This is a genomic window from Xanthomonas arboricola (assembly GCF_002940665.1).
In the GTDB taxonomy this organism is placed as follows: Bacteria; Pseudomonadota; Gammaproteobacteria; order Xanthomonadales; family Xanthomonadaceae; genus Xanthomonas; species Xanthomonas arboricola_B.
The window spans coordinates 859,229-1,087,263 of sequence record NZ_MIGY01000001.1; the positions used below are offsets into that span (position 1 = coordinate 859,229).

190 protein-coding genes, 2 pseudogenes and 1 riboswitch (2 of these 193 running past the window's edge) are annotated in these 228,035 nt (G+C 65.2%); of the genes and pseudogenes, 71 read left to right on the forward strand and 121 right to left on the reverse strand.

The features are described from left to right. The 8 genes from XarjCFBP7645_RS03680 to XarjCFBP7645_RS03715 all read right to left on the reverse strand — a co-directional run. Window positions 1-79, reverse strand: the 5' end (the start) of a protein-coding gene (locus XarjCFBP7645_RS03680) for a type 1 glutamine amidotransferase domain-containing protein (RefSeq protein WP_104536262.1). It extends 602 nt beyond the left edge of the window; 79 of the gene's 681 nt are visible here — the first part of the coding sequence; it begins with the start codon at window positions 77-79; the stop codon falls past the left edge of the window. A 237-nt stretch (window positions 80-316) separates the two neighbouring features. Further along, window positions 317-1,579, reverse strand: coding sequence for a flavohemoglobin expression-modulating QEGLA motif protein (locus XarjCFBP7645_RS03685; protein ID WP_104536263.1), 1,263 nt, complete (start codon window positions 1,577-1,579; stop codon window positions 317-319). Then, a complete protein-coding gene (rsgA, locus tag XarjCFBP7645_RS03690; RefSeq protein ID WP_104536264.1) occupies window positions 1,579-2,670 on the reverse strand; it encodes a ribosome small subunit-dependent GTPase A in 1,092 nt (363 codons plus the stop codon). Before rsgA ends, XarjCFBP7645_RS03685 begins: the two co-directional genes overlap by 1 nt. Before the next feature lie 125 nt (window positions 2,671-2,795). Further along, window positions 2,796-9,563, reverse strand: a complete 6,768-nt coding sequence (locus XarjCFBP7645_RS03695) for a calcium-binding protein (RefSeq protein ID WP_181126164.1) — start codon at window positions 9,561-9,563, stop codon at window positions 2,796-2,798. 29 nt (window positions 9,564-9,592) lie between these two features. Continuing rightward, window positions 9,593-10,198: a hypothetical protein gene (locus XarjCFBP7645_RS03700; protein WP_104536265.1), complete on the reverse strand. Its 606-nt coding sequence runs from the start codon at window positions 10,196-10,198 to the stop codon at window positions 9,593-9,595. A gap of 144 nt (window positions 10,199-10,342) precedes the next feature. Beyond that, on the reverse strand, window positions 10,343-10,912 hold the full coding sequence (locus tag XarjCFBP7645_RS03705) for a hypothetical protein (RefSeq protein ID WP_104536738.1): 570 nt from the start codon (window positions 10,910-10,912) through the stop codon (window positions 10,343-10,345). A gap of 16 nt (window positions 10,913-10,928) precedes the next feature. After that, window positions 10,929-12,350, reverse strand: coding sequence for an HlyD family type I secretion periplasmic adaptor subunit (locus XarjCFBP7645_RS03710; protein WP_104536266.1), 1,422 nt, complete (start codon window positions 12,348-12,350; stop codon window positions 10,929-10,931). After that, window positions 12,347-14,512, reverse strand: coding sequence for a type I secretion system permease/ATPase (locus tag XarjCFBP7645_RS03715; RefSeq protein WP_104536267.1), 2,166 nt, complete (start codon window positions 14,510-14,512; stop codon window positions 12,347-12,349). Before XarjCFBP7645_RS03715 ends, XarjCFBP7645_RS03710 begins: the two co-directional genes overlap by 4 nt. A gap of 291 nt (window positions 14,513-14,803) precedes the next feature. Between XarjCFBP7645_RS03715 and XarjCFBP7645_RS03720 the strand changes: the two genes are divergently transcribed. The 3 genes from XarjCFBP7645_RS03720 (at window position 14,804) to XarjCFBP7645_RS03730 (ending at window position 17,496) form a co-directional block, all read left to right on the forward strand. Continuing rightward, complete coding sequence (locus XarjCFBP7645_RS03720; RefSeq protein ID WP_104536268.1) at window positions 14,804-16,075, forward strand: pyridoxal phosphate-dependent aminotransferase; 1,272 nt, start codon at window positions 14,804-14,806, stop codon at window positions 16,073-16,075. Then, window positions 16,075-16,752, forward strand: a complete 678-nt coding sequence (locus XarjCFBP7645_RS03725) for an SGNH/GDSL hydrolase family protein (RefSeq protein ID WP_104536269.1) — start codon at window positions 16,075-16,077, stop codon at window positions 16,750-16,752. The genes XarjCFBP7645_RS03720 and XarjCFBP7645_RS03725 overlap by 1 nt, the downstream gene beginning before the upstream one ends. A 72-nt stretch (window positions 16,753-16,824) precedes the next feature. After that, window positions 16,825-17,496 carry a methyltransferase gene (locus tag XarjCFBP7645_RS03730; RefSeq protein ID WP_104536270.1) on the forward strand — a complete coding sequence of 224 codons (672 nt, stop codon included), beginning with the start codon at window positions 16,825-16,827 and terminating at the stop codon, window positions 17,494-17,496. 647 nt (window positions 17,497-18,143) lie between these two features. On the opposite strand, the gene XarjCFBP7645_RS03740 is transcribed toward XarjCFBP7645_RS03730, so the two are convergent. Further along, on the reverse strand, window positions 18,144-20,333 hold the full coding sequence (locus tag XarjCFBP7645_RS03740) for a TonB-dependent siderophore receptor (protein WP_104536271.1): 2,190 nt from the start codon (window positions 20,331-20,333) through the stop codon (window positions 18,144-18,146). Between the two features lie 289 nt (window positions 20,334-20,622). Then, window positions 20,623-21,414, reverse strand: coding sequence for a polysaccharide deacetylase family protein (locus XarjCFBP7645_RS03745; RefSeq protein WP_181126165.1), 792 nt, complete (start codon window positions 21,412-21,414; stop codon window positions 20,623-20,625). A 45-nt stretch (window positions 21,415-21,459) separates the two neighbouring features. Between XarjCFBP7645_RS03745 and grxD the strand changes: the two genes are divergently transcribed. Continuing rightward, window positions 21,460-22,386: a Grx4 family monothiol glutaredoxin gene (grxD, locus tag XarjCFBP7645_RS03750; protein WP_104536273.1), complete on the forward strand. Its 927-nt coding sequence runs from the start codon at window positions 21,460-21,462 to the stop codon at window positions 22,384-22,386. 202 nt (window positions 22,387-22,588) lie between these two features. Then, window positions 22,589-23,458: a hypothetical protein gene (locus XarjCFBP7645_RS03755; protein WP_104536274.1), complete on the forward strand. Its 870-nt coding sequence runs from the start codon at window positions 22,589-22,591 to the stop codon at window positions 23,456-23,458. 296 nt (window positions 23,459-23,754) lie between these two features. Here the strand turns inward: XarjCFBP7645_RS03755 and XarjCFBP7645_RS03765 are convergent, their stop codons facing one another. Then, window positions 23,755-24,315 carry a DUF924 family protein gene (locus XarjCFBP7645_RS03765; RefSeq protein WP_104536276.1) on the reverse strand — a complete coding sequence of 187 codons (561 nt, stop codon included), beginning with the start codon at window positions 24,313-24,315 and terminating at the stop codon, window positions 23,755-23,757. A 140-nt stretch (window positions 24,316-24,455) separates the two neighbouring features. Between XarjCFBP7645_RS03765 and XarjCFBP7645_RS03770 the strand changes: the two genes are divergently transcribed. The 4 genes from XarjCFBP7645_RS03770 (at window position 24,456) to XarjCFBP7645_RS03785 (ending at window position 28,052) form a co-directional block, all read left to right on the forward strand. Next, window positions 24,456-25,856: an amidohydrolase gene (locus XarjCFBP7645_RS03770; RefSeq protein WP_104536277.1), complete on the forward strand. Its 1,401-nt coding sequence runs from the start codon at window positions 24,456-24,458 to the stop codon at window positions 25,854-25,856. Beyond that, on the forward strand, window positions 25,853-27,133 hold the full coding sequence (locus tag XarjCFBP7645_RS03775) for an amidohydrolase family protein (RefSeq protein ID WP_166774122.1): 1,281 nt from the start codon (window positions 25,853-25,855) through the stop codon (window positions 27,131-27,133). Before XarjCFBP7645_RS03770 ends, XarjCFBP7645_RS03775 begins: the two co-directional genes overlap by 4 nt. A gap of 31 nt (window positions 27,134-27,164) precedes the next feature. Then, window positions 27,165-27,581 (forward strand): DUF2809 domain-containing protein, encoded by a 417-nt coding sequence (locus tag XarjCFBP7645_RS03780; RefSeq protein WP_047130665.1) that lies wholly within the window; start codon window positions 27,165-27,167, stop codon window positions 27,579-27,581. A 144-nt stretch (window positions 27,582-27,725) separates the two neighbouring features. Then, on the forward strand, window positions 27,726-28,052 hold the full coding sequence (locus XarjCFBP7645_RS03785; RefSeq protein WP_181126166.1) for a hypothetical protein: 327 nt from the start codon (window positions 27,726-27,728) through the stop codon (window positions 28,050-28,052). Window positions 28,053-28,404: 352 nt separating this feature from the next. Here XarjCFBP7645_RS03785 and XarjCFBP7645_RS03790 read toward each other — a convergent pair whose 3' ends face one another. Next, window positions 28,405-29,220, reverse strand: a complete 816-nt coding sequence (locus XarjCFBP7645_RS03790) for a GH12 family glycosyl hydrolase domain-containing protein (protein ID WP_104536279.1) — start codon at window positions 29,218-29,220, stop codon at window positions 28,405-28,407. Window positions 29,221-29,593: 373 nt separating this feature from the next. Here XarjCFBP7645_RS03790 and XarjCFBP7645_RS03795 point away from each other — a divergent pair. Next, window positions 29,594-29,732, forward strand: a pseudogene (locus tag XarjCFBP7645_RS03795) (DegV family protein); the annotation flags it as partial. 312 nt (window positions 29,733-30,044) lie between these two features. Here the strand turns inward: XarjCFBP7645_RS03795 and XarjCFBP7645_RS03800 are convergent. The 6 genes from XarjCFBP7645_RS03800 to XarjCFBP7645_RS03835 form a co-directional block, all read right to left on the reverse strand. Continuing rightward, complete coding sequence (locus XarjCFBP7645_RS03800) at window positions 30,045-31,625, reverse strand: CocE/NonD family hydrolase (RefSeq protein ID WP_104536280.1); 1,581 nt, start codon at window positions 31,623-31,625, stop codon at window positions 30,045-30,047. 419 nt (window positions 31,626-32,044) lie between these two features. Continuing rightward, the gene (gene thiL / locus XarjCFBP7645_RS03815; RefSeq protein ID WP_104536282.1) at window positions 32,045-33,019 is read right to left on the reverse strand and encodes a thiamine-phosphate kinase; all 975 of its coding nucleotides are present in this window, start codon (window positions 33,017-33,019) and stop codon (window positions 32,045-32,047) included. A gap of 117 nt (window positions 33,020-33,136) precedes the next feature. Beyond that, complete coding sequence (nusB, locus tag XarjCFBP7645_RS03820) at window positions 33,137-33,625, reverse strand: transcription antitermination factor NusB (RefSeq protein WP_053045799.1); 489 nt, start codon at window positions 33,623-33,625, stop codon at window positions 33,137-33,139. Further along, a complete protein-coding gene (ribH, locus tag XarjCFBP7645_RS03825; RefSeq protein WP_053045801.1) occupies window positions 33,622-34,086 on the reverse strand; it encodes a 6,7-dimethyl-8-ribityllumazine synthase in 465 nt (154 codons plus the stop codon). Before ribH ends, nusB begins: the two co-directional genes overlap by 4 nt. Before the next feature lie 256 nt (window positions 34,087-34,342). Next, complete coding sequence (ribB, locus tag XarjCFBP7645_RS03830; protein WP_047130648.1) at window positions 34,343-35,482, reverse strand: 3,4-dihydroxy-2-butanone-4-phosphate synthase; 1,140 nt, start codon at window positions 35,480-35,482, stop codon at window positions 34,343-34,345. Further along, a complete protein-coding gene (locus XarjCFBP7645_RS03835; protein ID WP_104536283.1) occupies window positions 35,479-36,081 on the reverse strand; it encodes a riboflavin synthase in 603 nt (200 codons plus the stop codon). The genes ribB and XarjCFBP7645_RS03835 overlap by 4 nt, the downstream gene beginning before the upstream one ends. Before the next feature lie 162 nt (window positions 36,082-36,243). Further along, window positions 36,244-36,422: riboswitch (FMN riboswitch) on the reverse strand. A gap of 218 nt (window positions 36,423-36,640) precedes the next feature. On the opposite strand from XarjCFBP7645_RS03835, the gene XarjCFBP7645_RS03840 reads away from it, so the two are divergent. Further along, a complete protein-coding gene (locus tag XarjCFBP7645_RS03840) occupies window positions 36,641-37,264 on the forward strand; it encodes a hypothetical protein (protein ID WP_104536284.1) in 624 nt (207 codons plus the stop codon). Between the two features lie 97 nt (window positions 37,265-37,361). On the opposite strand, the gene ribD is transcribed toward XarjCFBP7645_RS03840, so the two are convergent. The 5 genes from ribD to XarjCFBP7645_RS03865 form a co-directional block, all read right to left on the reverse strand. Further along, the gene (gene ribD, locus XarjCFBP7645_RS03845) at window positions 37,362-38,456 is read right to left on the reverse strand and encodes a bifunctional diaminohydroxyphosphoribosylaminopyrimidine deaminase/5-amino-6-(5-phosphoribosylamino)uracil reductase RibD (RefSeq protein ID WP_104536285.1); all 1,095 of its coding nucleotides are present in this window, start codon (window positions 38,454-38,456) and stop codon (window positions 37,362-37,364) included. Further along, window positions 38,453-38,929 (reverse strand): GNAT family N-acetyltransferase, encoded by a 477-nt coding sequence (locus XarjCFBP7645_RS03850; protein WP_104536740.1) that lies wholly within the window; start codon window positions 38,927-38,929, stop codon window positions 38,453-38,455. The genes ribD and XarjCFBP7645_RS03850 overlap by 4 nt, the downstream gene beginning before the upstream one ends. A 5-nt stretch (window positions 38,930-38,934) precedes the next feature. After that, the gene (gene nrdR / locus XarjCFBP7645_RS03855) at window positions 38,935-39,459 is read right to left on the reverse strand and encodes a transcriptional regulator NrdR (RefSeq protein ID WP_006453216.1); all 525 of its coding nucleotides are present in this window, start codon (window positions 39,457-39,459) and stop codon (window positions 38,935-38,937) included. A 102-nt stretch (window positions 39,460-39,561) separates the two neighbouring features. Next, complete coding sequence (glyA, locus tag XarjCFBP7645_RS03860; protein ID WP_104536286.1) at window positions 39,562-40,815, reverse strand: serine hydroxymethyltransferase; 1,254 nt, start codon at window positions 40,813-40,815, stop codon at window positions 39,562-39,564. A 191-nt stretch (window positions 40,816-41,006) separates the two neighbouring features. Next, entirely contained in the window at window positions 41,007-41,534 is a 528-nt protein-coding gene (locus XarjCFBP7645_RS03865; RefSeq protein WP_104536287.1) for an RcnB family protein, read from the reverse strand. 226 nt (window positions 41,535-41,760) lie between these two features. Here XarjCFBP7645_RS03865 and ettA point away from each other — a divergent pair, with 226 nt between their 5' ends. Next, the gene (ettA, locus tag XarjCFBP7645_RS03870) at window positions 41,761-43,422 is read left to right on the forward strand and encodes an energy-dependent translational throttle protein EttA (protein ID WP_024940592.1); all 1,662 of its coding nucleotides are present in this window, start codon (window positions 41,761-41,763) and stop codon (window positions 43,420-43,422) included. 62 nt (window positions 43,423-43,484) lie between these two features. On the opposite strand, the gene def is transcribed toward ettA, so the two are convergent. Beyond that, window positions 43,485-44,000 carry a peptide deformylase gene (gene def / locus XarjCFBP7645_RS03875; protein WP_104536288.1) on the reverse strand — a complete coding sequence of 172 codons (516 nt, stop codon included), beginning with the start codon at window positions 43,998-44,000 and terminating at the stop codon, window positions 43,485-43,487. Between the two features lie 458 nt (window positions 44,001-44,458). On the opposite strand from def, the gene XarjCFBP7645_RS03880 reads away from it, so the two are divergent. Both XarjCFBP7645_RS03880 and XarjCFBP7645_RS03885 read left to right on the forward strand, forming a co-directional pair. Further along, the gene (locus XarjCFBP7645_RS03880; protein WP_104536289.1) at window positions 44,459-44,872 is read left to right on the forward strand and encodes a post-PEP-CTERM-1 domain-containing protein; all 414 of its coding nucleotides are present in this window, start codon (window positions 44,459-44,461) and stop codon (window positions 44,870-44,872) included. After that, entirely contained in the window at window positions 44,865-46,523 is a 1,659-nt protein-coding gene (locus XarjCFBP7645_RS03885; protein WP_104536290.1) for a PA domain-containing protein, read from the forward strand. Before XarjCFBP7645_RS03880 ends, XarjCFBP7645_RS03885 begins: the two co-directional genes overlap by 8 nt. 151 nt (window positions 46,524-46,674) lie before the next feature. On the opposite strand, the gene pncB is transcribed toward XarjCFBP7645_RS03885, so the two are convergent. From pncB to XarjCFBP7645_RS03915, 6 genes and pseudogenes are all read right to left on the reverse strand, one after another. After that, window positions 46,675-47,871, reverse strand: coding sequence for a nicotinate phosphoribosyltransferase (gene pncB / locus XarjCFBP7645_RS03890; protein WP_104536291.1), 1,197 nt, complete (start codon window positions 47,869-47,871; stop codon window positions 46,675-46,677). 153 nt (window positions 47,872-48,024) lie between these two features. After that, the gene (locus XarjCFBP7645_RS03895; RefSeq protein ID WP_104536292.1) at window positions 48,025-48,993 is read right to left on the reverse strand and encodes a glycoside hydrolase family 113; all 969 of its coding nucleotides are present in this window, start codon (window positions 48,991-48,993) and stop codon (window positions 48,025-48,027) included. Further along, a complete protein-coding gene (locus tag XarjCFBP7645_RS03900; protein WP_181126219.1) occupies window positions 48,975-50,270 on the reverse strand; it encodes a hypothetical protein in 1,296 nt (431 codons plus the stop codon). Before XarjCFBP7645_RS03900 ends, XarjCFBP7645_RS03895 begins: the two co-directional genes overlap by 19 nt. A gap of 49 nt (window positions 50,271-50,319) precedes the next feature. Continuing rightward, window positions 50,320-52,226, reverse strand: a pseudogene (locus XarjCFBP7645_RS03905) (glycosyltransferase family 2 protein). Between the two features lie 13 nt (window positions 52,227-52,239). Next, window positions 52,240-53,262: a hypothetical protein gene (locus tag XarjCFBP7645_RS03910; RefSeq protein WP_181126167.1), complete on the reverse strand. Its 1,023-nt coding sequence runs from the start codon at window positions 53,260-53,262 to the stop codon at window positions 52,240-52,242. A 129-nt stretch (window positions 53,263-53,391) separates the two neighbouring features. Continuing rightward, a complete protein-coding gene (locus XarjCFBP7645_RS03915) occupies window positions 53,392-54,231 on the reverse strand; it encodes a glycosyltransferase family 2 protein (protein ID WP_104536294.1) in 840 nt (279 codons plus the stop codon). A gap of 353 nt (window positions 54,232-54,584) precedes the next feature. Between XarjCFBP7645_RS03915 and XarjCFBP7645_RS03920 the strand changes: the two genes are divergently transcribed. From XarjCFBP7645_RS03920 to XarjCFBP7645_RS03935, 4 genes are all read left to right on the forward strand, one after another. Further along, entirely contained in the window at window positions 54,585-55,745 is a 1,161-nt protein-coding gene (locus XarjCFBP7645_RS03920; protein ID WP_104536295.1) for a phosphotransferase enzyme family protein, read from the forward strand. Between the two features lie 32 nt (window positions 55,746-55,777). Beyond that, entirely contained in the window at window positions 55,778-57,943 is a 2,166-nt protein-coding gene (locus tag XarjCFBP7645_RS03925) for a TonB-dependent receptor (RefSeq protein WP_104536296.1), read from the forward strand. Between the two features lie 199 nt (window positions 57,944-58,142). Then, window positions 58,143-58,718, forward strand: coding sequence for a nicotinamide riboside transporter PnuC (pnuC, locus tag XarjCFBP7645_RS03930; RefSeq protein ID WP_104536297.1), 576 nt, complete (start codon window positions 58,143-58,145; stop codon window positions 58,716-58,718). Between the two features lie 105 nt (window positions 58,719-58,823). Next, a complete protein-coding gene (locus XarjCFBP7645_RS03935) occupies window positions 58,824-59,552 on the forward strand; it encodes a UTRA domain-containing protein (protein ID WP_104536298.1) in 729 nt (242 codons plus the stop codon). A gap of 487 nt (window positions 59,553-60,039) precedes the next feature. On the opposite strand, the gene XarjCFBP7645_RS03940 is transcribed toward XarjCFBP7645_RS03935, so the two are convergent. From XarjCFBP7645_RS03940 to xerD, 18 genes are all read right to left on the reverse strand, one after another. Beyond that, complete coding sequence (locus XarjCFBP7645_RS03940) at window positions 60,040-60,879, reverse strand: glycosyltransferase family 2 protein (RefSeq protein ID WP_104536299.1); 840 nt, start codon at window positions 60,877-60,879, stop codon at window positions 60,040-60,042. Further along, on the reverse strand, window positions 60,876-63,188 hold the full coding sequence (gspD, locus tag XarjCFBP7645_RS03945) for a type II secretion system secretin GspD (protein ID WP_104536300.1): 2,313 nt from the start codon (window positions 63,186-63,188) through the stop codon (window positions 60,876-60,878). The genes XarjCFBP7645_RS03940 and gspD overlap by 4 nt, the downstream gene beginning before the upstream one ends. Continuing rightward, window positions 63,185-63,976: a type II secretion system protein XpsN gene (xpsN, locus tag XarjCFBP7645_RS03950; RefSeq protein ID WP_104536301.1), complete on the reverse strand. Its 792-nt coding sequence runs from the start codon at window positions 63,974-63,976 to the stop codon at window positions 63,185-63,187. Before xpsN ends, gspD begins: the two co-directional genes overlap by 4 nt. Beyond that, window positions 63,966-64,619 (reverse strand): type II secretion system protein GspM, encoded by a 654-nt coding sequence (gspM, locus tag XarjCFBP7645_RS03955; protein WP_104536302.1) that lies wholly within the window; start codon window positions 64,617-64,619, stop codon window positions 63,966-63,968. The genes xpsN and gspM overlap by 11 nt, the downstream gene beginning before the upstream one ends. After that, window positions 64,603-65,724 carry a PilN domain-containing protein gene (locus XarjCFBP7645_RS03960; RefSeq protein WP_104536303.1) on the reverse strand — a complete coding sequence of 374 codons (1,122 nt, stop codon included), beginning with the start codon at window positions 65,722-65,724 and terminating at the stop codon, window positions 64,603-64,605. The genes gspM and XarjCFBP7645_RS03960 overlap by 17 nt, the downstream gene beginning before the upstream one ends. Continuing rightward, window positions 65,721-66,572, reverse strand: coding sequence for a general secretion pathway protein GspK (locus tag XarjCFBP7645_RS03965; protein WP_016901924.1), 852 nt, complete (start codon window positions 66,570-66,572; stop codon window positions 65,721-65,723). Before XarjCFBP7645_RS03965 ends, XarjCFBP7645_RS03960 begins: the two co-directional genes overlap by 4 nt. Further along, window positions 66,569-67,204 (reverse strand): type II secretion system protein J, encoded by a 636-nt coding sequence (locus tag XarjCFBP7645_RS03970; RefSeq protein WP_104536304.1) that lies wholly within the window; start codon window positions 67,202-67,204, stop codon window positions 66,569-66,571. The genes XarjCFBP7645_RS03965 and XarjCFBP7645_RS03970 overlap by 4 nt, the downstream gene beginning before the upstream one ends. Continuing rightward, window positions 67,201-67,617, reverse strand: a complete 417-nt coding sequence (gene xpsI, locus XarjCFBP7645_RS03975) for a type II secretion system protein XpsI (protein ID WP_046344331.1) — start codon at window positions 67,615-67,617, stop codon at window positions 67,201-67,203. Before xpsI ends, XarjCFBP7645_RS03970 begins: the two co-directional genes overlap by 4 nt. Further along, the gene (gene xpsH / locus XarjCFBP7645_RS03980) at window positions 67,614-68,123 is read right to left on the reverse strand and encodes a type II secretion system protein XpsH (RefSeq protein ID WP_046344332.1); all 510 of its coding nucleotides are present in this window, start codon (window positions 68,121-68,123) and stop codon (window positions 67,614-67,616) included. Before xpsH ends, xpsI begins: the two co-directional genes overlap by 4 nt. A 10-nt stretch (window positions 68,124-68,133) precedes the next feature. Next, window positions 68,134-68,565 carry a type II secretion system major pseudopilin GspG gene (gene gspG, locus XarjCFBP7645_RS03985; RefSeq protein ID WP_104536305.1) on the reverse strand — a complete coding sequence of 144 codons (432 nt, stop codon included), beginning with the start codon at window positions 68,563-68,565 and terminating at the stop codon, window positions 68,134-68,136. Window positions 68,566-68,688: 123 nt separating this feature from the next. Further along, complete coding sequence (xpsF, locus tag XarjCFBP7645_RS03990) at window positions 68,689-69,906, reverse strand: type II secretion system protein XpsF (protein ID WP_104536306.1); 1,218 nt, start codon at window positions 69,904-69,906, stop codon at window positions 68,689-68,691. 175 nt (window positions 69,907-70,081) lie between these two features. Next, window positions 70,082-71,809 carry a type II secretion system ATPase GspE gene (gspE, locus tag XarjCFBP7645_RS03995; protein WP_181126168.1) on the reverse strand — a complete coding sequence of 576 codons (1,728 nt, stop codon included), beginning with the start codon at window positions 71,807-71,809 and terminating at the stop codon, window positions 70,082-70,084. Between the two features lie 129 nt (window positions 71,810-71,938). Further along, on the reverse strand, window positions 71,939-73,822 hold the full coding sequence (locus XarjCFBP7645_RS04000) for a diffusible signal factor-reguated S8 family serine peptidase (RefSeq protein ID WP_104536308.1): 1,884 nt from the start codon (window positions 73,820-73,822) through the stop codon (window positions 71,939-71,941). 221 nt (window positions 73,823-74,043) lie between these two features. After that, window positions 74,044-80,151: an ESPR-type extended signal peptide-containing protein gene (locus tag XarjCFBP7645_RS04005; protein ID WP_104536309.1), complete on the reverse strand. Its 6,108-nt coding sequence runs from the start codon at window positions 80,149-80,151 to the stop codon at window positions 74,044-74,046. A gap of 489 nt (window positions 80,152-80,640) precedes the next feature. Continuing rightward, a complete protein-coding gene (locus XarjCFBP7645_RS22070) occupies window positions 80,641-80,961 on the reverse strand; it encodes a hypothetical protein (protein WP_308685968.1) in 321 nt (106 codons plus the stop codon). A 627-nt stretch (window positions 80,962-81,588) separates the two neighbouring features. Next, window positions 81,589-85,641: a phosphoribosylformylglycinamidine synthase gene (gene purL / locus XarjCFBP7645_RS04015; protein WP_104536310.1), complete on the reverse strand. Its 4,053-nt coding sequence runs from the start codon at window positions 85,639-85,641 to the stop codon at window positions 81,589-81,591. Between the two features lie 391 nt (window positions 85,642-86,032). Beyond that, entirely contained in the window at window positions 86,033-86,836 is an 804-nt protein-coding gene (locus tag XarjCFBP7645_RS04020; protein ID WP_104536311.1) for a DsbC family protein, read from the reverse strand. A 148-nt stretch (window positions 86,837-86,984) separates the two neighbouring features. Beyond that, window positions 86,985-87,953: a site-specific tyrosine recombinase XerD gene (gene xerD / locus XarjCFBP7645_RS04025; protein WP_104536312.1), complete on the reverse strand. Its 969-nt coding sequence runs from the start codon at window positions 87,951-87,953 to the stop codon at window positions 86,985-86,987. Between the two features lie 109 nt (window positions 87,954-88,062). Here xerD and XarjCFBP7645_RS04030 point away from each other — a divergent pair, with 109 nt between their 5' ends. After that, window positions 88,063-88,524 (forward strand): RDD family protein, encoded by a 462-nt coding sequence (locus XarjCFBP7645_RS04030; protein ID WP_104536313.1) that lies wholly within the window; start codon window positions 88,063-88,065, stop codon window positions 88,522-88,524. A gap of 154 nt (window positions 88,525-88,678) precedes the next feature. On the opposite strand, the gene lptG is transcribed toward XarjCFBP7645_RS04030, so the two are convergent. Both lptG and lptF read right to left on the reverse strand, forming a co-directional pair. After that, a complete protein-coding gene (gene lptG, locus XarjCFBP7645_RS04035; RefSeq protein ID WP_047127275.1) occupies window positions 88,679-89,785 on the reverse strand; it encodes an LPS export ABC transporter permease LptG in 1,107 nt (368 codons plus the stop codon). Beyond that, the gene (gene lptF, locus XarjCFBP7645_RS04040; RefSeq protein WP_024939128.1) at window positions 89,782-90,864 is read right to left on the reverse strand and encodes an LPS export ABC transporter permease LptF; all 1,083 of its coding nucleotides are present in this window, start codon (window positions 90,862-90,864) and stop codon (window positions 89,782-89,784) included. The genes lptG and lptF overlap by 4 nt, the downstream gene beginning before the upstream one ends. Before the next feature lie 107 nt (window positions 90,865-90,971). Between lptF and XarjCFBP7645_RS04045 the strand changes: the two genes are divergently transcribed. The 3 genes from XarjCFBP7645_RS04045 to XarjCFBP7645_RS04055 all read left to right on the forward strand — a co-directional run bounded on the left by XarjCFBP7645_RS04045 (window position 90,972) and on the right by XarjCFBP7645_RS04055 (window position 96,121). Continuing rightward, window positions 90,972-92,456 (forward strand): leucyl aminopeptidase, encoded by a 1,485-nt coding sequence (locus XarjCFBP7645_RS04045; protein ID WP_104536314.1) that lies wholly within the window; start codon window positions 90,972-90,974, stop codon window positions 92,454-92,456. Window positions 92,457-92,577: 121 nt separating this feature from the next. Beyond that, on the forward strand, window positions 92,578-93,003 hold the full coding sequence (locus XarjCFBP7645_RS04050; RefSeq protein ID WP_047127277.1) for a DNA polymerase III subunit chi: 426 nt from the start codon (window positions 92,578-92,580) through the stop codon (window positions 93,001-93,003). Window positions 93,004-93,211: 208 nt separating this feature from the next. Further along, entirely contained in the window at window positions 93,212-96,121 is a 2,910-nt protein-coding gene (locus XarjCFBP7645_RS04055) for a valine--tRNA ligase (protein ID WP_104536315.1), read from the forward strand. 93 nt (window positions 96,122-96,214) lie between these two features. Here XarjCFBP7645_RS04055 and XarjCFBP7645_RS04060 read toward each other — a convergent pair whose 3' ends face one another. The 4 genes from XarjCFBP7645_RS04060 to pssA form a co-directional block, all read right to left on the reverse strand. Continuing rightward, entirely contained in the window at window positions 96,215-97,348 is a 1,134-nt protein-coding gene (locus tag XarjCFBP7645_RS04060) for a pectate lyase family protein (protein ID WP_047127279.1), read from the reverse strand. 809 nt (window positions 97,349-98,157) lie between these two features. After that, window positions 98,158-98,640, reverse strand: a complete 483-nt coding sequence (gene rimI, locus XarjCFBP7645_RS04065; RefSeq protein ID WP_181126169.1) for a ribosomal protein S18-alanine N-acetyltransferase — start codon at window positions 98,638-98,640, stop codon at window positions 98,158-98,160. After that, on the reverse strand, window positions 98,637-99,104 hold the full coding sequence (locus tag XarjCFBP7645_RS04070) for an alanine acetyltransferase (RefSeq protein WP_104536316.1): 468 nt from the start codon (window positions 99,102-99,104) through the stop codon (window positions 98,637-98,639). Before XarjCFBP7645_RS04070 ends, rimI begins: the two co-directional genes overlap by 4 nt. Next, a complete protein-coding gene (pssA, locus tag XarjCFBP7645_RS04075) occupies window positions 99,101-99,874 on the reverse strand; it encodes a CDP-diacylglycerol--serine O-phosphatidyltransferase (RefSeq protein ID WP_104536743.1) in 774 nt (257 codons plus the stop codon). Before pssA ends, XarjCFBP7645_RS04070 begins: the two co-directional genes overlap by 4 nt. Before the next feature lie 131 nt (window positions 99,875-100,005). Here pssA and XarjCFBP7645_RS04080 point away from each other — a divergent pair, with 131 nt between their 5' ends. The 3 genes from XarjCFBP7645_RS04080 to XarjCFBP7645_RS04090 all read left to right on the forward strand — a co-directional run bounded on the left by XarjCFBP7645_RS04080 (window position 100,006) and on the right by XarjCFBP7645_RS04090 (window position 102,801). Beyond that, entirely contained in the window at window positions 100,006-100,407 is a 402-nt protein-coding gene (locus XarjCFBP7645_RS04080) for a DUF4124 domain-containing protein (protein WP_104536317.1), read from the forward strand. Between the two features lie 102 nt (window positions 100,408-100,509). Then, window positions 100,510-102,204 carry a proline--tRNA ligase gene (locus XarjCFBP7645_RS04085; protein WP_104536318.1) on the forward strand — a complete coding sequence of 565 codons (1,695 nt, stop codon included), beginning with the start codon at window positions 100,510-100,512 and terminating at the stop codon, window positions 102,202-102,204. Window positions 102,205-102,348: 144 nt separating this feature from the next. Then, a complete protein-coding gene (locus XarjCFBP7645_RS04090) occupies window positions 102,349-102,801 on the forward strand; it encodes an H-NS family nucleoid-associated regulatory protein (RefSeq protein ID WP_104536319.1) in 453 nt (150 codons plus the stop codon). Between the two features lie 59 nt (window positions 102,802-102,860). Here XarjCFBP7645_RS04090 and XarjCFBP7645_RS04095 read toward each other — a convergent pair whose 3' ends face one another. Further along, on the reverse strand, window positions 102,861-104,120 hold the full coding sequence (locus tag XarjCFBP7645_RS04095; RefSeq protein ID WP_104536320.1) for a threonine/serine ThrE exporter family protein: 1,260 nt from the start codon (window positions 104,118-104,120) through the stop codon (window positions 102,861-102,863). Window positions 104,121-104,169: 49 nt separating this feature from the next. On the opposite strand from XarjCFBP7645_RS04095, the gene XarjCFBP7645_RS04100 reads away from it, so the two are divergent. The 4 genes from XarjCFBP7645_RS04100 to XarjCFBP7645_RS04115 all read left to right on the forward strand — a co-directional run bounded on the left by XarjCFBP7645_RS04100 (window position 104,170) and on the right by XarjCFBP7645_RS04115 (window position 107,897). Next, a complete protein-coding gene (locus tag XarjCFBP7645_RS04100; protein WP_429001450.1) occupies window positions 104,170-105,399 on the forward strand; it encodes an MlaE family ABC transporter permease in 1,230 nt (409 codons plus the stop codon). 85 nt (window positions 105,400-105,484) lie between these two features. Next, window positions 105,485-106,327 carry an ABC transporter ATP-binding protein gene (locus tag XarjCFBP7645_RS04105; RefSeq protein WP_104536321.1) on the forward strand — a complete coding sequence of 281 codons (843 nt, stop codon included), beginning with the start codon at window positions 105,485-105,487 and terminating at the stop codon, window positions 106,325-106,327. A 2-nt stretch (window positions 106,328-106,329) separates the two neighbouring features. Further along, window positions 106,330-107,256, forward strand: coding sequence for an MlaD family protein (locus XarjCFBP7645_RS04110; protein ID WP_016903957.1), 927 nt, complete (start codon window positions 106,330-106,332; stop codon window positions 107,254-107,256). Further along, window positions 107,253-107,897 carry an ABC-type transport auxiliary lipoprotein family protein gene (locus XarjCFBP7645_RS04115; RefSeq protein ID WP_104536322.1) on the forward strand — a complete coding sequence of 215 codons (645 nt, stop codon included), beginning with the start codon at window positions 107,253-107,255 and terminating at the stop codon, window positions 107,895-107,897. Before XarjCFBP7645_RS04110 ends, XarjCFBP7645_RS04115 begins: the two co-directional genes overlap by 4 nt. Before the next feature lie 467 nt (window positions 107,898-108,364). Here XarjCFBP7645_RS04115 and XarjCFBP7645_RS04125 read toward each other — a convergent pair whose 3' ends face one another. After that, window positions 108,365-108,964: an alpha-ketoglutarate-dependent dioxygenase AlkB family protein gene (locus tag XarjCFBP7645_RS04125; RefSeq protein WP_102253402.1), complete on the reverse strand. Its 600-nt coding sequence runs from the start codon at window positions 108,962-108,964 to the stop codon at window positions 108,365-108,367. A gap of 127 nt (window positions 108,965-109,091) precedes the next feature. Here XarjCFBP7645_RS04125 and XarjCFBP7645_RS04130 point away from each other — a divergent pair, with 127 nt between their 5' ends. Continuing rightward, window positions 109,092-110,741: an electron transfer flavoprotein-ubiquinone oxidoreductase gene (locus tag XarjCFBP7645_RS04130; RefSeq protein WP_016903954.1), complete on the forward strand. Its 1,650-nt coding sequence runs from the start codon at window positions 109,092-109,094 to the stop codon at window positions 110,739-110,741. 109 nt (window positions 110,742-110,850) lie between these two features. Further along, entirely contained in the window at window positions 110,851-113,586 is a 2,736-nt protein-coding gene (locus tag XarjCFBP7645_RS04135) for a rhamnan synthesis F family protein (RefSeq protein WP_258079517.1), read from the forward strand. A gap of 23 nt (window positions 113,587-113,609) precedes the next feature. Here XarjCFBP7645_RS04135 and XarjCFBP7645_RS04140 read toward each other — a convergent pair whose 3' ends face one another. Together XarjCFBP7645_RS04140 and XarjCFBP7645_RS04145 are read right to left on the reverse strand one after the other, a co-directional pair. Continuing rightward, complete coding sequence (locus XarjCFBP7645_RS04140) at window positions 113,610-114,248, reverse strand: CoA transferase subunit B (RefSeq protein ID WP_104536324.1); 639 nt, start codon at window positions 114,246-114,248, stop codon at window positions 113,610-113,612. Next, window positions 114,248-114,979 (reverse strand): CoA transferase subunit A, encoded by a 732-nt coding sequence (locus XarjCFBP7645_RS04145; protein ID WP_104536325.1) that lies wholly within the window; start codon window positions 114,977-114,979, stop codon window positions 114,248-114,250. The genes XarjCFBP7645_RS04140 and XarjCFBP7645_RS04145 overlap by 1 nt, the downstream gene beginning before the upstream one ends. A 134-nt stretch (window positions 114,980-115,113) precedes the next feature. Here XarjCFBP7645_RS04145 and XarjCFBP7645_RS04150 point away from each other — a divergent pair, with 134 nt between their 5' ends. Then, entirely contained in the window at window positions 115,114-116,460 is a 1,347-nt protein-coding gene (locus tag XarjCFBP7645_RS04150; RefSeq protein WP_024938344.1) for a phosphomannomutase/phosphoglucomutase, read from the forward strand. A gap of 45 nt (window positions 116,461-116,505) precedes the next feature. Continuing rightward, window positions 116,506-117,909 carry a mannose-1-phosphate guanylyltransferase/mannose-6-phosphate isomerase gene (locus XarjCFBP7645_RS04155; protein ID WP_104536326.1) on the forward strand — a complete coding sequence of 468 codons (1,404 nt, stop codon included), beginning with the start codon at window positions 116,506-116,508 and terminating at the stop codon, window positions 117,907-117,909. A gap of 115 nt (window positions 117,910-118,024) precedes the next feature. On the opposite strand, the gene rfbD is transcribed toward XarjCFBP7645_RS04155, so the two are convergent. The 4 genes from rfbD to rfbB all read right to left on the reverse strand — a co-directional run bounded on the left by rfbD (window position 118,025) and on the right by rfbB (window position 121,489). Beyond that, window positions 118,025-118,933 (reverse strand): dTDP-4-dehydrorhamnose reductase, encoded by a 909-nt coding sequence (rfbD, locus tag XarjCFBP7645_RS04160; protein WP_104536327.1) that lies wholly within the window; start codon window positions 118,931-118,933, stop codon window positions 118,025-118,027. Beyond that, the gene (gene rfbC, locus XarjCFBP7645_RS04165) at window positions 118,930-119,487 is read right to left on the reverse strand and encodes a dTDP-4-dehydrorhamnose 3,5-epimerase (protein WP_104536328.1); all 558 of its coding nucleotides are present in this window, start codon (window positions 119,485-119,487) and stop codon (window positions 118,930-118,932) included. Before rfbC ends, rfbD begins: the two co-directional genes overlap by 4 nt. Next, window positions 119,484-120,371: a glucose-1-phosphate thymidylyltransferase RfbA gene (gene rfbA / locus XarjCFBP7645_RS04170; RefSeq protein ID WP_104536329.1), complete on the reverse strand. Its 888-nt coding sequence runs from the start codon at window positions 120,369-120,371 to the stop codon at window positions 119,484-119,486. Before rfbA ends, rfbC begins: the two co-directional genes overlap by 4 nt. A gap of 62 nt (window positions 120,372-120,433) precedes the next feature. Continuing rightward, entirely contained in the window at window positions 120,434-121,489 is a 1,056-nt protein-coding gene (rfbB, locus tag XarjCFBP7645_RS04175) for a dTDP-glucose 4,6-dehydratase (protein WP_104536330.1), read from the reverse strand. Between the two features lie 229 nt (window positions 121,490-121,718). On the opposite strand from rfbB, the gene XarjCFBP7645_RS04180 reads away from it, so the two are divergent. The 7 genes from XarjCFBP7645_RS04180 (at window position 121,719) to XarjCFBP7645_RS21295 (ending at window position 128,496) form a co-directional block, all read left to right on the forward strand. Next, a complete protein-coding gene (locus tag XarjCFBP7645_RS04180) occupies window positions 121,719-122,465 on the forward strand; it encodes an electron transfer flavoprotein subunit beta/FixA family protein (protein WP_104536331.1) in 747 nt (248 codons plus the stop codon). Next, window positions 122,465-123,409 (forward strand): electron transfer flavoprotein subunit alpha/FixB family protein, encoded by a 945-nt coding sequence (locus XarjCFBP7645_RS04185; protein ID WP_047129352.1) that lies wholly within the window; start codon window positions 122,465-122,467, stop codon window positions 123,407-123,409. The genes XarjCFBP7645_RS04180 and XarjCFBP7645_RS04185 overlap by 1 nt, the downstream gene beginning before the upstream one ends. A gap of 209 nt (window positions 123,410-123,618) precedes the next feature. Continuing rightward, window positions 123,619-124,317, forward strand: a complete 699-nt coding sequence (locus XarjCFBP7645_RS04190) for an NAD-dependent epimerase/dehydratase family protein (RefSeq protein WP_104536332.1) — start codon at window positions 123,619-123,621, stop codon at window positions 124,315-124,317. After that, on the forward strand, window positions 124,307-125,257 hold the full coding sequence (locus XarjCFBP7645_RS04195; RefSeq protein WP_104536333.1) for a glycosyltransferase family 2 protein: 951 nt from the start codon (window positions 124,307-124,309) through the stop codon (window positions 125,255-125,257). Before XarjCFBP7645_RS04190 ends, XarjCFBP7645_RS04195 begins: the two co-directional genes overlap by 11 nt. Beyond that, window positions 125,254-125,670 (forward strand): GtrA family protein, encoded by a 417-nt coding sequence (locus XarjCFBP7645_RS04200; protein ID WP_164739457.1) that lies wholly within the window; start codon window positions 125,254-125,256, stop codon window positions 125,668-125,670. Before XarjCFBP7645_RS04195 ends, XarjCFBP7645_RS04200 begins: the two co-directional genes overlap by 4 nt. Window positions 125,671-125,710: 40 nt before the next feature. Beyond that, the gene (locus XarjCFBP7645_RS04205) at window positions 125,711-127,894 is read left to right on the forward strand and encodes a hypothetical protein (protein ID WP_146096267.1); all 2,184 of its coding nucleotides are present in this window, start codon (window positions 125,711-125,713) and stop codon (window positions 127,892-127,894) included. A gap of 44 nt (window positions 127,895-127,938) precedes the next feature. Next, on the forward strand, window positions 127,939-128,496 hold the full coding sequence (locus XarjCFBP7645_RS21295; RefSeq protein WP_181126170.1) for a hypothetical protein: 558 nt from the start codon (window positions 127,939-127,941) through the stop codon (window positions 128,494-128,496). 313 nt (window positions 128,497-128,809) lie between these two features. Here the strand turns inward: XarjCFBP7645_RS21295 and XarjCFBP7645_RS04210 are convergent, their stop codons facing one another. The 14 genes from XarjCFBP7645_RS04210 to XarjCFBP7645_RS04275 all read right to left on the reverse strand — a co-directional run bounded on the left by XarjCFBP7645_RS04210 (window position 128,810) and on the right by XarjCFBP7645_RS04275 (window position 145,142). Then, window positions 128,810-129,751 carry an NAD-dependent epimerase/dehydratase family protein gene (locus XarjCFBP7645_RS04210; protein ID WP_181126171.1) on the reverse strand — a complete coding sequence of 314 codons (942 nt, stop codon included), beginning with the start codon at window positions 129,749-129,751 and terminating at the stop codon, window positions 128,810-128,812. Beyond that, window positions 129,735-130,769, reverse strand: coding sequence for a GDP-mannose 4,6-dehydratase (gmd, locus tag XarjCFBP7645_RS04215; protein WP_104536337.1), 1,035 nt, complete (start codon window positions 130,767-130,769; stop codon window positions 129,735-129,737). The genes XarjCFBP7645_RS04210 and gmd overlap by 17 nt, the downstream gene beginning before the upstream one ends. Window positions 130,770-130,844: 75 nt before the next feature. Next, window positions 130,845-131,483, reverse strand: a complete 639-nt coding sequence (locus XarjCFBP7645_RS04220; RefSeq protein ID WP_104536338.1) for a glycosyltransferase — start codon at window positions 131,481-131,483, stop codon at window positions 130,845-130,847. Then, window positions 131,480-133,231 carry a glycosyltransferase gene (locus XarjCFBP7645_RS04225; protein WP_104536339.1) on the reverse strand — a complete coding sequence of 584 codons (1,752 nt, stop codon included), beginning with the start codon at window positions 133,229-133,231 and terminating at the stop codon, window positions 131,480-131,482. Before XarjCFBP7645_RS04225 ends, XarjCFBP7645_RS04220 begins: the two co-directional genes overlap by 4 nt. Window positions 133,232-133,251: 20 nt before the next feature. Continuing rightward, window positions 133,252-134,313 (reverse strand): glycosyltransferase family 4 protein, encoded by a 1,062-nt coding sequence (locus XarjCFBP7645_RS04230; protein ID WP_104536340.1) that lies wholly within the window; start codon window positions 134,311-134,313, stop codon window positions 133,252-133,254. Between the two features lie 51 nt (window positions 134,314-134,364). Further along, window positions 134,365-136,758 carry a class I SAM-dependent methyltransferase gene (locus tag XarjCFBP7645_RS04235; protein WP_104536341.1) on the reverse strand — a complete coding sequence of 798 codons (2,394 nt, stop codon included), beginning with the start codon at window positions 136,756-136,758 and terminating at the stop codon, window positions 134,365-134,367. Between the two features lie 40 nt (window positions 136,759-136,798). Further along, window positions 136,799-138,085, reverse strand: a complete 1,287-nt coding sequence (locus XarjCFBP7645_RS04240) for an ABC transporter ATP-binding protein (protein ID WP_104536342.1) — start codon at window positions 138,083-138,085, stop codon at window positions 136,799-136,801. Beyond that, the gene (locus XarjCFBP7645_RS04245) at window positions 138,082-138,867 is read right to left on the reverse strand and encodes an ABC transporter permease (protein WP_166762985.1); all 786 of its coding nucleotides are present in this window, start codon (window positions 138,865-138,867) and stop codon (window positions 138,082-138,084) included. The genes XarjCFBP7645_RS04240 and XarjCFBP7645_RS04245 overlap by 4 nt, the downstream gene beginning before the upstream one ends. Before the next feature lie 101 nt (window positions 138,868-138,968). Further along, complete coding sequence (locus XarjCFBP7645_RS04250) at window positions 138,969-140,351, reverse strand: glycosyltransferase family 4 protein (protein ID WP_104536344.1); 1,383 nt, start codon at window positions 140,349-140,351, stop codon at window positions 138,969-138,971. Then, a complete protein-coding gene (locus XarjCFBP7645_RS04255) occupies window positions 140,348-141,547 on the reverse strand; it encodes a cystathionine gamma-synthase (protein WP_104536345.1) in 1,200 nt (399 codons plus the stop codon). The genes XarjCFBP7645_RS04250 and XarjCFBP7645_RS04255 overlap by 4 nt, the downstream gene beginning before the upstream one ends. A gap of 101 nt (window positions 141,548-141,648) precedes the next feature. After that, window positions 141,649-143,019: a pyridoxal-phosphate dependent enzyme gene (locus XarjCFBP7645_RS04260; RefSeq protein WP_104536346.1), complete on the reverse strand. Its 1,371-nt coding sequence runs from the start codon at window positions 143,017-143,019 to the stop codon at window positions 141,649-141,651. A 288-nt stretch (window positions 143,020-143,307) separates the two neighbouring features. After that, window positions 143,308-143,526 carry a YdcH family protein gene (locus tag XarjCFBP7645_RS04265; protein WP_002814034.1) on the reverse strand — a complete coding sequence of 73 codons (219 nt, stop codon included), beginning with the start codon at window positions 143,524-143,526 and terminating at the stop codon, window positions 143,308-143,310. Between the two features lie 345 nt (window positions 143,527-143,871). Next, window positions 143,872-144,762 carry a membrane protein gene (locus XarjCFBP7645_RS04270; protein ID WP_016900966.1) on the reverse strand — a complete coding sequence of 297 codons (891 nt, stop codon included), beginning with the start codon at window positions 144,760-144,762 and terminating at the stop codon, window positions 143,872-143,874. Then, window positions 144,759-145,142: a DUF4398 domain-containing protein gene (locus tag XarjCFBP7645_RS04275; RefSeq protein WP_039525328.1), complete on the reverse strand. Its 384-nt coding sequence runs from the start codon at window positions 145,140-145,142 to the stop codon at window positions 144,759-144,761. Before XarjCFBP7645_RS04275 ends, XarjCFBP7645_RS04270 begins: the two co-directional genes overlap by 4 nt. A gap of 98 nt (window positions 145,143-145,240) precedes the next feature. On the opposite strand from XarjCFBP7645_RS04275, the gene XarjCFBP7645_RS04280 reads away from it, so the two are divergent. Then, the gene (locus XarjCFBP7645_RS04280) at window positions 145,241-146,374 is read left to right on the forward strand and encodes a PilT/PilU family type 4a pilus ATPase (RefSeq protein ID WP_166774023.1); all 1,134 of its coding nucleotides are present in this window, start codon (window positions 145,241-145,243) and stop codon (window positions 146,372-146,374) included. A gap of 602 nt (window positions 146,375-146,976) precedes the next feature. Here XarjCFBP7645_RS04280 and maiA read toward each other — a convergent pair. Then, the gene (gene maiA / locus XarjCFBP7645_RS04290) at window positions 146,977-147,639 is read right to left on the reverse strand and encodes a maleylacetoacetate isomerase (protein WP_104536348.1); all 663 of its coding nucleotides are present in this window, start codon (window positions 147,637-147,639) and stop codon (window positions 146,977-146,979) included. A gap of 43 nt (window positions 147,640-147,682) precedes the next feature. Continuing rightward, entirely contained in the window at window positions 147,683-148,741 is a 1,059-nt protein-coding gene (locus XarjCFBP7645_RS04295) for a fumarylacetoacetate hydrolase family protein (protein ID WP_181126221.1), read from the reverse strand. 309 nt (window positions 148,742-149,050) lie between these two features. Between XarjCFBP7645_RS04295 and XarjCFBP7645_RS04305 the strand changes: the two genes are divergently transcribed. After that, window positions 149,051-150,439: a DEAD/DEAH box helicase gene (locus XarjCFBP7645_RS04305; protein WP_104536350.1), complete on the forward strand. Its 1,389-nt coding sequence runs from the start codon at window positions 149,051-149,053 to the stop codon at window positions 150,437-150,439. A 155-nt stretch (window positions 150,440-150,594) separates the two neighbouring features. On the opposite strand, the gene XarjCFBP7645_RS04310 is transcribed toward XarjCFBP7645_RS04305, so the two are convergent. Beyond that, complete coding sequence (locus XarjCFBP7645_RS04310) at window positions 150,595-152,880, reverse strand: transferrin receptor-like dimerization domain-containing protein (protein WP_104536351.1); 2,286 nt, start codon at window positions 152,878-152,880, stop codon at window positions 150,595-150,597. A 108-nt stretch (window positions 152,881-152,988) separates the two neighbouring features. Next, complete coding sequence (locus tag XarjCFBP7645_RS04315; RefSeq protein ID WP_181126222.1) at window positions 152,989-155,610, reverse strand: TonB-dependent receptor plug domain-containing protein; 2,622 nt, start codon at window positions 155,608-155,610, stop codon at window positions 152,989-152,991. Between the two features lie 282 nt (window positions 155,611-155,892). Between XarjCFBP7645_RS04315 and queD the strand changes: the two genes are divergently transcribed. Both queD and XarjCFBP7645_RS04325 read left to right on the forward strand, forming a co-directional pair. Then, window positions 155,893-156,246 (forward strand): 6-carboxytetrahydropterin synthase QueD, encoded by a 354-nt coding sequence (gene queD, locus XarjCFBP7645_RS04320; RefSeq protein ID WP_039529685.1) that lies wholly within the window; start codon window positions 155,893-155,895, stop codon window positions 156,244-156,246. 192 nt (window positions 156,247-156,438) lie between these two features. Then, window positions 156,439-156,801, forward strand: a complete 363-nt coding sequence (locus XarjCFBP7645_RS04325; protein WP_104536353.1) for a phasin family protein — start codon at window positions 156,439-156,441, stop codon at window positions 156,799-156,801. Between the two features lie 252 nt (window positions 156,802-157,053). On the opposite strand, the gene bioD is transcribed toward XarjCFBP7645_RS04325, so the two are convergent. Then, window positions 157,054-157,728, reverse strand: a complete 675-nt coding sequence (gene bioD / locus XarjCFBP7645_RS04330; protein WP_047127348.1) for a dethiobiotin synthase — start codon at window positions 157,726-157,728, stop codon at window positions 157,054-157,056. A 117-nt stretch (window positions 157,729-157,845) separates the two neighbouring features. Between bioD and XarjCFBP7645_RS04335 the strand changes: the two genes are divergently transcribed. After that, a complete protein-coding gene (locus XarjCFBP7645_RS04335; protein ID WP_024938377.1) occupies window positions 157,846-158,328 on the forward strand; it encodes a GAF domain-containing protein in 483 nt (160 codons plus the stop codon). Further along, window positions 158,325-158,717 (forward strand): TfoX/Sxy family protein, encoded by a 393-nt coding sequence (locus XarjCFBP7645_RS04340; protein ID WP_039512971.1) that lies wholly within the window; start codon window positions 158,325-158,327, stop codon window positions 158,715-158,717. Before XarjCFBP7645_RS04335 ends, XarjCFBP7645_RS04340 begins: the two co-directional genes overlap by 4 nt. Window positions 158,718-158,835: 118 nt before the next feature. Here the strand turns inward: XarjCFBP7645_RS04340 and XarjCFBP7645_RS04345 are convergent, their stop codons facing one another. From XarjCFBP7645_RS04345 to dinB, 4 genes are all read right to left on the reverse strand, one after another. Continuing rightward, complete coding sequence (locus XarjCFBP7645_RS04345) at window positions 158,836-159,744, reverse strand: alpha/beta hydrolase (protein ID WP_052767877.1); 909 nt, start codon at window positions 159,742-159,744, stop codon at window positions 158,836-158,838. 95 nt (window positions 159,745-159,839) lie between these two features. Then, window positions 159,840-162,083, reverse strand: coding sequence for a TonB-dependent siderophore receptor (locus tag XarjCFBP7645_RS04350; RefSeq protein WP_080960030.1), 2,244 nt, complete (start codon window positions 162,081-162,083; stop codon window positions 159,840-159,842). A 402-nt stretch (window positions 162,084-162,485) separates the two neighbouring features. Then, window positions 162,486-163,136 (reverse strand): phosphoglycolate phosphatase, encoded by a 651-nt coding sequence (gene gph, locus XarjCFBP7645_RS04355; protein WP_047124898.1) that lies wholly within the window; start codon window positions 163,134-163,136, stop codon window positions 162,486-162,488. 182 nt (window positions 163,137-163,318) lie between these two features. Next, window positions 163,319-164,398, reverse strand: coding sequence for a DNA polymerase IV (dinB, locus tag XarjCFBP7645_RS04360; protein ID WP_053051230.1), 1,080 nt, complete (start codon window positions 164,396-164,398; stop codon window positions 163,319-163,321). 339 nt (window positions 164,399-164,737) lie between these two features. Between dinB and fabA the strand changes: the two genes are divergently transcribed. Together fabA and fabB are read left to right on the forward strand one after the other, a co-directional pair. After that, window positions 164,738-165,253 (forward strand): 3-hydroxyacyl-[acyl-carrier-protein] dehydratase FabA, encoded by a 516-nt coding sequence (gene fabA, locus XarjCFBP7645_RS04365; protein WP_039522501.1) that lies wholly within the window; start codon window positions 164,738-164,740, stop codon window positions 165,251-165,253. Beyond that, window positions 165,253-166,461: a beta-ketoacyl-ACP synthase I gene (gene fabB / locus XarjCFBP7645_RS04370; RefSeq protein ID WP_104536354.1), complete on the forward strand. Its 1,209-nt coding sequence runs from the start codon at window positions 165,253-165,255 to the stop codon at window positions 166,459-166,461. The genes fabA and fabB overlap by 1 nt, the downstream gene beginning before the upstream one ends. Window positions 166,462-166,559: 98 nt before the next feature. Here the strand turns inward: fabB and XarjCFBP7645_RS04375 are convergent, their stop codons facing one another. Next, the gene (locus XarjCFBP7645_RS04375; protein WP_104536355.1) at window positions 166,560-168,584 is read right to left on the reverse strand and encodes a M3 family metallopeptidase; all 2,025 of its coding nucleotides are present in this window, start codon (window positions 168,582-168,584) and stop codon (window positions 166,560-166,562) included. A gap of 99 nt (window positions 168,585-168,683) precedes the next feature. Continuing rightward, window positions 168,684-169,787, reverse strand: a complete 1,104-nt coding sequence (locus XarjCFBP7645_RS04380) for a PLP-dependent cysteine synthase family protein (RefSeq protein WP_104536356.1) — start codon at window positions 169,785-169,787, stop codon at window positions 168,684-168,686. 142 nt (window positions 169,788-169,929) lie between these two features. On the opposite strand from XarjCFBP7645_RS04380, the gene XarjCFBP7645_RS04385 reads away from it, so the two are divergent. The 4 genes from XarjCFBP7645_RS04385 to gloA all read left to right on the forward strand — a co-directional run bounded on the left by XarjCFBP7645_RS04385 (window position 169,930) and on the right by gloA (window position 174,275). Beyond that, a complete protein-coding gene (locus XarjCFBP7645_RS04385) occupies window positions 169,930-170,331 on the forward strand; it encodes a CopL family metal-binding regulatory protein (protein ID WP_104536357.1) in 402 nt (133 codons plus the stop codon). Window positions 170,332-170,434: 103 nt separating this feature from the next. Next, on the forward strand, window positions 170,435-172,246 hold the full coding sequence (locus XarjCFBP7645_RS04390) for a copper resistance system multicopper oxidase (protein WP_104536358.1): 1,812 nt from the start codon (window positions 170,435-170,437) through the stop codon (window positions 172,244-172,246). 218 nt (window positions 172,247-172,464) lie between these two features. Further along, window positions 172,465-173,538 carry a copper resistance protein B gene (locus tag XarjCFBP7645_RS04395; RefSeq protein WP_429001451.1) on the forward strand — a complete coding sequence of 358 codons (1,074 nt, stop codon included), beginning with the start codon at window positions 172,465-172,467 and terminating at the stop codon, window positions 173,536-173,538. Between the two features lie 212 nt (window positions 173,539-173,750). Further along, the gene (gloA, locus tag XarjCFBP7645_RS04400) at window positions 173,751-174,275 is read left to right on the forward strand and encodes a lactoylglutathione lyase (protein ID WP_104536359.1); all 525 of its coding nucleotides are present in this window, start codon (window positions 173,751-173,753) and stop codon (window positions 174,273-174,275) included. 408 nt (window positions 174,276-174,683) lie between these two features. On the opposite strand, the gene XarjCFBP7645_RS04405 is transcribed toward gloA, so the two are convergent. Both XarjCFBP7645_RS04405 and glmS read right to left on the reverse strand, forming a co-directional pair. Beyond that, complete coding sequence (locus XarjCFBP7645_RS04405) at window positions 174,684-175,157, reverse strand: hypothetical protein (RefSeq protein ID WP_104536360.1); 474 nt, start codon at window positions 175,155-175,157, stop codon at window positions 174,684-174,686. Between the two features lie 337 nt (window positions 175,158-175,494). Further along, window positions 175,495-177,324, reverse strand: a complete 1,830-nt coding sequence (gene glmS, locus XarjCFBP7645_RS04410; RefSeq protein WP_104536361.1) for a glutamine--fructose-6-phosphate transaminase (isomerizing) — start codon at window positions 177,322-177,324, stop codon at window positions 175,495-175,497. A 204-nt stretch (window positions 177,325-177,528) separates the two neighbouring features. Between glmS and XarjCFBP7645_RS04415 the strand changes: the two genes are divergently transcribed. From XarjCFBP7645_RS04415 to XarjCFBP7645_RS04440, 6 genes are all read left to right on the forward strand, one after another. Continuing rightward, complete coding sequence (locus XarjCFBP7645_RS04415; protein ID WP_104536362.1) at window positions 177,529-178,800, forward strand: efflux RND transporter periplasmic adaptor subunit; 1,272 nt, start codon at window positions 177,529-177,531, stop codon at window positions 178,798-178,800. Window positions 178,801-178,902: 102 nt separating this feature from the next. Beyond that, entirely contained in the window at window positions 178,903-179,622 is a 720-nt protein-coding gene (locus XarjCFBP7645_RS04420) for an ABC transporter ATP-binding protein (RefSeq protein WP_047127363.1), read from the forward strand. 12 nt (window positions 179,623-179,634) lie between these two features. Further along, window positions 179,635-180,936: an ABC transporter permease gene (locus tag XarjCFBP7645_RS04425; RefSeq protein WP_104536363.1), complete on the forward strand. Its 1,302-nt coding sequence runs from the start codon at window positions 179,635-179,637 to the stop codon at window positions 180,934-180,936. Between the two features lie 54 nt (window positions 180,937-180,990). After that, window positions 180,991-182,223, forward strand: coding sequence for an ABC transporter permease (locus XarjCFBP7645_RS04430; RefSeq protein ID WP_104536364.1), 1,233 nt, complete (start codon window positions 180,991-180,993; stop codon window positions 182,221-182,223). 403 nt (window positions 182,224-182,626) lie between these two features. After that, entirely contained in the window at window positions 182,627-183,970 is a 1,344-nt protein-coding gene (locus tag XarjCFBP7645_RS04435; RefSeq protein ID WP_104536365.1) for a sigma-54-dependent transcriptional regulator, read from the forward strand. A gap of 8 nt (window positions 183,971-183,978) precedes the next feature. Beyond that, window positions 183,979-185,331 (forward strand): sensor histidine kinase, encoded by a 1,353-nt coding sequence (locus XarjCFBP7645_RS04440; RefSeq protein ID WP_104536745.1) that lies wholly within the window; start codon window positions 183,979-183,981, stop codon window positions 185,329-185,331. Window positions 185,332-185,526: 195 nt separating this feature from the next. Here XarjCFBP7645_RS04440 and XarjCFBP7645_RS04445 read toward each other — a convergent pair whose 3' ends face one another. Together XarjCFBP7645_RS04445 and glmU are read right to left on the reverse strand one after the other, a co-directional pair. Then, complete coding sequence (locus XarjCFBP7645_RS04445; protein WP_104536366.1) at window positions 185,527-186,498, reverse strand: NosD domain-containing protein; 972 nt, start codon at window positions 186,496-186,498, stop codon at window positions 185,527-185,529. Between the two features lie 109 nt (window positions 186,499-186,607). Continuing rightward, window positions 186,608-187,972: a bifunctional UDP-N-acetylglucosamine diphosphorylase/glucosamine-1-phosphate N-acetyltransferase GlmU gene (glmU, locus tag XarjCFBP7645_RS04450; RefSeq protein WP_104536367.1), complete on the reverse strand. Its 1,365-nt coding sequence runs from the start codon at window positions 187,970-187,972 to the stop codon at window positions 186,608-186,610. A 145-nt stretch (window positions 187,973-188,117) separates the two neighbouring features. Here glmU and XarjCFBP7645_RS04455 point away from each other — a divergent pair, with 145 nt between their 5' ends. Continuing rightward, window positions 188,118-188,501 (forward strand): GtrA family protein, encoded by a 384-nt coding sequence (locus XarjCFBP7645_RS04455; protein WP_104536368.1) that lies wholly within the window; start codon window positions 188,118-188,120, stop codon window positions 188,499-188,501. 42 nt (window positions 188,502-188,543) lie between these two features. Here XarjCFBP7645_RS04455 and XarjCFBP7645_RS04460 read toward each other — a convergent pair whose 3' ends face one another. From XarjCFBP7645_RS04460 to XarjCFBP7645_RS04505, 10 genes are all read right to left on the reverse strand, one after another. Then, complete coding sequence (locus XarjCFBP7645_RS04460) at window positions 188,544-189,113, reverse strand: chorismate mutase (RefSeq protein WP_104536369.1); 570 nt, start codon at window positions 189,111-189,113, stop codon at window positions 188,544-188,546. A 228-nt stretch (window positions 189,114-189,341) separates the two neighbouring features. After that, entirely contained in the window at window positions 189,342-189,764 is a 423-nt protein-coding gene (locus tag XarjCFBP7645_RS04465) for a F0F1 ATP synthase subunit epsilon (protein WP_024938404.1), read from the reverse strand. A 142-nt stretch (window positions 189,765-189,906) separates the two neighbouring features. Further along, a complete protein-coding gene (gene atpD / locus XarjCFBP7645_RS04470) occupies window positions 189,907-191,313 on the reverse strand; it encodes a F0F1 ATP synthase subunit beta (RefSeq protein WP_046963369.1) in 1,407 nt (468 codons plus the stop codon). A gap of 122 nt (window positions 191,314-191,435) precedes the next feature. Beyond that, the gene (gene atpG / locus XarjCFBP7645_RS04475) at window positions 191,436-192,299 is read right to left on the reverse strand and encodes a F0F1 ATP synthase subunit gamma (protein WP_104536370.1); all 864 of its coding nucleotides are present in this window, start codon (window positions 192,297-192,299) and stop codon (window positions 191,436-191,438) included. A gap of 193 nt (window positions 192,300-192,492) precedes the next feature. After that, the gene (gene atpA, locus XarjCFBP7645_RS04480; RefSeq protein ID WP_104536371.1) at window positions 192,493-194,040 is read right to left on the reverse strand and encodes a F0F1 ATP synthase subunit alpha; all 1,548 of its coding nucleotides are present in this window, start codon (window positions 194,038-194,040) and stop codon (window positions 192,493-192,495) included. 47 nt (window positions 194,041-194,087) lie between these two features. Then, the gene (locus XarjCFBP7645_RS04485) at window positions 194,088-194,615 is read right to left on the reverse strand and encodes a F0F1 ATP synthase subunit delta (RefSeq protein ID WP_104536372.1); all 528 of its coding nucleotides are present in this window, start codon (window positions 194,613-194,615) and stop codon (window positions 194,088-194,090) included. Between the two features lie 3 nt (window positions 194,616-194,618). Beyond that, the gene (locus tag XarjCFBP7645_RS04490; protein ID WP_016901014.1) at window positions 194,619-195,089 is read right to left on the reverse strand and encodes a F0F1 ATP synthase subunit B; all 471 of its coding nucleotides are present in this window, start codon (window positions 195,087-195,089) and stop codon (window positions 194,619-194,621) included. Between the two features lie 113 nt (window positions 195,090-195,202). After that, a complete protein-coding gene (gene atpE / locus XarjCFBP7645_RS04495; RefSeq protein WP_002814105.1) occupies window positions 195,203-195,505 on the reverse strand; it encodes a F0F1 ATP synthase subunit C in 303 nt (100 codons plus the stop codon). Between the two features lie 73 nt (window positions 195,506-195,578). Beyond that, a complete protein-coding gene (gene atpB, locus XarjCFBP7645_RS04500; protein ID WP_016901015.1) occupies window positions 195,579-196,379 on the reverse strand; it encodes a F0F1 ATP synthase subunit A in 801 nt (266 codons plus the stop codon). Between the two features lie 25 nt (window positions 196,380-196,404). Continuing rightward, complete coding sequence (locus tag XarjCFBP7645_RS04505; protein WP_005920882.1) at window positions 196,405-196,770, reverse strand: hypothetical protein; 366 nt, start codon at window positions 196,768-196,770, stop codon at window positions 196,405-196,407. Between the two features lie 525 nt (window positions 196,771-197,295). Here XarjCFBP7645_RS04505 and XarjCFBP7645_RS04510 point away from each other — a divergent pair. Beyond that, window positions 197,296-198,108, forward strand: coding sequence for a hypothetical protein (locus XarjCFBP7645_RS04510; RefSeq protein WP_181126172.1), 813 nt, complete (start codon window positions 197,296-197,298; stop codon window positions 198,106-198,108). Between the two features lie 415 nt (window positions 198,109-198,523). On the opposite strand, the gene lpdA is transcribed toward XarjCFBP7645_RS04510, so the two are convergent. The 5 genes from lpdA to XarjCFBP7645_RS04535 all read right to left on the reverse strand — a co-directional run bounded on the left by lpdA (window position 198,524) and on the right by XarjCFBP7645_RS04535 (window position 204,465). After that, entirely contained in the window at window positions 198,524-200,356 is a 1,833-nt protein-coding gene (lpdA, locus tag XarjCFBP7645_RS04515; RefSeq protein ID WP_104536373.1) for a dihydrolipoyl dehydrogenase, read from the reverse strand. Between the two features lie 16 nt (window positions 200,357-200,372). After that, window positions 200,373-201,020, reverse strand: a complete 648-nt coding sequence (locus XarjCFBP7645_RS04520) for a hypothetical protein (protein ID WP_104536374.1) — start codon at window positions 201,018-201,020, stop codon at window positions 200,373-200,375. Next, window positions 201,017-202,822 (reverse strand): dihydrolipoyllysine-residue acetyltransferase, encoded by a 1,806-nt coding sequence (locus XarjCFBP7645_RS04525; RefSeq protein ID WP_104536375.1) that lies wholly within the window; start codon window positions 202,820-202,822, stop codon window positions 201,017-201,019. Before XarjCFBP7645_RS04525 ends, XarjCFBP7645_RS04520 begins: the two co-directional genes overlap by 4 nt. A gap of 127 nt (window positions 202,823-202,949) precedes the next feature. Next, complete coding sequence (locus XarjCFBP7645_RS04530) at window positions 202,950-203,708, reverse strand: DUF2884 family protein (RefSeq protein WP_104536376.1); 759 nt, start codon at window positions 203,706-203,708, stop codon at window positions 202,950-202,952. A 229-nt stretch (window positions 203,709-203,937) separates the two neighbouring features. Then, the gene (locus XarjCFBP7645_RS04535; RefSeq protein ID WP_429001457.1) at window positions 203,938-204,465 is read right to left on the reverse strand and encodes a DNA-deoxyinosine glycosylase; all 528 of its coding nucleotides are present in this window, start codon (window positions 204,463-204,465) and stop codon (window positions 203,938-203,940) included. Between the two features lie 175 nt (window positions 204,466-204,640). Between XarjCFBP7645_RS04535 and XarjCFBP7645_RS04540 the strand changes: the two genes are divergently transcribed. Continuing rightward, window positions 204,641-205,312, forward strand: a complete 672-nt coding sequence (locus tag XarjCFBP7645_RS04540; protein WP_016901022.1) for an OmpW/AlkL family protein — start codon at window positions 204,641-204,643, stop codon at window positions 205,310-205,312. 239 nt (window positions 205,313-205,551) lie between these two features. Here XarjCFBP7645_RS04540 and XarjCFBP7645_RS04545 read toward each other — a convergent pair whose 3' ends face one another. The 5 genes from XarjCFBP7645_RS04545 to XarjCFBP7645_RS04565 form a co-directional block, all read right to left on the reverse strand. Then, window positions 205,552-206,109: a DUF1453 domain-containing protein gene (locus XarjCFBP7645_RS04545; protein WP_104536378.1), complete on the reverse strand. Its 558-nt coding sequence runs from the start codon at window positions 206,107-206,109 to the stop codon at window positions 205,552-205,554. Window positions 206,110-206,271: 162 nt separating this feature from the next. Next, window positions 206,272-207,075, reverse strand: a complete 804-nt coding sequence (locus tag XarjCFBP7645_RS04550; RefSeq protein ID WP_053045905.1) for a MetQ/NlpA family ABC transporter substrate-binding protein — start codon at window positions 207,073-207,075, stop codon at window positions 206,272-206,274. Window positions 207,076-207,214: 139 nt separating this feature from the next. Beyond that, the gene (locus tag XarjCFBP7645_RS04555) at window positions 207,215-207,910 is read right to left on the reverse strand and encodes a methionine ABC transporter permease (protein WP_053045907.1); all 696 of its coding nucleotides are present in this window, start codon (window positions 207,908-207,910) and stop codon (window positions 207,215-207,217) included. Continuing rightward, complete coding sequence (locus XarjCFBP7645_RS04560) at window positions 207,907-208,914, reverse strand: methionine ABC transporter ATP-binding protein (protein ID WP_053045908.1); 1,008 nt, start codon at window positions 208,912-208,914, stop codon at window positions 207,907-207,909. The genes XarjCFBP7645_RS04555 and XarjCFBP7645_RS04560 overlap by 4 nt, the downstream gene beginning before the upstream one ends. A gap of 161 nt (window positions 208,915-209,075) precedes the next feature. Then, a complete protein-coding gene (locus XarjCFBP7645_RS04565; RefSeq protein ID WP_104536379.1) occupies window positions 209,076-209,972 on the reverse strand; it encodes a DMT family transporter in 897 nt (298 codons plus the stop codon). Window positions 209,973-210,078: 106 nt separating this feature from the next. On the opposite strand from XarjCFBP7645_RS04565, the gene XarjCFBP7645_RS04570 reads away from it, so the two are divergent. The 6 genes from XarjCFBP7645_RS04570 (at window position 210,079) to XarjCFBP7645_RS04595 (ending at window position 215,403) form a co-directional block, all read left to right on the forward strand. After that, window positions 210,079-210,564 carry a YajQ family cyclic di-GMP-binding protein gene (locus XarjCFBP7645_RS04570; protein ID WP_016903460.1) on the forward strand — a complete coding sequence of 162 codons (486 nt, stop codon included), beginning with the start codon at window positions 210,079-210,081 and terminating at the stop codon, window positions 210,562-210,564. A 133-nt stretch (window positions 210,565-210,697) separates the two neighbouring features. After that, window positions 210,698-211,162: a hypothetical protein gene (locus XarjCFBP7645_RS04575; RefSeq protein ID WP_104536380.1), complete on the forward strand. Its 465-nt coding sequence runs from the start codon at window positions 210,698-210,700 to the stop codon at window positions 211,160-211,162. Then, the gene (locus XarjCFBP7645_RS04580) at window positions 211,155-212,888 is read left to right on the forward strand and encodes an ATP-binding response regulator (protein WP_104536381.1); all 1,734 of its coding nucleotides are present in this window, start codon (window positions 211,155-211,157) and stop codon (window positions 212,886-212,888) included. The genes XarjCFBP7645_RS04575 and XarjCFBP7645_RS04580 overlap by 8 nt, the downstream gene beginning before the upstream one ends. Next, entirely contained in the window at window positions 212,875-213,702 is an 828-nt protein-coding gene (locus XarjCFBP7645_RS04585) for an alpha/beta hydrolase (RefSeq protein WP_104536382.1), read from the forward strand. Before XarjCFBP7645_RS04580 ends, XarjCFBP7645_RS04585 begins: the two co-directional genes overlap by 14 nt. Window positions 213,703-213,848: 146 nt before the next feature. Continuing rightward, entirely contained in the window at window positions 213,849-214,409 is a 561-nt protein-coding gene (locus XarjCFBP7645_RS04590) for a DUF1415 domain-containing protein (RefSeq protein ID WP_047127380.1), read from the forward strand. Between the two features lie 187 nt (window positions 214,410-214,596). Then, entirely contained in the window at window positions 214,597-215,403 is an 807-nt protein-coding gene (locus tag XarjCFBP7645_RS04595; RefSeq protein WP_104536747.1) for an SDR family oxidoreductase, read from the forward strand. A gap of 76 nt (window positions 215,404-215,479) precedes the next feature. Here XarjCFBP7645_RS04595 and XarjCFBP7645_RS04600 read toward each other — a convergent pair whose 3' ends face one another. After that, window positions 215,480-216,193 (reverse strand): pseudouridine synthase, encoded by a 714-nt coding sequence (locus tag XarjCFBP7645_RS04600; protein ID WP_047127381.1) that lies wholly within the window; start codon window positions 216,191-216,193, stop codon window positions 215,480-215,482. After that, complete coding sequence (locus XarjCFBP7645_RS04605) at window positions 216,190-217,257, reverse strand: class I SAM-dependent methyltransferase (protein WP_104536383.1); 1,068 nt, start codon at window positions 217,255-217,257, stop codon at window positions 216,190-216,192. The genes XarjCFBP7645_RS04600 and XarjCFBP7645_RS04605 overlap by 4 nt, the downstream gene beginning before the upstream one ends. A 192-nt stretch (window positions 217,258-217,449) precedes the next feature. On the opposite strand from XarjCFBP7645_RS04605, the gene XarjCFBP7645_RS04610 reads away from it, so the two are divergent. Continuing rightward, window positions 217,450-217,710, forward strand: a complete 261-nt coding sequence (locus tag XarjCFBP7645_RS04610) for a hypothetical protein (protein WP_074052541.1) — start codon at window positions 217,450-217,452, stop codon at window positions 217,708-217,710. A 108-nt stretch (window positions 217,711-217,818) separates the two neighbouring features. Here XarjCFBP7645_RS04610 and XarjCFBP7645_RS04615 read toward each other — a convergent pair whose 3' ends face one another. The 5 genes from XarjCFBP7645_RS04615 to XarjCFBP7645_RS04635 all read right to left on the reverse strand — a co-directional run bounded on the left by XarjCFBP7645_RS04615 (window position 217,819) and on the right by XarjCFBP7645_RS04635 (window position 222,534). After that, a complete protein-coding gene (locus XarjCFBP7645_RS04615) occupies window positions 217,819-219,153 on the reverse strand; it encodes a PQQ-dependent sugar dehydrogenase (RefSeq protein ID WP_104536384.1) in 1,335 nt (444 codons plus the stop codon). Window positions 219,154-219,240: 87 nt separating this feature from the next. Beyond that, window positions 219,241-219,549, reverse strand: a complete 309-nt coding sequence (locus XarjCFBP7645_RS04620; protein ID WP_104536385.1) for a DUF3247 family protein — start codon at window positions 219,547-219,549, stop codon at window positions 219,241-219,243. Between the two features lie 124 nt (window positions 219,550-219,673). Next, entirely contained in the window at window positions 219,674-221,707 is a 2,034-nt protein-coding gene (locus XarjCFBP7645_RS04625) for a PAS domain-containing hybrid sensor histidine kinase/response regulator (RefSeq protein ID WP_104536386.1), read from the reverse strand. 103 nt (window positions 221,708-221,810) lie between these two features. Further along, window positions 221,811-222,101 (reverse strand): hypothetical protein, encoded by a 291-nt coding sequence (locus tag XarjCFBP7645_RS04630; protein WP_104536387.1) that lies wholly within the window; start codon window positions 222,099-222,101, stop codon window positions 221,811-221,813. Then, on the reverse strand, window positions 222,088-222,534 hold the full coding sequence (locus tag XarjCFBP7645_RS04635) for a hypothetical protein (RefSeq protein WP_166774741.1): 447 nt from the start codon (window positions 222,532-222,534) through the stop codon (window positions 222,088-222,090). The genes XarjCFBP7645_RS04630 and XarjCFBP7645_RS04635 overlap by 14 nt, the downstream gene beginning before the upstream one ends. A gap of 249 nt (window positions 222,535-222,783) precedes the next feature. Here XarjCFBP7645_RS04635 and XarjCFBP7645_RS04640 point away from each other — a divergent pair, with 249 nt between their 5' ends. Then, window positions 222,784-223,359, forward strand: coding sequence for a DUF3016 domain-containing protein (locus XarjCFBP7645_RS04640; RefSeq protein ID WP_104536389.1), 576 nt, complete (start codon window positions 222,784-222,786; stop codon window positions 223,357-223,359). A 390-nt stretch (window positions 223,360-223,749) separates the two neighbouring features. Here the strand turns inward: XarjCFBP7645_RS04640 and alr are convergent, their stop codons facing one another. Both alr and XarjCFBP7645_RS04650 read right to left on the reverse strand, forming a co-directional pair. After that, the gene (gene alr, locus XarjCFBP7645_RS04645; RefSeq protein WP_104536390.1) at window positions 223,750-224,850 is read right to left on the reverse strand and encodes an alanine racemase; all 1,101 of its coding nucleotides are present in this window, start codon (window positions 224,848-224,850) and stop codon (window positions 223,750-223,752) included. Beyond that, window positions 224,850-226,139 (reverse strand): D-amino acid dehydrogenase, encoded by a 1,290-nt coding sequence (locus tag XarjCFBP7645_RS04650; RefSeq protein ID WP_104536391.1) that lies wholly within the window; start codon window positions 226,137-226,139, stop codon window positions 224,850-224,852. Before XarjCFBP7645_RS04650 ends, alr begins: the two co-directional genes overlap by 1 nt. A 148-nt stretch (window positions 226,140-226,287) precedes the next feature. Between XarjCFBP7645_RS04650 and XarjCFBP7645_RS04655 the strand changes: the two genes are divergently transcribed. Continuing rightward, window positions 226,288-226,767 (forward strand): Lrp/AsnC ligand binding domain-containing protein, encoded by a 480-nt coding sequence (locus XarjCFBP7645_RS04655; protein WP_024940284.1) that lies wholly within the window; start codon window positions 226,288-226,290, stop codon window positions 226,765-226,767. A 47-nt stretch (window positions 226,768-226,814) separates the two neighbouring features. Here XarjCFBP7645_RS04655 and XarjCFBP7645_RS04660 read toward each other — a convergent pair whose 3' ends face one another. Continuing rightward, a complete protein-coding gene (locus tag XarjCFBP7645_RS04660; protein ID WP_104536392.1) occupies window positions 226,815-227,246 on the reverse strand; it encodes a hypothetical protein in 432 nt (143 codons plus the stop codon). Between the two features lie 421 nt (window positions 227,247-227,667). Between XarjCFBP7645_RS04660 and msrB the strand changes: the two genes are divergently transcribed. After that, window positions 227,668-228,035, forward strand: the 5' portion of a protein-coding gene (gene msrB / locus XarjCFBP7645_RS04665; RefSeq protein WP_104536393.1) for a peptide-methionine (R)-S-oxide reductase MsrB. Its footprint extends 97 nt past the window's final position; only the first 368 of its 465 coding nucleotides appear in the window; the start codon lies at window positions 227,668-227,670; its stop codon lies beyond the right edge, outside the window.

Below are 228,035 nucleotides of genomic sequence, written 5' to 3' on the forward strand. Positions count from 1 at the left end.
ATTCCTCCAGCCAGAAGCCGGTCTTCTTGCCGGTACCGCCGAGTTGGTCGTGGGAAGTGAGCACCATCAGGATCTTCATCGCATTGCCTCGTGTCATGGCCCATCTCGGGCAAGGCGAGCAGTGTCCGGTGCGGCCCGTTGCAGCATCGTGTAGAACGCGTCGGCACGATGCTTACGGTTCAGCGCCTTGCAGTGGTAGCAATGCAATGCCAGGCATGCGTCATGTACTGCGCTTTGTCACCCGACCCGCGCCTGCGGCAGCTTTGCCGCGCCAGCGCGCCGGCGCGGCAACTGCGCGCAAGTTGCCCGGCAAGCGTCAGACGTTCATCGCCGGTGGCTGCAGCTGATCCATGCGGATGCGATTGGCGAACAACGAAAACGCCAGCATGCCGGCCAGGCCGCTGACCCGGCTCACCCACGGTGGCAGCCAGCGCGGGGCGACCAGCACGCCGCTGTCGAACAAGGGCGCAAGCCGCGTCACATCGCCCAGGGCCATCTTGCCGGCGAACAGATACCGGCATAGCTGCAACTGATCGCGCTGCAGCGCATGCCGGAAGAAGGTGTGCACTGCCACCAGTCCGCGCAGGTACACCGTGTCCTTGGTGAAGGCACCGCCGCCGGAGGTCGGCACGCCGCGGAACACACGCTGCGCCGAGGAAAAACTCTCCGCCGCGCTCTGCCCGCCTGCGGTGAAATAGCGGAACACCTCGATGAAGTCCGCGCCCGAGCGCGCCATCGCGATCGCCTCGATACGCAGGCTGATGCGCTTCATGCGTTCGATATCGATGCTGCCGGTGATCTGCTCGGCAAACGTCGCCAGGCCTTCCTGGGTTGCGGTGGTCCGCGGCGAGGAAATGCCCAGGCTGGGCAGATGCACCTGCGCGCGCCCGTTGAGTGCGGTCAGCGAATGCACCAGCGCCTCGTGATGGAACAACTGCGCGCGGTCGTAATCGCTGAAGGTGGCACCGCTGCGCAGGCGGATGCGATGCGCGCCGGCCGCCGCCTTGGCGAGCAGATCCGGATCCAGGGTGACGGTGATGACGCGCCCTTCGAAGAACGCGTCCAGATCGTTCTGCAACTGCATGCGCAAGGCGGTTGCCGACACCGGCACCTGCTCTTCCGGCGCCAGCAGTTCGCGGTCCAGTTCCTGCGCGATCTGGATGAAGTGCCGCGCTGCCTCGCGCGTGCTCGGGCCGTTGCCCGGCATCGGGTCGTCGGGCACGCCGAACAACTGCGCCGAGTAATCGCTGACTGCGGGGGTGCCCAATGATTCCAGCAGGCCGGCGGCCAGGCCCCAGCTATGGGTCGAGTCGATCAGGTAGGCGCCCAGCGGATGATGCGGATCGGCAGCTTTTGCAATGGCCGCCAGCTCGCGGCGGGTATCGCCGAAATCCAGTGCCGGATACTCCACCTGCGGCAGCTCCGGCTGGCCACGCGCCACGCTCTGCAGGAACGGCTCCTGCAGCGAGCGCGGCCAGCTGGCCAGCGCGAGCAGGCGCACGCCGCGCACGGCCTTGACCAGGCGCGCATCCAGCGCCGCATGATGGACGATGTCCGGCGGCCCCTTGCGCGATGGCATCAGCGGCGTCCGTTGCGGTCGACGCTGGCAGGCCGCCGGCCCGATCCCTTGCCCCGGTTGTTCTGAGCCAGGCGTGTGGCGAGCTTTTCGGCCGCTGCGGCCACTTCCACGCGCAGCTTCATGTAATTGGCTACCCGCTCCGGATCCAGCGTATCGGCCTCGATCGCAGCACGCACCGCACAGCCGGGCTCGGCGACATGCGCGCAATCGTTGAAGCGGCACTGCGCCGCCAGCGCTTCCACATCCGAGAAGCCGCCCTCGGCCAGATCCTCTTCGCCGGTGGGCTTGAGCTCGCGCATGCCGGGCGTATCGATCAGGCAGGCACCGGACGGCAACGGAATCAAGGCGCGATGGGTGGTGGTATGCCGGCCGCGCGAATCGTTCTCGCGCACCGCATTGGTCTTCATTTTCTGCGACCCGAGCAAGGTATTGGTCAGCGTCGACTTGCCCGCACCGGACGAGCCCACCAGCACTGCGGTGCGGCCATCGCCCAGCCACGGCCGCAACGCTGCCACGCTGTGCGGATCCTTGGCATTGACTGCGCGTAGCGGGATGTTCTGCGCTTCCAGTTCCTCCAGCACCGCCAATGCGTCCTCGGCGTATTCGGTCTGGTCGGCCTTGGTCAGCACCACCACCGGCTCGGCACCGCCGCCGCCGACCAGCAGCAGATAGCGTTCGATGCGGCGCGGATTGAAGTCCGCATCCAGCCCGCACACGATGAACACCGTATCGATGTTGGCCGCGATCACCTGCTGGTGGTAATGCTCGCCGGCCGCGCCGCGCTTGATCGAGGTGCGCCGCGGCAGCAAGGCCACGATGCGCTTGCCCTCCATCAGCACCCAATCGCCCACCGACGCCCGCTCGTGGCTGGGAAACCGCGGCCGCTGCCACTCCGGCAACGACTCGGCCTTGAGACCGGCCTCCGCCGTATCGGCCACCACATAGCCGGTGCGGTGCTGCTCCACCACCCGCGCCGGCAGTGCCTGCGGATGCGCAGCGAAGAGCGCCTGCCAGGCCGGATCCTCGGCAGGGCCAGGCCAGGGCCAGCCGATGGATTGGAGGGTGGGGTAATCGGGGGGCGCGTTGCTCATGGGGCGATTCTACGCCCACAGCTATTTGCGTCATCCACCAGCACGCAATGACAAATGGCTTGTAGTCAAACCCCGCAAAACCCATGACGGCTTTTGCGGGGAAAGGATTCAGCAATAACTGACCGTCAGACTGCAGCGATCATGAGATGCGGCTGATTGCCGCGTTCGCTCCAGGACTGCATGTAGACCTCCTGCTCTGCGTCGCCTTGGGCCATCGCACCAATCAGTTGACTCAACTCCACCCCACCGACCAGGCTGTCTACTTGATCTGAGGTGAGTTCCATCCAATTCTGGTCGTACAGACGGTCGACACGATTGGCAGCTTCCGTATACCAGTCCTTGAACGTCAAACTACCGGATTGGTCACTGAACGTTGCGACCATATCATCGCCAGTTCGGGTAAAGCTGAATTGATCGAAGCTCGCTTCGTTCAAATACAGCACGTCCTCACCATACGCATCAACATTGACGATCGTGTCGTGCCCCTGCCCGACTCTGTAGTAGTAGCTGTCGTCGCCGTCGCCACCAGCCAAGGTATCGTCACCATCCTCGCCATAAAGCTGGTCGCCACCATCTCCGCCGTACAAAGCGTCGTTACCGGCTCCGCCAAATAGCGAATCGTAGCCATCCAAGCCGCTCAACACATTGTCGTGCCCATTTCCAGACAGCATGTTGTCGAGCTCATTGCCGGTGCCGACAATGGCGTTGCCAAACATCAGTAGCGCTTCGAGGTTCTCTCCCAGCGTGAAGTCGATGCTGGCCGCCACCGTGTCGCCGCTGCGGCTGCGATGCTCCCCTGGTACCAGCACGCCGAATGGCCCCGGTTCCATCCCCGAGAGCACAGTCGCATCGCTTCCGACATCCGCTGACACCCTCGCTGTATCGGCGCTCGCCCGGGCCCAGGAGGCAACCCCCTCGTCCCCTGTTTCGATCACCACATCGCCAACACTTTCGACGAAGTAAAGATCATCGCCGCCACCGCCTTGCATGCGGTCGTTTCCGGACCCACCGATGAGGGTATCGTTGCCCCAGGCGCCGATCAAGGTGTCATCGCCTGCGCCGCCGTCGATCCAGTCGGCCTGATAGGAGTAGGCATCAAATGCGGCAGCCAGCAAGACGTTGGCTCCCGTATTGCCCAGCAGGATGTTGGACTCTTCGTTGCCTGTTCCGTCAAGATCGGCAGTCCCGTCGAGGATGAGCTGTTGCAAATTGTTGCCCAAGGTGTAACTGACCTGGCTGCGAACAGTGTTGACGTCCATCGACCACGGATCGCTTGGATACCCATCGTCAACGACTACATCACCACTCTCGTCCACCAAATAGGTGTCGCTGCCCTCGCCGCCATGCATCACGTCGGCACCGCTGCCACCATCCAGCAGATCACTGCCTTTTCCGCCTTCTAGAGTGTCGTTACCGGCGTTGCCGTACAGGCGGTCGTCACCGATCCCCCCCTGCAGCAGATCGTCGCCGTCGCCGCCCTGTCGTTCCACATCCGGAGACACGGCATGCTGCTGTAGATAACTGCTGTCCCAACGTGTCCCATCCGCGAACAGCAGCGACTCGATGACGCCACTCCCTCTGCCGAAGAAGCCGTTCACGGTCAGAAGATCTTGCTCGGACAGCTGGACGATCAATCGGTCGCCCAGGCGCGTCAGTGAAACCGACTCTGGACTCACTCCCGCATTGAGGCGGATCTGGTCGGTGCCACCAGCGTCGATAATGGTGTGCTGGCTGTAGCCGCGACCAAACACATAGATATCATCGGCCTGGCCGCCGAATTGACGTACTTCTCCGCGACCAAGGTCGAACAGGGTCGAGGCGCTCTGCGCACCGTAGTAATCTCCGCCCGCATCCTGCACACCAATGATGTAGCCCGGTGCAGCCGGCTGGTCGGCGTAACGATTGTTGTCGAACTCGATCGAGATCGGATCGAGCCCCGGTCCCAGTTGGGCCAGGATCTCCGCTGTTGTCCATAGCGTGCCATCGGCAAAGCGCAAGGCATCGATCGCACCGGCACTGTCGCCGTCGAGGAAATGGCCAAGCACCACCAACCGGTCGCCCGCATTGCCTATGTCGATCACCAGTGCATCGCCCGCACGGGCTAGACGGACGCCCTCTGTACTCACAGCCGCGCTCAGTTCGATGACGTCGTAATCGCCGGTATCGCCCGATCCGTTGTGGATGAAGTCCACGCCCGATCCAACGCCAAAACGGTAGACATCGTCGCCTGCACCGCCGACGAGCAGATCACTACCGCTGCCTCCATCGAGAACGTCGTTGCCGCCGCCTCCTTTGAGCGCATCGTTGCCTGCGCCGCCGGACAGCACGTCGTCATATTCCAGCGCGAACACGTTGTCATTGCCTGCGCCACCATCAATCACTTCCGCACGCGCCCTGACAACAATCAGATTGTCATCGCGATCGCTGCCTTGTAGTGACCTTGAAATGAGATCATCCACGGTCCAGACCGTGCCGTCTGCAAAACGTACAACGTTGATGCGCGGCCGCTGACCTTCGCCTAAGGCATCGAAAAACCTGATAATTGTGACGCTGTCGTCGGTGCCGTCGATCTGAAGCGTTAGGTCATCGCTCAGGTGGCTGTTACGCCTGACCACGATATCCGATGGCGCTACGGTAGCGTCGTATTCGATCGCCTCGAAATCCTCCAGCCCCGCTCCAGTCTCGAGAATCCGGTCAGTTCCGTGACCGCGACCGAACACATAGACATCGGACCCACCCTCGCCTACGAGCGAATCGTTCCCAGTGCCGCCTACAAGTCGGTCATCGTCCCTGCCACCGTGCAACGCGTCATCACCCTCTCCACCCAACATGACATCGTTACCGCTGTTGCCGTACATACGGTCGTCACCCGCGCCTCCCTCCATACGGTCCGCGCCGCCCGGCTCCCACCAGTACGGGGAATACTGGTTGTCGCCATACATCACGTCGTTGCCGTCGCCTCCCAAGATCCGGTCGTCGCCAAGCAGTCCCTCAATCAGGTCATCGCCCCCCATGCCGTCGAGCAGATCGTGGCCGATCGAGCCATGGATGACATTGGCTCCCGCCCAGATCTGCGCGGACGACAGCACCGAACCATCGGAGAACAGCATCCTGGTGTTTGCAGCTGACGGACCGAAGAAGTCGTTGACTTCCAAGGTTTCTCCGGTTGCCAGAATGGTCAGTATCAACGTCTGTTGCATGCGCGCGAAACCGAGTTGCTGTACGTCGGAGATGTCGATCAGGCGCACCTCGCGGCCAGCATCCGGATCATCGGCAGTCACGATGTCGTTACCGTAGCCACGACCGAATCGGTAGACGTTGTTGCCCGCTCCTCCGTTGAGCAGATCATTGCCGGCACCTCCATCGAGTTCGTCGTCGCCATCGTCACCGTCCAGGATGTCGTTGCCGCCACCGCCAAAAAGGAAATCGTTACCGGTACCGCCATTGAGCGAATCGTTGCCGTCCTGGCCGTCCAATGTATCGTTCCCGCCTTCGCCGTAGAGCTCATCTTCCTGATCGCTACCTTGCATCTGGTCAGCGGCTGCGGTACCGGTGTTGAGCAAACGCAAGGCCTCAGCCCGATCGACTACGGAGCCATCGCCAAAGACGATCCGGTGCCCCCCATTGTCGCGCGCAAGGAAGCCTTCTAGGCGAACCGATTGGTCCGTGCCGAATGCCATCACCAATGCACTACCACTGCGCCGGAATGTCGCCTGGGCCTTCGACAATCCCTTCAGCGCGATGGTGTCGCTCCCCGCCGACTGATCGTCCAAGCCACTCACCACATCGTGACCGTCGCCGGCCTTGATGAGGTAAGTATCGTTTCCTTCTGCGCCGATGAGGATGTCGTTGCCGGTTCCGCCATCGAGTTGGTCGTCTCCCCGGCCACCGTCGAGGTAGTCGTCGCCCGTATTGCCGTAGAGCTTGTCGTTGCCGGCGAAATTGCCAACCTGATCGTCGCCGTAAAGGCTGTCATTGCCTTCGCCGCCGACCAACTGATCGTTGCCGCCCAAGCCGAGAATCGTGTCATCTCCCAAACCGCCATCGATCGTATCGTTGCCTTGCTCGCTTTCCGGCGTATCGAAATCGTCGCCGACAATCAGGTCATAACCTGCGCCACCAACGATTACATCGGCACCAGCGCCACCCAGCAAGGTGTCGGCGTCATCGCCGCCATCGATGACATCATCGCCGCCTTGTCCATTGATCCAGTCCATGCCAACACCGCCGCTGATGCGATCGGCGCCATGGAACTGCAGATCTAGCTGGCCCACCACGAAGTCACCGAAGATCGTGTCGTTGCCTGCATCGCCGGAAATGGTGTCGTTGCCGCCACCGCCCCAGATCTGATCCTGGCCGTCACCGCCATGCAAGCTGTCGTTCCCCTGGCGAGACGCGTCGATCCCCACGGTATCGCCAAGGATGACATCGTCGTCCTGGCCGCCCCATATCTGGTCGCTACCGCCGTCGCCCCGCAACTCGTCATTGCCGGCACCGCCATCGATGATGTCGTCGCCGTCCGCGCGCGCTGCAGATGACAGATTGGCAAGCTCTTCGCCCGCAAGGACACCGTTGATCCGGTCCCCGAAGATCAGGTCGTCGCCGTCGTTGCCCAACAGGATGTCGTTGTCATGACCGCCGGAGATCACGTCGTTGCCGATGCCGCCGTCGACGATATCGTTGCCCTCGCCGCTCATGATCAGATCCGAACCGCCACCGCCATCGATGACGTCGCCACCATCGGCGAATAGTTCCGGATCGGGATAGAACGACGGCCCACCGTTCCGGATGGTGCCAACCAACCCCAAAAAGACGTCTTCGTAGTAGGTGCGCGCATCTTCCGCATCACCGCTGCGCAGACCGACCATGAAACCCACGCCACTGGCCAACATCCTGTCGGTGGGCGGAGCACCGATCCAGCGGTCCAGATTACGCGCCGTCCTAGCCACTTCGACGATGAAATCGTTGCCATCGCCACCATTGATGACGTCGCTACCAGATCCGCCGTTGATGACGTCGATACCGCCGGCAGCGTCGATGACATCGTCGCCGAAACCCGTGTAGAACGCCTCTGCCTCTTCATTCCCTTGAAAGACGCCATTGACGTTGGCACCTTCTGGCGTCAGATCGCCATCCCACTTCGTGCCCGATGGTGGCAGAACACCTATCTCTCCGCCGAGAGAAATTCCTAATTGGCCGTTCTGCCACCGCTCGACATGGATCGTGTCGCCGCTAAGCAGATTGGTGATAATTAATCTATGGGCCGGATCCGCAATCATGGTCAATCGCAAGTTACCGGTGGAATCGGCCCACGTCGTCTCCGTCAGGCGGACACCTGCCGTCACTGCTACGTTGTCGACATACACAGCGCCATCGCCGCCGCTGTCGTAGATGCGGTCTGCACTGACTAGAAGGGATTCGTTGGTAAGAAAACGGTATGTGTCGAATCCAGCGCCACCGTATAGGCGGTCATCGCCCGATCCGCCACTGATATCGTCGTCGCCGTTGCCGCCCAGGACCAGATCGTCGCCGCCGCCAACTGTGATGGTGTTGTTGCCGTGCAGAGCCACCACAACGTCCGAGCGAACGTCGAAATCGGAACCGACGTAGCGCATGGCGGCGCCATCCTGAACGCCCCAGCGTGCACGCTCCAAAAGATTCGTATCGAGGGCAAGGTTTTGTGTTCTTGCAGAGACATATTGGCTGAGTGATTCGATGCCGACCTTCTTCTGGTCACCGAGTGCTTCCGCATCGAAACTGATGTAGCCGTCACTACGCGCCAGAACTTCGGTGAGCCGACCGGTGAATCCTCTTCCTGGCGATCTACCATCTGCTTGTTGATACATCCCGGCTAGCAGAACGTCTACCAAAGCGCCAGCCAAATTAATCTCTTTTTCAACACCATTTTCATGGATCACAAATGAATTTTCAGCTCCACGCAAGTTCGTCGCAGCAATTTTCTTCAAGTCAGCCGCAATCAAATCGAGAGACCTCTCCCCCGCGAACTGCCGTTGCACGAGCAATTCAAGCAAAGTGCTATCATCACGACTTGTTGGAGCGATATTCTTGTAAGCGCCCTCGAATATTCTTGGCAGCAGCTCCTTGTAATCTCTTGAAGCCTGAAAGAATTCATCGGAATTCATGAAACCCGCAAGCAGTGTCATCGAATGCAGATTGACGGCCTTCAAGAAATCAGAAACGATTCCACCGCCCCATCCAAAGAGATCTTCTGCCTGGGGATCTAATAGAAGCGGACTTCCATCATTTATCTTGAATGCATTGTCAGTTGCGTAGCTAAGCACTTCTCCCGCAACCACGATCTGCTGCACATTGGCTTTCCGCGCGTTGTACTCAAGTTGATCGTAATCTCGGAATGACTGCGGAGTATTATACCCAGCAACTTCCAATATATTTTCGTATGCCTCGTACGTAAATGAAGCCGCTGACAACTCGAACGGCGCTTGATCGAAGACGATTGCCTTCTTATCGAAATAGACTGCCATCAACGAAGCAAGGCCACCACCGAGAGAATGGCCGGTAAAACTGGTCTTGGCTGGGTCCACATTTTGCAGCTTAAGGACCTCCAGATAGAAGACGGTCGCCTCTAATGACTGAGAGATTGTCCCCAGGCCCGCTGGAATATTGCCCGACAGCCAGTCGTTCACCGTGGCTCCTTCTTCGTTGGTCGTTCCTGCATACGAAATGACCACCTCACCGGTAGCTACGTTCCTGTAGGCCCGGGCCATGAAGCCTGTCACGGATACCGATTCGGCGATCTGGGTCCAACCATCCGGAAGCTGAAGCGTATTCAGCTCGGTTCTGACACTTGATTTAGCTCCATACACATTCGCCGCCAACAATGCATAATCAAGCTGTGCCTTGCTAAAATCCATGGCATATCATCCTTTTAATTTTTAGGTATTTATTTACAAACCGCGTAATCGCGCTTCTTGTAAAAGTCGGAAATCAGTTTTGGAGGGCCGGAACTGGGCTGCCTTGTCACATAAGCAATATCATCCCAAGACAGATAGGTCACAGGTTTGTTAGCATGACGAAAGCCCCAATTCCCGGTTCCCGACAGATTGATACCCATGCGCTCGATAGGCGCTTCATGCTGATCAATCTTCTGCATCACACCCTTCCGCCAGCGATAGACATTGATCAGATAGGAACCCGGAGGCTTGCCGACACAAAACTTTTCAGCATCTTCATCAGCATACACAACCAGATAAGCGTCACCTTGGATAACATCGAAAGATCGCAGGCTAGTTGCTCCTTCCATACCGGCGTCCTTGGTTGACCAGTGCACGCCCAATGGCGCATAGCTGATTTCCTGATAAATAGGGGGCCCATCGCTCGTGTTCGGAAAACCGCTCTTCAGTGCTACCGAATACCGATCCACATCGATACGCTGCCCATCGCTAAGCCACACCTGCTCCTTCCAGCGCATTGTGTCTTTGTTGCTGCAACCGCTCAACAAGGCGGCCGACATCAGCCCGGCAACCATCATCCACCTATACACCTTCATCGCGTCGCACCTCGTTGATTAATTTTTTGAAATTGACCCGCACTCAGACCAGTCCAGCGAAAGTGCATTCACGCAATGCCCGATGCATTGCGTGAATGCACTTCATTGGTTACAGCAGCCTGACCAAATCACTTCGCCCCCTCCTTAATTACAAGATAGGTTTGGTTTTCTAGCATAGAATTCGGAGACCATGCTTGGCGGCTGGTCGTCAAATTGCCCGGTAAGGTCCGCAACTTCTTTCCATGACAAGTATTGCGCCCCCCCCGCCCAACCATCCTTACGAAGGATCCAGTGCGCATTTCCGGAAAGATTCATCCGCATCTTATCTAGGGGGGCTTCATGCTGGTCGATCTCTTGCACTTTGCCATTGCGCCAGCGCAAGACATTCAGCAGAAAATCGCCTTTACTTCTTCCCATGCAGAACTTATCGCGACTTTTCCCGGCAGTTGTAACGAGATATGCATCGCTGCCAGCGATGTAAAAAGACTTTACTTGCGCTGCTCCTTCTTTCTCCCAGAACACTTGCAAAGGGTCGTATCTAAATTCTTGATGCCGGGTGACGATTGATGAAGAATTGGGGAAATCAATCGCTCCTTCTGCCTGACGTTCTACCTCTACAAAGCGGCCCTCATCCAACCAGACCTGCTCCTCCCATTTCATCTTTTGCTTGCAGCCAGACATACACGTCATGACCGAGGCCAAACCGACGAGCATTAGCAGTTTCATAAACTCATCTCTCTCTCAAGGATTCCGAGCCATGCATCTGTAAGGGACTCAACAAATAATCAATCACCCGCCGCTTCCCCGTCTTCACTTCCGCACTCAAGCTCATCCCAGCACTCATCCGCACCTTGACCCCATCAATCTCCAGCGTGCTGCCGTTCAATTTGATGCGCGCGGGGAATACCAGGCCCAGCTTTTCGTCTTGTGCGGCATCGTGGGAGACGCTGGCGACCGTTCCGGTCAGATAGCCGTAACGGGTGTAGGGGAAGCTGTCGACCTTGACGGTGACAGGTTGGCCTGGGCGCATAAAGCCGATGTCCTTGTTCAGGACGGTGACTTCGACCTCCAGCGCTTCTTCGGCTGGCACCACGACCAGTAACGGCTGTGCGGGTGTGACTACGCCGCCTACAGTGTGGACGGCCATTTGCTGGATCGTGCCGTCAACGGGCGCGTGCAGCGCCATCAGCTTGTCGCGCTGGCCGGTCTTGGCGACGTCCTGGGTCAGTTGGCCGGCCTGCTCGCTTGCCTGGCGCAGGCCGTCCAGTGCCTGCTGGCGTGTGTCGGTAACGAGTACGCGCAACTCCTCCTGCGCCGCGCTGATCGCCGAGCGGATTTCCTGCAGGCGATTGCGCTGGGTGGCGAGCTGATTTTCTGCGGCGATGCGTTCCTGTTCGCGCAACAGATAGTCGTGGCGGCCGACGTACTTGCCTTCGACCAGGCGGCCGTAGTCTTCTGCGCGCGCTTTGGAGATGCGTGCGGACTCGGCCAGCGGTTCGATTGCGCCCTGAGTGGTCTGCAACTCAGCCTGGCGTTGGGCGATGCTGGCTTGCAGGTTATGCCGGCGCGCCTGGAATGCGTCGAATTGACTGCTGACCAATTGCTGCTCGTTGGCCACGCGCTCCGCGGGTAGATCCGGAGCCGGATCCAGCTGCGGCGGCTGCCCGGTCGCAATGGCGGTTGCCAGCGCTGCCTGCCGTAGCGCGGCCAGACGTGCGTTGACCAGCGCGTCGCCGGCCTGGGCGAACTCGGCCCCGGTGGCGGTGGCATCGAGTTCGACCAGCAACTGGCCTTTCTTCACCGCCTGTCCGTCGCGCACCAGAATCCTGCGTACCACCGCGGTTTCTGCGGTCTGCACCACCTTGGTCCGCGAGTCGACCACGGTCTTGCCTGGTGCCACGGCGACGATATCGAGCTTGCCCAGACACGCCCACAGCAGCGCGACACAGAAGAAGCCGATGATGATGCGCATCGTCCAGCGCGCGGTGGGCGAGACGGGCGTTTCGGTCAGCTCAAGATGGGCTGGCAGGAACGCGCGCTCGTCGGCGCTGCGCGCGGGCGGGTCGAGCTGGCGGCGCACCGCCCAGGCCGATTTGAAGATCTTGAAATAGCGGAGAAAGAAATCGCGCCATCCCTGGAGCAGGTACTTCATGGTGTCCCCTGTTGCAGTCTGTACAGATGTGCGTACTGGCCTTCCGGCCGGTCGACCAGCTCGGCATGCGAGCCGCTCTCGATGATGCGTCCCTTCTCCACCACGACGATGCGATTGGCCTGCCGCACGGTGGACAGGCGATGGGCAATGATCAGCACGGTGCGTCCCTTGCAGATCGCGCGCATATTGCTCATTACCGCGTGTTCCGATTCGTAATCCAGGGCGCTGGTGGCCTCGTCGAGAATCAGAATGCGCGGATTGCCGATTAGTGCGCGCGCGATCGCAATGCGCTGCCGCTGCCCGCCAGACAAACCGGTGCCGTGCTCGCCAACCTTAGTGTCGTAGCCTTCCGGCAGCTCCAGAATGAAGTCGTGGGCGCCCGCCAGCTTGGCCGCATGGATCACCCGCTCCAGCGGCATGCCGGGATCGCTCAGGGCGATGTTTTCGCGCACGCTACGGTTGAACAGGAAGTTTTCCTGCAACACCACGCCCAGCTGACGACGCAGCCAGGCCGGATCGGCCAGCGCCAGGTCCTGGCCATCGATCAGCACACGCCCGCGCTCGGGCGTGTAGAGCCGCTGCACCAGCTTGGTCAGCGTGCTCTTGCCGGAGCCGGAACGGCCAACGATGCCGATGATTTCGCCTGGGCGAATGTCCAGCTCGATCCCGTTGAGCACCTCGGGCGCATCCGGCCGGTAGCGGAACGTGACCCGCTCGAACGTCACCTGCCCGCGAATCGGCGGCAATGCCAGGCGACTGCCCGGCACCTCGGTGCGGGTATTGAGGATGTCGCCCAGCCGCTCGACCGAGATACCGACCTGCTGGAAGTCCTGCCACAACTGAGCCAACCGAATGATCGGCGCGGTGACTTGGCCGGACAACATGTTGAAGGCGATCAACTGGCCAATCGACAGCTTGCCTTCCATCACCAGCTTTGCGCCCCAGAACAGCACCGCGACGGCGGTGAGCTTCTGCACCAGTTGCACGCCCTGCTGGCCCAGCATGGCGACACGGGTGACGTTGAAACCGGCGCTGACATAGCCGGCCAGTTGGTTGTCCCAGGTGCGTGTCACGCGCGGATCCACCGCCATCGCCTTGACCGTGCCGATACCGCTGACCGTCTCCACCAGGAAGGATTGGTTGTCTGCGCCACGCGCGAACTTGTCGTTCAAACGCTGGCGCAGCACCGGGGTGATCAGGCCAGAGATGGTGGCGTACAGCGGCAACGACAGCACCACGATCAAGGTCAGCCAGCCGCTGTACCAGAACATCACCGACAGAAAGACCACCGTAAAGAACAGGTCCAGCACCGACGTCAGCGCCTGTCCGGTCAGGAAGTTGCGGATGTTCTCCAGCTCGCGGACGCGCGCGATGGTGTCGCCGACCCGCCGCGATTCGAAATACGCCAGCGGCAGCGACAGCACATGCCGGAACAGCCGCGCACCCAGCTCCACGTCGATCTTGCTGGTGGTGTGGGCGAAGACGTAGGTGCGTAATCCGGACAGCAGCACGTCGAACACCGCCATCGAGACCAGCCCGATCGCGATCACGTCCAGCGTGGTCAGGCCGTTGTGCACCAGCACCTTGTCCATCACCACTTGATAGAACAGTGGCGTGATCAGCGCGAACAGCTGGATGAAGAACGAGACGATAAAGACCTCGAGCATCAACTTGCGGTACTTCACCACCGCAGGAATGAACCAGCTGAAGTCGAACTTGGCCAGGTCGCCGAGTACCGAAGCCCGCGAGGCCACCTGCAGCAACCGCCCCTGGTAACGTGCTTCGAACTCGGCGGGAGAGATGGAGTGTGGCCGCTTTTCGACCAGATCGTGGATCAGGATCTGGTCCGCCCCGACCTTGGCGACGATAAACGCGTCGCCATCCGGCACCAGGGCCAGGGCCGGTAACGCCGCCATACCGATCCGTGCGGCCGGCTGGGCCACGACTTTGGCTTTTAGCCCCAGTTGCTTGGCTGCCAGCAGCAGCGTGGTTTCGTCGAACGGCTCGCCGCCTCGTCCGAACCCATGCGCCAGTTGCACCGCGTCTGCGGCAACGCCATGAAATTGCGCCAGCAGGACCAACCCCTGCAGCCCCAGATCCGGCCCGTCTTGCACCGACGAGCCGCCCTCGACTAACGAGAGCGACGCACTTCCCCCTGACATACGCGTTCCTTGCTGTAGAGCCCAAGCCGGACTCAAGTGATGGAATAGAATCTGAAGATGTTAAGAAGCTGTCAATCAGCCAACCCCTCGATTTCAATCAATCTTCTCAATCAAGCGTCTCCGAGGCTGAGACGCCATCACTCGATCGAGTGCATCGGTGATCACGACCTCGCCTTTCCAATCGGACGCTGAAGACCCGCCAGCGGCTTGACATCGTTGCCGATGCAAGCATGTCCGCCTGTCCTATTTCCGCTACCATGCCAAGCCTCACGCCTACAACCGGCCCGTCGCATGTCCACTGCCCCGCAAAAGCCGCTCGCCATCCGCGAGCGTCTGTCCGAAGTCCGCTACGAAATCCGGGGCGAGCTGGCGCGACGAGCGCGGGAACTGGAGGCGCAGGGCCGCAAGCTGATCAAGCTCAATATCGGTAACCCGGGCGCGTTCGGGTTTCGTGCGCCGGAGCACCTGCAGCGCGCGATCGCCGACGACATGGGCCGCACCGATCCGTACACCCATCAGCAAGGCCTGCCGGAAGCACGCGAGGCGATCGCCACCGCATATGCGCGGCGCCAGCATCCGGATGCGCATCCGGACCGCATCTTCGTCGGCAACGGCGTCAGCGAGCTGATCGACCTGTCGCTGCGTGCGCTGCTCAATCCCGGCGACGAAGTGCTGGTGCCCTCGCCCGACTATCCGCTGTGGTCGGCCGCCACCATCCTCAACGATGGCCGCCCGGTGTATTACCGCTGCGCGCCGGAAAACGGCTTCCAGCCGGACCCGGTGGAAATCGAGACGCTGGTGTCCTCGCGTACCCGCGCCATCGTGCTGATCAATCCGAACAATCCCAGCGGCGCCAGTTATTCGCGCGAACTGCTGGAGCGCATCGTGGCCATCGCCAGCAAGCACAACCTGCTGCTGATGGTCGATGAGATCTACGACCAGGTGCTCTACGACGACGCCGCCTTCGTGCCGGTGGCGCCGCTGGCCGGTGCGCATCCGTGCATCACCTTCGGCGGCCTGAGCAAGGTGCACCGCGCCTGCGGCTGGCGCGTCGGCTGGGCGCTGCTGTCGGGCGAGCAGTCGCGCATCAACGACCTGCGCAACGCGATGGACCTGCTCGGCGCCTTGCGCCTGTGCGCCAACGTGCCGGGCCAGTACGCCATCGACGCGGCAGTCAACGGGCCGGACACCATCTCGGCGCTGTGCGCGCCGGGTGGCCGCCTGTACGAAACCCGCCGTGCGGTGATCGAGGCCTGCGCGGCCAGCGAGCACCTGTCGCTGGTGGCGCCGGCCGGTGCGCTGTATGCGTTCCCGGCGGTGGTCGGCCCGGCCGCGCGCAACTTCGACGATCACGAATTCGCGCTCGACCTGATGAACGCCGAAGGCGTGCTAGTGGTGCCGGGTTCCAGCTTCAACGTGCCCTACCGCCACCACTTCCGCGTGACCCTGATGCCGGAAGCGCCGGTGATGCGCGATGTGTTCGCACGCATCGACCGTGCCCTGGCGCGCCGCGCCGAGGCGGTCACCAAGGTCGTGCCGCTCAAGTCGCGCAGCGTGGCCTGATGGCGGCGGCCGGCACGCCGCTGCGCTATCTAGCGCTCGGCGATTCCTACACCATCGGCGAAGGCGTTGCCCCCGAGCAGCGCTGGCCGGTGCAACTGGTCGACGGTTTGCGTGCCTACGGCTGGAACGTGGCGCCGCCGCAGATCATCGCCACCACCGGCTGGACCACCGACGAGCTGCAGGCCGGTCTCGATGCCGCTGCGCCGCAGGGGCCGTTCGAGCTGGTGAGCCTGCTGATCGGTGTCAACAACCAATACCGCGGGCGCTCGCTGGACGCGTACCGCAGCCAGTTCGATGCGTTGCTGCAGCGTGCGATCGGGTTCGCCGGCGGGCTTGCGGCACGCGTGTTCGTGCTGTCGATTCCCGATTGGGGGCTGACCCCGTTTGCGCATGCGCAGGGCGGCGATGCGGCGCTGATCGGCGCACAGATCGATGCCTTCAACAGCGTAGCCGCCGAACGCTGCGCCGCACGCTCGGTGCGCTTTGTCGACATCACCGCCACCAGCCGCGATGGCGGCGACGCTGCCGACATGCTGGTCGACGATGGCCTGCATCCCTCCGGCGCCATGTATGCGCGCTGGACCGCATTGGCACTGCCTGCGGCGCGCGATGCGATAGCGGCTGCCAACGCGATCGGGATGGACCACGCCACGCGCGGGCAGCCCCAATCGCGTTAGCAGGCCCCAAGCTCGCCGCGCACCAAGCCTCATTGCCAAGGAACGACATTGCACAGCACCGCCACCCAACCCATGAGCCGCGCGCAGGCGCTGGCGATCGCGCGCGCGTTTTTGCCGCCGCATCCGCTGGGTAATCGCTACGATTATTACTACACCCAGGCCAAGCTGCGTACCGACCCGCTGTATCCGGGCGTGCTGGCCGAGTTGCGCAGCACCACCGCGCCCGTGCTGGATCTGGGCTGCGGGCTGGGCCTGCTCGCGCATGCATTGCGTGCCGATGGCCAGGCATTGGTGTATCACGGGGTGGATGTGGACGCGTCCAAGATCCGCCGCGCGCAACACATCGCGCAGCGCTCTGCGTTGGGCAATACGCAGTTTGCCGTGGTCGATCTGAGCGTGGCCTGGCCGCAACACCGCGGCAGCGTGACCATTCTGGACGTGCTGCAGTATCTGCAGGCCGACATGCAGGCCAGCCTGCTGCGCAGCGTGGCGCAGATGCTGACGCCGGGCGCGAAGCTGGTGATCCGCAGCGCATTGGGCGATGCCAGCAGCCGTGGCCGCACCAGCCGCGTGACCGACGTGCTGGCGCATCTGAGCGGCTGGATGCAGCGCATGCCGCGCAGCTATCCCACCCGCGACAGCCTGCAGGCGCAGCTGGATGCCGCCGGCCTGCGTGCGACATTTGCGCCGTTGTATGGCAACACGCCATTCAACAACTGGTTGATCGTAGCCGAGCCGCGCTGAGGCCGTGCACAACGTGCCTGGCTCGCGGACGTACTTGCGGCGTGTCCCGCAAGGGTGGGCGGGCAAGGGCCCTGCAGCGAAGTCGCAGAGCAGCCGCTCTACAACTGATCCATCCGCGCTGACCAATCACTTCGGGACAACCAACTCATCGAGCCGCCGCTTTGTCTAGATGCAGGCAAAGGCCTGGTTCGCCGAGTGCGCGGTGCCCTTACCGCTCGCGGGACACGCCGTGAATCCGTCCGTGGAGGCTCGGTGGCGGCATCCTTGCCGCCACACGGTCCCGCAATCGGTAAGGGCACCGCGCCAGAGAGTTTGTAGGTTGCTTTGTTGAAAGCCATGCACACCGACCATCTCGACGGGTCCTTGCCCGCCCACCGTCGCGGGACCTTACGCGGCATGGATGCCGCGTAAGCGCCTACACGGACGTACTTGCGGCGTGTCCTGCGAGGATGGGCGGGCAAGGGCCCTGCAGCCAAGCCGCAGAGTAGCCGCTCTACAACCGATCTATCCGCGCTTACCAATCACTTCGGGACAACCAAGTCATCGAGCCGCCGCGCCGTTTGGATGCAGGCAAAGGCTTGGTTAGCCCACCGTCGCATGACCTTTGGCGGCATCGATACCGCCAAAGCCTGTCGTCTTGAGCAAGGTCAGAACTTCCAGGACAGCGTCAGCTCCACATCGCGCGGATCGCCGTAGATCAACTGGCTTTGATAGACGATGTTGGCGTAGTACTTGCGGTCGAACAGATTGCGCACGTTGAGCTGTGCCGACCATGCCTGGTTGATGTCGTAGCGCGCCATCGCGTTGGCCAGCACAACGCTGCCCTGGGTCAGCCGCTGCGTGCTGCCCTGTGGCCCGGACATCAATTCGTGGATGGCCGACTGCCAGCTCAGGCCACCGCCCACGCGCCATGGGCCGGTCTGCCAACTGGTGAACAGGGTGGCCTCGCGACGCGGGCTGGTCGGATTGACGTCGACGCCGCTGGCATCGTTGGCATCGAATTGGGCGAAGCCGAATGCGATCCGCCACTGCTCGGACAGCTGCCCATCGAGCTGGAACTCCACGCCCTGGCTGACCGTGCCCTTCGCCGCCAGGAAGGCCTGATTGGTGGTGCCGGGCACCAATTGTCCGGGGTCGTTGACCGCCAGGTTGTCCTGCTCGATACGGAACAACGCCAGCGCCGCGTTGAGCTGGCCACCGAGGTATTCGCCCTTGGCGCCGACCTCGTAGCTGTTGCCCTCCAGCGGGGCGAGATAGCGCCCGCTGCGGTCGCGATTGTTTTGCGGCTTGAAGATGCCGGTGTAGCTGGCGTAGAGCGAATGGTGGTCGTCCACGTCCAGGATCAGGCCGGCGTACGGCGTGGTGCGGCCACGGCGCTCGTAGGTGTTGGCCGGCACCAGCTGATCGGTGTTTTTCCAGTCGGTGACGCGTGCGCCGACGATGGCCGTGAGCGCGTCGGTCAGGCTGAAACGGCCGGCAGCGTAGGCGGCCACCTGGCGCACATCGCGTTCTTCGCCCTTCACCAGCGGCGTCCATTGCGGCTGCGCCATGCTGCCGGTCCAGGCGTAGACGCTTTCGGCCGCCAGTACCTGCGGCGGCTGCGGCCCGTTGGACCAGCTGCGCACGTTGCGGTTCATCCAGGTGGCCCCGGCAACCAGTTCGTGGTTGCGGCCCCACCAGGTCAGCGGCACGCTGAGGTAGGCATCCAGGCTGTTTTGCGCAGTGAGTGCGGGATAGCGCCCGCCAAAGTTGCTGGCAAGGCCCAGGCCGGTCTCGCGGTCCGGGTAATCGAGGTAGCCGAACAGCACCGACTTCCAATCGGCTTCGAACCGCTGATGCGAGTACTCCACGTGCAGCTGCGCACCGTTGTCGAAGCGATGGGTCAGGCCGGCGAATGCGTTGGTGGTGTCTGCCACGCCGCGCGCCCAGCGCGGCGTGAACGAATCCGAGCGTGCAAAATCGGTGCGGCTGCCGTCGCTGAAGTACGCCGGCACCCCGCCCCAGGTAGTGCCGCGGCCGTCGTTGCGCTGCTTGTTGACGCCGATGTAGCCGCGCGTGGCATCGCTGAAATCCGCATCGACGATGCCGTAGAACAGCGACGATTGCTTGCTGTAGTAATCGCGGAACGACTGCTTGTCCTCGTAACTGGCAACCACCCGTCCACGCACGTTGCCGGCCGCGTTCAAGGGCGATTGCAGGTCGACGGTGCCGCGGTAGCGATCCCAACGCCCTGCCGACAGATCGACCCGACCGGTGAACACATCGCTGTCGGCATGTTTGCGCACCAGGTCGATCGACGCGGCCGGGCTGCCCGCCCCGGTGGTCAGGCCGTTGGCGCCGCGGATGATTTCCACCCGGTCGTAGATCGCCATGTTCTGCTGCACATCGCCGGTGTAGTCGGTGGGAATGCCGTCGATGCGGTAGTAGTCCACTTCGAAGCCGCGCGCGTTGATGTAAGTGCGCTCGGTGTCCCAGGTGGGCGAGTTGAAGCCGGCCACGGTGTCGGTGACGTCCTGCAGCGATTGCAGGTTGCGGTCGACGATCTGCTGTCGGGTCACCACCACCACCGACTGCGGCGTCTCGCGCAGCGACAGCTCCAGCTTGGTCGAACTGCGCGCGACATCGGCGGTGTAGGAGTCGCTGCCTTCGGTTGCGGCGCCGCGGTGCGCCTCGATCTGCAGGCGGTCCAGATCGACCGGATCGCGTGTGTTCGATTGCGCCGCAGCCGCCAACGGCCACGCGCAGGCCAGCGCCAGCAGGGAGTACGCCAGCGGCCGCTGCGGCGAACGGAGATCCGCATGCGTGAGCGCGCGCGCAGGGACGGTGCGATGGGACATGGGGTCAGCCTCAAGAGCGAGTATGGCCGTCGATGACGGCGATTGAGGCTGGCGCCGGCAGCGCCGTCGGAAGGCGCGCACCGTTTGCTGGCTGGGGGCGCATGTTCGATCCGCGTTAAATCGCTGTCAATACATGCGCGGATCGACGTTGCGCCAAGCGCTGATCGCTGCGTGCAGTCCGATCAACGGAAAACGACGCGTCGCAGCGAAGCATTCCCACCGACAAGGACGATGGATCCGGCAACGCACGACCTGGTTCCACGCCGTCGGCCGCGCTGTGCGCAGGACCTCAGAGCGGACGCCGCCCCGCCAGGCCGCGCGCGCGCATTGCCTCCAGCACGCCACGCAGGATGGTGAGGTTGTGGCCGTGCGCGGCGCCTTCGTGCAGCAGCACAATGGCGCCGGGATTCAGGTCGCGCACGATGCGGGCCACGGTGGCCTCCGGCTCGCAACGCACCCCGTCGAAACCGCGCGCGCTCCAGGCCACGCGGGTCAGCCCGTGCGCACGCAGCGGCGAAGCGACGAAGGGGTTGGTCATGCCCACCACCGAGCGGTACAGCCGCGGCGCCTGCCCGGTGATGGTGGCCAGCACGCGCTGTGCCTGGCCGATTTCCTGCGCCATGCGATGCGGTCCCAGCGCCCAGAACCAGGCCTGCGGATGGGTATGGCTGTGATTGCCGATGCTATGCCCGCGCCGCACCATCTCGCGCACCAGTTCAGGCCGCTGCTCGGCGCGTGCGCCGACCACGAAGAAGGTGGCCTTGGCATCGAAGGCGTCCAGCAGATCCAGCATCGCCGGGGTGTCGTCGGAGGGGCCATCGTCGATGGTCAGCCACACCTGCGGGGCGCGGCCCGGCAGACGCGCCAGCACCGGGCCATACAGGCGCGCGCGCGGCAGGAACACCGGCACCACGAACAAGGCATGCGACATCAGCAACGCAGGCACACCCCATACCCAGCCCAGATGCCACCACAGCAGCGCCACCGCTGCCTGCGACAGGGCCAGCAGGCCTATCCAGCGGTACGGGTGCGAGGGGATGCGATACAGCGTTTGAAGCGTGGTCATGCCGCATGATGCCATGCAGCGTAGAATGCCCGGACTCCACGATCTGACCGAAGCGCTGCCATGTCCCTCGATCCCGCCCTGCGTTCCCGCATCGATACGCTGCTGCAATCCAGCCGCGTGGTGCTCTTCATGAAAGGCCAGCCCGGCATGCCGCAGTGCGGCTTTTCGGCCAAGGCGGTCGGCGTGCTGGACGGTCTTGGCATCGACTATGCCCACGTCAACGTGCTCGCCGACCAGGAGATCCGCGAGGGCATCAAGGCCTACGGCGACTGGCCGACCATTCCCCAGCTGTATGTGGACGGCGAGTTGATCGGCGGCAGCGACATCATCGTGCAGATGGCAGACAGCGGCGAATTGAGCAGCATGCTCGGCCTGCAGGCGCCAGACCGGACTCCGCCCAGGATCACCATCACCCCGGCCGCGGTCGAGATGCTCAAGGGCGCGCTGGCCGATGCGCCGGATGCCTCGCTGACGCTGGCCATCGATGCCGACTTCCAGCCGAACTTCCAGCTGGCACCGACCAACCCGAACGCCATCGCGGCCGAGTCCAACGGCCTGCGCGTGCAGTTCGATCTGGCCAGCGCCCGCCGCGCCGACGGCATCACCATCGACTGGGTGGACGACATCCGCGGCCGGGGCCTGGCCATCGACAACCCCAACGCGCCCAAGCCGGTACAGGAGTTGTCGGTGCGCGATGCCGACGACCGCCTCAAGGCCGGTACGCTGACCCTGGTGGACGTGCGCCCGGCCGACGAACGTGCCCTGGCCAGCGTTGCCGCGCCGTTCCGTACGCTGGATGCGCATGAGCGCGCCGCCATCGAGCAGTTGCCCAAGGACACCCCGCTGGCGTTCCTGTGCCACCGTGGCGGGCGCAGCCTGCAGGCGGCCGAGCACTTCCGCAGCCTGGGTTTCAGCAACGTCCACAACGTCACCGGCGGCATCGACGCATGGTCGGACGAGGTGGACAACTGCGTAGCCAAGTACTGAGCAAGACAGGCGGTGCGGCCGGTATCGGATCTATCTCCGGCGCGCAGGCACTGCGGTTCCTGCGCGCCATCGGCACAGACAACGGTCCGCTGGAGCCACCCGTCAGGTTTCAAGCCGCGTTTGCTACATTGCACACCCGAAACGGGCGCTCCACGGAGCGTCCGTTTCTTCATGGATCGACACGCACAAGGACTTCGCTGCAATGCACACTCACCTGCTCTGTCTTGCACTGGCCGCGCTGTTGCCGCTGGCCGCACAGGCTGCCGAACCTGCACGTGCGGTCATGCTGGTACAGACCTACGACAGCCAGCCGACCGAAGACCCGCTGGAATACATTCCGGTGTGGCTGGGCAGCGGCGTAGCGAAGGAGTCCAGCATGCCCAGGTCGCTGCTGAGCCAACCGCTGCAGGTCTTCAATGCGGGCGTGCCCACCGGCACCGTGCGGCTTGCGTCGCTGAGCGTCGACGACAACAGCATGTGCGGCGGCACGGCAAAACTGCGTTTGAAGGGCACGAGCACGCTGTCCAGTTCGCCGCTGCTATCGACGGTGGATCTCAATCCCGGCAAGCGCTTTGCAAGCCGTGACGCCACAGCTGCCGAACAGGCCGAGCTGTTGCGACAGGTCGGCGAAACCGCGCAGCTGCGCAAGCGCGTCAAGCCTGCGGCGCTGGCCCAGGCATTGACGGCATTCACGGCCGATCGTGCGCGGGATCTGGCGGCGCTGCAGATCTTTACCGATACCCGGCAGCCGCAGCGCCGTGTGGCCGTGCTGACCTCCAATCACCCGACCAGCACCGGCAACCCGGACAACCCGACCGGCGTCCTCGTCGTGCTTGCCATCCTCGAACACGACGGCAGCCGCTGGCAGTTCCGCAAGGGCAGCGCGGCCAGCGGCTGTGACGATTGCGAAGACCTGCCTTTGCGCACGCATCTGCTGCAGTTCGGTGATATCGACGGCAACGGCACACTCGACTTCGTGCTGTCGGAAAGCGGCTACGAGAGCTACGGCTTCTATCTGCTGCTCGGCGAGGGCGCGAACTGGCGCTCGGAAGGCTTGATGGGCGGCTGTTGATCGGTCGCAGCGCGATGGCCGATGCGCGCATCGGTATCGGCGTTGCGTTGCACCACGGGCGGGATCCAGAACAGCGCGGCTCGTCGCCGCGCAAGCGATCCACACATCGCCGGTGCGGGGCCATTGATGCAGTTGCGCACCTGCATGATGTCGATCAACGCTCGACGTCATGCGCATGTGCATCATCTACCGATCGCATCGATCGTCCCACGCGATGCGCATGCCCAACGCAAGTAGGCGGTGCGGGAAAGCCGTCGCGGCACGCAACCGCGGCAGGCCACAACCGCTGCCATCCCTCAGCCGGTAAATCCACCGTCATCGAGAAACTGCCGTTCTTCCACGGTGGTCTCGCGCCCCAGTACCGCATTGCGATGCGGGAAGCGACCGAAGCGCTGGATGATCTGCTGATGCTCCACTGCCCAGCGCGTGGTTTCTGCATCGTCCAACGCGGTGATCAGCTGCACCGAACGTCCCTGCTCCTGCAGATCTTCGGCATGCTCCAACGGCAGATAGAAAAACAGCCGCAACTGCGCGGAGACCTGTTGGTCGAAACCGCTGGCAAGCGCCTGCTTGGCGTAGGCCAGCGCCAGGCCATCGGTGGCGTAGGCATGCGCGCTGCCGCGGAACGCGTTGCGCGGGAACTGGTCGAGCAAGATCAGCAAGGCCAGTGCATCTTCGGCACGTTCCATCCAGTGCGCATACTCGCCGCGCGCCGCTGCGAAGTGCTGCTCGCTGAAATGCTGGCGGAAGTTGGCATCGAAGGCATCGTTGTGCGTGAACCAGCGTGCCGAGCCGGCCAGTTCCCAGAAAGCCAGCACCACATCGGCCTGTTTGTTGCGTTCTGATTTGACGATCATCGACGTGTCCCCTGACGAATGCGGCACAGCATGCACCGGCCCATGTGATGAGCCCGCCGCCGCCGGCGCTGCAGCACTTGGCAAGCACGCCGCCGGCCGCTAGGTTTGCGGCTGACGTTTTCGTTGCACCGGGGAAATCCATGCGTTCCATCCTGTTCGCCGCGCTCGGCGCAGCCGTGCTGTGCGGTCCTGCGTCTGCGGCATCGCGTTTCGTGCAAGACCCCTACCCCAGCACCTATCGCGCGCTCGCGTCCGCTCCGGTATTGATCCAGCACGCCACCGTGCTCACCGGCACCGGCCAGCGGCTGGACGACGCCGACGTGCTGCTGCGCGACGGCAAGGTGGCCGCGGTCGGGCGCGCGCTGCAGGCGCCGGCCGATGTGCGCCGCATCGACGGCACCGGCAAATGGGTCACCCCCGGCATCATCGACGTGCACTCGCATCTGGGCGTGTATCCCAGCCCCGGCGTCAGCGCGCACAGCGATGGCAACGAGATGACCGCCCCGGTGACGCCGAACGTGTGGGCCGAGCATTCGATCTGGCCGCAGGATCCCGGCTTCGGCACCGCCCTGGCCGGCGGCGTGACCTCGCTGCAGGTACTGCCGGGCTCGGCCAATCTGATCGGCGGGCGCGGCGTCACCCTCAAGAATGTCGCCTCCACCACCTACCAGGGCATGAAGTTTCCCGGTGCCCCCTGGGGCCTGAAGATGGCCTGCGGCGAGAACCCCAAGCGCGTGTACGGCCAGAAGGGCGGCCCCGGCACGCGCATGGGCAACGTGGCCGGTTACCGCGCCGCCTTCATCGATGCGGCCGAGTATCTGCAGAAGACTGCGCCGAAGAAAAAGACCGCGAAAAAGCGCCATTGGTGGAGCCGCGGCGGCGACAACGACAGCAGCGGCGATGCCGGTGGCAAGCGCGATCTCAAGCTCGACACGCTGGCCGGGGCGATCAACGGCGACATCCGCGTGCATATCCACTGCTACCGCGCCGACGAGATGGCGACCATGCTGGACCTGTCCAAGGAATTCGGCTTCCACATCGCCGCCTTCCATCATGGCGTGGAGGCCTACAAGCTGGCCGACCGGCTGGCGCAGGACAACGTCTGCGGCGCGCTGTGGGCCGACTGGTGGGGCTTCAAGATGGAGGCCTTCGATGGCATCCAGGAAAACATCGCGCTGGTCGACAGACCGGCCAACAGCTGCGCCATCGTGCATTCGGATTCGGAAGAAGGCATCCAGCGCCTGAATCAGGAAGCGGCCAAGGTGCTCGCCAACGCGCGCCGCAGCGGAATGGAGATTCCGCCCGAGCGTGCGATCCGCTGGCTCACCAGCAATGCCGCCAAGGCGCTTGGCATCGAGCAGCAGACCGGCGCACTGGAGCCGGGCAAGATGGGCGATATGGTGGTGTGGAACGGCAATCCCTTCAGCTCCTACGCGCTGGCCGAACAGGTCTATATCGACGGCGCGCAGGTCTACGACCGCCACGATCGCCGCCTGCAGCCGGTGTCGGACTTCATGCTCGGCCAGGAGGTGGCGCGATGAGCCGCGCAATCTTCGTTGGCCCGCGTCTACGCGCGATCTCTGCTGTGGTCCTGGCAGTGCTTGCATTGCCCGCAGTCGGCCAGCAGGTGCTGATCCGTGGCGCGACCGTGCATACCGCCACCGCACAAGGCACGCTGCGCAATACCGATGTGCTGGTGCAGGGTGGCGTGATCCGCGCGATCGGCAGCAACCTGGCCGTGCCGGCCGATGGCCGCGTGGTCGAGGCCGGGGGCCGCCCGCTGACGCCGGCCCTGTTCGGCGGCATCACCGAGATCGGCATCGAAGAAGTCTCCGGCGAAGACAGCACCGTGGACAGCGGCGTCAAACTCAGCGACCAGCCGATGCGTCCGGAATTCGACGTCACCCTGGCCTACAACCCCGATTCGGTGCTGGTGCCGGTGGCGCGCGTGGAAGGCATCGGCTTCACCGCGTTGGGCGCGACCACCAGCGGTGCCTTCATCGCCGGACAAGGTGGCGTGGTGCGGCTGGACGGCAGCCCGGACCCGGTTGGCCCGCATGCCCTGTTCATCCGCATCGGCGCGGCGGCGTCCGATCTCACCGGCAGCTCGCGCGCCGCGCAATGGATGCTGCTCGACCAACTGGTGGCCGAGGCACGCGGACGCGTGCCGGCCGACTCGCCGCATGCGCTGCTGACCCCGGTCGGCCGCAACGTGCTGGCCAAATATCTGGCCGGGCAGGGCCGCATCGTGGTGCAGGTGGAGCGCGCCGCAGACATCCGCCAGTTGTTGCGTTGGGCGCAGCGCGAAAAGGTGCGCATCGCCATTGCCGGTGGCGCGGAGGCCTGGAAGCTCGCGCCGCAACTGGCGCAGGCCAGGGTGCCGGTGCTGGTGGACGCGCTGGCGGATCTGCCGTCCACCTTCGACCAGATCGGTGCGACGCTGGAAAATGCGGCACGTCTGCGTGCGGCCGGCGTGGAAGTCAGCTTTGCCCAGAGCGGGGATGCCTCGCATAACGCGCGCAAGCAGCGCCAGCTGGCCGGCAACGCGGTCGCCAATGGATTGCCGTGGGAAGCCGGCCTGGCCGGCCTGACCCGGGTGCCGGCAGAGATCTTCGGCGTGGGCGATCGCATCGGCAGCATTGCAGTCGGCAAGCAGGCCGACCTGGTGCTGTGGGAAGGCGACCCGCTGGATGTCGCCCACTACGCCGAGCAGGTGTGGCTGGGCGGCCGCGACATGCCGATGCGCTCGCGCCAGACCGAGCTGCGCGAGCGTTACATGCAACCGGCCGGCGCGTTGCCGCGGGCCTATCTGAAGTGATCGGGGCGGCGGGCGCGCGCGTGCCAGCGCAATGACACGCATGGCGTTGGGCGTACGCAGCGTCTACCTGCTGACCGCACTCGCCGTGTTTGTCATCGAAGTGGCGATCGGTGCTGGCACACTCGGCGGGCCCTGGGTGCGCGGCAGCCTGGGCGATATGCTAGCGGTGATCCTGGTGTATTGCGGGTTGCGCGGCGTGTTTGCGTTATCGCGACGCTGGGCGTGCGTGCTGGCGGTCGCGACCGGGTGCCTGATCGAAGGCCTGCAGGCGCTGCATCTGGCCGACCGGCTCGGGCTGCGCCCCGGCAGCGCGGCCTACATCGCGCTCGGCAACACCGCCACCCTGCACGATCTGCTGATGTATCTGGTCGGCGGCGGCGTGGCGTACATCGGTGATGTGGCGTCATGCCGTGTCGCTGCGTCTTCCCGGCGGCAAACGCCGCATTGATGCACTCCTTCGGGCCTACCGCATGTTTTCCGTCTGCTCATCGGCACTGATCGACAGCGTTGGCGCCCTGTCTGGGCAATGGCAGCAATGGCGTGCCCGCGCCCACCCTGCATCGCAGTGACTTCGCTGTTTCAAGGAAGCGGCTTGCGCTCGATCGATCGGGTCGTGTTGCGCCAGGCGCCGGCCAATCTGCTGCGCGGGCTTGAGGCGGTCGGCGGGCGGCTGATCCTGACCGCCGATGCGCTGCACTTCCAGCCGCATCCCTACAACCTGCAGACCCGGTCGCTGACCGTGCACCTGACCCAGGTCGCGACCGTGCAACCACGCTGGACGCGCCTGTTCGGCCTGCTGCCGGTGGCGCCGACATCGCTGGCGGTGCAGTTGCACCAGGGCGGCGAACACCGGTTCGTGATCGGCAAACGCGACCAGTGGATGGCCGCCATCGCCTCGGCGCGCGATGCGCTGCGCTGATGCTGCCCCGACACCCGCAGTCGCGCTGATCGATAAGACCGCAGTGCCCGACTGGCGCATCGCAATGCCCTGACTGCTTTCCGGATACCTCCGCAGCGCAGACGAAGCGTGCCCTGCGCTGTGTTTCAGAATCGCCTCACGCGCATGGCAGAAGTCATGGCGGTGGTGAATGCTCAAGCAGGCGATCTTGCACACCTGATGCGGAACGTAGCCGTCGGTGGCTGGCGTCGTCGTGCGATCTTCGACGATTGTCGGCCATCGCAGGCGAAGCGGTACCGGCGTGCGTCGTGCTGCACGCCGGTCTCCGATGCCAACCGCGCACGCTCAGCCATGCGGCCGATTGGCGCTGCGCTTACTGCGCGTCCAACGTCGCGCTCACCTTGGCCCAGCCGTTGCCGCGTACCACTTCGAAACCGGCTTCGGCTGCATGCAGATACATGCTGTTGTTGTAGCGCCCATCCTTGGATCGGTTGGTCTGCAACCAGTTGAGGAAGGGCTTGGCGTCCACGTTCAGGCTGCCGCTGGTCTTGAGCGTGGCCTGCCCGGCAGTGCCGGTCGGGATGAAGGTGTAGACGTAGTAGCCGGCACCGGAGTTGAAGCCCTCCCACAGGTCGAAGGTGCGCCCGCCTGCGGTGATCACCTTGCTGGCAGTCAGTGTGCCGATCGGCCAGGAGTTGTGGTCGCCCCAGATCATGACTTCCAGCTGCGGGTTGCCCTTGGCGGTATCCCAGCGGAAGAAGATGTCATAGGCAAAATCGCCCGCGAGATTGGTTCCGCCCGCGCTGTAGGTGAACTTGAGCGGGATTTTGCTCAAGGAGGAAATCTGCCGCGGAAACAGCGTATCGCTGGTCGGGTTCCAGTCGTAGTGCCAGCCGCGCACGATCGCCGGATAGCCGTAGAGGTTGTAGTCGGCGAAGTTGAAGGTGACGGTCAGCTCGGGGGTGCTGCCGGTGCCGAACGTGCCCTGGATGATGTTGTTGGGATCGTTGAAATTATTGACCCACGCATAGTGGTTGCCGAAGACCTTGTAGGGACCGGCCAGCGCCGCTGGCGCCAGCGCGACCAGACCCACGGCCAGTGCAGCCTTCCACCAGCGCGATGCGGGCCGCCGTGTCGGCGGCGCCGGTGTGCCGGTCTGGGTGAGGGTGCGGGATTGGCTGTTTTGCATGGTGACTCTCTCCGTATGGATTCAGCGCGGCGATGCCGGTGCGGCAGCGTCGAGAGCCGCTTTGCAGCGGTCGCGTTGGACCCTAGCAGCGGCCTTGTATCGGGAGCTATAGCAATTGCGACAGGCCTGGCTCGTCATCTGCGATAGCGGGCGCCATCCGCCAACCGAAGCGTGCGCAGATCCTCAGTTCGCGACCCAACCGGCAGCGTGACAGGATGTATCGGTCATCTGCATGACGGTACGGTGGACGCAAATGGTGCAGAGCCACATGGCTGCGGTCTGTGTCTCTGCCGCACCTGCGGCTGCTTGCCCCACGCCCTCTTCGCAGGCATCGGGCGTCCCTGATGGCCGGGCGCCAGGCTCCCATCGCGCGATGTTCATTCAACGCAACAACGTCAGCGTATTGCCGATCGGCATGCGCATCGGCGAAATGGGGCTGGCCGATCACCGCGATGAGGAAGCGACGCTGCCTACAGGCGCATGTGGCCGAAAGCGGACACCAAGCGCAGACACCAAGACATAAACTCCTAGTCGCGGCGTCGTTCACGCAAGGCGGTCAAACGCCCGGTTGATCGAGGGCGCGGTGTCCTTACCGCTCGCGGGACACATCATGCACTGCTGGCAACCACGCACGCCGATCATCTCGACCGGTCCTTGCCCGCCCGCCGTCGCGGGACCTCAAGCGGCATGGATGCCGCGCAAGCGCCGACAAGGACGGACTTGCGGCGTCTCCCGCGATGGTGGGCAGGCAAAAGCTCCGCAACCAAGCCGCAGCCCTGATGCACGCGGCCCACACCTCACCGCATCGTTAGCTCAGTGCAGCGTTATCGCAGCGGCACGTTCAATACCGATGGCGTTGCCGTCGGCGACGTAAACGTCACCGTGCCGCCGCCATCGCTGGCATCGGTGTAGCGCACATCGCGCGTGTCGATCACCAGCACCAGGCGCTGCCCTGCCGGAATCTCCGCAGCAGCCGCTTGCAGTGGCCAATCCAGCGTCACTGCGCGGCCTGCCGTGGTGCCGCGTAGCGTGTACGGTGCATGCGTGATCAGTTGCGCCACGCCGAATGCGTCCATGCGATACAGATACGCGAACAGGCTCACTTCCGATTGGCTGGGTACCACGGTCACGCGCAACGATGGACTGCCGGCCAGCCGCCGTGGCGTGCTCGACGGCGCACCCACCCACACTGCCGCGCCGATGCGATTGACCAACGGAATCGACGTGGTGACCGGCACACCGATGCCCTGCAACAGACCACTGACCAGTACCACGCCCGAGTCGGCCAACGTCGGCACATCGGTGGCAATGCGCGACTGCCATCCGCTGGCGGTGCCGCCGATCAAGCCGCCGGTGGGGCTGAGCAACCCGGCCGGTGCGGATAACCCCAGCCGCGTGCTTCCCTGTTGCACCGACGCCCAGTCCGCGTACTCCAGCCATTGCCCGGCACGCGGCGACAACCGCACCGGTGCTTCGCTGTCCACGCCGTTACGCAGCTGCTTGAGATGACGATCGAACCAGCGCGTGGCCGCCGTATAGACCTCGTTGGGCAGGCCTAGCGCGCCCGGCAATTCTGCGGTGGCGTGGTCGCCCTGGCTGAGCAGCAACTGCTTGGGTCCGCGCAGCTGGTTGAAGAACGCGATCGTCTGGTTCGGCGGAAACAGGCCGTCGTTGAAGGCATTGCCCAGCAGCACCGCGGTACCACGCGCATTGAGCGCGGCCACATCGCTTGCCGGGCTGCGCGACGCGGCCTGCGGCAGGAAGCCCTGCACTGCACCGTCGTAGTCGCCAACTGCAACCCGGGTGCTGATCTGCGCCAGATCCGGGCCGGGACGTCCGGTCAACGCGCCTGCACCGACCAACAGCCCGACGCCTTGCTGGCTGACGGTGCGATTGGAATACAGCGACGCTTCCAGATCGGCCCAGCCGCTGAGCGCAGCCACGGCCTTGATGCGCGGATCGCGCTCGGCCGCCAACAGGCTGATGCCCGCCCCGTAGGAGATGCCCGATGCACCGATCGCATTCGCATTGGCCGGCGTATGTGCCAGCGCCCAGTCGATCACCGCGCTGACGTCTTCCACCGTGTCGGCGCCGGCAATATCGATCTGCCCGGCCGAATCCCAGAACCCGCGCGAGGTGTAGCTGACGACCACGTAGCCATCGCTGGCCAGCTGGGTCGCGCGTCCAAGGTATTCCAGATTCGGCAACGACCAGCTGGCCGGCATCACGATCAACGGAAACGGCCCGCTGCCCTGCCCCTGCGGCACCAGCACCAGCGCGCCCATCGGCGCACCATCCCAGCCGGGAATCCGTTCGTAGGTCTTGCTGAAAGCGCCCGCCACCGCCGACGCCGATGCCACCAGCAACGCCAAGGCGGCGATGCCTCCGATCCAATGCTTGTTCATGCGGATCTCTCCCACGCAAGGCCAGGCCGGGATGGCCCAGCGGCAACTGCCATGCATCCGTGGTTCGGGGGAGAACGTCGCGAACGTACCAGACGGTACGGTATGGCTCAAGGGGCGGGAATCGGGAATCGGGAATCGGGATTTGGGATTTGGGATTTGGGATTTGGGATTTGGGATTTGGGATTTGGGATTTGGGATTTGGGATTTGGGATTTGGGATTCGGGATTCGGGATTCGGGATTCGGGAATCGGGAATCGGGATTCGGGAGGCGGGAGGCGGGAGGCGGGAGGCGGGTGCGTGCGCATCGCAATCGCCGGCTCGCAACTGGAAACAGCGTGCGCTTATCGCCTGGCCGCTCCAGACCCGCAGACGTTGGCTGCGATGCAGCACGCTTGCGCAACGCCTCCCGCGCGCTCAGCTCAGCCGACGAAATGCTGATACCCGCGCCGCGGCGGCTGCCACGGGTTGCCGTCGGCGTCGTGGACCACCACCCCCGGCGTGGCGACGATCTGGCCGATGCGCGTCGCCGCGACGCCGGCGAAGTCCATCGCCTGCACCACCGCGTCGCGGTGTTGCACGGCGGCGGTGAAGCACAGCTCGTAGTCGTCGCCGCCGCCGAGTTGCCAGCCGATGCATTGCAGCGCGCTGATCCCGGTGCTGCACGGCATCGCCGGCAGTGCCGCCAGCGCCAGCTGCGCGCCCACGCCGCTGCGTTCGCACAGATGGCCCAGATCGGCCAGCAAGCCGTCGGAGACGTCCACACAGGCATGCGCAAGCCCGCGCAAGCGCAGCCCGGCCTGCACACGCGGCTGCGGGCGCAACAGGCGACCGCGCCAAAGTTCGTGCAAGGGGTCGGCCGCCGCACAGGTCACGTCCAGCTGGCCGGCTTGCCACAGCGACAACGCCGCCGCCGCCTCGCCCGGCGCGCCGGTCACCCACACATCGTCGCCCACACGCGCACCATCGCGACGCAGCGCCGCACCCGGCGGCAGGCTACCGATCGCAGTCACTGCACACGCCAACGGCCCGCGCGTGGTGTCGCCACCGACCAGCGCAATGGCATGCGCATCGGCCAGTGCAAAAAATCCATCGGCGAACGCATCGACCCACTCGACATCGTCGTGCGGCAACGACAGCGACAAGGTGCACCAGCGCGGTTGCGCACCCATCGCGGCCAGATCGGACAGATTGACCGCCAGCGTCTTCCAGCCCAGATCCTCGGCACGCGTCTCGTGCGGGAAATGCACGCCCGCATTGAGCGTATCGGCAGTGATCGCCAGCTGCTCGCCTGGCGGCGGCTGCAGCAATGCCGCATCGTCGCCAATCCCCAGCGGCACATCCGCACGCGCCGCGATGCGCGCGCGCAAGCGGGCAATCAGATCGAATTCGGGCATGGGGACGGGAATCGGGAGAAGGGAATCGGGAATCGGGAATCGCAAAAGCACATCAGGAGATATCGGAGATGGTGCTCTTACAATTCCCCATTCCCGACTCCCCATTCCCGCGGCGCCTCAGGCGCCGCTGGCGCCGCTGGCGCCCGATTCCAGCTTGCGCCACTCGACAGAGGCGCGATCCAGCACGCCATTGACGTAGGTGTGGCCATGCTCGGAGCCGAAGCGCTTGGCGGTTTCGATCGCTTCGTTGATCACCACGCGGTACGGCACGTCCTGGCGATACAGCAGTTCGTAGGCGGCCAGGCGCAGCACCGCGCGTTCGATCGCGTCGACCTCTTCCACGCCGCGATCCAGATACGGCGTCAGCGCGGTGTCGAGCTCGGCACGGTTGCTCAGCACGCCTTCGACCAGGTTTTCGAAATAGGCCTGATCGGCCACTTCGTGCGCCTGCTCGTGCGCAAACTGGGAGATCACCTGCTTGGCGAACCCGCCGGAAATCTGCCAGGCATATACCGCCTGCAAGGCACGCCGGCGCGCGCGCGAACGCAGCACCGGGTCGATGCCGTCGCGACGGACGTGGCGGGCGTGTCCACCGGACTTGCTCATGGCAACAACTCCATCAAATTGACCAGTTCCAATGCCGCAAGCGCGCATTCTTCGCCCTTGTTGCCATGGCTGCCGCCGGCACGCGCCTCGGCATCTTCCACACGCTCGACCGCCAGCACGCCGTTGAGCACCGGGACGCCGGTCTGCAACTGCACGCTCATCAGGCCTTCGGCGCACAGGTCGGCAACGTGTTCGTAGTGGCGGGTGTCGCCGCGGATCACGCAGCCCAGCGCGATGATCGCCGCATGCTGGCCGGATTGCCCCAGGCGGTTGGCGGCGATCGGAATTTCCCAGGCGCCCGGCACGCGGACCACGTCGATGGCGTCCTCGCCGATGCCGTTGCCGGCCAGGCTCTGGCGCGCACCGGTGACCAGCGCGTCGGTGATGCGGGCATTCCAGCGGCTGGCGACGATCGCAAAGCGCGCGGTGGTGGGGCGGAGATCGCCTTCGTAGTGGGTCATGCGGGTCGGCAACTCGAGGGGGCGGCAAGTTTAACAGCTGCCGGGGCCTGGCCCGGCCGGTGCGTGCCGGCCGGGCTGCCGAAGCAGCCCCGGCCATGTCGTCAGGAAACGATTTGGGAGCGCGCAGCACAGGCTGGTGCGGCGCGCAGCTGGCGTGGTCGATGCGCGACAACCGCGCGAACCGCTCGACCAGCGCGGTTCCTGCGGCGCGTCCGCCAACCACCGGACAGCGGCGACTCCAGGCCGCCAGCGTGTCTCAGGGCAGCGCGGCCGCCGGCACCGAGCGCACGCCTGCGCCGGGGTGGCATTCGAGGTACTCCACCACCTCCAGCCCGAACCCGGCCAGGCCCACCTGACGCCGCGGCGTGCCCAGCACGCGCAGCTTGCCCAGGCCCAATTCGGCCAGGATCTGCGCGCCGGCCCCGTTGCGCCGCCACTGGCTGACGTCCTTGGCGTTTGTGGCCGCTTCCGGTTGCTGGCGCAGCCGCGCCAGCAAGGATTCGCTGTCGCGCGGTGCCGACAGCACCACCATCACGCCCTGCCCTTCGGCGGCGATCGCACGCAAGGCATCGGTGGCCGGCACACCGAAGTCATCGCGCTGCCAATGCAGCAGGTCGGCCAGCGGGTTTTCCACCTGCACGCGCACCAGCGTCGGTGTGTGCGGATCGGCAGTGCCGCGCACCAGCGCAAAATGCAGATCGTGCGCGATGCGGTCGCGGTAGGTTACCAGCGTGAACGGGCCGAACTCGGTACTGATCTCACGTTCGTCAACGCGCTCGACGGTGTGCTCGTTGGCCAGGCGATAGGCGATCAGGTCGGCGATCGACCCCATCTTCAGCCCGTGCTCGCGCGCGAACACTTCCAGCTGCGGACGCCGCGCCATGCTGCCATCCGGGTTGAGCACTTCCACCAGCACGCCGGCCGGTTCCAGCCCGGCCAGCATCGGCAGGTCGCTGGCCGCCTCGGTGTGGCCGGCGCGGGTGAGCACGCCGCCGGGCTGCGAGATCAACGGGAAAATATGCCCCGGCTGGCTCAGATCCTGCGGCTTGGCATCCGGCCGCACCGCGGTGCGCACGGTGTGCGCGCGGTCGTAGGCGGAGATGCCGGTGGTCACGCCTTCGGCCGCCTCGATGCTGACGGTGAAGTTGGTCTGGAACTGCGCGGTGTTGTTGCGCACCATCGGCGCCAGGCCGAGCTGCGCACAGCGCTCGCGGGTCAGCGACAGACACACCAGCCCGCGCGCGTGGGTCACCATGAAGTTGATGTCCGACGGCTTGACCAGCTCGGCGGCCATGATCAGATCGCCTTCGTTCTCGCGGTCCTCGTCATCGACGATCACCACCATGCGGCCGGCGCGCAGTTCCTCGATCAATTCCGGAACGGGTGCGAAATTCATGCCGCACCCCGCGTGCCGAGCAGGCGTTCGACATAACGCGCCACCAGATCGATCTCCAGATTCACCGCCGCGCCAACCGCGGTCTGCGCAAACGCGGTGTTGGCCACCGTGTGCGGAATCAACGCGACTTCGAAGCCGTCCTCGTCCACGTCGTTGACGGTCAGGCTGACCCCGTCCACGCAGATCGAGCCCTTCTTGGCGACATAGCGCAATACCCCCGGCGGGGCGGCAAACCGCCAACGCTGCGCACGCGCATCGCCATGCACCGACTGCACCTGGCCCAGACCGTCGACATGCCCGCTGACCAGATGCCCGCCGAGGCGGTCGGTCGGGCGCATCGCGCGCTCCAGATTGAGCACCGCGCCTTCCGGCAAGGCGCCCAACGTGGTCAGCGACAGGGTTTCGGTGGAGGCATCGGCCTGGAAGCTGCCGGCATCGAAGGCGATCACGGTCAGGCACACGCCGTTGACCGCGATGCTCTCGCCCAATTGCACCGCTTCGAACGGCAGGCTGCCGGTGGCGAAGGTGAAACGCACATCGCCACCTTGCGGCTGGCGCGCCGCCAGACGGCCGACGCCTTCGATGATTCCGGTAAACATCAGCGCACCTCCGTCGTTGATGACGACAGCACGGACGGAGTGCGGTAGAAGATCGCGACGCAGCGCGACGGGTGACGCATGGACATAGTCGTTTCTCGCAGGAGTTGAGCGAAAAACGCCACAAGGCAAACAGGCGCGCGCGCAGCCGCAAGGCTACGCGTTGGCCGTCTTCTTTCATCCGGACTATACCGTCGGCCCCGGCATCGCACCGGATCTGCTGACCTTGCCCAGCGGGGGTGTCGCGTTGGTCCGCTCAACCCTGGAGTGCAAGCGCTCGCGGGCTCGCATGCTTGCGCATGCCTACCGCCGGTGGGGAATCGCACCCCGCCCTGAAGACGTTTGTGAGTACCGGCGAACCGGCGTGCAAAGTCTAACAGGGCACATCGGCGCGATGGCCAAGTGTGAGCGCAGGCTGGCAGGACACTGCGTCATGTCGGGAAATCCCCCATAGCCAGGATTGTGAAGGATCTGTTAATTTACGCGCCGCGACGGGAGACGTCGCTTTTTCCATCCCGCAACGGGACGGAGACACGGACATCAATTCGGAGAGAGACATCCAATGCGTAACACCCTGATTCTGGCTGCCCTGCTGGCCGCCGCACCGTTTGCCGCCTCGGCCGAAGGCCTGAGCTATTCCTATGTCGAAGGCGGCTGGAACCGGACCGAAATCAACGTCAACGACGAATCGGACGACATCGACGGCGGCTACATCCGCGGCTCATGGCAGATTGCCCAGCCGGTGTACCTGCTGGCCAGCTACGAGCGTGCCACCAAGGACTACAACCTCGGCAGCGGCTTCGTGATCGACGGCACCCTGCAGCAGGCCACCGTGGGTATCGGTTACCGCCAGGAAATGACCGAGCGCGTGGAGTTCACCGCCGACATCAGCGTGCTGCGCACCAAGGTCGAATCCGATCTGCGCCTGCGCGGCCGTTCGATCGACAACGCGTCCGACTCGACCAACCTGGGCTTCGCCAACCTGGGCCTGCGCGGCAAGCCCTCGCCACGGACCGAAGCCTGGATCAAGGCCGGCTACATCGACGGCAGCGACGTGGACGAAGGCGAGTTTGTCGGCACCCTGGGTGGTCAGGTCAACTTCACCCGCACCTGGGGCCTGGTTGCCGAAGCGCAGTTCGTCGACAACGCCAACCAGTACAAGGTCGGCGTGCGCGCAAGCTTCTGATCGACGCGTCGCGCAGAGATACCAAGGCCCCGCATGCGGGGCCTTTTTCATGCGCGCAACAGCACAGCCGCGCTGCATCGCGCACGCCATGCAGCGCTCACCCGGCAGCGACCGGCGCATAGCGCAGACGCAGATCCTGACCCAGCTGGCGCACATCCAGCAGCTGCAACGCAGCGCGCTGCGCCATCGTCTCGATGCCAAGCCCCGCCAGCAGCGGCCTGGCGGTGTCGCCCAGCAGTACCGGTGCCATGTAGACCAACAGTTCGTCGACCAGCCCGGCCTGCAGCAGCGCACCGCCCAGCGTTGCGCCGGCTTCCACATGCACCTCGTTGATGCCGCGCTCGCCAAGCAGGGCCAACACCGCCGCCAGGTCGAAGCGGCCGGCATGTAACGGCATCGCAAGGAACTGCGCATCGTCCAGTGCCGGCGCGGCCACATCCTCGCCATGCAGATACAGCGTTGGCGCATCGCCCTGACGCATGTTCCTGCACGCCAACGTTCGCAGCCCGGCATCAAGCACCACGCGCAGCGGCGGCACGAACGGCGTGTCCTCGCCCAACCGCACCGTCATGGAGGGGTCGTCGGCCAGCACCGTGCCCGCACCCGTGAGGATCGCGCCCGCACGCGCACGCCAGCGCTGCACATCCGCGCGCGCGTCACTTCCGGTGATCCATTTGGACTCACCGCTGGCCAGCGCAGTACGTCCATCCATGCTGGCGCCGAGCTTGACCCGCAGCCATGGCCTGCCCCGCTCCACCCGCGACAGAAATCCCTGGTTGAGCGCGCGCGCCTGTGTTTGCAGGACGCCGCTGAGCACCTCGATCCCGGCCGCGCGCAGCAGCGCAAACCCGCCGCCGTTGACCTGCGGAAACGGGTCGGCCATCGCCGCGACCACACGCGCCACGCCTGCATCGATCAGGGCCAGCGCACAGGGCGGCGTGCGTCCGTAGTGCGCACACGGCTCCAGCGTCACGTAAGCGGTGGCGCCGCGCGCCTGCGCGCCGGCCGCGCGCAGCGCGAACACTTCCGCATGCGGGCCACCGGCACGTTGATGAAAGCCTTCGCCCACGCACACGCCATCGCGCACGATCACGCAGCCAACCATCGGATTGGGGCGGGTGGTGCAGGCGCCGCGCTCGGCCAGGCGCAATGCCTGCGCCATCCAGCGGTGATCGTCGGCCGTTGCGCTCATTGCGGCGCCGCTTGCGGTTCGATACACATCACCACGATCTGCATCGGCCCCAGCAGTAATTCTGCATGCGTATGCCAGCCCAGCCGCTGATAAAACGGCAACAGCACTGGCTGGCAATACAGATACAACGCCGGCACGCCCATGCGCGCGGCCGCCTGCACGCAGTGCGTCACCAGCGCCTCGCCGATGCCCTGCCCGCGCGCCTGCGGCTGCACGTACAGCGACGCCAGCCATGGCGACCATTGGCGAATGCGCGCATCGTCGTTGTCCAGCAGGCTGACCGACCCGAGCCACTGCGCCTGATCGAGCGCCACCCACGTGATCGGGATCACCCCGTCGCGGGTGTGGCTGCGCAACTCGCTCAAGGCCGCGTCGAAGTTCCAGTCCGGCAACAGACTGCCGAAGGCCTGCAGATGCGCCTGCGCGATCGCGGGCAGCAGCTGCGGCGTGTCGGCCACGCAGGCGATGCGCATCGCGCTCACCGCTTGCCGGGCTTGCCGGCGCGCTCCAGGGCCGCTTCCAGCAACGGCAATTGCTCGATGCCGACCGGTAGCTCGCGCTCGAGCTTTTCGATTTCCTCGCGGAAATCGGCCACGTCCTGAAAGCTGCGGTACACCGAGGCGAAGCGCACATAGCCCACGTGATCGAGCTTGCGCAGCTCGACCATGACGTATTCGCCGACACGCAGCGAGCCAACCTCGCGCTCGCCGGACATGCGCAACTGATGCACCACCGCGCGCACCGCCGCTTCGATCTGCTCTTCGGACACCGGGCGCTTTTGCAGCGCGCGGTCGAAACTGGTGCGCAGCTTGCGCGCGTCGAACGCCTCGCGCCCGCCATCGCTCTTGACCACGGTCGGCAGCTTGAGTTCGATCGTTTCCAGGGTACTGAAACGCTCGCCGCACGCCTCGCACTCGCGGCGACGACGAATCGTCGTCCCGTCTTCGGACACCCGCGAATCGATCACGCGGGTGTCGTTGTGCTGGCAGAAAGGGCAGTGCATCAGGTCGCCGAGATTGGGAAGTGGGGATTAGGGATTGGCAACAGCAGGAGCAAGGACGCGCTTGTCGCGCATCCCCAATCCCGAATCACCAATCCCGGCACCTCAGCCATACACCGGATACTTCTTGCACTGCGCAGTCACCGCGTCGCGGACCTTGGCCAGCACGGCTTCGTCGCCGGGGGCGTCGAGCACGTCGGCGATCCAGTTGGCCAGGTCGACACTGTCCTGCTCCAGGTAACCGCGGGTGGTGATCGCCGGGGTGCCCAGACGCAGGCCGGAGGTGACGAACGGCGAGCGTGGGTCGTTGGGCACCGCGTTCTTGTTGACGGTGATGTGGGCCTTGCCGAGCGCGGCTTCGGCGTCCTTGCCCGAGACGTCGCGGCCGATCATGTCCACCAGCATCAGGTGATTCTCGGTGCCGCCGGACACGATCTTGTAGCCGCGCGCGATCAGCGTGTTGGCCATCGCCTGCGCGTTCTTGACCACCTGCTGCTGGTAGGTCTTGAATTCCGGCTCCAGCGCTTCCTTGAACGCCACCGCCTTGGCCGCGATCACGTGCATCAGCGGGCCGCCCTGGATGCCGGGGAACACGATCGACTGCAGCTTCTTCTGCAGCTCTTCGCTCGCGCCCTTGGCCACGATGATGCCGCCGCGCGGGCCGCGCAGGGTCTTGTGGGTGGTCGAGGTGACCACGTGCGCATGCTCCAGCGGGCTCGGATACACGCCGGCGGCGACCAGGCCGGCCACGTGCGCCATGTCCACGAACAGATACGCACCGACGCTGTCGGCGATGGCGCGGAAGCGCGCCCAGTCGATCTTCTGCGAATACGCAGAGAAGCCGGCCACGACCATCTTCGGCTTGTGCTCGGTGGCCAGACGCTGGACTTCGTCATAGTCGATCAGTCCCTGCGCGTTGACGCCGTACTGCACGGCGTTGAACAGCTTGCCGGAAACATTGACCTTGGCGCCGTGGGTCAGGTGGCCGCCATGGGCCAGGCTCATGCCCAGGATGGTGTCGCCGGGCTGCAGCAGCGCCAGATACACCGCCTGGTTGGCCTGCGAGCCGCTATGCGGCTGCACGTTCGCATAGTCGGCGCCGAACACCTGCTTGATGCGCTCGATCGCCAGCTGCTCGGCAATGTCGACGAATTCGCAACCACCGTAGTAGCGCTTGCCCGGATAGCCTTCGGCGTACTTGTTGGTCAGCTGGCTGCCCTGGGCTTCCATCACCAGCGGGCTGCAGTAGTTCTCGCTGGCGATCAGCTCGACGTGATCCTCCTGGCGGCCGGCTTCAGCAGCGATGGCCTTGGCCAGTTCGGGGTCGTAGGTTTCCAGTCGGACGTCGCGCGAGAACATGCAGAGCTCCGGGGCAGCTGTTGCCAGTAGGGGCGCAGATTGTAAGCCCCCGCGCGGACAGGTGACCAATTGCGACGCTGGCGCGGGCCGCGCATGCAATGGCCCGTTCCGCCCTTGAACGACAAAGGCGCACCGGAGTGCGCCTTTGCAGGATGCCCTGGCCGCTTGCCGGGCCGGGCCAGTGCCGTGGCCTAGTTGTTGAGCACCAGATCGGCGATCACACCGGTGGCGATGGCCACCAGCAGCAGATTGCCGGTGTTGTCGCGCTGCCAACGGTAGCCATACGGCGGGCGGCGCAGGTTGTAGCGGTCGTAGTCGTTGATCACGTAGACCGGGCCGTGGTAGCGCTGGCCGCGGGCCCAGTACGGGCGCGGCGGCGGGCCGGCGCGGTAATAGCTGGGGCGATCGTAGACATAGACCCGGTTGCGGTCGTAGCGACGGTCCTGATAACGGGCATCGCGATAGCCCTCGCGGTAGCCGTTGCTGTAGTAGCGGCGGTCATCGCGACGGTCGGCCCGGCGCTCGTCCTGCCAGTCGCGGCGATCGTTGCGCCAATTGCCATGCTGATCGCGGTCGCGATCGCGGTCGCGGCGATCGTCGCGGTCATGCCCACGACGATCGTGGCCGTGGCCCCAGTCGTCGGCAAACGCTGCCGGGGCCACGGAACCCAGCGCCAGGATGGAGGAAAGCACAACAGTCACGATGCGTTTGCGGTTCATGGGATTGCTCCTGTCTGCGATGTCGCAATTTCATTAAGGCGCTAACCGCCTTAACGCATTCCTGCTGGAATCGATTACGAAACCGCCCATTCAGGTGCGAGGTAAGCTGCCGTTTAGCTGCCGCATTGCCGCCGCGAGTCAGTCCGGTTGCCCGTATAATCGGCGCAATCCCTTTTCCGCTGCCTCCGGCCCCGGCCGGCGGGCTGCCTGCGTCCACGGAGCACCCATGTCGCAATACATCTACACCATGAACCGCGTCAGCAAGGTGGTGCCGCCCAAGCGGCAGATCATCAAGGACATCTCGCTGAGCTTTTTCCCGGGCGCCAAGATCGGCCTGCTGGGCCTGAACGGCGCCGGCAAGTCCACGGTGCTGAAGATCATGGCCGGCGTGGATACCGACTTCGAGGGCGAAGCCCGTCCGCAGGCCGGCATCAAGGTCGGCTACCTGGCCCAGGAACCGCAGCTCAACCCCGAGCACACCGTGCGCGAAGCGGTCGAGGAAGGCGTGGGCGACGTGCTGCAGGCCCAGGCCGCGCTGGATGCGGTGTACCTGGCCTATGCCGAGGAAGGCGCCGATTTCGACGCCCTGGCCAAGGAACAGGAACGCCTGGAAGCGATCCTGGCCGCCGGCGATGCGCACACCCTGGAAAACCAGCTGGACGTGGCCGCCGATGCGCTGCGCCTGCCGCCGTGGGATGCGGTGGTCGGCAAGCTGTCCGGTGGCGAAAAGCGCCGCGTGGCGCTGTGCCGGCTGCTGCTGCAGAAGCCGGACATGCTGCTGCTCGACGAACCGACCAACCACCTGGACGCCGAATCGGTGGAGTGGCTGGAGCAGTTCCTGGCGCGCTACACCGGCACCGTGGTGGCGGTCACGCATGATCGCTACTTCCTCGACAACGCCGCCGAGTGGATCCTGGAACTGGACCGCGGCCGCGGCATTCCGTGGAAGGGCAACTACACCGACTGGCTGACCCAGAAGGACGAGCGCCTCAAGCAGGAAGACAACCAGGAAAAGTCGCGCCAGAAGGCGATCCAGAAGGAACTGGAATGGTCGCGCCAGAATGCCAAGGGCGGCCGTACCAAGGGCAAGGCGCGTCTGGCCCGCCTGGAAGAACTGCAGTCGGTGGATTACCAGAAGCGCAACGAGACCAACGAGATCTTCATCCCGCCGGGCGAGCGTCTGGGCAATGCGGTGATGGAGTTCAAGAACGTCTCCAAGAAGTTCGGCGACCGCCTGCTGATCGACAATCTGTCGATGATCGTGCCGCCCGGCGCCATCGTCGGCATCATCGGCCCCAACGGTGCCGGTAAGTCCACCCTGTTCAAGATGATCACCGGCGCGGAGAAGCCTGATTCCGGCGAGATTGTGGTCGGCCCGACCGTGCAGCTGTCGTACGTAGACCAGAGCCGCGACAAGCTGGAAGGCAACCACAACGTGTTCCAGGAGATCGCAGGCGGCCTGGACATCCTCAACATCAACGGTGTGGAGATCCAGTCGCGCGCCTACATCGGCCGCTTCAACTTCAAGGGGCAGGACCAGCAGAAGATGGTCGGCTCGCTGTCCGGTGGTGAGCGCGGCCGTCTGCACATGGCCAAGACCCTGCTGCAGGGCGGCAACGTGCTGCTGCTCGACGAACCCTCCAACGACCTGGACATCGAGACCCTGCGTGCGCTGGAAGATGCGCTGCTGGAGTTCCCGGGCAACACCTTCGTGATCTCGCATGACCGCTGGTTCCTGGATCGCATCGCCACGCATATCCTGGCGTTCGAAGGCGACTCGCACGTGGAGTTCTTCCAGGGCAACTACCGCGAGTACGAAGAAGACAAGCGCCGCCGCATGGGCGATGACGCAGGCCCCAAGCGTTTGCGCTTCAAGGCGCTGAAGTAAGCACGACGAGGGCGCCGCAAGGCGCCCTTGTCATATGCGGGTGCAGCTGCGGCACCGATGGCCTACAGGTCGTAGGACAGCACGTCTTCGAAGCCGAAGGTGGCGAAGTTCTCGATCCGCGAGGGATACAGGCGGCCGACCAGATGGTCGTATTCGTGCTGCACCACGCGTGCGTGGAAGCCTTCGGCCTCGCGCTCGATCGGGCTGCCGTCGGGTGCGAAGCCGCGGTAGCGAATGTGGCGATAGCGCGGGATGACGGCACGCAGGCCGGGAATGGACAGGCACCCTTCCCAGCCGTTTTCCATTTCCTCCGACAGCGGTTCGATCTGCGCATTCGCCAACGCGGTGCGCGGCACCGCCGGCGCGTCGGGATAGCGTTCGCTGGCGTCGAAGCCGAACACCATCAGCTGCAGATCCACCGCGATCTGCGGTGCGGCCAGGCCAACGCCGCGCGCATCGTCCATGGTCTCGAACATGTCGGCCGCCAGCGCGCGCAGCTCGGCGCTGCCCAGGTTGGTCACCGGTGGCGCCACGCGCAGCAGGCGCTTGTCGCCCATGCGGATAATCTCGCGAATCATCTGGCTGCTCCCGGGAAAAGTTGCGGCGATTTTAAGACCTGTGCGGTAGGCGTAGGTGAGGTTCGGGATTGGGGAATGGGGATTCGGGATTGGTAGCTGGGCATTGGTTGCGCTGCTTGGCGGTTCGCATCTCCGCCAGGCTTCGCACGTCCCCGCGTCCGCCCATTCGGGGCAGCTTCTCCGGGAAGGAGAAAATCGCCGGCCCCGGTTGGTCGCGTCAAAAATCCGGCCGGCCCCGGATGCGAGCCGCCGCTGCGGCTCCCTGAAATTCCGCCGACGCAAGTGCACCGGTAACTGTTTCAGGCGAGCGCTTCGCGTTCAGCGCCTTATATGCCAAAAGATTGACACGCATCACGGATTCATGCCTCAGTCATGAACAGACTGAAACGGAAGGATTCCCCGACGCCGGTGCCTGCATGGCGTTCCTTTCCCCTGTTGGACTCAAGGAAACCCCAACGATGATGAGCCTCCGTAAGCCCGGATGGATGCTGTCCGGAGTGTTGTGTGTCGTCTGCCTGCCGGCCATGGCCTTGGCGCAGGAGACTGCAACCACCAGTTCCAAGGTCGGTATCGATCCCGTCACCGGCAAGCTACGCCCGCTGACCGACGCCGAGAGCGCCGCGCTGGATCAGCAGGCTGCGTCGGCTGCCCGCAGCAGCGCTGCCCGCGCTGCGGTTCCGCAGACCGAATCTGCCGCACGCGCGACCGAGCGACGCCTGCCCAACGGCACCGTGGTGCGCAAGTTGCCGGCCACGCAGATGAGCTCGTTGATGGCGACGCGTCAGGCCGATGGCCGCATCGTCATCGAGCACAGCGAAGACGCCGACACCCAACCCGCCCACGCCGAGCACGGAGCGCTGCCGCATGAATAAGCCCTCGTTGCTGTTGTCTCTGGCCGTGGCTGCGGCCATCGCGCCGCTGCATGCAAGCGCCGCCAACGTCACGTTGATCAATGGCGACGCCGGCACCAGCGTCGGCTTGAACGACCCCACCACCGCTGCGCCCTTGGGTGGCAATCCGGGGCGCTCGGTCGGCGAGCAGCGCCGCATCGCCTACCAGTACGCGATGGACCTGTGGGGCGCGGTGCTGCAGAGCAATGTCGAGATCAAGGTGTATGCCTCGTTCGCGCGGCTGACCTGTACCGCCACCGGCGGCACGCTGGGCCAGGCCGGCCCGAACTGGATCGTCAACGACTTCCCCGGTTCCAAGCCCAATACGCTGTATCCGTCTGCGCTGGGCGACGCGATCGCCGGGCAGGATCTGGTCCCCGATCCCAGCGATCCGGCCGACGTGTTCTCGCAGTTCAACGGCGATCTGGGCAAGCCCGACTGCCTGGCCGGCTCGGGCTGGTACCTGGGCCTGGACGGCAAGACGCCCGAAGGCCAGATCAACTTCCTCAACGTGGTGATGCACGAGATTGGCCACGGCCTGGGTGCGGCGGGCTTCCTCAACAAGACCACCGGTGTGCTCGGCTCGGGCAGCGGCCTGACCGATGTCTACACCGCGCAGGCTTTCGACAACGTGCAGAACAAGCGCTTCGACGACCCGACCATGACCAATGCGCTGCGTGCAGAAGCGATGCGCACGCCCGGCCGTACGGTGTGGGCCGGCACCCGCGTCAACCGCGAGGCGGCGCTGATCCTGGATCCGCGCACCCTGTTGCAGGTGAGCGCGCCGGCCAGCGCGGCAGGCAAGTTCGAGGTGGGCTTTGCCAGCTTTGGGCCACTGGCCACGGCGGCCAATTTCCCGGCGCGCGCGGTGGTGACGGTCAATGACGGGGTGGCTGCCGCTTCGGCCAGCGATGGCTGCGAAACGCCGTTCGTCAATGCGGCCGAGGTGGCCGGCAAGGTGGCGCTGATCGACCGCGGCACTTGCGCGTTCGCGGTCAAGGTCAAGAACGCACAGATCAACGGTGCGGTGGGCGTGATCGTGGCCAACAACGCGGCCGGCGTGCAGACGATGGGCAATGCCGCCCCGCCGATCACCGACATCGCCATCCCGGCGATCATGGTGTCGCAGGCCGATGGCGCGCGGCTGAAGGGCAGCACCGGGGTAGTGGCGGCGCTGTACGAAGACCCCGAGCTGTTGCAGGGCACCGACACCGCGGGCCGCACGCGCTTGTACGCGCCCAGCGTGGTGGCCGGCGGTTCGACGTTCTCGCACTTCGATACCGACCTGCAGCCGAACGCGTTGATGGAACCATTCGATACGCCGGAAGTGCAGGCGCATCTGAACATCGACCTGACCCCGGCGCTGTTTGCCGATATCGGCTGGACGCTCAATCGCGGGCTGGCCAAGCTGGGCAACTGCAATACGCTGGTGCCGACGCTGGAAACCGGCGGGCTGATTCCCGGCGCGAACATCTCGGCCGAAAACAGCCTGTGCAAGACGCAGAACGCCGGTAACCGTCTGGGGTACCTGACCTGCATGGACGAGCACGCACGCGAATTGCAGAACCAGGGTGCAATCAGCCGCATTCAACAGGCAGCGGTGTTTGTCTGCGCCACCAAGGTGCGCCCGTAAGCGACGGGCGCGCTCTGCAGGTAGTTGGTGGAATGCGAACGGCGCCCCTAAGGCGCCGTTTGCTCACCCCCTCATGCCGCTCAAGCCGGGCCGCGCCACCAGCAGCGATGACGCACAACGCCTTACCGGGCCCGGCGCGCAGTCGTCTCGGTCATTGCCGCGCGGATTCGCCCGCTTCCGGCATCGGCAGCAAGCCGAACACATCGCGCAGATAGCGCAGGTAACCGGCGTCCTCGCACATGCTCTTGCCGGGCGAGTCGCTGAGTTTCGCCACCGGCTGCCCATTGCAGCGGACCATCTTGATCACGATCTGCAGCGGCGTCGGCCCCAGGTCGTTGGTGAGGCTCGTGCCTACGCCAAATGCCAGCCGGCAGCGCGTGTGGAAGTGCGCGTACAGCCGCATCACCTTGTCGATATTGAGGCCGTCGCTGAACACCAGCACCTTGGTCGCAGGGTCGATGCGGTGTGCCTGCAGGTGGGCGATGACCCGCTCGCCCCATTCGAACGGGTCGCCCGAATCATGGCGCATGCCGTCGAACAGCTTGCAGAAATACAGATCGAAGTCGCGCAGGAACGCGTCCAGCCCCACCACATCGGACAGGGCGATGCCCAGATCGCCGCGGTACTCGCGCGCCCACGACTCCAGCGCAGCCACCTGCGAGTCACGCAGCCGTGGTCCCAGCGCCTGAAACGCCTGCAGGTACTCGTGCGCCATCGTACCCAGTGGGGTCAGGCCGTACTGCTTGGCGAAATACACATTGCTGGTGCCGACGAACTGCTCGCCCAGGCCATCGCGCAGCAACGGCAGCAACTCGCCGTGCCAATGCCGCGAATAGCGCCGCCGGGTGCCGTAGTCGGCGATCTTGCAGCCGGCCGGCATGCTGCGCAGGCTGCTCACTTTGTCGCGCAGGCGGCTGCGGCCTTCTTCGTAATCCGGCTCGGAGGTATTGCGGAACCACACCTCGTTGATGATTGCCAGTAACGGCACCTCGAACAGGATGGTATGCAGCCAGGGGCCGCGGATGGTCAGCTCGATCTCTCCCGGGCGGGTGGTCGATGCCGACAGCTGCAGATACTTGCGGTCCAGATGGAACAGCGCCAGAAAGTCGGCAAAGTCCGGCTTGATGAAGCGCAGGCCGCGCAGATAGCCCACTTCGTCCTCGCGCAGACGCAGCCGGCACAGCGCGTCAATCTCGCGCGAGATCTCGTCGATGAACTGCGCCAGATCCACACCAGGGGTGCGGCACTTGAAGCGGTAATCGACCTGCGCGGCCGGATGCTGATGCAGCACCGCCTGCATCATGGTGAATTTGTACAGGTCGGTATCGAGCAGCGAATGGATGATCATGCTGCCGGATTATGCCCGCAGCGGCGATCGCGCTGCGTGCAAACCGTTCCCATGCCCCGGGCGGCGGTGCGCTGCGCGGCGGCAGTGCGCTTGGCGATCTCCCTTGGCAACTGCGCTCGGCAATTTCTCTGAGAGATGACCGGGCGTGATCGCTCAGCGCGCCAGCACCTGCTGCGCCGGTTTGCCCTGCACGGTGAAGTCGCTGTCGCCTGGCCCACCGGCCTTGGGGTCGGTGTACCAGCACCACAGCGCGATGCCGTCCACGCCGTGCGCCTGCAGGACCTTGCGCCACTGCTGCAACACCTGCAGCTGCAGGCGGGTGTCGACTGCGGCGGCGCGTTGTTCCGGGCTTTCCCATGGCGCGGCCAGGCTGCCGCGTGCAGAACGCAGGCCCAGCTCCGCCACCCACACTGGCTTGCCCACGCGCTGCCCGAGTTGCTGCAGACGCTGCGCGGCAGCGTTCATCTCGGCCGTGCGTGTGGCGGCCGCTTCGGACAGCCGCGGATACAGGCTGGTGCCCACTGCATCGAACAAGGACCAGTAACGGAAGCTTTCGGCGTGCTCCATGCCGTCGGCCACGTACAGCAGCTTGCCGTGATAGACCTTGCGCACTTCCGCCACCAGGCCAGGCCACTGCGGCGCGTCCTGCAGCTTGCGCAGTTCGGTGCCGATCACCAGCGCTTCGGCGTGCTCGTCTTCGGCCAGTCTGGCCAACGGCAGCAACGCGTTCTGATACGCGGCAAACCAGGCTGCCTGATCGGTGGGCGCCGTGTCGCCGGCCCAATGTCCGGGAATCCACACATGCACCTTGAGCGTGGCTTGCAGGCCGGCGTGGTGGCTCTGCCGCAATGCGGCGCGCATGGCCTCCACGCTGCTGTCGCTGCCCAGCACCGGGTCATTCGACTGCGGGTTGGCCTGCCACACAAATGCCACCAGCAGCGCCTTGCTGGCGCCGGTCTTGGCCAGCGCGTCCAGCGACTGCGCCGCCGCTTCGCTTTCCCACGGCGCATTGGCCGAGACCTTGACGTTGGCGCCCATCCACGTCGATGCGTCCGCGTTGCAGCCGTTGGCCAGCATGCACGTGCCGACCAGAAACGCAGTGCTCAGAACGCGTTTGAACATGCGGCAGATGCCTCGGTGGTGGAGGCCGTCGTGGTGCGCGCGCAGTCCACTGCACCGATGCCAGCGGCGTTCCTGCCCGGCTGCACCATTGCAGCAGTGGCAGCTCTGGCATCAACGGGCGCGCTGGCGCCGGCAGCGACCTGCCCGGACACGGCCGCGGAAGTGGCTGCGGCGGGCTGCAACTGCCTAGCGTCCGCTGCCGACGTTGCCGGGCCGTTGGTGGGCAACGACACCGGCGCAGCCATGACCATCGCCTCGCCCTGCAGCAAGGATTGCGCATCGGCAGGCGCCGCACGCATCCAGCTGCCCCAGCCCTGCGGCTGCACCCAGGCCGCACCGATCAGACCCAGCAACAGCAGGCCGGCGGCCTGACTGCGCTGATCGGCATGGAGTGCACGCAACAGCAATGCCACCGGCACCCACAGCAGCAACAAGGCGTCGAACCCGGCCCAGCCGAAGGCAAACGACAACGCCGCTGCGCAGATCACGGTGCCGGCGCTGGCCACCACGCCGCGCGTGAGCGCGCTGCTGCAACTGCGGGCCAGCAATGCCAGGACCGGGAAGCAGACCACCGCCGCCACGCCCCACCGCACGGCCGGCAACCAGCCCAGCGCGTGGTCGGCCAGCGGCAACGGCAGCGGATGCGCGCCCTGCCCGATGCTCGACAGCGACGGCCACGGTGCGTTGAATACGGTCAGATTGACGTAGGCCCACATGCCGACCAGGAACGCGAACGGCAGATAGCACACCAGATAGAACGACCCCGGCGCCTTGCGCAGCATCTGCGGCGGCATCACCAGCAGCAGCCACGGTGCCACCATCGTCGACAGCGCAAGTGTCTGCACATCCAGGCACAGCAGGATGCACAACCAGCCGGCGATGCGCAGGTAGGTGAAGGCCTCCACCGGCATCTGCAGGCGGCGCAAGGTGCGGCACAAACCGTAGAACGCCAGCAGACCCACCGCCTGGCTTCCGCCGGCGGCGATCGGCAACAGGAACAGCGGATTGCAGCCCACCAGTACCGTCAATGCGCTGGCCCAGCCGCGTCCGAACACGCCGGCCAGATCGCGCCACAGCAGCGACAGGAACAGTGCATTGGCGGCAACTGCCAGGAACGGCCAGACCTGGAACGGCAGATTCCAGCTGTCCAGTCCGAGGTTGATCGCCCACGCCAGCAAACTGGTCGCCGGCAAGCTGTCCGCGGGCGCGATTGCCGGTGCGGCGGAGCCGACCGACTGCAACAGCAAGGGTTGGCTCAGCAGCGACAGGGCCACCACGGCGACCAGAAACGCCGGCAGCCCGCTGTGACGACGCGAGACGGCCGACTCACTCTTCGAGTGCGGCGCGGCGCTCGTTTTCCGAATGCTTGCTGATGCCATGAGTGGTCTTCTCCCAATAGAACGGATTGTGGATCAGCTGCCAGAGACCCTTGTAAGCGGCGATCGACTGCAGCGCCCAATAGAACGGCACGGTCAGCGCGTAGGGCGCCAGCTTGAAGTAGTCGCGTTTGAACGCAGCCACCAGCGTGATGTAGATGAAGAACGCATTGGCCAACAACAGATTGACCAACGACACGGTCGCCAGCCAGGGCGGGAAGAAGCGCTCGAACGCAGTTGTCCCGGTCACGGCCCAGACCACATACAGCGCCCATAGCACCGGCACGCCCAATGCGGTGAAGAAGCCGCCGCCAATGAAGAACTGAAAGCCCCAGAAGCCCTTGAAACCGGTGCTGCGATACAGATGCACCGGGTCGCGCATGTGCACCAGCCAGGTCTGCATGTAGCCCTTGAGCCAGCGCGACCGCTGCCGGATCCAGTTGGGAATGCTGACGTTGGCTTCTTCGAACGTGGTGGAATTGACCACGTTGACGCGGTAGCCGTTCTGGATCAGCCGCACGCCCAGATCGGCGTCTTCGGTAACGTTGTACGGGTCCCACGCACGCACCTGGCGCAACACATCCAGACGGAAGTGGTTGGACGTGCCGCCCAGTGGAATCGAATGCGCAGGTACTCCAGCGCCGGCAGGTAGAAGTCGAACCAGAGCGTGTACTCCAGCGTGAACATCCGCGTCAGCCAGTTCTCGTCGGCGTTGTAGTAGTTCAAGCGCGCCTGGATGCACACCACGTCCTTTTCGGCCTTGCGGAATGCGGCCACCACGCGCTTGAGCTGATCCGGCTCGGGCTTGTCTTCGGCGTCGTAGATAGTGAGCAGTTCGCCGCGCGCAAAATGCAGCGCGTAGTTGCAGGCCTTGGGCTTGGTCTTGGGCTGCGACGGCGGCACCCGGATGATTTCGAAGAACGCCTCCAGGCCGAGTTTCTTGGCGGCTTCGATGGTGTCGACATCGTCCGCTTCCAGCACCAGCTTCACGTCGAGCTTGCTGATCGGGTAATCCAGCTTGCGCAGCGCGTTGGCCAGGATCGGCAGGACTTCCGGCTCCTTGTACATCGGCACCAGCACGGTATAGACCGGCAGGTCGTCATCGCGCAGCGCGGCCACTTCGTCTTCGGTGACCTTGATGTCGATGCGGTGGCGCGAGCCGAACCACACCAGCAACAGCTTCAGCCCGAAGGTTGCCAGAAAGCCCAGCGCCACCAGCGTGTTGACGGTGATCAGGGCCGGCACCGGGAACAGCACCATTGAGATCACCAGCACCGCGGCAATTGCCCACAGCGTGAACTTCTGTCCGCGCGTCACCACCTGGCGCGCCGAATAGGTCGGCGCATGCGCTGCAAGCAGGTTCAGCGCGTTGTCGGTGAGCTGCTCGTCGGCATAGCGCTGCAGGCTCCAGATGATGTCGAACTTGGCGGTGCCGACAAAACGCACGTCTTCGCCATAGTGCGCACGCGCCCAGGCAAACACCGCCGGGTCGGGATCGGCCACGGCCAGCACCAGCACGCCGTCCTCGCGACGCCACGGCAGCAGCAGGCGCTGCGCGTAACTTTCCAGATCGCCGGGGGTGAGCAGTTCCGGATCCGGCGGCTGCTGCACCAAGTCGATGAACTCAAGACCGAAATGCGCGGCGACGATGGCGTAGAACCGCTGCGCCGGTACGCCGCGCTGGGCCAGGATCACATCGCCCAGGCGCGAGTTCCAGCGTTGCTGCAACGCCAGCGCCGAGCGCAGCTGTTCGTCGGTGATGACGCCTGCCGTGACCAGCGCGCGACCCAACAGACCGCGCTCGCGGCCGATGTCCGGTGCCCGTCCAAGCGCCTCCATTTCGCAGGTGACCGTCATTGTCGTGGCGTCCTTAGAACCGCCACCAGGCGGCCACGAATGGCCCACCCGCGGCGCCGGTGTTGCGGCCCATGACAGGCTGCTGATAGCCCACCTGCCACTGGCTGCCGCCCGGCGCGGTGTACAGCGTGGACAGCTGCAGCTTGGTGAGGTCGTAGTTGGTGCCGGTGGCGACGAAGCCGGAATCGCCAGGTGTCGAGCCAACGACAAACGCGTCGTTACGACCGTTACCCAGGCCCTGGATCACGTTGACTTCGCCGAGCAGCAACCAGCTCGGGGTCAGGCTCAGGCCGGTGGATGCATCCACCCGCACTTCGTCGGAAGCGGCACTGCCGCGCAAGCGCACCGCGCCCCCCAGATCGACGTAGCCGTTGCGCCCGCCCAGCGTGTAACCACGCCCACGGCTGTAACGCAGCTCCAGGCCGTAGTCGCCGAGGCCGAGCGCGGGGTCGCGCCCAGGATTGTTTGGGTGATAGGTTTTGCTACGCCCGTAGGCCGGGAGACTGACCAAGGCCTGCACCGCGCTACGCCAGACGTCGTCGGCCGCGCTTGGCAGTGCGTAGCGCAGGCCGATCTCCTGATCGGCAAAGCCGGTCGTGCTGCGGCGTGCCCGCCCGGGCGCACCGTTCACCGGTTCGTCGTTGTTGAAGCCGACCTCGGTGAAATAGAAATTGCCGATCACGCTCAGCGTATCGCTCAGACCATGCTCGACATACACATTGAGCTGGTCCTGGCGGCTGCGTCCGTTGTTGCCGAAATCACCGCGGTGATGGGCGTCGTCGAACCAGCCGGTGCCATCGCTATGCAGCGCCTTGACGATCACCAGGGTGTCGCCCTGCGGCTGGGTCCAGGCACCGGCCAAGGCCGTACCCGGCACGGCAGCCATCAGGCAGCTCAACGCGAGCGCCGACAGCGCAGCCACCGGCGCGCGACACATGGTGGACTCAAGAGAAGGGGGCAAGGCAACCGAACTGGACTGCGGCGCGGCGGCGCATGGCTGACGTACCCGCAGCTGCGGGTCGTTGTGTAAGGACATTGCACGATTCCTGATGGGGGACCCGGAAGGGACAGGAAGCTAGTGATTGATCACACTTCGAGGCGAAACGTATCACAGTTAAGTTTCGCCACCCATCACCGATTTATCACAAATTTAACGCGAGCGGACTCATCTGTTTTGCAACAATCTCGGCACCTGGGCGGCCGCATGGGTCCAGATCGCCAGCCAGACGCCAAGCCGGGTGACCCGCCCGCGCCGGCCCGCCTCGAACTTGCGGAAATAGCGCCACAGGCCGCGGTGCTTATGCCACTCGACAAAGAACGGCCGCGAACGACTGGACACGCCGCGCACATGCAGGACCTGCAGATCGTTGGCCACCGCCACCAGCGCGCCGGCCTGACGCGCACGTCGGCACAGGTCCAGGTCTTCGGCGTGCAGCCGGTAGCCGCCATCCCAGCCGTCGAGTCGGTCGAACAGGCTGCGTTGCATCAGCATCAAGGCGCCGGAAATGGCGTCCACCACCTGCAAGGTCGCAGACGGATCGGCCGGCACCGCCAGCTGGGCGGCAGCGCGCGGTGCGCGCAGCATCGCCGCAAAATCCGGATCGCGACGGCGCACGGCGGCATCCGGCTGCCCCTGCTCGTCTACCTGCTCCACGCCCAACAGCACCGCCGCGTGCCCGGCCGCGCGCGCGCGCAGCTGCGCCAATGTGTCGCGTTCGACCATCAGGTCCGGGTTGATGAAGACCAGCCAGGGCGCCTGCGAGTCGCGCGCGCCCTGGTTGCAGGCGGTCGCAAAGCCCGGGTTGTCCGGATTGGCGATGAAGTGCAGCCGCGCATCGGCCAACGCATGCCGCTGCACGACCTCCAGCGTATCGTCGCTGGACGCGTTGTCGACCACCCGGATCTCGCTGATGCCCTCTGCCGCGCGCAGCCGCGACAGGCATGCATCGATGGTGCTGCTGCTCTGATAGGTGACGACGACGGCGGCAATCTGGACGGGAGTCATCCGGCCATTATCCGGCCCCGGGGCAGCGCAACGCCATCGGGCGTATGCCGGCGCCGATCTGGCGGCTGGCAGCCGCAGCAGGCATACTGCGCGCCCGGAGCCGCCCAGCGGCTTTGCGCAGGCGCCGCCCACGGCGCACCCCACATTCAGTATCGAGATGACGGCCAGCGACCTTTCGGTGTTGCGCTGCCTTTTCATTCCCTGCAGCGCAACCGCCTGATGGCGGGCGCGCCGCAACGACGGCCTGGCAGCGCCGTCCATGTTGTCGCCGGCGCGCGCGCCGGGTCCGCCCCTTCGACACCGATTGTCTGGTCTATACCACTGGACGGCTCAACATTGCCGGATCCGCGCGCATGAGCACCTCGCATCAGGTGCACGGCATGGGCCTGGAGTTGGCGCTGCCGGACTGGCCGGTGTTGACCGCCGACGAAATCCATCGCGTGCTGCAGCACTTTCCCGCTCCTGGCGGTGGCGAACTGATTCGCTGGCATAGTGCGCGCCCGTTTTCCGCCGCCGCCTGCGTGGACACCGCCAACGGCACGGTCATCGTCAAGCGGCATCACCGCAGCGTGCGCAATGTCGCTGCGGTGCGCGAAGAGCACCGGTTCATGGCGCATCTGCGCTGGGCCGGGGCACCGGTGGTCGAGGTGCTGCACGATGCCGCGGGCCGCACCGCCCTGGCCGATGCGGACTGGGTCTACGAAGTGCAGCGCGCAGGTATCGGCCAGGACCTGTACCGGGATGCCTTGTCGTGGACGCCCTTCACCTCCGCTACGCACGCGTGGGCGGCAGGTGCCGCGCTGGCCCGCCTGCACCTGGCAGCGCAGGGATTTGATGCGCCGCCACGCCAAAGCAGCGTGCTGGTGGCCAACCTGGCCCTGTTCGCGCAGGCCGACCCGATCCGGGCGGTGGAACAGTCATTGCTGTCGCGCCCCGGCCTGGCCGCCGATTTTCAGGACCGGCCCTGGCGCCGCGACCTGACCGACCACCTGCTGCCCTGGCACGCCCGGGCATGGCCGGTGCTGTCGGCGCCCGGTGCCCTGCCGCCGCTGTGGACGCATGGCGACTGGCATGCCTCCAACCTGCTGTGGCGCACGCACGACGATGGGGCCATCGCGGTCAGCGCGGTGTTCGACTTCGGCCTGTGCGACCGCAGCTTTGCGATGTTCGACCTGGCCACGGCAATCGAACGCACTCTGATCCCATGGTTGAACCTGGATGCAGGGCAGCGCGCGCAGCCGCAGCTGGAGCAACTCGACGCCTTGCTAGACGGCTACACCCGGCACTGCGCGCTGGACGCCGCGCAGCTAAGGCAGCTGGCCGCCTTGCTGCCGATCGTGCATGCCGACTTCGCCCTGAGCGAGATCGACTACTTCGCCGGCATCACCCGCTCGGCCGACAACGCCGATATCGCCTATCACCGTTACCTGCTCGGCCATGCGGACTGGTTTGCCAGCGCCGATGGCCAGTGTCTGCTCGATCACCTGCGCGCGCGCGCGCGCCGGTTGCCATGAGCGTTTTTCCTTCTCCTTTTCGAGCCCTGCGCATGCACCTGTCCGCCCCCCTGCCCCACCGCCGCCCGCTTGCGCTTGCACTTGCGCTGTGTGTCGCCACGCCTGCACTCGCGCAGCAACACCCCGGTGCCGAGGCGGTCGAACTGGATGCGGTCAACGTGCGTGGCGAACGCGCCGACGCCAGCACGGCCTTGACCGGCTTCGGCGCCACGCGGCTGCTGGATGCCCCGGCCTCGATCGCGGTGATCGATCGCCAGCAACTGCTCGACCGTCAGGCTCGCGTGCTCAGCGAGGTATTGCGCGCCGATGCCTCCGCCGGCGATGCCTATGCCCCGATCGGCTACTACGAAAATTTCGTCGTGCGCGGCTATTCGCTCAACGCCGCCAACAGTTACCGCATCAATGGCCTGAGCGCAGTGGGCGAACAATCCATTGCACTGGAAAACAAGCAGCAGGTGCAGATCCTCAAGGGCCTGGCCGGGCTGCAATCGGGTGTCAACGAACCGGCCGGGCTGATCGACTACCGCACCAAGCGGCCCGAGCACGTGCGCAGCGTGACCCTGGGCACCGACGAACAAGGCTCGCGCTACGTCGCCGCCGACCTGGGCGACTGGTTCGGTGCCGAGCGCAGCCTGGGCCTGCGCGTCAACGCCGCGCGCGAAGACATCAACAGCTATGTTGAGCACGCCGACGGTTATCGCAATTTCCTGTCGCTGGCCGGCGACTGGAAGATCAGCCCGCAGTCCCTGCTGCAGCTGGATGTGGAGTATCAGCATCGGCAGCAACGCTCGGTGCCGGGTTATCAACTCCTGGACGGCACCCAGGTGCCGCGCGCTATCGATGTGCATCGCCTGCTCGGCTACCAGCCGTGGTCGCGGCCGGTGGAGATGGATTCGCTCAATGCGCAGCTGCGCTACGCCTACCAGTTCAACGACAACTGGCGCGCTACCGCTGAAGCGTCACGCAGCCGCTCGGTGATCAACGATTTCTCCGCGTTCGCCTGGGGCTGTTATGGCGCGGCCAGTTGCGCCGACAGCGTCACACCGAACTTCTTCAGCGCGCAAGGCGAGTACGACGTCTACGACTACCGCAGTCCCGACGACACTCGCGTGCATGATCAATTTCGCGCCACGCTGGAAGGCCGTGTGCTCACCGGCGCGCTGGATCACCGCCTGAGCATCGGCGGCGACTGGCTACGCCGCACCATCGATCGTTTCGGTTCGGTCAACGAATTCGTCGGCAGCGGCAGCATCGACCGCGACCCCGCAGTGTTTGCACAGACCGACGTCGCCCTGGACCCGAAGCAACGCCGCCTGGACAGCCGCCAACGCGCCCTGGTGGTCGCCGACCGGATCGGGCTGGGACCGCGATGGGAGCTGTCGCTGGGCGCGCGTTACGTGCGCCTGGACGAGCGCAGCTTCGACCGCGATGGCGTGCTGGAGCGACGCACGCGCAAGGACACGCTGCTGCCGCAGGCCGCGCTGCTGTTCAAGCCGCAGCAGCAGGTGTCGCTGTACGCCAGCTACGCCAAGAGCCTGGCCGCCGGCGGTACCGCCCCGTGGTTTGCCGACAACGCCGATGAGATCCTGCCCCCGACCAATGCCTACCAGCTGGAGACCGGCGCCAAATTCGAGCTCGACGGCCTGCGTCTGGGCGCGGCGCTGTTCGACATCCGCCAGGCCTACCAGTTCACCCAGCCGCAGGCCGATGGCGGCCTGCGCTATGTGCAACAGGGTCGCCTGCACAACCGCGGCCTGGAGTTGTCGGCCGATGGCGCGGCCACCGCGCAGCTGCGCATCTTCGCCAGCGTCGCGGCGATCCGCGCACGCGCCGAAGACACCGACAGTGCCGAGTACGAAGGCCACCAGGCCATCAACGTGCCCAAGCTGCGCGCCAGCCTGCAGGCCGACTACAGCGTGCCCGGCATCGATGGCCTGGCGCTGCTGGCGGGCGCGCAATACAGCGGGCGCAAGTTCGCCGACCGGCTCGGCAACGCCAGCGTGCCGGCCTACACCGTGGCCAACCTGGGCGCACGTTACGCCACTGCACTGGGCGGGCTGGCCACCACCTGGCGCTTGAACGTGGACAACGTGTTCGACAAGCGCTACTGGCGCGATAGCGGCGAATACCAGGGCGATGCCTATCTGTTCCCGGGTGCGCCGCGTACGGCGCGTCTGACCGTGCAGGTGGACTTCTAAACGCGGCCGATGCGGCCATGCGATCCGCTGACGCATGAGCTGCACGGGTTACGCGACAGCGTTGCTGCGCGGGCCGAGTGCGCTGCAGGTATCGGCTACAGGCAGTGAACGCGCTCGGCCTGCTCGCACGGTCGCGTTGAACTGTTCTGCGTCCCAGCCCCCGATCCATCGTCCATCAGACATCCTCCCCAGACCTTCCATGTCGTTGCTCGAATCCATCGCCGTCGTGATCAACCTGCTCGGCGTCTGGCTGACCGCGCGGCGCATTCGCTGGTGCTGGCCGGTCGGCATCGTGGCGGTGGCGCTGTATGCCTGGCTGTTCTACCAGTGGAAGCTGTACTCGGACATGTTGCTGCAAGGCGTCTACGTGCTGACCCAGCTGTACGGCTGGTGGCAGTGGCAGCGCGGGATGGCCGCGCGCACACGCATCCGCCCGTTGCCGATGCCGCAGGCGGAGCTGTGGATCTCGCTGTGCATCGGTGCCGTGTTCGCCGCCGCGCTCGGTGCCTACATGCATCACCACACCGATGCCGCACTGCCGTGGCTGGACGCAGCGCTGGCCAGCTTCAGCCTGGTCGCCAGCGTCTGGGCCGCACGCAAGCGCATCGCCAACTGGATACTGTGGATCGTGCTCGATTGCGTCTACGTGGGCGTGTTCGTCAGCAAGGGGCTGTATCCCACCGCACTGCTGTATGCAGGCTTCGTGCTGCTGGCGCTGTATGGATGGCGCAGCTGGAAAACCCAACAGCAGCAGAACCCGGCCGGCCTTGCCTGAGCCACCTGCGGTTTGCGGGCGTGTTCTTCTTTACCATCGCTGCATGCACCTCTCTTATCCGCCTGCCTTGCACATGCGCCGCAGCCACCATCGGCAGGTCGCCGCATGAGCGCGTCGCGCCAACACGCCATCACCGAAATCGTCTCGTCGCAGATCGCCGCCGGCGAATGGGCCCCCGATCAGCGCCTGCCGGTGGAGCGCGAGCTTGCCGAACGCTTCGGCTGCACCCGCATCACCTTGCGTGAGGCCCTGCAGCAACTCGAAGCGCAGGGCCGCATCTACCGCGAGAACCGGCGCGGCTGGTTCGTCAGCGCGCCGCGCGTGCGCTACGACCCCACCAGCATCGCCGGCTTCATGCAGTACGTGGCGGCGCAAGGGCGCAAACCGCGCACCGAGCTGTTGAGTGCCACCCGGCAGGCAGCGGGGGCTGCCTACGCGGCGGCGCTACGGCTGGAGACGCCGTACGAGCAGGTGTTCGTGCTGCAACGCCGGCGCTGGATCGACCGCCGCGCGGTACTGCTGGAAACCAACGTGGTGCTGGCCGCCTGGGCGCCGGGCCTGCTGGAGCACGACCTGGCCGGCTCGCTGTCGAGCGTGTTCAACCAGAAGCTCGGGCTGTTCCTGAGCCGCGCGCAATTGTCGATGCATCCAGCCGGGCTGGATGCCGCACAAGCCCTGTTGCTGCAGTCCACCACCGGCACGCCCTGCTTCCGGCTGCAGCGGATCAGCTTCGCCGAAGACGGCCGCGCGGTGGAACTGGATATCGAATCCTGGCGCCACGATGCACTGGATGTGGTGGTACGGACCGAGGCACCGATGCGGTCGGCTTCTTGAGCGGCTAACAAGACTACGTCACGTCAGTCACTGCACTGCGGCCTGGCTGCAGGGCCCTTGCCCACCCACCATCGCGGGACACGCTGCGAGTACGTCCTTGTAAGCTCTTACGCGACGGTGGGCGGGCAAGGACCCGTCAAGATGGTCGGTGTGCATGTTTTCAACAAAGCAACCGACTCACTCCCTGGTGCGGTGTCCTCGCCGATTGCGGGAGCGTGTGGCGGCATGGATGCCGCCACCGAGCCCCCACGGACGGGTTCACGGCGTGTCCCGCGAGCGCTGAGGGCACCGCGCCCTCGACCCGCTCGGCGTTTGACCTGGACGTCCGATAGCATCCACCAACATACGGCCGACAAAGCCACTTCACTCAGCGCACGGCGAGCAGTCGTCAGGTTGCATAGGACAGCGCTCAAGAACTGCACTGTACGAGTCCACCGAACACCTGCTGCGCCCGCCTGACGGTGAGCATGCCGCGTTAGCAGCTGTTCTACGCGTCAAATAGCCTGCGTTGTGGATCCGGCGGCGGTAAATCGGCGAGCAGCTGCGAGAGTTGATCGCGCTGCGCACGTAGCGGGTCGTGCATCAGGAAGTTGGCCAGGCGTGCGTGCCAAGCCGGCCAGCGTGTGGCCAATGCATCCATGTCGCCGTCGGCAGGGCGGCCTTCGTGCGGCGAGGCGACGAAGGCGGTGTCGCACAGCACGTTGCGCCAGCCCAGGCCAGCCATGCGCAGGCTCAGGTCCACCAGTGCCGCATACCAGGAGCCATAGCTGCTGGCATCCAGGCCGCCGGCCTTGCGCCGTGCGCTGCCGCGCAGCAGCACCGCGTGGCCGATTGCCGATGGCAGTTCCGGATGCAGTGGCGGCATCGCCGCACACGCAGCGGCAAGCCGCTCCGGCGCGGCGGGCATCGGATTGAGTTCGCCCAGGCGTGGCCAGCTGCAGGCTTCGCCCACATTGCTCCACGGGGTGGCGGTGGCAATCGCCGCATCGCGCGCAAAGCAGGCGTCGAGCTGATTCAACCAACCCGGCAGCGGGCAGGCATCCAGCCCCAGCACCACCACATCGGCATCGCCGCAGCCGCTGAGCATTTCGTCCAGATGCGCCACCTCGCCGAGCATGCGCTGACGCCGGGTGTGATGCGCCTGCAGGTGCGTACGCGCCAACCAGTGCGCGATCACCGCGCGGCCACGCGGGCCGGCCTGCGCGTCGTCGGCCAGCCACACGCGCGTGCCGGCGGGCGTGGCGGCATCCAGTGCGCCCAGGCAGGCATCCAGGGCCTCGTCGTCGGTGCCGACCGACACCAGCACGACGGGCAATGCCGCACTCATTGCGGCTTCTGGCTGGGTTTCAGCGGCTCCATGGCCTTGAACTTCTGACCGTATTCGTCAGTGAGATTGCGCGCTTCCTGCGGGTTGCGCACGATCGACGGGGTGATCAGCACGATGACTTCGCGGCGGTTGCTGCTCTTTCCCTTCGAACCAAACAATGCACCAACCACAGGCAATTTGCTGAGGAAAGGCACGCCATCGCTGGTGTCGGTAGTCGTGTCATCGATCAGACCCGCAAGCATGATGGTGTCGCCACTTTGTACCGCAGCCTCTGTTTTGACACGGCGCGTATTGATGTCGACGTTACAGGCTGCGGCGTTGACTGTCGCAGTTGCCGATGTGCAGGCTGCGGGCCGATCGCCCGGGCTGCTGACTTCCTGGACGATATCCAGAAAGACCATGCCATCCTTGGTCACGCGTGGACGCACTTTCAGGATCACACCGGTGTCGATGTACTGCACCGAGGAAAAGCTACTGTCGCTGCCAAGCCCCGTATTGATCGATGTGGAATTGATGGCGATACGCGAGCCGACGTTCAATGTTGCCTCCGCGTTGTTGCGCACGAATACGGAAGGCGTCTGCAGCAAGCGAACGTTTGTCACTCGATCTAGCGCAGTAATGACCGCGGCAGCATTCTTGCCGAGGAAGCTCCAGGCAACGCCTCCGCTACCAACCTTGCCAGCGATATCACCCCAGATGTTTCTCCCCGCTGCGCTCGCCAAGCCGGCACCAGCGCCAATTCCGGTGGCATTGACGGCCGAGTCCGCCGCTGCATTCACTGCATTTTCGAAATACCAGTTAACGCCGTACTCAAGCGCACCAGTCAAATTCACCTCGGCCACCTGCGCTTCGATATGCACCTGCATCGGCATCACATCGAGCTTTTCGATGACGTCGCGGATCGAAGCCCACGACTGCGGGGTGGCACGCACCAGCAAGGTATTGGTTTCGGCCACCGCCGATACGCCGACCTTGTCGCCTTCCACTTCCAGCGTCACCGCGCCATTGCCGTTGCTGCGCGGCGACAGCTGCAGGCTGCCGTTGCCCAGTCCACCGCTGCTGCTGCCACTGCCACTGCTGCCGCCGAAGCTGCTGCCGGAGGAACTGCCATCGCTGCTCTCGCCGATGCTGCCGCCGGTGGTGCCCGAGCTGCCGCCCATGCTGCTGTCGCGGTTGCCCAGCGCGCCGCCGAGCACGCTGGTTTCCGAGCCCGGGGCCAGCGAGGCGTTGGAGTCGTTGTTGTTGCCGCGCCCACCGAACACTTCCGACAGGCGGTCGGCCAGGTCCTTGGCCTTGATGTACTTCAACTCGTACGAGAACAACCGCACGCCGCCACCGGCACTGTCGATGCGGTCCAGCCACTGCTGGATCTGGTCCAGGTAGCGCGGCTGCGGGGTGATCACCAGCACCGCGTTGGCGTTTTCCAGCGGCATGAAACGGAACATGCCGGCGCTGGGCGTCTTGCTCTGCTCGCCGAACACTTTTTCCAGATCGGCCGAGACCTTTTCGGCCTTGCCAGACTGGATCGGGAACACGCCCACCGACATGCCCGACAGCCAGTCCACGTCGAAGATCTGCACGGTGCGCAGGTAGTTTTCCAGCTCGGCGCGGGTGCCGCCCAGGGTGATCACGTTGCGCGAGGGATCGGTGCCGACGATGGCGTTCGGGCGCGCATAGGGCTCGAGCACCTTCTTCATTTCGCTGGCGGAGATGAACTTCAACGGCACCACGCGCACTTCGAAACCGCGCGCGGCCGAGGGCGATGCGGTGCTGGGCGCGACGGTGCCGGCCAGCGCCTGGTCGGCCGGCACGATGTTGTAGCGGCCACCGCTGAACACCATGCGTGCGTTGTTCCAGCCCAGCACCATTTCCAGCAGGTTCAAGGCCTGCGCCGGCGAGACCGGATTGGGCGTGGCCAGGGTCACGGTGCCCTGCACGCCGGGGGCAATGACGTAGTTCTGCCCGAGCATGTCGCCCAGGATCGCCTTGACCACCGCCTGCACCGACTCGCCTTCGAAGTTGAAGGTGGCGCTGCCGCTGCTGGCCATGCCCAGCGTCGGCGCCGGCGCGCCCGCCGCGCTCTGGTTGATCATGGTGCCGCTGCCACGCCGGATCACCGGGGTGGGCTTGGCGCTGGCATTGCCCTCGGCGCGTTGCTCGGCGCTGGTCTGAGTGGCGCCGGCAGCGCCGACTTGCGGGTCCAGGCGCGCGTTTCGGCGCACGTCCGGCGGCGGAGTGGTGGCGCAACCGGCCAGCAGGCCGATCAGCAGGGACACGGGAAACAGGCGCTGCGTCATGCGTTCACTCATTGGGTCTGACCGGGGGTAGAGCCGCTCTGGCGCTGCTGTTGCAGCTGGCGGCGTCGGGCTTCGATACGTTCGCGGATGGCGCGCATCTGATCATCGGAGGGGCGTGGGGCTTCCTGGGCGCCATCGCTACGCTGCGGCGGCGCCGTCGGCGGTGCCTGCCCACCGGGCTGCTGTGGCGGCGTGGCGGGCTGGGTCTGCGGCGGCTGCGCCGGCGCGACCGCGGCGGCATCGGGCGACGGTAACGGCGGAATGGCGCCGCCAGCGCCGCGCACGCCCGCATTGGCGGTGGGCGGTTGCCCGCCCAGGCCGTTGAACACGTGCAGCTCCAGTGTCTGCGTGCCGCCGGGGCCTTCGATGGTTGCGCTGCGCGGCTGCAAGGCGAGCAGGCGCCAGCCCTTGACCGCCTCGCCGCCCAGCTGCACCCGCACCGAATCCTGCGGGTCCAGCGTCAGCGTGGCCATCTTGAAGTTGTCCGTCAGCAGCACGCCGGTCAGGCGCACCGTCGAGGCGGCGCTGCTGCCCTCGTTACCGGACAGGAAGAACGGATGCGGCAGGCGGTCTTCGGCGAAAGCCGGATGCGCGGCGATCTCCGAATATTTTTCGAACGCGCCCAGCCGTTCCGGTGCCGGTGCCGGCAGGGTGGGCAGGCGCTGCACCAGTGCCGGGTCGTCCGGCAGCAGCTCCACGCGCTTGCCCAGCCCGGCCACGGCCAGCACGCACACCAGCAGTGCCCAGCCGACCATGGTGGCTAGCAGCCAGGTGCGCAGACCGATCATGTCAAGGCGCATTGCTGGCCTCCGCGGCGTCGGCTGCGGTGGGCGCCGCGTCGGTGTTCAACGGCGCGGCGCTGGCGCCGGGGCGCAGGTAGCCGGCCAGTTCGAAGGCGATATCCAGGCCGTTGCCGCTTTCGTTGGGCGAGAGCTGGTAGCGCTGCGCCATCACGTTGAGGTTGTCCACGAACAGACGCGGGGTGCCGTTTTCCAGGCTGTACAACACCGAGGCCAGCTCCGGGGTGCCGCAGCGCAGGCGCACCTGCACCGCGACGCGGGTGAAGCGGTCCTTGCTTTCCGGCTGCAGCGGCGAGCGGTTGCTGATCGCGCAGCTGCGGTTGCCGGGGCTGGCTTCCACCACGGCGCGTTCCAGCCGCTGCACCAGGCCGGCCGACGCCAGTTCGGCCGAGGTTTCCGGCAGGAAGCCCGGGCGGCTTTGCAGCGTCTGGCGCGCCTGGCGTAGCCGTTTGCTGACTTCCGGTGCCTGCTGCAGCTGCACGCGCACGCGCAGCTCGCGCTCGCGCAGCGCCTGCAGGTCGTCCTGCACTGCGATCATCGGCTGGGTGAACCAGGGGTGCACCAGCACCAGATAGGCCACGCCGATCACCAGCAACAGCAGGCCCAAAGCGATCCAACGATCGCGCTTAACGCTGCGTGGCATCGGCCGCCTCCTTGGCATCGGGGCCGGCCAGTTCGGCGGTGATGGTGAAGCGGTCGACGTTGCGACCGGCATCGCTCTGCAGCACGCCGGTCAGCGAGGGCGTGCGCCACAGCGGCGAGCCTTCCAGACGCCGCACCAGCGAGGAGGCTTCGTTGCTCAGACCGATCAACTGCAGTTGCCCGCCTTCGACCGAGAATTTTTCCAGATAGGTGCCGCCCGGCAGACGCCGGCTCAGCTCGTCCCAGATTTCCACCGAGGTGGGGCGGGTGGCGCGCTGCTGCTGGAAGAAGTTGGCCCCTTCGACCAGATCCAGCAATTGCTGGCGTTCGGCGGCGACCTGGCGCGCGCGCGCGGCGTTGGCCTGCACCTTGGCACGCAAGTCGTCGGCGGCCTGGCGGCGGTTGTCCAGCAGCAGCCAGCCGGCCACGGCCAGCAGCACCAATGCGGCGGCAGCGAGCAACAGATTCCAGCGCTGCATCGGGTCGCTGCGCCGCAGCCGTCGCGCCGGCGGCAGCAGGTTCACGCCCAAGGGCAGGCCCTGCGCGTCGGCGACATCGATGCCGGACAGGGCGCTGGCCCATGCGTCGGGCACGCCGGCCGGGCCATCGATCATGCGCCGCGGCACCACCACCAGTTCGGCATCGAGCTGGCCGTCTTCGCGCACATCCAGCACGCGCGCATCGAAGTACACCTGGTCGGCAGTGAACGGGGTTTGCCGGTCGATCTCGAAGCGCGCCACATCCTGCAGCCGCGCCGCCGCCGCCGCAGGCAGGCGCAACGGACGACGCAAGGCATGCGCGGCCGGCAGCAGCCAATGCCGTGGCAGGCCTTCCAGCGCGGTCGGCAGCAAGGCATGGACTTCCTGCGGCTGCACCGGCCACGGCAGGCTGGCGATGGCCTCGCTGCTGTGATCGCGCTGACGCAGCAACTGCAGCGCAGATCCGTCGGGCTGCAACAACAGCCGCGACGGCGACAGGCCCAACTGCCATTGCCAGCGCTGCGGCAGCCAGGCCAGCAGCGATTGCTGCCACCAACGCCAGAAGCCTCCGGCTCCCGGCATGGCGCGTACGCCGATACGACCCAAGGTGTCCCGCCATGCGGTCATTGCACTGCTGCTCCCTCTTCCCAACGCAACACGGTATATGCCGACCCGGGTAATGCGGACGCACTGGTGGAGACGACCGCCCGCAACACAGCCTCGCGTCCCTGACTCAGTCGCGCCCGGCTCTCGATACTATAAGTGTCCGACCCACCGACCGTCGCCTCGCTGCCCGGCAAACCCGGCGGCGCGTCACGCTGGGCCAGCAGTTGCCGCGCATCCAGGCCCATCGCGGTCAGCACCGGGCCCGGCGCAAAGCGCGCTTCGGGACGCGAGCGGCCGCTGTACAGGGTGAGGTTGGGCAACAGCTTGCGATACAGCTCGCCATCCATTCCCAGCACCAGGCGCAACTCGCCCAGCGTTTCGAACGGGCCGTCCTTGGCGCCGTACGGCAATCCGGCATCGGCATAATCGCGGTCTTCCGCGCCACCGCCCGGCTGGCTGAGCGAGTCGCCATCGCGCCAGTCGACGATCGCACCGGCAATGCGCGTATCGCGGCCCTGTTCGCCACCGACCGCGCGTACCAGGCCGGCCAGCAGCGCGGGCTCGGCCATGTTCAAGTCCACCTTGCCGCTTTCGTCGGTAATGCGGATCTCCACCGTGGCATCGTCCATCTGCCAACGATAGCGCCGGCCGTCTGCAAGCCAGCGCGCCTGGGTGTCGGTGCTTTGCAGGCGGGACAATGCGTATTCCAGCCCGGAGCGCGCGTACTCCTGCGCCTGCGCGCCGTTGCGCAGCATGCTGCCCTGCAGCGCTTCCACCCGCGCGGTCAGCGCGAATGCGCCGATCATCGCGGTGAGCAGCGCAATCAGCCACAGCACCAATACCAGCGCGGCACCGCGCATCGCGCTCATTGCCCCGCTCCCGGGTTGCTGGATTGCGGCAAGGCCACCACCAGCGGCGGCCAGGCGGCACCGCCGCTACGGATCTCGATGCGCACCAGCAGCGGCAGACGGTCGTGCCATTCCCACTGCGGCAACCACGCGCTCAGGCGGCCACTCTGCGGATCCATGCCGCGATACCGAAAGCTCACCTGCTGCACGTCTTCGGCAAGTGTTTCCGGCGGCAGCGTGGCGCCCTCTTCGATCGACTTGCCCGATTGCAGCATGGTCAATGCGATCCGCAGCGTGCGCTGTTCGCCTTCGCCGGCCACCGACAGGTCATGCAGGTACGGCCCGCCGCGGCCAAGGTAATCCGGCACATCGGCGGCAAAACGCATGCGCTGCGGCTCGCCGATGAACAGCATCGGCTGCTGGCTTTGCGGGTCGATGCCCATCGCGATCGGCAGTGCCGCCGCCAGCCGCCGGCGCAGGAATTCTTCCACCGCACGCACGCGCTCGCTGCGCTGGGCGATCGCCTCGCCGCGCTGGCTCACCGCACTGGCAGAGCGCAAGGTGGCAAATGCCAATGCCAGCCCGCCGACCAGCAACATCGTCGCCAGCAATACTTCGATCAAGGTGAAACCGGCACTGCGCGAGCGACTCATGGCGCGCTGCCCGGCTGCGCCGCAGCCACCAGCCGCAAGGTGCGCCACTGCAGCACCTGATTGGGCTGCTCGCCCCAGCGCACCACCAGGGTCAGCTGCAGCAACGTGTGCGCGCCGGGGGATACCGGCGCCTGCGGATTGCGTCGTGGCTCGTCGTACGGGCGCACATCCATCGACCAGCGGAAATGCCCGTCTTCGAACGTGCCTTGCTGCTGCTCGGGCACCAGCGGCTTGTCCATGCCCTGCGCCGCCAGCAACGACTGCGCATGCAAGGTGGCGCGCGTGCTCTCGTCGGCCGCGCGCACCTGACGCGCGGCACCGGACAGCGATCCCAGCAACAGGCTCAACGCCAGCGCCAGCAACGCAAAGGCGACGATCACCTCGATCAGGCTGTAACCGCGCTGTCGCTTCATGGCGCCGGCGTCCGCAACTGCCCGGAACGCACTTCGCCGGTGATCCAGCCCACGTCCACACGCCAGGTCGCGTCCTTGACGCGCAGATCGATGCGCCCGCCGGTGGAGGCGCCATCGGGGAAGAACTGAATGGCGCCCTGATCCTGCCGCGACTGCACCTGCCGCGCGCCGGTGAAGCGCACTTCCAGCGACGACGGCAGATCGCCGTGATGGCCGCCGGGCGCTTCCCAGCGGCGCTGCTGCGGGTCGATCAGAAAGCGCTGCGGCGTGCCGGTGGCAATCGCCTGGGTACGCGTATAGCGCAGCTGCGAGGCGATCGCCTTGCCTGCAGTGCGCAGGCGCATGCCGTCGATCCCGCCGTTGAGCGCTGCGGCGGCCAATACGCCGGCCATCGCGATCAGGGCGATCACCAGCAACATCTCCAGCAACGAACTGCCACGCGTGCGTGTACGACCAGGGCCGACCACTCCATGCGGATGACGCAACGGCTGACACGCAACGCGCATGACGAACGGCTTATTGGTACTTGATGTCCGCGTCGTAACTGCTGCCGCCGGGGCGGCCGTCCTTGCCCAGGCTGATCAGATCGAACGGCTGGCCATCGCCGGGCACGCGGTATTCGATGGTGTGACCCCACGGGTCGTTCAATTCGACCGGCTTGGCGTACGGGCCGAGCCAGCCGCTGCTGCCGCCCGGCTGGGTCACCAGATCATCGAGCTTGCTCGGCAATTTGCCGGTGTCGAGCTGGAAATTCTCGATCTTGCCGGCCAGGGTCTGGATCTGCGACTTGGCCAGATTGGCCTTGCCGCGATCGGCACCACCGAGCACCCGGCTACCGACCAGGGTGAGCACCGCGCCGATCAGCACGATGACGATGATGATTTCCAGCAGGCTCATGCCGGCCTGGCCTGCACGCGATGGACTACGGGTGATGGAGCGCTTGATCATGAACGATTTCCTTGCACGTCGATGAAGGTTGCTGCCGCCAGAAGATGACACGGCGGGCGTTGCAATGGTTCCCGCACGCATGTCGCGCGGTCGCCGGGAAGTTGTTGAGAATCCACCGCCACGTTAGCCGATGGCATTGGTCAGGTCATACAGCGGTACCAGCACGGAAATGATGACAAGCCCCACCACCGAGGCCAGCACCAGCGTGATCAACGGCACCAGCGCGGCCAGCGCGCGGTCGATGGCCTGCGCGGTTTCCAGCTCGAAGGTATCGGCAGTCTTGAGCAGCATCGTGTCCAGGGCGCCCGATTCTTCGCCGACCTGGATCATCTGCAGGGCCAGCCGCGGGAAGCGCTTGCCGCGTGCCAGCGACATCGCCAGGCCATGGCCGTTCTTGACGTCGTCGGCGGCGGCGTCGACATCCTCGACCAGCGCCAGGTTGGACATCACATTGCGTGCAATGCCGATTGCCGCCAGCAGCGGCACGCCGTTGCGCAGCAAGGTGCCCAGGGTGCGCGTCAGCCGTGCGGTTTCCAGACGCGCGATCAGGCTGCCGACCACTTTCTGCCGCAGCAACCACTCGTCCAGCGCGGCACGGAACGCGGCATTGCGGCGTTTGCGATCCAGCCACAGCCCGAGTACGCCCGGTACCACGATCAGCACCAGCCACCAGTCGCGCACCAGCAGACCCACGCTCAATACCCCCTGGGTGAACCACGGCAAGGCCACATCCAGGCTTTCGTACATCTGCGCGAACTGCGGCACCACATAGCCAAGCAGGAACAGCAACGCGCAGCCGACCACCGCCAGCAGGATCGCCGGATAGATCAACGCGTTGATCACCTTGCCGCGCAGTGCGCGGCTGCGCTCCAGGTAATCGGCCAGGCGCTGCAGCGTGTCCTGCATGCTGCCGCCGGCTTCGCCCGCGCGCACCATGTTGATGTAGAGCTTGGAAAACAGCCCGTGCTGGCGCTCCAGCGCCGAGGACAGCGGCGCGCCGCCACGCACGGTGTCGCGTACATCGCCGATCACGCGCCGACTTTTGTCGTCTTCGGGCAGATCCATCAGGATCGACAACGCGCGATCCAACGGCTGGCCGGCACCGATCAGCGTGGACAACTGCTGGGTGAACTGCACCAACGCGGCGTTGTCGAACGGCTTCTTGCGCAACAGCATGCGCAGCGACGGCGAATCGTTTTCGCCAGTCGCCAGGCGCGTTTCCACCGGCAGGTGGCCCTGCTCCTGCAGGCGCAGCGCGACGTCCGCGTCGCTGGCCGCTTCCATCTGGCCATCGAGCATTTCGCCGTGGGCGTCGAGCGCTTTGTAGCGGTACAGGGGCATCAGGCGGGAAGGCCGGGATTGGGGAATCGGGAATCGCGAATCGGTAAAAGTGCGATGCCGCGCTGCGTTGGCGCGACTGGGCGCAGCTGTGCGCGTGCGGGACGCATTGCCGGGACCTTGCTCTGCTTATCTTCCGATCCTGAGCGTCCGATGCTCGCTGTGGCTCCGTTGACTCTCACGCATCCTCCGTAACGCGCAGCACTTCTTCGATGGTGGTTTCGCCGCGCAAGGCCTTGGACAGGCCGTCCTCGTACATGGTGCGCATGCCGGCCTTGCGGGCCAGTTGTTCGATCTCGCCCATGCCGGCGCGGCGCATCACCGCGCGCCGCAACTCGTCGTTCATCACCAGGAATTCGACGATGGTGGTGCGGCCAAGATAACCGGTCGGCGCAGCGGCCGACGCGCGCGGGCGGTACAGATAGATCTCGCCGTCCGGTTGCAGCCGGCGCAGGTTGAAGCGTTCGATCTCTTCCGGCGATGCCAGGTAGCGCTCGGCGTTGGCCAGGTCGAGCTTGCGCACCAGGCGCTGCGCCAGGATGCCGTTGATGGTGGAGGTGAGCAGATAGTCTTCCACGCCCATGTCGAGCAGACGGGTGATGCCGCCGGCCGCGTTGTTGGTGTGCAGCGTGGACAGCACCAGATGGCCGGTGAGCGCGGACTGGATCGCGATGCGCGCGGTTTCCAGATCGCGCATTTCGCCGATCATGATGATGTCCGGATCCTGACGCACGATGCTGCGCAACGCGTTGGCAAAATCCAGCCCGATCTGCGGCTTGGCCTGGATCTGGTTGATGCCTTCGATCTGGTATTCCACCGGGTCTTCGACGGTGATGATTTTCACGTCCGAGGTATTGAGCTGGCTCAACGCGGTGTACAGCGTGGTGGTCTTGCCCGAACCGGTCGGGCCGGTCACCAGCATGATGCCGTGCGGTTGCTCCAGCACCTTGCGGAACTGCGGCAGAAACTCTTCGGTGAAGCCGAGCTTGTAGAAGTCGAACACCACCGTCTCGCGATCGAGCAGGCGCATCACCACGCTCTCGCCGTGCGCGGTGGGCACGGTGCTGACACGCAGATCCAGCTCCTTGCCCTGCACGCGCAGCATGATGCGGCCGTCCTGCGGCAGCCGGCGTTCGGCGATGTTGAGCTTGGCCATGATCTTGATGCGGCTGATCACCGCAGCGGTGAGCTTGGCCGGCGGGCTTTCGCCTTCCACCAGCACACCGTCCACGCGGTAACGCACCTTGAGCCGGCTTTCGAACGGTTCGATATGGATGTCTGATGCGCGCAGTTCCACCGCGTGCTGGATCACCAGATTCACCAGCCGGATCACCGGCGCTTCGGACGCCAGGTCGCGTAGCGCTTCGATATCGTCGCTGCTGTTGGCATCGCCATCGGCGGTTTCCACGATGGTGCCCATCGCGCTACGGCCCTGGCCGTACCAGCGCTCGATCAGATCGTCGATTTCCGAGCGCAGACCGACCTGCAGAAACAGCGGGCAGCCGGTCGCAAGCCGCACCGCATCGATCGCGTAATCGTCGTAGGGATCGGCGATCCACAACTCCAGCCGGCCATCGCGTTCGCCGACCGGGCATAGATGAAATTGTTTGAGGAAGCGCAGCGACAGTCCCTGCACTTCCGGCAGCATTTCCGGTGGGGTGTCGCCAAGCTGACGTGCATCCACCAGCGGCAGACCCAGCACATCGGCGCAGGTCTCTGCATGATCGCGTTCGGATACCAGGCCCAGACGACCCAGCAAGGCCAGCAGGCCCATACCGGATTCGGTCTGCAACTGGCGCGCGCGCAGCAGATCGGTGTCTTTCAGACGACGGCGTTCAAGCAGCGCTTCGACGATGCGTGTCTCCGCACTGCGATGCTCAATTGGATCGACGGCAACCGCGTTCACACTCGTCTCCACTGGTCCGGCGCCGACTGTAGCAGTTTGCCGCGACGATCAACCGTACGCATCTGAATCGTCCTGAAAAACGATGCCCCCGGTGATTGGCCGGGGGCATCGGTCACACTATGCAACGGCTTACTGTCGTGCGACGAGCGTCAGCTTCGCGTAGTCGGCAGCGCCCACCAACTTGATGTAGTAGGTGCCTGCCTTGGGGGCAGTGAAACGCACGGTTTCGCTGTTACCCGGGCGGGTCGACTTGGCGTCGTAACTGGTCGCGCCGGGTTCGGCTTCATAGCTGACGTACACCGACACATCGCCGGTGCCGCCGTAGGTCATGAAGCTGAGCACGGCACCGGCCTTGGCTTGGAAACTGTACAGCGTGGAGCTGCCACCGGCACCGCTCAGGCCGGTCAGGGGAGCCTTGTTGGTCAAGGCGATCGCGGTCGGCGCGCAGCTCTGGGTGGCCGGATCGCACGGCTCCACCAGCACCGCTTCCAGCGCGGCCTTGGCATCGACGATGCCGCTGCCGATCGGGGTGCTGGCCGGCGGCGTCACCGGGAAGCGGCGGCTGGTCTGCTTGAGCAGGGCTTCCACTGCGGCCGGGGTCAGCGGGCCATCGCCCAGACCGATCGCCGCGCTCTGCACCAGGGCGACGACACCGGCCACGTGCGGCGATGCCATCGAGGTGCCACCCAAGCCCATATAGGTATAGCTTCCCGAGGTCGGCGTGGTCGCACCGGTGTAGCCGGCCTGCCAGATGTAACCGCCCGGATTGCCGTCCACGCTGCCGCCGCCGCCCGGGCCGGACAGATCGACCTTGCTGCCGTAGTTGGAGTAATAGGTGATGCCGCCGGTGATGCGCGTGGCACCCACGGTGATGGTGTTGTTGCAGCTGGCGGGCGAATGGTTGGCCGCATCTTCGCCGCTGTTGCCGGCCGCCACCACCACCGTGGTGCCGCGCGCGACCGCGCCGTTGATCGCCAGCTGGGTGGCCGAATCGCAAGGCTCGCCGCCGCCCAGGCTCATGTTGATCACCTCGGCCGGGTTGGTATTGGCCGGTACGCCAGCGACCGTGCCGCCGGACGCCCACACGATCGCATCGGCGATGTCGGAGGTGTAGCCGCCGCAACGGCCGAGCACGCGCACCGGCAGGATGGTCGCCTTGGGTGCCACGCCAGCCATGCCTACGCCGTTATTGGTCGCCTCGGCCACGGTGCCCGAAACGTGGGTGCCGTGCCAGGAACTTTCCTGTGCCACCGAGCCGTCATAGCAGACGTTGTCGGCCTCTTCCCAGTCGCCGTAATCCAGCGCGCCCGGCACGCGGGCATCGGTGGGACGACGCGAGACTTCGGCATCGGTGATGAAGTCGTAACCCTGCAGCAGGTTGCCGGCAAAGTCGGGATGGCCCGGCAGGATGCCGGTATCCAGCACTGCCACCACCACGCCCGCGCCCTGCGACAGATCCCATGCGGCCGGCGCATTGATGCCACCGTTGGGGTTGCTCAGATGCCACTGGTATTGGGCGTACAGCGGGTCGTTGGGCACCAGTTGCGGGGTCACGTCGGTGGCGGCAACGCTCTTCTTGATCTCGACCGGGCGCAGCATGCGATCGATCTGCACGTCGGCCACGGACGGGTCGTTCTTAAGCTCGACCACCACCTTGTCCACCTGTGCGGTGGTCAGCGTGCTGGACAGCTTGATCAGGTCCGAGCCGATGCCGAGCTTGCGCACATACGTCGCCTTGGCGGCGGCTGCGCTGCTGCGTGCGCCGGTGCTGGCACCGACACGGCCGACTGCGGCCTGCACCGCGCTCAGCTTGCTGGCGCGATCGGTCGCAGCAGCAGTGTTGTCCTTGTAGCGCACGATCAGGCGGCTACTGAACGCAGCGCCGGCCGATGCTGCCTGGGTCGGTTCCTTGACCAGCAGTTTCGGGGCAGCAGCGAGCGTGCCCGATGCACCCAGGGCCATCATCAAGATGGCGCCGGTCAGCGGGGAGAGACGGAAATTCTTGTCGATCACGGTGAAATCCTCTTCGTGTTTTTCGTCGATCAGCTGGGAGCGGCTTCCGAACTGCGGCGCAACTGCGGTGCAGCGCGCTGCGTTCGATCAGCCACTCCTGGTAAGGCCATCACTCCATCGAATCCGTTGGCCGGCCCAGCCACGGTCCTTGCCCGCCCCCTCAGGCCTTGCTCTGGCGCGGCGGCGCACGGTGGCGCCGCCGCGTGTCATGCAGCAGCGCATTACCAACCGAAGCCGGCACCCACGCCGATCGAACTGTCGTCGCCGCTGAGCGCGCCGCCCACCGTCAGGGTGGCGCGCGGGCTGATCGCACGCTGGTAGCCCACCGACAACGCCGACTCGCCGTTCTGGAAACCGACGCCGGCACCGACGCGGTTCTGCGTGGCGATGCCACCGACGCTGGCGGCCATGTTCAACATCGCCGAGCTCATCGCACCCTGACGATCCAGGCGACGGTTCTGCCGGCGCAGACGCTCTTCGATGTCGCCCTGGTAGGTCTCGAAACTGTCGGCCATCGCGTTGTAGCGGCTGTCGGTATAGCTGTTGGCCGCGGCAACGCCGTTGTCCAGCTGGCCCTTGTTGACCGCATCGGTGGCACGCGTGCCGGCGGCCACATTGGCCACCTGACGCTCGCCACCGACGCTGCCCACCGACACCGTGTTGGCACGATCGGCGACCGAGCCCTGACCCAGCGCGACCGCACCTTGCGCACTGGTACGTGCGCCCTGGCCGATCGCCGTGCCGGAGGCCGCACTGACCTGCGCGCCTTCGCCCATCGCCACCGCATTGGTCGCCACTGCGGCGATCTGCGTATTGGCGCCAACTGCGGTGCTGCCATCGGCATCGACGCGTGCGTTGCTGCCGATCGCAGTGTCGTTGGGGCCATGCGCATACGCGCTGCCGCCGATCGCAGTGCCGGTCACGTGGTTGGCCACTGCGGCGGTGCCCACGGCAGTGGAGCTTGCGGCCGGGGTGATGCTGCCAACCACTGCGGCGGTCGGCGTGCCCTGCACGCTTGCGCCGGTGTCGGCAACGGCGTTGCTCGATGCGCTCACTGCACTCACTGCGCTCGCAGCCACTGCAGGCACCCCTGCAGTGCGCAGCGACAGCGTGCGTGCCGCGGTGCTGGCCGTTGCGGTACCACCGCGTGCATCCAGCTCGGTGACCTTGCTGTCCAACGCGGTCAATGCTGCACCGACGTTGTTGTAGCTGGCACCCTGGATCACGTAGGTCGGCGCGACGAACACGCCCTGCGCACCGATCGCCGCGCCACCGCCGAGGAAGCTGGCGGCGTTGCTGAGCGACTGGAACAGCTGGCCGCCGTTGATCGCATCGGTACTGGCACCGGCAATCGCACCATTGCCGACGTTGACGATGCGACGCGTGGCCGGGCCGCCGCGGCCGTCGCCGCTACCCACCGAGACCACGTTGGCGTCATAGGTACGCGAGCCCGAGCCCAATGCCACCGAGTCGGCACCACTGGCACCGGCATTGGCACCCAGCGCCACCGCGTTGGCACCGCTCTGGCGCACGAAAGAGTTGTAGCCCAACGCCACACCGTTTTCGCCGATGGCATTGGTCTGCCGGCCCATCGCGGTGCTGTTCACGCCGCTGGCGCTGCTGTCCACACCCATGGCGCTGGCGCCGGTGGCCGAGGCGCGGCTGCCGGAGGCGATCGCCACGCTGCGTGCGCCGCTGGCGGTTGCGCCGGCACCCGCTGCGGTGGCGCGATCACCGGTGGCCGTGGCCACCCCTTCACCGGTAGTTTGCACCATGCCGTTGGTGGTCTGCACATCGGCGGCCAGGGCATCGAGCTGGCCCTTGTTGACCGCATCGGTCGCCGCCTGGCCGTCGCTGACATTGACGATGCGCCGCGTGGCCGGGCCGCCGCGGCCGTTGCCGCTGCCGATCGACACCGTGTCGGCTTCGTAGGTGCGCGAACCCGAGCCCAGCGCCACCGAGTCGGCGCCGGTCGCGCCGGCATTGGCGCCCAGGGCCACACCATTGACCGCGCTCTGACGCACGAACGAGTTGTAGCCCACCGATACCGCGTTCTCGCCGATCGCGTTGACCTGACGACCGACACCGGTGCTGTTGATGCCGCTCGCCGATGCATCCACACCGACGACGCTGGCACCGACTGCATCGGCGCGGCTGCCGCCACCCAGGGCCAGCGTGTTGTCGGCAAGTGCCGCCGCGCTCTGACCGAGCGCGGTGGCATTGACGCCGTCGGCATACGAGTTCCAGCCGATGGCGGTGGTGTAGTCGGCCGTGGCCCACGCACCCGCACCGAATGCGGCAGCACCGGTGCCGGAGGCACGCGCCGGGATGAAGCCGAAGAACGTGCTGCCGCCGACGGCCACGCTTTCTGCGCCGGTGGCCTCGCTGAATTCGCCGACGGCCACTGCACTTGCGCCGGAGGCCAGTGCGGCGGCACCCACGGCGGTGCTGTAGTCGCTGGACGCAACCGCGCCATAGCCCAGCGCCGACGACAGCCTGCCGCTGGATTCGCTGTAGCCACCGAAGGCTGCACTGCCGACATTGGAAGCGCTACTGCGGAAACCGGCCGCCGTGGCCTGGTTGTCCGACGCCACCGCTTCGCTGCCGAGCGCGGTCGCATAGGTCGAAATCGCCTGCGCGCCGGCACCGTTCGCGGTGGCGCCGACATCGCTGGCCAGGGCATCGCTGCCGACGGCGCTGCTGTTCTCGCCGGTGGCCTGGGCATTGTTGCCAACTGCCGCTGCGCCGATTCCGCTGGCCAGCGCACTCACGCCAACCGCCGTTGCGTTATCGACCACCGCCTGCGCACCGGCACCCAACGCCGTGGCGCCGGTGCCGGTGGCATTGGCGCCCTCGCCTGCGGCCAGGGCGTTGTCGCCCTCGACGTAGGCGCCGGCATCGCTGTCATCGCTGCCGCTGGCCTGGAAGTACTTGCTGGTGGATTGCGCGTTTTCGGCAACGGCGTTGAGCTGGTCCAGATTCACCGCATCGGTGCCCTGCGTACCGGCAGCCACGTTGGTGATCTGACGCTCGTTGCCGGCACTGCCCACCGAAACCGCAAAGTCGCGATCTGCCACCGAATCGGCGCCCAGGGCCACGCTGCTTTCGCCGGTGGATTCGGCAAAGTTGCCGAGCGCGGTGCTGTTGAGGCCCGGTGCCCATGCCGCGCCGCCGAGCGCGGTGGAGAAGTCGCCGGAGGCCTCGGTCGGCAACAGGCCGAGCAGGGCGCCACCGACCGACACGCTGTTGTAGCCGCTGGCCACGCTGCCCTGGCCGGCGGCAACGCTGTAGTCGCCGGTTGCGGTGGCATCGCCACCCACGGCCACGGTATTGGAGCCGCTGGCGGTGCTGAAATTGCCCAGCGCGGTGCTGTTGAAACCGGTCGCACTGGAATAGCCGCCCAAGGCGGTGGAGTAGTTGGAGGTGGCCTCGGCACCGAAGCCGAACGCGGCCGCGCTGGTGCCATCGGCCACGCTTTCTGCGCCGACTGCAGTGGCCGACTCGCCACTGGCGCTGGCGAAATAGCCCACCGCGGTGGTTTCGCTGCCATCGGCCACGCTCAACGTGCCGGCGGCCAGGGAACCATCGCCATAGGCACCTGCCGCCGCACCCAGTGCGGTGCTTTGCGCGCCGGCGGCTTCGCTCTCGCCACCCACGGCCACGGCGTAATCTCCGCTGGCCTGACTGAAGGCGCCGTTGGCAATGCTGCCGTAGCCGCTGGCGGCGGCGTTGTAACCGGCCGCAGTGGCGTACTGCGCGGTGGCGCTGGCACCGCTGCCGAGGGCGACGGTGCCGATCGCGGTGGCCTGGCTGCTGGAACCGAACGCGCTGCTGTAATCGCCGTCCGCAGTGGCGTTGGAGCCGGCCGCGGTGGCGTCCTCGCCCTGCGCATCGGCCGTGCCGGTGCCGGTGCCGGCAAACAGACGCGCAGTGGTTTGTGCGGTTTCGCCGACTGCATTGAGCTGGTCCAGGTTCACCGCATCGGTGCCCTCGGTACCGGCGGCGACATTGGTGATCTGGCGCTCGCCACCGACCGTGCCCACCGACACCGTGTTGGCGCGGTCGGCAACTGCACCGACGCCGAGCGCAACGCTGTTGTCGACCGAAATGCGCGCGCCGTCGCCGATCGCGATGCTGTCGGCGCCTTCGACGAAGGCCTCGGCGCCCAGTGCGATGCTGCGATCGCCATAGCCGACTGCTTGCGAGCCGATGGCGATCGCACGCCCACCGCCGGCATAGGCGTTATCGCCGATGGCCACCGAGACGCTGCCGCTGGCGGCCGAGGTGATGCCTACCGCGACGCTGCGCGCGCCGTAGGCCGTGCTTTCCGCACCCACGGCGGTGCTGGTATCGCCCCAGGCCACGCTGGCAAAGCCCAGCGCAGTGGATTCGAGACCATTGGCGATGCTTTCGAAACCGATCGCGGTACCGCCACGGCCATTGGCCACGCTGGTGCCGCCCACTGCAGTGCCATAGAAACCCGATGCCGTGCTGTCGGCACCCACAGCGGTGGCATAGCGGTCGCTGGCAATACTGTTGAAGCCGAGCGCGGTGGCATTGTTGACATTGGCAACCGCACCGCTGCCAACCGCAGTGGTGTTGACCGCTGACGCCACGCTGCTCGAACCCAGCGCCGTGCTGTAATCCTCATAAGCCGATGCATTGGAACCGGCCGCAACGCTGTCGGTGCCTTCGGCAATCGCGGTGCCATCGCCGGTGGCCACGAACGTGCGCGCGGTGGTGGAAGCAACGTCGGACACTGCGGTGAGCTGATCGAGATTGACCGCATCGCTGCCTTCGGTACCGGCGGCGACGTTGGTGATCTGACGCTCGTCGCCCGCCGCACCCACCGACACGGTGTTGGCACGCGCGGCCACCGAGTTGGCGCCCAAGGCAACCGAGTTGGCGCCGCGTGCGGTGCTGTAGTAGCCCAGCGCCGTGCTCAGCTCGCCACTGGCCCAGGATTCCGGGCCGACTGCCGTGGCACCTTGGCCAGGCGCATAGGCGAAATAACCCACCGCGGTGGCTTCGGTGCCGGAGGCTTCGCTGAGCGTTCCCACTGCCGTGGTGTAGGTGCCCGATGCGATCGCACCGGCGCCGAGCGCGGTGGAGGCTTCGCCGCTGGCCTGGGTCTGCACGAAGAAACCCAGACCGGGAATGAAATCGACCGGACCACCGACAGCGGTGCTGCTGGTACCGCTGGCACTGGTCTGCGTGCCCACGGCGGTGGCGTAATCGCCTGCCGCATTGGCGACCGCACCGAACGCGGAAGACTGCGCACCGGCCGCATACGCACCGACGCCGAACGACGAGGCGGCAAATCCATCGGCATTGGCGCTGGCGCCGACTGCGGTCCCGCCGACGCCGGCGCTGGTGGCGCCGGTGGTGACGGGCACGCCGCCACTGGTGATCAACGGCTCGCCGTCTTCGTCCACTGCAGCACCGCCAACGGCCACGCTGCCGGGGCCGTTGGCCTGCGCGTTGTGGCCGAATGCCGCGCTGTTCTGCCCGGAGGCGAGCGCATTGGCGCCGACCGCAGTGGCATTGTCGGCCACCGCATTGGCACCGGTTCCCAGCGCCGTGGTCGCCGTGCCCACCGCATTGGCGGCATCGCCGGCAGCCAGCGCGCTATCGCCTTCGACATAGGCACCGACGCTGTCTTCGCCAGGGGTCGCCTTGAAGAACGTGGCCGTGTCTTCGGCCACATCGGCCACGTCGCGCAACTGCGCCACGTTGACCGCATCGGTGGCGTTGATGCCGGCGCTGACGTTGGTGATGCGACGCGTGGCCGGGCCGCCGCGGCCATTGCCGCTGCCGACCGACACCACATCGTCTTCGTGGGTGCGCGAGCCTGCGCCCAGCGCCACCGAGTTGGCACCTGTCACGCCGGCGTTGGCACCCAGCGCCACGCCGTTTTCGCCGCTCTGGCGTACGAAACTGTTGTAGCCGATGGCCACCGCGTTCTCGCCGATCGCATTGGTCTGGCGTCCGATCGCGCTGCTGTTGACGCCGCTGGCGCTGCTGTCGGCACCGGTGGCGAGCGCGCCGGTCGCGCTGGCGCGACTGCCGGCGCCGATGGCGGTAGCGTTGGCGGCAGATGCCGACGCGCCGCGGCCGACTTCCACCGATTGCGCCATTGCGGAAAGGGGGATTGCGATGCCGGCGCTACCCAGCGCCAGGGCGATCGCGGCAACCAGGCAGCGGCTCTGGCGGCGGTCGATGAATGCGGCGGTGCTCACTGCGCCCGGGCTGTCGCCGCTGGCCAACTCCGATGCCACGGCCCACACGCCTAACGATTTGTTCCAGACCTTGCGATAAATCCGATTCATCGACGCACTGCTCCTGAATGTTGGGACTGGTTTTTTGACGAACACCCACCATCGCGAGGCCTTTTCGCCGCTGCGATCCCCCGTGGTGATTGGCGCCATGGGCCAAATGGCGGTGCGCGGGAAGCTGCACCCCGGGTAGTCAAAAAGTGAACGCTACCCAACCATAGAACTGAGCAAAGTGTTAACAGCCGTCAAATTGGGCGTCAAGTTTTTGACAGAAAGCACAACCGAGCGTGCGCGCCATCACACTTCGGCCTGCTTTTGTTCGTTTTTTGATAATTCTTTGGAAAACAGCGATCTAGATCATGTCTCGCAAGACATTTCCAAGCTGAATACGCATGTCCGCTGCGGACATGAAAGCCCGCCGGCAGGACGCCGGCAAGCCTGCTTGCGCAAAACCGCGCGCGGGACAGGCCAGAAATCGGACCAGCGCTCGCCGCGCCGACACCTCGGACCAGCACGATCGGCGACGGGACCGATCTACCTGCATCACTGCGCCAGAAAACCGACGTCCGCATCGCCTCGCGCCGCCGTGTGTCGGATCACCGGCGCGCCATTGGCACTGGCGATCGCGCCGCCGCCGACATTGACGATGCGGCGTGTGGCCGGACCGCCGCGGCCCTTGCCGGTGCACGTCGACAACCCCTGCCCCCGTCGCTGCGCCAACCCGCGTCCAGCGCCGATGGCGGTTGCCGATTCCCCTGCGGGTGACGCATTGCGTCCGATCGCGGCCGCGCCGCGCTCCAATGCCAGGCTTCCGCCGCCAAATGCATTGGTTCCATCGCCCAGGGCATTGCTCGCATTGCCCATTGCCAGCACACCCTGACCATCTGCAAACGCCGGTGCATCGGCATCGGTCGCAGGCGTTGCCGCTGGCGGCCTCGATTTAGTTGAAAATCAAAATTCAATTAAGATCGACGCTACACAGGCCGCATCAGCAGGCGCTTGGACTAAATGCCCAGTAGTTTTCCGATGGTTACTTGAAGTAAACCGTGCGTCGACTTCACTAAATGCATTTCATCGCAGCAACGCCGATGCGATCGCAGGTATAGGCCTCATCCGCAACGCCTGCAAAGTGGGAGCGAAAAGTCTCTCAACGGCCGCTGACCATGCTTGAACGCAGTATTCCCCGAATGTCCTGCCGATGCGCACGCTTCGTGCAAGGGACGTCGCTGCTATCGGCAACTGTCGCAGGCAAGCCTGGCTCCGTGAGAGCCTATCTGGTGCTGTCGACCCAGCCGCGGCCGTGCACTTTCTTGCTCATAACGCATCGCACATCGCCACAGCGAGCGCGGCAAGGGGCGAACGACCCGGCACCATCGCAGGCAGTTGCGCAGAGCCGACACCGGAAACGACGACGGCCGTGCGCATCGCTGCACACGGCCGTCGAATGACACTATTGCTGCGGCGCTTCAGCTCACGCCGCACAACTCACCATCAACCGCACCAGACCCGCGCATTGCGGAACATGCGCAGCCACGGCGCGTCATCGCCCCAGCCGGCCGGGTGCCAGCTCAGGTTTGCCGTGCGCGGGGTGCGCTCCGGATGCGGCATCAAGATGGTGACGCGACCGTCGGTGCTGGTCAGCCCGGTGATGCCGTCCGGCGAGCCGTTCGGATTGAGCGGGTACTGCGATGCCACCACGCCATCGCCGTCGATGAAACGCAGGGCCACGCGGGCAGCCGCCTGATCCACCACGGTATCGAACTCGGCGCGGCCTTCGCCATGCGCCACCGCCACCGGGATCCGCGAGCCGGCCATGCCGCGCAGGAAGATCGACGGTGACTCCACCACTTCCAGCAAGGCGGTACGCGCTTCGAACTGCTCGCTGCGATTGCGCAAAAAGCGCGGCCAATGCTCGGCACCGGGAATGATGTCCCTGAGCTGGCTGAGCATCTGGCAGCCGTTGCACACGCCGAGCGCGAAGGTATCGCTGCGCGCGAAGAACGCGGCGAATGCATCGCGCAAGGCGGTCCGCTCCAGGATCGAGGTGGCCCAACCGCGGCCGGCCCCCAGCACGTCGCCGTAGCTGAAGCCGCCGCAGGCGGCAAACCCGGAGAATTGCGCCAGATCCACGCGGCCTTCGATCAGGTCGCTCATGTGCACGTCGAACGCACGGAAACCGGCGCGCTCGAAGTTGTAGGCCATCTCGATCTGTCCGTTGACGCCCTGCTCGCGCAGGATCGCCACCTTGGGCCGCACGCCGGTCGCCACGAAGGGCGCGGCCACGTCTTCGGAGGGGTCGAACACCAGCTTCGGGCGCAAGCCCGGCGCCTGGAAGTCGCGTGCCTGTGCGCGTTCTTCGTCGGCGGTTTCCGGGTTGTCGCGCAGCCTCTGCATGGCGTGCGTCACCGACCACCAGGCATCGAACAAGGCTTCCCAACGCCACTCGGCCAGCACCCGGCCCTGCCCGCTCACGCGGATGCGCGGCGTACCGGTAGGCCGCGCAATGCGCTGCGCGCATTCGGTCAGGGCATGCCGTTCGACCAGATCGGCGAACGCGGCGCGATCCTCGTTGGCGATCTGCACCACCGCACCCAGTTCCTCGTTGAACAGGCTGCGGAATGCATCGTCGCCCCAGGCATCGAGGGTGATATCCAGGCCCTGCCGCGATGCGAACGCCATTTCGCACAGCGCCGCGAACGCCCCGCCATCGCTGCGGTCGTGATACGCCAGCAGCAGGCCGCTCTCGCGCGCCGCGCGGATCAGCTCAAAGAAGCTGCGCAGCCGCTGCGCATCGTCCAGATCCGGCACCTCGCCGCCGAATGCCGGCAACGCCGCAGCGTCTGCATACACCTGCGCCAGCACCGAGCCACCCAGACGCTGCTTGCCGCCACCCAGCCCGATCAACCACAGCTCGCTCTCTTCGTCGCTACGCAACAACGGCGTCAACTGCGTGCGCACATCGCCAACGGGCGCGAACGCGCTGATGATCAGCGAGACCGGTGAAACGCTTTTGTGGGTTTCACCGGGAATGGCGAATGGGGAATGGGGAATGGTGGAAGCGGAGGGCTGCGGCGTTTCGCCATTCCCGATTCCCGATTCCCCATTCGCGACAACCCACTGCGCCTGCATCGACAGCGAGTCCTTGCCCACCGGCACGCTCAGTTCCAGCGCCGGGCACAGCTCCATGCCGATCGCGCGCACCGCGTCGTACAGCAAGGCGTCTTCGCCGGCGTGACCGGCGGCGGCCATCCAGTTGGCCGACAGCTTGATGCTGTCCAGCGTCTGCACCGGCGCGGCGCACAGGTTGGTGATCGCCTCGCCCACCGCCATGCGCGCCGACGCGGCGGCATTCAACAACGCCAGCGGGGTGCGCTCGCCGATCGACATCGCCTCTCCGGCAAAAGTGTCGAAGCCGGCCAGGGTGATCGCGCAATCGGCCAGCGGCAGCTGCCACGGCCCGATCATCTGCTCGCGCGCGGTCAAGCCACCCACGCTGCGGTCGCCGATGGTCACCAGAAAGCTCTTGGACGCCACCGTGGGATGCGCCAGGACGCGCAGACCGGCCTGCTGCAGATCCAACGCGGCGGTCTGCAGCACCGGCCACTGCGGCGCCGGCGGATGCACCGCATCGCGATGCATCTTCGGCGCCTTGCCGAAGAGCACGTCCATCGGCAGGTCGATCGGCAGCGGGGATTGGGGATTGGGGATTGGAGATTGGGGGAAAGCAACGGCGGACCCGGCAACTGACGAATCGCTTTTGCGAATCTCCAATTCCGAATCACCAATCCCGTCCCCAAACACGCCATAGCCAACCACCAGCCGCTCCTCGGCCGTGGCCACGCCGACCGCGGCAAACGGGCAGCGTTCGCGCGCGCAGATCGCGGCGAATTCGTCCAGGCGCGCCTGCGGTACGCCCAGCACGTAGCGCTCCTGCGATTCGTTGCACCACAGTTCCAGCGGCGACAGCGAGGGGTCGTCGGTGAGCACGCGGCCCAGGTCGATGATGCCGCCCACGCCGGAGTCGTGCAGCAGCTCGGGGATGGCGTTGGACAGGCCGCCCGCGCCCACGTCGTGAAACCAGCGGATCGGGTTGTCGGTGCCCAGCGCCACGCAGCGGTCGATGACCTCCTGGCAGCGGCGCTCCATCTCCGGGTTTTCGCGCTGCACGCTGGCGAAATCCAGCGCCTCGGCGCTGTCGCCGGCCGCCACCGAGCTGGCCGCACCGCCGCCCAGGCCGATCAGCATCGCCGGGCCGCCCAGCACGATCACCGCATCACCGGGCTGCAGGCGCAGCTTCTCGACCTGATTGCGATCGATCGCGCCCAGGCCGCCGGCCAGCATGATCGGCTTGTCGTAGGCGCGGGTCAGGCCCTGACCTTCGGCGAGCTCGAAACTGCGGAAATAGCCGAGCAGGTTCGGCCGGCCGAACTCGTTGTTGAACGCGGCGCCGCCGAGCGGGCCGTCGAGCATGATGTCCAGCGCCGGGGCCATGCGCGGGTTCAGCGCGCGCGGCGCTTCCCATGGCTGCGGCAGGGTCGGGATGCGCAGGTGCGACACCGTGAACCCGGTCAGCCCGGCCTTGGGCTTGCCGCCGCGGCCGGTGGCGCCTTCGTCGCGGATCTCGCCACCGGCACCGGTGGCGGCGCCGGGAAACGGCGCGATCGCGGTCGGGTGGTTATGCGTTTCCACCTTGATCGCAAACGCCGACGGCAGCACCGCCTCGGCGCGGTACTCGCCGCTGGCCGGATCCGGCCGATAGCGCGCGGCCGGCACGCCTTCCACCACCGCCGCATTATCGCTATAGGCAGACAGGGTGTGCTGCGGGGTCTGCTGGTGGGTGTGCTTGATCATGCGGAACAGCGAGCGTTCCTGCGGCTTGCCGTCGATGGTCCAGCTGGCATTGAAGATCTTGTGCCGGCAGTGCTCGGAGTTGGCCTGGGCGAACATCATCAGCTCGACATCGGCCGGGTCGCGGCCCAGCTCGGCGAAACGTTCGCGCAGGTAGTCGATCTCGTCCTGCGCCAGCGCCAGACCGAGGTCGCGGTTGGCCTGTCCCAGCGCCGCCAGCGGCACGCGCTGCAACTGTCCGCGATCGGGCACGTTGAACAGCGCCTCGGCGGCCGCGGCCGAGCCGAGCAGCGACTGCGTCATCGGGTCGTGCAGCAGCTTGGCCACGGCGGCCTGGATCGCTTCGTCGGCCGGCCAGCCGGCCAGATCGATGCGGGTACCGCGCTCCACGCGCTGGATCGGCTGTCCGGCCCCGCGCACCAGTTCGGTGGCCTTGCTCGACCACGGCGACAAGGTGCCCAGACGCGGTACCACATAGCGCGAGGAGGCGTCCTCGGCCCGCGGCGCGGGGGCGGCTTCGGCCTGCAGGATCCGCTGCAAGGTGGCCTGATCGGGCGCTTGCCCGGCCTCGGCGCGGATGAAGTACACGTGCCAGGCGCCGGTGATGCGCAGCGCGGGAACGAGGGTTTGCAGGCGGGTTTCGAGCCGAGCGCGGCGGAACGGCGAAAGGGCAGAAGCGCCCTCGAGGACCATCATGTCCGGGGAACCGTGTCAGAAACGGGGCTGCAGATTGTAACGGAGCTGATGCGCCGGCGCCGGACCCGGCGTGGGTGGGCCGCCAATCCATGCGGTGATCATCGGCACAGCCCGGGCCGGATGCGGCGCGTTCCGGCCGATGCGGCAACGGCGAAGGCGGATGGCGATGCCAGCAGGGATTGTCGCGTCCACCTGTCTTTGGGCCGGTCTCCGCGCGGTGGCGACGTCCGCAGTGCTGGCACTGCCGGTCCACCGCCGCTCTCACCCTATAAACCATGCAGCCGGCCCGACCCTGAAACGCAAGAGGCCGGAATGCATGCGCATTCCGGCCTCCTGATCGATCACACCGACCGCCGCAGCGGCCCGCATCCCGGCGCCGCTGTCGGATACCTCAGCGGCTGCCGCCGGCAGTGGTGACCGCGCGCTTTTCCAGCGCCTCACGCAGCTGCGCCGGCGGCAGGTAGCCACCGAGCTGAGTGCCGTCCGGCGCAAAGATCGCCGGGGTGCCATTGACGCCAAGACGCTGGCCCAGCGTGTACTCCATCGACACCGGGTTCTTGCAGTCCTTGGCATTCACCGGCTGCCCGGACTTGGCCGCGGTCAGCGCCTGCTTGCGGTCGGCCGCGCACCACACTGCGATCATTTCCTTGTGGTCCTGGCTACCCAGGCCCATGCGCGGAAATGCCAGATATTCCACCGCGATTCCCTGCTTGTTGAGCTCGCCGATCTCGCTGTGCAGCTTGCGGCAGTAACCACATTCCACGTCGGTGAACACCGTCACGGTGTACTTGGGATTTGCCGGCGCAAATACGATGCGGTCGGCCTTGGGCACGGTCTCCAGCTGCTTGCGGCGGTAGGCCAACAGACCCGGGCTGGCAGCGAACTGCTTGTTCTGGATGTCGAACGGCTGCGCCTGGATCAGGTAACGGCCGTCGTCGCTGACGTACAGCACCTGCCCGCCGACCACCACCTCACGGAAACCGGGAAACGGCGCGGCGCCGATGTAGTCCGGCTTGAAGTCCGGATCCAACGCCTTGAGCGCGACGCTCACACGCTGGTCCACATTGCCCGAGGCGGCGGGGGCGGCAGCGGCGGCTGGCTTGGCGCCGGCGTTGCTTGCCGCAGGCTGCGAGGACTGCGCGCAGGCGGTAAGGCTGATTGCGCCCAGCAGCGCGGCGATGGCAAGACGATACATTCACGCATCCAGTGGAATGGGGTGCCTGGATTCTCGCACAGCGCAGATGAAGCCAGGCAGCCAGCAGGCCGGCCTGTCTGCTGGCTGAGCCGCTGAATGGACCGCCGCCTCGGCCGAAGCGGCACCGCCGCTGCCTCTGCGGCCGCGGTCAACCGCGCGGATGATGGGTGGCGTGCAGCTTCTGCAGGTGCTGACGGGCCACAAGCGTGTAGATCTGCGTGGTGGACAGCGAGCTGTGACCGAGCAGCATCTGCAGCGCGCGCAGGTCCGCGCCGTGGTTGAGCAGATGGGTGGCAAAGCTGTGCCGCAGCCCGTGCGGGCTGACCGTGGCGGGATCGATTCCGGCCACCGCCGCATAGCGTTTGACCAGCGCCCAGAACTGCTGGCGGCTGGGCGGCTGACGCGCTGCATCGATGAACAACGGCACCTGCCCGTCCACTGCCGCCACCGCCTTGTGGCTGGCCAGCAGCGGGCGCGCCTGGCTCAGATATCGCTCCAGCCAGTGCTGCGACTCCTCGCCCAGCGGTACCAGCCGTTCCTTGCTGCCCTTGCCGGTGACCCGCAGCACGCCCTGGCGCAGGTTGACCCCCACCGCCGGCAGGTTGACCAGTTCGCTGACCCGCAGGCCGGCCGCATACATCAGCTCGAGCATCGCGCGGTCGCGCAGGCCCAGCGGCGTGTCGATCTCGGGCGCGGCCAACAGCGCCTCGATCTGCGTTTCGGTCAGCGCCTTGGGCAGCGAGCGCGGCAAACGTGGCGGGTCCAGCAATGCGGTGGGGTCGTCGCTGCGCACGCCATCGCGCAGACACAGGCCATAGAACGCACGCAGGGTCGACAACAACCGGGCATTGCTGCGCGGCGAATAACGCGCCTCGGTGCGCCAGCGCAGATAGTCGAACAACACCGCGCGATCGACCCCCAGCAGGCCGCCGCCACCGTCGCGCCAACGCGCCAGCCCTTCCAGATCGCGCCGGTAGCTGTCCAGGGTCTGCCGCGCCACGCCCTGCTCGGCCCACAACCGCTCCAGGAAGCGTTCGATGGCGGCGGCATCGGCGGCCTGCACCGGTGGCAGGTGTTGCGCCAGTTGGCGACGTTCGGCGGGACTGCTGGCTGACATCGCAACAGCATAGAGCGTGGCATGCGTGTTGCGGCGCGCCGTGTTGGCCAGGCGCGGGATTGCCGCAGCGCGACGTTGCCCGATCGCCTGCGCCGGCTATGCTCGCGGCATGACCTCGCCCCCTTCACCGCGCAGCGCGCGACCGCCCGCCCTGGTGGTCTGGCGCCTGCTGGCCATGTGCTACGACGCCTGGCCGGTCCTCGCGCTGTGGATGCTGATCTCTGCCGCGTTCACGCTGGGGTTCACGCTTGCCGGACACCCGGCTCGCGAAAACATCGCCCCCTTCAGTGGCTGGCAATGGCTGTTGTGGCTGTGTTGCTGGATCGCTGCCGGGGTGTACGCCACCGTCAGCTGGCGACGGGGTGGCCAGACCCTGGGCATGCGCCCATGGCGGCTGTCGCTGGTCGGTCCGCAAGCCTCCTGGCGTACGCTCTGGATCCGCTATACCGTCGGTACGCTGTCGCTGGGCTTGGCTGGCGCAGGGTTCTGGTGGGCCTGGCTGGATCGCGATCGCTTGGCCTGGCATGACCGCGCCAGTGGCACCCGGCTGCAGCGCACCCCGAAGCGCTGAAACGGTCAGGCCGGCCCCTTGCCGCTCTCTACGGCAGGCGACGTTGGAGTGCGGCCGTCATGCGGAGTACTGACCGCCCAGAGGCGCGAAGCGGTAACCGCTGCTCAGAGCAGGCAGAGCACGGTTCCGAAGACGCTGAACCGACCCATCGGCGTCAGCTGCTGCGCCGTCGGAACAACCACGCCGACACGCCCAGCATCACCATCGGCGGCAGCGCGTAGGCGATGCGGTAATCCAGCTTGAGCGCGCCGGCCATGCGGCCGAAGAACAGCTGCAGCAGCCAGAACCCCAACGCGAACAGGATGCCCAGGAACAGGCGCTTGCCCAGGCCGCCGCTGCGCAGCGAACCGAACGAAAACGGAATCGCCGCCAGGCACAGTGCCAGCACGTTGAGCGGATAGAACCAGCGGCTCCAGTACTGATCTTCGTAATCGCGTGCGTCCAGGCCGTTGCGGCGACGGTACTCGATGCTCTGTTCCAGATCGCGCGCGGACAGGTTGCGCGGTTTGGCCAGCCCGGCCGCCAGCGCTGCAGGGCTCAGCTGCGATTGCCAGGGCAGTTCGGGGAAGGTTTCGCGCTGCACCGAGCGGTCCTGGAAGGTATCGCGTCGCACCTGGCGCAGCGTCCAGGTCCCGTTGCGGTTCTCGGCCAGCCCCGCATAGGTCAGCTGCTGCAGACGGCCACTGGCATCGAGGTGATACAGCCGCACGTCGTGCAGATCCAGCGCGGTGCCGCCGTCATCGAGCAGCTTCTCTTCGCCGCTGAGCGCATTGAGGAAGGTGTCGCCTTCGCGCGCCCACAGGCCGGAATAGCGTGCCATTGCCATGTTGCTGTTGTAGCGGGCGCTGGTTTTCAGGGTATCGGCCTGGTTCTGCGCCCACGGCCCCACGGTCTCGCCGCTGATCACCATGGTGGCGGTCAGCAGCGCCATGGCGGCCACTACCGAGGCCGACATGCGCTTGCGCGACACGCCGAGCGCGCGCAGTGCGGTGAGCTCGGACGTCGCCGCCAGCTGGCCCAGGCCCATCAAGGCGCCGATCACCGCCGCAGTGGGGAACAAGGTGTAGGCCCGACGAGGCACCGTGTAGGCCACATACGCGATCGCATGACCGAAGGTGTAAGTCCCCTGGCCGATGCTTTTGGCCTCGCTGGCAAACGCGTTGACCAGGTCCAGGCCCAGCAACACCGCCCATGTCAGCAGCACGGTGAACAGCACCGCACGCCCGATGTACCAATCATGCACCCGCGGCATCAGCCTCATGCGCGCACCCTCGGCCGACGCACGCGGCCATCGCGTGCATACGCCCAGATCGCCACTGCCAGCAGCGGCAGGGTCAGCCACCACAGCCCGAGCGCGGCCGGCGTCTTGCCGTTGGCGATCCACTGGGTGCCGACGATCATCAGATTGGTGCCCACCATGTAAGCCAGGAAGGCCAGCATGATCCGGCCATACCGCTGCTGCCGCGGTGCGCTGCGCGACAGCGGCAGGGTCAGCAGCGCGAAAGCAAGCGCCAGCAGCGGTGGCGCCAGGCGTTCATGCAACTGCGCGCGCGCGGCGGGGCGCTGGTCCGACAGCAACTGCGTGGTCCACATCACTTCCGGATCGTTGGCATCGTGCACCTGGGTCCGGTCGGGCAAGGCCACATCGTTGCTGGCGAACTTCATCAGGCGGTAGTCCAGGGTGTTGCCGGCGGCCGGGCCTTCGATGCGGTAGCCGTCCTCCAGGCGCAGATAACGGTCGGCCTTGCCTTCGAAGAACATCGCGCCGCGGTCGGCGGTGACCACATCGATGCGGTCGTCCTTCTGGCGCTGCATGAAGACCTTGCCCAGGCCCTTGCCGTCGGCCGAGATCGTGGTCAGGTAGACCACCCCGCCGCCGGACAGCGGAGTGAACTTGCCCGACTCCAGGCCGGCCATCACGATGCTGCGGTTGGCGTCTTCCAGCATGGTCTCGGCGGTGCGGCTGGCCCAGGGGCCCAGCCACAGCGAGCACAGCCCGATCACCACCACCACCGGCACCACCAGCATCAGCATCGGCCGCAACATGCGCCGCGGGCCCACACCGATGGCGGTAATGACGGCCATTTCTGAATCGCGGTACAGCCGCGCCAACGCCAGTAACAGCCCCAGCATCAACGCCAGTGGCAGGATGATCGGCAGATACGCCACAAATTGCAGGCCCACCTGGGACAGCAGCAAGCGAGCAGGGATGCGGCCGTCGGCGATATTGCCGAGGATATCCACCAGCACACCGCCCACGCTGACGACCAGCAGCACGATCAGGGTGGCCAGGAAGCTCTGGGTGAAATCGCTAAGCAGGTATCGATCGAGCTTCGGCATGGGGTGGGCTTGTTTTAAACTCTCGGATTCGTTCGCGGCGGCGCCAGCCTAGTCCGGTTGGCGTAAACAGCCCGCGATTGTACGGATTTGCCTACGGAATCTGATCAATGGCCCTGCAATTCACCCTGAACCAAGACGCGCCGGCAAGCGCCGCCGTCGACTGCATCGTGGTTGGCGTGTTCGCCGACAAGACCCTGTCGCCCGCCGCCCAGGCGCTGGACAGCGCCAGCCAGGGCCGTCTGACGGCCCTGGTGGCACGTGGCGATGTGGCTGCCAAGACCGGCAGCACCAGCCTGCTGCACGACCTGCCCGGTGTCGCCGCCCCGCGCGTGCTGGTGGTCGGCCTGGGCGAAGCCGGCAAGTTCGGCGTGGCGCCGTATCTCAAGGCGGTCGGCGACGCGACCCGCGCGCTGAAGACCGGCCCGGTCGGCACCGCCCTGCTCACCCTGACCGAATTGCAGGTCAAGGCGCGCGATGGCGCCTGGAACATCCGCCAGGCCATCATCGTCAGCGACCACGCCGCCTACCGTTACACCGCCACGCTGGGCAAGAAAAAGGTCGACGAGACCGGCCTGACCACGCTGGCGATCGCCGGCGACGACGCCCGTGCACTGGCCGTGGGCGTGGCCACCGCCGAGGGCGTGGAGTTCGCCCGCGAGCTGGGCAACCTGCCGCCGAACTACTGCACCCCGGCCTATCTGGCCGAGACCGCCGCCGCATTCGCCGGCAAGTTCCCCGGCGCCGAGGCCGAGATCCTGGACGAGACGCAGATGGAGTCGCTCGGCATGGGCTCGCTGCTGTCGGTGGCGCGTGGCTCGGCCAACCGCCCGCAGCTGATCGTGCTGAAGTGGAACGGCGGCGGCGATGCGCGGCCCTACGTGCTGGTCGGCAAGGGCATCACCTTCGACACCGGCGGCGTCAACCTCAAGACGCAGGGCGGCATCGAGGAAATGAAGTACGACATGTGTGGCGGCGCCAACGTCATCGGCACCTTCGTGGCCACGGTCAAGGCCGAGCTGCCGATCAACCTGGTGGTGGTGGTGCCGGCGGTGGAGAACGCCATCGACGGCAATGCCTATCGCCCCTCCGATGTGATCACCAGCATGTCCGGCAAGACCATCGAGGTCGGCAATACCGACGCCGAAGGCCGCCTGATCCTGTGCGATGCGCTGACCTATGCCGAGCGCTTCAACCCCGAAGCATTGGTGGACGTGGCCACGCTGACCGGCGCCTGCATGGTGGCGCTCGGCCACCAGACCGCCGGCCTGATGAGCAAGCACGACGACCTGGCCAACGAACTGCTGGCCGCCGGCGAGCACGTGTTCGACCGCGCCTGGCGCCTGCCGCTGTGGGACGAATACCAGGGCCTGCTGGATTCCACCTTCGCCGACGTCTACAACATCGGCGGCCGCTGGGGCGGCGCGATCACCGCCGGCTGCTTCCTGTCGCGCTTCACCGAGAACCAGCGCTGGGCGCATCTGGACATCGCCGGCGTCGCCAGCGACGAAGGCAAGCGCGGCATGGCCACCGGTCGCCCGGTCGGGCTGCTGACCCAGTGGTTGCTGGATCGCGCCGCCAGCGGCGCGGCGTGATTGGGGAATGGAGATTCGGGATGCGTGCAAAGCGCATGCATCCCGCCGTCCGTAGCAGAGTGCGGACGGCCATGACCTGCTGTTGCCAATCCCGAATCCCCCTCAACGAATCCCTGCCCTGATGCCCCGTGCCGACTTTTACCTGATCGCCAAACCGCGCTTCCTCAACGAACCGCTGCGGCTGGTCTGCGAGCTGGCGCGCAAGGCCAACGACGCCAATCTGTCCACGCTGATCCTGGCGCGCGACGCCGCGCAGGCCGAGGCATTGGACGACCTGCTGTGGGCATTCGACGACGAGGCCTACATCCCGCACCAGATCGCCGGCACCGACGAGGAAGACGAACTGGCGCCGGTACTGATCGCCTCACCGGAGTTCGATGCGCCCTCGCGCCCGCTGGTGATCAACCTGCGCGACGATCCCTACCTGGGCGCCTGCGACCGCGTGCTGGAAGTCGTGCCGGCCGACCCCGCCGCTCGCGAACCGCTGCGCGAACGCTGGAAACAGTACAAGGCCCTGGGCCTGGAACTGACCAAGTACGACATGTGAGAGGGGCGGGGATTGGGGAGTCGGGATTGGGGATTGGCAAAAGCAGGTTTTTTGCGCATCCCAGGGCTGCATCCAACGACGAATCCCCAATAGCCGATCTTTGCTCCACCGCACCGCCGCTGATGTTGATGAGTGGATTGCCAGTGCTTCTCGCCGGCCCCATGACGCAACCAATCCCGAATCCCGAACAACGAATCGCCGCCCCTCTATGACCACCCTCGCCTCCAGCTACGAACCCTCTTCCTTCGAATCGCGCCTGTACGCGCAGTGGGAGGCGGCCGGTTATTTCGTGCCGTCCGGCAAGGGTGAGCCGTACACCGTGCTGCTGCCGCCGCCGAATGTGACCGGGACGCTGCACATGGGCCATGCGTTCCAGCAGACGCTGATGGATGCGTTGGTGCGCTATCACCGCATGCGCGGTTTCGACACGCTATGGCAGGTGGGCACCGACCATGCCGGCATCGCCACCGAGATGGTGGTGTCGCGCAACCTGGCCCTGGAAGGCAAGGGGGACACGCGCGACTCGCTGGGGCGCGAGGGCTTCATCGCCAAGGTGTGGGAATGGAAGGCCGAATCCGGCGACACCATCGAGCGCCAGATGCGCCGGCTGGGCACCTCCAGCGACTGGTCGCGCAGCACCTTCACCATGGACCCGCAGCCGTCGGCCGCAGTCAACGAAGCCTTCGTGCGCTGGTACGAGCAGGGGCTGATCTATCGCGGCCAGCGCCTGGTCAACTGGGACCCGGTGCTGAAGACCGCGATCTCCGACCTGGAAGTGGAAAACGTCGAAGAAGACGGCTTCCTGTGGTCGATCCGCTACCCGCTGGCCGATGGCGTGACCTACGAGCATGTCGAACACGATGCCGACGGCGTCGAGACGCTGCGCGAAACCCGCGATTATCTGGTGGTCGCCACCACCCGCCCGGAGACCATGCTGGGCGATACGGCGGTAATGGTGCATCCGGAAGACCCGCGCTATGCCACGCTGCACAGCGCCGGCATCGTGCTGCCGCTGACCGGCCGGCGCGTGCCGGTGATCACCGACGATTATGTCGACCGCGGCTTCGGCACCGGCGTGGTCAAGGTCACGCCTGCGCATGACTTCAACGATTACCAGGTGGGCGTGCGGCACGACTTGCCGCTGATCAACCTGTTCACCGTCACCGCCACCATCAACGAGAATGCGCCGGAGCGTTATCGCGGTCTGGACCGCTACGACGCACGCAAGCTGGTGCTGTCCGAACTGGAAGACCTGGGCGTATTGGTCGAAACCAAGCCGCACAAACTGCAGGTGCCGCGCGGCGATCGCACCGGCCAGGTGATCGAGCCCTATCTCACCGACCAGTGGTTCGTGAAGATGGACGCGCTGGCCAGGCGCGGGCTGGAGCTGGTCGAGAGCGGCCAGGTCAAGTTCGTGCCGCCGAACTGGATCAACACCTATCGCCACTGGATGGAGAACATCCAGGACTGGTGCATCAGCCGTCAGCTGTGGTGGGGACATCGCATCCCGGCGTGGTTCGACGAGGCCGGCAAGTGCTATGTCGGCCATGACGAAGCCGAGGTCCGCGCGAAACACGGCCTGGGTGCCGACCTCGCGCTGCACCAGGACAGCGACGTGCTGGAAACCTGGTTCTCCTCGCAACTGTGGCCCTTCTCCACGTTGGGCTGGCCGGATGCGAACGCGATGGCCGAGCGCGGCTTCGAACGCTACCTGCCGTCGTCGGTGCTGGTCACCGGCTTCGACATCATCTTCTTCTGGGTGGCGCGCATGATCATGGCCACCGACAGCTTCACCGGCCAGGTGCCGTTCCGCGATGTCTACATCACCGGCCTGATCCGCGATGCGCAGGGCCAGAAGATGTCCAAGTCCAAGGGCAACGTGCTCGATCCGCTGGACATCATCGACGGCATCAGCATCGAAGACCTGGTGGCCAAGCGCACCAACGGGCTGATGCAGCCGCGCATGGCCGAAAAGATCGAAAAAGCCACGCGCAAGGAATTCCCGGACGGCATCATCGCCCACGGTGCCGACGCGCTGCGCTTCACCATCGCCGCACTCGCCACGCATGGCCGCGACATCAAGTTCGATCTCGGCCGCGCCGAAGGCTACAAGAACTTCTGCAACAAGCTGTGGAACGCCACGCGCTTCGTGCTGATGAACACGCGCCCCGGGGATCCCGCGGCCGCGGAAGCGACAGACGCGTCGCCACGCGCCCCGGGGGCGAACCATGCGGACACCGCCTCGCATCCGGACTCGGGCAAGCATGTGCCGGTCACCGACGCAGAAAAGTGGATCCTGGTACGGCTGGACAAGGTCAGTGCCGAAGCCGAGGCGCACTACGCCGCCTATCGATTCGACCTGCTGGCGCAGTGCCTGTACGAGTTCGCCTGGAACGAGTTCTGCGACTGGTTCCTGGAGCTGACCAAGCCGGCGTTGAACGGCGACGACGCCCACGCCGCCGACAGCACCCGCCGCACCCTGCTGCAGGTCCTGGAAGCGCTACTGCGCCTGCTGCACCCGCTCATCCCATTCGTCACCGAAGAACTGTGGCAGCAGGTCGCACCGCGCCTGGGCATCACCGCCACCACGATCTCGTTGCAGGCATTCCCGCAGGCCGGCGATATCGACACCGCGCGCTACGCCGGCGCAGAGGCCGATGTCGAATGGTTGAAGTCGATGGTGTCGGCACTGCGTCGTGTGCGCAGCGAGTTGAACGTGCCGCCGTCCAAGCAGGTGCGCCTGCTGCTGCAGGCAGGAACTGCCGACGATCGCGCCCGTGTTAGCCGCTTTGCCTCGCAGCTGTCGTTCCTGCTCAAGCTCGAAGCGATCGACTGGCTGGAGGCCGGCCAGAACACGCCGCCGTCGGCCACGGCCATCGTCGGCGAGCTCACCCTGCTGGTGCCGCTGCAAGGCCTGGTCGACATGGACGCCGAACGCACGCGCCTGGACAAGGAAATCAAGCGCGTGGAAGGCGAGATCGGCAAGTGCAACGGCAAGCTGGGCAACGCCACCTTCGTGCAGAACGCACCGGCCGTCGTCGTCGAGCAGGAGCGCGCGCGCCTGAACGACTGGACCACGCAGCTGACCGGCCTGCGCGAACAACGCGCCAAGATCTAGCGCCGCCAGAAGCCGCAACGCCCGCAGTATTGCGGGCGTTGCGGGAAGCGGTGCAACGCGGCAGGCATCGCAGCGTTGCGAGTGGCAGACGCCTTACAGCTTGCCTGCGCCGGCCTTTGCCTTGACGTCCGCAGCGACCTTGTCGGCCGACAGCAGGCTATAGGTGTACGGCGGGGTCCAGCCGATAGTGGTATTCCACGAGCAGGTCAGCGCCTTGCCGTTGAGCAGCGAGCCCTGGTCGCGGTACACGCTGCCGCCGTAATCGGCCGCAATCTTGTCGCAGCCGCTCACCCCGCTGATGTCGAACACGTTGCGCTCGGAAAAGATCTTCGACTCCTTGCCCACGCCATGTGCGTAGGAGAACGGATAGACCTTATTGCTGGTGCTGCCGACGTGGTAATTGTTGTACAGATGCACCTGACCGAAACGCACACGCGGTGCGCGCGCGGAGATGTTCTCGAACAAGGTGTTGTGGATGGTCACCTTGAGCTTGCCGCTGTCGGTGCTGGAGGCGCTGTCGCTGGAGCCGATCAGGTCGTTCTTCTCGTGCGATTTGAACGCCGAATAGGAAATGGTGACGAAGTTGGCGCCCTTCTTGACGTCCATCGCCCCGTCGTGATGCTGCTTGGGGCGGCCGTTGGCAGTACCGTTCTGATCGTCGGTGCGGCGGCCGTCGGTGAAGGTGACATGGTCTACCCACACGTTGGTCGCGCCCTCGACCGTGAGGCCATCGTACTCGGCATTCCAGTTGCCGGCGCTGCCGTCATCCGGATCCCAGACCGGCTCCGGATCCCATGGATTTTCGATGGTGAGGTTGCGGATGATGACGTCGTTGGCCTTGACGTAGAAATAGCCTTCGCGGATCTCCGCGTTGCCGGTGATGCCGATCAGCGTGGTCTTGGTCGGAATGTCCAGGCGCGCGCGGGCCTTCATATCCGAGGTCGTGGTGTACGGCTTGCCTTCGCTGACATCGATGATGCCGCTGATCTTGATGATGCGCCCGTTGCTGCCCACGCTGGCTTTGAGCGCGCTCTTCAATTCTGCGGCAGTCTTGACCGTGTAGATGTTGGCAGCTGCCGCTTTGGAGCCGCCCTTGGTCCCACCGTTCTGTGTCGCCCAACCGGTGGTTGCAACTTCCAGCGCAGGATCGGCACAGGCAACGCCAACGACCAGCAACGACCCGACAAACAGCGACGCGGCGGCCGCCGTTGAGAATTTCGGCTTCATCTTGATGTCTCCCTCGGATGGGTTCGATGCGCCGCGCGGCGGCACACCCCTCGTCTAGCAGGCGCGGAACATACTTTTCATCTCTGTAATGTTCAGTTCCGCGGCATCGATACTAGGAGCATCGCATTGGCTTGTATCTAGCCGATACATCGATGTGCACGCGTAGTCACGCAAACGGTTGCGAGACACGCAAGAGAAGACAAAACGCTGCAACCAAGACAGATGGAGACAGGCCCAGGGACACTGCAGCGCAGCATGACCTGCCTTGCAACGCAGGCAGTCACAGGTCCAGCACGGTGTGCCAGCACGACCACATGCCTGCATGTGCTTTTTGACGCGCATAGCGGCTGCAATGCGGCTATCGCCATCACGCGGCGTCTCGCGCGTTCGGGCGCAACCGATCGCGCCATTGAAAACGTAAAATGCAACATGGCGAAAGAATCACCATGACGCGTACAAGCGCGTCACGGCAGATGGCGGCGCGCAAGTGGCCGACTCACACGAGGCGGCAGGAAAAATGTGCGCCTTGTTGCGATCGATTGCAGCGACGCGCAAGGGCGTTGCTCACGGCACGCGCGACTGCCTGTTTACCTGATCGTATTTTGTAACGACCAAGCCGCACTCGCTGCGAAACAGGGAAGCACCGGAGCCGTCGTCCGCCCGCGACGCCGGGGCCGGGGCCGGGGCCGGGGTAGCGTGTTCAGGTCGCGATCCCCGTCACCAATGCAACCGCGTGGCACGTATCAGGCAAATCATGCTGTTCAAGCCCGGTGCGCGTGAACGCTCCCATCAGCAACGGCCGATGGCGCTCAGGAAAACCCTTCGAAGGACAACTCGATCGCCATCACCAACGCATCTTCGCGACCGGTGTTGGAGGGGTAGTAGCGGGGGCGCCGCCCGATTTCGTTGAAGCCTTCGGAGTGATACAGCGCGATCGCCGACGGATTGGACGGGCGCACTTCCAGAAACGCGCGCCGCGCACCGCGATCGCAGGCTCCCTTGATCAGCGCGCGCAACAGCACCCGGCCATGCCCCTGGGATTGCGCCTCCGGTGCGATGCAGACATTGAGCACGTGCGCCTCGTCGGCGGCGATGCTGATCACCCCGTAGCCAATGACCTGCCCCCCCTGCTCCATCACCCAGCCCGGATAGCCGGCCTGCAGGCAGTCGCGAAAGATGCTGCGCGTCCACGGAAACGGATAGGCGCGATGTTCGATGTCCATCACCACATCCAGATCGCTCTCGCGCATGGCGCGCAGCGAGGTGTGCAGCGGCGCGTTCAAGGCGCTCATGCCGGGTCCTGTCGCCGCCGCAGCGCGCGCAGTTGCGGCCACAGCGCGCGCTTGGCCGCTGGATTGCCGCGCAGCTCGGCCAGCGGCCAGGACGCCATCAAGGCTTGCGTATTCGGATCGCCCGGGTTGCAGCCGGAGGCGCGCAGCAACGCCATCTGCAGGCGATCGGGCAGGCCAACCCGGCTGCGCCGCTGCGGCGCTGTCGATGATGCAGTCGTGACCGTCGGCGGCGCGTCGGCCGGCGTCGCCGGAGCGCTGCGACGGACCATAGGCGGTGCCGCAGGCGCCGGCATTGATGGCGTGCGCTCCACGCGCGGCGGTGCCGCTGCCGGCGCGCGTTCGATCGTCTCGTCAGGCGCCGCCGCGTCCACGGTATCGCGGTCCAGATACACGGTGTGCCCCAACGCCTGCAGGTACGACACCTGCAAATCGGACCACATCGGCTCTGAGGCCAATTGACTCATGGCAGCTCGGGCGTGCGCCGCCAGCGCCGCCACAGCCACATCGCCGGGCCGGACAGCGCATACAGCACGCCGATCACCAGCAGCGAACGGGCCAGATCGATCACCAGCAACGCGATCACCACCGTGGCGATCGCCAGCGCCAGGAACGGCACACGGTCGGCACGCGGCCCACGCGCGCCGCCCTTGAAACTCCAGAACCGGATCCGGCTGACCATCAGCAAGGCCGCTACCACGGTGACCGCCAGCGCCGGATAACGCAGCTGCTCGCCATCAAAGCCCAGGCTGTCGTCGGCAAAGGCCCAGACGAAGGACATCATCAAGCCGGCAGCGGCCGGGCTGGCCAGGCCGATGAACCAGCGCTTGTCGACCACGCCCACCTGCGTGTTGAAGCGCGCCAGGCGCAGCGCCGCGCAGGCCGCATACAGAAATGCGGCCGACCAGCCGACCCGGCCCATCACGTTGCTGTCGTACTTCAATGCCGACAGCGACCAGTGATACATCACCAGCGCCGGGGCCATGCCGAAGCTCACCAGGTCGGCTAGCGAGTCGTACTGCACGCCGAATTCGCTGCTGGTATTGGTCAGGCGCGCCACCCGGCCGTCCAGCCCGTCCATCACCGCAGCCACGAACACCGCCATGGCGGCCTGGACGAACTGCCCGTTGGCGGCGGCGATGATGGCGTAGAAACCGGAAAACAGCCCGGCGGTGGTGAACAGGTTCGGCAGCAGGTAGATCGTGCGCGAGCGCGGGGGCGGTCTCATCTCATCCATCTGGCAAGTGTAGGGCCTGAGGTCCGTCAGGCGGTAGCGCGCCTGCATCGTGCGTGCGTGCCAGCGGCATCACTTGCCAGCGCGGGCCGCGGATGCTGCAATCGCCGCGGGAATCATCCAGGGGAAGCCACATGCACCTGTCGTCCGGGCTATGCGCCCTGCTGATGCTGGCCAGCGCCGCCGCCGGCGCGACCGATCTGTATAAATGGAAGGACGCCAAGGGCGTCACCCACTACACCGAAACCCCGCCACCGGCCGGCCAGCGCTACGAAGCGCGCCGGATCGATGCGCGCAGCGGCACCGCCGCCATCGCCGCGCCGGAAACCACCACGCCCGAATCGGCCGACTGCCTGACCGCGCGCCGCAACCTGGAACTGCTCAGCGGCAAGGGCGAGGTCACCATGGGCGCCGGCGCCGACGGCAAGCCCGGCACCCCGCTGGACCCGGACGCGCGCGCGGCGCAGCGCAATCTCGCCGAGGCGGCCGCCAAGGCCTATTGCAAGCCGGCAGCGAGCGGCAATCCGGCCAGCTGAGCCGGCCCGCGACCGGCCACATGTCGGTCCACCCGGCCGGCGCCACTGACCGGCAGGGCGCGAGACTGGCAAACTATGGGCTTTCCGCCCAAGCGAAGCCCGATGCGTCTTTCCCAGTTCCACCTGCACACCACCAAGGAAACCCCGGCCGACGCCGAGCTGATCAGCCACCGTCTGATGCTGCGCGCGGGCATGATCCGCAAGCTGGCCTCCGGGCTGTACACCTGGTCGCCACTGGGTCTGCGCGTGCTGCGCAAGGTCGAGGCCATCGTGCGCGAGGAGATGAACCGCGCCGGGGCGGTGGAAGTGCTGTTTCCCACCATCCAGCCGCGCGAGCTGTGGGACGCCACCGGCCGTTGGGAGAAGTTCGGCGGGCAGTTGCTCAAGATCAAGGATCGCAAGGAGCAGGAGTTCTGCTACAGCCCGACCGCCGAAGAGGCTGCGGCCGAATTCGCGCGCCAGGAGATCAACAGCTACAAGCAGCTGCCGCTGAACTTCTACCAGATCCAGACCAAGTTCCGCGATGAGATCCGCCCGCGCTTCGGGGTGATGCGCACGCGCGAATTCCTGATGAAGGATGCCTATTCCTTCCATCTCACCGATGCGGACATGGCGCGCGAATACGACAACATGCGCGCGGCCTATACCCGCATCTTCACCCGGCTGGGGCTGGAATTCCGCGCCGTGCAGGCCGACTCCGGCGCCATCGGCGGCGACGCCTCGCAGGAGTTCCACGTCATCGCCGCCTCCGGCGAGGACTCGCTGGCATTCTCCACCGGCTCCGATTACGCCGCCAACGTGGAAACCGCCAGCGCCGCCCTGCCCGCCCCGCGCGCCGCGGCTGGCGAGGCGATGCGCCAGGTCGCAACGCCCACCCAGAAGACCTGCGAAGACGTCGCCGGGTTGCTGGGCATCGCACTGCAGCGCACGGTCAAGTCGGTGGCGGTGATGACCGAGGCCGGCTTCGTGCTGGTGCTGGTACGCGGCGATCACGCCGTCAACGAGATCAAGCTTGGCAAGGTCGCCGGTCTGGCCGACTACCGCCTGGCCAACGAAACCGAAATCCGCGACCACCTCGGCTGCGAGCCGGGCTTCCTGGGTCCGGTGAACACCGCCCGCCCGGTACGCGTGGTGGCCGATCGCGATGTCGCGGCAATGGCCGATTTCGTGGTCGGCGCCAATGTGCCCGGCGCGCACCTGGTGGGCGTCAACTGGGGCCGCGACCTGCCGGAACCGGAAACCGTTGCCGATGTGCGCAACGTCATCGACGGCGAACGCGCCGCCGATGGCGGCGAGCTGCGGCTGGCCCGCGGCATCGAAGTGGGCCACGTGTTCCAGCTCGGCAGCCAGTATGCGCAGGCATTGCAGGCCACCGTGATCGACGAGAACGGCAAGCCCGCAGTGATGAAGATGGGCTGCTACGGCATCGGTATTTCGCGCATCGTGGCCGCGGCGATCGAGCAGAACCATGACGACGCAGGCATCGTCTGGCCCGCGCCGATGGCACCGTGGCAGGTCGTGGTCTGCATCATCAACCCCAAGCAGGATGCGCAGGTGGTTACCGCCGCTCAGGCATTGCTGGACGAGTTGATCGCCGCAGGGATCGAAGCGGCGCTGGACGACCGCGGCCTGCGCCCGGGCGCGATGTTTGCCGATATGGAGCTATTGGGCATTCCGCATCGGGTGGTGGTCTCCGAACGCGGATTGGCGGCCGGCACATTTGAATATCGCGCCCGCACTGCGGAGGCAGCAGAAAACCTGGATAAGGCCGGGTTATTCTCCCGCCTGGGTCATTGATCAAATCAGCCGGAACCACTTCAATCGGATGAACAAAAGTCGCCGAACTATTTCGGCGCGTTTGTCACCCGAGTTTTCTGACATTATGATGGCCAGCGCTGCCACGGACCGGCATTCTTTTTTCTCTCATCTTCCGGAGTAGTGATGTCGATCGATCTTAGCGGCCTGTCGGCCAAGCAATTGGGTGCACTGATCAAAAATGCGAAAAAGCAGCAGACCGTGGTTGCCAAGCGCGCCCCGATTGCCAAGGTTCGCACCCAGCTGACCCGCGCGGCAAAAGCCCAGGGTTATTCCATCGACGAATTGTTTGGCGCCAGCGCCGGCCCGGGTCGTCCGGCTGCCGCTGCCAAGCCGAGCCCGCGCGCCGGCCGCAAGCTGGGCAAGGTTGCGCCGAAATATCGCAACCCCGCCAATCCTCAGGAAGCCTGGACCGGCCGCGGCAAGCAGCCGCGCTGGCTGGCCGAACTGACCGCCGCCGGCAAGAAAGTCGAAGACTTTCTGATCAGCAAGGTCAGCGCCAAGAAGACCCCGGCCAAGAAGGCAGCGCCGCGCAAGGCCGCCACCAAGCGCGCGCCCAAGAAGTCCAAGGCTGCTTGATTCATACCAATAAAAACGCCGGCAGTGCCGGCGTTTTTATTGCGTGTTTTTTCCATCGGTCATAAATTCTTGCGGGCCGGAATCAACAGATTGCCGAACAGCAAACCGGCCATCAAGGCCATCACGATATTGGTCACCGCCAATAGTGCGGCCTGCCCGACGCTGACATCCTGTTGCTGTACCAGGGTCAGAAAACCACGCAGGCTGACACTGCCCGGAACCAGCATGATGATGCCGGGCAAACGGATCAATGCACCGGGTTTTTGCACCACCCGCCCGAACAGATTACCGGCGGCAGTCAATGCCATGGCCGATGCAAAGACACCGGCCGGCCCACCCCAGGCATGCCCGGCATAACGCGCGATGACATACCCGGACATGGCCGCTGCCATGATCCATAAATAATCGCGTCGATTGGCCTTGAACAACACCGCAAACGCATAAGCGGCCACCAACAGCGAGGCCCATTCCACCCAGCCGGACTGTGGGCGCAATGCGGCCACCCGCGGGTGCAGGCCGAGCACCTGGGTCAGCGTCACCGCGATCACCGCGCCGACGGTGAGCTTGAGCACCGTGGTCACTGCACCGGCCAGCCGCGCAGTGCCCGAGACCCAATGCTGGCTGGCCAGCTCGTTGAAGGCATTGGTCAACGACATGCCGGGCAGCAGCACCACCAGCGAGGCGATGATCACCGTATTGAGGTTCAATGGCCCGACCAGCGCAGCCACCACCGCGGCTACCACCCCGGCCAGCAGGCCGGCCAGCGCCTCGCCCGCCTCCTTGGTCGCCGGCCGTTTGTCGGTGTATTGGGTCAGCAGGCCGATCGACATCCCGATCGCGCCGGCGGTGGCAATGTCCAGCCAGGGCAGTTTCCACAACCCTGCCACGCCGGCAGCGGCCAGCCCGAATGCCAGCACCTGCATGGTCTTGCCGCGCCGATCGACCTCGCGGTCCAGCCGCCGCAGCGCGGTGTGGCCCTGCGCGATGCTCATGCGCCCGTTGGCCACGCTGTCGGCCACGTAATCGGCCACGCTGAGCTTGTAAAGATCGTTTTCGCCCGGGGCCAGCCGGATCACCCGGGTGATGTCGCTGGAGCCGATGGCTTTGGTCGGGTCGCTGAAGCTCAAAATGATCCCGGTGGGATTGGACCAGGGCTCGCAGTCCAGGCCCAGTTTCTGCGACAGTCCGACCACGGCGGCCTCCAGACGCTGCGCAGTGGTGCCATAGGAATGCAGGCGCCCGGCGATTTCCGAAACAAAGGCGACGCGCTGGGCATAGGTGGCGCTGGCGGACGGTTGGACGACGGTGGCAGCGGACATGCGTGGCGGGTCGGATCGGAGAAACGCCGTCAGGCGAGGCCGCCAGTGTATGCCGCAGCGCACCTGGCCGGCGCGCCGATTGTCTGTGCCGGGACGTCAGGTGCGAAGCGTCCCCATCATTCGCTCACGCCGGGCGCGGTATGCTGGCGCCACGGACAGGCCACCCATGATCAAAGCGCAACCTCCACGCATCGAACAAGACTCCCAGGATCACGCACAGGTCCGCCTGGCTGGCAGTTGGGTCCTGGCGACCGCCTTGCCCCAGGCCGAGCTGCTGCAGGCCGTGCCCGAAGGAATCCGGCGCATCGACGCGCGCGGCATCGGGCAACTGGATTCGGCCGGCGTGCTGCAGTTGCTGCGCTTCGCCAGCCGCATGGGCCTGAAGGAAGACGCGATCGATTTCCGCGATGAGCACCAGGCGCTGGTGTGTACCATCGAGGAACTCAACGACGAACGCCCCAAGCCCAAACGCGACTACGGCTTCGTCGCCGCGTTGGACCGCCTGGGCCGCACCACCCACGGCGTGGGCCAGGGCATTCTGGAGCTGAACAGCTTTCTGGGAGAGAACCTGGTCAAGATCGCGCGGCTGATCCACGAGCCGCGGCGCTTCCGGCTGACCTCCACCGTGCACCACATGGAGCAGGTCGGCCTGGATGCGGTGCCGCTGGTGGTGCTGCTTTCGTATCTGGTCGGCGCGGTGATCGCGTTCCTGGGCTCGACCATCCTGCGCGACTTCGGCGCGGAGATTTACGTGGTGGAACTGGTGTCGATCGCCTTCCTGCGCGAGTTCGCAGTGCTGCTGACCGCCATCGTCCTGGCCGGGCGCACCGCCAGCGCGTTCACCGCGCAGATCGGTGCGATGAAATCGCGCGAGGAAGTGGATGCGATCCGCACCCTGGGCCTGGACCCGATCGACCTGCTGGTGATCCCGCGCCTGCTCGCGCTGATCTTCACGCTGCCGCTGCTGACCTTCATCGCGATGATCGCCGGCCTGGCCGGTGGCGTCACCGTGGGCGCGTTCGATCTGGATATTCCACCGCAGATGTACCTGGCGCGCATGCACGACACCATCCAGCTGCGGCATTTCCTGGTCGGGCTATCCAAGGCGCCGCTGTTTGCGCTGGTGATCGGCCTGATCGGCTGCCTGGAAGGCCTGAAGGTCAGCGGCACCGCGCAATCGGTTGGCGAGCGCACCACCTCTTCGGTGGTGCAGACGATTTCCTTGGTCATCATCCTCGACGCGGTTGCCGCGCTGTGGTTCATGAAGATGGGGTGGTGATGAAGCCGAGATTCGACATTCGGGATTGGGGATTCGTGCAAGGCAGAAGCGCAGCTGGCGCCCCGACATTCGGGAGAGCTGTGCTGTGACCGATACCCAATCCCCAATCCCCAATCCCGGCACAGAGACCGACGCCGACGACGACCAGCTGGCGATTTCGGTGCGCGGGCTGACCAACCGCTTCGGCAGCCAGGTCGTGCACGAGGAACTGGATCTGGACGTGCGTCGGGGCGAGATCCTGGGCGTGGTCGGCGGCTCGGGCACCGGCAAGTCGGTACTGATGCGCAGCATCCTGGGCCTGCGCGAGCCGGACGCCGGCAGCATTCAGGTGCTGGGTGCGGACGCGCGCTCGGGCCGTTTCGCCGACCGCCAGCACATCACCCGCAATACCGGCGTGCTGTTTCAGGACGGCGCGCTGTTCTCGTCGATGACCGTCGGCGAAAACGTGCAGGTCCCGCTGAAGGAACATCACGGCGAGTTTCCCGAGCGCTGGTATTTCGAACTGGCGCTACTGAAGATCAAGCTGGCCGGCCTGCCGGCCGATGCGCTGGACAAGCTGCCTTCGCAATTGTCCGGCGGCATGCGCAAGCGCGCCGGCCTGGCGCGGGCGCTGGCGCTGGATCCGCCGCTGCTGTTTCTGGACGAACCCACTGCCGGACTGGACCCGATCGGCGCGGCCGCCTTCGACCGGTTGATCCGCACCCTGCAGCAGGCGCTGGGCCTGACCGTGTTCCTGATCACGCATGACCTGGATACGCTGTACGCCATCTGCGACCGCATCGCGGTGCTGGCCGATCGCAAGGTGATCGCCAACGCGCCGCTGGCCGAAGTCGAGCAGATCGACCACCCCTGGATCCAGGAATATTTCCACGGTCCGCGCGCCCGCGCCGCGCGCGCGGCCAAGACCGACTTCACCGAGACCGCCTGAGCATGGAAACCAAAGCCAATTACGTCCTGATCGGCGCCTTCACCATCGTAGCGGGCCTGGCCCTGCTGCTGTTCGGGCTATGGGCCGCGAAATACTCCTCCGACCGTACCTGGCAGCAATACCGGGTCGTGTTCCGTGAGGCGGTGACCGGCCTGACCGTCGGCAGCCCGGTGCAATACAACGGCATCGCGGTGGGCTCGATCACCGAGCTGACGCTGGCGCCGAACGACCCGCGCCAGGTGGTCGCGCACGTGCGGGTGAACTCCACCACGCCGATCAAGAGCGACACGCGCGCCAAGCTGGCCATCACCAGCCTGACCGGCCCGTCGATCATCCAGCTCTCCGGTGGCACGCCCGAGGCACCGTCGCTGACCACCATCGACAAGAGCGATGCGCCGATCATCCAGACCACGCCGTCGGCATTGCAGAACATCACCGACACCGCCAACCGCATCGTCGAGCGCATGGACCAGATGCTCTCGGACAAGAACGTGGCCAGCATCACCGCCACCTTGCAGAATCTGGAAAAGATCAGTGGTGGCATCGCCGATCGCGACGAGGGCATGCAGGCGCTGATCGTCAGCGCGCGCGATGCCGCACGCAATCTGGACACCACCCTGACCACCACCAACGGCACCATCAAGCGGCTGGACCAGAACCTGGTGCAGCAGTTACCGGGCATCCTGGAAAAGCTCGATGCCACCCTGGTCAAGCTGGATTCGGCCGCCGGCAACGCCGACAACATCCTTGGCGAAAACCGCGCGGCCATCAATAGCTTTGCCAACGACGGACTGGGCCAGCTCGGGCCCACGCTGACCGAATTGCGCGGTCTGATCCGCGACCTGCGCCGGGTCAGCGACAAACTGGACAACAACCCTGCGCGCTACCTGCTCGGCCGCGACGCACCCAAGGAGTTCGAACCGAAATGACTGCCATGCGCCTGTTGCGTCCCATGTTGTGCGTCTCGTTGCTGGCGCTGGGCGGCTGCTCGGTGTTGACCGGCGGCGACAAGAAGCCGGCCACCATCTACGCGCCCACTGTGCGGATCACGCCGAACCCGTCCTGGCCGCAGGTGAGCTGGCAGCTGTCGGTGTCCAAGCCCAGCGCCGCGCGGGTGATCGACAGCCCGCGCATCAACGTGCGCCCGACGCCGGGCGAGTTGCAGGTCTATCACGGCGCAGGCTGGGCGCAGCCGGCCACCGATATGCTGGAAGACAGCGTGGTGCGCGCGTTCGAGGACTCCGGCAAGATCGCCGCCGTCGCCCGTATCGGCACCGGCATCCGCTCCGACTACAAGCTGGCGATCGACCTGCGCCGCTTCGAGTCCGATTACGCCGGCCAGTCGCTGCCCTCGGCCACCATCGAACTCAATGCCAAACTGCTGCACGCCGCCGATCAGCGCGTGGTGGCCTCACGCACCTTCCTGGTCGCACGCCCGTCCAGCGGCACCGACACGGCTGCCGTGGCAGCGGCTTTCGAACAGGCGATGACGCAGGTCACCACCGAACTGGTCGGCTGGACCTTGGTCACCGGCCAGCAGGACAGCCAGAGCCTGCCGCGTTCGTTGTAAGCGCAGGCGACAGATCTTAGAGCGGTTAACAAAGCACTTCACGCCGGTCTACCGCGGGGCGGCTGATCTGCGGCCTGGCTGCAGGCCCTTGGCCCGCCCACCATCGCGGGACACGCCGCAAGTACGTCCATGTAGGCTCTTCTGCGGCATCCATGCCGCATAAGGTCCGGCGACGGTGGGCGGGCAAGGACCAGTCGAGATGGTCGGTGTGCATGGCTTTCAACAAAGCAGCCAGCAAACTGTCTGGTGCGGTGTCCTCACCGATTGCGGGACCGTGTGGCGGCATGGATGCCGCCACCGAGCCCCCAGGGACGGGTTCACGGCGTGTCCCGCGAGCGGTGAGGGCACCGCGCCCTCGACCCACTCAGCGTTTGACTCGGACTGCTGACTGCATCCAGCAAGATGTGGACAACAAAACCACTGCACTCACCGCCAGCCAAGCGCTCGCTACGCTTCATTAGCCGCTCTTATGGCTGGGACACGCGCGGCGCAATCTGACGAAAGGTCAGATTGATGCGCTCGCCGATGGGCTTTGCGGTACGCGGCAATGCATGCTTGTAGTGGCGCTGGGTATCGCCTGCCATCAGCAGCAGATCGCCGTGCCCCAATTCCAGCGTCTGCTTCAACGCAGCATCGTCGCGATGCTTGAATGCAAAGCGCCGCGTCGCGCCCAGGCTTACCGAGGCGATCAATGGTCTCGCCCCCAACTCCGGTTCGTCGTCGCTATGCCAGCCCATCGCATCGTTGCCGCTGCGGTAACGGTTGGCCAGCACGCTGTTGAACGGCGCCCCGGTTTCGGCCTGCAGGCGTGCGCGTAGAGGTTGCAATACCTCAAGCCACGGCTGCGGCGCGAACTGCGTGCCCGAGTAGCGATAGCTGGCGTCCGGATCGCCCATCCAGCTGCTCAGACGCGGCGAATCCACCGTCCGCCCGAACATGCGGATACGGTGTACTTCCCATTGCACCTGCGTCAGCAGCGCCTGCAGCAGCGCATCGGCCTGCGCGCGCGGCAACCAGCCGCGACACCAGGCGATCTCCGCTTGCGGCAACGCCACCCGAATCTTCATGCATCAAACGCTAGCACGCGCCCGCTGAGTGGAGGCTGCGCGGCGCGGATGAATCGATCCGATTTGCCGCCGTCACATCGAATCCCGGAAAATGCGCAGCAGCCATCGAGCCAACGGGAGCGGAGCAATGTCGGAAGCAGGAGTCGGCGCAAATGCGCCAGAGACGGTCGAGCGCGACGTGATGGAGTACGACGTCGTCACCGTCGGCGCTGGTCCGGCAGGGCTGGCCTTTGCGATCCGGCTCAAGCAGCTCGATCCGGCCATCAGCGTCTGTGTGATCGAAAAATCCAGCACCATCGGTGCGCATATCCTGTCCGGCGCGGTGATCGAGCCGGGTCCGCTGGATGCCTTGCTGCCGGGCTGGCGCGACAACCCGCCGCCGATCTGCGTGGCCGCCACCGACGACGAATTCTGGTTTCTTGGCAAGGACAGCGCGCGCAAGTTCCCGGTGGTGCCGCCAGGCATGCGCAACCACGGCAACTTCATCGTCAGCCTGGGCGCAATGTGCGCCTGGCTGGCGCCGCAGGCCGAAGCCCTGGGGGTGGAGATCTACCCCGGCTTTGCCGCCGCCGAAACGCTGCACGACGACAACGACCAGGTCATCGGCGTGCGCATCGGCGACATGGGCGTGGCCAAGGACGGTTCGCACAAGCCCGGTTACACCGCCGGCATCGACATCCGTGCCAAGGTCACCGTGCTGGCCGAAGGCGCGCGCGGGCATCTGACCAAGCGCCTGCTCAAACGCTTCGACCTCACCGCCGATGCCGACCCGCAGGGCTATTCGATCGGCATCAAGGAGCTGTGGCAGGTACCGGAAGGGCGCGTCAGTCCCGGCAAGATCGTGCACACACTGGGCTGGCCGGCCGACAACCGCACCTACGGCGGCAGCTTCCTGTATCACCTGGACAACAACCAGATCGCGCTCGGTTACGTGAGCGGGCTGGACTACAGCGACCCGAAGTACCAGCCGTGGGAAGCCTTCCAGCAATGGAAGAACCACGCGCTGATCAAGCCATTGCTGGAAGGCGGCAGCATCCTCTCGGCCGGCGCGCGCGCCATCGTCACCGGCGGCTGGCAGTCGCTGCCGAAGGTGGAAATGCCCGGTGCCCTGCTGATCGGCGACACCGCCGGCCTGCTCAACGTGCCCAAGATCAAGGGCACCCATCAGGCGATCCGCAGCGGCATGCTGGCCGCCGAACATCTGGTGCAATCGCAGCTGGCGCCGCAAGGCTTCGACGCGAAACTGCGCGCGTCCGATGCGATGGCCGAGTTGAAGCAGGTGCGCAACATCAAACCCGGTTTCAAGAAGGGCCTGTGGTTCGGCCTGCTCAATGCCGCCTGGGAAACCGCGCTCAAGGGCGCCTCGCCATGGACGCTGAAGAACAAACCCGACTGGTCGGCATTGCACAAGATCGGCGATTACGAGCAACCCAACCGCGACTACGGCACGCGCGAGCTCGCCCCGCGCGACCGCCTTCAGGCGGTCTACTTCGCTGCCACCGAGCACGACGAAGACCAGCCCGTGCATCTGAAGGTGCTCGACACCGACGTCTGCGCCACTCGCTGCGTACAGGAGTACGACAACCCCTGCACCCGCTTCTGCCCGGCCAACGTCTACGAAATGGTCGCAGACACCGGCAGCCCCTCCGGCAAGCGCCTGCAGATCAACGCCGCCAACTGCGTGCACTGCAAGACCTGCGACATCAAGGACCCGTACGAGATCATCACCTGGGTTACCCCGGAGGGTGGTTCGGGCCCGAACTACCAGAATCTGTGAGTAGCCAGTGGCGTACCGCGTGACCGGCAGTCTTTCCAAACTCATGGCTGCGGCGCGTCGCTCGGTAGAACTCCATGGCGGCGGTTTCTCCGGCGCAACCGCAGTCGCAATACGGGCACTCAAGCTGATACGCGCCTTGGGAATTCGTGGCCTGGTGGGGCGGTTACAGCTAGCCGGGCGCGCACGCCCGGCGGTTCATCGCCTGCCTGACCAACACCCATTCCCCGCGCCTGCTCCCCTGTCGCAGCTGCAGCTCAAGATTGGCGTGATGCTGCACGTCTTCTACCCCGACCTGATCGACGAATTCGCGCAGTCGCTCCAGCACATGCCGGTGGGTTATGACCTGCTGGTATCGGTGATGGATGACACAGCCGCAGCTCAGGCGCGCGAGCGCTTTTCAAAGCTGCCGCAGGTCGAGAAGCTCGAGATACGCGTCGTGCCCAATCGCGGCCGTGACATCGCACCGCTCTTGGTGACGTTTCGCGAGCAGATCCTGGCATTGGATGTTGTCGGCCATCTGCATACGAAAAAATCGCTGTATACCGGCAGCGAACAAGGCGAGTGGCGTCGCTACCTGGTGTCATCCCTGATGGGGAGCCCGGAGCGTATCGCCTGGCAACTGGGGATGTTTCAGGCCGAGCCGCGGCTTGGCATGCTTTATCCCGAAAGTTACGAACGGGTGCTGCTGTGGGCGCATACCTGGCTCAGCAATTTCAGCGCCTGTCGCACACTTGCCCAGCGACTTGGATTCGACATCAGCCCCTCGGAGTACATCGATTTTCCTGCCGGATCGATGTTCTGGGCGAAGGTGGATGCACTGCGGCCGTTGTACGCACTGAATCTGGAACTCAAGGACTTCCCCGAAGAGCACGGGCAGATCGACGGCACCCTGCACCACGCAGTGGAACGCTTGTTCGTCGCTGTGGTGCGCCATCAGCGGTATCGCATCGGCATCCTGCCGCAAGACGGGACGCTGTCACTCAGCGACGAGGGTGGACGCAACTGGCAGGCGTCGCTCGAGACGCCGATCGCCACACGATTGACACTGTCGTCCCTGCAGGCTCGACTAGTGTCGCTGGATATCTTCGACACCTTGGTGGTGAGGCCGTTCCTGTTTCCGGCCGGTGCCCGCGCCTTTCTTGCCCACCTGATAGCACGCCAATTCGGGGTCGGAAATTTTCTCGAACTACGCGAACTTGCCGAGTCAAAAGCGCGCTATCAACGTGGCGCCGATGTCGATCTATCGGGTATCTACGCCACACTGGCTGGCCTGCCCGATGCGAAGGGACTTCCGATCGATGCCCTCCAGGCACTGGAAGTGGCCTTGGAAGCCAGATTGCTGCGACCACGCCGGGGCGTGATCGCAGCAGCGACGCAAGTAAAACAACGTGGCATCCGCCTGGTTGCGCTTTCGGACATGTATCTGGATAGCGCATTGCTGCGGCAGGTCCTGCCACCAGAAGTCAGCGCACTGCCGGCTGCCTGGTATGTGTCTTGCGAGACGGGGTGGCGCAAGGATGCCGACAGTGCCTGGAAGGAGCTGCCAGCCATCGAAAAAATCGATGCATCGCGGTGGCTGCATGTCGGCGACAACGAACACGCAGATGTCCAGCGTCCACAGATGCACAAGCTGTTGACACCGGTGCATGTGCTTCGGCCATCCGCACTGCTGGAGGTGATTCCTGCATTGCGCCCGCTTCGACCCTCTTCGGGTGCGGCAACCCGGTGGCAGGACCAGTTGTGGCTTGGCCTGCTGGCCAATCGGTTCGCCGACCTTGCCGACCGATATCCGGAAACGTTGATGCCCTTGCCGATTCTTTCACCGGCCTGTCTGGGCTATGTGGTGATCGGCCCGCTGATCTTCGATTATCTCGCCTGGCTGATCCGCACGGCGAAGCAACGCAATATCGAAACGATCTTGTTCCTGAGCCGGGAAGGCCACCTGCTGGAGCAGGGATTTCAGCTGATAAGGCAGACTTCGCCTTCACTGCAGCAGCTGCCTGGCAAGTATCTGCTGGCATCGCGGCGGGGAACCGGAACCCCTTCGCTGCATGCGCCAGATGATCTTGCATTGCTGCTGGACAGCACCTACACCGGGACACTGGGCAACCTGGTACAGGCGCGCCTGGGAGAGGCTGCAGCACATATTCTGGAACGTCGCCTGGGCCGCTCGGTCATGCAACGCGATGTCTACCTGCCGGAGATGCATGCCGAGCTGCTGGAACTGATTGCCCCGGCGATCAACGAACTGCTGGCGCTTGCCGAAACTGAAAGGACGGCCTACCTGCATTACTGGAGAGCGACTGCAGGTGACGGTACCGCCATGGTGGCCGACATAGGTTATTCCGGCACCATCCAGGCCAACCTCACAAGATTGACCGGACAGCCGCTGGGTGGCGCTTATTTTGCATTAAACGGGCGCGCCACAAAGATTACTGCGCAGAGCTGGGCAGCCGCTCGCTATTTCGATGGCCGTACCGAGAGCGACCCGGAGCAGTCAGCGATCCTGCGCCACGATCTGCTCTTGGAAACACTGCTCACCGCTCCTTCGCCGCAATTTTCCTGCTTCACAGCCAGCAACGACGTTCCGACTGCGGTCTACGCCCATCCGGAACTGTCGACAGCGCAATGGGCGACGATCGCGCAGGTGCACGAAGGTGCGTTGGCATTCATTGCAGACGTCTGCCAGGTTGCGCAGGACCAAAGCTACCTGCTGGACTTCGACCGAACCTCGGTCCAGATCCCGCTGCAATGCATCGGTTCCGGACGCTGGCAGGCGCCGTGGCTGGCGGATCTGCAACTGGACGACCGTTTCACCGGACGCGGCGTGGTGCGGGCCGGATGACCTGACGGCCGCCCGGCCTCGCCTTACGATTGAGGCGTCAGAATTGTCACACCGGTCTTCTGGCGCAATTCCTCCAGCGCCACTCCCTCGGCCGCCTCCACCAGCACCAACCCGCCATCGGTGACGTCGAATACCGCCAAGTCGGTGATGATGCGATCGACCACGCCGACGCCAGTCAATGGCAGGTCGCATTCGCGCAGGATCTTGTGGCTGCCGTCCTTGGCGACATGTTCCATCAGCACGACAACACGCTTGACGCCAGCCACCAGGTCCATCGCGCCACCCATGCCCTTGACCATCTTGCCGGGTACCATCCAGTTAGCCAGGTCGCCGCGCTCGGTGACCTGCATCGCACCGAGAATCGCCAGATCGATGTGCCCGCCACGGATCATCGCAAACGAGTCGTGGCTGCCGAAATAACTGGCGCCGGCACGTGCGGTGACTGTCTGCTTGCCGGCATTGATCAGGTCCGCATCCACCTCGTCTTCGCTGGGAAACGGGCCGATGCCGAGCAGGCCGTTCTCTGATTGCAGCCATACGTCCACGCCATTGGGAATGTGGTTGGCCACCAGCGTCGGCAGGCCGATGCCCAGGTTGACGTAGGCACCATCAGTCAATTCGCGCGCCGCACGTGCGGCCATCTGGTCTCTGGTCCAGGCCATCAGTGCTGTCCTTCGCGCACGGTGCGCTGTTCGATACGTTTTTCCGGGGTGGCGTTGAGCACCAGCCGGTCGACATAGATGCCGGGCAGATGCACCTGGTCCGGATCGATCGCACCCACCTCCACGATCTCCTCGACCTCGGCAACGCAGACGCGACCGGCCATGGCGCAGGCCGGGTTGAAGTTGCGCGCGGTCTTGCGGAACACCAGATTGCCGGCCGTATCCGCACGCCAGGCCTTGACCAGCGCGACGTCGGCCTGCAGCGCGGTTTCCATCACGTACTGCTTGCCGTCGAATTGTCGGGTTTCCTTGCCCTGGGCGACGATGGTGCCGTAACCGGTTGCGGTATAGAACGCGGGAATCCCCGCACCGCCCGCGCGCAGGCGTTCGGCCAGCGTGCCTTGCGGGTTGAACTCCAGCTCCAGTTCGCCGGCCAGGTACTGCCGCTCGAATTCCTTGTTCTCGCCCACGTAGGACGAAATCATCTTGCGGATCTGCCGGGTGGCCAATAATTGACCCAGCCCGAATCCATCGACGCCTGCGTTGTTGGAGATCACGGTCAATCCGCCGACCCCGCTCGCACGCACTACCGCGATCAGCGATTCCGGGATTCCACACAGCCCAAAGCCGCCGACCGCCAGGGTCTGGCCATCGGCCAGCACCCCATCCAGCGCCGCCCCGGCATCGGCATAGCGTTTGCCGCTTGCCGCACCACGTCCACCATTGCTCATCACCGCCCTCGCCTCGCTGATGTGAAGCGGCCATTCTAGCCGCTGACTGTTCCCTGTCCCCGATCGCAATTCCGCCACACCCAAGACACAGCACAGCCGCTAAACTCGGAATTCCCCCATCCCAGGAATTGCCCATGACGCTACCCGCCTTCAAGGCCTACGACATCCGCGGCCGCGTGCCGGATGAACTCAACGAGGACTTGGCGCGCCGCATCGGCGTGGCATTGGCGGCGCAGCTGGAGCAAGGGCCCGTGGTCCTGGGCCACGACGTGCGCCTGGCCAGCCCTGGCCTGCAGGAGGCGCTCTCGGCCGGCCTGCGCGCAAGCGGCCGCGAAGTGATCGACATCGGCCTGTGCGGCACCGAGGAGGTCTATTTCCAGACCGATTACCTCAAGGCGGCCGGCGGCGTGATGGTCACCGCCAGCCATAACCCGATGGACTACAACGGCATGAAGCTGGTCCGCGAGCAGGCGCGACCGATCAGCTCCGACACCGGCCTGTTCGCGATCCGCGACACCGTCGCTGCCGATACCGCCGCACCCGGCGAGCCAACCGCAAGCGAGCAGAGCCGCACCGACAAGACCGCCTACCTGGAGCATCTGCTCAGCTACGTGGACCGCAGCACGCTCAAGCCGCTCAAGCTGGTGGTCAACGCCGGCAACGGCGGCGCCGGCCTGATCGTCGACCTGCTTGCACCGCAGCTGCCGTTCGAGTTCATCCGCGTCTTCCACGAACCCGATGGCAACTTTCCCAACGGCATCCCCAACCCGCTGCTGCCGGAAAACCGCGACGCCACCGCCAGGGCGGTCAAGGAGCATGGCGCCGACTTCGGTATCGCCTGGGACGGCGACTTCGATCGCTGCTTCTTCTTTGATCACACCGGCCGCTTCATCGAAGGTTATTACCTGGTCGGCCTGCTGGCCCAGGCGATCCTGGCCAAGCAGCCCGGTGGCAAGGTCGTGCACGACCCGCGCCTGACCTGGAACACCGTCGAGATGGTCGAGGACGCCGGCGGCATCCCGGTGCTTTGCAAGAGCGGCCATGCCTTCATCAAGGAAAAGATGCGCAGCGAAAACGCCGTGTATGGCGGCGAGATGAGCGCGCACCACTATTTCCGCGAGTTCGCCTATGCCGACTCCGGCATGATCCCGTGGTTGTTGATCGCCGAGCTGGTGTCGCAGTCGGGTCGTTCGCTGGCGGATCTGGTCGAGGCGCGCATGCAGAAATTCCCCTGCAGCGGCGAGATCAACTTCAAGGTGGACGATGCCAAGGCAGCGGTTGCCCGCGTAATGGATCACTACGGCGATCAGTCGCCGGAGCTGGACTATACCGACGGCATCAGTGCCGACTTCGGCCAATGGCGCTTCAACCTGCGCAGCTCCAACACCGAGCCGCTGCTGCGTCTGAACGTGGAAACACGCGGCGATGCCGCCCTGCTGGAAACGCGTACGCAGGAAATTTCCAACCTGCTGCGCGGCTGATTTAACATCTTCCCCCACTTTGACGCATTGGAGTTTCCCCCGCTCATGAGCGACGTCCTTCCGATCATCCTGTCCGGCGGTTCCGGCACGCGCCTGTGGCCGTTGTCGCGCGAATCGTATCCCAAGCAGTTCCTGCCGCTGGTCGGCGAGCACAGCATGCTGCAGGCCACCTGGCTGCGTTCCGCTCCGGTGGCGGCGCATGCCCCCATCGTGGTGGCCAACGAGGAACACCGCTTCATGGCCGCCGAGCAGTTGCAGCAGTTGGGTGTCAAGCCATCTGCCATCCTGCTCGAGCCCAAGGGACGTAACACCGCCCCGGCGATTGCTGTAGCCGCCCTGGAAGCCACCCGCAATGGCGACGATCCGCTGTTGCTGGTGCTGCCGTCGGATCACGTGATTCGTGACGAGGCCGCCTTCCAGGCTGCCGTGACCGTTGCGGCAGCTGCCGCAGCGCAGGGCAAGCTGGTCACCTTCGGCATCAAGCCCACCGCGCCCGAAACCGGCTACGGCTACATCAAGGCCGGTGCCGGCACCGGCGCCACCGCAGTCGAGCGCTTCGTCGAAAAGCCCGACCTGGCCACCGCGCAAGGCTATCTGGCCAGCGGCGAGTACTACTGGAACAGCGGCATGTTCCTGTTCCGTGCCTCGCGCTATCTGGAAGAATTGCGCAAGTTCCAGCCTGCCATCGCTGATGCGTGCCAGAAGGCGTGGGAAGGCGGCAAGCGCGACGCCGACTTCACCCGTCTGGACAAGGACGCGTTCGCCTCCAGCCCGTCGGATTCGATCGACTATGCGGTGATGGAAAAGACTGCCGATGCAGTGGTAGTGCCGTTGGATGCCGGCTGGAACGATGTCGGTTCGTGGTCGTCGCTGCTGGACGTCTCCGAGCAGGACGGCCAGGGTAATGCGCACCACGGCGATGTGATCCAGCTGGACTGCAAGAACACCTATGCGTATGGCTCGCGCCTGATCGCCATGGTCGGTCTTGAAGACGTGGTTGTAGTGGAAACGCCAGACGCCGTTCTGGTGGGTCACCGCGATCGCATCCAGGAAGTGAAGGATGTGGTCGGCCGGATCAAGGCCGACGGTCGCTCCGAGGCGACCTGGCATCGCAAGGTCTATCGCCCGTGGGGTGCTTACGATTCGATCGACATGGGTCACCGTCACCAGGTCAAGCGCATCACCGTCAAGCCCGGCGCCGTGCTCAGCCTACAGATGCATCACCACCGCGCTGAACACTGGATCGTCGTCAGCGGCACCGCAGAAGTCACGCGTGGCGAAGAGGTGCTGCTGCTCACCGAGAACCAGAGTACCTATATTCCGCTTGGTGTGACCCATCGCCTACGCAATCCGGGCAAATTGCCGCTGGAACTGATCGAAGTGCAGTCCGGCAGCTACCTGGGCGAAGACGACATCGTGCGTTTCGAAGATACCTACGGGCGCGCCTGATCGGTCGCTTGCAGGTCCTTCCGACGTATCAGCAAACAGCCGGGGATTCCCGGCTGTTTGTTTTTGCGGCTCGTATTGATCAGCGGACCTATCGCCACCGACCAGAGTTGCGGATTTACTCTCTGGCAGCGGCGATTTCGGCAATCACGCGCTGCAGGCCGAGCTGCCAGTCCGGCAACACGATGTCGAAATCGCGCTGCAGTTTGTCGATCGACAGCCGCGAGTACGCCGGCCGCTTTGCGGGCGTCGGATAGTCGGCTGTCGTGATCGGCACCACGCGCGGCGCGCGCAACAGCAAGCCTGCGCTGACAGCTTGCTGGAAGATCGCCTCGGCAAAACCATGCCAGCTGGTCTGCCCTGCAGCCGTGAGGTGCCAGGTACCCGACGTGTCGGGTGTGCGTTGGCGCAGCAACTGCGCAGTGACATCGGCAATCAGGGCGGCGGGTGTCGGTGTTCCGACCTGATCGGCCACCACACGCAGCTCATCGCGCTCGGCACCGACACGCAACATGGTGCGCAGGAAATTTGCGCCGTGCGAGGCGTACACCCATGCCGTGCGCAGGATCAGATGCTGCGCACCCGAAGCACGGATCGCCTCCTCGCCAGCAAGCTTGGTCTCGCCATACACGCCCAGCGGCGAGGTTTGCGCATCCTCCGGATACGGCGCGGCGCCCTGACCGTCGAAGACGTAGTCGGTCGAGTAGTGCACCAGCGGAACGTTGCGGGATGCACACCATGCGGCGATGACGCCGGGCGAGATGGCATTTGCGCGCATGGCGCTATCTCGCTCCTGTTCGGCGCGATCCACTGCGGTGTAGGCGGCCGCATTGACCACGCGCGACGGGCCGACCCGGTCCAACAAGGCGGCCAGCATTTCCGGCGCGTCGAAATCCGCCGTCTCGCACGCACTTCCATCAGCCAACCGGCCGCTGCGCGTCGTTGGCCATACTGCGTCATCGGCTGCCAGTGCGCGCAGCAGTTCCGTCCCGACCTGCCCATTGGCACCAAACAACACCGTGGTCACGGCATGTACACCGGCAGTCGATCGACTGGCACCTCATCAAGGAACGGCGCTTTGGCATCCTTGGCGGACAACACTGGATCGCTGATCGGCCAATCGATCCCGATCGCCGCATCGTTCCAACGCACGCCTGCATCTGCTTCCTTGACGTAAATGTCGGTGCACAGATAGCTGAATAATGCTTTCTCTGAAAGCACGGCAAAGCCATGTGCAAAGCCTTCAGGTATCCAGACCTGGCGTCGGTTTTCTGCGCTCAGTAAAACGGCGGTCCAACGCCCGAAGTGGGGAGATCCGGCGCGGATATCCACCGCGACGTCATACACCTCGCCTTCGAGCACGCTTACCAGCTTACCCTGTGGCCGGGGCCACTGGTAATGCAAACCGCGCAGCACGCCCCTGGCGGACGTGGAGACGTTGCTTTGTACAAAGCTTGTCGGCAGGCCATGCTGCCCGAAGCGCTCTGCATTCCATGTTTCGAAGAAATAGCCGCGCGCATCGCCGAAGACCGCAGGCTCGATGACGACGCAGCCGGGCAACGTCGTTTCGATCACTTTCAATGGACGACCCCGCGCTTGGCCAATGCAGTCAGATATTTGCCGTAGTCATTCTTCAACAACGGCGCCGCCAGGCGCTCCAGCTGCTCCGCATCGATCCAGCCCTGACCAAATGCGATTTCTTCAGGGCAGCACACCTGCAGGCCCTGGCGCATCTGGATGGTCTCGATGAAATTGGCCGCTTCGTGCAATGACTGATGCGTACCGGTATCCAGCCATGCATACCCGCGTCCCAGCGGCTCCAGGTGCAGGTTGCCGGCATCGAGATAGCAGCGATTGAGATCGGTGATCTCCAGCTCGCCGCGCGGCGAGGGCTTCAACGCAGCGGCGTAGTCGCTGGCCTTGCCGTCATAGAAATACAAGCCGGTGACCGCGTAGTTGGAACGGGGCTTTTCCGGCTTTTCGGCAATGTCGATGACCTTGCCTTGCTGATCGAATTCGGCAACACCGTAGCGTTCGGGATCGTTGACCCAGTACCCGAAGACGGTTGCACCCTGCTCACGCGCATCGGCGCGGCGCAAGGTATCGGTCAGACCATGCCCGTGGAAGATATTGTCGCCCAACACAAGGCAACTCGGCTTGCCGTCGACGAACTCGCGACCGATCAGATAGGCCTGCGCCAGGCCGTCGGGGCTGGGCTGCACGGCATACTGGATATTGACGCCCCACTGGGAACCATCGCCCAGCAGCGACTGGAACAGCGCCTGCTCGTGCGGCGTGTTGATGATCAGGATGTCGCGGATACCCGCGAGCATCAGCACGCTCAGCGGGTAGTAGATCATCGGCTTGTCGTACACCGGCAACAGCTGCTTGCTGACGCCTTTGGTGATCGGGTACAGGCGCGTGCCGGAGCCGCCCGCCAGAATGATGCCTTTACGTTGTGTCATCAGGGATGTCCTGTTGAGGCCCGCATACGCTTACATGCGCGGGCTCTTGCTAAGGGCTCGCGTTAGGCCGCGGCGCCGATCCGTTCCAGCCGATAGCTGCCATCCAGCACGCCCTGCACCCAGGTCTGGTTGGTCAGGTACCACTCCACCGTCTGCGCGATGCCTTGCTCGAAGGTATACGCCGGCTCCCAACCCAGCTCGCTCTTCAACTTGGAGGCATCGATCGCGTAGCGACGGTCATGTCCGGGGCGATCGGTGACATAGGTGATCTGGCTCGCGCGCGGCTTGCCATCCTCACGCGGGCGGTGCTGATCCAGCAGTGCGCAGATCGCCTGCACGACCTCGATGTTCTGGCGCTCGGAGTTGCCGCCCACGTTGTAGGTCTCGCCGACCTTGCCCTTGGCCAGCACGGTGCGGATCGCCTCGCAGTGGTCGCTGACGAACAACCAGTCGCGCACCTGCTTGCCATCGCCGTACACCGGCAACGGCTCGCCGGCCAGCGCCTTGGCGATCACCAGCGGAATGAGCTTTTCCGGGAAATGGTATGGGCCGTAATTGTTCGAGCAGTTGGTGGTCAGCACCGGCAGCCCGTAGGTGTGGTGGAACGCGCGTACCAGGTGATCCGAGGCCGCCTTGGACGCCGAATACGGAGAATTGGGCGCATACGGCGTGGTCTCGGTGAACTTGCCGGTCTCGCCCAGCGTGCCATAGACCTCGTCGGTGGACACATGCAGGAACCGGAAGGCCTCGCGACGCGCATCCGGCAGCGCCTTCCAGTAGTCGCGCACGGCCTCGAGCAAGGCCAGGGTGCCGACCACGTTGGTCTGGATGAACGCGCCAGGGCCTTCGATCGAGCGATCCACATGGCTTTCGGCGGCGAAGTTCAACACTGCGTCCGGCTGATGTTCCTGCAGCAGACGGGTCACGAGCGCGCCGTCGCCGATGTCGCCCTTGACGAAGACGTGGTCGGCATTGCCTTCCAGCGACGCCAGCGTGTTCAGGTTCCCCGCATAGGTGAGCACATCGAGATTGATCACGCGGATCCCGCGCGCGACTGCCTCAAGAACAAAGTTTCCGCCGATAAAGCCGGCACCGCCGGTTACTAGCCAAGTCGCCACTATCTACCCCTCCTGGTCGCGCGCGCGCGGCGCCGCATTTTCAAACCACACAGGATATACGGTCTGGGCAATACCGGGCCTAAGCATTGCCCAAACAATGCTCGGAAGTGTTGCGTCGCAACATCCATACGCCATCGCATGGTGCGCCTCGCCCGGTTAGAATGACCGCACTCCCGAGCCTGCCACCGCGGCCGGGCCTTCCCGCAACAGCTGAAGGATCTCGTACACGATGAAAATCCTCGTCGCCTACAAGCGCGTGGTGGACTACAACGTCCGCATTCAGGTCAAGCCCGATGGCTCCGGTGTGGTCACCGACGGCGTCAAGCTCTCGCCGAACCCGTTCGACGAAATCGCCCTGGAAGAGGCGTTGCGCCTGCGCGACGCCGGCATCGCCACCGAGGTGGTGGTCGCTACCCTGGCGCCGGCCGATGCTGCGGCGCATCTGCGCAACGGCCTGGCCATGGGCGCCAACCGCGCCATCCACGTGGTCACCGACGCGGCGATCCAGCCGCTGACCGCCGCGCGCACCCTGCTCAAGCTGGTCGAAAAGGAACAGCCGGACCTGGTCATCCTGGGCAAGCAGGCGATCGACGACGACGCCAACCAGACTGGCCAGATGCTGGCCACCCTGTGGGGCCGCCCGCAGGCGACCTTCGCCGGCAAGCTGGTCGTCGCCGATGGCAAGGCCACGGTGACCCGCGAAGTCGATGCCGGCCTGGAGACGCTGGAAGTGGACCTGCCGGCAGTGGTCACCACCGATTTGCGCCTGAACGAGCCGCGCTTCATCAAGTTGCCGGACATCATGAAGGCCAAGAGCAAGCCGCTGGAAACGCTGGCATTTGCCGATCTCGGCGTCGCTGCGCACGATAGCCTGGCTACTACCCATTACGCGCCGCCGTCCAAGCGCAGCCGCGGCGTGATGGTCAAGGACGCCGCCGAGCTGGTGGCCGCACTCAAGCAGAAGGGGTTGCTGTAATGGCCAAGGTTCTCATCGTTGCCGAACATCTCAACGGCCAGCTCAACGCGGCCACCGCCAAGACCCTCAGCGCCGCGCTGGCCGTGTCGGCCGAGTCCATCGACATCGTCGTGCTGGCGGCCGATCCGGCCGCGGTTGCGGCGCAGGCCGCGCAGCTGGCGGGTGTTGCTCGCGTGCTGACAGTGGCAAACGCCGCTAACGAACATGCCATCGCGCAGGTACTGGGGCCGCAGATCGCCCAGCTCGCCGGCCAGGGCTACACCCATGTGTTCGGCCCCTCGACCACGTTCGGCAAGGACCTGATGCCGGTGGTTGCCGCGTTGCTGGGTGTCAACCAGGTCTCCGACCTGATGGCGGTCGAAGATGCCTACACCTTCAAGCGCCCGATCTACGCAGGCAATGCGATCATCACGGTGAAAGCGCCGGCCGACCAGGTCGTGGTCGCCACCGTGCGCAGCGCCTCCTGGCCGGAAGCGGCAGCCGGCGGCAGTGCGACGGTCGAAGCAGTCACCGTCGATGCCGCGCTGCCCACCCATACCCGCTTCGTCGGCTTGGCCGCAGGCAGCTCCGACCGCCCGGACCTGCAGAGCGCCAAGCGCGTGGTCTCCGGCGGCCGCGGCGTCGGCTCGGCCGAGAACTTCCAGCACATCTACAGCCTGGCCGACAAACTCGGCGCCGCCGTGGGTGCCTCGCGCGCCGCCGTGGACGCCGGCTACGTGCCAAACGAACTGCAGGTCGGCCAGACCGGCAAGATCATCGCGCCCGAGCTGTACGTTGCGATCGGCATCAGTGGGGCGATCCAGCATCTGACCGGCATCAAGGACGCCGGCACGATCGTGGCGATCAACAAGGACCCGGAATCGCCGATCTTCGAGATTGCCGATATTGGGTTGGTGGGGGATTTGTTTGCGCTGTTGCCTGAGCTGGAACAGGCTTTGGGCTAACGGCTACGCGCAGGGTTACGACGGCCGCCACAGCGGAAGGTATACTGCGCCGTCAGCGTGGCGGCGGCACTGCTGTCCGCTTTCATGCCTGATGGGGATATGCCACGGTCGGAGCGAGTGTTGCCTGGGACGATCGTATAGTGCCGGCGGCCTTTTAGTTGTCCGGCACTTTGTAAGGACAAAGTCGATAAATGGGAAGTGGTAATTAAGTGATCATCGGTAATGGCCTGCTGGCCAGATCCTTCGCAGCAGATAGGCTCGCTGAGCTCAGCGCCACGGTATTCGCCTCCGGGGTGTCCAATTCATCTGAGACCGATCCTGCGGCATTCGAAAGGGAAGCACGTCTGCTGGGCAAGGCCCTGCGGGACGCGCGGGGCCGGTTCGTCTACTTCAGCACCTGCAGCGTGACAGACCCCGACCGTGCCGAAACCCATTACGTCCGCCACAAGCTGAAGATGGAACGGCTGATCGCGGAACGGGACGAGTTTCTGATTCTGCGCCTGCCTCAAGTCGTGGGACGCACCGACAACCCTCACACTCTGTCCAACTATCTCGCCAGTGGCATCCGCAACGCGGAGCCATTGCGTATCTGGGTCAAGGCAGTGCGCTGCCTGATCGATGTGGAAGATGTCGCCCGATTGACCCTTTATCTGGTTGAGAACCGGCTCGAAACCAATGCCGTGCTGGATCTTGCTCCGCCAGAAAACGTCACTCTGTTCGAGCTGGTCTCAATGCTGGAGGCCACGCTGGGCAAGAAGGCAATCATCGACGTTGTAGACCGAGGCGGCGGCGCCGCGCCTGATTCGGCACCATTTGTTCGTTATGCAACTGCCACTGGCATTGACTCCTCTCCCGGATACATCGCCAGGCTGATCCGCAAATACTACGGAACGAGCGATGCAACCTGAGATATCCGTCGTCATCCCGGTCTATGGCAGCGCCACCATCCTGCCTACGCTTGCCGAGAAACTCGAGGAGTCGCTGACTGCGCTCACCGACCAATTCGAAGTTGTACTGGTGTACGACTGCAGCCCGGATAGTTCCTGGCAGGTCATAACATCGCTGTGCGCCTCCCGGCCCTGGTTGAAGGGAGTCCGGCTGCGTAAGAACGCGGGGCAGCACAACGCGTTGATGGCGGGATTCGGTGTGGCACGCGGCCGTTACATCGTCACCATGGATGACGACCTGCAACACTCGCCGTCCGACATCGGGCGCGTCGTGGCAGAGCTGCGCAGTGGAGCGGATGTTTGCTACGTGCAGTTCAAAAGCCGGCGGCACGCTCTCTGGAAGCGCCTCGGCAGCCAGTTCAATGACCGCATGGCTTCATGGCTGCTCGCCAAACCCCGCGGACTCTATCTTTCGCCATTTCGCGGCTTGATCAGCGAAGTTCGTGACGAAATATTGCGCTACGGTGGCCCCTTCGTCTATGTCGATGGCCTTATCGTCCAGAGCACCAGCAATATCACCACCATAGAAGCTGAGCACCACGCCCGAAGCGATGGCAAGTCTGGATACAGCCTGCGCAAATCAATCTCGCTGTGGATGCAGATGGCCACAAGTTTCTCGATCACGCCATTACGGGTAGCGTCGCTGACAGGAATCGTCTCTTCCGGCCTCGGCTTTCTGTGCGCCATCGTGCTGATCGTGCAGAAGCTGCTTTGGCCGCACACCGTCATCGGCTGGACCTCGTTGATCGTCGCGGTATTGATCATGGGCGGCATCCAGCTACTCGCGCTGGGCGTGGTGGGCGAGTACGTGGGGCGTGTGCTGCTCAACGTCAGCAATCGTCCCCAATACATAAAGGGCCAACAGCTCAACGTAGGCCAAGAGCAAGAGAACGTGCAGTGATATCGCAGCGCCATCGCGCCCTGGCCGCACGCTTTTTGCGCTTTTGCATCGTTGGCGGCGCCAGTACCGTCGCCTTCAGTGCGCTCACTTGGTTAGCTGTATCAAAGCTCGGCATGCAGCCGACCATGGCGACGGCGCTCTGCTACCTGGTGTTGGTGCCAATCAATTTCGTCGCGCATCGCAACTTTACGTTCGTGTCCTCGGGTCATCTGAGTTCGGAAGGCTTGCGCTTCATTTTGCTGCACAGCTTCAACCTCGCCTTGTCCATCATCGGGATGGGCGTGGCTGTGAACAGTTTGCACTTGCATTACGCGTGGGGCATTGCGTTCTCGGCCGTCGTCGTGCCTGTCGTGGTATTTCTCGTGATGAATTTCTGGGTCTTCAACCGGGACCGACGTCGCGATCACGTCTAAATCCAACCTACGCCGCAACTGCAACCAAACAAGTCATCGAATGTCAAACATCCTTGTCCGCAACGACGCTTCTCAACGCACCATGCTGTTCATCGCTTGCTCCATAGCGATCGTCATGCTGCTTTGGCTTCCCTTCGGCTTCAACATGATGGGGCATATCGAGGAATGGGATCTTCTGAGCCTGTTTACTCGCCACGGCGTGTTCTACTGGGTCGGCGAGGGCGGGCCCCTCCCCACTCATCGCATGCGGCCTCTCATGCTGTTGCCAAATGCGATCGCGTACCAACTATCGCCAAACTCCTTTTTCGCCATGCATCTGTTGCAAATGCTGGCCTTGGTGTTGAAGGGTATTTGCGGCGGAATCCTGGGGTGGTGGATGCTGCGCTCGCGGCTCTACGCCGTGTTGTTGGCGCTGCTGGTGGTCATCTATCCCGCCGATACGATGCAGCTGTCGTTCCGTTCCTTTCATATCAACTGGTCTGTCGGGTTAGCTTTGGCCGGCGTGATCGGGATTGTGCATGCATATGAAAGTGAACGGATGGCCAGCAGGACCAGAGCGATCCTGTTGTCGCTGCTGTCCACAGCCATGCTGGTCGTCGCCACGCTGATCTACGAGTTGGCGTTGGCATACGCAATCCTGCCCCTGCTGTTGTTATGGTTTCGGTTGGGGTTGGTGGAAACGATCCGGGTGCCGTTACGCCGCTGGTACGTTTCGCTGGTCTGGTGCATCGGCGTCCTGGCTTGTGCGGCTTACATCTACTACGTTGCCAAACACGGCTCGACCTACCAGGGGGACGTGTTGAAGGGTCAGGCGGGTGGCATTGCGCTGCTCAAGGACCGCGCCCACGTGATGTTCTATACGGGCATTGGGCGGAGCGTAGTGGGCGGCTGGATCGACGCCGCGCGGATCCTTTTCGTCGAATACCGCAGCTTCTGGTATCTGTCAGCCATTGCGTTGATGGCAGTCGCTCTGCTCCGCTACGTACGCGAACCTGTCTCAACGCCAACGCCGGGAAGGCACATCGGCGCACTCTGGTCGATGCGGGTGCTCTTCACCGGTGTGGTGTTTGCTGCCGTCGGTTATCTTCCCTTTCTTGCGTCGCCGGCGCATACCAGCATCAGTCAACGCACCTTCCTTTTCGCCACGCCGGGCGGGGCACTGGCAACAGTTGCTCTGGTCATGCTTCTCTCTGGGGGGCGTCGAACCTTGGCAGTGCTGTTGGGAACCGTGCTGATCGTGTTGGGCATGGCGGCGCAGATGTTTCAGTTCCATCACTACGAACAGATTTCCGATACGGAGCGCGAGGTCCTCAAGGACGTGGCGGCAAGCTTGCCGGACATTGACAACGAGCGCGATCTCCTCATTCTCGATGGTTCCCACCGGATCAACAGCGTGTGGATGCTGCGGGAAAACATGATGAACGCGCTGACGTACCTGTACGGGAAGCCGATCAACCGGGTGCAAATCTGCAATCAGCCTGAGAACGACTGGCAACGCACGGACGAAAGAGGCCGCACTGGCCAATGTGCCGAGTACCCCGACCACTGGGAGTTCAGCTCAGGCGCAGCCGTTGATGGGCCAGGCTATACGTCGCCGCCGCAAAGCGTTTTGTATCGCGCAGATAAGAGCACCACTCAGGTCGTACGCATTCCCGAAAATGGCATCGTGCCACTGGTCGGTGCGCGCAAGGACGAACTTTCGCTGCGCAACGACACCGTTTCGCAACGCTATCGCGCCATGCTTGCTCCCTCCCCCTGGCTTCTGGCTTTCGATCAATTCCGCCACAGGGAACAAGAGACCAGCTTCAGGTGGGATTTCGGCCGCTGGTGGAACTTGGATGTGCCTGCACCCGGTCGAGGATGGCAGGATGCCCAATGGCAACCCGAAGGTTCCGCAGAACGGGCTTCGTTCTCGTGGAACGTGGTAGAAAATCCGTGGCTTCAATTCCGCCTCAAACCTGCTGGCGGGACGTATCGGGTTCGCGGAAAGGTCAGGGCCATTGCACCCGGTATACACCCCGAGCAGCTCGCCGTTTCAGTGAACAACCATGTGATCCCACTACGTTGGATCAATGCCAATGAATTTTATGGGGAATTGCCCTCGTCCTTCCTGAAGGATGGCAATAATCGAGCTACCTTCCTGCTCGCCGTCGATAATCACTCCTACGGAATCGGTATGGCTTTCGATTGGTTCAAGGTCGCGCCGATCAAACCTGCCAACTAAAAAATGCGCATTCCTTTCCACACCATTAGCCGCCAGGATCCAAAATGATTACCGCAAACCACGGCATTAGGGTTGCCATGCTGGCTGCCGTCCTATGCGTGCTATTTCCTGGCTGCACGGCGAGAGAGACCGAATCTTCCCTGGATGCCGCTTCGATGAAACCCTCCCTGCTTTCGGCAGGTAAGACAGTAGGTCCTGCTGACTTGCGGCCCTTTTTGACAAATGGCTGGTCCAGCGATGAACCATTTGGAGTGTGGTCCATCGGCCAAGATTCGGGGCTTTTGGTGCGAATCGAGAAATCGGCGGCAGCGGGCACCCAGCTTGTCTTACAGGTTGGCGGCCTATGGGCGCCGCAACGCCAATCCATGGACGTCGGCGTTCGCGTCAATGGCGGAAACTGGCAGCATCAAACGCTGAAAGCATCCGCGCCAGAGCCGCAGCAGATCAGTGTTGCACTGCCAGCGGTGGCGGCTGGCGATGAGGTCAGAGTCGAACTGCACTACGATCGCCCCGCCTCGCCAGTTGAACTTGGACTGTCATCGGACACGCGCACTCTGGGCATCTCACTCAGGTCTTTGCAGCTGGCGGGCCACACGCCCTAGCAGCCGCTGGGCAAGCTCCAGGTGCAGTTGCACCTGACTTCACTCAACCTGAAGCCTGAAATTTGTTGCGCGCCTCTACGTGGTTGACAGCGCGCGCGGTTGAGTCATTTAGATCTTCCTGTCAACCACTTGGTTGTATGCCTGCCGACCAACCAACAGCCCGCGTCACGTCAGACTCGACGTGACGCAGGCTGTCTGGCCTCATCAATCATCGTGCGGCAGGCTTCTTCTCTCCATCGGCGCCGCGCATATGCGCAGATAGATCGCCAGGCCCGGCTAGCTGGCCGCTATATTCCGCTCGGCCAAGCTTCGCTCAGCCCTCTTCCAGCATCCATTCCAGGGTTTTTCGTAGCGGCGGAGACGTCCAGCTTCCCGCAAGTTCCTGCAGTAGCCGGTTATCGCCGCATAGCATCTTGACTTCATTGCTACGGACAAACTTCGGATTCACCGAAACTTCCAACGAATGGCCAGTGATCTGTGTGCACAGGTCGATCACGTCCCGAAGGGAATAGGCCGTTCCGGAGCACACATTGACCGTGCGACCGATGGCGTCGGATGACTGCAACAGTTTGCCGTAGGCGGATGCAACCGCCCTGACGTCGCCAAAATCGCGTGATACATCCAGATTTCCCAACTCGATCCGCGGCTCGCGCCTGACAAAGTGCGAGACGATCTTGGGGATCAAGAAGTTTTCCGACTGCCCCCTGCCGGTGTAGTTGAACGGCCGGACCACGATGATGGGTAACCGACTCTGCCAAAGCCGAATCACATACTCCATGCTCAGTTTGCTGATGGCGTAATCGTTTGCCGGCGCCGGGACTACCGATTCGTCCAGGCGTCCCTCCGAGGAGTTGCCATAAACGTTGGCACTGCTGGCGATAAGCAGGCGCCCAGGAGAGATTGCAGCCTCATCCACTGCCTGCAGCAAGTGGCGCGTACCCACAAGGTTTACATTATAGAAATCATCTGCACTACCGTGCCCCACAAACGCAAGGGCGGCAAGATGAATGATGATGTCCGGAGAAGTCGTTTTCAGCACCTCACGCAAAGCATCCTGATCACGCAGGTCGGCCTGGTAATGACGGTCGACCGGCGCCAGGGTGCTGGCCCAGCGCGGTGCAGGCTGATCAGATCCGCCGAGCCCCAGCACTTCGCAGCCCAGGCTTTTTAGTTCATCCGCCACATAGCGGCCGGTAAAACCGGACGCGCCAGTGACCAATACCCGCTTTCCAGCAATATCAGAAGGAAGCACCACGTTCGTTCCTTTTCAGATCTGCTTCCACCATCATTTGGCAAAGCGACTCCAGGCTCGTCTCAGGACGCCAGCCCAGTACGCGTTCAGCCTTTTCTGGATTGCCGATGAGTAATTCCACCTCGGCAGGACGATGGAATTTCGGATTGATTTTCATCACCGTCTTACCCGTCTGCACATCCACAGCAATCTCGTCCACATCACTGTTGCGGAACTCGACATCGATCCCGGCGCCCTTGAAGGCCATGCTGACAAAATCACGAACAGTCTCTGTGCGATTCGTCGCAAGCACAAAGGTGTCGGGCTCGTCTGCCTGAAGCATCCGCCACATTCCTTCGACATACTCGCGTGCAAAGCCCCAATCCCGCTTCGCGTCGAGATTACCCAGCTCCATGCAATCGAGCAGGCCGAGCTTGATCTTCGCGACGGAGTCGGTGATCTTGCGCGTCACGAACTCGCGTCCACGCAGTGGGCTTTCGTGATTGAACAAGATGCCGCTCGAACCGAAGATGTCGTAGCTTTCACGGTAATTAACGGTCATCCAGTGCGCATAAAGTTTTGCCACGCCATAAGGGCTACGCGGATAAAATGGCGTGGTCTCGATCTGCGGAACCGCCTGCACCTTGCCGAACATTTCCGAAGTCGACGCCTGGTAAAAACGGATATCCCGATTAACTTGGCGGATCGCTTCGAGCAGGTGAACCGGACCGATACCGGTAATCTGCGCGGTAGTCGTCGGCTGGTCGAACGACACACCGACGAAACTCTGAGCCGCCAGATTGTAAACCTCTGTGGCGCCAGCGTTTTCAAGCATGCGGATGCTTGAACCCAGATCGGTCAGATCGTATTCGATCAAATGAAGGTTCGGGTGGGCTGCGATCCCCAGCTCCTCGATCCGCCAGAAATTGACGGAACTCGTTCGGCGATAGGTGCCGAACACGCGATACCCCTTGTCCAGGAGCAATTGGGCCAGATAAGCCCCATCCTGACCAGAGATTCCAGTAATCAACGCAGTCTTCATTAACACAGTCTCTTATTTACGAAATAGTTCCAGCTTCAAGCCTGGCGCAGCAGGCTCGCATCGATGGCGTTACCGTCACTGCGCAGTGAGCGGCTTTCCATCCTTGCCGCAAAGGGTCTGCTTGCCCTGATCTTCGCAGCTATTGAACGGGCCGTAGTCCAGCGGCTGGATCTTGTAGTCGCTGTACCATGCGACCGCCTCCTGTACGAGACCGAAGCGCAGCGTGTTGCCTGCCACGGCCTGGGCCGGGACCTCAGCGACGACGTCAGCAGATCCGCCAGCAGGAATACCTTGGGGCGGCAGCGTAGCGCGTACGAACTCCTGTTTTACCATCGCACCGGCACCATCAACCAGCGAGATCGCGAGGTTGACCGGCATTTTGCCCTTCGAGTTGACCGCGACCTTTCCGGTATTGGTGACCTTGACCACAACTTTCAGTATCTCACCGTTCTTAACCAGCACAGGCTCGGCCGAAACGGCATATTGGGCGCCTACTTGATCCTGCGGGATCGGCGCCGAGATGCCTTCAACTTCCGGAGCCGCCGCCGCAGGCTGCTGTGTATCAGCTGCCGGCTGGACGGTGTCGTTCTGGGACTTGGAGCAGCCAGTAACAACGATCGCCGCAGCCAGCGCGATGGCTGCGCCAACGACACGAGGGGATTTGTTCATTTTTTTCATGATTGAGGACTTTTCGTGGATAGATAAGATTTTCATGGAGAGGCCGCCTCTACTTGCACGCTGGCCCGCGCAGGCGTAAAGCCCTTGTACTTGAACCAGCAGACAGATTCTTGAACGAGATCAATTTCCAACTGATACTCCCCCGGAACGTCAGGCGCACGGATAATGATCTCATGGATACCGGATGAAGACGGGCGCACTACATCCTCCAGAAAATGACGGGCCTGCTCGACCCGCTCCAACGTCGGGTCGGAAGAATGCCAGAAATAGCCCAGATATATTCCAAAAGGCTTGATCGTGTGGTCTGACGGGCTGAGCCAGGGTAAGTCTCCCTCATTGGAAAGCTGAACGCGTAGGGGAATCACGTTCGAAGCCTCCACGACGCTGATATCAGCGTCAACAACGGCCGCGGAACCTTGGAATGCCGTGTCAGGCAGGGGCTCTGTATAAGGATACGGCCCGACCGTCTCGCCGGTGATCCGCGCATGCGAGTCCAGCTTCTGGTCGTCAAGAACTGCCAACGCCGCATCCACCCAGCGATCCCCCTTCAGGCCAGCGCGAATGTCGATCCGTTGCAGCTCGCTGCCGAGCGGGGAGTCGGCGTCCACCCCCATGCTCGCTATCGCGTCTCCCACCCTATCGCGGAAATCGGAGAAGACGCGATGGGTCCGCAATAGCCGCGCATACTGCTCCGCCGCAGCAATGGGGGCTAATGAAGGTCTTCCTGCCGAATCGGCGCATTCCTCTGCCCAGCGAGCATACGACTCGGGATACTGCGCTAGATGCAGCAGCAGTTCCGCCAGCGCGATCACACAGTCATTGTCGGGAACGATCTTTTTTACACAGCCGGGAAGCTCGGCATACCAGCCATGGTCGGACACGATTGTCGGAAGCCCGGCCTGCATGGCCTTGGAGACCACAGCAGACGCTTCGCCCATAGTTGGCTGTCGCAAGGCGATCATCAGGTCGGCTCGTTCGAAGACCTTCCAGAAATTTTCGTCGTCGACACGGCCGTGGTTGATCAATCGAACGTTACGCAGTCCTGTCAACGCTTCAAGCTGGCTCGCCACCGCAGGCTCGACATCTCCTGCGATCTCCAGCGTGAGCGGCTCGTCCAACGCCTCATCGATCATAGCAAGTGCCTGCACAACCCAATCAAAGCGACGGTTTACCTGACCTCCGCCAAGAAGCGCAATGGTACTCAGCCGGCCGCGGACGCGGTGGGATGCAACTATCGGATAGAGCTGTGGCACCACCGTGATGGGGAGCCAAGGAAAATCCTTTGCGATCCGGTCCGCAGAGTACCGGGAATGCACGACTATTTCTGTCGCATACTGGGTTGCGACTTGATGAAGGGGATAATCAACCACTTGGCCACGGCTCCATATCGGCGTGCCGATACGAAGAGCCACCGTTGCAGCTCTGACCTGCGATGTTGAATGCCACTTCTCCAGCAAGCTACCGTAACTAGCGCTGTCCAATCGACCTGCATCGCTCAATACGCCAGCCGCCATATGGTGAAGCACCAGGTCATGCAAATGTACGATTCCGGGCACCGCCGCCATAAGGGGGAGCATCCAGCCGTGGAACGTCGGGTGGTTCCCCATCTGATACACGACGGCATCCGCCGCGCGTAGACCCGCAATGATCTGCGGCGCGCTTTTCTGCTCGACATCCGCAAGGGTGACCGTCTCAACCGACAGGCCGCAATCACGCAGCATGTCGACTAGGCCGGCTGCGTACTCGGCAATGCCTGATCGGTCAGGAGGCTGGGGCCCGACCATTGCGACTCGGAACGGAGCACTCAAAGCCTGCTCTCCACGAGGTGACGGATCACGCGGTCCCAGGTAATGGTCTCGCTGAGGCGATGTCCTTCCTCAGCCAGCACGCGAAGCTGGGCGGGTGTCTTGGCATAGCAGTCAAGCAGGCTCTCGGCGATGGCTTCCGGTGTCGCAGCGGTCACCCAGCCGCTGCCTGTGGACCGAACGATACGGCACACTTCACCGCTATCATCAACGGTAATGACCGGCTTATGCGCGGCGAAACTTTCGAGAGTCGCGAAGCCATAGTCCTCGTCGACTGGCGAATAGAACACCGCGCGGCAATTGGCGATCAGCTCAAGCAAACGGACATCTTCGATAAAGCCGGCCAGCTCGACCCTGTTTTCCAGGCCCAGCTCGCGCACCAGCGGTGCTAGTGAGCGTGCGTAGTCACTTGCACCGGTTCCGGCAATAACGACCTTTGCATGTGGTACATGCTGTGCCGCCCGGATCAACAGGTCCGGCCGCTTCATCGATTCAAGACGCCCGATACACAGTACGAAATCCCCGTATTCGCCCGACTTGATGTGTGGCGCCAGCTTGGACGGCGGATACAACACTTCCGAAGACAGCCCGCAATATTGCGTCAGCCTGTCGGTAACCGTCTGGGAAATTGTAAACCGCGAATCAATGTCAGACAACATCTCCTTGTCCGACACGCGCAATGCATCGCGTACCGCAGAGTCCCTGCTGCTCAAATGAGGCTGATCGAAGCGCGTATGTGCGAGGTCATACAGCACCCTGTGCTGGTGCACAAGCCACAGCGTCTTGTTGGCATGCGACGCTGCGTAGGTCGGAAACTTGGTGCAGATGCACAAGTCAATCTTCTGCCCATTGGCCTCGCTAAGGTCCAGCAGCCGCCAGGAAAGCATCGCAGAGAGGATCTCGGTTTCTGGGTACCACTTGTAGGGTAGTTGCACCAGCTCAGCGACGACGTGGCGCTGCTTGCCCCACAGATTGATCTGACGCACCAACTCTTCATTGAGGAGCTCGGCGCCTCCACGAACAAACGGCACTTGCGCGCCAAGTACGATAATTCTTTTCAAAACTGGGTCCCCTTTCGATATTGCCCTTGCCACTGCGATGACTTCCGTGAATTACTGCTCGGGTTTCCTTACTCGGCGCCCGATTTGGTCGAGCGCGGCCAGCCGCTTCTCCAGCGCCGCATCAGCAGGACTTGGCAGGTCCTCGCCATAAGCGATGGCATTGGTCGGTTCCGTCTTTCTGGGAACTATCTGTGCCGGTGGTTCATCACGCCTGAGCACCTTGGTGGTCACCCATCTCAACGGCGCGGTGACGCGCCACGAGCGACTGGTATGGAACTCCGCAATTAGTCCCTCTAGCCCACCGACAATGTACTCAAGTTCACGAACCCGAGCACGCGACGTTTCCACGTCCTGATTGCGCTGCGACAGATTGGCCTGCAGCTCCTTCAGCCGACGCCGATCGTGTTCGCCGGATGTTTCGGAGCGCTCGATCCTCTGCAGCAGGGAGTCAACACTGGATTGGAGCTCCACAACCTTAGCTTCCAGGCGTTCGTTGGAAAGCTGCTTTTCAGCTACCTCGTCCTGTAACTGGTCTCGCTCTGCAGTTAGCCTGCTGACATCGGTCGCCAACAACTCCGCGAGCTCCCGCGCCCGCTGCCGTTCTTCCAGTTCAACTTCAAGCTCGGTGATGCGATGGGAGAGCTCCAGGTTGTTGACCTCGAACGTTGCAGACTGCGCCTTGAGTTCGGCGGCTTGTTCGCTGAACCTGTCTCTGCTCGCCTCGGCCTCCAGAGCCCGACTCTCTAGTACCTTCACCTGCCCACTTAGCTGACCGGTGCTTTTTTCGAGCTCTTTTGCACGCGCTTCGAGTTCTTTCGCGTGCTCTTCGAGTTTCTTGGACCACTCAGCCATACGCAGGCTGTTTTCTTCCAGATCGTGGTAACGGCTGGCCGCCATCTCGATCTCGAGCTTAAGCGCAACAAGCTTCTCCTGACCTTGTTGCGCTTCGTCGCGTACGCGCGCCAGCGCAGACTCGCTTGCCATCAATGCGGCATGTTCGTGCTCGTGCTGTGTAAACAACGCCCGCACATATCCGTTGTAGGTGCGCAGGGATCGCTGCAAGTACTGATAGATCGACATCCATCCCGGCACCTCATCGGATATCGACTCAGGCAATGCCAGATTGTCCTGAAGTTCCTGAAAGGTCCAGTACGATTGTGCTTGCCCGAACAAGCGAATGAATGCGTTCCGATACCGGAAAGGCAGCGACATCAGATCCAACGCCGGCTCACGGCTCGGGCTGGTAGGCACTATGTGGCGTTCAAGAATCTCCTTGACGGTAATCAAAAAGGCCAGCAGCGGATCGTCCAGCCAGGAGCTATCCGTAGCCTCGGAAGAAACGGCGCCGTAGTCAATCAGGACGGCGTGCCCGTCCCGTGTCATGAGCACGTTCCAGCAGCGCACATCGTTGTGATACAACCCTGCGCGCTCAAGCGCCACCAGCTGAGCCAACAGCTCAGATACGATCCGATCGGCATCGTAAAGCGTTTCGTCGTCGATCAGCTCCGACAGCAAGCGACCTTTCATCATCTCCCTGGCAAGGAAAAGGTCGGATCGGTCGTCCAGCGCTGCGATCAGCCTGGGAGCGTGATAACCCTCGGGGGGATTTCGCAGAAAATCGACTTCGTTATGGAATTCTTTAAGATTGATATCAGCACGGTCGCCCATGCCGAGTGTCATCTTTTTCACAAAGACGCCGTCGCCGAAGTAATACCGCCTGCTGTATTGATGGGTACCTCTACCATGGACGTGTGATTCCCCCGACCAGGAATCGAATTTTCCAACAACCTCGTCCACATACCACAGCCTGCTACTCACAAAATATAGCGGTCGCGCGATCGCCGACAGGTGGGTCGCCTGCCGCGACAGCAGCCGCGTGAAGGAATAGCCTGCCAACAGCTCCGCGGGGTCGCTTGGCAAGGAGGTAGCCCAATAGAGCGGCTCCTCGCGCAAGGCCATCTCGAAGATGCCTGCCTCGGTTGAATCGGCAAGCTTTTGGCACAACCCGCGAACACGTTCGACACCCTGAGCATGCACAAGGTGATGAAACACACTCAGGCCCAACACTAGGTCGTATGTCTTGTCTTCGAGCCGCTCAATCACATCCTCGACCGTTGTGTGTTCGAAGGTAGCTTCAAGTGCAGGGTTAGCACCAGCGAGCGCCTGGCAAAGTGCAACGTTCCGATCAAGGAAATCCACGCCATGGACCCTATGACCTTCGGCTGCCAGACTCAAGGAGAAAAAACCCTGCGCACAGCCAAGGTCGAGCACGCGAAGTGGGCGCCCAAGCGAGTCCTGCATTCGCTTCGCACACTGGGCAATCAGCACGAGCCTATCTTCGCACCCCCTCGAGCTCCCCTCCGAAAGTTCCGAGTGCCCGAAGATCGGCTGGTACTTTTCCGGCAGCGCCGTTACCAGCGCACTAATACTTTCTGATTCGGTCATGACTCTTTGGTCTTTGAGTTGATATGAAAGCGCCAGAGGCTCATGCAGATGCCTCCACGATCTCGAAATCTGCCTTGAGGTCCATCATTCCCCAGAACAACATGGCTCTAGCGACATCGAGCACGATGGAGTCATATCGTCTGTCCAATGGCACTAATTCGGTCAACGGGTCGCCACTGGACACGCCCAGCGACACCAGATAGTTCGCTTCATTCAGGTCCAGCGGCATGGTGAACTTGCAGACGATCACATCGCCAGCCTTGACGGTCATGCCCACTCTCCCCTCACTGGACAGGAAGGAATTGGTCCCGTACAGGAATAATCCTTCGAGCGTTTTTATGAGAAAGCCTGGAACAACATTGTCGAAATCGCGGTCAAACGCGATCTTCACATAGAACGCCGTCCTTGAGCCGCTCTCCAGACGCGGCGGAAACTCTTGCCCTTCGCTGACGACCACGTAATCGAGGATTCTTGCGCCGCCATGTCCCCAACGGTGCTCATTTGCGTTGTAGTAGGGCCGGGTGTGAAATACATCTTCGCTGCCGCCGGCCATCGCCTGCGGCGCGTCCTTAGTATCAGTTTGGAGTGAGACAGGCTTCTGACCAAACAGCTCGTCCAGATAAAGATTGGAAACATCGCGGGATGGTCCGTCAGCATAAACCCGGCCCTCCTTGATCAGGATTGCCCGATCGCAATGCTTGACGATATCCCCAGCCGAATGACTAACGAGAATGAGGGTCGTGCCTTCGTCCTTAAATGACTGGATACGTTTGAAGCATTTAGCCTGGAAGTAGGCATCGCCCACCGACAATGCTTCGTCGACAATCAGGATGTCGGGACGAAAAGCAGTTGCAACGGCGAAGGCAACACGCACCTGCATGCCGCTGGAGTAGGTACGCACCGGCTCATCAAAGTACTCTCCGATCTCAGCGAAATCCTGGATCTGTGGCAGCACTGCATCGATCTGATCGCGCGCGTATCCCATAAGGCCTGCGGAGTGGCGCGCGTTCTCCCGCCCACTGAGCTCAGGATTGAACCCCATGCCAAGTTCCAAGATCGCGGCAATACGCCCGCGACGCACGATTCGCCCTTCGGTAGGTTGGGAAGTCCCCGTGATGAGCTTGAGCAGTGTGCTTTTGCCGGCACCATTGCGCCCCATGATCCCGATCGACTCGCCGGCAGCAATTGAAAAACCCACATCCCTCAGAACCCAGTGCTCCTCCCGTGGCTTGACCTGCAGACCGAACCAGCGGGCGGCGCGCAGCCATTCACTGCCCCAGACACGATAGGATTTCCCCAGCCCCTCCACTGTCAACATTGCGCTCATAGTGCATCCACCATTTCTGCGCTTGCGCGGCGGAAAACCACGAGAGACAAAGCGCCCAACACCATTGTTGCCGCCGCCAATGGGAGCAGGTCCATCCACTCAGGAGAACGCCCGTAAAGTAGAACCTGCTGATATGCGCTAACGAGCGGAAACAATGGGTTGAGCTTGAACAGCTGCTGCGTCTGCTCTGGAAGGATATCGATGGTGTAAACGATAGGCGTCACCCAGAACATCGCCTGCAGAACGACCGGCACAACCTGCCCGATGTCACGCACGAAGACATTGAAGACGCCAAGCAGCAATCCGATCGACATCGCGAAAGCCAGCGTCAGCAGCATCAGCAGCGGCAGCCAGGCCGCCTGCGGCCCCAGGGTATGCCCCAGGATCGCGAACACGATGATGATTGCCAGGAACAGCAGAAGGTTGTTCACCATGACAGTGCCACCGGCAATGAGTGGCAGGCAGATCCGCGGGAAGGCCTGCTTCTTCATCAGATTGCCGTTATCTACGAACAACGAAACACACTTGCCAATGCATTCGGCGAACAGGGTCCAGCACAGCGTTCCGGCCATCAGGTACAGTGCGTAGGCAAACTTGTTGTTGACGCCCGGCAACTTGGCCGCCAGGACCTCAGAGAGGATCGTCGCAAAGATCAGTACCTGCATGAGCGGATGGATGATCATCCACAACGCGCCCAGCTTGCTCTGCACAAAACGCAGTCGCAGATCGTTCCTGATTGACGAGAGGATGAAATAACGGAAGGCCCATACGGACCGGATCATGTCCAACGTTGCTACCTCTGAAATCGTTCAGCACCTTGTTGAAGCCGCTGCACACAGATCGCTGCATGCCCATGAATGAGGTTACGCCGTCACCGGCGCGGTCAGTCCATGACTTCGGTTACTTCCGCAACCCGCGCCATCAGTTGCCGCGCCGCAGTGTCCGGGGAAAGTTGCAGGCGAATGTCGTCCCTCGCCACCTCACCGAGCGCGCGCGCGCGTGCTGGATCGTCGGCGAGGCGCCGCATGGCAGCAGCTGCGCTTTCAACCCGCGGCTCGGCCCAGCTGGCGCCGTCTGAATCGGGGTACCGGCCTGCAACGGCGACCAAATCGTACTCTACAAGACAGGAGTTACGACTGGTCATGAATTCCATATTGCCGGACCATCCGGTCGCGATGACGGGCTTGCCCTGCGACATGCACTCGGCCAGCCCCAGTCCGAAACCTTCTGCACGATGCAGCGAGACATACACATCGCAGCAACGCTGGAGCGCACGCACATGCGCGTTGTCGATCACTTCATCACGTAACAGGATTCGCGAATCCTGGACCACGAGTGCGAGGAGTTCACGCATGTGTTCGGGATACATATGCCCATTGCTTGACTTCAGCACGAGGCAAACGTCGTCACGACTGCGTGGGAACGCCTGCAGGAAGGCATGCACAACTGCCTGCGGGTTCTTTCTGGCGACGAAGGAATGGAAATCGAAGGTGAAAAGAAAGACGAACTTGTCTGCATCGAGCCCGAAGTCATGCCGCTGCAGCCCGCTATCGCGCCTGTCGGACAATGGCAAAGGCAGCCGAATGATCGGCTTGTCTGTAATCTGCAGGAAGGCGTTTTCGATGAATCGCGAGGCCACCATGATCTCGTCCACGAGTCCGACCGCGCTCAACCAGCTCGGCGGGATCACTTCCAGCTCCCAGAACCAGCAGGCGATCACATAATGCCCCTGCATGCGCGCGCGACCGACATGCTCGAACGCGGCCTCCAGGTAGTCGGGGTTCACGAAGACGATCGTGACCCGATGCGGCATGCGCTGGTCGATAAAGCCGTCCATGCTCCGTTCCTGCCAGGAGTGTGGCAGCCCCATTTCCAGGTCATACAACGACACCGGCACCCCTGCGTTGATGAGTGCCCGCGCGTACATCCTGGCGCTCTCTGCCAACCCGAATTCGCCACGGATATAGCCGAGAATATTGACTCCTGCTGCCGATTCGACTGCAGGCAAGGCGCCGCTGTTTTCCAGCTGCAAAGACTCGTCGCAGCCCTGCAGTGCCAGGTCCCAGGCCTCCGTTCTCTGAAAGCGCGTTTGCACCCTGGCACGGGCGGAGAGCAGTGCGGATACGCGCGCGCGCAGGCCCCACGGAAACAATCGATAGATGCGCTGCAGCCACGGCTGCTGGCGTATCCATGACTGCATGCGCAGTCCTGCAAGCCCGGTCCGCCAGGAAGCAGAGATGCCCTGACGTTGCGGCGACGCGGTCATGGAGAACTGGATGCCTCGAGCGCCTGCGCCAGATCCCCCCGCAAATCCCCCACATCCTCAACCCCCACGCTCAACCGCACCAGCGCATCGCTGATGCCAAGCTGGTCGCGGCGGGCCACCGGGATGGAGGCATGCGTCATGACGGCGGGATGGTTGACCAGGCTTTCCACGCCGCCGAGCGATTCGGCCAGGGTGAACAGTTCGGTCTTCTCGCAGAAACGCTTGGCCGCGTCGAAGCCGCCCTTGAGCACGATCGAGACGATGCCGCCGAAGCCGGACATCTGGCGCTGGGCCAGTGCGTGCTGCGGGTGCGAGGCCAGGCCGGGGTAGATCACCTTCTCGATCGCGGGGTGGGTTTCCAGCCATTGCGCCAGCGCCAGCGCGTTCTCGCAATGCGCGCGCATGCGCAGCGGCAAGGTCTTGAGGCCGCGCAGCGCGAGGAAGCTGTCGAACGGGCCTTGCACGCCGCCGATGGAGTTCTGCAGGAAGGCCAGTTGCTCAGCCAGCTCGGCGTTGTCGCCGACCACCGCGATGCCGCCGACCATGTCCGAGTGGCCGTTGAGGTACTTGGTGGCCGAGTGCACGACGATGTCGGCGCCCAGGCCGAGCGGGCGTTGCAGCATCGGCGAGGCGAAGGTGTTGTCGACCACGATCAGCAGGCCGTGCTTGCGCGCGATCGCGGCGATGGCGGCGATATCGACCAGCTTGAGCATCGGGTTGGTCGGGGTCTCGATCCACACCATCTTGGTGTCGGGGCGGATCGCGGCTTCGAAGGCGGCCGCATCGGTCAGGTCGACGAAGCTGAAATCCAGGCCGGCGGTGCGGCGACGCACCCGCTCGAACAGGCGGAAGGTGCCGCCGTACAGGTCGTCCATCGCCACCACGTGGCTGCCGGCGTCCAGCAGTTCCATCACCGTGGAGGTGGCGGCCATGCCGGAGGCGAACGCGAACGCACGCGTGCCGCCTTCCAGCGACGCGACGCAGCGCTCATAGGCAAAGCGCGTGGGGTTGTGGGTACGCGAATACTCGAAGCCCTGGTGCTCGCCCGGGCTGGACTGCGCATAGGTGGACGTCGCGTAGATCGGCGGCATCACCGCCCCGGTGCTGGGGTCCGGCGACTGCCCTCCATGGATCGCCAACGTGGCGAGCGAGAGTTCGCGCTCGCCATCGTGGCTGGGTGTGGTGCGATTGGACATGGAGGTTCCCGGAAAAAGTGGCGGATTGTAGCAAGCAGGTCTGAATGGCCGGTGCCGCGCGTCTCATCCGGGCGCGCGGCGCTACCCGACCCTGCCTGCGATCACTGCACGCGGCGGCGCAGGTAGTTCAGCAGGTCGATACGGGTGATCAGGCCGAGGAACTGGTTGCCGTCCATGACGATGGCGACCTGGCCGCGGTCGAACACCGGCAGCAGCGCTTCGATCGGCGAGGCGACATCCAGGCGATCGAGCTTGCTGACCATGGCGGTGGAGATCGGGTCGCGGAAGCGCGCCTCGTCACCGTACACATGCAACAGCACGTCGCTCTCGTCGACGATGCCGACCAGCTCACCGTCATCGATGACCGGCAACTGCGAGACGTCGTACAGCTTCATGCGCTGGTAGGCGGTGGTCAGCAGGTCCTTCGGCCCGACCACCACGGTGTCGCGCTTGTTGTACGGGCGCAGGATCAGGTCGCGCAGGTCGCCGTGCTGCGGGCGCTCCAGGAAGCCGTTGTCCAGCATCCAGTAGTCGTTGTACATCTTGGACAGGTACTTGTTGCCGGTATCGCAGACGAACACCAGCACGCGCTTGGGCGTGGTCTGCTCGCGGCAATACTTCAGCGCGGCGGCCAGCAGGGTACCGGTGGACGAACCGCCGAGGATGCCCTCCTTGGCCAGCAACTCGCGCGCGGTGTGGAAGCTTTCCGCGTCAGTGATCGAATAGGCCTTCTTGACCCGCGAAAAATCGGAGATGTCCGGCAGGAAGTCCTCGCCGATGCCTTCGACCAGCCAGCTGCCGGATTTCTCGCTGACCGTGCCCTCTTCGATGTACTGGGTAAGGATCGAGCCGACCGGGTCGGCCAGCACCAGCTCGGTGTGCGGCGAGGCGGTGGCGAAGGCGCGCGACAGGCCGGTCATGGTGCCGGAGCTGCCGCAGCCGAACACAATCGCATCCAGATCGCCGTCCATCTGCGCCAGGATTTCCGGGCCGGTGCCGAATTCGTGCGCAGCCGGGTTATCCGGGTTGCCGAACTGGTTGATGAAGTAAGCGCCCGGGGTCTCGGCGGCGATCCTGGCGGCCAGGTCCTGGTAGTACTCCGGGTGGCCCTTGGCCACGTCCGACCGGGTCAGCACCACCTGGGCGCCCATGGCCTTGAGGTTGAAGATCTTCTCGCGGCTCATCTTGTCCGGCACCACCAGGATCAACCGGTAGCCTTTCTGCTGGGCGACCAGTGCCAGACCCAGGCCGGTATTGCCGGCGGTGCCTTCGACCAGGGTCGCGCCCGGGGTGAGGTCGCCGCGCTGTTCGGCCGCCTCGATCATCGACAGGCCGATGCGGTCCTTGATCGATCCACCGGGGTTGGCCGCCTCCAGCTTGAGGAACAGCTCGCAGACGCCGGTGTCCAGGTGCTGTGCCTTGACGATCGGCGTGTTGCCGATCAGTTCGAGTACGGAGGAATGGATCGCCATCGGAATATCGTCACTGCGTCGCGCGGGGCTTGGCCGCCCATTATCCGACGAACGGCTGGGGAATGCTCATTCAGACTGGAACCGATCGCGCCGGCCCGTGAACGGGCGGGCTCAGCCAGCGCTGCGTCACTACCACCGGCCTGACTGCGCGGTCGCCAGACGGGCATCGCGCCCTGCTGCCAGGCGCGTGACACGCAGATGCGCAAATTAAAGACGCGGACGGTGGCAAGCCGACGAGGAGGCCGCCACCGCCCGCGGCGGTGAACTTGTTCTAGCGGTGGGGAAGGATCAGTGGGTGAGCTGGTCGTACATCCGGGTGAGCTTTTCTTTCGCCTGCAACTTCTCGCGCTTCATCTGGCCCAAGGTTACGTCGTCGATGGGGAGCACCCCGAGTTCGGCATCCATGCATTTCTTGTTCAAGAGCTTGTGGCGTTGGTACAGCTGCTTGAACTCGGGATCGGACTTGACCAATGCGTCGATTTCGGTCTGCGGTTGCCCTTCGAACATGGCGTTACCTCCTTCACTTGAAACACTTAAAACAAGAACGCCCCGGCCGCGGGCGGCACGGGGCGCTGCTTGGGGATGGAAGACTCGCGGATCACAATGGCAAGCGCACTGGCGGAACCAAAAAGCTGTCCACCGAATTGCGTTGATGCGTGCCCTTGCGTCACTGGCCCGGCCCTCCGTACTTCCAGGCAGCGGAGTGCTGCCCGGGAGTACGACCCTACGCCGGTCGCGGAGGGGGTTCAAGGCCAGAACGGCTGCTTTTGCCGTTCCCTGCCTCAATCAGTGACCGCGGTTCAACCGGGCGTCATGCCCGGGTTAAAAGACCTTAACTTCCAACCACTTGCATTACGGCGAGACAACCACCTCGGCAGCGCGCGTCTTGCTGGCGGCGGCCTTGGTGCCATTGACCTGCAGCCGTGCGCTGGCAACACCGGCAGCCACCAAGGCGTCGCGTAACGCTTCGGCCCGCTTCTTGGCGGTGGCCGCATCGCTGTCGTAGCCGACGATGCTGACCCGGCCTTTCTTGCCGATGTTCAGATACTCGGCCAGCGCCTTGGCCTGCCCCGCGGCATCGCCGGACAGCGCGGCCTTGCCACCGAAGGCGCCACTGCCCAGCGAAAACACTTCGCCGCGGCTGTCGAACTTGGCGGACGGCAACTTGGCTCCGGCCACCAGCTCGGCTTCTTCATGCGCCAGCTGCACCGCTTTTTGCTGGGCCGCATTGAGCTTGGCGGTCTGCTTGCCGGCCACGCTGGTCAGCGCCAGCTCGGCGTCCTGGCGGGCCAGGGTCTCCTGTTCGGCCGCCTGCCGCATGCGCTCGGCCTCCTCGGCCTGGATCTGCGCCTGCACGCGCAGACGCTCGGCTTCCTGGCGCGCGCGCGAGGCGTCACGGCGGCTGGCTTCGATCAGCAGGTCGTTGCGAGTGCCTTCCAATCGATCCAGCTCACGCCGCGCCAGTGCGGTGCGGGCAGTGAGTTCGGCGATTTCGACCCGGCGGTCGGCCAAAAACACCAGCTCGTCGCGGTCGCGCCGCTTGGCCTCGGCCAGCGCCGCCACGCTCTGCTGCGCCTGCAGCCGCTCGAAGCGGGCCAGTTCATTGGTCTGCGGGTCGTTCTGCAGCGCGGCCAGGCGCCGGTTGAGCGCGTCGGCCTGCGGGTCGTCCTTGGCCGCCATTGCCAGCGACGGCAGGGTGCCCAGGCTCAGTACACCTAGATAGAGAAGCGGACGCAGTTTCATCGGCCGGCCTCCCCGGTGTTGAGGCTGTTCTGCAGTTGCGCCACTTCCTTGCGCCGCTGTTCCAGCTGGGCGGTGACCACCGCCTCTTCGCTGCGCGCCTTGGCCAGATCGGCGTCGGCCGCTGCGCGCAAGGCGATCTGTGGCACCTGCTTGCGCTGGCGCTTGTCCAGTTGAGCCTGCTGGGCCTGCATCAGTTCCTGGCGGGCCAGATTGACCAGATCAGGGGCGTACTGGTCGGCATCGGCCTGGGTGGCGCGTTGCACGGCCTGTTCGGCGGCGGTGAGCTCCGGTGCCACCTGGGCGGCAGCAGGAGAGGAAAGAACCATGAAACAGGCGATGCCATACAGGGATCGCCGCAAGTATGCGAAGCTAGCCGTCATTAGGGGAGCCGTAGCGAGAAGTCTCGAGCACGGCCATTGTCGGAAGCCTGCGGCGGACTTGCAACGAGACGCTGCCGTTTGTTGGGGAACCATTGCGCATGGATATCGGCTACTTCCTGAAGCTGATGACCGAAAAGAATGCCTCGGACATGTTCTTGACCACCGGCGCACCGGTGTACATCAAGATCGAAGGCAAGCTCTACCCGCTCGGCAATACGGGGTTGCCGCCGGGAATGGTCAAGAAAATCGCTTATTCATTGATGGACGAAGGCCAGGTCCCGCAGTTCGAGCGCGAGCTGGAACTCAATATGGCCATCGCCCTGTCAGACGCCGGGCGCTTCCGCGTGAACGTGTTCAAGCAGCGCGGCGAGGTGGGCATGGTGATCCGCGCCATCCGCAGCCGGATTCCCAGCATCGAAGAGCTGAACCTGCCGCAGGTGCTCAAGGACGTCATCATGACCCCGCGCGGGCTGGTGCTGGTGGTCGGCTCGACCGGCTCGGGCAAGTCGACCTCGCTGGCCTCAATGATCGACCATCGCAACAGCACCACCACCGGGCACATCCTCACCATCGAGGATCCGATCGAATATCTGCACAGGCACAAGATGTCGATCGTGAACCAGCGCGAGGTGGGCCTGGACACGCACGCCTTCCAGAGCGCGCTGAAGAACGCGATGCGCGAGGCGCCGGACGTGATCCTGATCGGCGAGATCCTGGATGCCGAGACCATGGAGGCGGCGATCGCCTTTGCCGAGACCGGCCACCTGTGCCTGGCGACGCTGCACTCCAACAATGCCGACCAGACCATCGAGCGCATCCTCAACTTCTTCCCCGAGAGCGCGCACAAGAACGTGCTGATGAACCTGGCGCTGAACCTGCGCGCCGTGGTGTCGCTGCGCCTGGTCAAGGGCGTGGACGGACGCCGCCGGCCGGCGACCGAAGTGCTGCTCAACACGCCGATGATCCGCGACCTGCTGCGCCGCGGCCAGGTGCACGAGGTCAAGCAGGCAATGGAAGAGTCGCTGGAAGAAGGCGTGCAGACCTTCGACCAATGCCTGTTCCGCATGGTCAAATCCGGCGAGATCGAGCAGGAGGAAGCGCTGCGCGCGGCCGACTCGCGCGATGGCCTGGCGTTGAAGTTCCGCCTGTCCGAAGGCGGCTCCGGCGAGCACGACCCGTATGCGGATTACGAAACGGCAGCGGCGCCGAAGATCAGCCACGGGTTTGTTTAGAGCGACCAACAAAATTTAGCGTGCGGCCGCCGGGCGGTGAGCGCAGTGGTTTTGTAGGCCGCATTTTGGTGGATGCAGCCAGAAGCCCAGCTCAAACGCTGAGTGGGTCGAGGGCGCGGTGCCCTCACCGCTCGCGGGACACGCCGTAAACCCGTCCCTGGGGGCTCGGTGGCGGCATCCATGCCGCCACACGGTCCCGCAATCGGCGAGGACACCGCACCAAAGAGTTAATCGGTAGCTTTTTTGAAAGCCTGCAGACTGATCGCCTCGCGTTGCGAAGCTGATCCGACGCTGCGTTATTCAAAAAACGCACATCCTGCCTTGTTTGCAACCCTGCACACCGACCATCTCGACTGGTCCTTGCCCGCTCGCCGTCGCGGGACCTTACGTGGCATGGATGCCGCGTAAGAGCTTACAAGGACGTACTTGCAGCGTGTCCCGCGATGGTGGGCGGGCAAGGGCCCTGCAGCGCGGCCGCAGATCAGCGACCTGCAGTAGACCGGCGTGAGCGTCAGGGTCCGCACGCGCGTCGATGGCTTGGCGTGCCCTCTAACATTGCGGGAGGCTGCCGAAGGGCAGATGCGGTCGGCAACTCCCCGCTTCTACACTGCCGCGTCAGCCTGCATTTCCGGCCGCGCGGCGTCGAACGCCGGCACTGCCAGGCAGGCCTGTTCGATGCGTTGCAGGGTGGGATACGCCGTCAGATCGACGTTGAAACGGCGCGCGTTGTAGAGCTGCGGAATCAGCACGCAATCGGCCAGGCCCGGCCTGTCCCCGTGGCAGAACTCGCCCGTCTGCGCGTCGTTGGCCAACTGTGCTTCCAGTGCGGAGAAGCCGCGCTGCATCCAGTGACGCGTCCATTGCTGGCGTTGCGCGGCATCCAGTTGCCATTCGCGCTCGAAGAACTGCGTGACACGCAGATTGTTGAGCGGATGTACATCGCAGGCGATCACCTGCGCCAGGGCACGCACGCGGGCACGCGCGGCCGGTGTGGCGGGGAGCAGCTGCGTACTGTCCGCAAACGCGTCTTCCAGATATTCCAGGATCGCCAGCGACTGCGGAATCACCACCGCGCCATGCCGCAACGTGGGCACCAGTTCCTGCGGGTTGAGCTGCGCATAGGCCGGTGCATGCTGCTCGCCGCCGTCGCGCAGCAGATGCACCGGATGCGCGAGGTAGGCCAGCGCCTTGAGGTGCAGGCCGATGCGCACGCGATACGCGGCGCTGGAGCGCCAGTACGAGAACAGTTCAAGTGGCGCGCTCATGCCCGGCCTCGCGTGCGGTGTTGTGCAGGCGCCCTTGCCGATGTCATGGCAGCGGCTGACGTTCGACGCGCTGTTCGATCGCACCGAAGATGCTGGCGCCATCGGCAGCGAACATCTCGATCCGCACCACGTCGCCGAAGGACAGGAACGGCGTGCTCGGGGTGCCGTCGCGCAGGGTTTCCACCACGCGCTGCTCGGCAAAGCACGAGGCGCCCAGCGTGGTGTCCTGGTTGGCGATGGTGCCGGAGCCGACGATGGTGCCGGCCGAGAGCGGCCGGGTCCTGGCGGCGTGGGCGATCAGCTGGGCGAAGTCGAACTGCATGTCGTCACCGGCTTCCGGCGCGCCGAACCAGGCGCCATTGACGTGGGTGACCAGCGGCAGATGCACCTTGTTGTCGCGCCATGCCTGGCCCAACTCATCCACGGTGACGAACACCGGCGACAGCGCCGAGCGCGGCTTGGATTGCACGAAGCCGAAGCCCTTGGCGAGCTCGGCCGGGATCAGATTGCGCAGCGACACGTCGTTGACCAGGCCGACCAGCTGGATATGCGCGGCGGCCTGCTCGGGCGAGGCCCCCATCGGCACATCGTCGGTGATCACCACCAGTTCGGCTTCCAGATCGATGCCGTGGTCTTCGCTGATCACCTTGATCGCATCGCGCGGGCCGTAAAACCCGGCACTGGTGGCCTGGTACATCAGCGGGTCGGTGTAGAAGCTCTCCGGCACCTCGGCGTTGCGAGCGCGGCGCACGCGCTCCACATGCGGCAGGTAGGCGCTGCCGTCGACGAACTCGTAGGCACGCGGTAGCGGCGCGGCCAGCGCCTGCAGATCCAGATCGAACACGCCATCGGCACTGCCTTCGTTGAGCGAGGCCGACAAGGCGTTCAGGCGCGGCGCGAGATTGCTCCAGTCTTCCAGCGCGCGCTGCAGCGTCGGCGCGATGCCGGTGGCGCGGACCGCGGTGCGCAGGTCGCGCGCGACCACGATCAGGCAGCCATCGCGGCCGCCTTCCTTCAGGGAACCTAGCTTCATGACCGTCCTGTGCTGTGGCTGATCGGTCGATTGTACGGCCTGCCGCACTAGTGGTTGCAACTGAAACAACTGACCCGCAGCCCAACCGATCCACTCGCCTTTTGTGCAGCGCGCCAAACGCGCGTACACTGGCCCGGTCTGCATGCGGCCGTCCGTTTCCCTTAGGGACAGCCGGCGAGGCCAGGATCGATCGATCCGCTCGCCCGCCCCACCCGACGTCTTTCGTGGTGCCGACAAACCCATCGCTCCTTAGATTGGGTTGTTCCACCATCTCGCAGCGCGGTTCACGGGAACGCTCCGAGCCTCACTTTTTTGCATCTGCAATGCGTTTGCGCTCCGGGCCTGTCCTGGCGGCGACGCTTTACTTGGAGCTTTCCGATGTCTTTTGAATCCCTGGGCCTGGCGCCCTTCCTGCTGCGCGCGTTGGCCGAGCAGGGCTACGAAACCCCCACCGCGATCCAGCAGCAGGCGATCCCGCTGGTGTTGGCAGGGCATGACCTGCTGGCCGGCGCACAGACCGGTACCGGCAAGACCGCTGCGTTCGGCCTGCCGCTGCTGCAGCACCTGGGCACCTCGCCGCAGCCGGTCAACGGCCCGCGCAAGCCGCGCGCGCTGATCCTGACCCCCACCCGCGAACTGGCCACCCAGGTGCACGACAGCCTGCGCGGCTATAGCAAGTACCTGCGCATCCCGAGCGCGGTGATCTATGGCGGCGTGGGCATGGGCAACCAGCTCGACACGCTGCGTCGCGGCGTGGACCTGCTGATCGCCTGCCCGGGCCGGCTGATCGACCATATCGAGCGTCGCAGCGTGGACCTGTCCGGCATCGAAGTGCTGATCCTGGACGAAGCCGATCGCATGCTCGACATGGGCTTCTTGCCGTCGATCAAGCGCATCCTGACCAAGCTGCCGCGCCAGGACCGTCAGACCCTACTGTTCTCGGCGACGTTCGAGGAGAACATCAAGCAGCTGGCGCTGGAGTTCATGCGTAACCCGATGCAGATCCAGGTCACCCCGAGCAACACCGTGGCCGAGAGCATCACCCACCGCGTGCACCCGGTCGATGGCGCACGCAAGCGCGATCTGCTGCTGCACCTGCTGGCGCAGGACAGCCGCGAGCAGACCCTGGTGTTCGCACGCACCAAGCACGGCAGCGACAAGCTGGCGCTGTTCCTGGAGAAGTCCGGCATCAAGACCGCGGCGATCCACGGCAACAAGAGCCAGGGTCAGCGCATGCGCGCGCTGAGCGACTTCAAGGCCGGCCGCGTGACCGTGCTGGTGGCCACCGATATCGCCGCGCGCGGCATCGACATCGACCAGTTGCCCAAGGTCATCAACTACGACCTGCCGATGGTGGCCGAGGACTACGTGCACCGCATCGGCCGCACCGGCCGTAACGGTTCCACCGGCGAGGCGATCTCGCTGGTGGCGCAGGACGAAGCCAAGCTGCTGCGCCAGATCGTGCGCATGCTCGGCCGCGACGTGGAAATCCGCGACGTGCCGGGCTACGAGCCGCAGACCCCGATCCGTTGGGGCAACAGCGCGCCGGGTCGTGCCGAGCAGCCGGGTGGCGATCGCGCCCCGCGCAAGAGCCACGCCCGTCGTCCGCATGGCGATGCACCGCGTCAGGCGCATGCGCATGCCGGCCCGAAGAAGCCGGGTGGCCAGCGCAGCGGCGGTCCGCGTCAGGCCGGGGTTGCCGCCGGTGCCGGTGCAGGCCGTCGCGATGGTGGCCGTGGCGGTCAGCGTCCGGGCGGCACGCGCTGACGCCAGGGCGCCAGTGCGACCGGCGCCCAGCTCTGCGTTGAACTGAAAAAAAGCCGCCTTTCGGGGCGGCTTTTTTGTGGGCGCTGCACAGGCGATGCGGACGATGCGGTGCAAACGCGACTGCGCGTCAACCTTCGACGCAATCCGTCACGCCCCTAGCCTTCGATCAACGCGGTATTGCGATCGATCGCCTCGCGATACCGGTCCAGCACCGCGGCGGTCTGCACGATGTAGGCGCTCAAATCCTCCCAACGCCGGTCTTCCAGCGCTTCGCGGATGCCGGGCAAGGTCTTGACCTCGTATCCGGTGGCCAGACCCGGTGCATAGATCAGGTTCCGGTACCACGGCCGTCCCGGCAGACCGCCTTCGGCCAGCAGGGTCTGATCGATGCGCTGCAGCGAGGCATTGAGCTTGCCGCGCACGCGTGCATCCAATGCGCCGCCGCGCGATGCCAGTGCATCGTCATAGCGTCTGGCGCTGGTTTGCAGGCGGCTAATGGCCTGATCCAGTGCGGCAAAGTCGATCTGCGGCACCGCAGCTTTCGGCTCAGGGGCGCGTTGCGGCCGGTTCGGGTTATCGACCGCGGTATAGGCACCGGCCTGCAACAACGCGGCCTGGGTGCGGGCGGCAGTGCGGTCGCTGTCGGCCTGCTGCTTGAGCTCCTGCGCGTAGCCGGCTACCGCGTCGGCAAAGTCGCCGAAGCGTTGCGGCAACACCGGCGCGTTGGCGACGCGCAGCACCGTGCGGCCGACCGTCTGCGACAACAGCGGCAGATAGCTGAAGTCCGGGTCGATGTAGCGCGCGAAATAATCGTAGGAGTCGTACAGCGAGTGATAGACACCGCTGCCGCCGCCCTGCCCGCCATAACCCAGATCCAGCGTGGTCAGCCCCAGATGCTGCAGGAACGGGCTGTAGTCGCTGCCCGAGCCCAGTGCCTTCAGCGGCACGTCGCCGCCGGCCGCGAGCTGCTTGGCGATGTCTTTTTGCGCCGGCTTGGCGGTGGGTGCCAGCGCGTCGATGCGGGCACGGGCGCGTTGCCGTTCGAGCACGCTCACGCCGCTGTCGGGGTCGCGCAGGTCCGCCGCCACGCCGTTGACCAGGCGTTGCAGCGCATGGCTGCCGCCGGCATTGAGAAAGCCGCGCCCGTTGCCGTCGGTGTTGACGTACAGCACCGCCTTGCGGCGCAGTTCGTCGGCGTGCTGTTCGGCCCACTCGGTGGAGCCGAGCAGGCCGGCCTCCTCGCCGTCCCAACTGGCGTAGACGAGCGTGCGCTTGGGGCGCTGCCCCTGTCTGGCCAGCTCGCCGATTGCCTTGGCTTCGGCCAGCAAGGCGGTGGTACCCGAGAGCGGATCGGCCGCACCGAACACCCAGCCGTCGCGGTGATTGCCGCGCACCACCCACTGGTCCGGATACTCGCTGCCACGCAGGGTGGCGATGACGTTGTAGATGGTCTTGCTGCCCCACTCCGCGTCCACCTTGAGATGCACGCGCGCGGTGTCGTCGCCGCCGATGCGGTAGGTGATCGGCAGCGCGCCACGCCAGTCCTCCGGTGCCACCGGCCCGCCCAGCGCGGCCAGCAAGGGCTGCGCGTCGCCCCAACTGATCGGCAGGGTCGGGATCTTCAACACGCTGCCGGCCTGGTCGATCTTCAGGCGTTTGGCGCCCTTGCTGGCGCCGACGCCCGGGGTCAGCGGATCGCCGGGATAGATCGCGAAATTGGCAACCGAGCCGCGTTGCACGCTCCACTGATTGCGCGCCGGGCCATCCGGATACGCCCGATCCTGGAAATAACCGTCGTCGCGCGGATCGGAATAGATGATCGCGCCGATGGCGCCATGCTCCTGCGCCAAGCGCGGCTTGAGCCCGCGCCAACCCTTGCCGTAGCGGGCGATGACGATCTTGCCGCGCACATCCACGCCGTTACGCGCCAGCGCTTCGTAGTCTTCGGCGATGCCGTAATTGACGTAGACCAGATCGCCGGTGACATCGCCGTTGCCGCCGTAGATCACATACGGCGGCAGCACGTTCTCGGTCTGGGTGGAGGTGCTGTCGCCCGGCAGCGGCGGCTCCTTCAGACGCGCGACATACGGCTTGGCCCCGAGCAATTCCAGCTGCGAGCTCCTGGGCGAGGGCCACAACACCTCGAAGGTCTCGATGCGCGCATCCCACCCGTAGCCGCGCAGGCGGTTTTGCAGATCGCGGGCGTTTTCCAGGTTGTGCGGCGAGCCAACGTGATTGGGCGCCGACGCCCATTGCTTCAACCAGCCGCGATAATCGGCGTCCTTCAGGCCGCTATCGAAACGCGCTTCCAGCGCGCGCTGCGCCTGTGCGGCAGCGGCGTCGTAACCCGGCAGCGCGACGGCTTGGGCAGCAGGTTGGGCGGCGAGGGAAGGTGCGACAAAGGCCAGGGCGAGCAGCCAGGCATGCGGCGAAGACGTCATCGGAGTTCCTTGGAAATTGTCCGGGGGCGAACGGCGATTGGGTTGAGACAGCACTCTGGAGCACGCACGCACCATCGCACGGGCGTGCATGGGCCGTGCGTGTGCCGATCAGAATCGATAGTCCAGGCCCACGGTGAAATAACGCCCGCGCAGGTCGTACTGGGTGAAGTCGTAAGGCGCACGAATGCCCGGGAACGAGGCGTCGACCGGCGGTTGCTTGTCGGCCAGGTTCTCGATCTTGGCGTACAGGGTGAGCTTGTCGATGCCGGTGTAACCCAGATACAGGTCGAACTGGTTGTAGTCGCCCACGCGCGACTGCACGGCAGTGGCCGCGGCGCTGGCCTTCTGGTCGTAGCCGCCGGTGTAGTACCAGGTCAGTGCGGCGCTGACGGTGCCCAGGTTCCAGTCCAGCGTGGTGGTGGCCTTGTTGCGTGGCAGCGACGGGCCGAGATTGCTGCCGGCGTAATCCTGCAACGGACCACCGACCACGGTGGGGCGGCGGTAATCGCGCACATGGGTGTAGGCGGTATTGAGGCCGAAGTTGCCGGCCGCCTCGGTGCGCCAGCGCTGGCGCAGTTCGACATCGATCCCCGAGGTCGTCAGCTCGCTGAGGTTCTGGTAGCGGTTGTACACCGCCACCAGGGTGCCGCGCTCGTTGCGGATCACGTCGGCCGGGTCGTTGTTCTGCACGATGGTGGCGTTGTTGCCGGTGCCGACCAGGTTCTCCAGTTCGATCTTGTACCAGTCCACGCTCAGGCTGGTATCGGCCCACGGCGACAGCACCACGCCCAGGTTGTAGCTGCGCGTGCGCTCGGGTTCGAGCGCGGTGTTGCCGACGGTGAAGAAGGTCGGGTTCTGGCGCGAGCCCGGCACGTCCGGATCGAACGGGTCGACCACCGAGCCGTAGGAAATATTCGTGCTGGCCGCATTCTCCGACAACGACGGTGCGCGGAAGCCGCGCGAGGCGGCCGCGCGCACCAGCACGGCGTCCAGCGGTTGCCAGCGCAGGCTGGCCTTGGGCGAAAACGCCTCGCCGAAATCGCTGTAGTGATCGCCGCGCCCGGCCAGCTGCAGTTCCAGCGCTCGCAGCAGCGGCAGGTTGACCTCGGCATACAGCGCCGACACCCGGCGCTCGCCATCCACCGCGGCAATTGCGGGGCGGATCTGCAGGCCCTGGTCGATCTGCCAGGGATTGCGCGAGACCAGCTCTTCCTGCCGCCACTCGGCGCCGGCAGCGAACCCGACGCTGCCGGCCGGCAGCTCGAACAGGTTGCCGGACACCTTGGCATCGACGCCGCGCAAGGTCGATTGCGCCGGGCGCAGCGTGCTGAGGTTGATGCCGTCGATCACCGACTGCGGCGTGGCGGACGGGTCGAGCAGGTTGTAGCTGCCGTCGGCCAGCGCCTGCGCCAGCGTGAAGCGGTTGGCGAAGCCACCGGACACGGTTTCGTGCTCGGTGCTGCGCGCGGTGAACGCAGCCGCCTCCCAATCCCAGCGCTCGGTCTTGCCGCGCACACCGCCGAGAAAGCGGTAGGACTGCGAGCGATTGGTTTTGACCGTCTGGCCCAGGTCGAAGAAGGTGTATTCGATCGGCACCGCGGCGCCGTACGGGTTGTATGGGCTGGAGGCCGGCAGCAGGTTGGACACCGGCTCGGCCAGCCCGCTGCTGGCGTTCAAGGCGAAGCGGCCGCCTTCCAGAGTGAAGTACGGGCTGGAGCCGAAGATCGACACGCCCTTGACCTCGCTGTAGAGCGCCTCGCCGAACGCCTCGACATTGTCGCTGAGCCGGAAGGTGGCGTTGGTGTAGGCCTGATAGCGCTTGGTCGAGGGAATCAGCGTAGTGAACGGGGCCTGGTTGAAGCCGCAGGTGTCGCCGGCCAGGCCGTCGATCGGCGCGCTGGCGGTCAGCACGGTGCCGCTGGGGCAATTGCCTTGCGCATCCAGCATCGGCACCGAGCGGCCGCCGACCAGATAGCGCGCGCCCTTGGCCGACCAGCCGTTCCAGCGCCCGCCGGGCAGGTCGGTGTAGATGCCCGAGCGAGTCAGCGCGCGCTGATCCTGATCCAGCCGGTCGCGGTTGTAGGCGTCGAAACTGAAAAGGATGTTGTAGCCGTCGCGGTCCAGGTCGCCGATGCCGCCGATGAACTTGGCACGCTGGGTATCCATGCCGCCCTGATCGGAGGTGCCGCCGCTCAGACCCAGCTCGGCGCCCTGGAAATCCTGCCGGGTGATGATGTTGACCACGCCGGCCACCGCATCGGAGCCGTACACGGCAGAGGCGCCGTCCTTGAGCACTTCGATGCGTTCCACCGCCACCAGCGGCAATGCGTTGAGGTTGACGAAGGTGTCGCCCAGGCCATTGGCGGGAAAGCCGTAGTTGGCCAGGCGGCGTCCGTTGAGCAGCACCAGGGTGTTCTTCTGCGACAGCCCGCGCAGGCCGATGCCTGCCGAGCCGGATGCCCAGCCGTTGTTGGTGGTTTCGTTGGTGGCGTTGCCGGTGTTGGCCGAGATCGAGCGCAGCGCGTCGGCCACGGTGACCTTGCCGGACTGCTCCAGCTGCTGGCGGTCGATCACCTGCACCGGGTTCGGGCCTTCGCTGTCGGTGCGCTTGATATTGGAACCGGTGACGCTGACGGTGGCCAGGGTCTTGCCCGTGTCGGGTGTCGCGTCGTCGGCATGGGCAAGGGGAATCAGCGCCGACAGAACGGCAGCAGACAGCAGATAAGGCATCGGGCGCTTCACGCACGGCATCCATGAATGGGGGTTTTGCAGTGGGCCATGCGCGATCGATTAACAAAAATTACAGATTTGCATAGAGATATGACGCGCCATGACACACGCCGCTGGCCGGACGCGGTAGAGCGCGCGTCGGACTTTGTGCGGCCGATCGGGTGCGGCGCTCCCGCGCAACGCGACCACCCCGCGTTGCGGATGCCACGCCAGGGCGCAGAGACGCTGTGTCGCCGCGATCGGGTCAGCCCGGCAGGCACCGGCGCACTTACAATGGCGCGCATGGATATCTTCAAAGTCTTTACGCTCGAAGCCGCGCACCGGCTTCCCAATGTGCCGCCCGGCCACAAGTGCGCCCGCCTGCACGGGCATTCGTTCCGGGTCGAGCTGCATGTCAGCGGCGAACCCGGTGCCGAGACCGGCTGGATCATGGATTTCGGCGACATCAAGGCCGCCTTCCAGCCGATCTACGACCGCCTGGACCACCACTACCTCAATGACATCGAGGGGCTGGAAAACCCGACCAGCGAGCGGCTGGCGATCTGGATCTGGAACCAGCTCAAGCCGGCGCTGCCGCAGCTGAGCGAGATTGTGGTGCATGAAACCTGCACCTCCGGCTGCCGCTATCGCGGCTGATCGCGCAGCGCAGTCGTGTGACGCAAGGCCGCCTCCGGGGCGGCTTTGCCGTTTCTACGGCAGGGATAATGGATTGATTCCAAAAGGCTTTGCAGGCGATTTCGGAAATTTTCAGCGAACGTGTTGCATCGCAGCAATATCCGCGTATGCTGCAACGCAACAACGGTCACAGCCTTCCCCAAGGGGTTCGCAATGTCGGCGCAGTTCGAAAACGGCTTCAACAGCTTTGCCTCTGCAGCGGCACGCGCCAACCAGTTGGCGATGGAACACGCGGAAAACGCGTTTGGCCTGCAGCTGAAGACGCTCGAACGCAACGTCAGTGCGACCACCAGCTTCTTCGGTGAGTTTGCCCAGGCCCGCGACCTTGGCGCCTACCAGACGCTCTGGCCGAAGGGGCTGCAACTGGCCCGCGACAACCTGGAACGGCTGGCCTCGGTGAATCAGGAAGTGGTTGGACTGGGATTGAAGGCATCCGATGCGCTCGGCCAACTGGCCAAGCAGCAGTTCGAGGCCAACAGCGAGCAGGCAACCAAAGGCAAGACCCGGCGCGCGTAAGCGCCAACAAAAAATTCAGCGTCTTTGCATGGGTCCCTCCCCCCATGCAATCCGGCCCGACAGATCCCTCCCTCTGTCGGGCTTTTTTATTGTCTGCGCATTGCGCGTGCTGCCAATCCGACCAGGTGCTATCGCGGCGCAGGTGCATCGGAAACGCCGGGACGCAGGGCGAGTCCCCGGCGGCGCGCAAGGCTGGGACGGTATCTGGCGATCTGCGTTGCAGTGACGCAGTCGCCAGATAGCCAACGTCACTCAGACCGGCACGTGCAGCCCCAGCGACTGCGCCGCGGCATCGGCGCCCGGCCGCCAGGCGATGCGGCCCCAGCACGGCATCGCCAGGCGCTGGCGCAGCATGCCGATGTTCTCCTCGATGCGCTCCATCTGCGGGTCGACCTCGTTGGCGATCCAGCCGATGCAGTCCAGCCCGTCGGCAGCGATCGCCGCGGCGGTCAGGCGCGCGTGATTGATGCAGCCCAGCCGGATGCCGACCACCAGCACCACGGGCAGTTTGAGCGCACGCACCAGATCGGCCTGGTCCAGATCGGCGCTCAATGGCGCAGCCCAGCCGCCGACACCTTCCACCACCACCACCTCGGCCTGCGCGCGCAATTGCGCGAAAGCCTGGGCGATCGGCTCCAGCGACAGGCTCACGCCGACATCGGCGGCGGCCAGTTCCGGCGCCAGCGGTGCCGGCAAGGCATAGGGATTGAGGGTGGCGTAATCGGGTTGCGGGGCGCTGGCGGCCTGCAGCGCCAGCGCGTCCTCGTTGCGCCAGCCCTGCGGCGTGTGCTCGCAACCGCTGGCCACCGGCTTCATGCCGACCGCCGTGTGGCCCTGCCTGCGCAGTGCGTGCAGCAGCGCGGTGCTGGCCATGGTCTTGCCGATGCCGGTGTCGGTGCCGGTGACATACAACGCCGGAAGCTGCATGCGTGTGTTCCTGCGGCCGCGCCGCGGTTGCCGTGGGGGCGCGCAGCATAGCGTGCCGATCCGAACGCGCGGCTGAGTCGCAATGCCGCTGCGGATGGCCGCTGCTAAACTTCGGCCATGTTCGCAACCTCTTCGCTGACCGGCAGCAAGCCGGAACAATACGCCCAGCTCACCGCCCAGGCCCAGGCCCTGGTGCATGGCGAGCCGGACCGGATCGCCAATGCCGCCAACCTGGCCGCACTGATCTTCAATGCGTTGCCGTCGCTCAACTGGGCCGGCTTCTATTTCTACGACGGCCGCGAGCTGGTGGTGGGGCCGTTCCAGGGCTTGCCGGCCTGCGTGCGCATTCCGCTGGACAAGGGCGTGTGCGGCGCGGCTGCCAGCACCCGGCAGAGTCAGCGCATTGCCGACGTGGATGCCTTCCCCGGGCATATCGCCTGCGATTCGGCCTCGCGCTCGGAGCTGGTGATTCCGCTGGTCAAGGGCGATGCGCTGATCGGCGTGCTGGATCTGGACAGCCCGGAGCTGGATCGCTTCGACGCCGACGATCAGCGCGGCCTGGAAGCCATTGCCCAGATCTTTGTCGGCGCGCTGACGTGACCACCGAACGGCTGCGCAACATCGGCCCGAAAAGTGCGGCATGGCTGCGTCAGGTCGGCCTGCGCACGCAGCAGGATCTGCAGGCGGTGGGGGCGGTGGGCGCATTCGTCAAAGTGCGCCGCGCCGGCTTCAAGCCCAGCCTCAACCTGCTGTATTCGCTGGAAGGCGCGTTGACCGACTGCCATTGGCAGGATGTGCCGGAAGCGCGCCGGCATGCCTTGCTGGCCGAATACGAGGCAGCCAGTGCGCTGTTGCCGGTGCGCGGCCGCGCGGTCGGTGGGCCGGTGGAAACCGTGCACTACGCACGCGCCGACAACGACGATACGCACGGCGAGATGGGCGAAGCAGACGACGACACTGCGGACCTGAGCGAAACGCGCGACGACTGAGTGCCTGCGCCGAGGTGTCACCGCTGCATGCGCATGGCGCCAGCGCTGCGACCAGCAACAGCATGCTTGTCGATGTAGAGAGCGGTTTATCTTCGAGCGCTTGCTTGATCTGACTTCATCAATGCGTCGCTGCAGCTTGTAACGTTGGCGCAAGCGATGCGCCCAACGTCTGGCCATGGCTGAGGCCTGGCAGCGGTTGATAGTCGGCGGTAAGGCTGGGTAACGACGACAGCAGCGCAACGAGACGTTGTGCGGCCTGCGGATCTGCGCGCGGCCGCCCCGGACGATCCGGTTTTGCATTGTTCGCTTGTGGTCCGCCCTCGCCTGCCATCAGCGTCAGCCGACGCCTGGATGGCTGCGTGCCTGCCGAACCCTCCCGTGCATGGTCGACCACACGCTGCGCCTGCTGGACGACAAACCCATCGCCCCACCACAGCGACGGGTCGACCGCGACGTAGTGCTGGAACAGCTGCGGCTGCGTCAGCAACACCTGCAGCACGAACAATCCACCATACGAATGGCCCCATAGCGTCTGCCGCTGACGGTCCACCGCCACGCGCGCTTCCACCTGCGGGCAAATGCCTGTTGCGATCAGCTGCGCGAACGCCGCCGCACCGCCGGTTCTGCGTTGCGGATTGAGCGGATCGGTTTCCACCCGCCCGTCGCTGTAGCGCGCAGGCGTGTAGTCCAGGCTGCGCCCCACCGCATCGATGCGCAATGCGCTGTCGTCGGCGATGAACACCAACACCGGCGCATCGCCGTGGGTGGTCAGGCTGTCGAGCAGGCGCTCATCCAGCTCCATCAGCGCGGCATTGCCATCCAGCAGATACACCACCGGATACCCCGCAGCCGGCGGCGCAGCTTTGGGGGTGGCGATGCGCACACGGTAATGGCGCTGGCCATCGGCCGAATCCAGGCGCACCGCGCTGAAGCCATACGAGGCACTGGGACGATCGGCGACGGTGCTGCCGATCGTGCGGCTTAGGTCCGGCTGTGCGAACGCCGGCATAGCGCCGGCGATCCACATCAGCGCAGCGGCACACGCAAGCCGCCAACGATGCTGTCGGATCATTGCACTCTCCTGTTGCGGCGCGCACGTTCGCACGGGGCGCCGCGTCGCTGTCAGAAACCGAAACTCAGGCTCGCCCAATACGCGCGCCCGGGTTCGTTGTAGGTGGCTGCACCCGCCGCGCCGCCGGTGTTGTTGGTGCCTTCGCGGAACAGACGGGTGTCGAACAGATTGTCCACACCGACGCCCACGCTGACCTTGCGGGTGATCCGGTAACGCGCACTGACGCCCCACAGGTCATAGGGGTCGCGCGTGTCGGGGGCGATGGCGCCGCCGCTGGTGCTCGATTGCGTGGCCGACTCCTGCTTGCCGTAGAAGGTCCCGGTGAGCAGCAGCGACAAGGCCTGGGTCGGCTGCCAATCCAGCGTGGTGTTGACGGTGTATTCCGGGATCACCGACAGCGGTTGATCGGTCGCGGTGTTCTTGTTCTCGATCATGTAGGTGACATTGGTGTTCCACTTCAGCTCGCGGCCCTGCTCGCCCAGCAGCGGCAACGTGAGATTGCCTTCCACGCCCTGCACGATCGCTTCCGATGCGTTGGTCCACTGGAACACCTGCCCGCGCCGGTCGACGGTGATACCGACCGGCGTCATGCCGGCGACGATCTTGTTGTCGTAGGCGTTATGGAAGTACGTCAGCGAGGCGTGGTGACCGGTTTGCGGTGCCCACTCGATGCCGATCTCCTTGTTGATGCTGGTCTCCGGATCGAGGTTGTCGTTGCCCTGGATATAGCAGCCCGAACCAAGATTGGGGAACAGCACCGGGCAGCCATTGCCGCGTGTGTAATACAGATAATTGGCGTTGGACTGGTACAGGTTGGGCGCCTTGAAGGCGCGCGCGATGCCGCCCTTGAGCAACCAGTCTTCGCTGAGTTTGTACTGCACGTTGAGGCTGGGGCTAAGGTTGTTGCCGAACTGGCTGTGGTGATCCAGTCGCACACCTGGCGTCAGCGTCAGCCGCTCGCTGGCATAGATGTTGTCTTCCAGATACACCGCGCTGAGCGTGGCCTCGCTGCGCGGACTGCGCGTACCGTCGGCAAGACCGGGAAAGCCACCGCCGGCGCTTACCGTCTGCGACACCGAATACGCATCGCTGAGGCGGCTCTGGCGACGCTCGAAGCCTACCGTCAGCACCTGCTCGGCCCAGGCCTGCAGCGGCATGTTGAACTCGCCGTCGATATTGAGATTGTCGAGCGTGGCAGTGGAATCGAGCAGGCTGGCGGCAATGGAGCCTTCCGGCCCGCCGGCCAGGCCTTCGTTGAGACGGGTATTGTCGGTGCCTTCATAGGCGGCTGTGAGGCGCGAGGTGCCGAGCGCCCAGGTACCGCGATGGGTCAGCGAGGCGGTGCGGCGGATCATGGTGTTGGTTTCGCTGCCGAACAATGCGCCCAGATCCGCACCGGCCAGGCCATCGGCGCTGACGGCGCGATCGCCGGCATACAGGTTGCCCTGACGGCTGAAGCCGGCATCGAGTTCGATCACCTGGCCTTGCGTCGGATCCCAGCGCAGCAGGCCGTTGATGTCCTTGTTGCGCACGCCCTCGCGCCCGGCCGGTGGCACCGCCGCGGCACTGCTGGCAAAGCGGCGATTGAGATCCAGCGAATCCGGATCGGTCTTGTTGAGATTGCCGTAGAGACGGAACGAGAACGTATCGGTCAACGGCCCGCTGAGCTGGAAGCCCGCACGCTGGCCGCCGCCTTCGGCGCCGTGCTGCGGCACCAGACCGAACACGCTCATCGAGCCGGTCAGATCACCGGTCGGCTTCTTGGTGATGATGTTGACCACGCCGCCGGAGGCACCGGAGCCGTAACGTGCCGCGGCCGGGCCACGCAGCACCTCGATGCGCTCCACCGCCTCGGCGGGCACCCAGTTGGTGTCGCCGCGCGTATTGCGCTCGCCGCTACGGCCCATGCGCACCGCATCACGCGATCCCACCGGCTTGCCATCGACCAGAATCAGCGTGTTTTCCGGGCCCATGCCGCGCAGATCGATCTGGCGATTGTTACCGTACTGGCCGGAGGCGCTGTTGCCGGTGAGATTGACGCCCGGCATGGTACGCAGCAACTGCGACAGATCGTTGACCGGAGGACGCCGTTCGATGTCTTCGGCGGTGATCACCGATGAACCCAGGGCCTGGCGTGCGATCTGCGCGGCGGTGACGTGCACGGTGTCCAGCGACTGCGGCTCGGTTGCAGCGTCTTCGGCAGATGCGCTGCAAATGCAGCTGCCGCAACCGACCGCAATGGCCAGCACCAGCTGACGGCGGGACAACACTGGACGACGTGCAGGCGCAGACATCCATGACGGGCGTGATGCGGACATTCTCAAACCTCTCGACAGGAGACGGACCTCTGGCGAAGGCTTGAGGTGACACGGTGGGGTGATGCATGCAGCAGGCGTAGCACGTACGTGCGCGGTGCTGACGCAGTCAAGCTTGTCCGCGCATTCTACACAGATGCGATTCATTCTCAAATCGAAGAACTGCGCCGGCATGGCCGCGGGTGGGCGCTGCAGCTTCGGGTGGCGCATGCCTCACCGATGACGCGCACGGACCGGAGGCGGTGCGCGGCAGCTGGCCGACAATGCGGCCGGCGCGCGAAAGACCTTCATTCAAGGCGGCAAATGCCGCCAGCGGACGGCGATGCTGGTTGCTGCACAGCCTTGTGGACGACGCCTGCACCTCCGGTACCACCGCGCGCCTCACTCCAACACAAGCAATTGCCGCATGTCATCGACAATGGCCACCGCGCCGGCGCTCTGCACATCGAAGCCGCGCAGATAACCGTAACGCACCATCGCCAGCGGCATTGCGGCGGCGTTTGCAGCGGCCGCATCGGTGGCCGAATCGCCGACCATCAGACACCGCTGCGGGGTGTGCCGGAACTGCCTGGCCAGGTGCAGCAGCGGCGCCGCATCGGGCTTGCGCTGCGGCAGCGAATCGCCACCGAGCACGCTGCTGAAATGTGCGGCGATGCCCAGATGCTCCAGCAGCGGCGCGATGAAGCGCGCGGGCTTGTTGGTGCACAGCGCCAGCGTGGCGCCGGCCTCGCGCAGGCCTGCCAATGCCTCGGCAACACCGGGATACAGCTGCGGGTTGTGCAGCAGGCAGGCTTGGTAGTGACGCATCATCACCGGCATCTCGGTATCGGCATCGTGGGTGCCGCCGGCTTCGCGCAAGGCGGTGGCAAGCAGTACGTGCACGCCTTCACCGATCCAGCTGCGGATCGTCGCCTCGCTGAACTGCTGCAGCCCAAGTTCCTGCAAGGTGGCGTTGAGCGCTTCGGCGATATTGGGTGCGCTGTCCACCAGCGTGCCATCCAGGTCGAAGATCACCAGCGGATACGGAAACATGCACACGGCCTCGTTGGGGAGCGGACTGCAGTTTACGAGCTGCCGGATTCAGGACATGTCGCCGTGGCGCGATGCGGCTTTCCGATGCGAGCGTCGATGCAGGTGCTGATACGCAGGCGGCTGCAGTCATCGCTGCACGCAACACGCCACCGCCGCCGCAACGCAGGCATGACGCGTCGCACTCACTGCGCCTGCGGCATATCGCCGAACAACTGGCCCTGCACCGCGCCCTCTTCCGCGTCGCTGAAGCCGCTCAATCCCACCCCGACCAGGCGATAGCGCGTGTCCTCGGGCAACTCCACGCGCCGGGTCAGCGCCAGCGCGATGTCCGCCAATGCCTCCAGCGAGGCCGGTGGCTGATCCGGCGTGTAGGACCGGGTCAGGATGCGGAAATTGGAGGTCTTCAACTTGAGCACCACGGTCCGGCCGATGCGCTCGGTGCGCCGCGTGGCCAGCCAGGTCTTTTCGGCCAGGCGCAGGATGTGCGGATCCAGCGCCTCCAGCGCGATGTCCTCGCTGAAGGTATCTTCCGAGGAGACCGACTGCACCTCCTGGTCCGGCTCGACCGGACGCTCATCGATACCGCGTGCGCGCCGGTACAGGCTCTGCCCGAAGCTGCCGAAATGCGCCTGCAGTTCTTCCAGGGGACGCAGCCGCAGGTCGCTGACGGTGACGATGCCCAACGCCGCCAGCTTGCCATCCATCACCTTGCCCACGCCGGGAATGCGGTTGACCGGCAGCGGCAGTAGGAACGCATCCACACGACTGGGGGCGATGACGAACTGCCCGTCGGGCTTGCGCCAGTCCGAGGCGATCTTGGCCAGGAACTTGTTCGGTGCGATGCCGGCCGATGCGGTGAGCTGGGTTTCCTCGCGGATCTGGGTGCGGATCAGCTGCGCGATTTCGGTGGCCAGCTGCATGCCGGTCTTGGCCTGCGTGACGTCCAGGTAGGCTTCGTCCAGGGACAGCGGCTCGACCAGGTCGGTGTGGCGATGAAAGATCTCGCGTACCTGCCGCGACACCGCCTTGTAGCGCGCGAAATCCGGCGGCACGAACACCGCATCCGGACACAGACGCTCGGCACGCAGCGCCGGCATGGCCGAACGAATGCCATAGGTGCGTGCCTCGTACGAGGCCGCACACACCACCGAACGCGCACCACGCCAGGCCACCACCACCGGCTTGCCGCGCAGCGATGGATCGTCACGTTGCTCCACGGACGCGTAGAACGCATCCATGTCCACGTGCACGATCTTGCGCATCAAGCTGGCATCTCTCCGAAAGTCGGACCATGATAAATCAGCCGCGTCTCATGCCTTGCGCCGTGCCGGGGTGCCCGCCCGGGCGCGAACGGACGCAAGCGCCGGCGGGACGCCCTGCAGCGACTGTTCCGCGCTGCCCCATAGCGAGTACGCGTGCCCGACCACGATTCGCTGAATGCCGGTACCTGCGTTGGTTCCTGTCCGCACGACGCGCGTGCCGCACTGCGCAATGGGGCTGAAAACAGCACGCATGCGTACGGATAAAACGTTTGATTGAACCGCGCGCCCTCATGCACCCTTGCCGGCCTCGCCTTTCGCTTCTTGCAGGAAACGTTCGTCATGACTCGTCAAAGTGCGTACTCGCGCGACCAATTGCTGGCCAGCGCGCGCGGGGAATTGTTCGGACCCGACAGTGCCCGCCTGCCCAACGACCCGATGCTGATGTTCGACCGCATCACCGAGATCAACGACAGCGGCGGCGCGCATGGCAAGGGCCTGATCCGCGCAGAACTCGACGTGCGCCCGGACCTGTGGTTCTTCGGCTGCCACTTCATCGACGACCCGGTGATGCCCGGCTGCCTGGGCCTGGACGCGATGTGGCAGCTGACCGGCTTCTTCCTCACCTGGATCGGCGCAGCAGGCCGCGGCCGCGCGCTGGGCTGCGGCGAGGTCAAGTTCACCGGCCAGGTGTTGCCGAGCGCCAAATTGGTCAGTTACGAAATCGATATCAGCCGCGTGATCAACCGCAAGCTGGTGATGGCGCAGTCCGATGCACGCATGCTGGTGGACGGGCGCGAAATTTATACGGCCAACGATCTGCGCGTGGGCATGTTCACTTCAACGGAGAATTTCTGATGCGTCGCGTCGTCGTCACCGGAATGGGCATCACTTCCTGCCTGGGCAATGATCTGGACACCGTCTCCAGCGCCTTGCGCGAGAGCCGCTCGGGCATCACCGCATTGCCCGATCATGCCGACGCCGGCCTGCGCAGCCAGGTTGGCGGTGCGGTGGCGCTGGATCTGGACAGCCTGATCGACCGCAAGCTCAAACGCTTCATGGGCGATGCCTCGGCCTACGCCTACCTGGCCATGCGCGATGCGATCGCCGATGCCGGACTGGATGCCGAGCAGGTCAGCGACCTGCGCACCGGCCTGATTGCCGGCTCCGGTGGCGGGTCCAGCCAGTGGCAGGTGGAAACCGCCGATCTGCTGCGCAACCGTGGCGTGCGCAAGGTCGGCCCGTACATGGTGCCGCGCACGATGTGTTCGTCGGTCTCCGCTTCGTTGGCGACCGCGTTCAAGATCCGTGGCCTGAGCTATTCGCTGTCGGCCGCGTGTGCGACCTCGGCGCATTGCATCGGCGCGGCCGCGGACCTGATCCGGCACGGCGCGCAGGATGTGATGTTCGCTGGCGGCGGCGAAGAACTGCACTGGACCATGAGCGTGATGTTCGATGCGATGGGCGCGCTGTCCACCGGCTTCAACGATCGCCCCGCCGTGGCCTCGCGGCCCTACGATGCGCAGCGCGACGGCTTTGTCATCGGCAGCGGCGGCGGCATGCTGGTGCTGGAAGACTATGACCACGCCATCGCGCGCGGCGCACGCATCCATGCCGAACTGCTCGGCTATGGCGTGACCTCCGATGGCGCCGACATGGTGGCGCCCAGCGGCGAAGGTGCGGTGCGCTGCATGCACATGGCCATGCAGGGCCTGACGCAGCCGATCGACTACCTCAACACGCACGGCACCTCCACGCCGCTGGGCGATGTGACCGAGCTGGGCGCGGTACGCGAGGTGTTCGGCGACAACGTCCCGCCGCTGTCCTCGACCAAGGCGCTGTCCGGCCATTCCTTGGGCGCGGCCAGCGTGCACGAGGCGATCTACAGCCTGCTGATGCTGCGCGACGGCTTCATGGCCGGCTCGGCGCATATCGACGAACTCGACCCGCGCGCCGACGGCTTCCCGATCCTGCGACAGACCCAGGACGCCACATTGAACACGGTGATGTCCAACAGCTTCGGCTTCGGCGGCACCAACGCGGCGCTGGTGTTCGGGCGGGTGTGACGGCGCGGCGCCGGGCGCCGCGCGGAATTGGGAATTGGGGATCGGTGTGCGGAGAGATCGCTCCTGCCACTCCCCAATCCCGATTCCCCACTCCCGGTTCAGCCCGCCATGCCGTTATGCCGCAGCAATGCGTCGATGTTCGGCGCACGCCCACGGAAGGCGCGGAAGTTGTCGGCCGCGCTGCGGCTGCCACCGCGCGACAACACTTCATGACGAAAACGTGCGCCGGTGTCAGCGACCTGTTCGGGCGCCTCTTCGAAGGCGGCGTAGGCATCGGCGCTGAGCACTTCGGCCCACTTGTAGCTGTAGTAACCGGCTGCGTAACCCCCGGCGAAGATGTGGCTGAACTGGTGCGGGAAGCGATTCCATGCCGGCGGGCGGTTGACCGCCACCTCGTCGCGCACGCGCTCGATCAGTTGCAGCACGTTGTCCTGGGTCGGGTCGAAGCTGCTGTGCAGCTGCATGTCGAACAACGCAAATTCCAGCTGGCGCACGGTGAACATGCCGCTCTGGAAATTGCGTGCGGCCAGCAGCCGGTCGAACAGGTTGCGCGGTAGCGGCTCGCCGGTCTGCACGTGCGCGGTCATCGCCTGCACGCGCTCCCATTCCCAGCAGAAGTTCTCCATGAACTGGCTCGGCAGTTCCACCGCGTCCCATTCCACGCCGTTGATGCCGGCCACGCCCAACTCGCCGATGCGGGTCAGCAACTGATGCAGGCCGTGGCCCATTTCATGGAACAGCGTGGTGACTTCGCCATGCCGGAACGTGGCCGGCGTATCGCCACTGCCGCGGCCGAAGTTGCACACCAGATACACCAGCGGGGTCTGCACGCCGTTGGCGGTGTCGCGGCGGTTGCGGCAATCGTCCATCCACGCGCCGCCACGCTTGCCTTCGCGTGCGTACAGGTCCAAATAGAACTGGCCGACCAGCTCGCCCTGCGCATCTTCCAGACGATAGAAGCGCACATCCGCATGCCAGACCGGCGCGCGGTCGGGCTTGACGGTCAGGCCATACAGGCTGTGGATCACATCGAACAGACCGGCCAGCACCTTGGGCTCGGTGAAGTACTGCTTCACCTCCTGCTCGGAGAAGCTGTAGCGCGCCTGCTTGAGTTTTTCGGAGGCGTAGGCCAGATCCCAGGCCTGCAACTGGTCCAGGCCAAGTTCGTCGCGGGCGAAGGCTTCGAGCTCGGCACGGTCGCGTTGCGCATACGGCTTGGCGCGTACCGCCAGATCGCGCAGGAAGCCCATCACTTCATCCGGGCTTTGCGCCATCTTGGTGGCGACCGAATACTCCGCGTAACTGGCAAACCCGAGCAGCTGCGCCAGCTCGGCGCGCAGGGCCAGGATACGGTCGATATTGGCGCTGTTGTCCAGCGCGGCATCGCCGAACTCGGAGGCGCGCTCGGCGTTGGCGCGATACAGCCGCGCGCGCAGCGCGCGATTGTCCGCATCGGTCTGCACCGGCAGATAGCACGGCATCTGCAAGGTCAGCTTCCAGCCCTGCATGCCGTCTTTTTCCGCGGCCGCGCGTGCAGCGGCGACCACTTCGGCCGGCAGGCCAGACAGCTCGGTGGCGTCATCGCTCACGTACGACCATGCATCGGTGGCATCGAGCACGTTCTGCGAAAACCTGGCGGCCAGCGCGGACAGTTCTTCCTGGACCTGCGCAAACCGCGCCTTGGACGCGTCATCCAGCTCGGCACCGCCGAGGCGGAAATCGCGCAGCGCGTTTTCCAGCACCTTGCGCCGCGCGGCGTCGTAGTGCGCCGCTTCCGGTGCTTCGGCCAGGGCCTTGTACTGCGCATACAGCGCCAGATTCTGCGCCAGCGCACTGCCGAAGCGACTGAGCTTGGGCAGGTTGCTGTTGTAGGCCTCGCGCAGTTCCGGCGTGTTGACCACCGCCTGCAGATGGCCAACCTGGCCCCAGGCGCGCCACAGCCGCTCGGTGGCATCGTCCAGCGGCACCACGAAGCTGTCCCAGCTGACCGGGCTGACCTGCTCGGCCGCTTTCACCGCGGCCTCGGCGTCGGCCAGCAGTTGATCGATCGCCGGGCCCACGTGCTCGGGGCGGATCGCATCGAAGGACGGCAGTCCGGACAGGTCGAGCAGCGGGTTGGTCATGGGGCGCTCCGGCGGTGGACTGGATCAGGAATCAGGGCGAGGGGATGGCAGACGCTGCGAGACGCAGCGGTTCTGCCAGCGGCTCACGGGATATGGCGGTCATTCCAGCGCCGCACAAGGCAGCGCGGGCAAGTCGCCGCCGTTCACCGCGATGGCAATGGCCGCATCGCTGTCGATGACGTCGATGTCGCGCGCCACGTACCAGGCCGGGTCGTAATAGCTGTGCGCATAGCGCTCGCCGGCATCGCAGAGGATGGTGACGATGGAGCCGCTGCGGCCCGCCTCGCGCATGCGCTGGGCGGCCTGCAGCACGCCGACGAAGTTGGTGCCGGTGGAGCCACCGACGCGGCGGCCGAGCGTGGCGCTGACATGGCGCATCGCCGCCAGGCTCAGGGCGTCGGGCACCTTGATCATCACGTCCACACAACTGGCGATGAAGCTGGACTCCACCCGCGGGCGGCCGATGCCTTCGATGCGCGAGCCGCCGGTGATGGCCAGCTCCTTGGGGCACTGCCCGTCCACCGCGCGGCAATAGCCGTCGAAGAACACCGATACTTCCGGGTCGGCGCACAGGATGCGGGTGGCGTGGCGCCGGTAGCGCACATAGCGGCCAAGCGTGGCGCTGGTGCCGCCGGTGCCGGGGCTGCAGACGATCCAGTCGGGAATCGGATGCGGCTCCTCGGCCAGCTGCTTGAAGATCGATTCAGCGATGTTGTTGTTGGCACGCCAGTCGGTGGCGCGCTCGGCGTAGGTGAACTGGTCCATGAAATGGCCGCCAGTCTCGCGTGCGAGCTGGTGCGAGGCGCTGTCCAGATCGCAGGCACGTTCGACCAGATGGCAGCGGCCGCCCTGGAATTGAATCGCGGCGATCTTTTCCGGCGAGGTCGAGGCTGGCATCACCGCGATGAAGGGCACGCCCAGCAGCCGCGCGAAATAGGCCTCGGAGATGGCGGTCGAGCCACTGGACGCCTCGATCACCGGCCGCCCGGCACGCAGCCAGCCGTTGGTCAGCGCGTACAGAAACAACGAGCGCGCCAGCCGGTGCTTGAGGCTGCCGGTCGGGTGGCTGGACTCGTCCTTGAAGTACAGGTCGATGCCCGCAAAGCCCGGCAGGTCCATCGGAATCAGATGGGTGTCGGCCGAACGGTTGAAATCGGCCTCGATCTTCTGGATGGCGGCGGCCACCCACTGGCGCTGCGACATGGCAGGACTGTGCGGCGAAGGAAGCACCAATTCTACCGCTGCCGGGCGCGCGGACACGGCGGGCGGGTCATCGGGCGGACAGCTGCAAGCCGGTGCTATGCTCATGCCACCTGTCCGCCCGCCCTGACTGCTCCGACTGCCCGTGCTGGATTGCCTGCTCCGTCTGCTGTTGTGCCTGTGCCTGGTTGCCAATACGGCCACCGGTGCATGGGCGTCGGTGGGCATGGCACTGCCGGAGATGGCGTCGGCCGGGGTGCCGTCGGCCGACTCGATGGCGCACGCGTCCATGCCGGCGGCGATGCCGTGCCATGAGCAGATGCCGCCGCCCGCTGCGGCGCACGCCCCCGATAAAACCCAACAGGCGCACGCGGCCGACTGCTGCAAGCTGGGCAGCTGCGACTGCCTGCAGCACTGCAGTCTCGCCTTGCTGACCCTGCCTGCAGTGCCCGCAGGCCTCCCTGGCCGCCCCACCCTGCTTGCCACACTGGCCGGAGGGCGCAGCAGCCCGGTGCCCGAGCAACCGGTTCGACCTCCCATCGCCTGAGCGCTGACGGCTTTGCGCCGTCGTCGGTCCCGCGCGCGTGTTGCGTGGGCTTTCCTAGCGATGCATGCGTCGGCCGTCAGTGGCCGGCCGCAGTGGAGATGTCATGTCTTTCGATCCTGCTTCTTTCGATCCCTCTTCCAGCGGCGGCCTGAGTCGACGCCGCTTCGTGCAAGGCCTCGCCCTGGGCGGTATTGCGGCCGCCGGCGGCCTGTGGCGCGGCGATGTACGTGCCGCCCCCTCGGCCACACCCGTGTTGCGCGGCACCAGTCAGGTGCTGCAGATCGGCCGCATGCCGGTCAACCTCACCGGGCGCACGCGCAGCGCCATCACCGTCAATCACAGCGTGCCGGCCCCCACGCTGCGCTGGCGCGAGGGCGACACGGTCAACGTGCGCGTGCGCAATACGCTGGCCGACCAACCCAGCTCGGTGCACTGGCACGGCCTGTTGCTGCCCGCCAACATGGATGGCGTGCCGGGGATGAGTTTCGACGGCATCGCGCCGGGCCAGGAGTATCACTACCGCTTTGCGCTGCGCCAGTCCGGCACTTACTGGTATCACAGCCATTCGATGTTTCAGGAACAGGCCGGCCTGTACGGCGCGATCGTCATCGACCCGCTGACACCGCCGCCGTATCGGCACGATCGCGAGCACGTGGTACTGCTCTCGGACTGGACCGACCTGGACCCGGCCGCGCTGTTCCGGCGGCTCAAGCAGATGCCCAGTCACGACAATTACGCGCAGCGCACGGTAGGCGATTTCCTGCGCGACGCGCGCGACGACGGCTTGCGCGCAACGCTGGCCGATCGCGGCATGTGGGGCCGCATGCGCATGACCCCGACCGACCTGTCCGACGTCAACGCCAATACCTACACCTACCTGCTCAACGGCGTCGCCCCGGCGGGCAACTGGACCGGCCTGTTCAAGCCCGGCGAGAAGGTACTGCTACGTTTCATCAACGGCTCGTCGATGACCTACTTCGACATCCGCGTTCCCGGCCTGCGCATGACCGTGGTGGCCGCCGACGGCCAGTACGTGCATCCGGTCAGCGTGGACGAGTTGCGCATTGCTGCAGCCGAAACCTTCGACGTGCTTGTCGAGCCCATTGGCCAGGACGCGTTTACCGTGTTCGCGCAGGACATGGGCCGCACCGGATTCGCCTGCGGCACGCTGGCGGTGCGGCATGGACTGCAGGCACCGATTCCTGCGCTGGATCCGCGCGCCATCCTCACCATGCAGGACATGGGGCACGGCGATGGCATGGCGCATGCAGGTCACGCCATGCACGGCGCCGACACGCCGCACAGCGACCCACACGCGGCACACGCGATGGCAATGCCGATGCCGGCCGCGCAGACGCACGGGCATGCAAGCGGCGATGCGCAGCGCAAGAGACCGCACCACCCTGCCAGCGAAGACGGCAACCCGCTGATCGACATGCGCAGCAATGCCACGGTTCCACGCCTGGACGACCCCGGGGTTGGCCTGCGCGACAATGGCCGCCGGGTGCTGCGCTACGCCGACCTGCGCAGCCTTTTCGAGGATCCGGATGGACGCGCGCCTGGGCGCGAGATCGAACTGCATCTGACCGGACATATGGAAAAATTCGCCTGGTCGTTCGACGGCATCGCCTTCGCCTCGGCAGAGCCACTGCAGCTGCAGTACGGCGAGCGTCTGCGCATCGTGCTGGTCAACGACACGATGATGCAGCACCCCATCCATCTGCACGGCATGTGGAGCGATCTGGAAGACGCCGACGGCAATTTCCAGGTGCGCAAGCACACCATCGACATGCCCCCCGGCACGCGCCGCAGCTATCGCGTCCGCGCCGATGCGCTGGGCCGCTGGGCCTACCACTGCCATCTGCTGTACCACATGGAAGCGGGCATGATGCGCGAAGTGCGGGTGGAGGCATGAGTACGCCACGGACGCAATACAGGGCGCTGCTCGCCCTGCTGCTGAGCGCATCGGCAACTGCACAGGAGCATCAGCATGCGGCGGTGGATTCATCCGCGCATGTCGATGGCGCACATGCAATGCAGATGACCAACCAGGCAACGGCTGCCCAGCCACAGACATCCAGCGCGACGGCGGCGTCGCCACCATCCACACAACAGAGCGCTGAGGCGATGCAGATGGATCATGCGCAGATGCAGCACGCGCAGCACTCCAGCAGTGCATCGGCATCGGCAAACGATGCTGACAGCACGCCTGAGCAACGCCCGGTAGAGGCCGACGTTTCAGCATCGCCGGCATCGATGCACCACACAGGCATGCAGCACGCCGCACACCAGACCTCTGCAAATCCACAACTGGACCACACCCGGCAATCGCAGACAGACAGCGACCACGGCGCAATGGAGCACGCATCGATGGATCATGCCTCGATGCATCATGGGCAAGCCCAGCATGGGGCGATGGATCACATCGGCATGGAACACGCGCCGCACACCGAAGCGGCGACGCAGACGCCGGCATTGGCCATCGCCGGCGCACTGCCCCGCACGCCGATCCCCGAGCCCACTGCCGAGGAGATCGCTGCGGCATTCGCACCCTTGCAGCACCATGCGATGCACACACCAGGCATCAATCACTACGTATTACTCGATCGCCTGGAAGCCTTCGACACCACGCGCGGCAGCGGTCACGACTGGGAAGCGCGCGCCTGGATCGGTGGCGACATCGACCGGCTCTGGCTGCGCAGCGAAGGCGAGCGGCAGGACGGGCGCACGCAGGCCGCATCGATGGAAGCGTTCTATGGTCGTGCCATCTCGCCATGGTGGGACCTGCTGGTCGGTGCACGTCAGGACATCGGAGCGGGCGAGCATCGCAGCTGGGCCGCCTTCGGCGTGCAGGGCCTGGCGCCCTACAAGTTCGAGACCGAAGCCACGCTCTATGTCGGCAGCGGCAGCCGCGCGGCACTGCGCCTGGAAGGCGAGTACGAAGTACTGCTCACCAACCGGCTGATCCTGCAGCCGCGCGTGGAAGCCGACATCGCCCTCACCGACGATGACCGGCGCGGCGTCGGCAGCGGGCTGGAGCAGGTCCAGGTCGGCCTGCGGCTGCGCTACGAAATCACCCGCCGCTTCGCGCCCTACATCGGCTGGGTGCACAGCCGCAATTTCGGCGACACCGCACGCCGCGCCGCGATCGAAGAGGAACCGGCACGCGACAGCCGGTTCGTTGCCGGCGTGCGCGTCTGGTTCTGAGACAGCCGCTGTGCGCATGGGCCTGACCGTTCGGATCCAGGTCCATGCCGCGACCTTGAACAGCGCAGTTCGTGCTGTCGCGCGCGATCGGTCACAGAGCGACGCCAGACCGCCGACGCGCACGGTGCAGACATGCCGACAACCATTGCCCCGCTAACATCTGCGTCCGACGCAGCGTGACCTGCCCCCCACATTCCACCGAGGAGACCGTAATGCCTTTGTCCAATCTGCAACACGTCCCCGGCGCCAGCGCCGCGCCTGCCGACACCGCCGGCTTCGTGTTCAACCACACCATGCTGCGCGTCAAGGATGCGCAGCGTTCGCTGGATTTCTACACGCGCGTGCTGGGATTCCGCCTGCTGGACGCGCGCAATTTTCCCGATGCGCAATTCAGCCTGTACTTCCTGGCCCTGCTGCCCGACGGCACCGCGATCCCCGACGACGATGCCGCGCGTCGGCTGTGGATGGCCGGCATCCCCGGCGTGCTCGAACTCACCCACAACCACGGCACCGAAACCCAGGACGGCCCGGTCTACCACGACGGCAACAGCGAGCCGCGCGGCTTTGGCCACATCTGCATCTCGGTGCCCGACATCCACGCCGCCTGCGCGCGCTTCGACTCCCTAAAAGTGCCGTACCAGAAACGCCTGGAAGACGGCCGCATGAAGCACCTGGCCTTTATCAAGGACCCGGACGGCTACTGGGTGGAGATCATTTCCAATACGCCGTTGGCGTGACGCATAACAAAATGCCCGGAGTTCACGGGCATTTTTTGTTTCAAGCACGTGCGCTGTCGGCACGTCGCTTTCGAGCAGGGTATGTCGGCAGAGGGGGCGCCCACGCAGTTGGATCGGCCAGGCTTTGCTGGACGGGCGAACAGTCGGACCGCGGAAATACGCCATCAGGTGAGCTGCAGCGCCGGATCCTACCCCAACAACGTCGCATTGCGTGTCCCCCACGCAATGCGACATGGCACTGTCAGATCGCGCGGACAGCGATCAACGGCACAGTGCTTTGGTCCATCGGACAACGATCCGCAGTCGGCTAGAACGCTCAGTTGCGCACTTAGTGTGAGCGCATCGTGCGCAATTGGCAGTCGGGGCGGTCCCCACGTCTGTAGGGGCCGCCCCGGAGGTGGCACTTCTCTACGCGCGCAGCAGTCCGCCATGACTGCGCTGCCACTCGTGCGGCGGGCGCAGGGCGGCAAGCGTGTGGACCAGCTCGCGATAGGTGGCGGCCAATTGCGCGAACAGGCCTGCATCGCTGTAACGCGTGTCGGCCACCTCGAAATACGCGCCGCGGCCCAACGCGATGAAATAGTCGACGCTGAGCCGTCGGCGCTGCGCAACTCCGGGAAACAGGCCCGCAATCAACAGGCATTGATCTCCGATATCGCGTAACGCATCCGCCCGCAGGCTGCCGATCTGGTTCTGGGCATGCAGCCAGGCCAGGGCCTGCGTGCGCGAAAACAGCTGCGCATCGCGCTGCAGGCGCAGCAACACGAAGACCAGATAATGCTCGCGCGATTCGTCCAGCGGACGTGCAATCCGCTGCCCCGCTTCACGTACCAACGCCTGCCACACCTCGGCCGGCGCGCCCTGTTTGAAAGACTCGTGCATACGTCCTCCTGCGTGATGGGACCCTCGCAGGAAGCGTATGCATAACCTGGACCAGAGCGTTGGCAGCCGGATCGCTCGTCTGCCAATCTTCCGTCGCTGCGGCACCGATAGCGACCCAAGCGCGGTCGCGCGAAGCGGCGCCGCATCTGCCCTTGCGCGATGCCGACGCAGAGCCACTCGTAGCGTCACCCGACGCCGACATGTGCGAGCGAAGGAAGCGATGAAACGTAGCGGGGGCGTTGGGCGGGCGCGCGAACCCACAACAGTGCATGGTGGTAGAGGCCGCCGGCAGCGACTGCGCTCATTCGAGTGAGCGCAGCCCTGCGATCGGCCGTGCTTACTCCACCGTCACCGCCTTGGCCAAATTGCGCGGCTTGTCCACATCGGTGCCACGTGCAAGTGCGGTGTGGTAGGCCAGCAACTGCACCGGAATGGTGTGGATCACCGGCGACAGCACGCCGGCGTGGCGTGGCGTGCGGATCACGTGCACGCCTTCTGACTCGCTGAAGTGGCTGTCCTGGTCGGCGAACACGAACAGCTCGCCGCCGCGTGCGCGCACTTCCTGCATGTTGGATTTGACCTTTTCCAGCAGGCGATCGTTCGGTGCGATCACCACCACCGGCATCGCCGCGTCCACCAACGCCAGCGGGCCGTGCTTCAACTCGCCGGCCGGATACGCTTCGGCGTGGATATAGGAAATTTCCTTGAGCTTGAGCGCACCTTCCAGCGCGATCGGGTAATGCAGGCCGCGGCCGAGAAACAATGCGTTTTCCTTTGCCGAAAAACGCTCGGCCCACGCCATGATCTGCGGTTCCAGATTCAGGGCGTGCTGCACGCTGCCCGGCAGAAAGCGCAGCTGCTCCAGATAGTCCGCTTCTTCGGCTTGGCTGATGCGTCCCTGCAACTTGCCCAGCACCATTGTCAGCTGGAACAACACCGCCAGCTGGGTGGTGAACGCCTTGGTCGAGGCCACGCCGATCTCGGCACCGGCACGCGTGTAGCAGACCAGTTCGCTGGCGCGCGGGATCGCGCTTTCGGGTACGTTGCAGATCGACAGCGTGTGCAGGTGCCCCAGCGATTTGGCGTATTTCAGCGCCTCCATCGTGTCCAGCGTTTCGCCGGATTGGGAGATGGTGACGATCAGATGCCTGGGGTTGGCATAGGCGGCGCGGTAACGGTATTCGCTGGCAATCTCCACGCTGCACGGCAGCCCGGCGATGGCCTCGATCCAGTAGCGCGCGGTCATGCCGGCGTAGTAACTGGTGCCGCAGGCCAGGATCTGCACGCCTTCGATGTCGCGCAACACCGCTTCGGCATTGGGGCCGAACAGCGACGCCGGGAAGCCCTTGGCATCGATCGCCGCCTCGACGGTATCGGCCAGCGCACGCGGCTGCTCGTGGATTTCCTTCTGCATGAAATGGCGGAACGGGCCCAGTTCCAGCGATGCCAGCGAGACGTCCGACAGATGCAGCGGACGTTCGACCGGCGCGTCGTTGCCATCGAAGATGCGCACGCCGTCGCGACGCAAGTCGGCGGTGTCGCCCTCTTCCAGGAAGATCACCTGGCGGGTGGCCTGCACGATGGCCGAGACATCGGAGGCGACGAAGTTCTCGCCGTCCCCCACGCCGATCAGCAGCGGGCAGCCCATGCGCGCGCAGACGAAACGCTCCGGCTCGGCCTGGCTCATCACCGCCAGCGCGTAGGCACCGGTGAGTTCCTTGACGGTGCGCTGCAGCGCAGTCAACAGGTCGCCTGCGCTGCCCAGATGGTGATGGATCAGATGCGCAATGACCTCGGTATCGGTCTGCGACTCGAAGGTGTAGCCGAGCGCGCGCAGCTTCTCGCGCTGCTGTTCGTGGTTTTCGATGATGCCGTTGTGCACCAGCGCCACGCCCGCACTGATGTGCGGGTGCGCATTCGCCTCGGTGACCCCGCCATGGGTGGCCCAGCGGGTGTGGCCGATGCCCAGCGTCGCGCCGAACTGCTCGGCCTGTGCCGCCTGCGCCATCGCCGCCACGCGCCCGGTGCGGCGCACGCGGCGCACCTGCGCGTCATCGAGCACGGCGATGCCGGAGGAATCGTAGCCGCGGTACTCCAGACGCTTGAGTCCTTCGATCAGGACCGGGACCACATCGCGCCCGGCGATCGCTCCGACAATGCCGCACATAGGACAACCCTTGAGGACGAAGCCGCACATTTTAGCGTGTCCGCTCTTGTCCGCTGCATGACCGTGCCCGGACAACCTGTCCGCACCGGTGTCCGCGGACACTGCGGACACTGGCCGCCAGCCCACAAAATCGATTGCTTTCAATGGCTTGAAGATTGGCACATGTCCTGCTTTATCGCAGTGACGCCACCGAGCCAGCCGACCATGATTCGCGATACCTCTGCCCAGGACCAGGTTCTCCGTACACCCGCCCAGCGCGCGCCCTGGCGCCGTTGGCTATGGCCCGGCATCGCCGCGGTCGCGGTACTGGCCGGTATTGGCTGGGCGATCACCGCATGGAGCGCCGGCAGCCGCTCGTTCGATGCCAGCCGGGTGCGTATCGCCACGGTCAGCCAGGGCGACCTGGTCCGCGACATCGCCGCCGACGGCCGCGTCATCGCCGCCAACAGCCCGGTGCTGTATGCCATCTCGGCCGGCACCGTGACGCTGAGCGTGGTGGCCGGCGACGTGGTCAAGCAGGGCCAGGAGCTGGCCCGTATCGACAGCCCGGAGCTGCGCAGCAAGCTGGCCCAGGAGCAGGCCACCCTGGCCGGGCTGGAAGCCGAGTCCAGCCGCGCCGCTTTGGATGCCACCCTGGCCCGCGCCACGGCCAGCAAGCTCACCGACCAGGCCAAGATCGACAAGCAGGCCGCCGCGCGCGACCTGGAACGCTACCAGCGCGGCTACGATGGCGGCGCGGTGCCGCAGGTGGAACTGGCCAAGGCCCAGGACACCCTGAAGAAAACCGACATCGACCTGCAGCACGCCAAACGGGATGCGTCTCTGAAGAGCCAGGGTGCAGACCTGGATTCGCGCAACAAGCGCCTGCTCGCCGACCGCCAGCGCGCGGTGGTGGCCGAGGTGCAGCGCCAGGTCGATGCGCTCACGCTGCTGTCGCCGTTCGATGGCCAGGTCGGCCAGGTGCAGGCCGTGCAGCACACTCAGGTCGCGGCGAACGCGCCGATCCTGGGTGTGGTGGACCTGTCCAAGTTCGAAGTCGAGATCAAGGTGCCGGAAAGTTTTGCGCGCGATCTGGCGATCGGCATGCCGGCGCAGCTCACCAGCGGCAGCGGCGAGCCGTTCCCGGGCGCCATCTCGGCGGTGTCGCCGGAAGTGGTCAATGGCGAAGTCACCGCGCGCATCCGCTTTGCCGACAAGCAGCCGCCGGGCCTGCGCCAGAGCCAGCGCATGAGCGCACGCGTGGTGATGGACACGCGCCGCAACGTGCTCAAGGTCGAACGCGGCCCGTTCGTCGAACAGTCCGGCGGCAGCTATGCCTATGTGATGGATGGCAACACCGCGGTGCGCCGTCCGGTGCGCATGGGTGTCAGCAGCCTGGGCGAGGTGCAGGTGCTGTCCGGGCTGCAGGTCGGCGACCGCGTGGTGGTCTCCGGCGCAGACAACTTCGGGGATGCACCGCGCGTCACCGTTCACTAAAGCGGCCAGCACACCTGCTGCGCAGCCGTCAGGCTGCTTGCCACGGCTTGTCAGCCACTCTCAATCTCTTTCGCACACACCTTCTTCGTAAAGGAATCGGCAATGCTCAAGATGCAATCGGTCTCCAAGGTCTTCCGCACCGAACAGGTGGAAACGCACGCGCTGCGCTCGCTGGACCTGCATGTGCGCGAAGGCGAATTCGTCGCGGTCACCGGCCCCTCCGGCTCGGGCAAGACCACCTTCCTCAATCTGGCCGGGCTGCTGGAGACCTTCACCAGCGGGCAGTACCTGCTCGACGGCGAAGACGTCAGCCATCTGTCCGACGACGCGCGTTCGCGCCTGCGCAACCGCAAGATCGGTTTCATCTTCCAGGGCTTCAACCTGATTCCCGATCTCAATCTGTTCGACAACGTCGATGTGCCGCTGCGCTATCGCGGCATGGCCGCGGCCGAACGCAAGCAGCGCATCGAAGAAGCCTTGACCAAGGTCGGGCTGGGCTCGCGCCTGAAGCACTACCCCACCGAGCTGTCCGGTGGCCAGCAGCAGCGTGCCGCCATTGCGCGCGCACTGGCCGGCAGCCCGCGCCTGTTGCTGGCCGACGAACCCACCGGCAACCTCGACTCGCAGATGGCACGCGGGGTGATGGAACTGCTGGAAGAGATCAACAGCCAGGGCACCACCATCGTGATGGTCACCCACGACCCGGAGCTGGCCGCACGCGCGCAGCGCAACGTGCATATCGTCGACGGCCAGGCCACCGATCTGGAACGCAACCCCGCCCTGATGCGCGCGCGCGACAGCGCCGCCACCCTGGCCGAGTAGGAGGCACACCCCATGTTCGGCTATTACTTCAATCTTGCCTTACGCAGCTTCCGCCGCAACAAGGTACTCACCGCGCTGATGGTGCTGGCCATCGCGCTCGGCATCGGCGCCAGCATGACCACGCTGACGGTGTTCTATGTGCTGTCCGGCGATCCGATCCCGCAGAAGAGCGACCGCTTGTTTAGCGTCCTGGTGGATCCATACCCCAAGGCCGGATACCAGCCGGGAGAAGAGCCTGGCGACCAGGTCACTCGCTTCGATGCCGAAGCGCTGCTGCGTGAAAAGCGTGCAAAACGCCAGGCGCTGATGACCGGCGGAAGAGTGGCGATCGAGCCCAGCAAGAATGGCATGACCGCCTTCAAATCCGAAGTACGCTTCACGTCGGCAGATTTCTTCCCGATGTTCGAAACGCCTTTCCTGTATGGCCAAGGCTGGTCGGCCAGTAGTGACGAGGCGCACGAACGCGTTGCGGTGATCACCCAGGAACTCAACGACAAGCTGTTCGACGGCAGCAATAGCGTTGGCCGCGACCTGCGCATGGACAAGAACACCTTCCGCATCGTTGGCGTTCTTGCTCACTGGAAAGCCAATCCGCGCTTTTACGATCTCAGCGATAGCTACGGCTCGAACGAACAGGCGTATCTGCCGTTTTCCGTGGCGATAGATCTGAAAATGGACCATTACGGCGGCACGAATTGCTACGGCAAGAGCGCCAGCAGTGATCAAACCGCGCTCAATGCGCCCTGCACCTGGATGCAGTACTGGGTGGAGCTCGATAGCCCAGCGCAGGCTGGCGACTACAAAGCCTACCTGGATAACTACTCCGATCAGCAGCGCGCTGCAGGGCGTTTCGAACGTCCGAACAATACGCGTCTGCGTAACGTGATGGAGTGGCTGGACTACAAGGAAGTGGTTCCTGGCGACGTTCGCCTGCAGCTGTGGCTGGCGATGGGCTTCCTGCTGGTGTGCCTGCTCAATACCGTGGGTCTGTTGCTCGCCAAGTTCCTGCGCCGCAGTGGAGAGATCGGTGTGCGTCGTGCCCTGGGCGCCTCACGCGGTGCCATCTTTGCGCAGTGCCTGGTCGAAGCCGGAACCGTCGGACTTGCCGGCGGCATTGCAGGGCTTGGGCTGGCATGGTTGGGCTTGTGGGTGGTGCGCCAACAACCTGTCGACTACGCCAAGCTTGCGCATCTGGATCCAAAGATGCTGTTGCTCACCTTCGCACTGGCGCTGGTTGCCAGTCTATTGGCCGGCTTGCTGCCGTCCTGGCGCGCCATCCAGGTCGCGCCCGCACTGCAGCTCAAAGCATCCTGACTCCCACACCCGCCGCGCTGCGGCGGGCACGGCCTCTTATCGAAGGTACCGCCCATGGACATCCGCCCCATCATTTCCACGTTGCGCCGTCACAAGACCGCAGCCGCATTGATCGTGCTCGAGATCGCACTGGCCTGCGCGATCATCTGCAATGCCATGTTTCTGATCGGCAACCGCATTGAAACGCTGCAACAGTCCAGTGGCATCGCTGAGTCGGAACTGGTCAGCGTCCAACTGGGGGGCATCGGTACCCAGGTCAATGCGCAAGCACGTACGCGCGAGGACCTGGCTGCGCTGCGAAGCCTGCCCGGTGTCCGTGGCGCGATCGTCATCAACCAGGTGCCCTTCGTCCATTACTCATGGAATAGCGGCATCTCCCTGACCAGGGAGCAGGAGCGCCAGACGCTCAATGCCGCACAATTCATGTCGGGCGAAAGCACCGTGGGCACGCTTGGCCTGCAACTGGTAGCCGGCAGGGATTTCGCTGCAAGCGAATTCATTGATATGGAGCAAGCGAACAACGACAGATTTCTCGACAGCCGAGGGATCTCGGTGATCATCGCGCAGCCCATGGCCGACAAGCTGTTCCCGAACCGCAATGCGTTGGGCAAGACAATTTACGCGGGTGAAACGGCATTACACATCATCGGCATCGTGCAGACACTGGCACGCCCGAACAACAACAATTTCAATGGCGTCAATCAAAGCAACTACTCGATGTTGCTGCCCATACGCATCGATTACACCTCAGGCCAGTACATCATCCGTGTCACCGACCAAGCGCGTCGCGCAGAGGTGTTGCAGTCCGCAGTCGCCGCATTGATGAAGTTGGACAACGGCCGACTGGTGCTGAAGCAGCAGACCTACAGCGAGATCCGCGACGAATACTTCCAGAACGACCGGGCGATGGTCTGGTTACTTGGTGCAGTCTGTATCGCGCTGCTGATCGTCACCGCGCTGGGCATCGTTGGCCTCGCCAGCTTCTGGGTGCAGCAACGCACCAAACAGATCGGCATTCGTCGCGCCCTGGGCGCAACGCGCGGCCAGATCCTGCGCTACTTCCAGATCGAGAATTTTCTGCTGGCCTCGGTCGGCATCGTGCTCGGCATGTTGCTGGCGTACTCGATCAATGTCTGGTTGATGGCCCGCTACGAGTTGCCGCGCCTGCCGGTGCTGTATCTGCCGATCGGCGCACTGCTGCTCTGGGCGCTGGGCCAGATCGCCGTGTACTGGCCCGCACGGCGCGCCGCGCTGGTACCACCGGCGGTGGCCACGCGCAGCGCGTGATGCGCATGCTGCACGTCAGCGGTCGCTGTCGACCCGCCGACGTGCAGCACACAGCGATGTTGCGCAGATCCTGCACGATCGCAGCACGCTGAAATTAACGAGGACATCGGTCGTTTGTGAAACGCTGATTGCGCCACGATCGCCTTAACCAAGGCGCCTGCGGCGCGGATTCCTGGCCGCCTGATATCTGGCGCTGCGCCCGGACCTGCGCTTGAGGTCGGCATCGACGCAACCTGCTGCCAACCTCATTGCACTGCTCGGACGATCCCCACATTGCCGGAATCTGCCCCGTCTGGCAGGAGATTGTCAGGCGCATGCACTCTCCTTTGCCGGCACAGTTCCGCCACGCGTCGAATCCTGTTCTGATAGTCGTTCCCTCCCGCGCCTTCCACCGAGCAATGCGATGCCGCAGATTCTGATCATCGACGACAACACTGCTGTAGCCACTGCGCTGGAGGTGCTGTTCTCGCTGCACGATATCGAGGCGCGGCATGCGCACTCGCCGCAGGCCGGGTTGGCGCTGCTGGACGAGCAGGGGTTCGATCTGGTGATCCAGGACATGAACTTCACCGCCGACACTACCTCCGGCGAGGAAGGCGAAGCCTTGTTCACCCAGATCCGTCAGCGCCACCCGGACCTGCCGGTGATCCTGCTCACCGCCTGGACCCACCTGGGCAGCGCGGTTGGCCTGGTCAAGGCCGGTGCGGCCGACTACATCGCCAAGCCCTGGGACGACACCAAGCTGCTGACCACGGTCAACAACCTGCTGGAACTGTCCGAAGCGCGCCGCGAACTGGAACGTCGGCGCGAGCGCGAGCGGCGCGGTCGCGAACAGCTGACCCAACGCTACGATCTGCGCGGCGCGGTGTTCGCCGACCCGGCCAGCGAGCGCGCGATCGCGCTTGCCTGCCAGGTCGCACGCTCGGACCTGCCGGTGCTGATCACCGGCCCCAACGGCAGCGGCAAGGAAAAGATCGCCGAGATCATCCAGGCCAACTCTCCCGCCAAACACGGCCCCTTCATTGCGCTCAATTGCGGCGCATTACCGGGCGACCTGATTGAAGCCGAACTGTTCGGCGCCGAAGCCGGCGCCTATACCGGCGCCAACAAGGCGCGCGAAGGCAAGTTCGAAGCTGCCGATGGCGGCACGCTGTTTCTGGACGAAATCGGCAACCTGCCGTTGGCCGGGCAGATGAAGCTGCTGCGCGTGCTGGAAACCGGCCGCTACGAACGCCTGGGCTCCAACCGCGAACGGCACGCCAAGGTGCGCGTGATCAGCGCCACCAATGCCGACCTGCAGGCCATGATCCGCGATGGCAGCTTCCGCGAGGATCTGTACTACCGCCTCAACACCGTGGAAATCGCGCTGCTCGCCCTGGCCGAACGCCCCGGCGATATCGGGCCGTTGGCCGAGCACTTCCTGGTAGGCGAAAAACCGTTGTCCACCCAGGCCCGCGATGCCTTGCAGCGGCACGCCTGGCCCGGCAACGTGCGCGAGCTGCGCAATGTGCTGCAACGCGCGTCGCTGCTCGCGCAAGGTGTGCGCATCGAGGCCGGCGATCTGAACCTGCCGCGGCCAGCCGCGTCGCGCCCGGCCGCGCCGGCAAGCGGCGAACCGGATCGCGCCCGTATCGAGCAGGCACTGGCGCGCGCGCAGGGCGTCATCGCCCAGGCTGCCGCCGAGTTGGGGCTGAGCCGGCAGGCGCTGTATCGGCGCATGGACCGCTACGGCATCACTTCGGAATGATCCCCGACATGTGGCAACGCTCCTTCACGTTCTCGCTGTTTTTGCGGCTGTTGCCGGTGCTGGCGCTGGCCGCCGCGCTGCCCTGGTTCATGGCGTACTGGATGGACCGCGGCTGGCAAGTGGCCGCAGTGTCGGTGGTGGTGGTGCTGTCGGCGATGTGGTTCAGCCTCAGCCGCGCCACCGCGCCGATGCGCTCGCTGTTCCGCGCCCTGGCCGGCACCACCAGCAGCTACCGCGATGGCGAATACAACTTCGGCGTGTACTGGCGCGGTAGCGACGAACTGGCGCAACTGGTGCAGGCGCATGCGGAACTGGGCGAGGTGCTGCGCGCGCAACGGCGCAACCTGGTGCAGCGCGAACTGATGCTCGACACCATGCTGCAGAACACTCCAGTGGCGATGCTGCTGGTGGTGGCCGGTGGCGATGGCGTGCGCCGCATCAGTTTCTCCAACAACGCCGCACGCAAGCTGTTGTACGACGGCCGCAAGCTCGAAGGCCAGCACCTGGACGACCTGCTCGCGCGCATGCCCGGCGAACTGCGCGATGCGCTGGCGCGCGGCGGCGATTGCCTGTTTGCGGTCCGCGAGGACGGCGATGACGAAGACGACGAGCAGATCTATCACCTGTCACGCCGCAGTTTCCATCTCAACGGACGCGGTCACGAGTTGCTGCTGATTCGCACCCTGACTACCGAACTGCGGCGCCAGGAAGTGCAGACCTGGAAAAAGGTCATCCGCGTGATCAGCCATGAATTGAACAACTCGCTCGCGCCGATCGCGTCGCTGGCGCACTCCGGCGCCGAGTTGCTGCGTCGCGAACGCACCGACCGGCTCGGCACGGTGTTCGAGACCATCGAAGAACGCGCACGTCATCTGGAAGGCTTCATCCGCGGCTACGCCCGCTTTGCCAAGTTGCCGCAGCCGCAGTTGCAGACCATCGAATGGGCACCGTTCCTGGAGCGTTTGCGGCAGCAGATTCCGTTTCAGCTGCAGGGCGCACTGAGCGATGTCTCCAGCCGCATCGATGCCGCGCAGATCGAGCAGGCGCTGCTCAACCTGCTCAAGAACGCGCACGAAGCCTGCAGCGAAGCGCAGCCGCCCAACAGCGAGGTCGCCGTGCGCGTCACGCGCGTGCCGCAATGGCTGCGGATCGAAGTGCTGGACCGCGGCAACGGCATGAACGAGGCCGTGCTGCATAACGCGCTGATGCCGTTCTACTCGACCAAGCGCAACGGCACCGGGCTCGGGCTTGCGCTCACCCGCGAGATCGCCGAAGCGCACGGCGGGCGCATCTCGCTGCATAACCGCGAGCACGGCGGGTTGTGCGTCACTTTGCTGCTGCCGGCTGCGGCGGCCGGCTAGCTCGCAAGCCCCTGGCGCGCGTTTCTCGGCCATTCCTATCGCGATACCGCTGGCATGCGATCCACCCTCGAACCGACCGGGACGATCGCCAGCACCACTGAATTGCCACGCGTCGCCAGGCTGCCCAGGCCATTGCCTCGACCAGCATGCCAGCGTGGCCGGCATCGTCTCGCGATCATTCGCCGATCGCAGCGCTCAATCGCTGCGGATCGTCCCACGCTCGTCGATCCGCGGTTGTTTCAACGCACCGCAGGTATCGTCGTCACCGCTGGTGCGGGTGGCGGCGATGGCGCCGTAATAACCGGCTCCCACGGTATTGTCGACGAACTGCCCGCCTTGCGAAGGACATTCGCCATCGGGCTTGATCCAGTCGGAAAATGCCGCGTACTTGCCGGTCTTGACGAAATGATTGGTCGCCACGTAGGTGTTGTCGGAGGCATCCCGGGTGCGCACGGCATCGCCGTTGACGTCGGTGAAGGTATTGCCTTCGATGCGGTTGCCGGACGAGTGGTGCGCCAGGTAGATCGCGTGCACGAAACCCGAGGTCCTGGTGTCGTTCTCGATCGACACGAAGCGATTGTGTTCGATGCGGTTGTCGCGCGAGTTCTGCAAGCGGATCGCCGCGAACGAGTACGCCGCTTCGCTGCTGCTGCCATGAATCCCACCAATCCGCTCGAAGGTCATGTTGCGGATGATGTTGCCGCTATTGCCGTCCGCGCTGCGCTTGCTGCTGCCCAGGTCCATCGCCATCCAGTAATTGCTGACCTTCAACCCGGCGAAGGTCAGCCGGGTGGCAGCATTGCCGCCGCCCTTCAGCATGAACCAGGTCGCGCCACCGCGTCCGTCAAACCACGGAGGCGCGGCAGCATCGGGCGCAGCGATGAAGCGAATGGCTGCCCCGTTGGTGAATGTCCATTGCACCGACTGCCGCAGATACGTGCCTGCGGCGATCACCACGTCCACCGCACCGCTGGGCCGCTGCTCCAACAGCCGTTGCTGGGCGGCCGCCAGACTCCGCAATGCGGTCGTTGCGCTGGTACCTGCCGCCGCATCGTTGCCATCGGGCGCCAGATATAGCCGGTAGGTTTGCGCATGGGCCGCAGCTGGCAGCACTGCCGCCGATAGCAGCAGCCATGTCACCAGCAACGCGCAACGTGGCGTTCGCATCGTGCACCTCCTGACCCATCGTGACGGGCGTAGCCTATGCATGGCATCGCTTTACAGCAGCTGTGCGCGCTGCAGCGACGTGCAGCCAGGCCGCACGCCTGTAGACACACTACTTCTTGACCGGGCGTTCCCAGCCTTCGACCACGGTCTGACGCGCACGCGTGACGCTGAGTTGCCCGGCAGGCGCATCGCGGGTGATCACCGAGCCCGCGCCGATGATGGCCATGGCGCCGATCTCGATCGGTGCCACCAGTGCGCTGTTGGAACCGACGAAGGCGCCATCGCCGATGGTGGTCTGCGACTTGTTTACCCCATCGTAGTTGCAGGTGATGGTGCCGGCGCCGATGTTGACCTTGCTGCCGATCACCGCATCGCCCAGGTAGGTCAGATGGTTGGCCTTGCTGCCTACGCCCATCGTGACCTTCTTGGTCTCGACGAAGTTGCCGATATACACGCCATCGGCCAGCACGGTGCCAGGACGCAGCCGCGCGAACGGGCCAATCTGCACCGCCCCTTCGGTCGCCACGCCGTCCAGATCGCAATGGGCGCGGACCTGCGTGCCGGCACCGAGCGTCACATCGCGCAAGCGCACGAAAGGACCGATCACCACGCCATCGCCCAGCGTCACCTCGCCTTCCAGGATCACGTCGATATCCAGCTGCACGTCGCTGCCCACCGTCACGGTGCCGCGCTGCTCCACGCGCGCCGGATCGGCCATGCGCACGCCCTGCAGGCAGAGCGCACGGGCGGCCCGCAGCTGCCAGGCGCGTTCCAGCTGCGCCAGTTGCCAGGGGTCGTTGGCGCCTTCCACATCCTGCGCGTCGGCCACATGCACCATGTCGGCCGGGGTGAAATCGGCGGCGGCGCTGGCAAATACGTCGGTGAGATAGAACTCGCCCTGCGCATTTTCGTTGGACAGACCGGCCAGCCAGCGGCGTAGCGCGGTGGACTCGGCAGTGAGGATGCCGGTGTTGATGGTGCGGATGCGGCGCTGCTCGTCGTTGGCATCCTTCTGCTCGACGATCGCGGCGACCTTGCCTTCGGCATCGCGCAGGATGCGGCCGTAACCGGTGGGATCGGGCACATCGGCCACCAGCACCGCCATGCGCCCGGGGGCATGCAGCAGCTGCAGCAGGTCCCGGGACTGGATCAGCGGCACATCGCCGTACAGCACCAGCACGGTGGCCGCATCCGGAATCGCATCCATCGCCTGCTGCACCGCATGCCCGGTGCCCAGTTGCCGACGCTGCTCGGCCCAGTGCAGATCGCCCTGCGCGGCAAACGCCGCCTGCACCTGCGCGCCACCGTGCCCGTGCACCATATGGATCGCCGCCGGTTGCAGCTGCCGCGCCGTGGCGATCACATGTGCCAGCATCGGCTGGCCCGCCAGCGGCTGCAGCACCTTGGGCAGGGACGAGCGCATGCGCTTGCCCTCGCCCGCGGCCAGGATCACGACGTGCAGGGGCAGGGTCATCGAAGCGTTCCAGAACGTGGGAGTACCAAATTCTAGTCGCTGTCCCGGCAGTGCGTCGTGTCCTGCCTGCAGCATGCGCGGCGATGACACTTTTCAAGCGCCGCTGCCGTTAGCATGAGCGCCCTTCCACGATGACCCGGCCTGCATGAGTCTGTTCCGCCAAGGCAGCCAATTCATGATCATTGGTGCCCTGCAGCTGGCGGTGGATTGCGGCATCTTCATCGCCGCCACCGCGGCCGGCATGCCGGCGGTCCCTGCCAACCTGCTCGGGCGGATCAGTGGTGCGGTGCTGGGCTTCTGGCTCAACGGCCGCTACACCTTTGCCCAGGCAGGCGGCGCACGTCTGGGCTGGCCGCGTTTTCGCCGCTTTGCGCTGATGTGGCTGGCGCTGACACTCGTCAGCACCTGGCTGTTGTCGGCAACGGTGGATCTGGTCGGCCTGCGTCAGGCCTGGCTGGCCAAACCGCTGGTGGAAGGCGGCCTGGCGATCGTGTCGTTTTTCCTGGGCCGGCACGTGGTGTATCGCTGAGCGAACGCGCCTAATCCCATGCAGTGTTGGACCTGGCGCGCATCAGTGGCAGAAATCGCCCAGGCTGCGCACCAGTGCGGCGCGATGCAGCGCGTCCAGCTGCCATTGCGCGGCGTAACGGGCGGCGGCACGCGCGGTGTGGGTCGGGCATTGCGGCGCTGCACGTGCCGGCGCGACATCGGCCAGCGCGTCGAGCAGTTCGCCCTGCAGTTGATCCAGACGCGTGCGCAGGCTCGCCAGATCCGGACGCGCGGTGTCCGGCGCGCGCCCGCGTTCGTGCCAGGGGTTCAACAACGCGTACTGCACCGCCTTGTTGGCCTCGATCTGCGCGGCGAAAAAGCGCGCCGCGTCGTCGGCATCCAGCCCATGCGCAGGCGCCTGCTCGCGCACGCTCTGCAGCACCGCCGCCTCGCGGGTCTGGTCCAGTACCGGCTTGCCGCTGTCCCACTTGCTCAGCGCCACCGCATCGCCGATCGCGTTGCGCTGCACGATGCGATCCAGCAACGCATCCAGCGACGACTGGCTGCGTACCGGTGGCGCACATCCCAGCATCGCCAGGGCCAGCAGGCCGCTCAGCGCGTAACCACGAAAGCCATCGATCGGGCGGGTCATGGGCGTTCCTCATGCATGCGTGAGATGCCGCACCGCCTGCAGCCGGCGGCACAGCGTAAGGCATGCAGTGTGCCTGCTGCGCCCCGGCCTGGAAGCAGCGCCACGCATGCGCAGCTCCAGAAACGAAAACGCCGACACGAGGTCGGCGTTTTCACTCCACACCTGCGTGCGGCAGGTAGCCGGTCTCGCGTTTGCGTGCGCGACCAGCAGGGGCTCAGGCCCTCGTGCTCAATGCTTGAGATTGCGACGCAAGCGTTCCAGTGCCTGCAGCTGCACGGTCGCCTCGGCCAGCCGACGCTGCGCATCGGCTACATCCACCGTGTCGCCACGGTTGGCCAGCAGACGCTCGGCCTCTTCCTTGACCTTGCGCACGGCGGCTTCGTCGATGTCCTGCGCACGTACTGCGGTGTCGACCAGGACGGTCACCACCTGCGGCTGCACTTCCAGGATGCCGCCGGAAATGGCGAAGTCCAGTTGTTCGCCGCTGGCAGTGGTGACCACCACCTTGCCCGGCTTCAGGCGCGTGATCAGCGGTGCGTGCTTGGGCGCAATGCCCAGCTCACCCAGCTCGCCGGTGGCCACGACCAGCGTCGCCTCACCGTGGAAGATTTCCTTCTCGGCGCTGACGATGTCGCAACGGATAGTGCTCATGGTGCCTCGCGTTGTGAGGCGGGGATTGGGGATTTGGGATTCGGGATTGGCAACCGCAGCTTTCACTGTGTCCACTCACCTCGTTTCCGCACCCAATTACCGCCGTACCAAATCCCGAATCCCGAATGCCAAATCCCGGCGCTTACGCCTTGGCGCTCATCTTGTTGGCTTTCTCGACGGCTTCTTCGATGCTGCCGACCATGTAGAACGCCTGCTCCGGCAGGTGGTCGTACTCGCCGTCGCAGATCGCCTTGAAGCCGCGGATGGTGTCCTTCAGCGAGACGTACTTGCCCGGCGAGCCGGTGAACACTTCGGCCACGTGGAAGGGCTGGCTGAAGAAGCGCTCGATCTTGCGTGCGCGCGATACCGACTGCTTGTCTTCTTCGCTCAGCTCGTCCATGCCCAGGATCGCGATGATGTCCTTCAGTTCCTTGTACTTCTGCAAGGTCTGCTGGACGCGCTGGGCGGTGTCGTAGTGCTCGTGACCGATCACCAGCGGGTCCATCTGGCGGCTGGTGGAATCCAGCGGATCGACCGCCGGGTAGATACCCAGCGAGGCGATGTTGCGGCTCAGCGTGACGGTGGAATCCAGGTGGGCGAAGGTGGTCGCCGGCGACGGGTCGGTCAGGTCGTCCGCAGGCACGTACACGGCCTGGATCGAGGTGATCGAACCGCTCTTGGTCGAGGTGATGCGTTCCTGCAACACGCCCATTTCCTCGGCCAGGGTAGGCTGGTAGCCCACTGCCGACGGCATGCGGCCGAGCAGTGCGGACACTTCGGTACCGGCCAGCGTGTAGCGGTAGATGTTGTCGACGAACAGCAGCACGTCCTTGCCCTTGCCGTTCTCGTCCTTCTCGTCGCGGAAGTACTCGGCCATGGTCAGCCCGGTCAGCGCAACGCGCAGACGGTTGCCCGGCGGCTCGTTCATCTGGCCGTATACCATCGCGACCTTGTCCAGCACGTTGGAGTCTTTCATCTCGTGGTAGAAGTCGTTGCCCTCACGGGTACGCTCGCCCACGCCGGCGAACACGGACAGACCCGAGTGTGCCTTGGCGATGTTGTTGATCAGCTCCATCATGTTGACGGTCTTGCCGACGCCGGCGCCACCGAACAGGCCGACCTTGCCGCCCTTGGCGAACGGGCACATCAGGTCGATGACCTTGATGCCGGTTTCCAGCAGTTCGGTGCTGGAGGACTGGTCTTCATACGACGGCGCAGCGCGATGGATTTCCCAATGGTCCGACGCCTGCACGTCGCCGGCTTCGTCGATCGGACGACCCAGCACGTCCATGATGCGGCCCAGCGTCCCGGCACCGACCGGCACCGAAATGGCACGTTCGGTATTGGTGGCCAGCAGGTTGCGCTTCAGGCCGTCGGTGGAGCCGAGCGCAATCGTGCGCACCACGCCATCGCCGAGCTGCTGCTGCACTTCCAGGGTGATTTCGGTGCCTTCGACCTTCAACGCGTGATAGACCTTCGGCACTTCATTGCGCTGGAATTCGACGTCGACGACCGCGCCGATGATCTGAACGATCTTGCCCTGACTCATTTGGATAACTCCACTAATGTCTGTTCGATTCTTGTGTCGGGAATAGGGAAACGGGAGTCGGGAATGGGAAGATCAAGTGCTGCTGCTTCGACCATTCCCGATTCTCCATTCCCTATTCCCGGCTATACGGCGGCCGCGCCGCTGACGATTTCCGAAATTTCCTGGGTGATCGCCGCCTGACGCGCCTTGTTGTAGACCAGTTGCAAGGTGCCGATCATCTTGTTGGCGTTGTCGCTGGCGGCCTTCATCGCCACCATGCGCGCGGCATGTTCGGAAGCCACGTTTTCCAGCACGGCCTGGTACACCAGCGACTCGATGTAACGCGTCATCACGTGCTCCAGCACGGTCGCGGCATCGGGTTCGTACAGGTAATCCCAATCGTGATGCGCCACCTTGTGCTCGGCGGCCGGCAGCGGCAGCAGCTGATCGAAGCTGGCCTTCTGCGTCATCGTGTTCACGAAGCGGTTGTAGACCAGATATACGCGGTCCACCTTGCCCTCGACGAACGCATCCAGCATCACCTTGATGACACCGATCAACTGCTCGATGTGCGGACTGTCGCCCAGATGGGTGACGCTACCGACCATGTTGACCTTGATGCGACGGAAGAACGCCGAGGCCTTCTGGCCGATGGTCACCACGTCGATCTCGGCGCCCTTGTCCTGCCACGGGCGCACTTCGCCCAGCATCTTGCGGAACAGGTTGTTGTTCAGACCGCCGGCCAGGCCGCGGTCGGAAGAGATCACGATGTAACCGACCCGCTTGACCTGCTCACGCTCGACCAGGAACGGATGCTGGTAGTCGGTGCTGGCTTGCGCCAGATGCCCGATCACCTGCTTCATCGCCTGCGCGTACGGACGCGAGGTCTTCATACGGTCCTGCGCCTTGCGGATCTTGGAGGCCGAGACCATTTCGAGCGCGCGCGTCACCTTGCGGGTGTTCTGCACGCTCTTGATCTTGGTTTTGATTTCGCGTCCGCCTGCCATACTCGCTCGCTTCGATGGTGGGATTCGAGATGGGTGATTCGGGATTGGCCGAAGCCGCCGACGTCACCTCACCTACAAACCCTGAGTACCTGAATCTTGAGATCCGAAGTGGTGATCCTGAGCGTTCAAGCCCTCAGATCACCACTCCTACGAATCCCGAATGCCCAATCCCGAATCCCGAATCCCGGCGCTGTTACCAGCTGCCCGTGGTCTTGAACTCTTCGATGCCTTTCTTGAAGGCCGCTTCGATGTCGTTGTCCCAGCCGCCGGTGCTGTTGATCTTGGAGACCAGCTCACCCTGGGTGTTGGCGAAGTGCGCGTGCAGGCCTTCTTCGAACGCCAGCAGCTTGTTGACCGGCACTTCATCGAGGTAACCCTCGTTGACGGCGTAGATCGACAGTGCCTGGTCGGCGATGGACATCGGCGCGTACTGCTTCTGCTTCATCAGCTCGGTGACGCGCTGACCGCGCTCGAGCTGCTTGCGGGTGGCTTCGTCCAGGTCCGAGGCGAACTGCGCGAATGCCGCCAACTCGCGGTACTGCGCCAGCGAGATACGGATGCCGCCGGACAGCTTCTTGATGATCTTGGTCTGGGCTGCACCGCCAACGCGCGACACCGAGATACCGGCGTTCACCGCCGGACGGATGCCGGCGTTGAACAGGTCGGTTTCCAGGAAGATCTGGCCGTCGGTGATCGAGATCACGTTGGTCGGCACGAATGCGGACACGTCGCCGGCCTGGGTTTCGATGATCGGCAGCGCGGTCAGCGAACCGGTCTTGCCGGTCACCGCCCCGTTGGTGAACTTCTCCACATACTCCTCGGACACGCGCGCCGCGCGCTCGAGCAGGCGGGAGTGCAGATAGAACACGTCGCCCGGATAGGCTTCGCGACCCGGCGGGCGCTTGAGCAGCAGCGAGATCTGGCGGTAGGCCACGGCCTGCTTGGACAGATCGTCGTACACGATCAGCGCGTCTTCGCCACGGTCCATGAAGTATTCGCCCATGGTGCAGCCGGCGTAGGGGCTGATGTACTGCATCGCGGCCGATTCGGACGCGGTCGCGGCCACCACCACCGTGTGCGCCAGTGCGCCGTTCTCTTCGAGCTTGCGCACGATGTTGGCAACGGTCGAGGCCTTCTGGCCGATCGCCACGTACACGCACTTGATGCCCGTGCCCTTCTGGTTGATCACCGCATCGATCGCCAGCGCGGTCTTGCCGGTCTGACGGTCGCCGATGACCAGCTCGCGCTGACCGCGGCCGATCGGGATCATCGCATCGACCGACTTGTAACCGGTCTGTACCGGCTGGTCGACCGACTTGCGCCAGATCACGCCCGGCGCAACGCGCTCAACCGGTGCGGTCTGGCTGGCGCCCAGCGGACCCTTGCCGTCGATCGGCTCGCCGAGCGCGTTGACCACGCGACCGAGCAATTCCGGACCGACCGGCACTTCCAGGATGCGGCCGGTGGTCTTGGCCACGTCGCCTTCGCGCAGGTTCTCGTAATCGCCCAGCACCACGGCGCCGACCGAATCGCGCTCCAGGTTCAAGGCAAGCGCGAAGGTGTTGTTCGGCAGTTCGATCATTTCGCCCTGCATCACGTCGGCCAGGCCGAAGATGCGCACGATGCCGTCGGACACGCTGGTCACGGAGCCTTCGTTGCGCGACTCTGCGGACAGCTTGACCGCCTCGATACGGGTCTTGATCAGGTCGCTGATTTCGGAGGGGTTGAGCGTGGTTGCCATCGTTCAGTCCTAGGTGCCGGCCGCGAGGGCCATGCGTTTATGTGAATTCAGTGGGCGAGCGAGCTTTGCAGACGCGCGAGCTTGCCCTTCAGCGAGCCATCGATGACCACGTCGCTGGTGTCGATCACCGCGCCGCCGATCAACGAAGCATCCACCGCGGTGGTGATGTCCACCTCGCGGCCGAAACGCTTCTTCAGCGCAGCAGCGATCGTGTCCAGTTCCGCCTGGCTCATTGCAGCCGCCGAGGTCACCGTCGCCTTGACGACGTGTTCGGCTTCGGCCCGCAGCTGTTCGTACAAGCCTGCCACTTCCGGCAGCAGCGACAGTCGCTGCGCGTCGGCCAGCAGGCCGAGGAAACGCAGATAGTCTTCGCTCGCCTGCGGCGGCGCCAGCAACGTCACTGCCTGATCCTGGCCCAGGGCCGGGTTGAGCAGCAGCGCGGCCACGCGCGGGTCGCCGGCCACCTGCGCCGAAAACGCCAGCGCCTCGGACCAGGGCGCGAAGTTGCCGCCCTCACGCGCGATCGCAAACGCGGCGCGGCCGTACGGACGGGCAAGTGTGAGGGCCTGACTCATCGATTAAATCTCCGCCGCCAGCTCGTCGAGCAGCGCCTTGTGGGCGTTGGCATCGATTTCGCGCTTGAGCAGCTTTTCGGCACCGCTGACGGCCAGCACGGACACCTGCTTGCGCAGCTCCTCACGGGCACGCGTGGCGGATGCGTCGATCTCGGTCTGCGCCAGATCCTTCTGACGGTTGGCTTCGGCAATTGCCTCGTGCTTGGCCGCTTCGATGATCTGGTTGGCGCGCGCATGGGCCTGATCGATGATCTCGTTGGCCTTGGTGCGTGCGTCCTTCAATGCTTCGTTGACCTTTTCCTGCGCCTGCGCCAGATCCTTCTGACTGCGGTCGGCCGCGGCCAGACCTTCAGCGATCTTTTGCTGACGCTCTTCGATCGCCTGCAGCAGCGGCGGCCAGATCTTGGTCGCGACGATCCAGATCAGACCGGCGAAGGCCAGCGCCTGGGCAAAGATGGTAAGGGTGATATCCATGGGTCGCTCAATCGCTGTTTAGGGGTGAAAGCGCCACCGCATGGCGACGCTTTCCGACCTTCATCCGCGGACGCAACCGCACGCGGTTGCCTCCACATCCTGCTACCGCTGGATCAGCCGGCAGCCTGCGACAGACGCTCGATGAACACCTGGGCCAGCGGGTTGGCAAAGGCGAACAGCAGGCCGACGGCGACGCTGATGATGAACGCGGCGTCGATCAGGCCGGCGGTGATGAACATGCGGACCTGCAGTACCGGGATCAGTTCCGGCTGACGTGCAGCCGATTCCAGGAACTTGCCAGCCATGATGGCCAGACCGAGGCCGGCACCCAGCGCGGCCAGGCCGATCATGATGCCGACGGCAAGGACAGTGGAGCTCTGGACTTGAGCGAGGTTGGTCAGGACGGCGAGGTACATGGTGATCTCCGAACGAAAGTTTCTAAGGGTGATGGATGAATCGGGATGAAGCGTATGAAGGGTGCAGCGAAACTCAGTGACTGTCTTCGGCAAGGCTCAGATACACGATCGACAGCATCATGAAAATGAAGGCCTGCAACGGAATCACCAACAGGTGGAACAGCATCCAGCCGAGGCCGAATACGCCGCCAGCGACCATGCCGGCGATGCCCGCACCGCCCAGCACCCAGATCAGCAGGAAGACGATCTCGCCGCCGAACATGTTGCCGAACAGTCGCATCGCCAGCGAAATCGGCTTGCTCAGCCACTCGACGATGTTCAAAAGCAGGTTGAACGGCATCATCCATTTGCCGAACGGCGCCGTCAGGAATTCCTTGGTCATGCCGCCCACACCCTTGGAGCGCAGCGAGAAGACGATCATCAGGAAGAACACGCTGATCGACATGCCCAAGGTGGCGTTGACGTCGGCGGTGGGCACCGGCTTCCAGGCGTGGATGCCTGCCCAGCCCAGCGGGATGGCGATGAAATCGGCCGGAATCATCTTGATGAGATTCATCAACAGGATCCAGAAGAAGATGGTGATCGCGATCGGCGTCACCAGCTTGCTGCTGCCGTGATAGGTGTCCTTGGCTTGGCGGTCGACGAACTCCAGGCAGATCTCGACGAACGCCTGCCACTTGCCCGGTACGCCGGCGGTGGCATTGCGGGTCGCCGTCCAGAACGCGAAGACCATCACCAGGCCCATCAACACCGCCATGACCAGGGTGTCGACGTGGATGGTCCAAAACGTGCCGCCACCCTCGCGAACCGGATAGATCAGGTTCTGCAAGTGATGCTGGATATAGGAGGTAGGTGTTGCTGCCTCGCCCGCCATGTGTCCGGAGCCCTTTAAGTTCGAATCAACGCCTGGCCAGAGCCAGAACCTGAAAAATCAGCCCGATGGCGATACCCGCCAACAAGGCCAGAGGAGGCAGCCGCCACAGGCCGAAGCCAAGCGCCAGCGCCACGAAAACCAACACCCACTTCAACACCATCGCCAGAATCAGCCGCACCATGGCAATGCCGGCTGCCTGAATACCGCCACCTAGCGCGGTACGTGCTGCCACCCAACCGCCCAACACCGTCGCAAACCCGGTCAATGCCAGACCGGCAGCGTAGCGGGGACCGACCAACAGCAACCCCAGACTGGTTATAGCTACAGCGGCAAGCGGATATACCGCAGCGCGCAGCATCAACCGCCGACCCGCGTCAACGGAGTTCAGCACTACGGTTACCTTACGTGTGAATGAGTGGGAAGCGCAGATGCGCCTCGTCGAGCCGCGAAAGTATAGCAATGGGACAAATTGCGAGACAACCGGCAAAGGTCATTCGTTGCTGCGTCGCACCATACAGGTTGCCGACGCGGGTGGGAACTTTGCCACAAACCGGCGGTCATAACTGGCGAGGCCTGCACATCCTCGTCGAAAGGTTTTGCCGCAGGTCGCCCATGGGAGCCCCGGGACACCGGGGCTCCTGCTTTTACGCATTTTGTCGCACCCTGCAACCTTCCCATCGGCGGTCCAATCCGCGCGGTCGGGGCACGCTACCCGCCATATCGCCCGCGATTGATGGCTAAAACGCGCGGCTTACGACTGACGTCGGACTGCCTGCCGTAGCGGACCGTTTTGTCCGATTGCTATCTCGGCCTTCACGGGTATGCGACAGCTCCTTCACTTTTGGACGACGCCGTCTTATCGAAGATGCGCGGCACAGGCCGACCGCCTGACCATTCCAAGAATTCGGAGCTCCCCATGAAACACCTCCTCGCACTGGCCATCCCATGCGTATTGGCTGCCGCCTACGCCGCGCCGGCGCATGCCGAAGACACCGATGACCGCTTCCAGCTCCGTCTCGGCGCGATGAACGTCGACAACGACAACACCATCCGCGGCAATACCCTGGTGGCGGGCAACAACGTGTCGGTCAACGAAGATTTCAAGCTCGGCGGCAAGGAATGGGAGCCGCGCGTCGATGGCGTGTTCCGCATCAGCACCCGTCAGCGCCTGATCTTCGATTACTTCAAATACGACAAGGATCGCCGCGAAACCCTGACCCAGGACATCAGTGGCGGTGGCGTCACCGTGCCGACCGGCAGCTTCATCAAGGGTGAGCTGAAGTATCAGGTCGCCACCCTGGTGTATGACTACTCGGTCATCGATTCGCCGGAAGTCAGCCTGGGCCTGCAGATCGGCGCCGAGTACGCCAAGGTCGAAGCCAATGCATACGCGGATCTGGGCAGCGTCTTCAGTGGCGACGTGCTGGACGAAAGCGAAGATGGCGCTGCGCCTGTGGTCGGCATCCGCTTCACCGCACGTCCGAGCGAGCATTGGCTGTTCAACGTGCAGGGCCAGTACCTCAACACCAGCTGGGGCGACTTCGGCGATTACGACGGCGACCTGAGCCGCGCCAACGCGATTGCCGAGTACCGCTTCACCAAGAACTTCGGCATCTTCGCCGGCTACGACTGGTTCAGGCTCGACGTCGACCAGCGCGGCAGCGACGGCCTGATCGGACTGAAGCAGGAGTTCAAGGGCCCGGTCGCAGGCGTGACGCTCGCGTTCTGATCTGCACGCAACGTTGCACCAAAAGGCCCGCTTCTTGCGGGCCTTTTGTCTTCCTGTGATGCGCCGCGACGGCGTTGGGTAGAGCTCCGAGGCGACACATCCCGATCGCCGCTGCCTGCACAGCCTCGGCACCTGCTTTTGCTGCCTGCTGCATGCGCACGAACTGTGCCGCATCCTGGCATTGCGACAAATCCCCTGTCATGACCGGGTCCTCACCCTCCTGCGCCTCTGCGACGCGCCGTGGGACGACAGCGCAGACCATTAGCACGCACAGCATTCCGCAGCGCATGCAGTGCCTCTCCGTGGCAGTGGCCGCACCGCCTGACCGACCGTGCCGCTCGTCCTGGCGGCACGCCGCAACGACAACGCCCCGCGCAGGGCGGGGCGTTGTTGGCCACGCAGCAGATGCCGGCGCCTACTTCTTCTTCGGGATATACAGGTCGGTGATGGTGCCGTCGTAGACCTCCGCGGCCATGCCGACCGATTCGCTCAGGGTCGGATGCGCGTGGATCGTGTGGCCGATGTCTTCGGCTTCGGCGCCCATCTCGATCGCCAGGCCGATCTCGGCCAGCAGGTCGCCGGCATGCACGCCGACGATGGCGCCACCGATCACGCGGTGGGTGTCTTCGTCGAAGATCAGCTTGGTAAAGCCTTCGGTGCGGCCGATGCCGATCGCCCGGCCACTGGCGGCCCACGGGAACTTGGCCACGCCGACCTTCAGGCCCTTGGCCTTGGCCTCGGTCTCGGTGACCCCGACCCAGGCGATTTCCGGGTTGGTGTAGGCGACCGACGGAATCACCCGCGCCACCCATTCCTTCTTCTCGCCGGCAGCCACTTCGGCGGCCAGCTTGCCCTCGTGGGTGGCCTTGTGCGCCAGCATCGGGTTACCGACGATGTCGCCGATGGCGAAGATGTGCGGCACGTTGGTGCGCATCTGCCGATCGACCGGGATGAAGCCACGCTCGGTCACGGTGACGCCGGCCTTGTCGGCACCGATCTTCTTGCCGTTGGGCGTGCGGCCGACCGCCACCAGCACGCGATCGTAGGCGGTCGCCTGCAGACCCGGCTTCTCGCCTTCGGTGGCCGCTTCGAACGACACCGTGATGCCGCTGGCGTCGGCCTTGACCTCGGTGGCCTTGGTCTTGAGATGGACCTCCACGCCCTGCTTCTTCAGGCGATCGGCCAGCGGCTTGACCAGGTCCTTGTCGGCGCCCGGCATCAGCTGGTCCATAAACTCGACCACGGTGACCTTGCTGCCCAGCGCGCTGTACACCGTGGCCATTTCCAGGCCGATGATGCCGCCGCCGACCACCAGCAGGGTCTTGGGAATGTCGTGCAGTTCCAGCGCGTCGGTGGAGTCCATCACGCGCTTGTCGTCCCACGGGAAGTTGGGCAACTTCACCGCCTGCGAACCGGCGGCGATGATGCAGTGCTCGAAGCGCAGCAACTGGGTCTTGCCGTCGTCGCCGACGATCTCCAGCTCGTTGGGCGAGACGAAGCTGGCCACGCCGGTGACGGTGCGCACCTTGCGCTGCTTGGCCATGCTGGCCAGGCCGCCGGTGAGCTTGCCGACCACTTTTTCCTTGTACTCGCGCAGCTTGTCCAGGGTGATCTTGGGCTGGCCGAAGTCCACGCCGAAATCGCCGGCATGCGCCACTTCGTCGATCACAGCGGCGGCATGCAGCAGCGCCTTGGACGGGATGCAGCCGACGTTGAGGCAGACCCCACCCAGGCTGGCGTAGCGCTCGATCAGCACCGTGTCCAGGCCCAGGTCAGCGGCGCGGAACGCGGCGGTGTAGCCGCCGGGGCCGGCGCCGAGCACCACCATCTTGCAGTCGATATCGGCCGGCTTGCCGCTGGCCAGCGCCGGCTTGGACGGCGCCGGTTCGGCCGGAGCGCGATGCGACGGCGTCACCGGCGGCTTGCTGCCGGGTGCGGCGGCGGGCGCTGCAGCCGCAGGCGCGGGCTTGGTGTCGGCCTTGGCCGGCGCAGCCGTTGCGGCGGCCTCGCCCTCGGCTTCCAGCAGCAGCACTAGCGCGCCTTCGGACAGGGTGTCGCCCACCTTGACCTTGAGCTCCTTGACCACGCCCGCGGCCGAGGACGGCACTTCCAGCGTCGCCTTGTCCGACTCCAGCGTCACCAGGCCCTGATCCTTGACCACGCTGTCGCCGACGGCGACCAGCACTTCGATGACGGGGACATCGCTGTAATCGCCGATGTCGGGAACCTTGATTTCAATGACCGCCATTTGCTTCTCCTGTGGCTCAACCGGCCGTGCCGGCAAGCGTCTGCTGGAGTTCGTCCAGCGACGATTCGATTTGGGTCCAGCGCTTGTCGCGCTTCTTTTCCTTGCTTTCGCTGGCTTCGATCAGCAACGCGGCCTGCTGCAGCAGCAACTCGCCGACGCCGCAGCTCGGGCGGGTGCCGCTGTAACGCACGCCATCGACCTGAAACGAGAGCACTTCGCCCTCGCTCACCGGCGCGCTGCGACCGGTGGGCGCCAGTTGCGTCAGTGCGCCGGTCCAGTTGCTGACCAGGCGCCTGGCCAACGCTGCCGGAATCGGGATCTCGACCGTTTCCGGGGTCTGCTCGGTGCGGAACTGCACGCTGCCGCGATCGCTCTGGCTGACCCAGCTGTAGACGCGCTCGTCGGCGCGGCTATGCCGCAGGGTCCAGTCGACACCGTCCTTGCCCGCTACCAGCGACACCCCGCTTTCCACGCCCCGGGTGGGCAGCGTCAGCAACGACAGGCTCGGCCTGGTGCCGGCGTCGAGCAGCGTGGTCACCGCGCTGCCGTAGTTGCCCACCGCTGGCGGCCAGCCGCGCCCGAGCGTGCTCTGGCACTCGCGTGCTGCCGCGGATGTCCACGGCAGCACGCCCAGCAGGGCGAACGTCAGCAGCACTGCTCTCACAGCAGGACGCGGCGCATGTCGGCCAGTACCTGACTGAGGTAGGTGGTGAAGCGTGCGGCCAGCGCGCCGTCGATGACGCGGTGGTCGTAGCTCAACGACAGCGGCAGCATCAGCTTGGGTGCGAACTCCTTGCCGTTCCATACCGGCTGCATCGCCGACTTGGACACACCCAGGATCGCCACTTCCGGCGCATTGATGATCGGCGTGAACGCCGTACCACCGATGCCGCCGAGCGAGCTGATCGAAAAACAGCCGCCGCTCATGTCGGCCGGGCCGAGCTTGCCGTCGCGCGCCTTCTTCGCCAACTCGCCACTTTCCTGCGCGATCTGCAGCACGCCCTTCTTGTCGACGTCGCGGATCACCGGCACAACCAGGCCGTTCGGGGTGTCGGCGGCAAAGCCGATGTTGATGTACTTCTTCAACGTCAGGTTTTCGCCGGCCGCATCCAGCGAGGCGTTGAACTCGGGGAACTTCTTCAACGCCGCGGCGCTGGCCTTGACCAGGAAGGCGAGCATGGTCAGCTTGATGCCGGCCTTCTCGTTTTCCTTGTTGAGGGCCACGCGCAGGGCTTCCAGATCGGTGATGTCGGCCGATTCGAACTGGGTGACGTGCGGAATCATCGCCCAGTTGCGCGCCAGGTTGGCACCGGAAATCTTCTTGATGCGCGACAGCGGCTGTGTCTCGGTCTCGCCGAACTTGCTGAAGTCCACCTTCGGCCAGGCCAGCAGGTTCAGGCCATTGCCGCCACCAGCCGGTGCGGCACCGGCTGCGGCGGGCGCGCCGCCGCTGAGTGCGGCCTTGACGAAGCGCTGCACGTCCTCACGGGTGATACGGCCGCCCTTTTCGCTGCCCTTGAGCTGGTTCAGATCCACGCCGAGCTCGCGCGCAAACACGCGCACCACCGGGCTGGCGTAGGCCACCTTGGACGGCAGCACGCTGTCGGCGTCGAAGGTCACCGGCGGGCTGGACGGCTGACCGGCCGACGGCTGGCCGCCCTGCGCAGGCTGCGACGCCTCGCTGGACCGCGCGCCCTGCACCTGCGCGATCTCGCGCTGGGCCAGCTTGTCCGGTACCGCGGACACGGCGACCGGCTCGACCTTGCCGGCGGTTTCGGCGGTCTCGGTGGTGGGCTTGGCCGGGGACTGCGCCGCACCGGCGCCGCCATCGCTGGCAGCGATGATCGCCACCACATTGCCCTGCGAGAGGGTGTCGCCCACCTTGACCTTGAGTTCCTTGACCACACCGGCGGCCGAAGACGGCACCTCCATCGTGGCCTTGTCCGATTCCAGCGTGACCAGGCTCTGGTCCTTGGCGACGGTATCGCCGACGGCGACCAGCACCTCGATCACCGGGATGTCGGTGTAATCGCCGATATCGGGCACGCGGGCCTCGATCAGGCCGCCTTCCGAGGACGCGGCAGGCGCAGCCGGTTCTGCCTTGGCGGCAGGCGCCGGCGCGGCAGCGGGCGCAGCCTTGGCCGGGGCGGCGGGAGCGGCGGCGGGTGCAGGGGCGGCGGGAGCGGCGGCGGGTGCAGGCGCGGCGGCGGTTTCGGCACTGGCGTCGGCCACTTCGATCAAAGCCACCAGCGCGCCCTGCGACAGCGCATCACCGACCTTGACCTTGATCTCCTTGACCACGCCGGACACCGACGAGGGCACTTCCATCGTGGCCTTGTCCGATTCCAGCGTGACCAGGCTCTGGTCCTTGCTGACCGCATCGCCGACCGACACCAGCACCTCGATTACCGGGACATCGCTGTAGTCACCGATATCGGGGACAAGTGCTTCCTTGATTTCGGCCATACGGGAACTCCGGCAACAGAATGGGGAAACCCCTATTGTGGCCGGCTGCGGGCCGCAGCGCCAACCATTGCCGTGGAAAAAATCGCGCACCGGACGGGATGCAGCGTTCGCCGGTGCATGCGCCGGATCATTTCGACGCGCGTCGATCGACCCGCAACAGTTGCAGTGGCTCGCCCGAAGGCAAACGATACGCCAGCGCATTGTCCAAGCCGTCGAGCGCTTCGACCCGCGCACACAGGTCTTGCGCGCGTGGCCGCAGCGCACGCGCCTGCGGCTCGATCAGGCGCTCGATGCGCGTTTCCACCCCCTCCAGCGACCGCAGCTGCAGATCGTTCCCGGTCAGTGCCGACTGCACCGCGCCGGCGACGACATCGCCGATCAGCTGCGGCAGCAGTTCGGCCACCATCGCGCCGATGTCGTCATCGATATCGATCGAGGTGAGCTGGTGCCTACCGAAGCTCTGCTTCAGGCGCGTGTCGATCTTTTCGCGCACGGCCGCCAGTTGCACGCGCGTAGCCTCGGGACTGCGGCTGAAGCCGGCCGCCACCTCGCCCAGCGCGGTGACGGCGATATCGGCCGCTTCCCGCCCGACCTCCTGCGCCAGCGGCACCACCTCGCGGGTCTGCCGCTCGAACTGGATCAACCGGGCGCGATCGTGCGCGCTCATCGCGACCCAGCGGTCGTCGACGAACAACGCGCCCTGGCGCATCACCAGCCGCTGCGGCGTACCCGACGCGCGGATCAGGATCACGCTGCGCGGGTTGAGCGTGAGGTCGTAGTCGCTGCTGACGTTGCAGTGCAGATCGTCGGCGCTGGCGGCCGGTACGGCGACCAGCAGGCCCAGCAGCAGGCCCGCTGCCATCGGTAGTGCGTGCTTGATCGCCATCTGGTCGCTTCCGTTGATGCGTTGGCTGCAGCATGCCTGCACGAGAGCGGCACTTGCCCGTGCCGGACGCTGGCATGACTTCCGGCCAGTGGCTGGACCCTGACCAACACGGCCGGCGCTGCAGTGGTGACAGGTGTCGGCCAACTCCGCCACGACGCAGGCACATCGCTCGCACGCCGCCATTCGCTGACGTCTTCGATCATCGATTGGTCGCGGCGATCCAGCGTCGCTAATCCAGCGCGTCGCGCAGCGGCTGCCAGGCCGCGCGCAGCCGTGGCAGCGACCACGCTGCATTGGCCGGGCTGGTGGACGGCAACGCCCACACCGGCACCGTGTGCAGTGCGAGCGGCAGCAGCGGCTGCACATGGCGGCGCCATGCCTGCGCGGCGGCCGCACCGTTGCAGGCGACAGCGCGCAGCTGCGGCAGCGTTGCCAGCTGTGCCGCCAGCGGGTTGACCACGATGCTGCTGGCGACGATGGCGGTGTCCAGGCTGCCGCGCCGCTCGCATTGGCCGATCACATCCCACAGGCCGACCCTGCAGCCGGCCAGCGCCTGCAGGCGCGCCGGATACGCCAACCCGGCATCGATGCCCAGCAGTTCCTGCATCAGCGGCCAGAAACGGTTGCGCGGATGGGCGTAGTACATCGCCACATGCAACGAGGTGTTGCCCGGCATCGAGCCAAGCACCAGGACACGGCACTCGTTAGGAATGTGCGCTGGAAGGCCCTGCAACAGGTCGGTTTTCGTCACGGCGATCGCATCTGCGTGAATGTCTTTTTCAGCTTGCCTGTTGCAGCCACGGCCTTCTCCGGAAAGTTGCTGAACAAACGAAATTTTAGCGAGCCACGGGTGGGCGTGGATTCAGATTTTCAGGAATAGCTTTGGCGCGGCCCACTCCACGGGCCTAACAAGAACACTGAGGAGACCCCCAATGCGTGCCATTTCCATCCTGAGCCTGGCTGCCGTATCCGCACTTGCGTTTGCGCCGTCGGCATTTGCACAAGACACCACCTACACCGGCGACACCTCCTCGGCTTCCACCAGCGCTGATAGCGCTTCCGGAAAGCATTGGGCAGTGGTCGGCGGTGTTGCTCTGATCAAGCCGAAGAACGACCCGGCTCCGGGCCTGGACGTCGACGGCGGCCCGGCACCGACGCTGAGCGCCAGCTACTACATCAACGACAACTGGGCCGTTGAGCTGTGGGGCGCTGCCGACAAGTTCAACCACCGTGTCAACGCCGATGGCGTGGGCAAGATCGGCACCGTCGAGCAGCAGCCGATCGCCATCAGCGGCCAGTACCACTTCGGCCAGGCCGATAACGTGTTCCGTCCGTTCGTGGGCGTGGGCTACTACGAGTCGAACTTCAGCAACGAGAAGATCGACGCGGCGTCGGCCACCGGCCAGCACGTGGGCCTGGACACCGCCAAGGGTGTCATCGGCACCGTCGGCGTGGACATGAACATCAACTCCACCTGGTTCGCACGTGCCGACGCCCGCTACATGCGTTCGCGCCCGGAACTGCGCGTGGGCGGCCAGGGCACCGGCAGCGAGCTGGAACTGGATCCGTGGACCGTCGGCTTCGGCGTCGGCGCGCGCTTCTAAGCACGCCGGCAAGCGACGTTCCAGTCGAACAGAAAACGGGCCGCAAGGCCCGTTTTTTTATGCGCTGAAATCGTGGCGCCGCATCCACTTCGGAGCACCGAATCTCGCGCGCGATCTGTGAGAGAGCGCTGCGTGTGCTGGGTGGCCCGCCCGCGCCCGTGCCCATTGCATACCGGTGCGAGTGCGGGTGATGCGGGTGACAGTGAAGCATCGACATTCGCTGATGTACAAGCGCGGGCTCAGCGCCAGTAGACGCTGCCGCGCAGGCGCGCGCTGCGCCAGCGCCACCACAGCAAGGTGGCATAGGCGAGCGCATAGCCGAGCAATACGCCGGCCGCGCCCAACAGGCTGGCGTGACTGAGCCACCCTTCCGTGGGCCAGGCCACCCCCTGCCAGGTGCTGCGCCACCCCTGCACCATGCCGGCGATCACGCGTACCACCACCAGCGCGGTCAAGGCCAGCACCAGCCACAGGTTGGGCCGGTAGAACAGCCCCTGCTGGGTGCGCTCGAAGCGGGTCAGACGCAGTGCCAGCAGCCCCAGCGCCAGCCCGCAGGCCCAGCCGAAGGCGGCATGGCTGATCGCGCCGGGCCAGAACGCGGCGGCGATCAACACGAAGATCACGAACAACACGGTGGAAAGCCCGGCCGAGACCAGATTGATCATCAACAGCCAGCCGCGTGCCTGCCGCCGCGCGGTGCCGACGCGAAAGCGCTGCACCAGCGACAACGGCAACAGCACCGCGAACACCGCCAGGGCGATGATCACGGCCAGCGGTATGGCAAGGAGAAGTGGCATCGGATGCTCGATGGCGGCGAAGGGTGGCAGCACAGCCCGTGGCGATCGGGCGTCAGGTGGCGTGGGAGGTTGTGCAGTCACCGGCGTATCGGCGTCGTACACGCCGATGCCGAGCACCGCTCGCGCGCCTTGCGGTGAGCGCAGTGGTGTTGTCAGGCGCCCTTAGAACGCCGGCAACACTGCGCCTTTGTACTTCTGCTCGATAAACGCCTTCACTTCCGGGCTGGTCAAGGCCTTGGCCAGCTTCTGCACGCGCGGATCGTCCTTGTTGTCCGGGCGCGCCACCAGGAAGTTCACGTATGGCGAGTCCTTGCTTTCGATCGCCAGGGCGTCGCGGGTCGGATTGAGGCCGGCGTCGAGTGCGTAGTTGGTGTTGATCAGCGCCAGATCGACCTGGTCGAGCACGCGCGGCAGCATCGCCGAGTCGAGCTCGCGGAACTTCAGCTGCTTGGGGTTTTCGACGATATCGCGCTGGCTGGACAGGGCGTTGCTGGGATCCTTGAGTTTGATCACGCCCGCCTTGTCGAGCAGGATCAGCGCGCGGCTGTTGTTGCTCGGGTCGTTGGGAATCACCACATCGGCGCCGTTGGGCAGCTCGGCCAATGCCTTGAACCGGCGCGAGTAGGCGCCGAACGGCTCGATATGCACGCCGATCACGGTCACCAGCTGGCTCTTGCGGTCGCGGTTGTAAGCGTCCAGATACGGCTCGGTCTGAAAGTAATTGACGTCGATCTGCTTCTGCACGACCTGGTCGTTGGGCTGCACGTAGTCGTTGAACACGCGCACGTCCAGCTTGACGCCCTGCTTGGCCAGCAGCGGTTCGACCACCTCCAGGATCTCGGCATGCGGCACCGCGGTGGCGGCCACCGTCAGCGTGTCGCCGCCGCTGCTGCCACCGCTACCGCCACAGGAGGCCAGGGCCAGCGTGGCCGCAGCCAGGAGGGAACGAAACGCGAATGTGCTCATGTGGGGGTCCGTGGGAGGAGGAATGCGGCACTGCCGCAAGCGCTAAACCTAGCAGACCGCGGGTGTAGCGGCGATCGGCAGGCCCGTGTTTCTTGCATGGCCCTGTGCGCGCCACGGCGACACGCGGTCCCGATCGAGCTCAGCGCCGGCTGTAGCGCGCCACCAGCCGGTCGCCCAGCATCTGCAGCAGCTGCACCAGCACCAGCAGGGCGATCACGGTGATCAGCGCGACATCCGAATGCGAGCGCAGATAGCCCTCGCGGTACGCGACATCGCCCAGCCCGCCGGAGCCGATCGCACCGCCCATCGCGGTGAAACCGATCAGCGCGATGGTGGTCACGGTGGCGCCGGCGATCAGGCCCGGGCGCGCTTCGGGCAGCAGCACGCGCACCACCAGCTGGCGGGTGGTGGCGCCCATCGCCTGGCTGGCTTCGATGATTCCACGGTCCACTTCGCGCAAGGCGGTTTCCACCAGCCGCGCGTAGAACGGTGCGGCGCCGACCACCAGCGGCAGGATCGCGCCGCGCACGCCCAGCGAGGTGCCCATCAGCATCAACGTGAGCGGAATCATCGCGATCATCAGGATGATGAAGGGCACCGAGCGCAGCAGGTTGATCAGTGCCGCGAGCACGCCATACAGCACCGGGCGGCGGCGCAGCTGCGGCGCACCGCACAGGAACAGCGCCACGCCCAGCGGCAGGCCGATCAGCAGCGTCAACGGCAGCGCACCGGCCAGCATCAGCAAGGTATCGAGCGTGGCCTGGCCGATGTCGCCCCACTTGGCGGCGTCCAGATTGCGGAAAAACCCGCTTGTCGCGGCGATCGACAGAGTCATACGCGCAGATCCTCCACTTGCACGCCGGCGGCGACGAAGCCGGCGCGTGCCGCGTTATGGTCGCCGCCGGTCAGCGCGACGATGAGCTGGCCATACGGGGTGTCCTTGATGCGGTCCACGCGCCCGGACAGGATGTTGTAGTCCACCCCGGTCTCGCGGGCGATACGGCCAAGCACCGGTTCGTAGGTGCCGTTACCCAGGAAGGTCAGCCGCACGATGCGCCCGCCCACCGCAGCGAAGTCGCGATGCAGCTCGGCTTCGTCCACGTGCTCGGCCTCGGACACGAAACGCCGGGTGGTGGCGTGCTGCGGGTGCAGGAACACCTCGGTCACCGGGCCGGTTTCCACCAGCCTGCCGGCATCCAGCACCGCGACGCGGTCGCAGACGCGGCGGATCACGTCCATCTCGTGCGTGATCAGCACGATGGTCAGGCCCAGCTCGCGGTTGATCTGCGCCAGCAGCTGCAGCACCGAAGCGGTGGTTTGCGGGTCCAGGGCGCTGGTGGCCTCGTCGCACAGCAGGATCTGCGGCCGGGTGGCCAGCGCGCGCGCAATGCCCACGCGCTGCTTCTGCCCGCCGGACAACTGTGCCGGATACTTGCTGGCATGCTGCTCCAGCCCGACCCGCGCCAGCAGCTCGGCCACGCGCGCATCGACCTCGGCGCGCGGGGTGCCGGCCAGTTCCAGCGGAAACGCCACGTTGCCGGCCACGGTGCGCGAGGACAGCAGGTTGAAGTGCTGGAAGATCATCCCGACACGCCGGCGCAGCGCGCGCAGGCCCTGGCTGTCCAGCGCGGTGACGTCCTCGCCGCCGATCAGCAGCCGCCCGCCGCTGGGTTCTTCCAGCCGGTTGATCAGCCGGATCAGCGTCGATTTGCCGGCACCGGAGTGGCCGATGATGCCGAACACCTCGCCGGGGCCGATCCGCAGATCGAGTGGATGCAGCGCCACGATCTGGCGACCGTCAACGGAATAAGACTTGTGCAGGCGCTGAAACTGGATCACCGCGCGTGGCCGATTGGGGGGCCGTGAAGCCTACCAGTCAATGTTTGCGGACGATATTCCATTGAGTTCTAAGGTGGGGATTCGGGAGTCGGGATTGGGGATTCGTCACAGCCAAAGCGCCTTGCCGTTGCTCTGGCGAATCCCAAATCCCGAATCCCCAATCACGGCTTATCCAGCGACATCGGCAGATCCCCCTGGCGAATCCGCTCGCGGCGCAGCAGATACAGCCCGCTGGCGACGATGATGCCGGCGCCGGTCCAGGTCCAGCCGTCGGGCAGGGTCTGCCACAGCAGCCAGTCCCAGCCGATCGCCCAGACCAGGCCGGTATATTCCAGCGGCGCGATCATCGAGGCCTCGCCGCGCAGGAAGGCCTGGGTCAGCGCGATCTGTCCCAGCGCGCCGGCCAGGCCCATGCCGGCGATCAGCCAGGCGTGCTCGCCCCGCAACGGCACCCAATCGGGAATGGCCAGCAGGCCGGCGCCGACCGCCATGAACAGCAGGAACCACACCACCATCGCCTGCGGGGTATCGGTGCGGGTCAGCAGGCTCACGCTGATGGCGGCGATGGCATAGGCGGTGGCCGCCAGCAGCACCATCAGCCCGGGCAGCGAGACCAGCCCGTCCACGCCCGGGCGCAACACCACGATCACCCCGATCAGGCCGATGCCGATCGCGGTCCAGCGCCGCGGGCCCACATGCTCGCCCAACAATGGCACCGACAGCGCCGCCACCAGCAACGGAGCGACGAAATACAGCGTGTAGGCGGTCGACAGCGGCATGCGCTTCAGGCCGTAGACGAAGCAGCCGATCATCACCATGCCCAGCGCCCCGCGCAGCAGGTGCAGGCCCCAGCGCACCGGCACGATCGAGCGCGGGCCGGCGGTGGCAAATACCCACACCAGCACGAACGGCAGCGAGGCGGCGCCCCGCAGCAAGGTGACCTGCAGCGGCGGGTAATGCGCCGACAGCAGCTTCATCGCCGCGTCCATCAGCGAGAAGCAGGCCACGGCGACCACCATCCAGGCAATGGCGGGAAGCGGAGAGCGGGTGGTAGGCATGGACCATTATCGCTGCGCTTGCGCGCAGACTGCCAACCGTGTGTCGACAGGGGCGATGACGCGATGCCCTAGAATGGCGGCTGTTTATACAGAGCAGGAGCTTTGCATGCCTTCCTTCGACGTGGTGTCCGAAGTCGACAAGCACGAACTGACCAATGCAGTGGACCAGGCCAATCGCGAGCTGGATACCCGCTTCGATTTCAAGGGGGTCGAGGCCAGGTTCGAGCTGGAAGACGGCAAGGCGATCAACCAGTCCGCACCCAGCGATTTCCAGGTCAAGCAGATGACCGACATCCTGCGCGCGCGCCTGCTGGCGCGCGGCATCGACGTGCGTTGCCTGGAGTTCGGCGACATGGAAACCAACCTGGCCGGTGCGCGCCAGAAGGTCACCGTCAAGCAGGGCATCGAGCAGAAGCAGGCCAAGCAGCTGGTGGCCAAGCTGAAGGAAGCCAAGCTCAAGGTCGAGGCGCAGATCAATGGCGACAAGCTGCGCGTGAGCGGCAAGAAGCGCGACGATCTGCAGGACGCGATGGCGCTGTTGAAGAAGGCCGATTTCGAGCTGCCGCTGCAGTTCGACAACTTCCGCGACTGAGTGCGCCTGGTGGCATACATGACGCCTTGTCCTGCCGCGCTGGGCAGGCGGGCCGCGCAGCGCGGCGTGCCGGCCATCCGACACCCGGGCATCGGTGACGGTCGCGCCGACGCGTTACGGATCTGAAGCGCGGATGCGCGGCCTGTTCTCCAGCTTGCTGCAACGCGCGCGCCCGGAAACACCGCCCCAGGCGCTGCCCGCTGCCGGGACGGCGGGCGCCGTGGCGCATGCACAGCCACGCATCGAAACCGGCTCGACGCTGCACACGCTGGCCGGGCTGGACCCGGTGGCGGCTGCAGCGCTCGCCGATGCCTTTGCGGCGGAAGTGCAGCATTCCATTGCCAGCTGCACCCTCGGCCAGGCCGGCACCACCCGGGCGCAGGCAATGGAGCAGATCCATTCGCTCAAGAACACGATCTCGCTGACCGGCTCTGGCGAACTGCTGAACGCCTGCGACCAGCTGCGCAACGATGTCGACGGCGGCGAACCCGGGTCGGCGCTTGCGCAGCGCTACACCGCGACTGCAACCGCGGCCGGCCTGCTGGTCAAGAATTACCGGCGCACCCTCCCCAACGACGGCACCGCCCCCCATGCGTAGTGGATCCAACCGTGCAGCGCCCGGCCTGATTCTGGCCGCCCGGCAGCTGCGCAATGACCGACTGGTGCGGCTGTTCGAATCGTTCCTGGAATACCGCGCCTGCGTCGGCCGGGTGATCGTGCAGACCATCGTGGCCCTGTGGTGCTTCGGCTGGCTGCACGGGCCGCAGCCGGTGCTGGTCAAGGATGCGCAGGCAGTCTTCCCCACCGCGGCGACGCTGTGGGTGGTGGCGGTGATCTGGATGGTGCTGGTGCGACGCAGGATCATCCCGCCGGGCGAATGGCTGGATGCGCTCGGATTTGCGATGAACCTGCTGTTCATCGGCATCCAGACCTATCTGGCCTTCATCCTGCTGATGTCGCTGAATGCCTTCCTGCCCTTCATCACCATCGCCGCGGTGGCGCGCTACGGGCAGAAGGCGACGCTGCCGGTGCTGCTCAGCACCTTCGTGTTGATGCTGTTGACCGCGCCGGCCGGCTACTGGCTGTCGCGGCCGGCGTACTTCGTGTATGCGGTGGCACTGAGCGTGGTGCTGCCGCTGCTGGTGGCGCGCATCGTCAGCGCGATGCAGGAGATCGCCTTGCAGGCGCTGGCCTCGCGCGATGCGCAGAGCCGCTTCATCAGCACCATGAACCACGAGCTACGTACGCCGTTGAACGCGGTCATCAACTGCGCGCAGCTGATCGATACCGACACCTTGTCGGCGCAACAGCGCGAGCTGATGCAGGCAATGACGGTCAATGCGATCGCGCTGCGGCATCGCGTGAACGAAGTGATCGACGTGGCCAGCATCGACGGTGGCCGCCTGCAGCTGCACAGCAAGCCGCTGAGCCTGCTCGACGTGCTGGCCACGGTCAAAGCGGTGTGCGCGAGTGCAGCGTCGACCAAGGGGGTGGCGCTGAAGTTGCGCAGCGATGCGGCGCCTGACGTCATCGGCGACGAGGGGCGTATCGAACAGGTCATCACCAATCTGGTCATCAATGCGATCAAGTTCACCCCGGCCGGTGGCGCGGTCGACGTGCTGATGACCGCCACGCCGGTGCAGCAGCGCTGGGCGATCGCGGTGACCGTGACCGATACCGGCATCGGCATTCCCGACGCCCAGAAGGCCTACATCTTCACCCCCTTCACCCAGCTCAGCACCGGTTTCAGCCGCGCCGAAGGCGGAGTCGGCCTGGGCCTGTTCATTGCGCTGTCGGTGTCCGATGCGATGGGCGGCAGCCTGAGCGTGCGCGACAACCCCGGCGGCGGCAGCGTCTTTCGCTGGACCTTCGAACTGACCGCTGCCGCGGCGCAAGGTTACCGGCCCCCGGAACTGCGCGAGGCACTGCAACAGCACGCCGCGACGGTGCCGCCGCTGCATTGCCTGGTGTTCGAGGACATGGACACCAATCGGCTGGTGATCGGCAATCTGCTCACCCGCGCCGGGCATCGGGTGAGTTTTCACAGCGATGGCAGCAACGCGGTGCAGCGCATCCGCGAGGCGGCGCCGGACCTGGTGTTTCTCGACCTGCACATGCCCGGCACCTCCGGCTGGGACGCGCTGGGCGAGGCGCGCGCGGCGATCGCCGCCCTGCCGCCGATCATCGTGCTGACCGCCGACACCCGCACCGATTCCATGCGCGAAGCCACCGCTGCCGGCGTGGCCGGCTATCTGTCCAAACCGATCAACGCGCACGAATTGCTGGCCATCCTCGCCGCGCATGCCACCCATGCAACCGGCTGACCTGAAACCGGGCAACGCGTCACGTCGGCACTGGCACACCGCCGCGCAGACGCGCACGCCGCTGGCGCTGCTGTACCTGCATGGGTTCACCGCCAGCCCGGGAGAAGCCGGCGAACTGCCCGAGCAGATGGCCGACGCGCTGGCTGCCAACCTGTACGTGCACCGTTGGCCCGGGCATGGCCGCAGCGCCGCCGATGCGATGCAGGGGCTGACGCCGGCGATGTTGCAGGCCTCGGCAATGGATGCCCTGGCGCAGGCGCAGCGCATGGGCGCGCGCGTGGCGATCGTCGGTTCGTCCATGGGCGCCACGCTGGGCCTGTGGCTTGCGGCGCAACGTCCCGACGCGGTGGCTGCGGTAATCGCCTGGTCACCGGGCATCCGGCCGGCCGACCCGGCGCTGCTGGATCAGGTCTGCGCCGCGCAAACGCCCTTGACCGACCCGCGCCCGCGCACCGCCGCGTCCCTGGCGTTCTGGTCCAGCACCATCCACCCGGATGGATTCCGCGCGCTGCGCAGCCTGTTCGACGCGGTTGCCGCCGATCCACCGTGGCCCCGCGTGCGATGCCCGGTGTTTCTGGGCTATTACCGCGCTTCCAACGGCGAGCAGGATCCAACCGCCTCGGTGCCGGCGATGCTGGCGATGTTCGCTGCGCTCGGCACCGCGCCGGAGCACACCTGCGCGATGGCCTTCGACACCGGTGCACATGCGATCGGCTCGCCGCACAAGACCGCGCACGCCGAAGAGGTTGCAAAGGCATCGAGTGCGTTTCTGTGTCTGCATGTCGGCGCAGATGCGCACGCGGATGACGCCTAGGCTGCACGAGAGCTGCAACTGCTGTGGTTTCTTCCCGACCGCACCCAGTTTTTCGGCAGGGCCTGTTCTGCGCTGCGCCACTTCGGCACAGGCGGCCGCGCCGGCAGCGATCGCATACACTGGCCCACCATCACGCCGCCGCCACGATGACGACCACGCCTGCCACGCTCGACCCGTTGACCACCACCCGCCAGTGGATCGAGCGCGCGGTGATCGGCCTGAATCTGTGCCCGTTCGCCAAGGCGGTCTACGTCAAGGAGCAGGTGCGGCTGGTGCTCAGCGATGCCAGCACGCCCGAAGCGCTGCTCGAACAACTGGCCGAAGAACTGGTGTTGCTGCGCGACACGCCGGCCGAGCAGATCGACACCACCTTGATCGTGCATCCGGACGTGCTCACCGATTTCCTGGACTACAACGACTTCCTCGACAACGCCGATGCGGCGGTGGAAGCGCTGGATCTGGGCGGCGTGTTGCAGGTGGCCAGCTTCCATCCGGACTATCAGTTCGCAGGCGCGGCGGTGGATGACGTGGCCAACTTCACCAACCGCTCGCCCTATCCCACCTTGCACCTGCTGCGCGAAGACAGCGTGGAGCGTGCGGTGGCCGCGTTTCCGGACCCGGACGTGATCGTCGAACGCAACATCCAGACGCTGGAACGCCTGGGCCAGGACCGCTGGGAGCGGTTGTTGAGCGCATCGCAGCACTGACCGCTGCATCGCGTGCTGCGGCGCGTGCCTGAAACGCGCAACGATGCCGGCGCGCAGCGGCTCGGCATGACGCGATGACTGCGGACAAGGCATCAATCTGCGTGCTTCGCACGCAGCGACCCCGTTGCTACGGCCACCACGGCGCCCGCGTTACAGTGCGCGCGACTTCACTGCCATGGTGCGCCCGATGCCCCTGACCCCCGCCGTCTCCGCATGGAGTCCCTCCCCGTTACAGGACCGCGTGGTGGTGATCACCGGCGGCGCCCAAGGCATCGGCCGTGGCATCGCGCAGGCAGTGCTGGGCGCCGGCGGCAGCGTGGTGATCGGCGACCTGGATGCCGATGCCGGCAAGGCCTGCCTGCAGGAGTGGGCATTGCCGCGACGCAGTGCCTTCGTGCGTTGCGATGCCGCGCGCCCGGCCCAGGCAGCGCGCCTGATCGCCACCGCGCTTACACGCTTTGGGCGCCTGGATGGCCTGGTCAACAACGCCGGCGTGGCCGATCCGCATGTGCCGCCATTGCCGCAACTGGACTGGGACGAGTGGAATCGACGGCTGGCCAGCCTGCATGGCGCTTTCCTGTGCAGCAAGCAGGCCTTGCCCGCACTGGTGCAGGCCCAGGGCGGCGGCGCGATCGTCAACATCGCCTCCACCCGCGCCTGGCAATCGGAGCCGCATAGCGAAGCCTATGCCGCCGCCAAGGGCGGGCTGGTGGCCTTCACCCACGCCTTGGCGCTGAGCGAAGGCCCGCAGGTGCGTGTCAACAGCATCAGCCCGGGCTGGATCAGCACCGACGCCTGGCGCGCACCGCAGCGTCGGCGCACACCCAAGTTGTCGCGGCGCGATCATGCCCAGCATCCGGCCGGACGGGTCGGCACGCCGGAAGACATCGCGCAACTGGCGGTCTATCTGCTGTCGCCGCAGCTGTCCGGCTTTGTGACCGGGCAGGACTTCATCGTCGATGGCGGCATGTCGCGCAAGATGCAGTACGTCTGAGGCATTGCCGCGTAGGCGACTTGCCGCAGACCGCGCGTGCCGGGAGCGCAGCATGCGCAATCACTAGCGGCGCGGCTCAGGCCTGCGCGCTGCGGCCGAACAACACCGCAAGATCCCCCGCCGCCAGCGCGCGCCATTGCCCGGGCGGCAGACCGTCCAGCGCCAAGCCACCGATGCGGCTGCGGTGCAAGGCCACCACGTGATTGCCGGCGGCGGCGAACATGCGCCGCACCTGGTGGTAGCGGCCTTCGTGCAGGGTCAGGCGTGCCTGGCGTAGGCCGAGCACTTCCAGTTCGGCCGGCAGCAGCGGCTTGGTTTCGCCGTCCAGCAACAGCGTGCCGCTGGCAAACAGCGCCGCTTCGTCGCCACGCAGATCGTCGGCGAGAGTAACGTCGTAGACCTTGTCCAGCGCCGACTTGGGCGAAATGATCCGATGCAGCAGCGCGCCGTCGTCGGTCATCAGCAACATGCCGCTGGTCTCGCGATCCAGCCGCCCCACCGGCGCCAGCACCGGTGCGCGCGAACGGAAGCGCGGCGGCAGCAGTTCGTAGATCAGCCGGCCGGTGTCCTTGGTCGAGCAGGTGTAGCCGCTGGGCTTGTGCAACAACAGGCTGAAGCCCGCTGGCGGATCCAGCGGTTCGCCATCGATACGGATCGCATCGTGCTCCACCTGGTCGTCGGCATACAGCACCTCGCCGGCGGCGTCGGTGACCGCGCCCTGGCGAAACAACTGGGTCACCTGCTTGCGGCTGCCGTAGCCGAGGTTGGCGATGTGCTTGACCAGCTTCATGCGCGCGCTCCGCGGCCGCGGATGGCGGAAATCAGCTTGAAACCATCGCGTTCGGCGGCCACGCGCACCTGTCCGAAGCTTTCGTTGAGCACGTACTCGTAGGGCAGATGCCGGTTGGCGACCAGCAGCAGCTGTCCACCCGGGCGCAGGGCCTGCGCGGCCACGGCGATGAAGCGCTGACCGATATCCGGGCGATCGGCACGCGAGGGCGTGTGGAAGGGGGGATTGCTGACGATGAAATCGTACTGCGCCACCAGGCCGGCGGTGACGTCGCGCCAGTGGTACTGCAGCTGCGCCGGGTGCGCGACGGCCTGCAGATTGCGCTGTGCCAGGGTCAGCGCGCGCGCCTCGGCCTCGTACAGATCCAGTCCGGTGACCTTGGGGCAACGCGCCAGCACCTCGGCCGACAGATAGCCGAAGCCCGCGCCCAGATCGGCGCCGTGTCCGGCCAGCGTGCTCGGCAGATGCTCGACCAGCAGCGCAGAGGCAGGATCGATGCGGTCCCAGGCGAACACACCGGGGCGGCTGACGAAGCGCCCGTCCAGAATCGTGCGCGGCGCATCCAGTGCTGCCCAGCGCGCCTGCAGCGCCGCATCGGTGTCGGCAGGCAGCGGCGCGCTCCAGTAGGTGCGGCAGTGGTGCTTGGTCAGGCTGCCGGCCAGACCGGTGAGCTGACGCAGATCCGCCTCGCCCGAGCGCGCACCCTCGTTGTTGGACTGGCAGGCCACCACGCGGCCGCCCGGTGCGGCCAGCGCAACCGCACGCGCGAACAAGGCACGCGCTTCCTCGCGTTGCCGCGGCGGCAGCACCAGCACCAGGGCATAACGGGTGCTGTCGGATTCGATCTCGCTCTCGTCGCGCACGCTCCAGCCATTGCGCTCCAGCGCCTCGGCAAAAGGGCGAAAGCTCTGCTCGCAGGTCAGTGCGTCGGCGGCCGCATGCTCGCGCAGCGGAAACCCGTCGCGCGCGCGCAGGAACAGCACAGGGCCGCTGGGCCATGGCAGCACGCCCTGGGCAAAGGGCAGAAACAGAGCTTGAAGCGGGGCATCGTGCGGGCCAGCCATCGGATCATCGGGTCGGGAACAGGCGGCCATTGTAAGGGAGCGGCGCCTGCCGCCCGCCCTGGCGCCCGCTTGGGTAAGCGGTCCATTGCGTGACCTGCGGACGGCCGCCCTTTCAATGTCTATACGGACTATTGATGCGCACGCAACATCCGCCCGCCTAGGCTGGAATCACACCAATACCGGAGAGACGCGATGCGAGCCCTGTTCGTAGGTGGAGTGGTCGACAACAGCGAAATGGATCTGGATGACACCCCGCCGCCGATGCATTATCCCGAAAACACCGGCGCCGGCCGGCCACGTTATCGCCTGCACCAGGTCGGCGAGCGCGAGGATGGCAGCGTGGCGTATGCGGTCTACGGCGCGCCGGAAATGGCCGATGACGACATCAGCCGGATCACCGAAGAACGCGGCTATGCGCGGCGCTTCAGCGCGTCGCCGGAACCGCCGCGCTGAGCGTAAACGCATTGGCGTGATGCCGCGCATGACCGCGGCACGCGCATCAAAAACCGGGCCTGGGCCCGGTTTTTTTGTTTGAACGCCCGGGCCAGCGCGTCGTCAGGATCAACGCGTCTTGGGTGTCACGCGCCAGATCACATTGCCGACATCGTCGGCCACCAGCAGTGCCCCGGTATTGTCGGGACTCACGCCCACCGGGCGCCCCTGCGCATTGCCTTCGGCATCCAGAAAACCGTCCAGCACAGTGATCGGCGTGCCGCTGGGTCTGCCGTCGGCAAACGGCACGAATAGCACCTTGTAGCCACTGGGCGGATCGCGATTCCACGAGCCATGCTGGCCGATGAAGGCGCCCTGGTGGAAGCGCTCCGGCAGCAAGGTCCCGCTGGCAAAGCTCAGACCCAGCGAGGCGGTATGCGGGCCCAGCGCGTAGTCGGGCTTGATCGCCTTGGCCACCAGTTCGGGGTTTTGCGGTGTGACCCGCTCGTCCACATGCTGACCGTAGTAGCTGTAGGGCCACCCATAAAACCCGCCGTCGCGCACCGAGGTCAGGTAGTCGGGCACCAGATCGCTGCCGATCTCGTCGCGCTCGTTGACCACCACCCACAGCGACTTGCTCTGCGGCTCCCAGGCGGTGCCGACCGGATTGCGCAGGCCGCTGGCGAACACCCGGCTGCTGCCGGTGGCCGGGTCGATCTCCAGGATCGCGGCGCGGTTGAGTTCGGCCTCCATGCCATTTTCGGCCACGTTGCTGTTGGAGCCGACGCCGACATACAGCTTGCTGCCGTCGGCGCTGGCCAGCAGCGACTTGGTCCAATGGTGGTTCAGGCCGCCGGGCAGATTGGCCACGAAGGTCGGCTTGGCGGTGATATGCGTCTCGCCGGGCTTGTACGAAAAGCTCACCAGCGCATCGGCATTGGCGACATAGAAACGATCGCCGATCAAGGCCATGCCGAACGGTGAAAACAGCCCGCTGACGAACTGGGTGCGCACTTCGGCCACGCCGTCGCCATCGGCATCGCGCAGCAAGGTGATGCGGTTGGCACTGGGTACCACGGCGCCGGCCTTGCTCATCATTGCGCCCTGCACCTTCTTGCGGATGCCGCCGCCGTCGGCCTCTTCCGGCTTGGGCGGCTCGGCGGTCTCGGCCACCAGCACGTCACCGTTCGGCAGCACGTAGACCCAGCGCGGGTGATCCAGGTCGCGCGCAAACGCGGCAACCTGCAGGTCGTCGGCAGCGATCGGCTTGGCGTTTTCGGTCCAGCGCTTGACCGGCGCCACCTTGACGGTGGGGATCAGGCGTTTGACCGGCTCGGGCAATTGCGGGTTCGGCCCGGTCCCCTGTTCGATGGCAAGCGTGGCGGTATCGCCGCAGGCGGCGAGGATGGCGACGGTCAATAACGACAGCGGCCAGCGGGCGAGCTTCAACGCGGGAGCATTCATTGCGCGATCAATCCTGAACAGTTACGACAATCGGCCATCATGCCGCCAACGCCATGACGAGAAGTAAACACATCGTCAATGCGCGGCTCAGGGCGCAACTTGCGGATCAGAGCCCAACGGCAGGGGGTGCACTGCCACGATGCGATCCATCCAGATCCAGTGCGGCTCCTGCGCGGCATCGAGCCGGTCGATGCGCAACTGGCCGTTGAGTCCTTCGCGCTGCTGGTCGTCCAGATAGGTCTGGATGCTCGGACGCACGGCGACGGTGCCGCTGATCATGCTGCCGTCGTCGAGCTCGACGCGGACGCGCTCCTGACCACCGAGCAGCGATACCCAATGTTCGAGCGTGGCGATCTGCACCTGTTCCGAATAGACATGCGGGGCGTATCTGGACATGGCGTCATCTCCATCGAGGGAACGCACCACGCTAGGCCACACGCTGTGAAAGAGGCAGCAAACAGCCTCGTTCGCCTGGCAGCGGGTCTGACGACGCAGCGGCGCGACATCGCCGCCTTTGGCCTCACTCCACCGATTCGCGCGCGGCGCGCACCGCAGTGACCAGTTGGGCAACGCTGTAGGGCTTGGCCAGATGCTCCTGGAAGCCGGAGTCCAGCGCGCGCTTGCGATCGTCGTCACGTGCCAGTGCGGTCACCGCCACGGCCGGCAGTGCCGCCGCGTCCAGTCCCATGTTGTCGCGCACGGTGCGGATCAGCCCGTAGCCATCCATGCCCGGCATGCCGATGTCGGTCAGCATCAGATCGAAGCGCGCGTGGCCGCGATGATCGATCAGTGCCAGCGCGTCGGTGGCGCTGCCGGCGGTGACCACTTCGGCGCCCTGCTCTTCCAGCAGACGGCGCAGGTAATCGAGCATGTCCGGCTGGTCTTCCACCGCCAGCAAGCGCAAGCCGTTGAGCGCACGCGCTTCGATGATCTGCTCGGACATCAGCCGCCGGCGCAGCTCGCGCCGCGGACGCCTGGCCTGATCGGGAATGTGCTCGGGCAGGCGTACGGTGAACGTGGCGCCCTTGCCGCGACCGCCGCTGGTGGCGCTGACCTGGCCGCCATGCATCTCCACAAGCTGCTGCACGATCGCAAGGCCCAGGCCCAGGCCGCCATGCTGACGCGTGGTAGTACCGTCTGCCTGACGGAACCGGCCGAACAGGTGCGGCAGGAATTCCGCTGCAATGCCGTCGCCCGAGTCGCGTACCGATACCAGCAAGTGGCCATCGTCGCGCTTGATGCTGACGTCGATGCGGCCATGTGCCGGGGTGAACTTGATCGCATTGGATAGCAGATTCCACAGCACCTGCTGCAGCCGCGTGGCATCGCCCAGCACCAGACACGGCGTCGGCGGAGCATGCACCTCCAGCATCTGGTCCTTGCCTTCGGCAGCCAGCTCCTGGGTGTTCAAGGCCTCGCGCACCTGTTCGACCAGATCCAGCGACTCGACCTCCAGCTGCACCTTACCCAGCAACATGCTGCTGAGATCGAGCATGTCCGAGATCAGGCGTTTCTGCGCCCGCGCGCTGCTGGCGATCACCGACAGACCCTTGTAGTTGGGATGGCCTTCCTCGACCCGCTGCAGCAACAGCTCGCTCCAGCCCAGGATGGTGGTCAGCGGCGTGCGCAATTCATGCGACAAGGTGGCCAGGAACTCGTCCTTCAGCCGCGCCATGCTCTCGGCTTCGTTGCGCGCGCTGCGCTCGGATTCGAGCAGCTGCTCGCGTGCCAGTTCGATCTCGCGCTGTTCAGTCACATCCGGGCTGCTGCCGGCCAAGCCGATGAAACGCCCGTCGGCCGAGTAGCGCGGCGTGGCGGTCATCTCGATCCAGCGCCACTGCCCGTCGTGGCGACGCGCGCGCACCAGGGCGTGCAGGCCGCGCTGCTCTTCCAATGCCGTGGCGAGTTCGAACTGGAAGATGGACAGATCCTCCGGATGCAGCAACTCGCTCCAGGCCGACACCGTGCCGCTGGAAATGTCGATACCGAAAAATTCGCCATAGGCACTGTTGACGAAACGCACCACGCCTTGTGCGTCCAGCACCCAGACCGGCATCGGCAGGCCATCGGCCAGGGCGCTGAAACGCGCCTCGCTCTCGGCCAGTTCGCGCTCCACCCGCTTGCGCTCGGTGATGTCCATGAATAGCACCGCCACCCGCGCCTGCTCCGGTTGCCCCACCCGGAAGGCATCGACCGAATACCAGCGGCGCAGCGCCTTGGCCTGCATTTCGAAGTGAATCCGGTTGCCGGTGCGGGCGACGTAGCCGTAACGGTCGAACCATTCCTGCTCGTGATCGGCCAGCATGCCGCGAATGGACACATTCAATACATTGGACAGGCCGGTGTAGCGCTCGAATGCGCCGTTGGTCATGCGGATCACATAATCGACGGCCTGCTCGCCATCGAACACCAGATCGATGACGCAAAAGCCCGCGTCCAGATTATGGAAGATCTCGTGGTACATCCCCGGATCGAGGAGGGGCTCGGCGAGTGCTGCCGGGAGGCTGGTGGCCAGATCAGGGCTGGTGGTCGAGGTGCTCAAATCGGGGTCCAGGGGTGATGCCAGGGCGGATGACGAGCAGATGAAACCACGCCCGGTGTCGTCAGCGGGTGCACGGCCAGCCGACGCGGTTCGCTCGCGCCACCGGTGCCCGCGTTCACCACAGCAATGCCGCGCACAGTGCGATACACCCCGCCAGCACCACGATCCCGGCGATCACGCCACGAAATACCCACTCGCCCTCGCGGCGCAACTGCTCGTCCATCCAGCGCTGCGCTTCTTCGCGCCAAGCCGTGGAACGCGCGTACTCGGCATCCAGCAACAACAGTCGCACCCGCGACAGGCCCAACTTGGTGCATTCGCTACGGCAGCGCTCACTGAAGCCGTCCTCGCCGCTGGCGACCTGCGCGCCCAGTGGCAGCTGCAATTCGAGTTCATGCCTGGACATAACGGGGGCGCTCCTGGTCAAGCTCGTGTTCCAGCGCCATCCGCGCCAGTTGTGTGTAGTTGGCGCGCGGGCCCTGGCCTCGGCCGGTGAGCATTCCCTGGTAATCCAGGTCCTGCCAGACCCGCCCGGTCCACTCGACGCAATCCTCGGCGATCACCAGCATCAACGAGTAGCGATACTCGAGTCCGTTGGCCGCGGTATAGGCGTAAACCGGTGGAAACTGCACGGCCACATCGCCTTGGCGCGCCAACGCGGCCAGATGCTCGCGCAAGGTCTCGCGTGGTGAGGCGCCCGGCTCCAGGCGTAGCGTGCGCGTCGCCAGATCCAGATCCACATCGCTTTGCAGGGCAACGAAGGCGGCTGCCCCGGTAGCGGGGTTATGGCCGTGCTGCTTGGCCCAGTCGATGAACTGCAGGCGCACGTCCGCCGGCATATGTGCCGGCGCCGAAGAAGCTGACTTTGTGCGGAAAGAATGGGTGTCCATGCCGGCGATCTTCCCGGCTACACCGTGAAGCGCAGGCGCAGGCGCAGTGAACCCGCCGTCATGGCGCCACCGCTGCGGATTAACCGGGTATCAATGGACCTGCCAGTCCTTGCACGGCAAGCGTTGCCGGGGACCGGACACGCCCCCACACTGCAGGTACGCCCGGTGCTTCCGGCACCCTCCGCCTGGAGACCTTCCATGAAACGTTCCAGCCTTTACGGCGCCAGCCTGTTGCTGGCAGGACTGCTCGCGGCAACCGGCGCGCAGGCACGCGTACGCAACGTCACCGACCCGCAGGCGCCGCGCGCGCTGACCGGCGACGGCAAGGTCGATGTGCGCTGGACAGACCCGGCACAGTTCTCCGAAGTGCGCTTCAGCGGCAATCGCTGGGAAGCGCAGCGCGGCGACTGGGTGACCCAGCTGGCGACCTATTTCCAGCACAGCGCCGCGCGCAAGCTCCCCGACGGCCAGCACTTGAGCGTGACCATCACCGACATCCGCCGCGCCGGCCAATATGAGCCGTGGCACGGGCCGCGCATGCAGGACGTGCGCGTCGTCAAGGACATCTACCCGCCGCGCCTGAGCTTCACCTACACGCTGACCGGCGCCGATGGCCAGGTGATCGACCAGGGCGAACGCAAGCTGGTGGATTCGGCCTTTCTGATGAGCGGACCGCGCCTGACCGACAGCGACCCGTTGCGCTTCGAGAAGGCGATGATCGACGACTGGGTGCGCAAGCAGTTCCGCGGCGATCGGACTACCGCCGGGTTGTGATTGGTTGGTGCTGACGGCGCCCGAAAAGCAACTCGGTTTTGTGTGACAACGGCGCGTGGCGACGCGCCGCTTTTATTTGCAGGCGCGCAAGGTGATGACGCATCCGCAATGCCATGAGGGTTAACAAGCGCTATACGAGTTGCCAGCGCACTTCCGGCGGACGGCGACCGCTTCGCGCCTCTCTCCCGGCGGGGCGATAAGGCACTGCCTGTACGCCACTGGCGCGCGTGCCTTGGAGTGCCCGCGCTGCTGGCGGGCCGGGGCGCAGAGCGGGGGTTGAAGTGAGGGCACGGGGCGAAGCCTACGTGTGATTCCAAGTGCATGTGGCTTCGCACCTACCCTCATCCGCCCCTTCAAGGCCCCTTCTCCCGATGGGAGACGGGGCACACCTCACCGCGTGACTCCCTCGCCCACTGCCGCCTCACCCACATACGCGCGCGGCACGCGCTTGAGTCCGCACAGCAGTTGATAGGCGCTGACATTGCACTGCGTTGCCAGCGGACTGACGCGCGGCGTATCGCCCCAGAGCTGCACGCTGGAACCGATGTCGGCCTGCGGGTGCTCAGTGAGATCCACGGTCAGCATGTCCATCGACACCCGACCGATCAACGGGCAGACCTGTCCATCCACCAGCACCGGCGTACCGTTGGGTGCAAACTGCGGGTAGCCGTCGGCATAACCCATCGCCACCACGCCCACGCGGGTCGGACGCTCGGCGACGAAGCGGGCGCCATACCCCACCGGTTCGCCGGCCGGCAGCTCGCGCACGGAGATGATGCGCGAGCGCAGCGTCATCACCGGGCGCAGTTGCGCGGTGGTGTCGGTGTCCTGCGCAAACGGGTTTGCGCCGTACAGCATCAGCCCCGGACGCGACCAATCGTTGCGCAACGCCGGCCAGCCGAGCAGGCCGGGCGAATTGCGCAGGCTGGTTTCCGCGCGCATGCCACCTGCGGTGAGCGCGAACGCCACCGCCTGCTCGTCGGTGCGGCTGCACTCCAGCTCATCGGCGCGCGCCAGGTGGGTCATCAGCACCAGCGAGGCGATCTGCGGCAGCCCGCGCAGGCGCAACCACGCCGCACGAAAATCTTCCGGCGACAGACCCAGCCGGTGCATGCCGCTGTCCAGCTTCAGCCATACCCGCAACGGACGCGGGCTCTGGAACTCGGCCAGCGCGCGCACCTGCTGCGGCGTGGCCACCACCGTCCACAGATCATGCTCGGCAACCAGGCGCAGTTCGTCGTGCTCGAAGAACCCTTCCAGCAGCAGGATCGGCGCGCGGATGCCGGCCTGACGCAGCTCCAGCGCCTCTTCGATACAGGCCACCGCAAAGCCGTCGGCCTCGCCGTCCAGCGCCTGCGCGCAGCGCACCGCGCCGTGGCCGTAGGCATCGGCCTTGACCACCGCCAGGGCCTTGCTGCCGCCCAGGCGCTTGGCCAGGCGGTAGTTGTGACGCAATGCATCCAGGTCGATCAACGCTTGCGCAGGACGCACTACGCGGCCTCCTGCTGCGCGCGGGCGCTGCGTGGCGACAGGTAACGGAAGATGTCCAGGCCTTCGCTGTCGATGTCGGGCGTACGGCCCTGCATCAGGTCGGCCAGATAGCGGCCCGAGCCGCAGGCCATGGTCCAGCCCAGGGTGCCGTGGCCGGTATTGAGGAACAGGTTGGCATACGGCGTGGCACCGACCACCGGCGTACCGTCCGGCGTGGCCGGGCGCAGACCGGTCCAGAACTCGGCCCGGGCCAGATCGCCGGCGCCGGGGAACAGGTCGTTGACCACCATCTCCAGCGTGGCGCGGCGGCGCGGATTCAACGACAGGTCGAAGCCGGCCACTTCGGCCATGCCGCCAACGCGGATACGGTCGTCGAAGCGAGTCAGCGCGATCTTGTAGCTCTCGTCCAGCACCGTGGAGGTCGGCGCGCGCTGTGCATCCACGATCGGAATGGTCAGCGAGTAGCCCTTGAGCGGATACACCGGCAGATGCAGGCCGAGCGAGAGCAGCAGGTCGGCCGAGTAGCTGCCCAGCGCCAGCACGTAGCGGTCGGCGGTTTCGATACGGCCATCGATCTGCACGCCGGTGACGCGCCCGCCTTGATGCTGCAGGTGCTCGATCTGCTGCCCGTAGCGGAACTCCACCCCGGCCTGCGCGGCCAGCTCGGCCAGGCGTTGGGTGAACAGCCGGCAGTCGCCGGTCTGATCTTCGGGCAGGCGCAAGGCACCGGCCATCCGCGCGCCACCACCGGCCAGCCCCGGTTCGAACTGGGCGATCTGCGCCGGGGTCAGCAGTTCGTAGGGCACGCCGTACTGGGCCAGCACCTCGATGTCCTGCGCGGCGGCATCCAGCTGCTGCTGGGTGCGGAACAGCTGGGTGGTGCCGAGCTGGCGGCCCTCGAACTCGATGCCGGTGCTGGCACGCAATGCATTCAGGCAATCGCGGCTGTAGTCGGACATGCGCACCATGCGCGCCTTGTTCACCGCATAGCGCTCGGCAGTGCAGTTGCGCAGCATCTGGCTGAGCCAGGCCAGCTGACGCAGATCGCGGGTGGGCCGGATCGACAGCGGTGCATGCTGCTCGAACAGCCACTTCACCGCCTTGCCGGGTACACCGGGCGCAGCCCACGGCGAGGTGTAGCCGAACGACAGCTGGCCGGCGTTGGCGTAGCTGGTTTCCAGCGCCGCCGCCGGTTGCCGGTCGACCACGGTGACCTCGCAACCGGCCTGCGCCAGATACCAGGCCGTGGTGGTGCCGATGACGCCGCTACCGAGAATGAGCACCCGCATGTCGTTCTCCTGAAAAGGGCATTCCCCCACAACCAGGCGCCGAGGGGGACAGTTAGACGCAGTATATTGCGAGCCAGGCAGTGCCATTTCTGGAATCAGTGCACCTTAGCAGTGAATCCTCCTGTCAAATCCTGTGGAAACAGACCCAATGACGACCCGCACCCGTGAGCTGGACAAGATCGACCGCAAGATCCTGCGCATCCTGCAGCAGGAGGGGCGGATTTCCTTTACCGAACTGGGCGAGCGGGTGGGCCTGTCGACCACTCCCTGCACCGAGCGCGTGCGCCGGCTGGAGCGCGATGGCGCCATCACCGGTTACTACGCGCGGCTGGACCCGCACTATCTCAAGGCGAGCCTGCTGGTGTTCGTGGAGATCAGCCTGGCCTACAAGTCCGGCGACATCTTCGAGGAGTTCCGGCGCGCCGCGCTCAAGTTGCCCAACGTGCTGGAATGCCACCTGGTCTCGGGCGATTTCGACTACCTGCTCAAGGCGCGCATCAGCGAGATGGCCTCCTATCGCAAGCTGCTCGGCAGCACCTTGCTGACCATGCCACATGTGCGCGAATCCAAGAGCTACATCGTGATGGAAGAGGTCAAGGAGACCCTGGCGCTGCCGATCGAGGGCTGAGATTTGGGATTCGGGGGGTGGGGATTGCGGATTGGTAACGGCATGGGTCAGCGCACCACACGCATGCCGTCGCCGGTCGGGACTGCGTCGTAATAGCGCCCGGTCTTGGTGTCCAGCACCCGGTTGGCGCCTGCCGGCTGCATGCCCTGCAGCAAGCGGCCATTGCGGTCGTAGACCATCGGGGCGCTGGCCGGCGCAACCTGGCTGCCGGCCGGGGCCACCGGCGTCTGTGCCGGGCCACGGGTCGGGATGGTGGGCGCGGACGGGCGCTGGCCCAGCTGCGAGGGCACCGGAGCTGCGGCCGGCGCGGGCTGCACTGCGCGCGGCGCCGTCAGCGTGGGCCGGGCGGGCGTCGGGGTGGTGATCGGCTGCAGCGTATTGGACGAGCGCGTGCTGGTGGCCGATTGCGCCGCCGCAGCGCCGGCGGCAGCCAACAGGCCACACAGCAGCAGGCTGCGCAGTGAAGAAGGGATCGCCATGACGGACACCGTGTTTGATCGAGGAGTACGCATTGGATGGGGGCGCCGGCGTGCAGCGGCAATGCATCGAGTCGGCGATGGCCTGAATGCGTTCGCCAGATGCGTGCGGCGCGAAAGGCACTTCTCCCATCGGGAGAGGGTGGCGCGCAGCGCCGGCAGCCGGATGAGGGTGCGTGCGAAGCCTGGCAATCCGTACTGCGTCATGGCTTCGCCGCCGTACCCTCACCCCAACCCCCGCTCCGCGCCCCGGCCTGCGCCAGCGGCGCAGGCGCACCAAGGCACGCGCCAGTGGCGCGCAAGCTGTGCCGTGGCGCCCCGGCGGGAGAGGGGCTTGCTCCCCCGCACGCTTGAACCACGCCGACAACGCCCACATCACGGATGCAGGCGTGGCACCCTGCCAGCGCGCGCATGCGAGAACCCCATGAGCCAGTTCGATCTAACCCCTCCCTCCCCCGCCCAACGCGATGCCCTGATCGCCGGGCTCAGCGACGAGGAACAGCGCGTGCTGCTGCACCATGGCACCGAAGCGCCGTTCTGCGGGGTGTTCCTGGACAACAAGCTCGATGGCGTCTACACCTGCCGCCTGTGCGGGTTGCCGTTGTTCCGGTCCAGCGCCAAGTTCGAATCCGGTACCGGCTGGCCGAGCTTCTTCGCCCCCTACGATACCGCCCATGTGCGCGAAATCCGCGATATCAGCTACGGCATGATCCGCACAGAGATCGTCTGCGCACGCTGCGACAGCCACCTGGGCCACGTGTTCCCCGACGGTCCGCCGCCGACCGGCGAACG

What these genes read in the sequence shown, in the direction of transcription:
- XarjCFBP7645_RS22070 (WP_308685968.1), bottom strand. Translation starts at nt 80,961, where the DNA reads ATGGGCAATGCGAGCAATGCCCTGGGCGATGGAACCAATGCATTTGGC.
- XarjCFBP7645_RS03935 (WP_104536298.1), top strand. Translation starts at nt 58,824, where the DNA reads ATGAGCGCGTCGCGCCAACACGCCATCACCGAAATCGTCTCGTCGCAG.
- XarjCFBP7645_RS04310 (WP_104536351.1), bottom strand. Translation starts at nt 152,880, where the DNA reads ATGACGTCTTCGCCGCATGCCTGGCTGCTCGCCCTGGCCTTTGTCGCA.
- XarjCFBP7645_RS04185 (WP_047129352.1), top strand. Translation starts at nt 122,465, where the DNA reads ATGGCCAAGGTTCTCATCGTTGCCGAACATCTCAACGGCCAGCTCAAC.
- XarjCFBP7645_RS03745 (WP_181126165.1), bottom strand. Translation starts at nt 21,414, where the DNA reads ATGGCATCATGCGGCATGACCACGCTTCAAACGCTGTATCGCATCCCC.
- XarjCFBP7645_RS04235 (WP_104536341.1), bottom strand. Translation starts at nt 136,758, where the DNA reads ATGACCGAATCAGAAAGTATTAGTGCGCTGGTAACGGCGCTGCCGGAA.
- XarjCFBP7645_RS04005 (WP_104536309.1), bottom strand. Translation starts at nt 80,151, where the DNA reads ATGAATCGGATTTATCGCAAGGTCTGGAACAAATCGTTAGGCGTGTGG.
- XarjCFBP7645_RS03850 (WP_104536740.1), bottom strand. Translation starts at nt 38,929, where the DNA reads ATGCGCATCGCCTGCGTGGCCGACACGCCGCAGCTGCTGCCCGCGATC.
- XarjCFBP7645_RS04315 (WP_181126222.1), bottom strand. Translation starts at nt 155,610, where the DNA reads ATGCCTTATCTGCTGTCTGCTGCCGTTCTGTCGGCGCTGATTCCCCTT.
- XarjCFBP7645_RS04180 (WP_104536331.1), top strand. Translation starts at nt 121,719, where the DNA reads ATGAAAATCCTCGTCGCCTACAAGCGCGTGGTGGACTACAACGTCCGC.
- XarjCFBP7645_RS04050 (WP_047127277.1), top strand. Translation starts at nt 92,578, where the DNA reads ATGCCCCGTGCCGACTTTTACCTGATCGCCAAACCGCGCTTCCTCAAC.
- lptG (WP_047127275.1), bottom strand. Translation starts at nt 89,785, where the DNA reads ATGAGGCTGATGCCGCGGGTGCATGATTGGTACATCGGGCGTGCGGTG.
- XarjCFBP7645_RS04375 (WP_104536355.1), bottom strand. Translation starts at nt 168,584, where the DNA reads ATGACCAACCCGCTGCTCGACCTGTCCGGACTGCCGTCCTTCGATGCG.
- XarjCFBP7645_RS03920 (WP_104536295.1), top strand. Translation starts at nt 54,585, where the DNA reads ATGAGCACCTCGCATCAGGTGCACGGCATGGGCCTGGAGTTGGCGCTG.
- XarjCFBP7645_RS04205 (WP_146096267.1), top strand. Translation starts at nt 125,711, where the DNA reads ATGTCAAACATCCTTGTCCGCAACGACGCTTCTCAACGCACCATGCTG.
- XarjCFBP7645_RS04020 (WP_104536311.1), bottom strand. Translation starts at nt 86,836, where the DNA reads ATGTATCGTCTTGCCATCGCCGCGCTGCTGGGCGCAATCAGCCTTACC.
- XarjCFBP7645_RS03915 (WP_104536294.1), bottom strand. Translation starts at nt 54,231, where the DNA reads ATGACTCCCGTCCAGATTGCCGCCGTCGTCGTCACCTATCAGAGCAGC.
- atpE (WP_002814105.1), bottom strand. Translation starts at nt 195,505, where the DNA reads ATGTACCTCGCCGTCCTGACCAACCTCGCTCAAGTCCAGAGCTCCACT.
- XarjCFBP7645_RS03700 (WP_104536265.1), bottom strand. Translation starts at nt 10,198, where the DNA reads ATGAAGGTGTATAGGTGGATGATGGTTGCCGGGCTGATGTCGGCCGCC.
- XarjCFBP7645_RS04530 (WP_104536376.1), bottom strand. Translation starts at nt 203,708, where the DNA reads ATGGCGATCAAGCACGCACTACCGATGGCAGCGGGCCTGCTGCTGGGC.
- XarjCFBP7645_RS04600 (WP_047127381.1), bottom strand. Translation starts at nt 216,193, where the DNA reads ATGAAGCTGGTCAAGCACATCGCCAACCTCGGCTACGGCAGCCGCAAG.
- XarjCFBP7645_RS04245 (WP_166762985.1), bottom strand. Translation starts at nt 138,867, where the DNA reads ATGATCCGGTCCGTATGGGCCTTCCGTTATTTCATCCTCTCGTCAATC.
- xpsN (WP_104536301.1), bottom strand. Translation starts at nt 63,976, where the DNA reads ATGCGCCTTGACATGATCGGTCTGCGCACCTGGCTGCTAGCCACCATG.
- XarjCFBP7645_RS04270 (WP_016900966.1), bottom strand. Translation starts at nt 144,762, where the DNA reads ATGAAACTGCGTCCGCTTCTCTATCTAGGTGTACTGAGCCTGGGCACC.
- XarjCFBP7645_RS04225 (WP_104536339.1), bottom strand. Translation starts at nt 133,231, where the DNA reads ATGGTCGGGCCCCAGCCTCCTGACCGATCAGGCATTGCCGAGTACGCA.
- XarjCFBP7645_RS04555 (WP_053045907.1), bottom strand. Translation starts at nt 207,910, where the DNA reads ATGACTCTGTCGATCGCCGCGACAAGCGGGTTTTTCCGCAATCTGGAC.
- XarjCFBP7645_RS04660 (WP_104536392.1), bottom strand. Translation starts at nt 227,246, where the DNA reads ATGGCGATCCCTTCTTCACTGCGCAGCCTGCTGCTGTGTGGCCTGTTG.
- XarjCFBP7645_RS04325 (WP_104536353.1), top strand. Translation starts at nt 156,439, where the DNA reads ATGTCGGCGCAGTTCGAAAACGGCTTCAACAGCTTTGCCTCTGCAGCG.
- XarjCFBP7645_RS03730 (WP_104536270.1), top strand. Translation starts at nt 16,825, where the DNA reads ATGAGCCGCGCGCAGGCGCTGGCGATCGCGCGCGCGTTTTTGCCGCCG.
- XarjCFBP7645_RS04155 (WP_104536326.1), top strand. Translation starts at nt 116,506, where the DNA reads ATGAGCGACGTCCTTCCGATCATCCTGTCCGGCGGTTCCGGCACGCGC.
- atpG (WP_104536370.1), bottom strand. Translation starts at nt 192,299, where the DNA reads ATGGCAGGCGGACGCGAAATCAAAACCAAGATCAAGAGCGTGCAGAAC.
- dinB (WP_053051230.1), bottom strand. Translation starts at nt 164,398, where the DNA reads ATGCGCAAGATCGTGCACGTGGACATGGATGCGTTCTACGCGTCCGTG.
- XarjCFBP7645_RS21295 (WP_181126170.1), top strand. Translation starts at nt 127,939, where the DNA reads ATGATTACCGCAAACCACGGCATTAGGGTTGCCATGCTGGCTGCCGTC.
- nusB (WP_053045799.1), bottom strand. Translation starts at nt 33,625, where the DNA reads ATGAGCAAGTCCGGTGGACACGCCCGCCACGTCCGTCGCGACGGCATC.
- lpdA (WP_104536373.1), bottom strand. Translation starts at nt 200,356, where the DNA reads ATGGCGGTCATTGAAATCAAGGTTCCCGACATCGGCGATTACAGCGAT.
- XarjCFBP7645_RS03685 (WP_104536263.1), bottom strand. Translation starts at nt 1,579, where the DNA reads ATGCCATCGCGCAAGGGGCCGCCGGACATCGTCCATCATGCGGCGCTG.
- XarjCFBP7645_RS04605 (WP_104536383.1), bottom strand. Translation starts at nt 217,257, where the DNA reads ATGGCTGGCCCGCACGATGCCCCGCTTCAAGCTCTGTTTCTGCCCTTT.
- XarjCFBP7645_RS04130 (WP_016903954.1), top strand. Translation starts at nt 109,092, where the DNA reads ATGTCGGAAGCAGGAGTCGGCGCAAATGCGCCAGAGACGGTCGAGCGC.
- XarjCFBP7645_RS03800 (WP_104536280.1), bottom strand. Translation starts at nt 31,625, where the DNA reads ATGAACAAGCATTGGATCGGAGGCATCGCCGCCTTGGCGTTGCTGGTG.
- XarjCFBP7645_RS03965 (WP_016901924.1), bottom strand. Translation starts at nt 66,572, where the DNA reads ATGAGCGCGATGCGCGGTGCCGCGCTGGTATTGGTGCTGTGGCTGATT.
- XarjCFBP7645_RS04390 (WP_104536358.1), top strand. Translation starts at nt 170,435, where the DNA reads ATGTCTTTCGATCCTGCTTCTTTCGATCCCTCTTCCAGCGGCGGCCTG.
- XarjCFBP7645_RS03715 (WP_104536267.1), bottom strand. Translation starts at nt 14,512, where the DNA reads ATGTCAGGGGGAAGTGCGTCGCTCTCGTTAGTCGAGGGCGGCTCGTCG.
- XarjCFBP7645_RS04260 (WP_104536346.1), bottom strand. Translation starts at nt 143,019, where the DNA reads ATGGCGATCCATTCCTCCGTACTCGAACTGATCGGCAACACGCCGATC.
- gspG (WP_104536305.1), bottom strand. Translation starts at nt 68,565, where the DNA reads ATGATCAAGCGCTCCATCACCCGTAGTCCATCGCGTGCAGGCCAGGCC.
- XarjCFBP7645_RS03940 (WP_104536299.1), bottom strand. Translation starts at nt 60,879, where the DNA reads ATGAGTGCGGCATTGCCCGTCGTGCTGGTGTCGGTCGGCACCGACGAC.
- XarjCFBP7645_RS04635 (WP_166774741.1), bottom strand. Translation starts at nt 222,534, where the DNA reads ATGCCGGCGGACGTGCGCCTGCAGTTCATCGACTGGGCCAAGCAGCAC.
- XarjCFBP7645_RS03780 (WP_047130665.1), top strand. Translation starts at nt 27,165, where the DNA reads ATGACACGCATGGCGTTGGGCGTACGCAGCGTCTACCTGCTGACCGCA.
- grxD (WP_104536273.1), top strand. Translation starts at nt 21,460, where the DNA reads ATGTCCCTCGATCCCGCCCTGCGTTCCCGCATCGATACGCTGCTGCAA.
- ribD (WP_104536285.1), bottom strand. Translation starts at nt 38,456, where the DNA reads ATGAGCGCAACGGCCGACGATCACCGCTGGATGGCGCAGGCATTGCGC.
- XarjCFBP7645_RS04435 (WP_104536365.1), top strand. Translation starts at nt 182,627, where the DNA reads ATGCCGCAGATTCTGATCATCGACGACAACACTGCTGTAGCCACTGCG.
- XarjCFBP7645_RS04630 (WP_104536387.1), bottom strand. Translation starts at nt 222,101, where the DNA reads ATGTCCAGGCATGAACTCGAATTGCAGCTGCCACTGGGCGCGCAGGTC.
- XarjCFBP7645_RS03960 (WP_104536303.1), bottom strand. Translation starts at nt 65,724, where the DNA reads ATGACCGCATGGCGGGACACCTTGGGTCGTATCGGCGTACGCGCCATG.
- XarjCFBP7645_RS03695 (WP_181126164.1), bottom strand. Translation starts at nt 9,563, where the DNA reads ATGGATTTTAGCAAGGCACAGCTTGATTATGCATTGTTGGCGGCGAAT.
- XarjCFBP7645_RS04595 (WP_104536747.1), top strand. Translation starts at nt 214,597, where the DNA reads ATGCCCCTGACCCCCGCCGTCTCCGCATGGAGTCCCTCCCCGTTACAG.
- atpA (WP_104536371.1), bottom strand. Translation starts at nt 194,040, where the DNA reads ATGGCAACCACGCTCAACCCCTCCGAAATCAGCGACCTGATCAAGACC.
- XarjCFBP7645_RS04055 (WP_104536315.1), top strand. Translation starts at nt 93,212, where the DNA reads ATGACCACCCTCGCCTCCAGCTACGAACCCTCTTCCTTCGAATCGCGC.
- XarjCFBP7645_RS04485 (WP_104536372.1), bottom strand. Translation starts at nt 194,615, where the DNA reads ATGAGTCAGGCCCTCACACTTGCCCGTCCGTACGGCCGCGCCGCGTTT.
- XarjCFBP7645_RS04280 (WP_166774023.1), top strand. Translation starts at nt 145,241, where the DNA reads ATGGATATCGGCTACTTCCTGAAGCTGATGACCGAAAAGAATGCCTCG.
- rimI (WP_181126169.1), bottom strand. Translation starts at nt 98,640, where the DNA reads ATGAGCGCCTTGAACGCGCCGCTGCACACCTCGCTGCGCGCCATGCGC.
- gspM (WP_104536302.1), bottom strand. Translation starts at nt 64,619, where the DNA reads ATGCCACGCAGCGTTAAGCGCGATCGTTGGATCGCTTTGGGCCTGCTG.
- XarjCFBP7645_RS04620 (WP_104536385.1), bottom strand. Translation starts at nt 219,549, where the DNA reads ATGTCCAGATACGCCCCGCATGTCTATTCGGAACAGGTGCAGATCGCC.
- XarjCFBP7645_RS04585 (WP_104536382.1), top strand. Translation starts at nt 212,875, where the DNA reads ATGCAACCGGCTGACCTGAAACCGGGCAACGCGTCACGTCGGCACTGG.
- XarjCFBP7645_RS04070 (WP_104536316.1), bottom strand. Translation starts at nt 99,104, where the DNA reads ATGAGTCAATTGGCCTCAGAGCCGATGTGGTCCGATTTGCAGGTGTCG.
- XarjCFBP7645_RS03755 (WP_104536274.1), top strand. Translation starts at nt 22,589, where the DNA reads ATGCACACTCACCTGCTCTGTCTTGCACTGGCCGCGCTGTTGCCGCTG.
- XarjCFBP7645_RS03865 (WP_104536287.1), bottom strand. Translation starts at nt 41,534, where the DNA reads ATGAACCGCAAACGCATCGTGACTGTTGTGCTTTCCTCCATCCTGGCG.
- XarjCFBP7645_RS04110 (WP_016903957.1), top strand. Translation starts at nt 106,330, where the DNA reads ATGGAAACCAAAGCCAATTACGTCCTGATCGGCGCCTTCACCATCGTA.
- XarjCFBP7645_RS03790 (WP_104536279.1), bottom strand. Translation starts at nt 29,220, where the DNA reads ATGCAAAACAGCCAATCCCGCACCCTCACCCAGACCGGCACACCGGCG.
- XarjCFBP7645_RS04420 (WP_047127363.1), top strand. Translation starts at nt 178,903, where the DNA reads ATGCTCAAGATGCAATCGGTCTCCAAGGTCTTCCGCACCGAACAGGTG.
- XarjCFBP7645_RS04440 (WP_104536745.1), top strand. Translation starts at nt 183,979, where the DNA reads ATGTGGCAACGCTCCTTCACGTTCTCGCTGTTTTTGCGGCTGTTGCCG.
- XarjCFBP7645_RS04250 (WP_104536344.1), bottom strand. Translation starts at nt 140,351, where the DNA reads ATGACCGCGTCGCCGCAACGTCAGGGCATCTCTGCTTCCTGGCGGACC.
- maiA (WP_104536348.1), bottom strand. Translation starts at nt 147,639, where the DNA reads ATGAGCGCGCCACTTGAACTGTTCTCGTACTGGCGCTCCAGCGCCGCG.
- XarjCFBP7645_RS03765 (WP_104536276.1), bottom strand. Translation starts at nt 24,315, where the DNA reads ATGATCGTCAAATCAGAACGCAACAAACAGGCCGATGTGGTGCTGGCT.
- XarjCFBP7645_RS04615 (WP_104536384.1), bottom strand. Translation starts at nt 219,153, where the DNA reads ATGAATGCTCCCGCGTTGAAGCTCGCCCGCTGGCCGCTGTCGTTATTG.
- XarjCFBP7645_RS03840 (WP_104536284.1), top strand. Translation starts at nt 36,641, where the DNA reads ATGCGTAACACCCTGATTCTGGCTGCCCTGCTGGCCGCCGCACCGTTT.
- purL (WP_104536310.1), bottom strand. Translation starts at nt 85,641, where the DNA reads ATGATGGTCCTCGAGGGCGCTTCTGCCCTTTCGCCGTTCCGCCGCGCT.
- ribH (WP_053045801.1), bottom strand. Translation starts at nt 34,086, where the DNA reads ATGACCCACTACGAAGGCGATCTCCGCCCCACCACCGCGCGCTTTGCG.
- XarjCFBP7645_RS03775 (WP_166774122.1), top strand. Translation starts at nt 25,853, where the DNA reads ATGAGCCGCGCAATCTTCGTTGGCCCGCGTCTACGCGCGATCTCTGCT.
- XarjCFBP7645_RS03710 (WP_104536266.1), bottom strand. Translation starts at nt 12,350, where the DNA reads ATGAAGTACCTGCTCCAGGGATGGCGCGATTTCTTTCTCCGCTATTTC.
- pncB (WP_104536291.1), bottom strand. Translation starts at nt 47,871, where the DNA reads ATGATCATCCATTCGCTGCTCGATACCGACCTGTACAAATTCACCATG.
- XarjCFBP7645_RS04100 (WP_429001450.1), top strand. Translation starts at nt 104,170, where the DNA reads ATGCCGCAGCGCACCTGGCCGGCGCGCCGATTGTCTGTGCCGGGACGT.
- XarjCFBP7645_RS03910 (WP_181126167.1), bottom strand. Translation starts at nt 53,262, where the DNA reads ATGTCCTTACACAACGACCCGCAGCTGCGGGTACGTCAGCCATGCGCC.
- XarjCFBP7645_RS03925 (WP_104536296.1), top strand. Translation starts at nt 55,778, where the DNA reads ATGCACCTGTCCGCCCCCCTGCCCCACCGCCGCCCGCTTGCGCTTGCA.
- XarjCFBP7645_RS04465 (WP_024938404.1), bottom strand. Translation starts at nt 189,764, where the DNA reads ATGAGCACTATCCGTTGCGACATCGTCAGCGCCGAGAAGGAAATCTTC.
- XarjCFBP7645_RS04380 (WP_104536356.1), bottom strand. Translation starts at nt 169,787, where the DNA reads ATGTCGCAGCGCCAGTGGGTGGCCGCCGCCATCCAGAAGATCGAGGCC.
- XarjCFBP7645_RS04575 (WP_104536380.1), top strand. Translation starts at nt 210,698, where the DNA reads ATGCGCGGCCTGTTCTCCAGCTTGCTGCAACGCGCGCGCCCGGAAACA.
- XarjCFBP7645_RS04095 (WP_104536320.1), bottom strand. Translation starts at nt 104,120, where the DNA reads ATGTCCGCTGCCACCGTCGTCCAACCGTCCGCCAGCGCCACCTATGCC.
- XarjCFBP7645_RS04540 (WP_016901022.1), top strand. Translation starts at nt 204,641, where the DNA reads ATGCGTGCCATTTCCATCCTGAGCCTGGCTGCCGTATCCGCACTTGCG.
- XarjCFBP7645_RS04145 (WP_104536325.1), bottom strand. Translation starts at nt 114,979, where the DNA reads ATGAGCAATGGTGGACGTGGTGCGGCAAGCGGCAAACGCTATGCCGAT.
- XarjCFBP7645_RS04580 (WP_104536381.1), top strand. Translation starts at nt 211,155, where the DNA reads ATGCGTAGTGGATCCAACCGTGCAGCGCCCGGCCTGATTCTGGCCGCC.
- XarjCFBP7645_RS04220 (WP_104536338.1), bottom strand. Translation starts at nt 131,483, where the DNA reads ATGAAAATCTTATCTATCCACGAAAAGTCCTCAATCATGAAAAAAATG.
- nrdR (WP_006453216.1), bottom strand. Translation starts at nt 39,459, where the DNA reads ATGCACTGCCCTTTCTGCCAGCACAACGACACCCGCGTGATCGATTCG.
- pnuC (WP_104536297.1), top strand. Translation starts at nt 58,143, where the DNA reads ATGTCGTTGCTCGAATCCATCGCCGTCGTGATCAACCTGCTCGGCGTC.
- XarjCFBP7645_RS04045 (WP_104536314.1), top strand. Translation starts at nt 90,972, where the DNA reads ATGGCCCTGCAATTCACCCTGAACCAAGACGCGCCGGCAAGCGCCGCC.
- gloA (WP_104536359.1), top strand. Translation starts at nt 173,751, where the DNA reads ATGCCTTTGTCCAATCTGCAACACGTCCCCGGCGCCAGCGCCGCGCCT.
- XarjCFBP7645_RS04335 (WP_024938377.1), top strand. Translation starts at nt 157,846, where the DNA reads ATGTTCGCAACCTCTTCGCTGACCGGCAGCAAGCCGGAACAATACGCC.
- XarjCFBP7645_RS04655 (WP_024940284.1), top strand. Translation starts at nt 226,288, where the DNA reads ATGACGACCCGCACCCGTGAGCTGGACAAGATCGACCGCAAGATCCTG.
- XarjCFBP7645_RS04640 (WP_104536389.1), top strand. Translation starts at nt 222,784, where the DNA reads ATGAAACGTTCCAGCCTTTACGGCGCCAGCCTGTTGCTGGCAGGACTG.
- XarjCFBP7645_RS04150 (WP_024938344.1), top strand. Translation starts at nt 115,114, where the DNA reads ATGACGCTACCCGCCTTCAAGGCCTACGACATCCGCGGCCGCGTGCCG.
- fabA (WP_039522501.1), top strand. Translation starts at nt 164,738, where the DNA reads ATGACTCGTCAAAGTGCGTACTCGCGCGACCAATTGCTGGCCAGCGCG.
- XarjCFBP7645_RS04350 (WP_080960030.1), bottom strand. Translation starts at nt 162,083, where the DNA reads ATGTCTGCGCCTGCACGTCGTCCAGTGTTGTCCCGCCGTCAGCTGGTG.
- XarjCFBP7645_RS04460 (WP_104536369.1), bottom strand. Translation starts at nt 189,113, where the DNA reads ATGACCCGCCCGATCGATGGCTTTCGTGGTTACGCGCTGAGCGGCCTG.
- XarjCFBP7645_RS03725 (WP_104536269.1), top strand. Translation starts at nt 16,075, where the DNA reads ATGGCGGCGGCCGGCACGCCGCTGCGCTATCTAGCGCTCGGCGATTCC.
- XarjCFBP7645_RS04545 (WP_104536378.1), bottom strand. Translation starts at nt 206,109, where the DNA reads ATGCCACTTCTCCTTGCCATACCGCTGGCCGTGATCATCGCCCTGGCG.
- XarjCFBP7645_RS03880 (WP_104536289.1), top strand. Translation starts at nt 44,459, where the DNA reads ATGATGAGCCTCCGTAAGCCCGGATGGATGCTGTCCGGAGTGTTGTGT.
- XarjCFBP7645_RS04240 (WP_104536342.1), bottom strand. Translation starts at nt 138,085, where the DNA reads ATGAGCGCAATGTTGACAGTGGAGGGGCTGGGGAAATCCTATCGTGTC.
- XarjCFBP7645_RS04565 (WP_104536379.1), bottom strand. Translation starts at nt 209,972, where the DNA reads ATGCCTACCACCCGCTCTCCGCTTCCCGCCATTGCCTGGATGGTGGTC.
- XarjCFBP7645_RS04265 (WP_002814034.1), bottom strand. Translation starts at nt 143,526, where the DNA reads ATGTTCGAAGGGCAACCGCAGACCGAAATCGACGCATTGGTCAAGTCC.
- queD (WP_039529685.1), top strand. Translation starts at nt 155,893, where the DNA reads ATGGATATCTTCAAAGTCTTTACGCTCGAAGCCGCGCACCGGCTTCCC.
- XarjCFBP7645_RS04085 (WP_104536318.1), top strand. Translation starts at nt 100,510, where the DNA reads ATGCGTCTTTCCCAGTTCCACCTGCACACCACCAAGGAAACCCCGGCC.
- XarjCFBP7645_RS04080 (WP_104536317.1), top strand. Translation starts at nt 100,006, where the DNA reads ATGCACCTGTCGTCCGGGCTATGCGCCCTGCTGATGCTGGCCAGCGCC.
- atpB (WP_016901015.1), bottom strand. Translation starts at nt 196,379, where the DNA reads ATGGCGGGCGAGGCAGCAACACCTACCTCCTATATCCAGCATCACTTG.
- ettA (WP_024940592.1), top strand. Translation starts at nt 41,761, where the DNA reads ATGTCGCAATACATCTACACCATGAACCGCGTCAGCAAGGTGGTGCCG.
- XarjCFBP7645_RS03770 (WP_104536277.1), top strand. Translation starts at nt 24,456, where the DNA reads ATGCGTTCCATCCTGTTCGCCGCGCTCGGCGCAGCCGTGCTGTGCGGT.
- xpsH (WP_046344332.1), bottom strand. Translation starts at nt 68,123, where the DNA reads ATGCGCGTTGCGTGTCAGCCGTTGCGTCATCCGCATGGAGTGGTCGGC.
- fabB (WP_104536354.1), top strand. Translation starts at nt 165,253, where the DNA reads ATGCGTCGCGTCGTCGTCACCGGAATGGGCATCACTTCCTGCCTGGGC.
- XarjCFBP7645_RS04550 (WP_053045905.1), bottom strand. Translation starts at nt 207,075, where the DNA reads ATGAGCACATTCGCGTTTCGTTCCCTCCTGGCTGCGGCCACGCTGGCC.
- XarjCFBP7645_RS03835 (WP_104536283.1), bottom strand. Translation starts at nt 36,081, where the DNA reads ATGTTTACCGGAATCATCGAAGGCGTCGGCCGTCTGGCGGCGCGCCAG.
- xpsI (WP_046344331.1), bottom strand. Translation starts at nt 67,617, where the DNA reads ATGAAGCGACAGCGCGGTTACAGCCTGATCGAGGTGATCGTCGCCTTT.
- XarjCFBP7645_RS04140 (WP_104536324.1), bottom strand. Translation starts at nt 114,248, where the DNA reads ATGGCCTGGACCAGAGACCAGATGGCCGCACGTGCGGCGCGCGAATTG.
- XarjCFBP7645_RS04525 (WP_104536375.1), bottom strand. Translation starts at nt 202,822, where the DNA reads ATGGCCGAAATCAAGGAAGCACTTGTCCCCGATATCGGTGACTACAGC.
- atpD (WP_046963369.1), bottom strand. Translation starts at nt 191,313, where the DNA reads ATGAGTCAGGGCAAGATCGTTCAGATCATCGGCGCGGTCGTCGACGTC.
- xpsF (WP_104536306.1), bottom strand. Translation starts at nt 69,906, where the DNA reads ATGCCCCTGTACCGCTACAAAGCGCTCGACGCCCACGGCGAAATGCTC.
- def (WP_104536288.1), bottom strand. Translation starts at nt 44,000, where the DNA reads ATGATTCGCGAGATTATCCGCATGGGCGACAAGCGCCTGCTGCGCGTG.
- XarjCFBP7645_RS04650 (WP_104536391.1), bottom strand. Translation starts at nt 226,139, where the DNA reads ATGCGGGTGCTCATTCTCGGTAGCGGCGTCATCGGCACCACCACGGCC.
- pssA (WP_104536743.1), bottom strand. Translation starts at nt 99,874, where the DNA reads ATGGATGAGATGAGACCGCCCCCGCGCTCGCGCACGATCTACCTGCTG.
- XarjCFBP7645_RS04430 (WP_104536364.1), top strand. Translation starts at nt 180,991, where the DNA reads ATGGACATCCGCCCCATCATTTCCACGTTGCGCCGTCACAAGACCGCA.
- XarjCFBP7645_RS04415 (WP_104536362.1), top strand. Translation starts at nt 177,529, where the DNA reads ATGATTCGCGATACCTCTGCCCAGGACCAGGTTCTCCGTACACCCGCC.
- bioD (WP_047127348.1), bottom strand. Translation starts at nt 157,728, where the DNA reads ATGCAGCTTCCGGCGTTGTATGTCACCGGCACCGACACCGGCATCGGC.
- XarjCFBP7645_RS04610 (WP_074052541.1), top strand. Translation starts at nt 217,450, where the DNA reads ATGCGAGCCCTGTTCGTAGGTGGAGTGGTCGACAACAGCGAAATGGAT.
- XarjCFBP7645_RS03895 (WP_104536292.1), bottom strand. Translation starts at nt 48,993, where the DNA reads ATGTTCAAACGCGTTCTGAGCACTGCGTTTCTGGTCGGCACGTGCATG.
- glyA (WP_104536286.1), bottom strand. Translation starts at nt 40,815, where the DNA reads ATGTTCTCGCGCGACGTCCGACTGGAAACCTACGACCCCGAACTGGCC.
- XarjCFBP7645_RS04255 (WP_104536345.1), bottom strand. Translation starts at nt 141,547, where the DNA reads ATGTCCAATCGCACCACACCCAGCCACGATGGCGAGCGCGAACTCTCG.
- XarjCFBP7645_RS04490 (WP_016901014.1), bottom strand. Translation starts at nt 195,089, where the DNA reads ATGGATATCACCCTTACCATCTTTGCCCAGGCGCTGGCCTTCGCCGGT.
- glmU (WP_104536367.1), bottom strand. Translation starts at nt 187,972, where the DNA reads ATGACCCTGCCCCTGCACGTCGTGATCCTGGCCGCGGGCGAGGGCAAG.
- XarjCFBP7645_RS04590 (WP_047127380.1), top strand. Translation starts at nt 213,849, where the DNA reads ATGACGACCACGCCTGCCACGCTCGACCCGTTGACCACCACCCGCCAG.
- XarjCFBP7645_RS04405 (WP_104536360.1), bottom strand. Translation starts at nt 175,157, where the DNA reads ATGCACGAGTCTTTCAAACAGGGCGCGCCGGCCGAGGTGTGGCAGGCG.
- XarjCFBP7645_RS04510 (WP_181126172.1), top strand. Translation starts at nt 197,296, where the DNA reads ATGAAACACCTCCTCGCACTGGCCATCCCATGCGTATTGGCTGCCGCC.
- XarjCFBP7645_RS04425 (WP_104536363.1), top strand. Translation starts at nt 179,635, where the DNA reads ATGTTCGGCTATTACTTCAATCTTGCCTTACGCAGCTTCCGCCGCAAC.
- ribB (WP_047130648.1), bottom strand. Translation starts at nt 35,482, where the DNA reads ATGAATTTCGCACCCGTTCCGGAATTGATCGAGGAACTGCGCGCCGGC.
- XarjCFBP7645_RS04570 (WP_016903460.1), top strand. Translation starts at nt 210,079, where the DNA reads ATGCCTTCCTTCGACGTGGTGTCCGAAGTCGACAAGCACGAACTGACC.
- XarjCFBP7645_RS03705 (WP_104536738.1), bottom strand. Translation starts at nt 10,912, where the DNA reads ATGCTCGTCGGTTTGGCCTCGGTCATGACGTGTATGTCTGGCTGCAAG.
- rsgA (WP_104536264.1), bottom strand. Translation starts at nt 2,670, where the DNA reads ATGAGCAACGCGCCCCCCGATTACCCCACCCTCCAATCCATCGGCTGG.
- XarjCFBP7645_RS04445 (WP_104536366.1), bottom strand. Translation starts at nt 186,498, where the DNA reads ATGCGAACGCCACGTTGCGCGTTGCTGGTGACATGGCTGCTGCTATCG.
- XarjCFBP7645_RS04060 (WP_047127279.1), bottom strand. Translation starts at nt 97,348, where the DNA reads ATGAAGCCGAAATTCTCAACGGCGGCCGCCGCGTCGCTGTTTGTCGGG.
- XarjCFBP7645_RS04305 (WP_104536350.1), top strand. Translation starts at nt 149,051, where the DNA reads ATGTCTTTTGAATCCCTGGGCCTGGCGCCCTTCCTGCTGCGCGCGTTG.
- XarjCFBP7645_RS03885 (WP_104536290.1), top strand. Translation starts at nt 44,865, where the DNA reads ATGAATAAGCCCTCGTTGCTGTTGTCTCTGGCCGTGGCTGCGGCCATC.
- XarjCFBP7645_RS03740 (WP_104536271.1), bottom strand. Translation starts at nt 20,333, where the DNA reads ATGTCCCATCGCACCGTCCCTGCGCGCGCGCTCACGCATGCGGATCTC.
- gph (WP_047124898.1), bottom strand. Translation starts at nt 163,136, where the DNA reads ATGTTTCCGTATCCGCTGGTGATCTTCGACCTGGATGGCACGCTGGTG.
- XarjCFBP7645_RS04275 (WP_039525328.1), bottom strand. Translation starts at nt 145,142, where the DNA reads ATGACGGCTAGCTTCGCATACTTGCGGCGATCCCTGTATGGCATCGCC.
- glmS (WP_104536361.1), bottom strand. Translation starts at nt 177,324, where the DNA reads ATGTGCGGCATTGTCGGAGCGATCGCCGGGCGCGATGTGGTCCCGGTC.
- XarjCFBP7645_RS03970 (WP_104536304.1), bottom strand. Translation starts at nt 67,204, where the DNA reads ATGAGTCGCTCGCGCAGTGCCGGTTTCACCTTGATCGAAGTATTGCTG.
- XarjCFBP7645_RS04455 (WP_104536368.1), top strand. Translation starts at nt 188,118, where the DNA reads ATGAGTCTGTTCCGCCAAGGCAGCCAATTCATGATCATTGGTGCCCTG.
- thiL (WP_104536282.1), bottom strand. Translation starts at nt 33,019, where the DNA reads ATGCCCGAATTCGATCTGATTGCCCGCTTGCGCGCGCGCATCGCGGCG.
- rfbA (WP_104536329.1), bottom strand. Translation starts at nt 120,371, where the DNA reads ATGACACAACGTAAAGGCATCATTCTGGCGGGCGGCTCCGGCACGCGC.
- gspD (WP_104536300.1), bottom strand. Translation starts at nt 63,188, where the DNA reads ATGAGTGAACGCATGACGCAGCGCCTGTTTCCCGTGTCCCTGCTGATC.
- xerD (WP_104536312.1), bottom strand. Translation starts at nt 87,953, where the DNA reads ATGTCAGCCAGCAGTCCCGCCGAACGTCGCCAACTGGCGCAACACCTG.
- lptF (WP_024939128.1), bottom strand. Translation starts at nt 90,864, where the DNA reads ATGCCGAAGCTCGATCGATACCTGCTTAGCGATTTCACCCAGAGCTTC.
- XarjCFBP7645_RS04030 (WP_104536313.1), top strand. Translation starts at nt 88,063, where the DNA reads ATGACCTCGCCCCCTTCACCGCGCAGCGCGCGACCGCCCGCCCTGGTG.
- XarjCFBP7645_RS04125 (WP_102253402.1), bottom strand. Translation starts at nt 108,964, where the DNA reads ATGAAGATTCGGGTGGCGTTGCCGCAAGCGGAGATCGCCTGGTGTCGC.
- XarjCFBP7645_RS04345 (WP_052767877.1), bottom strand. Translation starts at nt 159,744, where the DNA reads ATGTGGATCGCCGGCGCTATGCCGGCGTTCGCACAGCCGGACCTAAGC.
- XarjCFBP7645_RS03720 (WP_104536268.1), top strand. Translation starts at nt 14,804, where the DNA reads ATGTCCACTGCCCCGCAAAAGCCGCTCGCCATCCGCGAGCGTCTGTCC.
- gmd (WP_104536337.1), bottom strand. Translation starts at nt 130,769, where the DNA reads ATGAAGACTGCGTTGATTACTGGAATCTCTGGTCAGGATGGGGCTTAT.
- XarjCFBP7645_RS04115 (WP_104536322.1), top strand. Translation starts at nt 107,253, where the DNA reads ATGACTGCCATGCGCCTGTTGCGTCCCATGTTGTGCGTCTCGTTGCTG.
- XarjCFBP7645_RS04395 (WP_429001451.1), top strand. Translation starts at nt 172,465, where the DNA reads ATGGATCATGCGCAGATGCAGCACGCGCAGCACTCCAGCAGTGCATCG.
- XarjCFBP7645_RS04195 (WP_104536333.1), top strand. Translation starts at nt 124,307, where the DNA reads ATGCAACCTGAGATATCCGTCGTCATCCCGGTCTATGGCAGCGCCACC.
- XarjCFBP7645_RS04090 (WP_104536319.1), top strand. Translation starts at nt 102,349, where the DNA reads ATGTCGATCGATCTTAGCGGCCTGTCGGCCAAGCAATTGGGTGCACTG.